Annotated in this window: 231 protein-coding genes and 2 pseudogenes (1 of these 233 only partly in view); 134 read left to right on the top strand and 99 right to left on the bottom strand. The window is 62.3% G+C overall.

Annotated features, from left to right (window positions below; genetic code table 11):
* On the bottom strand, positions 1-33 hold the 5' end (the start) of the coding sequence (locus G8767_RS17270) for a helix-turn-helix domain-containing protein (RefSeq protein WP_166810818.1). The gene continues 273 nt to the left of window position 1, outside the view; 33 of the gene's 306 nt are visible here — the first part of the coding sequence; it begins with the start codon at positions 31-33; its stop codon lies off the left edge, out of view.
* A 125-nt stretch (positions 34-158) separates the two neighbouring features.
* Between G8767_RS17270 and G8767_RS17265 the strand changes: the two genes are divergently transcribed.
* Together G8767_RS17265 and G8767_RS17260 are read left to right on the top strand one after the other, a co-directional pair.
* Positions 159-350: a helix-turn-helix domain-containing protein gene (locus G8767_RS17265; RefSeq protein WP_134931723.1), complete on the top strand. Its 192-nt coding sequence runs from the start codon at positions 159-161 to the stop codon at positions 348-350.
* A gap of 72 nt (positions 351-422) precedes the next feature.
* A complete protein-coding gene (locus tag G8767_RS17260) occupies positions 423-848 on the top strand; it encodes a hypothetical protein (protein WP_166810817.1) in 426 nt (141 codons plus the stop codon).
* A 242-nt stretch (positions 849-1,090) separates the two neighbouring features.
* Here G8767_RS17260 and G8767_RS17255 read toward each other — a convergent pair whose 3' ends face one another.
* Together G8767_RS17255 and G8767_RS17250 are read right to left on the bottom strand one after the other, a co-directional pair.
* Positions 1,091-1,345, bottom strand: coding sequence for a hypothetical protein (locus G8767_RS17255; protein ID WP_166810816.1), 255 nt, complete (start codon positions 1,343-1,345; stop codon positions 1,091-1,093).
* 417 nt (positions 1,346-1,762) lie between these two features.
* Positions 1,763-2,167 carry a hypothetical protein gene (locus G8767_RS17250; RefSeq protein WP_166810815.1) on the bottom strand — a complete coding sequence of 135 codons (405 nt, stop codon included), beginning with the start codon at positions 2,165-2,167 and terminating at the stop codon, positions 1,763-1,765.
* 78 nt (positions 2,168-2,245) lie between these two features.
* Here G8767_RS17250 and G8767_RS17245 point away from each other — a divergent pair, with 78 nt between their 5' ends.
* The 53 genes from G8767_RS17245 to G8767_RS16990 all read left to right on the top strand — a co-directional run bounded on the left by G8767_RS17245 (position 2,246) and on the right by G8767_RS16990 (position 39,342).
* On the top strand, positions 2,246-2,455 hold the full coding sequence (locus tag G8767_RS17245) for a hypothetical protein (RefSeq protein ID WP_166810814.1): 210 nt from the start codon (positions 2,246-2,248) through the stop codon (positions 2,453-2,455).
* 129 nt (positions 2,456-2,584) lie between these two features.
* Positions 2,585-2,797, top strand: a complete 213-nt coding sequence (locus G8767_RS17240; RefSeq protein WP_166810813.1) for a hypothetical protein — start codon at positions 2,585-2,587, stop codon at positions 2,795-2,797.
* Entirely contained in the window at positions 2,794-3,234 is a 441-nt protein-coding gene (locus tag G8767_RS17235) for a hypothetical protein (protein WP_166810812.1), read from the top strand. The genes G8767_RS17240 and G8767_RS17235 overlap by 4 nt, the downstream gene beginning before the upstream one ends.
* Positions 3,231-3,479, top strand: a complete 249-nt coding sequence (locus tag G8767_RS17230; protein ID WP_166810811.1) for a hypothetical protein — start codon at positions 3,231-3,233, stop codon at positions 3,477-3,479. The genes G8767_RS17235 and G8767_RS17230 overlap by 4 nt, the downstream gene beginning before the upstream one ends.
* Complete coding sequence (locus tag G8767_RS17225) at positions 3,479-3,868, top strand: hypothetical protein (RefSeq protein WP_166810810.1); 390 nt, start codon at positions 3,479-3,481, stop codon at positions 3,866-3,868. The genes G8767_RS17230 and G8767_RS17225 overlap by 1 nt, the downstream gene beginning before the upstream one ends.
* Positions 3,868-4,200, top strand: a complete 333-nt coding sequence (locus tag G8767_RS17220) for a hypothetical protein (protein ID WP_042923647.1) — start codon at positions 3,868-3,870, stop codon at positions 4,198-4,200. Before G8767_RS17225 ends, G8767_RS17220 begins: the two co-directional genes overlap by 1 nt.
* Entirely contained in the window at positions 4,197-5,597 is a 1,401-nt protein-coding gene (locus G8767_RS17215; RefSeq protein ID WP_166810809.1) for a ParB/RepB/Spo0J family partition protein, read from the top strand. Before G8767_RS17220 ends, G8767_RS17215 begins: the two co-directional genes overlap by 4 nt.
* A gap of 3 nt (positions 5,598-5,600) precedes the next feature.
* Entirely contained in the window at positions 5,601-5,753 is a 153-nt protein-coding gene (locus tag G8767_RS17210; RefSeq protein WP_166810808.1) for a hypothetical protein, read from the top strand.
* Between the two features lie 5 nt (positions 5,754-5,758).
* Positions 5,759-6,673, top strand: coding sequence for a hypothetical protein (locus G8767_RS17205; protein WP_166810807.1), 915 nt, complete (start codon positions 5,759-5,761; stop codon positions 6,671-6,673).
* Positions 6,670-6,870, top strand: coding sequence for a hypothetical protein (locus G8767_RS17200; RefSeq protein WP_166810806.1), 201 nt, complete (start codon positions 6,670-6,672; stop codon positions 6,868-6,870). Before G8767_RS17205 ends, G8767_RS17200 begins: the two co-directional genes overlap by 4 nt.
* Positions 6,867-7,004 carry a hypothetical protein gene (locus G8767_RS17195; RefSeq protein ID WP_166810805.1) on the top strand — a complete coding sequence of 46 codons (138 nt, stop codon included), beginning with the start codon at positions 6,867-6,869 and terminating at the stop codon, positions 7,002-7,004. Before G8767_RS17200 ends, G8767_RS17195 begins: the two co-directional genes overlap by 4 nt.
* Entirely contained in the window at positions 7,001-7,324 is a 324-nt protein-coding gene (locus tag G8767_RS17190; RefSeq protein ID WP_166810804.1) for a hypothetical protein, read from the top strand. Before G8767_RS17195 ends, G8767_RS17190 begins: the two co-directional genes overlap by 4 nt.
* A gap of 1 nt (position 7,325) precedes the next feature.
* Positions 7,326-8,123, top strand: coding sequence for a hypothetical protein (locus G8767_RS17185; protein ID WP_166810803.1), 798 nt, complete (start codon positions 7,326-7,328; stop codon positions 8,121-8,123).
* Positions 8,120-8,968 (top strand): hypothetical protein, encoded by an 849-nt coding sequence (locus tag G8767_RS17180; RefSeq protein WP_166810802.1) that lies wholly within the window; start codon positions 8,120-8,122, stop codon positions 8,966-8,968. The genes G8767_RS17185 and G8767_RS17180 overlap by 4 nt, the downstream gene beginning before the upstream one ends.
* Complete coding sequence (locus G8767_RS17175) at positions 8,965-9,240, top strand: hypothetical protein (protein WP_166810801.1); 276 nt, start codon at positions 8,965-8,967, stop codon at positions 9,238-9,240. The genes G8767_RS17180 and G8767_RS17175 overlap by 4 nt, the downstream gene beginning before the upstream one ends.
* Positions 9,241-9,322: 82 nt before the next feature.
* Positions 9,323-10,660, top strand: coding sequence for an HNH endonuclease domain-containing protein (locus G8767_RS17170; protein WP_166810800.1), 1,338 nt, complete (start codon positions 9,323-9,325; stop codon positions 10,658-10,660).
* Positions 10,657-11,034, top strand: a complete 378-nt coding sequence (locus G8767_RS17165; protein WP_166810799.1) for a hypothetical protein — start codon at positions 10,657-10,659, stop codon at positions 11,032-11,034. The genes G8767_RS17170 and G8767_RS17165 overlap by 4 nt, the downstream gene beginning before the upstream one ends.
* Complete coding sequence (locus G8767_RS17160; protein WP_166810798.1) at positions 11,031-12,167, top strand: DUF6221 family protein; 1,137 nt, start codon at positions 11,031-11,033, stop codon at positions 12,165-12,167. Before G8767_RS17165 ends, G8767_RS17160 begins: the two co-directional genes overlap by 4 nt.
* Positions 12,164-12,478, top strand: coding sequence for a hypothetical protein (locus G8767_RS17155; RefSeq protein WP_166810797.1), 315 nt, complete (start codon positions 12,164-12,166; stop codon positions 12,476-12,478). The genes G8767_RS17160 and G8767_RS17155 overlap by 4 nt, the downstream gene beginning before the upstream one ends.
* Complete coding sequence (locus G8767_RS17150) at positions 12,475-12,723, top strand: hypothetical protein (RefSeq protein ID WP_166810796.1); 249 nt, start codon at positions 12,475-12,477, stop codon at positions 12,721-12,723. The genes G8767_RS17155 and G8767_RS17150 overlap by 4 nt, the downstream gene beginning before the upstream one ends.
* A complete protein-coding gene (locus tag G8767_RS17145; RefSeq protein WP_166810795.1) occupies positions 12,713-13,333 on the top strand; it encodes a hypothetical protein in 621 nt (206 codons plus the stop codon). Before G8767_RS17150 ends, G8767_RS17145 begins: the two co-directional genes overlap by 11 nt.
* Before the next feature lies 1 nt (position 13,334).
* A complete protein-coding gene (locus tag G8767_RS17140) occupies positions 13,335-13,706 on the top strand; it encodes a hypothetical protein (protein WP_166810794.1) in 372 nt (123 codons plus the stop codon).
* 53 nt (positions 13,707-13,759) lie between these two features.
* Positions 13,760-14,119 carry an HNH endonuclease gene (locus G8767_RS17135; protein WP_346842999.1) on the top strand — a complete coding sequence of 120 codons (360 nt, stop codon included), beginning with the start codon at positions 13,760-13,762 and terminating at the stop codon, positions 14,117-14,119.
* Between the two features lie 96 nt (positions 14,120-14,215).
* Positions 14,216-14,695 carry a hypothetical protein gene (locus G8767_RS17130; RefSeq protein ID WP_042923687.1) on the top strand — a complete coding sequence of 160 codons (480 nt, stop codon included), beginning with the start codon at positions 14,216-14,218 and terminating at the stop codon, positions 14,693-14,695.
* The gene (locus G8767_RS17125) at positions 14,679-16,151 is read left to right on the top strand and encodes a hypothetical protein (RefSeq protein WP_166810793.1); all 1,473 of its coding nucleotides are present in this window, start codon (positions 14,679-14,681) and stop codon (positions 16,149-16,151) included. Before G8767_RS17130 ends, G8767_RS17125 begins: the two co-directional genes overlap by 17 nt.
* 5 nt (positions 16,152-16,156) lie before the next feature.
* The gene (locus G8767_RS17120; protein WP_166810792.1) at positions 16,157-17,503 is read left to right on the top strand and encodes a phage portal protein; all 1,347 of its coding nucleotides are present in this window, start codon (positions 16,157-16,159) and stop codon (positions 17,501-17,503) included.
* Positions 17,503-19,272 carry an EndoU domain-containing protein gene (locus tag G8767_RS17115; RefSeq protein WP_166810791.1) on the top strand — a complete coding sequence of 590 codons (1,770 nt, stop codon included), beginning with the start codon at positions 17,503-17,505 and terminating at the stop codon, positions 19,270-19,272. Before G8767_RS17120 ends, G8767_RS17115 begins: the two co-directional genes overlap by 1 nt.
* A complete protein-coding gene (locus G8767_RS17110; protein ID WP_166810790.1) occupies positions 19,269-19,553 on the top strand; it encodes a hypothetical protein in 285 nt (94 codons plus the stop codon). The genes G8767_RS17115 and G8767_RS17110 overlap by 4 nt, the downstream gene beginning before the upstream one ends.
* A 151-nt stretch (positions 19,554-19,704) precedes the next feature.
* Complete coding sequence (locus G8767_RS17105) at positions 19,705-20,349, top strand: hypothetical protein (RefSeq protein WP_166810789.1); 645 nt, start codon at positions 19,705-19,707, stop codon at positions 20,347-20,349.
* A gap of 63 nt (positions 20,350-20,412) precedes the next feature.
* The gene (locus G8767_RS17100; protein WP_166810788.1) at positions 20,413-21,549 is read left to right on the top strand and encodes a P22 phage major capsid protein family protein; all 1,137 of its coding nucleotides are present in this window, start codon (positions 20,413-20,415) and stop codon (positions 21,547-21,549) included.
* Between the two features lie 14 nt (positions 21,550-21,563).
* Positions 21,564-22,073, top strand: coding sequence for a hypothetical protein (locus G8767_RS17095; RefSeq protein ID WP_166810787.1), 510 nt, complete (start codon positions 21,564-21,566; stop codon positions 22,071-22,073).
* Positions 22,070-22,420, top strand: a complete 351-nt coding sequence (locus G8767_RS17090) for a hypothetical protein (RefSeq protein ID WP_166810786.1) — start codon at positions 22,070-22,072, stop codon at positions 22,418-22,420. Before G8767_RS17095 ends, G8767_RS17090 begins: the two co-directional genes overlap by 4 nt.
* Before the next feature lies 1 nt (position 22,421).
* Entirely contained in the window at positions 22,422-22,772 is a 351-nt protein-coding gene (locus G8767_RS17085; RefSeq protein WP_166810785.1) for a hypothetical protein, read from the top strand.
* Positions 22,769-23,206 (top strand): hypothetical protein, encoded by a 438-nt coding sequence (locus tag G8767_RS17080; protein WP_166810784.1) that lies wholly within the window; start codon positions 22,769-22,771, stop codon positions 23,204-23,206. The genes G8767_RS17085 and G8767_RS17080 overlap by 4 nt, the downstream gene beginning before the upstream one ends.
* A 92-nt stretch (positions 23,207-23,298) precedes the next feature.
* Positions 23,299-24,240: an Ig domain-containing protein gene (locus tag G8767_RS17075; protein ID WP_166810783.1), complete on the top strand. Its 942-nt coding sequence runs from the start codon at positions 23,299-23,301 to the stop codon at positions 24,238-24,240.
* Between the two features lie 110 nt (positions 24,241-24,350).
* Positions 24,351-24,779, top strand: coding sequence for a hypothetical protein (locus G8767_RS17070; RefSeq protein WP_166810782.1), 429 nt, complete (start codon positions 24,351-24,353; stop codon positions 24,777-24,779).
* Positions 24,780-24,907: 128 nt separating this feature from the next.
* Positions 24,908-25,222, top strand: coding sequence for a hypothetical protein (locus G8767_RS17065; RefSeq protein WP_166810781.1), 315 nt, complete (start codon positions 24,908-24,910; stop codon positions 25,220-25,222).
* 34 nt (positions 25,223-25,256) lie between these two features.
* Positions 25,257-27,947: a hypothetical protein gene (locus tag G8767_RS35555; protein WP_206029445.1), complete on the top strand. Its 2,691-nt coding sequence runs from the start codon at positions 25,257-25,259 to the stop codon at positions 27,945-27,947.
* Between the two features lie 13 nt (positions 27,948-27,960).
* On the top strand, positions 27,961-29,949 hold the full coding sequence (locus tag G8767_RS36565; protein ID WP_346843002.1) for a transglycosylase SLT domain-containing protein: 1,989 nt from the start codon (positions 27,961-27,963) through the stop codon (positions 29,947-29,949).
* Positions 29,950-30,825 carry a hypothetical protein gene (locus G8767_RS17055; protein WP_166810779.1) on the top strand — a complete coding sequence of 292 codons (876 nt, stop codon included), beginning with the start codon at positions 29,950-29,952 and terminating at the stop codon, positions 30,823-30,825.
* The gene (locus tag G8767_RS17050; protein WP_166810778.1) at positions 30,822-32,552 is read left to right on the top strand and encodes a hypothetical protein; all 1,731 of its coding nucleotides are present in this window, start codon (positions 30,822-30,824) and stop codon (positions 32,550-32,552) included. Before G8767_RS17055 ends, G8767_RS17050 begins: the two co-directional genes overlap by 4 nt.
* Before the next feature lie 18 nt (positions 32,553-32,570).
* A complete protein-coding gene (locus G8767_RS17045) occupies positions 32,571-33,083 on the top strand; it encodes a DUF2744 domain-containing protein (RefSeq protein WP_166810777.1) in 513 nt (170 codons plus the stop codon).
* Positions 33,080-34,150: an N-acetylmuramoyl-L-alanine amidase gene (locus G8767_RS17040; RefSeq protein ID WP_166810776.1), complete on the top strand. Its 1,071-nt coding sequence runs from the start codon at positions 33,080-33,082 to the stop codon at positions 34,148-34,150. The genes G8767_RS17045 and G8767_RS17040 overlap by 4 nt, the downstream gene beginning before the upstream one ends.
* Positions 34,147-34,383: a hypothetical protein gene (locus G8767_RS17035; protein WP_166810775.1), complete on the top strand. Its 237-nt coding sequence runs from the start codon at positions 34,147-34,149 to the stop codon at positions 34,381-34,383. Before G8767_RS17040 ends, G8767_RS17035 begins: the two co-directional genes overlap by 4 nt.
* Positions 34,383-34,676: a hypothetical protein gene (locus tag G8767_RS17030; protein WP_054826488.1), complete on the top strand. Its 294-nt coding sequence runs from the start codon at positions 34,383-34,385 to the stop codon at positions 34,674-34,676. Before G8767_RS17035 ends, G8767_RS17030 begins: the two co-directional genes overlap by 1 nt.
* Entirely contained in the window at positions 34,673-35,122 is a 450-nt protein-coding gene (locus tag G8767_RS17025; RefSeq protein ID WP_166810774.1) for a hypothetical protein, read from the top strand. Before G8767_RS17030 ends, G8767_RS17025 begins: the two co-directional genes overlap by 4 nt.
* Positions 35,103-35,558, top strand: coding sequence for a hypothetical protein (locus G8767_RS17020; RefSeq protein ID WP_166810773.1), 456 nt, complete (start codon positions 35,103-35,105; stop codon positions 35,556-35,558). Before G8767_RS17025 ends, G8767_RS17020 begins: the two co-directional genes overlap by 20 nt.
* Positions 35,555-36,610 carry a hypothetical protein gene (locus G8767_RS17015; protein ID WP_166810772.1) on the top strand — a complete coding sequence of 352 codons (1,056 nt, stop codon included), beginning with the start codon at positions 35,555-35,557 and terminating at the stop codon, positions 36,608-36,610. Before G8767_RS17020 ends, G8767_RS17015 begins: the two co-directional genes overlap by 4 nt.
* Positions 36,610-37,284, top strand: a complete 675-nt coding sequence (locus tag G8767_RS36360; protein WP_166810771.1) for a glycine-rich domain-containing protein — start codon at positions 36,610-36,612, stop codon at positions 37,282-37,284. The genes G8767_RS17015 and G8767_RS36360 overlap by 1 nt, the downstream gene beginning before the upstream one ends.
* Positions 37,284-37,649: a hypothetical protein gene (locus G8767_RS17005; protein WP_166810770.1), complete on the top strand. Its 366-nt coding sequence runs from the start codon at positions 37,284-37,286 to the stop codon at positions 37,647-37,649. Before G8767_RS36360 ends, G8767_RS17005 begins: the two co-directional genes overlap by 1 nt.
* Positions 37,650-37,970 (top strand): hypothetical protein, encoded by a 321-nt coding sequence (locus tag G8767_RS17000; protein ID WP_166810769.1) that lies wholly within the window; start codon positions 37,650-37,652, stop codon positions 37,968-37,970.
* Between the two features lie 14 nt (positions 37,971-37,984).
* The gene (locus G8767_RS16995; RefSeq protein ID WP_166810768.1) at positions 37,985-38,335 is read left to right on the top strand and encodes a hypothetical protein; all 351 of its coding nucleotides are present in this window, start codon (positions 37,985-37,987) and stop codon (positions 38,333-38,335) included.
* Between the two features lie 11 nt (positions 38,336-38,346).
* Positions 38,347-39,342 (top strand): hypothetical protein, encoded by a 996-nt coding sequence (locus G8767_RS16990; RefSeq protein WP_166810767.1) that lies wholly within the window; start codon positions 38,347-38,349, stop codon positions 39,340-39,342.
* A 72-nt stretch (positions 39,343-39,414) separates the two neighbouring features.
* On the opposite strand, the gene G8767_RS16985 is transcribed toward G8767_RS16990, so the two are convergent.
* Together G8767_RS16985 and G8767_RS36355 are read right to left on the bottom strand one after the other, a co-directional pair.
* A complete protein-coding gene (locus G8767_RS16985; RefSeq protein ID WP_166810766.1) occupies positions 39,415-39,762 on the bottom strand; it encodes a hypothetical protein in 348 nt (115 codons plus the stop codon).
* 29 nt (positions 39,763-39,791) lie between these two features.
* Complete coding sequence (locus G8767_RS36355; RefSeq protein ID WP_166810765.1) at positions 39,792-40,682, bottom strand: tyrosine-type recombinase/integrase; 891 nt, start codon at positions 40,680-40,682, stop codon at positions 39,792-39,794.
* Between the two features lie 204 nt (positions 40,683-40,886).
* Here G8767_RS36355 and G8767_RS16975 point away from each other — a divergent pair, with 204 nt between their 5' ends.
* On the top strand, positions 40,887-41,447 hold the full coding sequence (locus tag G8767_RS16975) for a PaaI family thioesterase (RefSeq protein ID WP_095970886.1): 561 nt from the start codon (positions 40,887-40,889) through the stop codon (positions 41,445-41,447).
* A 23-nt stretch (positions 41,448-41,470) separates the two neighbouring features.
* Here the strand turns inward: G8767_RS16975 and radA are convergent, their stop codons facing one another.
* Both radA and G8767_RS16965 read right to left on the bottom strand, forming a co-directional pair.
* Positions 41,471-42,904 (bottom strand): DNA repair protein RadA, encoded by a 1,434-nt coding sequence (gene radA / locus G8767_RS16970; RefSeq protein ID WP_003945739.1) that lies wholly within the window; start codon positions 42,902-42,904, stop codon positions 41,471-41,473.
* Between the two features lie 98 nt (positions 42,905-43,002).
* On the bottom strand, positions 43,003-43,638 hold the full coding sequence (locus G8767_RS16965) for a copper chaperone PCu(A)C (RefSeq protein ID WP_095970887.1): 636 nt from the start codon (positions 43,636-43,638) through the stop codon (positions 43,003-43,005).
* Between the two features lie 264 nt (positions 43,639-43,902).
* Between G8767_RS16965 and carD the strand changes: the two genes are divergently transcribed.
* Genes carD through rlmB form a run of 5 tightly spaced genes read left to right on the top strand, consistent with a single transcriptional unit; the run spans position 43,903 to position 47,969 of the window.
* Positions 43,903-44,391 (top strand): RNA polymerase-binding transcription factor CarD, encoded by a 489-nt coding sequence (gene carD / locus G8767_RS16960; protein WP_003945666.1) that lies wholly within the window; start codon positions 43,903-43,905, stop codon positions 44,389-44,391.
* A 22-nt stretch (positions 44,392-44,413) separates the two neighbouring features.
* Positions 44,414-45,112 (top strand): 2-C-methyl-D-erythritol 4-phosphate cytidylyltransferase, encoded by a 699-nt coding sequence (gene ispD / locus G8767_RS16955; protein ID WP_166810764.1) that lies wholly within the window; start codon positions 44,414-44,416, stop codon positions 45,110-45,112.
* Positions 45,113-45,589, top strand: coding sequence for a 2-C-methyl-D-erythritol 2,4-cyclodiphosphate synthase (gene ispF / locus G8767_RS16950; protein ID WP_095970889.1), 477 nt, complete (start codon positions 45,113-45,115; stop codon positions 45,587-45,589).
* A gap of 11 nt (positions 45,590-45,600) precedes the next feature.
* Positions 45,601-46,995, top strand: coding sequence for a cysteine--tRNA ligase (gene cysS, locus G8767_RS16945; protein WP_095970890.1), 1,395 nt, complete (start codon positions 45,601-45,603; stop codon positions 46,993-46,995).
* Positions 46,996-46,997: 2 nt separating this feature from the next.
* Complete coding sequence (rlmB, locus tag G8767_RS16940) at positions 46,998-47,969, top strand: 23S rRNA (guanosine(2251)-2'-O)-methyltransferase RlmB (RefSeq protein WP_003945749.1); 972 nt, start codon at positions 46,998-47,000, stop codon at positions 47,967-47,969.
* Positions 47,970-48,003: 34 nt separating this feature from the next.
* Here rlmB and G8767_RS16935 read toward each other — a convergent pair whose 3' ends face one another.
* Both G8767_RS16935 and G8767_RS16930 read right to left on the bottom strand, forming a co-directional pair.
* Positions 48,004-49,785, bottom strand: coding sequence for an ABC transporter ATP-binding protein (locus tag G8767_RS16935; protein ID WP_166810763.1), 1,782 nt, complete (start codon positions 49,783-49,785; stop codon positions 48,004-48,006).
* On the bottom strand, positions 49,782-51,431 hold the full coding sequence (locus G8767_RS16930; protein ID WP_166810762.1) for an ABC transporter ATP-binding protein: 1,650 nt from the start codon (positions 51,429-51,431) through the stop codon (positions 49,782-49,784). Before G8767_RS16930 ends, G8767_RS16935 begins: the two co-directional genes overlap by 4 nt.
* A gap of 200 nt (positions 51,432-51,631) precedes the next feature.
* On the opposite strand from G8767_RS16930, the gene G8767_RS16925 reads away from it, so the two are divergent.
* Positions 51,632-52,621: an iron-siderophore ABC transporter substrate-binding protein gene (locus G8767_RS16925; RefSeq protein WP_240952357.1), complete on the top strand. Its 990-nt coding sequence runs from the start codon at positions 51,632-51,634 to the stop codon at positions 52,619-52,621.
* Positions 52,622-52,676: 55 nt separating this feature from the next.
* Here the strand turns inward: G8767_RS16925 and G8767_RS16920 are convergent, their stop codons facing one another.
* Both G8767_RS16920 and G8767_RS16915 read right to left on the bottom strand, forming a co-directional pair.
* Positions 52,677-53,474 (bottom strand): AraC family transcriptional regulator, encoded by a 798-nt coding sequence (locus G8767_RS16920; protein WP_166810761.1) that lies wholly within the window; start codon positions 53,472-53,474, stop codon positions 52,677-52,679.
* 171 nt (positions 53,475-53,645) lie between these two features.
* Positions 53,646-54,368, bottom strand: a complete 723-nt coding sequence (locus G8767_RS16915; protein WP_234036732.1) for a hypothetical protein — start codon at positions 54,366-54,368, stop codon at positions 53,646-53,648.
* A gap of 308 nt (positions 54,369-54,676) precedes the next feature.
* Between G8767_RS16915 and G8767_RS16910 the strand changes: the two genes are divergently transcribed.
* Positions 54,677-55,393: a hypothetical protein gene (locus G8767_RS16910; protein ID WP_346842998.1), complete on the top strand. Its 717-nt coding sequence runs from the start codon at positions 54,677-54,679 to the stop codon at positions 55,391-55,393.
* Positions 55,394-55,481: 88 nt separating this feature from the next.
* On the opposite strand, the gene G8767_RS16905 is transcribed toward G8767_RS16910, so the two are convergent.
* From G8767_RS16905 to G8767_RS16875, 7 genes are all read right to left on the bottom strand, one after another.
* Positions 55,482-56,174 (bottom strand): LpqN/LpqT family lipoprotein, encoded by a 693-nt coding sequence (locus tag G8767_RS16905; protein ID WP_020723635.1) that lies wholly within the window; start codon positions 56,172-56,174, stop codon positions 55,482-55,484.
* 77 nt (positions 56,175-56,251) lie between these two features.
* Entirely contained in the window at positions 56,252-57,124 is an 873-nt protein-coding gene (locus tag G8767_RS16900) for a biotin-dependent carboxyltransferase family protein (RefSeq protein WP_095970897.1), read from the bottom strand.
* Between the two features lie 57 nt (positions 57,125-57,181).
* Positions 57,182-57,796 (bottom strand): 5-oxoprolinase subunit PxpB, encoded by a 615-nt coding sequence (gene pxpB / locus G8767_RS16895; protein WP_206029444.1) that lies wholly within the window; start codon positions 57,794-57,796, stop codon positions 57,182-57,184.
* Positions 57,793-58,554, bottom strand: coding sequence for a 5-oxoprolinase subunit PxpA (locus tag G8767_RS16890; protein WP_124568911.1), 762 nt, complete (start codon positions 58,552-58,554; stop codon positions 57,793-57,795). Before G8767_RS16890 ends, pxpB begins: the two co-directional genes overlap by 4 nt.
* Positions 58,555-58,603: 49 nt before the next feature.
* Positions 58,604-59,485: a metal ABC transporter permease gene (locus G8767_RS16885; protein ID WP_003945811.1), complete on the bottom strand. Its 882-nt coding sequence runs from the start codon at positions 59,483-59,485 to the stop codon at positions 58,604-58,606.
* Positions 59,482-60,342 (bottom strand): metal ABC transporter ATP-binding protein, encoded by an 861-nt coding sequence (locus G8767_RS16880; RefSeq protein ID WP_095971018.1) that lies wholly within the window; start codon positions 60,340-60,342, stop codon positions 59,482-59,484. Before G8767_RS16880 ends, G8767_RS16885 begins: the two co-directional genes overlap by 4 nt.
* Before the next feature lie 102 nt (positions 60,343-60,444).
* The gene (locus G8767_RS16875) at positions 60,445-61,395 is read right to left on the bottom strand and encodes a zinc ABC transporter substrate-binding protein (protein WP_095970900.1); all 951 of its coding nucleotides are present in this window, start codon (positions 61,393-61,395) and stop codon (positions 60,445-60,447) included.
* A gap of 139 nt (positions 61,396-61,534) precedes the next feature.
* Here G8767_RS16875 and G8767_RS16870 point away from each other — a divergent pair, with 139 nt between their 5' ends.
* Positions 61,535-62,623: a LacI family DNA-binding transcriptional regulator gene (locus tag G8767_RS16870; protein WP_095970901.1), complete on the top strand. Its 1,089-nt coding sequence runs from the start codon at positions 61,535-61,537 to the stop codon at positions 62,621-62,623.
* A gap of 17 nt (positions 62,624-62,640) precedes the next feature.
* On the opposite strand, the gene otsB is transcribed toward G8767_RS16870, so the two are convergent.
* A complete protein-coding gene (otsB, locus tag G8767_RS16865) occupies positions 62,641-65,181 on the bottom strand; it encodes a trehalose-phosphatase (RefSeq protein WP_095970902.1) in 2,541 nt (846 codons plus the stop codon).
* 87 nt (positions 65,182-65,268) lie between these two features.
* Positions 65,269-65,907, bottom strand: coding sequence for a cholesterol catabolism transcriptional regulator KstR (kstR, locus tag G8767_RS16860; protein ID WP_003945752.1), 639 nt, complete (start codon positions 65,905-65,907; stop codon positions 65,269-65,271).
* 94 nt (positions 65,908-66,001) lie between these two features.
* Here kstR and G8767_RS16855 point away from each other — a divergent pair, with 94 nt between their 5' ends.
* The 6 genes from G8767_RS16855 to G8767_RS16830 all read left to right on the top strand — a co-directional run bounded on the left by G8767_RS16855 (position 66,002) and on the right by G8767_RS16830 (position 73,084).
* Positions 66,002-68,164 carry an acyl-CoA dehydrogenase gene (locus tag G8767_RS16855; RefSeq protein ID WP_166810760.1) on the top strand — a complete coding sequence of 721 codons (2,163 nt, stop codon included), beginning with the start codon at positions 66,002-66,004 and terminating at the stop codon, positions 68,162-68,164.
* Positions 68,165-68,247: 83 nt separating this feature from the next.
* The gene (locus G8767_RS16850) at positions 68,248-69,288 is read left to right on the top strand and encodes an acyl-CoA dehydrogenase family protein (RefSeq protein WP_095970904.1); all 1,041 of its coding nucleotides are present in this window, start codon (positions 68,248-68,250) and stop codon (positions 69,286-69,288) included.
* Positions 69,273-70,424: an acyl-CoA dehydrogenase family protein gene (locus G8767_RS16845; RefSeq protein WP_166810759.1), complete on the top strand. Its 1,152-nt coding sequence runs from the start codon at positions 69,273-69,275 to the stop codon at positions 70,422-70,424. The genes G8767_RS16850 and G8767_RS16845 overlap by 16 nt, the downstream gene beginning before the upstream one ends.
* Positions 70,425-70,431: 7 nt before the next feature.
* Positions 70,432-71,460, top strand: coding sequence for a bifunctional MaoC family dehydratase N-terminal/OB-fold nucleic acid binding domain-containing protein (locus tag G8767_RS16840; RefSeq protein WP_166810848.1), 1,029 nt, complete (start codon positions 70,432-70,434; stop codon positions 71,458-71,460).
* 2 nt (positions 71,461-71,462) lie between these two features.
* The gene (locus G8767_RS16835; RefSeq protein ID WP_166810758.1) at positions 71,463-71,918 is read left to right on the top strand and encodes a MaoC family dehydratase; all 456 of its coding nucleotides are present in this window, start codon (positions 71,463-71,465) and stop codon (positions 71,916-71,918) included.
* Positions 71,915-73,084, top strand: a complete 1,170-nt coding sequence (locus G8767_RS16830) for a lipid-transfer protein (RefSeq protein WP_003945661.1) — start codon at positions 71,915-71,917, stop codon at positions 73,082-73,084. Before G8767_RS16835 ends, G8767_RS16830 begins: the two co-directional genes overlap by 4 nt.
* A 104-nt stretch (positions 73,085-73,188) precedes the next feature.
* On the opposite strand, the pseudogene G8767_RS16825 reads toward G8767_RS16830, so the two are convergent.
* Positions 73,189-74,486 (bottom strand): annotated as a pseudogene (locus G8767_RS16825) (DUF222 domain-containing protein).
* 84 nt (positions 74,487-74,570) lie between these two features.
* Between G8767_RS16825 and G8767_RS16820 the strand changes: the two are divergent.
* The 6 genes from G8767_RS16820 to G8767_RS16795 all read left to right on the top strand — a co-directional run bounded on the left by G8767_RS16820 (position 74,571) and on the right by G8767_RS16795 (position 80,426).
* Entirely contained in the window at positions 74,571-75,122 is a 552-nt protein-coding gene (locus tag G8767_RS16820; RefSeq protein WP_166810757.1) for a GNAT family protein, read from the top strand.
* A gap of 31 nt (positions 75,123-75,153) precedes the next feature.
* Positions 75,154-76,152, top strand: coding sequence for a helix-turn-helix domain-containing protein (locus G8767_RS16815; RefSeq protein WP_200313886.1), 999 nt, complete (start codon positions 75,154-75,156; stop codon positions 76,150-76,152).
* A 134-nt stretch (positions 76,153-76,286) separates the two neighbouring features.
* Entirely contained in the window at positions 76,287-76,697 is a 411-nt protein-coding gene (locus tag G8767_RS16810; RefSeq protein ID WP_166810756.1) for a VOC family protein, read from the top strand.
* 180 nt (positions 76,698-76,877) lie between these two features.
* Positions 76,878-78,017, top strand: coding sequence for a serine hydrolase domain-containing protein (locus G8767_RS16805; RefSeq protein WP_346843001.1), 1,140 nt, complete (start codon positions 76,878-76,880; stop codon positions 78,015-78,017).
* A gap of 103 nt (positions 78,018-78,120) precedes the next feature.
* Positions 78,121-78,969, top strand: coding sequence for a mycofactocin-coupled SDR family oxidoreductase (locus G8767_RS16800; RefSeq protein ID WP_166810754.1), 849 nt, complete (start codon positions 78,121-78,123; stop codon positions 78,967-78,969).
* Positions 78,966-80,426, top strand: coding sequence for an MFS transporter (locus G8767_RS16795; protein ID WP_166810753.1), 1,461 nt, complete (start codon positions 78,966-78,968; stop codon positions 80,424-80,426). The genes G8767_RS16800 and G8767_RS16795 overlap by 4 nt, the downstream gene beginning before the upstream one ends.
* 30 nt (positions 80,427-80,456) lie before the next feature.
* Here G8767_RS16795 and G8767_RS16790 read toward each other — a convergent pair whose 3' ends face one another.
* A complete protein-coding gene (locus tag G8767_RS16790; RefSeq protein ID WP_166810752.1) occupies positions 80,457-82,019 on the bottom strand; it encodes a glycoside hydrolase family 71 protein in 1,563 nt (520 codons plus the stop codon).
* 440 nt (positions 82,020-82,459) lie between these two features.
* On the opposite strand from G8767_RS16790, the gene G8767_RS16785 reads away from it, so the two are divergent.
* Genes G8767_RS16785 through G8767_RS16775 form a run of 3 tightly spaced genes read left to right on the top strand, consistent with a single transcriptional unit; the run spans position 82,460 to position 84,855 of the window.
* Positions 82,460-83,416 carry an ATP-binding cassette domain-containing protein gene (locus tag G8767_RS16785; protein WP_095970915.1) on the top strand — a complete coding sequence of 319 codons (957 nt, stop codon included), beginning with the start codon at positions 82,460-82,462 and terminating at the stop codon, positions 83,414-83,416.
* The gene (locus G8767_RS16780) at positions 83,413-84,213 is read left to right on the top strand and encodes an ABC transporter permease (RefSeq protein ID WP_003945537.1); all 801 of its coding nucleotides are present in this window, start codon (positions 83,413-83,415) and stop codon (positions 84,211-84,213) included. Before G8767_RS16785 ends, G8767_RS16780 begins: the two co-directional genes overlap by 4 nt.
* A 30-nt stretch (positions 84,214-84,243) precedes the next feature.
* Positions 84,244-84,855 (top strand): TetR/AcrR family transcriptional regulator, encoded by a 612-nt coding sequence (locus tag G8767_RS16775; RefSeq protein ID WP_166810751.1) that lies wholly within the window; start codon positions 84,244-84,246, stop codon positions 84,853-84,855.
* Between the two features lie 11 nt (positions 84,856-84,866).
* Here the strand turns inward: G8767_RS16775 and G8767_RS16770 are convergent, their stop codons facing one another.
* Entirely contained in the window at positions 84,867-85,661 is a 795-nt protein-coding gene (locus tag G8767_RS16770) for a putative protein N(5)-glutamine methyltransferase (RefSeq protein WP_166810750.1), read from the bottom strand.
* Between the two features lie 215 nt (positions 85,662-85,876).
* Here G8767_RS16770 and G8767_RS16765 point away from each other — a divergent pair, with 215 nt between their 5' ends.
* Complete coding sequence (locus G8767_RS16765) at positions 85,877-87,037, top strand: lipase family protein (protein ID WP_166810749.1); 1,161 nt, start codon at positions 85,877-85,879, stop codon at positions 87,035-87,037.
* A gap of 10 nt (positions 87,038-87,047) precedes the next feature.
* On the opposite strand, the gene G8767_RS16760 is transcribed toward G8767_RS16765, so the two are convergent.
* Positions 87,048-87,614, bottom strand: coding sequence for a TetR/AcrR family transcriptional regulator (locus G8767_RS16760; RefSeq protein ID WP_095970919.1), 567 nt, complete (start codon positions 87,612-87,614; stop codon positions 87,048-87,050).
* Positions 87,615-87,709: 95 nt separating this feature from the next.
* Between G8767_RS16760 and zapE the strand changes: the two genes are divergently transcribed.
* Positions 87,710-88,681 (top strand): cell division protein ZapE, encoded by a 972-nt coding sequence (gene zapE / locus G8767_RS16755; protein WP_166810748.1) that lies wholly within the window; start codon positions 87,710-87,712, stop codon positions 88,679-88,681.
* Here the strand turns inward: zapE and G8767_RS16750 are convergent.
* Complete coding sequence (locus G8767_RS16750) at positions 88,668-89,417, bottom strand: AraC family transcriptional regulator (protein WP_166810747.1); 750 nt, start codon at positions 89,415-89,417, stop codon at positions 88,668-88,670. The genes zapE and G8767_RS16750 overlap by 14 nt on opposite strands.
* 128 nt (positions 89,418-89,545) lie before the next feature.
* Between G8767_RS16750 and G8767_RS16745 the strand changes: the two genes are divergently transcribed.
* Entirely contained in the window at positions 89,546-90,238 is a 693-nt protein-coding gene (locus tag G8767_RS16745; RefSeq protein WP_240952356.1) for an ABC transporter ATP-binding protein, read from the top strand.
* Positions 90,235-91,542: an FtsX-like permease family protein gene (locus tag G8767_RS16740; RefSeq protein WP_166810746.1), complete on the top strand. Its 1,308-nt coding sequence runs from the start codon at positions 90,235-90,237 to the stop codon at positions 91,540-91,542. The genes G8767_RS16745 and G8767_RS16740 overlap by 4 nt, the downstream gene beginning before the upstream one ends.
* Before the next feature lie 18 nt (positions 91,543-91,560).
* On the opposite strand, the gene G8767_RS16735 is transcribed toward G8767_RS16740, so the two are convergent.
* From G8767_RS16735 to G8767_RS16715, 5 genes are all read right to left on the bottom strand, one after another.
* Entirely contained in the window at positions 91,561-92,409 is an 849-nt protein-coding gene (locus tag G8767_RS16735; protein WP_166810745.1) for a sterol desaturase family protein, read from the bottom strand.
* An 81-nt stretch (positions 92,410-92,490) separates the two neighbouring features.
* Entirely contained in the window at positions 92,491-93,300 is an 810-nt protein-coding gene (locus tag G8767_RS16730; RefSeq protein WP_166810744.1) for a PE-PPE domain-containing protein, read from the bottom strand.
* Between the two features lie 188 nt (positions 93,301-93,488).
* Positions 93,489-94,676: a serine hydrolase domain-containing protein gene (locus G8767_RS16725; RefSeq protein WP_206029443.1), complete on the bottom strand. Its 1,188-nt coding sequence runs from the start codon at positions 94,674-94,676 to the stop codon at positions 93,489-93,491.
* A gap of 142 nt (positions 94,677-94,818) precedes the next feature.
* A complete protein-coding gene (locus G8767_RS16720; protein WP_020906139.1) occupies positions 94,819-95,106 on the bottom strand; it encodes a MerR family transcriptional regulator in 288 nt (95 codons plus the stop codon).
* A gap of 854 nt (positions 95,107-95,960) precedes the next feature.
* Entirely contained in the window at positions 95,961-97,724 is a 1,764-nt protein-coding gene (locus G8767_RS16715) for a cholesterol oxidase substrate-binding domain-containing protein (RefSeq protein ID WP_095970925.1), read from the bottom strand.
* A 1,257-nt stretch (positions 97,725-98,981) separates the two neighbouring features.
* Here G8767_RS16715 and G8767_RS16710 point away from each other — a divergent pair.
* Positions 98,982-99,431 (top strand): hypothetical protein, encoded by a 450-nt coding sequence (locus G8767_RS16710; RefSeq protein WP_166810742.1) that lies wholly within the window; start codon positions 98,982-98,984, stop codon positions 99,429-99,431.
* A 1,778-nt stretch (positions 99,432-101,209) separates the two neighbouring features.
* Here the strand turns inward: G8767_RS16710 and G8767_RS16700 are convergent.
* The 4 genes from G8767_RS16700 to kstD form a co-directional block, all read right to left on the bottom strand.
* Entirely contained in the window at positions 101,210-101,371 is a 162-nt protein-coding gene (locus G8767_RS16700; RefSeq protein ID WP_166810741.1) for a hypothetical protein, read from the bottom strand.
* Positions 101,372-101,901: 530 nt separating this feature from the next.
* Positions 101,902-103,665, bottom strand: coding sequence for a cholesterol oxidase substrate-binding domain-containing protein (locus G8767_RS16695; protein ID WP_166810740.1), 1,764 nt, complete (start codon positions 103,663-103,665; stop codon positions 101,902-101,904).
* 69 nt (positions 103,666-103,734) lie between these two features.
* Positions 103,735-104,592: a MaoC/PaaZ C-terminal domain-containing protein gene (locus G8767_RS16690; protein ID WP_166810739.1), complete on the bottom strand. Its 858-nt coding sequence runs from the start codon at positions 104,590-104,592 to the stop codon at positions 103,735-103,737.
* Positions 104,582-106,315 carry a 3-oxosteroid 1-dehydrogenase gene (gene kstD / locus G8767_RS16685; RefSeq protein WP_185564823.1) on the bottom strand — a complete coding sequence of 578 codons (1,734 nt, stop codon included), beginning with the start codon at positions 106,313-106,315 and terminating at the stop codon, positions 104,582-104,584. The genes G8767_RS16690 and kstD overlap by 11 nt, the downstream gene beginning before the upstream one ends.
* A gap of 115 nt (positions 106,316-106,430) precedes the next feature.
* On the opposite strand from kstD, the gene G8767_RS16680 reads away from it, so the two are divergent.
* The 6 genes from G8767_RS16680 to G8767_RS16655 are packed head-to-tail and all read left to right on the top strand — an operon-like array spanning position 106,431 to position 112,010.
* Positions 106,431-108,029 carry an FAD-binding protein gene (locus G8767_RS16680; protein ID WP_166810738.1) on the top strand — a complete coding sequence of 533 codons (1,599 nt, stop codon included), beginning with the start codon at positions 106,431-106,433 and terminating at the stop codon, positions 108,027-108,029.
* 3 nt (positions 108,030-108,032) lie between these two features.
* Positions 108,033-108,818 (top strand): 2-keto-4-pentenoate hydratase, encoded by a 786-nt coding sequence (locus tag G8767_RS16675; RefSeq protein ID WP_124568886.1) that lies wholly within the window; start codon positions 108,033-108,035, stop codon positions 108,816-108,818.
* An 8-nt stretch (positions 108,819-108,826) separates the two neighbouring features.
* Positions 108,827-109,729 (top strand): acetaldehyde dehydrogenase (acetylating), encoded by a 903-nt coding sequence (locus tag G8767_RS16670; protein ID WP_124568885.1) that lies wholly within the window; start codon positions 108,827-108,829, stop codon positions 109,727-109,729.
* Complete coding sequence (gene dmpG, locus G8767_RS16665) at positions 109,726-110,769, top strand: 4-hydroxy-2-oxovalerate aldolase (RefSeq protein ID WP_020906144.1); 1,044 nt, start codon at positions 109,726-109,728, stop codon at positions 110,767-110,769. Before G8767_RS16670 ends, dmpG begins: the two co-directional genes overlap by 4 nt.
* A gap of 3 nt (positions 110,770-110,772) precedes the next feature.
* Positions 110,773-111,525 carry an SDR family oxidoreductase gene (locus G8767_RS16660; protein WP_166810737.1) on the top strand — a complete coding sequence of 251 codons (753 nt, stop codon included), beginning with the start codon at positions 110,773-110,775 and terminating at the stop codon, positions 111,523-111,525.
* Positions 111,522-112,010, top strand: a complete 489-nt coding sequence (locus G8767_RS16655; RefSeq protein ID WP_166810736.1) for a VOC family protein — start codon at positions 111,522-111,524, stop codon at positions 112,008-112,010. The genes G8767_RS16660 and G8767_RS16655 overlap by 4 nt, the downstream gene beginning before the upstream one ends.
* On the opposite strand, the gene G8767_RS16650 is transcribed toward G8767_RS16655, so the two are convergent.
* Positions 111,997-113,604: an FAD-dependent monooxygenase gene (locus G8767_RS16650; RefSeq protein WP_166810846.1), complete on the bottom strand. Its 1,608-nt coding sequence runs from the start codon at positions 113,602-113,604 to the stop codon at positions 111,997-111,999. The genes G8767_RS16655 and G8767_RS16650 overlap by 14 nt on opposite strands.
* A gap of 110 nt (positions 113,605-113,714) precedes the next feature.
* On the opposite strand from G8767_RS16650, the gene G8767_RS16645 reads away from it, so the two are divergent.
* From G8767_RS16645 to G8767_RS16615, 7 genes are all read left to right on the top strand, one after another.
* Entirely contained in the window at positions 113,715-114,221 is a 507-nt protein-coding gene (locus G8767_RS16645) for an HIT family protein (RefSeq protein WP_206029442.1), read from the top strand.
* Between the two features lie 170 nt (positions 114,222-114,391).
* Positions 114,392-115,567, top strand: a complete 1,176-nt coding sequence (locus G8767_RS16640; protein WP_124568882.1) for an alkane 1-monooxygenase — start codon at positions 114,392-114,394, stop codon at positions 115,565-115,567.
* Positions 115,564-115,734 (top strand): rubredoxin, encoded by a 171-nt coding sequence (locus G8767_RS16635; protein ID WP_042449409.1) that lies wholly within the window; start codon positions 115,564-115,566, stop codon positions 115,732-115,734. The genes G8767_RS16640 and G8767_RS16635 overlap by 4 nt, the downstream gene beginning before the upstream one ends.
* Before the next feature lie 30 nt (positions 115,735-115,764).
* Positions 115,765-115,956, top strand: a complete 192-nt coding sequence (locus tag G8767_RS16630) for a rubredoxin (RefSeq protein ID WP_007734094.1) — start codon at positions 115,765-115,767, stop codon at positions 115,954-115,956.
* Positions 115,956-117,212 carry an FAD-dependent oxidoreductase gene (locus tag G8767_RS16625; RefSeq protein ID WP_124568881.1) on the top strand — a complete coding sequence of 419 codons (1,257 nt, stop codon included), beginning with the start codon at positions 115,956-115,958 and terminating at the stop codon, positions 117,210-117,212. Before G8767_RS16630 ends, G8767_RS16625 begins: the two co-directional genes overlap by 1 nt.
* 74 nt (positions 117,213-117,286) lie before the next feature.
* On the top strand, positions 117,287-117,913 hold the full coding sequence (locus G8767_RS16620) for a TetR family transcriptional regulator (RefSeq protein WP_095970934.1): 627 nt from the start codon (positions 117,287-117,289) through the stop codon (positions 117,911-117,913).
* Positions 117,914-118,109: 196 nt separating this feature from the next.
* Positions 118,110-118,943, top strand: coding sequence for a hypothetical protein (locus G8767_RS16615; RefSeq protein WP_166810735.1), 834 nt, complete (start codon positions 118,110-118,112; stop codon positions 118,941-118,943).
* Positions 118,944-119,016: 73 nt separating this feature from the next.
* Here the strand turns inward: G8767_RS16615 and G8767_RS16610 are convergent, their stop codons facing one another.
* Positions 119,017-119,388 carry a hypothetical protein gene (locus G8767_RS16610; protein ID WP_007734099.1) on the bottom strand — a complete coding sequence of 124 codons (372 nt, stop codon included), beginning with the start codon at positions 119,386-119,388 and terminating at the stop codon, positions 119,017-119,019.
* Between the two features lie 2 nt (positions 119,389-119,390).
* Positions 119,391-120,551 (bottom strand): Rieske 2Fe-2S domain-containing protein, encoded by a 1,161-nt coding sequence (locus tag G8767_RS16605; protein WP_003945847.1) that lies wholly within the window; start codon positions 120,549-120,551, stop codon positions 119,391-119,393.
* Between the two features lie 195 nt (positions 120,552-120,746).
* Between G8767_RS16605 and hsaA the strand changes: the two genes are divergently transcribed.
* Genes hsaA through hsaB form a run of 4 tightly spaced genes read left to right on the top strand, consistent with a single transcriptional unit; the run spans position 120,747 to position 124,294 of the window.
* Complete coding sequence (gene hsaA / locus G8767_RS16600) at positions 120,747-121,922, top strand: 3-hydroxy-9,10-secoandrosta-1,3,5(10)-triene-9,17-dione monooxygenase oxygenase subunit (RefSeq protein ID WP_031332838.1); 1,176 nt, start codon at positions 120,747-120,749, stop codon at positions 121,920-121,922.
* 10 nt (positions 121,923-121,932) lie between these two features.
* Entirely contained in the window at positions 121,933-122,811 is an 879-nt protein-coding gene (gene hsaD, locus G8767_RS16595; protein ID WP_166810734.1) for a 4,5:9,10-diseco-3-hydroxy-5,9,17-trioxoandrosta-1(10),2-diene-4-oate hydrolase, read from the top strand.
* Entirely contained in the window at positions 122,811-123,713 is a 903-nt protein-coding gene (hsaC, locus tag G8767_RS16590; RefSeq protein WP_166810733.1) for an iron-dependent extradiol dioxygenase HsaC, read from the top strand. The genes hsaD and hsaC overlap by 1 nt, the downstream gene beginning before the upstream one ends.
* Positions 123,710-124,294, top strand: coding sequence for a 3-hydroxy-9,10-secoandrosta-1,3,5(10)-triene-9,17-dione monooxygenase reductase subunit (gene hsaB / locus G8767_RS16585; protein ID WP_346842997.1), 585 nt, complete (start codon positions 123,710-123,712; stop codon positions 124,292-124,294). The genes hsaC and hsaB overlap by 4 nt, the downstream gene beginning before the upstream one ends.
* A 66-nt stretch (positions 124,295-124,360) precedes the next feature.
* On the opposite strand, the gene G8767_RS35835 is transcribed toward hsaB, so the two are convergent.
* Positions 124,361-125,185 (bottom strand): Abi-alpha family protein, encoded by an 825-nt coding sequence (locus tag G8767_RS35835; RefSeq protein ID WP_095970937.1) that lies wholly within the window; start codon positions 125,183-125,185, stop codon positions 124,361-124,363.
* A 14-nt stretch (positions 125,186-125,199) separates the two neighbouring features.
* Entirely contained in the window at positions 125,200-126,474 is a 1,275-nt protein-coding gene (locus tag G8767_RS16575) for a hypothetical protein (protein ID WP_019746908.1), read from the bottom strand.
* 330 nt (positions 126,475-126,804) lie between these two features.
* On the opposite strand from G8767_RS16575, the gene thrS reads away from it, so the two are divergent.
* Positions 126,805-128,025 carry a threonine--tRNA ligase gene (gene thrS / locus G8767_RS16570; protein WP_166810732.1) on the top strand — a complete coding sequence of 407 codons (1,221 nt, stop codon included), beginning with the start codon at positions 126,805-126,807 and terminating at the stop codon, positions 128,023-128,025.
* On the opposite strand, the gene G8767_RS16565 is transcribed toward thrS, so the two are convergent.
* Positions 128,022-128,468, bottom strand: a complete 447-nt coding sequence (locus G8767_RS16565; protein ID WP_003945852.1) for a MarR family transcriptional regulator — start codon at positions 128,466-128,468, stop codon at positions 128,022-128,024. The two genes, thrS and G8767_RS16565, sit on opposite strands and share 4 nt — an antisense overlap.
* Positions 128,469-128,611: 143 nt before the next feature.
* Between G8767_RS16565 and G8767_RS16560 the strand changes: the two genes are divergently transcribed.
* On the top strand, positions 128,612-129,808 hold the full coding sequence (locus G8767_RS16560; protein ID WP_166810731.1) for an MFS transporter: 1,197 nt from the start codon (positions 128,612-128,614) through the stop codon (positions 129,806-129,808).
* Positions 129,809-129,826: 18 nt separating this feature from the next.
* Here the strand turns inward: G8767_RS16560 and G8767_RS16555 are convergent, their stop codons facing one another.
* From G8767_RS16555 to G8767_RS16545, 3 genes are all read right to left on the bottom strand, one after another.
* Positions 129,827-131,881, bottom strand: a complete 2,055-nt coding sequence (locus G8767_RS16555) for a neutral/alkaline ceramidase (RefSeq protein ID WP_166810730.1) — start codon at positions 131,879-131,881, stop codon at positions 129,827-129,829.
* A 95-nt stretch (positions 131,882-131,976) separates the two neighbouring features.
* Positions 131,977-132,705: an acetoacetate decarboxylase family protein gene (locus G8767_RS16550; RefSeq protein ID WP_166810729.1), complete on the bottom strand. Its 729-nt coding sequence runs from the start codon at positions 132,703-132,705 to the stop codon at positions 131,977-131,979.
* The gene (locus tag G8767_RS16545) at positions 132,702-133,562 is read right to left on the bottom strand and encodes an SDR family oxidoreductase (RefSeq protein WP_166810728.1); all 861 of its coding nucleotides are present in this window, start codon (positions 133,560-133,562) and stop codon (positions 132,702-132,704) included. Before G8767_RS16545 ends, G8767_RS16550 begins: the two co-directional genes overlap by 4 nt.
* A gap of 139 nt (positions 133,563-133,701) precedes the next feature.
* On the opposite strand from G8767_RS16545, the gene G8767_RS16540 reads away from it, so the two are divergent.
* Complete coding sequence (locus tag G8767_RS16540) at positions 133,702-134,907, top strand: cytochrome P450 (RefSeq protein ID WP_166810727.1); 1,206 nt, start codon at positions 133,702-133,704, stop codon at positions 134,905-134,907.
* Here the strand turns inward: G8767_RS16540 and G8767_RS16535 are convergent.
* Both G8767_RS16535 and G8767_RS16530 read right to left on the bottom strand, forming a co-directional pair.
* The gene (locus G8767_RS16535; RefSeq protein ID WP_166810726.1) at positions 134,896-135,330 is read right to left on the bottom strand and encodes a cupin; all 435 of its coding nucleotides are present in this window, start codon (positions 135,328-135,330) and stop codon (positions 134,896-134,898) included. The two genes, G8767_RS16540 and G8767_RS16535, sit on opposite strands and share 12 nt — an antisense overlap.
* A gap of 507 nt (positions 135,331-135,837) precedes the next feature.
* A complete protein-coding gene (locus tag G8767_RS16530) occupies positions 135,838-136,557 on the bottom strand; it encodes a FadR/GntR family transcriptional regulator (RefSeq protein WP_095970945.1) in 720 nt (239 codons plus the stop codon).
* Positions 136,558-136,793: 236 nt separating this feature from the next.
* On the opposite strand from G8767_RS16530, the gene G8767_RS16525 reads away from it, so the two are divergent.
* The 3 genes from G8767_RS16525 (at position 136,794) to G8767_RS16515 (ending at position 140,699) form a co-directional block, all read left to right on the top strand.
* Positions 136,794-138,272, top strand: coding sequence for an oligopeptide:H+ symporter (locus G8767_RS16525; protein ID WP_166810725.1), 1,479 nt, complete (start codon positions 136,794-136,796; stop codon positions 138,270-138,272).
* Positions 138,273-138,363: 91 nt separating this feature from the next.
* Positions 138,364-139,953, top strand: a complete 1,590-nt coding sequence (locus G8767_RS16520; RefSeq protein WP_166810724.1) for a gamma-glutamyltransferase — start codon at positions 138,364-138,366, stop codon at positions 139,951-139,953.
* Entirely contained in the window at positions 139,950-140,699 is a 750-nt protein-coding gene (locus G8767_RS16515; protein WP_234036684.1) for a YoaK family protein, read from the top strand. Before G8767_RS16520 ends, G8767_RS16515 begins: the two co-directional genes overlap by 4 nt.
* A 99-nt stretch (positions 140,700-140,798) precedes the next feature.
* On the opposite strand, the gene G8767_RS16510 is transcribed toward G8767_RS16515, so the two are convergent.
* From G8767_RS16510 to G8767_RS16495, 4 genes are all read right to left on the bottom strand, one after another.
* Positions 140,799-141,881: an ABC transporter substrate-binding protein gene (locus tag G8767_RS16510; protein WP_166810723.1), complete on the bottom strand. Its 1,083-nt coding sequence runs from the start codon at positions 141,879-141,881 to the stop codon at positions 140,799-140,801.
* Positions 141,882-141,959: 78 nt separating this feature from the next.
* A complete protein-coding gene (locus G8767_RS16505; protein ID WP_166810722.1) occupies positions 141,960-142,757 on the bottom strand; it encodes an ABC transporter permease subunit in 798 nt (265 codons plus the stop codon).
* The gene (locus G8767_RS16500; protein ID WP_166810721.1) at positions 142,754-143,584 is read right to left on the bottom strand and encodes an ABC transporter permease subunit; all 831 of its coding nucleotides are present in this window, start codon (positions 143,582-143,584) and stop codon (positions 142,754-142,756) included. Before G8767_RS16500 ends, G8767_RS16505 begins: the two co-directional genes overlap by 4 nt.
* Positions 143,581-144,414, bottom strand: a complete 834-nt coding sequence (locus tag G8767_RS16495) for an ABC transporter ATP-binding protein (protein ID WP_166810720.1) — start codon at positions 144,412-144,414, stop codon at positions 143,581-143,583. The genes G8767_RS16500 and G8767_RS16495 overlap by 4 nt, the downstream gene beginning before the upstream one ends.
* Positions 144,415-144,511: 97 nt before the next feature.
* On the opposite strand from G8767_RS16495, the gene recC reads away from it, so the two are divergent.
* Genes recC through recD form a run of 3 tightly spaced genes read left to right on the top strand, consistent with a single transcriptional unit; the run spans position 144,512 to position 152,979 of the window.
* Positions 144,512-147,793: an exodeoxyribonuclease V subunit gamma gene (gene recC, locus G8767_RS16490; protein ID WP_166810719.1), complete on the top strand. Its 3,282-nt coding sequence runs from the start codon at positions 144,512-144,514 to the stop codon at positions 147,791-147,793.
* 3 nt (positions 147,794-147,796) lie between these two features.
* A complete protein-coding gene (locus G8767_RS16485; RefSeq protein ID WP_166810718.1) occupies positions 147,797-151,114 on the top strand; it encodes a UvrD-helicase domain-containing protein in 3,318 nt (1,105 codons plus the stop codon).
* Entirely contained in the window at positions 151,111-152,979 is a 1,869-nt protein-coding gene (gene recD / locus G8767_RS16480; protein WP_166810717.1) for an exodeoxyribonuclease V subunit alpha, read from the top strand. Before G8767_RS16485 ends, recD begins: the two co-directional genes overlap by 4 nt.
* A 26-nt stretch (positions 152,980-153,005) precedes the next feature.
* On the opposite strand, the gene G8767_RS16475 is transcribed toward recD, so the two are convergent.
* Complete coding sequence (locus tag G8767_RS16475; protein WP_166810716.1) at positions 153,006-153,374, bottom strand: cupin domain-containing protein; 369 nt, start codon at positions 153,372-153,374, stop codon at positions 153,006-153,008.
* A 245-nt stretch (positions 153,375-153,619) separates the two neighbouring features.
* Complete coding sequence (locus G8767_RS16470; protein ID WP_166810715.1) at positions 153,620-154,183, bottom strand: TetR/AcrR family transcriptional regulator; 564 nt, start codon at positions 154,181-154,183, stop codon at positions 153,620-153,622.
* Positions 154,184-154,282: 99 nt separating this feature from the next.
* On the opposite strand from G8767_RS16470, the gene G8767_RS16465 reads away from it, so the two are divergent.
* Together G8767_RS16465 and G8767_RS16460 are read left to right on the top strand one after the other, a co-directional pair.
* Positions 154,283-155,509 (top strand): amidohydrolase family protein, encoded by a 1,227-nt coding sequence (locus tag G8767_RS16465; protein WP_166810714.1) that lies wholly within the window; start codon positions 154,283-154,285, stop codon positions 155,507-155,509.
* Positions 155,506-156,378 (top strand): alpha/beta hydrolase-fold protein, encoded by an 873-nt coding sequence (locus G8767_RS16460; RefSeq protein ID WP_166810713.1) that lies wholly within the window; start codon positions 155,506-155,508, stop codon positions 156,376-156,378. The genes G8767_RS16465 and G8767_RS16460 overlap by 4 nt, the downstream gene beginning before the upstream one ends.
* A 164-nt stretch (positions 156,379-156,542) precedes the next feature.
* Here the strand turns inward: G8767_RS16460 and G8767_RS16455 are convergent, their stop codons facing one another.
* Together G8767_RS16455 and G8767_RS16450 are read right to left on the bottom strand one after the other, a co-directional pair.
* Positions 156,543-157,853 (bottom strand): FAD-dependent oxidoreductase, encoded by a 1,311-nt coding sequence (locus tag G8767_RS16455; RefSeq protein ID WP_166810712.1) that lies wholly within the window; start codon positions 157,851-157,853, stop codon positions 156,543-156,545.
* 257 nt (positions 157,854-158,110) lie between these two features.
* Positions 158,111-159,451 carry an MFS transporter gene (locus G8767_RS16450; RefSeq protein WP_166810711.1) on the bottom strand — a complete coding sequence of 447 codons (1,341 nt, stop codon included), beginning with the start codon at positions 159,449-159,451 and terminating at the stop codon, positions 158,111-158,113.
* Between the two features lie 80 nt (positions 159,452-159,531).
* Here G8767_RS16450 and G8767_RS16445 point away from each other — a divergent pair, with 80 nt between their 5' ends.
* Positions 159,532-161,088: a helix-turn-helix domain-containing protein gene (locus G8767_RS16445; protein ID WP_240952355.1), complete on the top strand. Its 1,557-nt coding sequence runs from the start codon at positions 159,532-159,534 to the stop codon at positions 161,086-161,088.
* A 642-nt stretch (positions 161,089-161,730) separates the two neighbouring features.
* Here G8767_RS16445 and G8767_RS16440 read toward each other — a convergent pair.
* The 3 genes from G8767_RS16440 to G8767_RS16430 form a co-directional block, all read right to left on the bottom strand.
* Positions 161,731-163,149, bottom strand: a complete 1,419-nt coding sequence (locus G8767_RS16440; RefSeq protein ID WP_166810710.1) for a PQQ-binding-like beta-propeller repeat protein — start codon at positions 163,147-163,149, stop codon at positions 161,731-161,733.
* Positions 163,150-163,364: 215 nt separating this feature from the next.
* Entirely contained in the window at positions 163,365-164,666 is a 1,302-nt protein-coding gene (locus G8767_RS16435) for a TrpB-like pyridoxal phosphate-dependent enzyme (RefSeq protein ID WP_003945451.1), read from the bottom strand.
* A gap of 228 nt (positions 164,667-164,894) precedes the next feature.
* The gene (locus G8767_RS16430; RefSeq protein ID WP_003945940.1) at positions 164,895-165,353 is read right to left on the bottom strand and encodes a PaaI family thioesterase; all 459 of its coding nucleotides are present in this window, start codon (positions 165,351-165,353) and stop codon (positions 164,895-164,897) included.
* A gap of 85 nt (positions 165,354-165,438) precedes the next feature.
* Between G8767_RS16430 and G8767_RS16425 the strand changes: the two genes are divergently transcribed.
* The 3 genes from G8767_RS16425 to G8767_RS16415 all read left to right on the top strand — a co-directional run bounded on the left by G8767_RS16425 (position 165,439) and on the right by G8767_RS16415 (position 167,873).
* Entirely contained in the window at positions 165,439-166,014 is a 576-nt protein-coding gene (locus G8767_RS16425) for a TetR/AcrR family transcriptional regulator (protein ID WP_095970956.1), read from the top strand.
* 72 nt (positions 166,015-166,086) lie between these two features.
* Positions 166,087-166,590, top strand: coding sequence for an SRPBCC family protein (locus G8767_RS16420; RefSeq protein WP_166810709.1), 504 nt, complete (start codon positions 166,087-166,089; stop codon positions 166,588-166,590).
* A gap of 32 nt (positions 166,591-166,622) precedes the next feature.
* The gene (locus G8767_RS16415) at positions 166,623-167,873 is read left to right on the top strand and encodes an NADH:flavin oxidoreductase/NADH oxidase family protein (RefSeq protein ID WP_166810708.1); all 1,251 of its coding nucleotides are present in this window, start codon (positions 166,623-166,625) and stop codon (positions 167,871-167,873) included.
* Here the strand turns inward: G8767_RS16415 and G8767_RS16410 are convergent, their stop codons facing one another.
* Positions 167,874-168,749, bottom strand: coding sequence for an aldo/keto reductase (locus G8767_RS16410; protein WP_166810707.1), 876 nt, complete (start codon positions 168,747-168,749; stop codon positions 167,874-167,876).
* Between the two features lie 53 nt (positions 168,750-168,802).
* The gene (gene ald, locus G8767_RS16405) at positions 168,803-169,903 is read right to left on the bottom strand and encodes an alanine dehydrogenase (RefSeq protein WP_019746935.1); all 1,101 of its coding nucleotides are present in this window, start codon (positions 169,901-169,903) and stop codon (positions 168,803-168,805) included.
* A gap of 109 nt (positions 169,904-170,012) precedes the next feature.
* On the opposite strand from ald, the gene G8767_RS16400 reads away from it, so the two are divergent.
* Entirely contained in the window at positions 170,013-170,534 is a 522-nt protein-coding gene (locus G8767_RS16400) for an Lrp/AsnC family transcriptional regulator (RefSeq protein WP_019746936.1), read from the top strand.
* Positions 170,535-170,541: 7 nt separating this feature from the next.
* On the opposite strand, the gene G8767_RS16395 is transcribed toward G8767_RS16400, so the two are convergent.
* The 3 genes from G8767_RS16395 to G8767_RS16385 are packed head-to-tail and all read right to left on the bottom strand — an operon-like array spanning position 170,542 to position 172,948.
* Complete coding sequence (locus tag G8767_RS16395) at positions 170,542-171,606, bottom strand: maleylacetate reductase (RefSeq protein ID WP_166810706.1); 1,065 nt, start codon at positions 171,604-171,606, stop codon at positions 170,542-170,544.
* Position 171,607: 1 nt separating this feature from the next.
* The gene (locus G8767_RS16390; protein WP_166810705.1) at positions 171,608-172,396 is read right to left on the bottom strand and encodes a pirin-like bicupin family protein; all 789 of its coding nucleotides are present in this window, start codon (positions 172,394-172,396) and stop codon (positions 171,608-171,610) included.
* A gap of 36 nt (positions 172,397-172,432) precedes the next feature.
* Positions 172,433-172,948 (bottom strand): VOC family protein, encoded by a 516-nt coding sequence (locus G8767_RS16385; RefSeq protein WP_166810841.1) that lies wholly within the window; start codon positions 172,946-172,948, stop codon positions 172,433-172,435.
* Between the two features lie 147 nt (positions 172,949-173,095).
* Here G8767_RS16385 and G8767_RS16380 point away from each other — a divergent pair, with 147 nt between their 5' ends.
* On the top strand, positions 173,096-173,566 hold the full coding sequence (locus G8767_RS16380; protein ID WP_095970964.1) for a MarR family transcriptional regulator: 471 nt from the start codon (positions 173,096-173,098) through the stop codon (positions 173,564-173,566).
* A gap of 62 nt (positions 173,567-173,628) precedes the next feature.
* A complete protein-coding gene (locus tag G8767_RS16375; protein WP_003945542.1) occupies positions 173,629-174,447 on the top strand; it encodes a Cof-type HAD-IIB family hydrolase in 819 nt (272 codons plus the stop codon).
* 1 nt (position 174,448) lies between these two features.
* Here G8767_RS16375 and G8767_RS16370 read toward each other — a convergent pair whose 3' ends face one another.
* The 8 genes from G8767_RS16370 to G8767_RS16335 form a co-directional block, all read right to left on the bottom strand.
* Complete coding sequence (locus tag G8767_RS16370) at positions 174,449-175,336, bottom strand: alpha/beta fold hydrolase (RefSeq protein ID WP_166810704.1); 888 nt, start codon at positions 175,334-175,336, stop codon at positions 174,449-174,451.
* Positions 175,337-175,561: 225 nt separating this feature from the next.
* The gene (locus tag G8767_RS16365; RefSeq protein ID WP_166810703.1) at positions 175,562-176,227 is read right to left on the bottom strand and encodes a hypothetical protein; all 666 of its coding nucleotides are present in this window, start codon (positions 176,225-176,227) and stop codon (positions 175,562-175,564) included.
* A 121-nt stretch (positions 176,228-176,348) separates the two neighbouring features.
* Positions 176,349-177,113: an SDR family NAD(P)-dependent oxidoreductase gene (locus G8767_RS16360; RefSeq protein ID WP_003945543.1), complete on the bottom strand. Its 765-nt coding sequence runs from the start codon at positions 177,111-177,113 to the stop codon at positions 176,349-176,351.
* A 146-nt stretch (positions 177,114-177,259) separates the two neighbouring features.
* Positions 177,260-178,312 carry an acyl-CoA dehydrogenase family protein gene (locus G8767_RS16355; protein ID WP_166810702.1) on the bottom strand — a complete coding sequence of 351 codons (1,053 nt, stop codon included), beginning with the start codon at positions 178,310-178,312 and terminating at the stop codon, positions 177,260-177,262.
* The gene (locus G8767_RS16350) at positions 178,309-179,274 is read right to left on the bottom strand and encodes an acyl-CoA dehydrogenase (RefSeq protein WP_166810701.1); all 966 of its coding nucleotides are present in this window, start codon (positions 179,272-179,274) and stop codon (positions 178,309-178,311) included. Before G8767_RS16350 ends, G8767_RS16355 begins: the two co-directional genes overlap by 4 nt.
* Positions 179,271-180,431 (bottom strand): acyl-CoA dehydrogenase family protein, encoded by a 1,161-nt coding sequence (locus G8767_RS16345; protein WP_166810700.1) that lies wholly within the window; start codon positions 180,429-180,431, stop codon positions 179,271-179,273. The genes G8767_RS16350 and G8767_RS16345 overlap by 4 nt, the downstream gene beginning before the upstream one ends.
* Positions 180,431-181,303 carry an enoyl-CoA hydratase gene (locus tag G8767_RS16340; protein WP_166810699.1) on the bottom strand — a complete coding sequence of 291 codons (873 nt, stop codon included), beginning with the start codon at positions 181,301-181,303 and terminating at the stop codon, positions 180,431-180,433. The genes G8767_RS16345 and G8767_RS16340 overlap by 1 nt, the downstream gene beginning before the upstream one ends.
* Positions 181,300-182,841: a FadD3 family acyl-CoA ligase gene (locus tag G8767_RS16335; protein ID WP_095970969.1), complete on the bottom strand. Its 1,542-nt coding sequence runs from the start codon at positions 182,839-182,841 to the stop codon at positions 181,300-181,302. Before G8767_RS16335 ends, G8767_RS16340 begins: the two co-directional genes overlap by 4 nt.
* A gap of 55 nt (positions 182,842-182,896) precedes the next feature.
* Between G8767_RS16335 and G8767_RS16330 the strand changes: the two genes are divergently transcribed.
* From G8767_RS16330 to G8767_RS16315, 4 genes are all read left to right on the top strand, one after another.
* Positions 182,897-184,126: an acyl-CoA dehydrogenase family protein gene (locus tag G8767_RS16330; RefSeq protein WP_007734188.1), complete on the top strand. Its 1,230-nt coding sequence runs from the start codon at positions 182,897-182,899 to the stop codon at positions 184,124-184,126.
* Positions 184,126-184,938, top strand: coding sequence for an SDR family oxidoreductase (locus tag G8767_RS16325; protein ID WP_003945582.1), 813 nt, complete (start codon positions 184,126-184,128; stop codon positions 184,936-184,938). The genes G8767_RS16330 and G8767_RS16325 overlap by 1 nt, the downstream gene beginning before the upstream one ends.
* A 76-nt stretch (positions 184,939-185,014) precedes the next feature.
* Complete coding sequence (locus G8767_RS16320) at positions 185,015-185,686, top strand: TetR/AcrR family transcriptional regulator (RefSeq protein ID WP_095970970.1); 672 nt, start codon at positions 185,015-185,017, stop codon at positions 185,684-185,686.
* 11 nt (positions 185,687-185,697) lie between these two features.
* Positions 185,698-186,846 carry an acetyl-CoA C-acetyltransferase gene (locus tag G8767_RS16315; RefSeq protein WP_124568851.1) on the top strand — a complete coding sequence of 383 codons (1,149 nt, stop codon included), beginning with the start codon at positions 185,698-185,700 and terminating at the stop codon, positions 186,844-186,846.
* Between the two features lie 54 nt (positions 186,847-186,900).
* On the opposite strand, the gene G8767_RS16310 is transcribed toward G8767_RS16315, so the two are convergent.
* Positions 186,901-187,218, bottom strand: coding sequence for a DUF4333 domain-containing protein (locus G8767_RS16310; protein WP_124568850.1), 318 nt, complete (start codon positions 187,216-187,218; stop codon positions 186,901-186,903).
* Positions 187,219-187,313: 95 nt separating this feature from the next.
* Positions 187,314-188,714 carry a cytochrome P450 gene (locus tag G8767_RS16305; protein WP_166810698.1) on the bottom strand — a complete coding sequence of 467 codons (1,401 nt, stop codon included), beginning with the start codon at positions 188,712-188,714 and terminating at the stop codon, positions 187,314-187,316.
* Positions 188,715-188,809: 95 nt separating this feature from the next.
* Between G8767_RS16305 and G8767_RS16300 the strand changes: the two genes are divergently transcribed.
* Positions 188,810-189,397: a TetR/AcrR family transcriptional regulator gene (locus tag G8767_RS16300; protein WP_124568848.1), complete on the top strand. Its 588-nt coding sequence runs from the start codon at positions 188,810-188,812 to the stop codon at positions 189,395-189,397.
* 47 nt (positions 189,398-189,444) lie between these two features.
* Here G8767_RS16300 and G8767_RS16295 read toward each other — a convergent pair whose 3' ends face one another.
* Both G8767_RS16295 and G8767_RS16290 read right to left on the bottom strand, forming a co-directional pair.
* On the bottom strand, positions 189,445-190,455 hold the full coding sequence (locus G8767_RS16295) for an ABC transporter substrate-binding protein (RefSeq protein WP_166810697.1): 1,011 nt from the start codon (positions 190,453-190,455) through the stop codon (positions 189,445-189,447).
* 81 nt (positions 190,456-190,536) lie between these two features.
* On the bottom strand, positions 190,537-191,415 hold the full coding sequence (locus G8767_RS16290; protein ID WP_166810696.1) for a bile acid:sodium symporter family protein: 879 nt from the start codon (positions 191,413-191,415) through the stop codon (positions 190,537-190,539).
* 132 nt (positions 191,416-191,547) lie between these two features.
* Here G8767_RS16290 and G8767_RS16285 point away from each other — a divergent pair, with 132 nt between their 5' ends.
* The 3 genes from G8767_RS16285 to G8767_RS16275 are packed head-to-tail and all read left to right on the top strand — an operon-like array spanning position 191,548 to position 193,762.
* A complete protein-coding gene (locus G8767_RS16285) occupies positions 191,548-191,820 on the top strand; it encodes a DUF2277 domain-containing protein (protein WP_003945457.1) in 273 nt (90 codons plus the stop codon).
* A 5-nt stretch (positions 191,821-191,825) separates the two neighbouring features.
* Positions 191,826-193,247 carry an alpha/beta hydrolase gene (locus G8767_RS16280; RefSeq protein WP_166810695.1) on the top strand — a complete coding sequence of 474 codons (1,422 nt, stop codon included), beginning with the start codon at positions 191,826-191,828 and terminating at the stop codon, positions 193,245-193,247.
* A gap of 23 nt (positions 193,248-193,270) precedes the next feature.
* Positions 193,271-193,762: an NUDIX domain-containing protein gene (locus tag G8767_RS16275; RefSeq protein ID WP_095971023.1), complete on the top strand. Its 492-nt coding sequence runs from the start codon at positions 193,271-193,273 to the stop codon at positions 193,760-193,762.
* 369 nt (positions 193,763-194,131) lie between these two features.
* On the opposite strand, the pseudogene G8767_RS16270 reads toward G8767_RS16275, so the two are convergent.
* From G8767_RS16270 to G8767_RS16220, 11 genes and pseudogenes are all read right to left on the bottom strand, one after another.
* Positions 194,132-194,458: pseudogene (locus tag G8767_RS16270) on the bottom strand (transglycosylase family protein); the annotation flags it as partial.
* Between the two features lie 489 nt (positions 194,459-194,947).
* Positions 194,948-195,853 carry an oxygenase MpaB family protein gene (locus G8767_RS16265; RefSeq protein ID WP_166810694.1) on the bottom strand — a complete coding sequence of 302 codons (906 nt, stop codon included), beginning with the start codon at positions 195,851-195,853 and terminating at the stop codon, positions 194,948-194,950.
* Between the two features lie 24 nt (positions 195,854-195,877).
* Positions 195,878-196,435: a mce associated protein mas1a gene (locus G8767_RS16260; protein ID WP_095970979.1), complete on the bottom strand. Its 558-nt coding sequence runs from the start codon at positions 196,433-196,435 to the stop codon at positions 195,878-195,880.
* A complete protein-coding gene (locus G8767_RS16255) occupies positions 196,422-197,642 on the bottom strand; it encodes an MlaD family protein (protein WP_166810693.1) in 1,221 nt (406 codons plus the stop codon). The genes G8767_RS16260 and G8767_RS16255 overlap by 14 nt, the downstream gene beginning before the upstream one ends.
* Positions 197,639-198,703 carry an MCE family protein gene (locus tag G8767_RS16250; RefSeq protein ID WP_166810692.1) on the bottom strand — a complete coding sequence of 355 codons (1,065 nt, stop codon included), beginning with the start codon at positions 198,701-198,703 and terminating at the stop codon, positions 197,639-197,641. The genes G8767_RS16255 and G8767_RS16250 overlap by 4 nt, the downstream gene beginning before the upstream one ends.
* A complete protein-coding gene (locus G8767_RS16245; RefSeq protein ID WP_166810691.1) occupies positions 198,700-199,797 on the bottom strand; it encodes an MCE family protein in 1,098 nt (365 codons plus the stop codon). Before G8767_RS16245 ends, G8767_RS16250 begins: the two co-directional genes overlap by 4 nt.
* A complete protein-coding gene (locus G8767_RS16240; RefSeq protein ID WP_166810840.1) occupies positions 199,794-200,849 on the bottom strand; it encodes an MCE family protein in 1,056 nt (351 codons plus the stop codon). Before G8767_RS16240 ends, G8767_RS16245 begins: the two co-directional genes overlap by 4 nt.
* Positions 200,849-201,880, bottom strand: coding sequence for an MCE family protein (locus tag G8767_RS16235; RefSeq protein ID WP_166810690.1), 1,032 nt, complete (start codon positions 201,878-201,880; stop codon positions 200,849-200,851). Before G8767_RS16235 ends, G8767_RS16240 begins: the two co-directional genes overlap by 1 nt.
* The gene (locus G8767_RS16230; protein WP_166810689.1) at positions 201,877-203,100 is read right to left on the bottom strand and encodes an MCE family protein; all 1,224 of its coding nucleotides are present in this window, start codon (positions 203,098-203,100) and stop codon (positions 201,877-201,879) included. Before G8767_RS16230 ends, G8767_RS16235 begins: the two co-directional genes overlap by 4 nt.
* Positions 203,101-203,103: 3 nt before the next feature.
* Positions 203,104-203,961 (bottom strand): ABC transporter permease, encoded by an 858-nt coding sequence (locus G8767_RS16225; protein ID WP_095970985.1) that lies wholly within the window; start codon positions 203,959-203,961, stop codon positions 203,104-203,106.
* Positions 203,961-204,770 (bottom strand): ABC transporter permease, encoded by an 810-nt coding sequence (locus tag G8767_RS16220; RefSeq protein WP_166810688.1) that lies wholly within the window; start codon positions 204,768-204,770, stop codon positions 203,961-203,963. The genes G8767_RS16225 and G8767_RS16220 overlap by 1 nt, the downstream gene beginning before the upstream one ends.
* 541 nt (positions 204,771-205,311) lie before the next feature.
* Here G8767_RS16220 and G8767_RS16215 point away from each other — a divergent pair.
* The gene (locus G8767_RS16215; protein WP_346843000.1) at positions 205,312-206,601 is read left to right on the top strand and encodes a TetR family transcriptional regulator; all 1,290 of its coding nucleotides are present in this window, start codon (positions 205,312-205,314) and stop codon (positions 206,599-206,601) included.
* Positions 206,602-206,635: 34 nt separating this feature from the next.
* Positions 206,636-207,841 (top strand): crosslink repair DNA glycosylase YcaQ family protein, encoded by a 1,206-nt coding sequence (locus G8767_RS16210; RefSeq protein ID WP_166810687.1) that lies wholly within the window; start codon positions 206,636-206,638, stop codon positions 207,839-207,841.
* Between the two features lie 246 nt (positions 207,842-208,087).
* Here the strand turns inward: G8767_RS16210 and G8767_RS16205 are convergent, their stop codons facing one another.
* On the bottom strand, positions 208,088-209,242 hold the full coding sequence (locus tag G8767_RS16205) for a Rieske 2Fe-2S domain-containing protein (protein ID WP_166810686.1): 1,155 nt from the start codon (positions 209,240-209,242) through the stop codon (positions 208,088-208,090).
* Positions 209,243-209,377: 135 nt separating this feature from the next.
* Here G8767_RS16205 and G8767_RS16200 point away from each other — a divergent pair, with 135 nt between their 5' ends.
* Entirely contained in the window at positions 209,378-210,199 is an 822-nt protein-coding gene (locus G8767_RS16200) for a helix-turn-helix domain-containing protein (protein WP_240952354.1), read from the top strand.
* A 79-nt stretch (positions 210,200-210,278) separates the two neighbouring features.
* On the opposite strand, the gene G8767_RS16195 is transcribed toward G8767_RS16200, so the two are convergent.
* Genes G8767_RS16195 through echA20 form a run of 4 tightly spaced genes read right to left on the bottom strand, consistent with a single transcriptional unit; the run spans position 210,279 to position 213,781 of the window.
* Positions 210,279-211,340 (bottom strand): nitronate monooxygenase, encoded by a 1,062-nt coding sequence (locus G8767_RS16195; protein WP_075832222.1) that lies wholly within the window; start codon positions 211,338-211,340, stop codon positions 210,279-210,281.
* Positions 211,337-212,092 (bottom strand): CoA-transferase, encoded by a 756-nt coding sequence (locus G8767_RS16190; protein ID WP_003945796.1) that lies wholly within the window; start codon positions 212,090-212,092, stop codon positions 211,337-211,339. The genes G8767_RS16195 and G8767_RS16190 overlap by 4 nt, the downstream gene beginning before the upstream one ends.
* A complete protein-coding gene (ipdA, locus tag G8767_RS16185) occupies positions 212,089-212,997 on the bottom strand; it encodes a cholesterol ring-cleaving hydrolase subunit IpdA (RefSeq protein WP_003945662.1) in 909 nt (302 codons plus the stop codon). Before ipdA ends, G8767_RS16190 begins: the two co-directional genes overlap by 4 nt.
* Positions 212,998-213,004: 7 nt before the next feature.
* Positions 213,005-213,781, bottom strand: coding sequence for a (7aS)-7a-methyl-1,5-dioxo-2,3,5,6,7,7a-hexahydro-1H-indene-carboxyl-CoA hydrolase (gene echA20 / locus G8767_RS16180; protein WP_003945611.1), 777 nt, complete (start codon positions 213,779-213,781; stop codon positions 213,005-213,007).
* A 102-nt stretch (positions 213,782-213,883) separates the two neighbouring features.
* On the opposite strand from echA20, the gene G8767_RS16175 reads away from it, so the two are divergent.
* A complete protein-coding gene (locus G8767_RS16175; protein WP_095970993.1) occupies positions 213,884-214,798 on the top strand; it encodes an SDR family oxidoreductase in 915 nt (304 codons plus the stop codon).
* Between the two features lie 67 nt (positions 214,799-214,865).
* On the opposite strand, the gene G8767_RS16170 is transcribed toward G8767_RS16175, so the two are convergent.
* The 4 genes from G8767_RS16170 to G8767_RS16155 all read right to left on the bottom strand — a co-directional run bounded on the left by G8767_RS16170 (position 214,866) and on the right by G8767_RS16155 (position 217,756).
* Positions 214,866-215,537: a GNAT family N-acetyltransferase gene (locus G8767_RS16170; protein ID WP_095970994.1), complete on the bottom strand. Its 672-nt coding sequence runs from the start codon at positions 215,535-215,537 to the stop codon at positions 214,866-214,868.
* A gap of 94 nt (positions 215,538-215,631) precedes the next feature.
* On the bottom strand, positions 215,632-216,045 hold the full coding sequence (locus G8767_RS16165; protein WP_021342917.1) for a hypothetical protein: 414 nt from the start codon (positions 216,043-216,045) through the stop codon (positions 215,632-215,634).
* Between the two features lie 57 nt (positions 216,046-216,102).
* Positions 216,103-216,591 carry a nitroreductase family deazaflavin-dependent oxidoreductase gene (locus tag G8767_RS16160; RefSeq protein ID WP_095970995.1) on the bottom strand — a complete coding sequence of 163 codons (489 nt, stop codon included), beginning with the start codon at positions 216,589-216,591 and terminating at the stop codon, positions 216,103-216,105.
* 1 nt (position 216,592) lies between these two features.
* Positions 216,593-217,756 carry a steroid 3-ketoacyl-CoA thiolase gene (locus G8767_RS16155; protein WP_166810685.1) on the bottom strand — a complete coding sequence of 388 codons (1,164 nt, stop codon included), beginning with the start codon at positions 217,754-217,756 and terminating at the stop codon, positions 216,593-216,595.
* A 174-nt stretch (positions 217,757-217,930) separates the two neighbouring features.
* On the opposite strand from G8767_RS16155, the gene G8767_RS16150 reads away from it, so the two are divergent.
* Positions 217,931-219,181, top strand: coding sequence for a cytochrome P450 (locus G8767_RS16150; RefSeq protein WP_007734267.1), 1,251 nt, complete (start codon positions 217,931-217,933; stop codon positions 219,179-219,181).
* Positions 219,182-219,375: 194 nt separating this feature from the next.
* Here G8767_RS16150 and G8767_RS16145 read toward each other — a convergent pair whose 3' ends face one another.
* From G8767_RS16145 to G8767_RS16120, 6 genes are all read right to left on the bottom strand, one after another.
* Positions 219,376-219,756 carry a VOC family protein gene (locus tag G8767_RS16145; protein ID WP_020906296.1) on the bottom strand — a complete coding sequence of 127 codons (381 nt, stop codon included), beginning with the start codon at positions 219,754-219,756 and terminating at the stop codon, positions 219,376-219,378.
* A gap of 173 nt (positions 219,757-219,929) precedes the next feature.
* Positions 219,930-220,340: a nuclear transport factor 2 family protein gene (locus tag G8767_RS16140; protein WP_007734269.1), complete on the bottom strand. Its 411-nt coding sequence runs from the start codon at positions 220,338-220,340 to the stop codon at positions 219,930-219,932.
* Between the two features lie 9 nt (positions 220,341-220,349).
* Entirely contained in the window at positions 220,350-221,213 is an 864-nt protein-coding gene (locus G8767_RS16135; RefSeq protein ID WP_095970998.1) for a TIGR03619 family F420-dependent LLM class oxidoreductase, read from the bottom strand.
* 36 nt (positions 221,214-221,249) lie between these two features.
* Positions 221,250-222,431, bottom strand: a complete 1,182-nt coding sequence (locus tag G8767_RS16130) for a thiolase domain-containing protein (protein WP_095970999.1) — start codon at positions 222,429-222,431, stop codon at positions 221,250-221,252.
* Positions 222,431-223,501: a thiolase domain-containing protein gene (locus tag G8767_RS16125; RefSeq protein WP_166810684.1), complete on the bottom strand. Its 1,071-nt coding sequence runs from the start codon at positions 223,499-223,501 to the stop codon at positions 222,431-222,433. The genes G8767_RS16130 and G8767_RS16125 overlap by 1 nt, the downstream gene beginning before the upstream one ends.
* Positions 223,502-223,511: 10 nt before the next feature.
* Positions 223,512-224,489 carry an OB-fold nucleic acid binding domain-containing protein gene (locus G8767_RS16120; RefSeq protein WP_172436585.1) on the bottom strand — a complete coding sequence of 326 codons (978 nt, stop codon included), beginning with the start codon at positions 224,487-224,489 and terminating at the stop codon, positions 223,512-223,514.
* A 73-nt stretch (positions 224,490-224,562) separates the two neighbouring features.
* On the opposite strand from G8767_RS16120, the gene G8767_RS16115 reads away from it, so the two are divergent.
* A complete protein-coding gene (locus G8767_RS16115) occupies positions 224,563-225,600 on the top strand; it encodes an LLM class F420-dependent oxidoreductase (protein WP_095971001.1) in 1,038 nt (345 codons plus the stop codon).
* A 170-nt stretch (positions 225,601-225,770) separates the two neighbouring features.
* Positions 225,771-226,745, top strand: a complete 975-nt coding sequence (locus G8767_RS16110; RefSeq protein ID WP_166810683.1) for a hypothetical protein — start codon at positions 225,771-225,773, stop codon at positions 226,743-226,745.
* Positions 226,746-226,800 lie beyond the last annotated feature (55 nt).

Here is a 226,800-nt window from a genome sequence, read left to right as displayed (position 1 = left end):
GTTTCCATTGGTTTCCATCGGCTGCTCGCTCATGGAATGAGTATTGCATTCGCAATACAGACCGTGCAACACGTATTGCATCGCAATGGAATGACAAGCATGCGACTTAACGAAATCACACGCTTGCGACTCATTGCACAATATGCAATGCTCTTGCCATGCCACACGAAGACTCGATCGGTTCGACCGAGGCTTGCAGGTTGTTGGACGTCTCAAGAGCCACACTCACCCGCTGGGCAAAGTCCGGAGTGATCACGCCGGCCATGCAATTGCCCGGACGTAATGGCGCTCTGTTGTTCAAGCGGGATGACGTCGAGAAGCTCGCAGCCCAACGGGCCGTATCTGCCTGACCCCACGAAAATGCCCGCCCGGTGTCCTACCACCGGACGGGCTGATGACCTACCCCACGAAAGGAAAGAGTCATGTCGGAGTCTACGACAGAACCACTTACCGGACCGCCGAGATTCTTCCGGCCTGACCAGTCCACTGCGGCCGGCGACAGCACCCGCAAGTCCAACCCCGGGCTCACCGCACGACGCGCTCTCCACAAAGACTTGATGCACGCACTCGATCGAGTCGTCCGCCACGTGAACCGTCTCGGTCTCGAGGACGAAGAGAAGATGCTCGTCGAGTGGTCCATCACGTACCGCACCCTCGATCAGCGTCTCGCGGCCGCGACCGTCAAGTTCGAACAGCAGCTCGACCTCGAAGTGCCATTCCCGCGCAAGGTGTTCCGGGGTGGTGTCATCCCCGCGAGCGCCGCCATGTCGCCGGCCGCCAGGGAAATGCTCGACAGTATTAACCAGCCAGACTGGACGCCGACCGCCACGGGCGGGGCAGAAGGATGATCGGCCGGTTGCGCGCTGCGTGGGACGATTCTCGCCGCACCGCGAACCACCGACGCGGCACCAACCCGATGAGCCGCGCCGAATGGTTCGAGTTCGTCGATCGGTTAAACACAGAGGTCGTCGACAAGATCAATGCGTTACCGACTCGCGAGACAATCCGCAGGGCCGCCGATCAGATTCGTGCGGATCTCCGCGTCGCATCCGACAAGCCGGCCCGCGGATGTGAGTGTGTCTCAGTCGGTTTAGAGCGGCGCAGTTCCGGCCGCGAATTCGATGATGACCGGAGTGCTCGGACCGAAGAGAAGGACAACGTCGCAGAGATCTCCTCTGATGGTGTAACTAACCGAGGCCGGGTCCTCCGACTGGGCGATCCTGTGGATGCGGGTACTGATGTCCTTGGCGGTCTCGGCATTGACCTCGATCGTGCGGCCACCGATGTGGATCAGAGCCGTTGCCTCTGTGCTATCCGAAAGCTTGATGATTCCAGGCTCACTCATGATGGGGCTCCTTCGATTGATGGTGGTCGTCGAACTATAGGGAACGGGCAGGCGTCGGGTACCCCTTTCGCTCGCCCCGAGATCCTCGCGACCGGTCTCGACGAGGTGTTCTCGAAAGCCGCGCCGGAAGCCGACGCCTCGTTCCCCGTCGCGGATCTTGGCCGGTTCACCGCAGCGCAGAACGCAGATGCCGAGGAGTCCGCCGCCAAGTATCAGGAATTTCTCGCGCTCCGCCGCCCGCCCGCAGCCCCCGTGACCGACGCCACCGACCGTGGGGGTAACGCAGGTTGCTCGGCTCAGGTGGTGTTGGCCGGGCACGTCATCGACATGACGCTCACACAGAACGAGTACATGGGTGCTGTCACTATGACCGTGCACCTACCCGAGGAACCCATCTGGCGAACCATCGTGCATCCGTCACTCGGGAACGGTGATGGTCACCAGGTCCTCCCGACCCACGACCTCCCCGTTGACGAGGGTCTCGGCGGTCAGGGTGAGAGCGAGGGGTCGACGCCCGTCGGGACGCTTGAAGGTGCTGGTGGCCTCTTGGGGCATACCTCCGCCCATGCCTCCGCTACCTCCCGCGAGGAACGGGTATCGGGATCCGGCGTCGTCCACGAGTCCGAACATGGTGAAGGCGCCGCCGGGTGTGGGCATCGCGGTGCCGACGGCGGTGAGCGAGAAGAGGCTTACCGAGTCAGGCCACAGTGCCAGGGCAACGATGATGTGCCGGTCACGGTTGGGCCCGACGTAGAACTCGTGGGTATCGGGAACGAGAACGGCCTCGAGTTCGGGCGGGGCGGGGATGGACCATTCGGTCACAGTGCTTCTCCTTCGATTGATGGTGGTCATCGAACTGTAGGAGAGGGCGAGGTCGCGGGGGTTGAAACAGCAGCCCCCGTGACTGACGCCACTGACGTTTTCGCCGGTCCGGGATTGTTCCGGTTCGACGGAGCACAAGCCCACACGGCAGAGCCGTCAAAGTCGGTGGCCACCATCACCAGGCAGATCGCTGAAGTTCTCGAAGAGCTCCACAACCAAGGCAACTCGTGGCGGGAGATCGCCAGCAAGACCCGACGCATCTTCACCGCCCCGGCGTCTCCTTCCTGATCTCCGGTGGTGGTGGCCTTCCCCCTTGAGCCGCCATCGGCTGCCACCACCGCCGGGCACTACCTCCCTCACTTCTCCGAACCGCCGCTACGGGCGGTTCGCCATCTTCCCCCTTTCTTAAGGACAACCATGTGGATTTCAACTGACCCGCATCCGGATCTGGCGTGGTTCGACGCATCTGAGTCGAAGCCGATCGACACCGAGTCCGGATGGAAGCAGTACCTCGACTCCACCTCGACCGCGCACCGAATCGTCTTCGGCCTGAAGTTCTCTGGCGCCGTCGTCGCAACGTGGATGATCCTGCGCGCACTCACCTATCTCGATCAGGTCGGTGTCCTGTGACGTGGCTGGCGGTCAACGACAAGTTTCCCGACGCACCGCTGGAGCAGCAGATCGCCGAGACGAATCATGTCGTCGAGCAGCTCGCCCGCACTCACGTGCCGAACGACTTCGCGAAGATCCAGAAGTTCAATCGCGACGGTGAACCGATCACCCTCGAAGAGTGGGCCGGACTCCTCAGCGATCGTGACTACTCCACTGTCGGAAACGATTACGCCACCATCGACGGCGGACGAGTCCTCGTCACCACGCTGTGGATAGGGCACCGCTGGGCAGGCGGCGATCTCTTCACCACCCGACTGCTCCCGATGCGCGGCTGCAATGACGAGCACGGGCAGCAGCGCCCGGTGTGGGCGCAGTCGTACCCGACACTCGCAGCCGCTGCCGGCGGGCACGCGGAGATCCTCGACGGGCTGCGTGCGGGGCGGTGGCCGACGTGAACACCGACCCACACGGCCAGCCGATCCGGATCGACTTCGCAGCGATGGTGACCACCAGGCAACCCGGCACGCCGTCCCCGTCGACGCACACCGTCTACGTCGAATGTGTGGTCTGCGCGAGACGCAGTGAGTCACTGCCGGTCTCGCTGACGACGGGAGTCTGTGTCAGCTGCGAAGAGATCGCCCACAGGACGACCGAGAAATACACATCTCGTACAACCCGCATCGAGAAGGAGCACCCCTGATGGACAACGCCGAACCGATCGCAGCGCCAACGCTTCTCGCTGACTCCGACCGCGCTCTCGACGAGGACGACAAGCGCGCCCTGTCCCTCGCGCTCGGATACAACGTCGCTGTGCTGAGTCTTCCTCCGCTGCAAATCAACTCCGGCCACAGCACGATCCACGCCCACGGTTACGGCGAAGTTCGCACACTGTCGGCAGGGCCGCGGATCGTGTGGCAGTCGGAGAGTGAACTCGCCTCGATCACCGCCAACGAGAACGGTGAGATCACGGTTCACGTTGTGCCGTATCTCGATGCGAAGACAGCTCTCGATCTCGCTGGTGCACTTGCTGCGGTCGTCGCGCGTATCGCGGGCGGCGATCTGCCGAAGCCTCCGGGCCGGGAGGACTGATGGCAGCGACGTGCAACAAGAAGGGCTGCGACGCGAAGCTCCTGTTCGCCCGCTCGATGGCGACAGGTCGATCGATGCCACTGGATCTGTACCCGGACCCCGGGCGTGGCACTGTCCGGAAGCATTTCGTCACCGAGCACGGTGAGGAAGTTGTCTACGGCGAGGTGCTGCGCGGCACTGCCCTGGCCACCGCGCTCGCGAACTCTGAGCTGCTCTACGTGATGCACGCCGACACCTGCCTGGCGAACCGACCGCTCAATCCGATGCCCGCGCATCTGCGTTCCGCTTTCTCCCGCCCATCCACTCGACCGTCGAGGAGACGATTCCGATGACCACCAACACATCTGACACCGATACCGCAGCGCCCCGTTTCGAGCAGCTGACCCTGACGGCTGTGAAGCCGCACGCGAAGAATGTGCGCCGCAGCGTCGGTGGCCTCGTCGAGCTGACGGACTCGATCAAAGCGCAGGGCGTTCTGCAGCCGCTCGTCGTTGCACCGGGCAAGAAGGCCGGCACCTACACCCTGATCACCGGGCACCGCCGCGCCGCCGCAGCCAAGCGCGCAGGACTCAAGACGTTGCCGTGTGTGGTCCGCGACGATCTCGACACCGAAGCCAAGCAGATCGAGGCGATGCTCGTCGAGAATCTCCAGCGTTCGGACCTCGATCCGATCGAGGAAGGCGACGCGTATCAGTCCCTGCTGGACTTGAACATCCCGTACAAGGAGATCGCCGAGACCACCGGCCGCGCGCAGAAGACGGTCCGTGAGCGGGTGAAGGTCGCATCCGCATCGGAGCTGGTCCGCAACAAGGTCATCGACAAGCAGCTCTCACTCGAGGACGCCGTCGCACTCGAGGGATTCGCCGACGACAAGGAAGCGTACGAGCGGATCGCCAACTACATCGGCACGAGGAACTTCGAGTTCGTGCTCAAGCAGGAGAAGACCGAACGCGCATTCCGGAAGGAAGCAGCGAAGATCCGCGCCGAGCTGCTCGCCGAGGGCGTCACCGAGTACGACAAGGACGAGTGCCAGCGCATCGTCGACGAAGCGGCCGCGAGCGGTATCGCCCTCAAGTGGGTCGGTCCGACCGATGACCGTCCGGCGGATGCGAAGGCTGACGATCTCGCGTTCTACTTCTGGGCACACGGCTCCGCGTCGGCCATCTCGCGGATGCGGTGGATGCGCCTCGTCCCGGCCGACAGCCCGTCCGGCAACGTCACCAACCTCTCGGACAGGCGTCCCAGTGTCGACGACGAAGCGGACCGCATCGCCCGCGCCAAGCTGGAGGCAGACCTCGCCATCGCGCACACCGTCCGCCGCGAACACCTCAGCAAGGCAGTCACAGCGGGCGAGAAGGATCTCGCGCACTCCTGCCTCGTGCAGATGATCGCCGTCCGCTTCGACGAGGACCCCGACGATGTCGATCTCGTTGCGGCGATCCTCTCCGTCAAGCCGCCCGTGTGGGGCGGAGACGAGGACGACGACGACCGCCTCGCGAAAGTTCGCGAACGCGTCGAGCAGGCGATCGAGCGCCTCACGATCAACCAGCTCGCGATCCTGCTCCGTGTCGTCGAACGTGACCTCGCGGACATCAGCCTCAAACGCGCCAGTAGCTGGGCGTGGTCGGACTCGATCGCATGGTGCAACGAGCTGTCCGAGAAGTTCGGGTACGAGTGGACCGACGTCGAGGCCGCCCTCGTCGACGCCACCAAGCCCGGCAAGGCCTGACCGATGTCGAGCGCCATCATCGCGGACGACTGGTGGCACGGACTCCCGCCCGACCGCCGGGTCCAGATCTGGCAGTGGGTCGCTGGCAAGGAAGCCGAGCCGCATCAGGAAGTCGAAGGCCAGTTCGCTCTCCCGCTCCACCCTCACCGAAGGTGACACCAATGGTCCCAACAAGTTTCGAACCCCGCCCCGACACGTACGGCCCACGCATCAAGCACGTGCCGCTGCACTCCCACAGCGAAGGCGAGAACGCCGTACCCCTCGCGACAGCCGCCGGCCTCGACCTCGACCAGTGGCAGCGAGACACCCTCACCGCCTCGATGGTCACAGTCCTCGACACCTGGGCAGCGCCCCGCGTCGGGATCCTGTGCCCGGACCAGAACGAGCGCGAGCACATCACGCTCGCCCGCGAACTGTACGAGCTGCTGCTGTTCTCGAACCGCCGGATCGTCCACACCGCAGCTCATTTCACTGTCGCACGGGAAGCGTTGCACAAGCTCTCTCAGATCCTCATGGAGTCGAACTTTCTGCGTTCCGAAGTCAAGCACGTCTACACCGGTCACGACGCGCAGCGCATCGAGATGAAGAACGGCAGCGTCATCCACTTCGTCGACCGCACGACCGCGTCGATCAAGATTTCGAAGGCTGATCTCCTTGTACTCGATGACGCAGAGTTCCTGCCAGAGCGCACCTACCGCGCCGTCCTCCCGATGGTTGTGCACAGCGGCAATCCACAGGTGTGGATGCTCGGCAACGCGGTCGACAAACAGGTTCACGAGCACGGCCACGTCTTCACCAGGCTCCGCCGTTCGGCCCTAGCCGGACGTGACGCTGCGTTGTGCTGGATTGAGTATTCCGCCGACGACACCCGGCATCCCTTCAACGATCCCGACCGCTCACGACGAGGCCAGCTCGTCATCGACCCGAACGACCCTGAGCAGTGGGCACGCGCGAACCCAGGACGTATCCACATGGACCGCCTCCGCGTCGAGTTGCAAGCCGCACCGGAGCGGCAATTCCTCACGCGGAGACTCGGAATCGGTTTCTGGCCAGAAGAATTCGAGGCAGCAGAGTGAACATCGAGAAGCTGATCTGCGAGAAGGAAACCCGCGAAGCCCTCGCCGGAACCTACACCCCCGCCGGCATCCAACTCTGGCTCACCGTCGCCAACCCCCGCACCTACAACTTCACCCCACTCGACGCGATCCACGAAGGCTTCGGCGCCAAGGTCCTCGACCTCGCCAAGCGACTCGCAGCCGGGAGAAGTCAATGACCAGAACGCAACTCGCCGCACTATTCACCGCCTGCTGCCTCGCCGCGATCGGCACCAGCTTCGCAGTGTTCATCGCAATCGACGGACTGATTGGCCCTCTCGAAAAACTCGCCGCACGAAGGAGCACACGATGACCGCCAAGACGTTCCGTAAGAAGCCCGTCGAGATCCAGGCAGTGCAGTGGGACGGTACCGCCGAAGGCGCGACACCGATCATCAACTGGATCGACGAGAACGGTCACACCGCGAACTGGGATGAGCCCCACCACGAAATACTCGTCGAGATGCCAGACGGAACCCAGATGGGTTGCCCTGCATCGAATGGTGGGCTATTCATCAACACTCTCGAAGGGCGTCTGACGGCGTCGCCAGGCGACTGGATCATCCGCGGCGTGCAAGGCGAGTTCTACCCCTGCAAGCCCGACATCTTCGCGCAGACGTACGACGAGGTGTGACATGGCACTCGGACCAGAGAACGCACGAGCCAAGCACAACCAGAGCGCCGTCCGGGGCGGACAGATTCTCGACGGCCTGATCAGCTGTGAAGAGGGCTACATCCTCACAGCCGATCAGCTGAACGAACTCCGAGCCGCCTGGGAAGCAGTGAAGGGCTACCGGATCGACGGGTACGCCCGACCTCATGTCAACCGGCTCGTGAAGGTGGTCGGAAGCCTGCTCCCGGCAACCGAGCCAGCTGAGACCTACGAGTGTGAGTTCAGGTGCGAGGAGGGCATCGCTAGAGCAGGCGTTGGCGTGCGGTGTCCCGCATGCACCGCAGCTATGCGCGCCAAGGAGTCGGCCGAACCCGGCGAGGGTCCGAAAGCGCGTTGTCCGTCAGCGATCTCGGGATGGGGATGCTCACTGACGTGCGGTCACGCCGGCGATCACATTGCACACGACCAGGACGGCCCGACATACATCTGGCCTGCCTCATCGCCGGATGTCTCTTTCCTCGAAGATGCCGGACCACGATACTGCCCGGCATGCAAGCTGAACGTGCCAAATGCCCCGTACTGCACCAACTGTGGACGAGACACCCTCCCCGACTCCGGAGGATCGTGGCCCACGTGGAACGACGTTCCCGACGGAATATGGTTCACGCGCAATGGTCTCGGACCGATCGTCGCAAATCGCAAGCGCGGGGCACTGGTCGATTGCCGTCGCCGCGATGGCTCGACCTTAGTGATGCCCATCCCGGAGAGCTTCGCCGGGAACCCGAGCGGACCGTTCGTGCCGGTCGAGGTCGAGCTGTGAACGCCAACGAGCAGTCCCTGTTGGGCCGTATCGATGCGCTCGTCGACGAGCAGCTCGATGGCGGCGAACCGGAGACTGGGTTCGACTTCGACGATCCGGACTTCCCTGAGTGCCCGCACTGCAATGGTGATTGGCATGGTCTGGCGATCACCGAGCGGATCGAGCGGATGCGCCTGTACGGCGCGTTTGATGTGAAGTACAAGTACGCCGAGGATGATTCGCCTGTGCTGTGCCCGGGCTCGGATTTCATCGGGCCGTGGGCGACACCGAATCAGATCAAGATGATGCGACACCGGCGGTTTCTCGGGACAACCCCGAGGACGCCGCCATGGATTGAGTATCGGTCCACTCGAGACGCCGAATCCGCGATGGAGCCGTCCGGGGTGGCTCACGATCCTCGCGACCTCGTCACGCACGAGATGCCGGATCTCCTGCGGTATCTCATTGCTGCGCGCAGCGGCCGGGAAAGCCTGCTGCTCGAGATGCTGAGGAGAAATATCACGGCGCTCTACCCGGAAGGTATGTGGTCACTTCCGCCGGCGCCGGATGATCCGTTCGATCCGGAGGATTGGTCCGGTGTGCCGCCGATTCGGGTGGCGTGGCGCGATTCAGCGCCGGTGACCCATGAGTCTCGGCTCAACGTCGCAGGGTTCTGCGGCGTCCGGCCGGATCTGGTGTTCGTCGACGAGACGCACATACGCGTCAGCCTTCCGAGAGGCGTTGTGCTCGCAGAAATTCCGGAGGCGCCGAGTACTCCGCAGGAGCGGGCGTTGCCGCGTCCGAGTTCGACGCCGCCGATGTGGGCGGTCGATCCCACCCGTTCTCGTCGTAGGAGGAATCAGTGAGTGCTGCAAGCAAGTTCGTGTCTGTGCCGTTCGAGGTGACGGCTCTTCAGTTCTCCTCGACGGTGGCTGTGCAGGGTATCGCGCAGTGGTTGGGCGTTCCGATCGTCCGCCGGCATCGTCGCTCCGGTGCGGTGGCGACGTTGGAGTCGATCGGGTTCGAGGTCGAGGGACAGTCGTTCACGTTGTATCCGGGTGACTGGTTCGTGCGTGGCCCGAATGGCTGGTATCAGCTCGAAGCCGAGTCGTTCGCCGCTCGGTACCGGCCCGCGTGATGGTCGGCCGTCCGAGGGCTCGTGCGCCCCCTGCCGTGTTCGGCCCGTTCACTTCCAATCTCATTGCGACGACAGGATTCCTGTGTCTTGGTTTCAGACCGATGATCAGTTCCCCAACAACCGGAAGTCCCGGGAGTTGGCGGAGCGAGGGCTGGAGAGTCAGCTCGACGGCCTTGCGGCGCTGGGTATGTGGAATCTCGCTGGTGCGCAGTGTCAGGCGACGGGCACCGATGGTGTCGTCAAGCGCGCTGACGCGTTCCGGTTGGTCCTCAACCCGGAGTTCGTGGACCACTTGGCGGGGTTGTTGGTGGCTGTCCGTTTGTGGCATGCACCTGGCCATGACTGCTCGAGGTGCCCGCCGGTCGAGCCGGGTACGTGGTTGTTCCACGACTGGTTCGATTTGAAGTACGACCGTGCGGCCTCGAAGCGGGTTGCCGATCGCAAGAAGATGGAACTCAAGGACAAGGGCCTGATCAATCAGGTGTGGGCGAGGGATTGCATCGACCCGGCGGATCCTGGCACTGGCAAGTGCCGCTACTGCGGCAAGATCGTCAAACGCAAGGACACCCGCTCCATGGACGGTGCTCGTCCGTGGCTCGACCACGTCGACCCCACCAGAGCCGATGGCGCACGCAACGTCGTCCTCTCGTGCAGTGGGTGCAATCAGAGGAAGGGCAATCGGACGCCCGCAGAGGCCGGCCTCGTGCTGCTGCCACCGCCGCGTCCGGTCGTGGACACCGTTTCGTCCGTCTCGCCGCAGCGCGCCGCCGCTGGGAACGTCTCGCCGGGTAATGCCGCCGCAGGGACCTTCTCGCCGTCGCCGAGCGTCGCAGGGACGGCCGAAACAGTGCCAGCCCACCCAGGAACCCCCGCAACGGTGTCGCAGCCGTCAGCGACCGCAGGGCAGCCCCACACGGGCAGCTCGCCGCTGACACGCTCCGCAGGCACCACCGCCGAGGTGACCGACCACTCTGAGACCACCGACCGACCACGGGAACGACCACACGAAAACCACGGTAAACAAGCTGTCCCCGTGCGTGCGACGCGCACGCACACGGGCCTGGCAGGGTCAGGGCAGGGTAAGGGTTTGGGTAGGGGTGTGGGGAAGGGTTCCGGTACAGGGTCACCCGCCGATACCCACCCAGGTGAGATCCCTCGTAAACGACGTCGACGCAGAGGCCGTGGTCAATCCACCTCGCTACCGCAACCTGTGAATCCATCAGTCTCAGAGATCACCACTGACAGAGATCCCAACCTCGACGCAGGCGAAGCACCAGAGGTATTCGTGCACGCACAGTTCGGATCACCGTGGAAGAACTGGGTCGGACCGCCGTCCACCGTCGACGAGACCACCTGCCCGATCCACCACATCGAAGACCCCTGCCACAAATGCCTCGACGAGGAAGGCCAGAACCGATGACCACCACCGAGCAGCTCGACGAAACCTCGATCGACAAACTCGACCAGCTCGCACTCCACCTCGTCGGCATCGTGCACGGCGACGGCGAACAGCGCGAGGTCACCACCCTCACCCGATCACTGACCCGAGAGCAGCTCATCGGACTGGCGATCTCCTGCGCCGCGATGGTCGACCCCGGCAAGTCCGTCGACCAACTCCTCGAATGGCTCGACCCCGCCGCGAACCACTACATCGACGGCAACCGCTACACCGACTCCCAGATCCGCGACGCCCACGCAGCATTCGCTGGCGGCGACCGCAGGGACAAGATCGTACGAATCGAGAAGGCGTACCAGAAGCTAATCCGCTCGTCAGCGATGAGGGCACGCCGATGATCAACCCCGATCACCTCTGCCGAGCGGAGCACCAGTGCCGCGGCCGTCGTCGAGACGTCGAGTCCGGAGACTGGCTGCCAGCGCTCACCCTCACCCCGAACACCCTGTGCCACTCGTGCGTCCTGTGGGTCGAAGGTGCTGTCGCGCAACTCGGCACCGAACACGATGCACTGCAAGCACTGTTCCTCGACCCGTCCGCACGCCCCGGCGGAGGAGTCAAGGCAGCGTCACCGGCGCCGGCCGTCCCGATCAACGTCTACACCGACGCCCTCGCCCAAGACATCCGCGAGACCGTCCATCGATGCGCAGAGCTGATCTGCGAAGCCATCCGACGCGACACACCGGAGTCGGTGTACTTCGGATCCCACTACTCGATCGTCGCCGACAACGTCGACGTCCTGCTCGCCATCCCCTCGCACGAGACGACCGAATGGAACCGCGCAGGCGACGACTGGATCTACGTCGTCCACGACGGACCGACGCTCGCCCTCAAGCTCGTCGACCTGCACCGCCGAGCACGCGCCACCATCGGCCAGGAACGCGGCCGCGACCGCATGCCCCTGCCCTGCCCTCGCTGCGAGGAACACCAACTCGGACGATGGCACGGCTCCGTCACCGTCGACTGCCTCGCCTGCGGAAGTCGTTGGGCCGAATCCGACTACAAACAAATGACTCTCGTACTCGCCGCCACACCAGGGCTCGCACCACCGCCACGCATCCGGCACCTCGCCTCCAACTACGGAAGGACCAACCGCATGACCGACATCCTCGAATTCCTCCGCGCCCGCCTCGACGACGAGGAGGCGATCGCTAATGCTGCGCGTCCAGGGCCGTGGCAGTTTGTCGAAGATGCGATCAACGGCCCGAGAATCGGGGACGAGGAGGCACTCATGATTCCTGAGGACCATCTCGCTCCTTGCAACGACAGCATTCCGCCGGAAGATTCCCGCCATATCGCTCACCATGACCCGGCACGAGTACTCCGAGACGTCGCCGCCAAACGAGCAACCCTCGACACACTCTTCGCCGCTGATCTTCGGCCCACCCAATGGTCGATCTTCGCCAAGGTGATCGAGCCGATGGCAGCTGTGTACTCCGATCACCCTGACTACCAAAAGGAATGGACACTATGAGCGCCATCATCACAGCCGAGGACTTCGGCCTGCCACGGCACGGCATCCACCTCTTCGAGCATGAGGACGATTGGGGTTGGACCGCGTACGGCCACCACGAGGCTCGCCGTCTAATCGCAGCGATCAGCCATCAGGTACGCGAGTACGGCGTGGCCGAGGAACTGAGGGAGTTCCTCGTCGGCACGGCGCTCACGGACCACATCATCGAGGCGTGGGCTTACCGATTTCGTGCCACCGACGAAGGGTTCGAATTCGAGTTCTGCGAAGCCGGCACGCCGTGGGCCGTTCCTGTCACGGTGGTGTCGCCATGAGCGAGCAGTTGAAGCGCGACATGATCGCGGCGCTGAGCCGCCGGTTTGAAAACGGACGGCACCTGCACCACAAGGACTGCATTCACAACCTGCCGCCCGAGGAGCAGATTGCGTTACGTGGCAGGACAGTTGAGTGGTGGATGACGGTCGTGGGATCAATGCCCGAGCAGATCACGCCAGACCAATGGGAAATGGAGACACCATTGGAAGACGAGCGTGACGGGAGTGTGAGCGATGGCGACTGATCTGCGGGCGATCATGGCTCGCGGCGAACAAGTGTCGAAGATGCTTCGTGATCCGGACTTGACTGGTGATGCGTTGTTGTTCGCGTTGGCGACGGTGGAGTTCATCAAATGCATGGAACCGAAGACGCGCCGAGGATGGAAGAAGGAGCAGGACTGGATGCGCGAGGTCAGCATCATGGCGTTCGGGGAGTCGAAGAAGGACTACCGCGTCAAGCGCGTGATCCGTGAGGACATTCCTCGCTACGAGGCATCTGGCACGGCGTGTGTGGGTTGTGTGGCTCCGATGATTCGCCGAGAGGGATTGTGCGGCAAGAAGCCCTACAGCTCGTGGATCGACCGGGATCCGCTCACAGGTGAGGCGCGGTGGGTTGGTTACTGCACACGGCATTACGGCCACGACAAGGACATGGAGCACCGCCGGCGGTTGGAGCAGTGGCGGGCGAACGGTGAGCCGAGCCCGCCGCCCAATCGTGGAGGTGTGCTGGCTCGCTACATCTCGACGGACTGGCCGCACATGTACGAGTGGGCTGCCCCGTACCTGACACCGCTGGAGGGTGGCAAGGAAGCCACGCCACCTCGTCCGGTGTTCGAGTTGATTCGAGGAGGGTGAGATGGGTGTGTGGCCGAACCCGGCTGACAGTCCTGTTGATGTGGCTCGTCGTGTGGCGCAGTCGTATCGGATGGCGTTGGAGTCGGTGAGTCCGGAGCTGTGCGCTCGTATCGACGGGCAGGCGGTGGAGGTCGGGCAGGGTTGGGTGGTGCCGAATGCTGTGCCGCTCAACACAGATGAGCTGATGAGTGCCAAGGATCTGGAGGCGGTGTTGTTCGTGCCCGCCTCGACGCTGCGCACGTGGGCGCATCGTGGCCTGCTCTCGAAGTACACCGCCGAGGACGGGAGCCCGGTGTATCTGGTGTCCGAGGTGTTGGCCCATCGCGCACGGACTCGACGAGCGCGCAAGGAACGCGGTCCCGACACGAGTTGACCTGCGCTTGCGTTGCTCTCGTGTTTCAGGGACACTGGAGACCACTGGCCGACGTGACTTCACAGCACGTCGGCCTTCGTCGTATCCAGGGTCTGGAGGTCGTCATGGCCCACACACCACGGAGCAAGGGACGCACCGGCCGGCCTTACCGCCGAGCAGTCGAACGAGTGAAGCGCCGTAGCCAGGTCTGCTGGCTGTGCAACGAGGCGATCGACATGTCGCTCAAGTGGCCGGACCCGATGAGCTTCAGTGCGGACCATGTGGAGTCCGTGAAGTCGCTGCCTCCGAACGATCCCAAGCTCACTGACCCGAAGAACCTTATGCCAGCACATCTTTCGTGCAACTCGCGGCGAGGTGACGGCAGCCGCGAGGCGCCGCGCCAGCTGCGGTGGTCGCGGCAGTGGCTCGTCTGACGCTCTGACCTGCACCCCTGGGGGGTACCCCCGGGGCCGGCAAGGCGGGGGACCGCACAGCGCCAGCGCCCTTTCTCTCCCCAGGGATGGTGAAAAATGCCAGGTCAGGACGCCGAAACCGCCGATGTGGCAGCGGTCACAATTCCGCCGGAAATGCCGAAAGGCCTGCTCAAACGTGGTCGCGGCTTGTGGGACGAGAAGGCGCAGATCTTGGCCGGCCATCCGCTCGGGTTGATCGTGCTCGCGGAGCTGTGCCGCACCGTCGATCGGTGTGAACGCCTCGACGCGCAGCTGCGCGGCCGCGACAAGGAATGGATGAGCATCGATCTCGATCCTTTCTTCCGCGAGCACCGGCTGTCCGACGGCGTCACCGTCGTCGACGTCACCGCCAAGGTCGTGATGAACGCGCCGCTACGTGAGGCACGCCAGCAGCAGACAGTTCTCAAGCAACTCGCGGCGCAGGTCGACGCGTTTGAGCGCGCAGCTGTCGATGCCGGTGCCGGACGGGCAAGTTCACCGGCCGAGACACCGGGCGTTCCCTCGATCATGGACAAGATCCGTGCTCGAAACGCCTGACGTCGGCGGTGCGGTGGCCGAGAAACCACCGCTGAATGGCTCGCAGAAGCCGCGGCTGTCGAACTACCCGACGTTCTTCACCACGCTCGGCGACGATGCGATCGATCTGTACGAGGCGACCGGGTTCGAATTGCTGGAGTGGGAGAAGGATGCTTGCCGGCACCTGATGGGCGAGGAGAAGAACTTTCGGTGGAGTTCTCCGCGTTCGCTGATCATCGCGCCGCGCCAGAACGGCAAGAACGTCATCGTCGAGGTTCGCGAGTTGGCGGGGTTGTACCTGCTCGGTGAGCGCAAGATCCTGCACACCGCGCACGAATTCAAGACGGCCAAGGACGCGTTCGTCGACCTGTCCGCTCGCATCGCGAAAATCGAAGAGCTCGAGGACATGTGCCTGCTTCCGCATCGCACCTCGAACGAGGAGGTCTCGATTCGGCTCAAGCCGCATCGCGGGGAGCGGGATCCGCGCTACATCCGGTATCTCGCCCGCACTGCGGACGCGGCGCGCGGGTTCAAGAAGGTGGATCTGTTCGTCGGGGACGAGGCGTATGCGATCACCCACGAACAGGTCGCGGCGTTCCGGCCCACGCAGTCGGCGGCGCCGAACCGTCAGTTCATCCTGCTGTCGAGTGCGGGCACGGGTAACAGCGAGTTCCTCGCTCAGCAACGCAACGCCGGTATCGAGCACACGTCGAGCGGGTTGCTGTTCCTCGAGTGGTCGGCGGACCCGGAAGCTGACCTGGATGACCACGACGCGTGGGCGATTGCGAACCCGTCGTACCCGATCCACAAGACGCACGAGTTCATGCTCGAAGAGCGCGAGCTACAGGGCGAGATCCAGTTCGCGCGCGAGCATCTGGGCATCTGGGACGACCCGCGTGTGAACGCGGTGATCACCCCGGCGATGTGGGAGGCGTGCAAGGACGAGTCCTCGCAGGTTCTCGACCCGGTTGCGATCGCGGTCGATGTCACTCCGGATCAAGCGTTCTCGTCGATTTCGATCGCCGGCCGCCGCGAAGACGGATTGCCGTATGTCGAACTCGTATTTCACGAGCGCGGCATGCACTGGGTGGTCGAGACGGCGGCGCGGCTCAGCCTCGAGCACGACGCTCTCGGGGTGGTCCTCGACGGCGGCGGCCAGGCGGGCGCGTTGATCGCGGGTTTCCGCGAGATCGGGTTCGAGGTCGAGGTGACCGGCGCGCGGGACATGGCGCAGGGCGCCGGTGCGTTCTACGCCGAGGTCGAAGAAGAACGTATGCGGCACAACGGCGAACCGGATCTGGTGTCGGCGGTCGCGGCGTCGCGTAAGCGTCCGGTCGGCGACGCGTGGGCGTGGGACCGGCGGGACACGTCGGCAGATATCAGTCCGCTGGTCGCGTGCACGTTGGCGTGGCACGGATACACGAGGTTGATCACCGCGGACAGCTCCAAGCGGGTACGCAGTGGGAAGGTGTGGTGATCTGAATGCTCGACGAGAGCCAGGCGGTTGACGTCGCGAAGGAACTCCTTCCGAAGTTGCGTCAGGAGCGTGCGCGCCTGACGACGTTGGACAAGTGGTATCGCTGGCAGCAGGCGGATCTGACGTTGCCGAGGTCGGCAACCAAGGAACTCAAAGCGTTGCAGGATCTGGCGAAGACGCCGTGGTTGTGGCTCGTGGTCACGACCCTGGCACAGGCGATGTTCGTCGACGACTACCGCTCACCACTGGCGAAGGAGACCTCGCCCCAGTGGACGACGTGGCTGGCGAACGGAATGGACGTACGCCAGATCGCTATTCACCGCGCAGCTCTCGCCTACGGGTACTCGTATGCGGTGGTGATGCCGGGGATCGACGATCTCGGGCGTAACCAGTCGGTGATTCGTGGGGTCTCGCCGCGTAAGGCGTTCGCGGTGTACGAGGATCCGGCCGAAGACGAGTGGCCCGTGCACATGCTGCGCGATGATCCGGGCGGGAAACTGCGCCTGATCGACGACGAGTTGGTGCACACACTCCAACGCGAGGGCGACGGCGGAATCCGGCACGCTGGCTTCGAGGTTCACGGCGCCGGCCGCTGCCCGGTTATCCGGTATGCGAACGACCTCGACCTCGAAGGCCGCGCGACGGGTCAGGTGGAGCCGTTCATCGGTGTGGCGAGCCGGATCAACAAGACCACCTACGACCGGTTGCAGACCCAGCACTTCAATTCGTGGAAGGTGCGCACGGTCTCGGGTATGTCTGAGCCGGAAACCGACACGGAGAAGGCGCGTGCGCAGCTGCTGTTGCGACAGGCGGACCTGTTGGTGGCCGAGGATTCGGACACGAAGTTCGGGACGTTGGACGAGACGCCGCTCGACGGGTTCATCGCTGCTACTGAGTCCGATGTCGAGGCGCTCTCTGCGGTGAGTCAGACACCGTCGTACGCGTTGACTGGGAAGCTGGTCAACCTCAACGCGGAGGCGTTGGTGGCTGCTCGTCACCCGTTGACGCAGAAGGTGTTCGAGATCCAGACCTCGTTCGGTAGCTCGCACAACCGCACCATGCGGATGAGTGCGTGGTTCGAGGGGGACTACGACATCGCGACCGATGTCAGTGCGTCCGTCAAATGGCAGGACCTCGAAGCGCGTTCGCTCTCGCAGGCCATCGACGCGTACGGCAAGGCGGCGAAGCTGCTCGGCATTCCCCCGCAGGCATTGTGGCCTCGTATTCCTGGTGTGTCGAAGACCGACGTCGAGGAGTGGAAGCAGATGGCGATCGACAGTGACCCGTACGCGGAGTACATGCGCGAGCAGTTCGGAGCGGGCGCGCCGGCCGATCACAAACTGGGCCTCTGATGGCGCGTACGAAACTCGGTCGCAAGCTGACCGAGTTGCATCGTCGTGCGCAGCTGCGACTCTCGGCTCAGGTGGTCGCGGATCTACGGCGCGCGTGGCGAATTCTCGCGTTTCAGCGATTGGACGAGACGCAGGGTCCGTGGTTGCAGGTCGCGGTCCCGGTGATCGAGGCGGCGCACATGCAGTCGCAGGAGATCTCGGCACAGTACGTGCAGGACTTCCGCGCTGCGGAGCGTCCGGAGCTTCGACCGATCCCGTGGGTCGAGCCAGTGCGCACGGTGCTCCGTGAGGATCGAGCACCGGCTCCGGTGCAGGTTCCGGAGAGCACGGCGAAACCGTCTGCGCGGAGCCGGGTTACGGATTCCTCACAGGCGGGACAGTCTGCTCGTTCGCGGGTCCGGGTCACCGATCCGGAACCGGCGCAGCGCGAATCGCGATCGCGGGCGCGGGTCACCGACAACACTCCAGCGCCAACGCGGACCCGTTCACGTTCGCGGGTGAGTGTGGCGGAGCCGATCGAACTCGACCTCGACCGGACCGCTCGCGGTCTGTTGATCACCGGACCGGTGCGGGCACGCAAGCTGATGCCGGCACCGGAAACCGACGCGATGGACAAGGCGTTCGTGTCCTCGACGTCGGCGGCCGTGCGGATGGTCGCCGAAGGTGGACGGGACTTCACACAGAAAATCGTCGAACTCGACCGCGAGGCATTGGGATTCGCGCGAGTGACGAAGGCTGAACCGTGCTGGTTCTGCGCGATGCTCGCCAGTCTCGGCGCGGTCTACAAAGGTCAGACGTCGTTCTCGTCGACGGACGCTCGGTACACCGGCGGCGGCACAGCCAAGGTGCACGACGGATGTCAGTGCACGTTGGAGCCGATCTACGACGAGACCGCGGATCTTCCCGACCGGACAGCGGAGTTCCGGGCACTGTGGGACGAGGCGACGGCCGGTGCGAGTGGGCACGAGGCGACCGTGTTGTTCCGGCGCGCATACGAGGGCCGAACCCAGGAGAACGACCCAGCACATCCGGACACACCGAAGGAACCGGAGCGCGGCAGCGACGAGTACAAGCGGGCACTCGCAGAGCGGCTACTGCCCAAGTTCGAGAGCCAGCTCGAGACGCTGCTCGCGGACGGCCGAGGCGAAGACTCCGAACCGGTCATCTACCACCGCGCACAGGTCGCCCGTCACCGCGAGGCACTCGGACTGGGGCCCGGCGAGAAGACGCCGGAAACGAAGGCCAGTGGCGGGAGTACTCCTCCGCCGAAGGCACCGAGTACTCGCAGCGTTGCCAGCGGCGACGAGGGCGATACGTGGCGGGTTCCCGATGCAGAGGTCCCGGCTCGGTATCCGGACGTCGGCGGCGGCGGAGGCGCCGTGCCGTTCACTCCGGAGCAACGCCCGAGCGTCGATGCGCGGTTCGCTCACATCGCGGACGGTGACAAGAACCGGGACGGGAAGATCGTTTCCGGTGGTCACCGCTTCGGAAGCAACATCATCGGCAAGGACGGACGCCCGAAGGAAGAGTTCCCGGACGTGCCGGATACGCAGCTCAAGGCGATGATCGATCGAGCGCTCGCAGATCCGACGTCGATCACCCGGCGCGGCGGGCAGATGGACTTTCGGCGGATCGTCGACGGGTGTCCGGTGGTGGTGCGGGTGCGCGGCCGGGAGGGTCCGGGGCGGATCAACACGGCGTATCCGGCGTGGAAGGAACTCGAAAGGGCTCGGACTACGGGCGAAGGGCGGCTACTATGGGGACTGTGAGCAGGACATTCGAGGATTTCGAGGACCTGGCCGAGGCGATGTATCGCTCCGGCCGGTTCGTCGATTCCTCCGACGTCGCTGATGCCGCGGTCTCGGCGTACGAGGCGGGCGAGTACTTCTACGCCGTCGTCTCGATGGTCGAGTTCGCCGCCGATCATCAGATCACGCTCGGAGAGTTCCGCAGTGAGGTCGAACGCCTGATCGTTCCGCTCGTCGACGCCGACGATGTGGACGAGTTCCGCGAATACCTCGCCAAGGTGCCGAACCGCTCAGCTGCATAAGTAGTTTCACCAGCCACACCCGAATGCCCCGTTGACCATCTGGTCCGGGGCATTCGGCGTTTCACGATGACTTCCTCGCCGGATTCGGTGAGGTTCGCTCACGGTCAGCGAATAATGACCGGCTACGCCGACGGGCTCACGGGAGATACCAATGAATGTCAAGACCACACGTGCTTATGCCGGATTCGGTTTCGGGCACGCGGACCCTTTCACATCGATGTCGATGCGGGCATGCCGCCAGCATCCCCGCCGAGATGAGGCAGGCCATGAAGGTGGCAAACCCGGTAACGGCGGGGAAGGCGGTAACGGCGGCGAGGGTGGTGAAGGCGGCAAGCCGTTCACCCCGATCACCAGCCAGGCCGATCTCGACCGCTTGATCGGAGCGCGCCTCACTCGTGAGAAGGCCTCGTACGCGAACTTCGATACGTACAAGGCCAGTCACGACGAGCTCGAGAAGCTCAAGAACGGGCAGAAGTCCGAGACGCAGCAGGCGCTCGATCGCGCAGCTGCTGCGGAGAAGGAACGCGACGAGCTCAAGCTCTCAGGTCTGCGTCGAGATATCGCGGAGGCCAAGGGCATTCCGCTCAAGCACGCCGGCCGACTCAAAGGCTCGACCAAAGAAGAACTCGAAGCGGACGCCGACGACTACCTCGAGGATTACACCCCGCCGGCAGGCGGCGAGAAGCGCCCGATTCCGGGCAAGCCGAAGGAGCATCTGCGCGGCGGCGGCGCTCCGGACGACGAACCCGAGGAAACCGATCCCGCCAAGTTGGCGGCTCAGATCCCTCGCATGTAACAACCACGCGCTGTCGGCATGGCAGCCGACGTGGCCAACCCCTATCAACCATGAGGAGCAACCATGCCGACCAACGAATTCGTCAAGGCTTCGACCGTCATCAACACAGCACTCGGGCTTCTTCAGCGCGAGATCGTCATTCCCAATCTGCTGTGGCTGAACGGTTTCGGAGACTTCGCAGGAGCGAAGGACGACACGATCAGCATCCGCGTGCCGGGCCGTCTGGGCTCGCGCACGAAGAAGCTGCGCGCGACCGGCGCGGACCGCAAGATCCAGACGGACACGATCAAGCAGACCAAGGTGGACGTCACCCTCACCGATGACGTCTACAACGCGGTGCCGATCACCGACGAGGAGATGACCCTCGACATCAAGGACTTCGGGGTCGAGATCCTCAACCCGCAGGTGCGCGGTGTCGCGGAAGGCCTCGAGAACGGCGCGGTCGACTGCATGCGCGATGCGACGTACCAGGCCGTGGTGATCATCGACAAGACCAAGGTGTACGACAGTTTCGTCGACGCCCGTAAGGCACTCAACGACGAGAACGTTCCCTTCGGGCAGCGCGGCGCGGTCGTCGGTTCCGGTATCGAAGCGGCGATCCTCAAGGATCCGAACTTCAAGCAGGCCGATCAAGCAGGCTCGGATTCGGCGCTGCGCGAGGCGATCATCGGCAAGATCGCCGGGTTCACCGTCGTGGTGTCCAACGCGCTCGACGACGACGAGGGGTACGTCTTCCACAAGACGGCGTACGCCATGGTCACTCGTGCGCCGGCCATTCCGGACGGCGCGAGCTTCGGCAAGTCCGCGCAGTTCCAGAACCTGGCGATGCGGTGGATCAAGGACTACGACTTCGAGAACACCACGGACCGTTCGCTGGTGAACACGTACGTCGGCTACAAGCACGTCGAGGAGAACGACGGTCGCTTCGTGCGAGGAGTCCAGCTGCAGCTCGGTACGGCGTCGATCACCGTCACCCCGACCACGGCCTCGCTCGCGGTCGGTGGCAGTACTCAGATCACGGTCAAGGACGACGGCGGCGACGCGGTTGCTTCGCGTACCGCGACGTACACCAGCTCCGATCCGACGAAGGCGACCGTGACGAACACCGGCAAGGTCACCGCCGTCGCAGTGGGTTCGGCGACGATCACCGCGAAGTACCAGAACAAGACGGCGACGACGGTCGTCACCGTCACCGCCTGATCGAGGAGCGTGAGATGACTGAACCGACCGGGCCCGCGAGACTGGCCACCACCGATCAGCTCAAGGTCCGGTTGGGGAAGTCCGCGCTCTCCACCAAGGACGATGCCCGTGCGGGCGCTGTCCTCGACGACGTCTCTGCCCTCGCTCGCAGCGAGGGCAGAGAGTGGCCGGACGCAGCAGCCGCCGGTGCCGACGTCGTGGCGGTGGTGCTCTCGGCGTCGATGCGGGCGTTCAACAACCCGAACATGTACGTCTCGCGCGCTGCTGGGGTGTTCAACCATCGGGTGCACGATTCGGCTTTCGCGACAGGAACGTTCACGAAGGCTGAACTCGACATCCTCGCTCGCGCTCGCCGCAAGCCGAGCCGATCGGCGGGGTTGTGGACGCAGGCGACGACGAAGGGCGACTACGGGTTCCCGACTGGGTTCGTTCCGGTCGAGGGTTCGTCGGAGCCGTTCCCGGTGTACGCGGAGGATGATCCGTTCAACGCGTACGGCGATCACTACTCGGGCGGCTCTCGATGATGCCGGGTGAGGGCGAGACCATCGAGGTGTTCCCACCAGCCGATTCCGTGGTCGTCGATCGACACGGCGACACCGACGCCGTACCTACCTCGTATGAGGTCGAGGACGTTCTGATCGACTGGGACGCCACGATGGACACACCGGTGCGCGGCACTGCCGGCGCTCGCGGGCAGAACGTGCTCACGAAGGTGATCCTGATCTGTCCGGAAGGTACCGAGATCGTCAACGGCGCCAAGGTGAAGTTGCCGGGTGTTGCGGCGAAGTTCACCGTCGACGGCGATCCGGCGCCGTGGCGGATGGGTAGCTGGGAGCCAGGTGTGATCGTTCGGCTCAAGGGGGTGAAATGACATGGCAATCAGGAACTATCAGCCCAACCATGCGGGGATCGGTGAGTTGCTCAAGGGCAATCAGATGCGCTCGCTGGTGCGTGAGCGGGCCGAGATGGCCGAAGCGCTCTACCGCGGCCGCGTCGCTCGTCGTACCGGGATGCTCGCCCGAGATACCCGGGTGTCGACGTTCCTCGGCGGTCCGCTCAACAACATGGCCAAGGGCGACCGCTGGGTCGGCCGGTTGACGGTCGGCAATCAGCGCGTCGAGTACGGTGCGAGCCACGAGTTCGGTACCGACAACGGCGACGAGCGGATAGTGGCAGGCGCGCACGATCTGCCTGCGGTACTCGCAGAATTGCGGAACGTATGAGTGTCAACAACTTTCCGCCGATCGACGATCTTCCGGACTGGCCCGATCTCGAAGACCTGATGTGTACGTACTTCGCACGGTTCGGCACAGCGTTGACGCAGCGCCCGAATCCGGACGAGTTCAACGAAAGGCTGACGGCCGGTGAGGTGTTCATCGAGATCGCCCGCGCCGGTGGCGGCGCTCCGGACGGCCGTCTGGATCTCGCTCCGATCGTCGTCGCGGTCACTTCGACCAAGCGCAGCACCTCGTGGCAGGTGATGGGTCAGATTCGTAAAGCCGTCAAGGTCGCCAACAGCGGCGTCACCATCGACGGGATCCTGATTCACTCGATCACCGAAACCGGTGAGCTGTCGATGATTCCGCAGTTGGGTGTCGATCCGCGAACCGTCGAGTTGACGTTCGTCACGATCGCCCCGATGCCGCGCACTCGCTGACTGCGCCGCACCACCCTGAAGCCATCCGATGACCGGGTGGCTTTTTTCATGCCCGAGAACGGGATTCCCTCTTTCACTCCGATAGGAGCACCATGTCCATCTCCTCGTTCAAAGATGCCAACAACGACCTGATCATTTCCGCGCTCGATCTCGCGATCGTCCTCACGCCGTATTCGAACCCGATGCTCGAAACGCTCGAGGATCCGGCGACCGGTGACCTCATCACGCTGCCGGAACACTGGCGCTCTGTGGGTTTGACGGAGAAGAAGTCGGGTGTGAACTTCGGTCACGAGACCTCGTCGACGGACATCGAGTCCTACGGTGAGTCGGAGCCGACGAAGAAGATCATGAACAAGCGCACCGGCACCACGGATTTCGTGATGCAGGAGTCGAATCGTCAGGCGCTGGAGCTGTTCTGGCAGGCCGATTACTCGGACATCGCACCGTCCGAGCACGGCGGTATCGTGCTTCCCGCTCCGGGGCGTCCGACGATCCGGTTCTACCACGCGATCGTGCTCGGCACCGATGGCGCGGAAGGTGCGGAGATCTACCCGTACTGGCTGCTGCCGAAGGTGTCGGTGACCAAGGTCGACAACCAGTCGTCCAACGACGACGGTTCGATCACGTACCACCCGACACTGACCTGGTACAAGGACCGCAACTTCCTCACCAGCCTCGTGTCCGGTGGAACGGCGTCGGCGCAGGGCTTCTGTGGTCTCGGCTGGGCGAACCTGGTCGAGGCGGCTGGATTCGGTGCACCTGCCGGCACCACGCTGGCGATCTCGACGGCCACTCTGCCCGGTGGCACCGTCAGCTCCGCGTACTCGCAGACGCTGACCGCGTCCGGTGGTAACGGCGCGAAGACGTGGTCGCTGCAGACCGGGACGCTGCCGGCCGGACTGACGCTCAACGCGTCGACCGGTGTCATCTCCGGAACGCCGACCACGGCCGGTACGTCGAACGTGACCGTCAAGGTCACCGACGCCGCGTCCGCCACGGCAACGAAGGCCCTGTCGATCGTCGTCAGCGCCTGACCCACTGACGGCCTCCGGTCGTCTCCCAAGCCTGGCCGCACGGTGATGTCCCAGCCACCGTGCGGCCAGCCTTTTCGTATCCAGCTGGGACGCTGGGAAGGAAAACAATCATGTCCGAGAACACATTCACTGCTCCGCCACTGGTCGACTCGCTCGATGCCACACCAGCGCCCGCGGCGTTCGGCGGCAAGTTCGCCGAGTACCAGCAGCGCGCAGCACTCAAGGCCCGCCCGCCTGTCATCTTCGGCGCAGACGAAGGTTTCGATCCGCCGATCGTGATCGCGCCGGCGAATCCGGAGCGTATGGACGCGATGAACCGGGTCATCTTCGACAAGGACAAGCTGACCATCTTGATGGCCGGCGCTCTCGACGAGGACGATCCGAACTTCGACGCGCACGGCCGTAAGGAGTTCGATCGCCTGTGGGCTGTGATCGGGCAGATGCCGATCGAGGTGTATCGGGTTCTGTTCCAGGATGTCTGGGATCAGCTCTTCGGTAAGGGAGCGGCGAATGTGCCGGGGGGTTCGAAGCGCTCCTAGCTCTCGTCGAGAACTACGGGGCGCAGCTGCGCTACGACTTTCACGCTCACCTCACCCTCGATCTCGACGACTGGTTTCGAGGTGAGCGTGACTGGCGCACGTTCTGGGAACTGAAAGACGAACTGCCGATGGGCAGCAAGTACAAGGCAGCGCTCCAGGACGACGACGAACACGCTGCCGTGTTGCTGCGGTTGCATCCGGAACTCGCGCAACCGGCCAAGGCGGGCAAAGTCGGAATCCCGTTGCAGGGCTTCACTCCCGAGATGGCACTACTCGCTCGCGGATTGAACCATCTGATCGCGCTGCTGGCGGCGTTGGTGGGTGCCAAGGATCCGAAGTTCATCGACCCTCCGCGCACTGCCCTCGATCGGGTGATCGAAGCCGGACGCGGCAACGGAATGGCACGCACCCTCGCGAAAGCTCTTCCGCACCAACACCAATAACTGAAAACCCTGACGCTCACGTGTGGAGGCGACGATGACCAACTATTCGGCCGGTTCGGCATCGATCGACATCGGATCGAATCTGCACAACTTCCACCGTGACGTCAGGGCCAAGGTCGAGTCGGAGGACGTCAGTTTCTTCGTCGACGTCCTCCCGGACATGACTGGGTTCGCGGCCGAAGTCAACAACAGGCTCGACGCCATCGATGCCGAGTTCTATGTCGACGTGCTGCCGGACATGACGGGCTTCGCGCGCGAGGTCGACACTCGTCTGGGTGCAATCGACGCGGACTTCTACGTCGATGTGCATCCGGACCTGACCGGATTCGCGCAGGAACTCGACACCCGCCTCGGACAGATCAGTGCGTCCGTGGCCGTCGACGTCGAGGCGGATCTGGCGGGGTTCGCACAGGACCTTCAGGCGCGCCTGGACCTGATGACACCGACCGTGCAGGTTGATGTCGAGATCAATTCTCTGCTCGCGTCGATCGAGCTCGCGGCGCTCACGCGCAACCGCTCGATGACGATCGACGTCAACGTCGACCGGGACACGCTCAACCAGCTCGGCAACCTCGGTGGAAGTCTCGGCGGCGGTCTCGGTGGTTCCATTTCCGGACTCGGCGGGGCAAGTTCCTCCGCTACTGGCGGGTTGACGAGCATGGCGCTGATTCTCGGCGCCATCGTGACGTTGGCTCCGCTGGTGATCGGTGCTGTCGGCTCGATCGGTGTCGGTATCGCGGCACTCGGCACTGTTGCCGGCCCCGCGCTCGGTGGCCTGCTCACAGGTCTCTCCGGTGTCGGAGAGGCCTTCACAGCTGCTGGTGCGGCAGCGGATTCCGCCGGGGAGGACGTCGAGGCCTCTGCGAAGGCTCAGGAGTCCGCTCTGCGGTCGCTGGGGATGGCGCAGCGCAACCTCGAGGACGCCGTCAAGGACGAGGCTCAAGCCCGCGAAGACGTCGTCCGTGCACGCAAGGACGAGCAGGAGCAGCTCGAAGATCTGAACATCACTCTGCGCGGTGGTGCGATAGCCGAGCAGGGCGCGGTGTTGGCGCTCGCGAAAGCGCGCCGTGATGCCCGCAACCTCAAGCCCGGCACCGACCGGCTCGATCAGGACGTCGCGGTTCAGCGGGTCGCGGAGGCGGAGCAGCGTCTGCTCGAAGTCCAGGAACGTAACCAGGACCTCGCCGGTAAGGCGGACGACGCGAACCGCGTCGGTATCGAGGGTTCGAATCAGGTTGTCGCGGCGAAGGACCGGGTGTACGACGCCGAGCGCCGTGTCACCGACGCGCAGCAGCAGGTCCGTCTGGCGCAGGAGGCCACCGAAGAGTCGATGACCAAGGCGACGACGGCGGCCGACAAGTACGAGCAGGCGTTGGCGAAGCTGTCGCCGGCGGCCGCGGACTTCGTCCGGAGCATGCGTGCTCTCGCCGAAGAGGGCGGCGCGTGGAACGTTTTCCAGCAGTCCGTACAGCAAGGACTGTTCGAAGGTATCGGTGACTCGGTCTCGAACCTCGCGAACACTGTTCTGCCGAAGATCACTCCGGCGATGACGGAAATCGCACGCTCGATCGGCGGAATCGTCACCACGATCTCCGACGTACTCACCGGCCCCGCTGGTGAGCAACTGACGACGCTGCTGACGTCGATCCCGCAGTTCTTCACCGCGATGACGCCCGGTATCGAATCGACCGTGCAGGGGTTCCTCGCGTTCGGTGACGCTGCAGCACCGGCGATGACCGCATTGGGCCAAGGTGTCGGTGACGTCCTCGGAATGATCGGTGACGCGTTCGTCGAGCTGAACGACTCCGGAGTTCTGACGGAAGCGATTTCAGGGTTCGGGGACATGCTCTCAGGCATCGGTCAGTGGATGGGTCCGCTGACGACGATGTTCGTCGAACTCGGTGCGGTAGCAGGTCCGATCTTCGGTGACCTGTTCACCATCTGGGGTCAGACCATCTCGGAAATGACACCGGCGCTAACGATCATGGCGCAGGTGATCGGTGACGTCCTCGTCAACGACTTCGAGGCATTCCGGCCCACGATTGTCGCTGTCACACAAGCATTTGCGGACTTCCTCGTCGCGGTCGCGCCGCTCATCGAACCGCTGGCGGAGATGGCCGCCGTCATCCTGACGGGAATGGCGACGAACTTCTCCTCGCTGATGGTCGCGATGACACCGGTTATCGAGCAAATCGCACAAAATCTGGAACCGATCATCCCGATTCTCGCGAATCACATGGAGAAACTGACGCCGATCTTCGCTGACGCGGCAATGATTCTCGGTGACGCTCTCGTGACGGCACTCGACGAACTCGGGCCGTACCTGCCCCGAGCTGGTGCAGACGATGTCGGATCTGGTGATCACTATCGCTCCGCTGCTTCCGGAGCTGGTGGAGTTGGCGATCGAGGTCATTCCGATCGTGGTGGGTGCGGCGTCGACCATTCTGCCGATCTTCACCAATGTCGTCGGGATCTTCGCGGAGATCGCGACGTATGCGGTTCCGCTGATCACAGGTGCGCTCAACGGGCTGGAAGGGCCGGTCGGTGCGGTCGGCGGATTCTTCTCGACGATGGCGACGACAGTCTCAGGCGTTTGGGATGGGATTATCAATGTCATACGCGGCGCGGTTCGCGCCATTGGTGGCCTGCTGCAACAGGTTCCGTCGACGATTTCCTTCGGGATCGGACCTCTGAAGAAGACGTACGACTTCGGCGGGGCGAATGACCTCGGCGCGGCAATGGTGCAGTGGGCAAACGGAACCGTGCTACCCGGCAACGCAGTTGCTGAATCTGCCGATGGCGCGAAGTCTCCGGAGCGTATGCGGATTCAGCGGCGCGCTGACGGCGGGCTCTTCCGTGGTTACGGTGGCCCTCGGGACGATGCGAATGTCGTGGCGATCTCGGACGAGGAGTACATCGTCAACGCGGTCTCGACGGCGAAGCACTTCGATCTGATCGAGGCGATCAACAACGACGAGTTGCCGGCGTTCAAGGACGGAGGCACCACCGGCCGGAAGAAGCCTGGCGGCGCGGCAGCTCCGACGCCGATCGTGCAGGCGCAGAAGGCCCCGACAGCGGCGGAGACGGCTGCGTCGGCGGCGGCTCCGACCACGACCTCGGGTGCCTCACGTGGCGCAGCATCACCGGCCGGTACACCAGTTCCGGCGTCGGCGTCCTCGGGCAGCATCATCGGCTCGATGGAAGCCGTTGTCGGGGCTAAGTTCCCGTCGCTGCTGCAGAACGGGCGCGCGTTCTCCGGCATGCGTTCCGGGGACCCAGGCCATCACGGTTCCGGTCATGCGGCCGACTTCTCCAACGGAGGCGACGAGGGCAGTCCCGAGATGCAGGGCTTGGCGCAGTTCATTGCCGACAACTACCTCGGGCAGACGCTCGAGCTGATCCACTCGCCGTTCGATCGCAACATCAAGAACTCCGAGTACGTCGGTGACGGCGTCGGGTTATACGGCGCGGGAACGATGGCCGGGCATCGCAATCACGTGCACTGGGCGGTCTCGGCTCCGGTCGGCGCGCCCGGTGGTAGCGGTGCGGGCGTCTCCGGTGGCGGTGAGTCGAATCAGGTGATCAATGCCAGCCCGAACTATTCGGGAGCGTCGCCGTACAGCGCCGGCAATCCTGGTGATGCGTACGGCGCGGGGATGCTCGGCGCCAACTACGGCGACGCGTGGGATCGTGCCGACTCGTACGGTGACGGTCCCTCGGATGCTGATCTCGAGAAGATCAGTGTTCAGGCGTACGGGCGTAAAGCTGGTGAGCTGGGCGCGAATTGGTTGCTCGGGATCTTTGGGTTGGAGAATTCGATCCTGTCGGAGTCGAACGTCTACAACAAGGCGTACAACGACACGTTGGAGGCGACGAAGCCGAAGGATCAGGGGCAGTACGCGGGCAGTGGGCCGGGTGTCTACACGGCGCCGCAGGTCAACGTCGACGGCGCGGATTGGATGGTCAACTCGGATTGGGGTGCCGGTGCCGGTGGTACGTCGGCGGACGCCGGGCTGGGTCACGTGTACGACCCGGCCGGTGGCGCGGAGCAGTGGCGCTCGACCGTCGAGGCTGTTCTGCTCGGGACGGGGCGCTCTCCCTCGTTGGCCGGGATCACGGTTCAGCAGATTCAGATCGAATCGGGCGGCGATCCGAATGCGATCAACAACTGGGACATCAACGCGCAGAACGGGACACCGTCCATCGGTTTGATTCAGGTGATCAAGCCGACGTTCGACGCGTACATGGATGCCCGGTATCCGGGCGGTCAGGCCGACCCGGCACCGAACATCGCAGCGGCATTCAACTATGTCGATGACGAGTACGGCGGCGCGTCGAATATCTGGCCGAAGGTCAACGGGTACAAGGACGGTGGCCAGTACCGGGGACGAGGTGGTCCGCGTGATGATGCGAATCTGATCGCGATCTCGGACGAGGAGTTCATCGTCAACGCGATGTCGACTCGGGCGAATCTGCCTCTGCTCGAAGCGATCAACTCCGGGCAGCCCGTCATGGATGCGATCTCCGACAGTGCCCGGTGGTCTGCCGGCGTGGTGCCCTCGCGTCCGGTCGTCGCGTCCGGTGCCGGTTTGGGCGGTCAGAGCATCGACCGGTCCACCAATCACACCGGCGACATCATCACCGCCGATCTCGCCGCGTACTTCGCTGAACGCGAAAGACGCGCCGCGATCGACGGTTTCGCCGAACTATCACGGTGGGGAGTGTAAATGTCCGAATTCCAGACCGACGAGATCCACGGCGCCGACGGCAGCTATTGGAATGTCACCACCGGTGAGCAGGGCGTGACCTTGGCGCCGGGGCCGACGAAGATGGTCGACGCCCCGCGCACGACGATGTGGATCAAGTCGGCGCAGGGGGAGCGCTATCAGGGTTCGAAGGTGCAGCGCCGCGATCCGGTGGCGGCGTTCAATATCGAGGGCGACGACCCGCTCGAATGGCACGACCGGGACTCGCGGTTTCGGATGGCGTTCGACTACGACCGCCAGAGCAAGTGGGTTCGCACCACTGCGGACGGCAGCCGCACCCTGATGGTGCGGCTGTTGTCCGAGCCGACGCAGTCCTCGATCGGAAACAAGGACCCGCACATCTGGGGTCAGTCGATGTTGACGGTCTCGTTGGCGGCGGAGTTCGCGTACTGGACGATGCCGGAGATCCTCCGTCGGTGGCGGTTGATGGCCGGCACATCCGGCAGCGGATACGTCCCGGTGTGGAATCCGTGCGACGTCCCGATCTGGCTCAAATGGGTGTGCACCTACCCGGGGACGTACACGTTGCCGGACTTTTCGTTCCTCGGGGACATCGCCGCATCACGGGTGGTGCCGCTACAGCCATTGGTGGCCACGGACGGCAACCTCACGATCGATACCTCCCAAAGCGAGGAGCAGTTGATCTCGACAGAGGAAACCCCGGTGTGGCCCCGTCAGGCAGGCAAGGGGTTCCTCTTCCCGGTTCCCGCACACACCGGTAGCGAGGACAACCCGATCATGCTGCCGGTCTCGGTGACCGGCGGCGTGGCTGGTGTCTCCGGTGTGCAGGTCCGTATGCCTCGTAACTTCTCTCGGCCCTCGGGGGTGAAGCGATGACCACGATGCTCAGCGACGCCGAGTTCGACGAGTTGTGCGAGCAGACCTGGGACACCGGGCAGCTGATCCGCGAGGCTCACCGCGCGATGGCACGCACTCCGCCACTGGTGCGCCTGTGGACCAATCCCACCGACCCCGCGCAGGGATTGATCCAGCGCGGGATCGCCGCGGACTCGAGTTCGGGGAAGTTCCCGTTCAAGAAGAACCGCGCCGGCACCGGAGTGTTGAAGCTGCGCGGCGATCACTATCTCGCGCGGTGGCTGATGACCATCCCGAACAACCCGGAAGCGAAGAAGAACGTCGTCGTCTCGGTCGACCACATGGGCGGCCGGATCCGGTGGTCGGGGTTGCTCAAGCACTGGCGGTTCCGCAAGGAGAACGGAATCCGTTTCCTGGAAGCGACGTTCGTCGACGATTTGCAGTTCCTGTCGTACCTACTCGCGCCGCCGAACCCCGCTCTCCCGCTCGGGCTCTTCCAGTTCCCGCGGGTGTTCACCCTCCTCGGACCGACGATCTGGGCCGCGTCGATGACGATCTGGCTGAACCTGATGAGATTCCAAGGCAACTGGTGGAACCTGCCGGATGATCCGTTCGACCTCAGCCAATGGACTGACGCGCACAACATGAATACCTGGCAGGTGCTCATCGCCTCACCGACGTTCGCTAACGATCCGTCACTGTGGACCCTGCTTGCGGCACGGATGGACCCGATCGACAAAGTCATCGAAGACGCGATCGACGATGCTCAGGTGGTCCTTCGGTACCGGCGGATCTTCACCGTCGACGGTGAGGTATCCGGCGTTCCGGGCGTGGACAATCCGCGCAACGGAGTACTCGTGCTTTCGCTCCACGACCGTTCCGGCTACTACGAGGACATCGGCACCGGAACCACCGGCAATGCCCTCGACGGATTCAAGCGCACCGTCGCGCAGTTCGTGTCCGGGTTCGTCGAGACCGTCGACGTATTCGTCTCCGACGATCAGACTCTGACCCCTCCCGAGTACTACCTCAAAAAGTGGTTCGGGGTGGTTCCTAGTCATCCCTGGATAGTCCTTCGGGACAGCGAGTGGTCGAACATCGAATCCTCGGATCTCTCGTGGGCTCCAGCCGGCCCGGTGCAGATCGTGGTCGGCGGTCAGAACGAGTTCGCCGACAGCGCGATCGAGTTGGCGATCCAAGCGGCCGGCAACATGATCGGGTACTTCTTCCTCGGCGGCTTCTCGTCTGCCGGCGATATGGCGGCGACGGTGATCATGCCGCTCCTGCGCGGAACGGTGTTGGCGTGGAACAACTTCAAGTCCACCGCCCGCGCAACCAACCTCGGTTGGGTTCACCTGATGGAGATGTACCAGTCCGGGGCGAACAACGCCTGGACGATTTCAGCGGTGATAGCCATCCGGACCGGAATGCTCGCCACCGCAGACGAATCCTCGTCGAAGATGCGCATGTCCGCCGGCGCCCCGTACTACCCCGGTTTGCACATGCAGACCGGAGATCGGGTCGGCCATACCGTCGAAGGGATGACCGACTCGATCACGACGGATCCGTTGTTCGTCAACCAGATCGAGGAAATGAATCTCGCCTGGGACTACGAGCAGGACATGCCGCACGACTACGAGATCACCGCCGGCACGGGCACGGCCCTGATGAGTCAGGCCGAACGCTCGTCCCGGTTGCTGTCCAAAGCGATGGCGACGCTGCAGAACATCGGCGTCAATCTCGTCTAGATGATGTGAGGAGAAACCGTGAGCGGTATACCGCTGCAACACGAATGCAACCCCGACGACCCGGAAGAACACCTGCTGTGGTCGTACACGAAACTGCCGATGAAGGTCGAGTCCGGCGTATATCTCGTGGCGATGGTGAGTGCGCTGCGCAAGTGGTCGAAGCAGCAATACGACGCAGGGATCCGCCATCATCCGGAACTGCAGACCATCGAGTTCGTCCCGCCCCCAGGCGGGATCAGCATGTACGGACCGCCGGGTGAGTGGCTCTCGATCGAGAAGGCCTCGCAGCGACGCGTGGAGAACGCCGAAGCAACCCAACGTGAGTTCGAAGAACTCAAGGATCAGGTCCTCGCATCGATGCCTGAGTACGCGGCGAGGATCAACTCGATGACTCCGGAGGAGAAAGCAGCGGCTCGCGAGGATGCGAAAAGCAAACTCACCGAGTCGCTCTCGAACATGCAGTCCCTGCTCGACGTACTCAACCAAGACACGGACGACACCGCTACCGGCGGCGAGACGGAGGAATCATGACATGGACAGGCGACCCGATCTTTCTCGAGCAAGTCATTCGAGATGCGGGAGTGAGTGTTTCGCTCTATCCGGGCGCACTCGATCGAGGGGAAGGTGACTTCTACCGAATTTGGGGAATCATCGACCATCACACCGGCGCACCAGTCGGGAGCAACCCCGGCCCCGGCGCGATCGCGAATCATCCGACACTCGGACTCGCCTCGCAGATTCACCTATCCCGCAAGGGCGTGGCCACCATCTGCGGCGTCGGCATCGCCAATCACGCCGGGATGGGTTCCTGGCCGGGCATCACCCAGAACGCTGCAAATCAGGTCACCATCGGTATCGAGGCCGAGAACAGCGGCACCGAAGGCTGGTCGTCCGAACAGTATTGGGCCTACGCACGCATCAACGCTGCGATTCTCCGGAAGATCGAGCAGCCGTCGTCCCACACGATTGGGCACAAGGAGTGGGCGAAGGTCCAAGGCAAGTGGGATCCGGGTGGAATGGACATGGGCAAGTTCCGCGCCGACGTCGCCAACGTCATCGCCGAACTCAACGGCGTCAAGCCCGACGTACCCGTCATCGAGAACCAGATCGATCGTGTCCGGTTCTTCTCCGACTGGCTCGGCAAGCGCCTGCACGACGGCGAGAAGCCGTGCAAGGACGGCGTCGGACGCTACGCGGACTTCGAGAACGGTTCGATCTACTGGCACCCCGACACCGGCGCCGTGCCGATTCCGAAGCTGGTCTACGAAGTGTGGGCCGCGCGTGGCTGGGAGATCGAGTTCCTCGGCTACCCCCAACGCTTTCACGTCGTCTACGACGGCGAGGGCGACCTGCAGTCCTTCCAGGGCGGCACCATCGCGCGCCGTTACGGCACACCAGGGTTCGTCTGCCACGGCGTCATCGGCCGACGCTGGATCGAAGAAGGTGGCGTCCGCGGTGTCGACGGCAAGCCCACGAAGCTCGGCTGGCCGACCTCCGACGAATACGACTTCAACGGCGGTCGCCGTCAGGACTTCGAGCACGGTTCCCTCCTCTGGCATCCGTCAGGGGCAATCGAGATCACAGGAGACAACCGATGAGCTACAACGATTCCCGCTCCAGTGCGGACATCGACAACCGCTTCGACTTCCATCCCGCCACCACGGCGGAGAAGCGCGGCGAGCACGGCAGCATTCGGGAAGCGTGCAAAGCCCTTGCCCATGACCTGGACGTGAAGGTCCCGCCCGGCCGCGAGAAGTCCCTCGCACTGACCAACCTGGAACAAGCCATGTTCTGGGCCAATGCAGCAATCGCACGACAGGCGGAACAGTGATGACGAACCCCGGTATCGATCTCCTCGGAAACCTGTTGCGTGAGCAACTCGCCGCGCAGCCGTGGTTCAAGCGGTACGCGAACACGGTCACCTCGGCGGTGGGATTCCTCGTCGGCGTGGTGTGGCTGCTGGTCTCGGCCGGTGTGCATCTGCCGGCGGAAGTGACCAGCGGCGTCCTGCTTCTCGTGAGCGCCCTCACCGTGGCGGGTGTGAAGCTCACCCCGAACGGCGTCACGGAGAAACAGGTCGTCGAGATCGAAGAGTACGTCGGCCGACACCGCTCGGACGCATGATCGCGCCGGCGGGTGGCCGGTGGCGACTGCTCGCTGGCCATCTCGCGTTGCCGTGGATTCAGATCATCTTTCTCGTCGACGCGCTCGGGCGCGGTCTGGACTACTCGTATCCGCCCGGTACCAGCACGCTGACATTGGCGACGGTCGAGCAGGCCGCACCGATTCAGTGGTGGGGTATCGCAATTGTGGTGGGCGCGCTGTGCGTGGTGGCAGGGCAGCTCGTCACGATTCCCACCGTGTCGATCGTCGGGGAGGTGATTCTCGGCGCATTGCTCACCGGACTCGGCGGCAGTTTGTTTCTGGCGGTGATGGATCGGCTGTGGTGGGAGGGCTTCCGCACAGGTCTGACGCTGATGTGTGTAGGGGCAACACACTTCGCGTTGGCGTACGCGATCACGAAGTCGAACCGAATGTGGAGGTGGTCCGATGCCCCAGCCTCCCGATGAGGTGGTCAACAGTCCGTGGGTGCTGTACGCCGCGATCGCCCTACTTGTCGTCACGTACGCGGTCGCAGTGTCGAGGAAGTTGCAGGAGTTTCTCGGTCCTCTCGGTCGGTGGATCACCAGCAGACAGGAACGATCGATCGAACGCGAACGTGCGCGACGGGTTGCCGAGGCCGCTCTCGATGACGTCGTGGTGCGCGAACTCAAAGCCGACATCCGCGATATCGGTGCACAGATGCGTGCGCAACGTCGCCGGCACAACGAGGACATGACGGCGCTGCGACTCGAGTACGACCGACGGATCGCAGACATACGCGTCGAGTACGACCGTCGGATCGAGGAGATGAAGTCTGCGCACGAGCGTGAAGTGCGTGGGCACATGGAAGAGATGGCTCGACTGCGGAATCTGTTGCAACGCTCCGGAGGTGAAATGTCATGACCTCACCAGGTGGGCCGTCCGGGATCAGTCGGCCGCCGAACTCGATCACCGGCAACGACGGCTCGACACGTGTGATGGCTCAGCGCACGCAAGACGCTGTGGTGAAACAGAAGTCGGACGAACTCAAAGCCAGTGGGTGGGGGTCCGGTTCGGGATCGTTGTTCGGGACCATCCTCGGCGGATTCGGCAACATCCTCTCCGCGATCACAGGGACGGTGAACAACTCCTACATCCGAGACATGCCGATCATCAACGATCACACCACCGAGATCAAGGAGCTGAAGGACTCGTATCGACAGCTCATTCTCCAGGGTGAAGCGATCGTATTCACCACTCCCGGAACGTATTACCCTTCAGAGGGCATCGTGTCCATCGACCTGATCCTCATCGGCGCGGGCGGTGGAGGCGGCGCCGGAAAATGGGACCTCATCCCGAGCCGTCGAGGCGGTGCATCAGGGGGTGCAGGTGGAGGTGAAGTGACGGCAACGATTCCCGCTCACCTTCTACCGGCATCGGTTCCGATCACGATCTACCAGCAAGGTATCGGAGGATCCTCGTCAGAGGCCTCCGGATACGGCGGCGGAAATGTCATGTTCGGCAACTACCTGCTCGCCGGTGGCGGCCAGGGCGGTCGCGGAGCTGACGGAAACTCCCACGCTCTGGCGATCGGAGGGTCAGGGCTCATTGCCGGAGGTGCAGGTGGCCAGGGCGGATTCGAGCCGACAGTGCCCAACGGTGGATGGTCCAACTACCCCGGGGAGCTGCGCGGCGGTGGAGGAGGCGGCGGCGGTGCCCCTTACGGCCGCGGCGGCACAGGTGGTGCGTCACCAGGTGGCCAGGCGGGCCAAGCGGGAACGGCGCCCGCAGACATCATCGCCACGGGTGGCGGTGGTGGCGGCGCCGGCATTCCCGACGGCGTTGTCACTGGCGGCGCGGGTGCCAGCCCGGGCGGCGGAGGCGGCGGTGGATATGGCGGAGGTAGCGCCGGGTCGAACGGAAATGGTGGAAACGGCGGCTTCGGCAGGCTCTACATTCTCGAACGGAAATTCTGATGCCCCGCAACAGAGTGCGAGTGTTCACCACTTCAGGAACATGGGTGAAGGATCCGAAGCTGTACGCCATCGACCTGGTCGTCCGCGGCGGTGGCGCAGGCGGTAGCTGGCCAGCAGGAAACGGCAACGGACACGGCGGAGGCGGAGGCGCAGCAGTGAAGTCGCCGAAGCGCAGAATCGCCGCGATGGATCTCCCGGGCACCGTCGAGGTCATCGTCGGTACAGGTGGCGTCGGAGGCAACTCCTCGAACCGAAACGGCAGCGACGGTGGCCGATCCGCCTTTGGGGACATCCTCGAAACCGAAGGCGGCAAAGGCGCGACAACGACCACGCGCGGCAAAGGCGGCCAATCACCGATCCCCGGCGGGGACGGCGCTCAAGCCGGATCTGTCGGCGGCAATGCCGTCAACCCTCGATACGGGCCGCTTGCGGGCGGTGGCGGGGGTGCTGGCGGGGGCGGATTCAGCGGAGGAAAGTCCGCTCTCGTTCCGGGCGGTACAAGCAATCCCACGTTTTGGCAGACCCTGCAGTCCGGTGGCGGAGGCAGTACCGGGAACGCCGGCGGATATCCCTCCGGCGGTGGCGGCGGCGGTCAGGCCCCGAACTTCAACGGGGGCAAGGGCGCCGACGGGTGCGTCACCGTAATCGAGTATCTCTACGACGAGGAAGAGTGATGGCAACAGCAACCTTGATCGACGCTGACTGGGGCGGATGCCCTGGCCCCGCCCAGATGTACGAACTCGATCCACCCTTGGCCGAGCACCGCAGGGAGAACATCGGTGGCCAATGGGTCACACTCACGCACTCGCGGGTCGTGATCTGGATGCAACCGGGGTACGGATCAACCGGGCCGTGCGTGAAGGTCGTCCCGCTCCGCACATCCGATGCGCCGGCGCTGAACGTGGAGATGCCCGGATCGTACGCACTTCAACACGAGGTCACCATCGACGAGGCCTCCTGGTGGGCACTGCAAACCGCCGGTGGCTACGAAATCGTGGTGCCCCCAGAGGATTCAACCCCTGAGCAGGAGGTGACCTAAGTGGCAACTCGCATCGGATGGACCCCGCACTTCCACATCATCAACCTCAACACCGGCGGCGTCTTCACCTTCGAACGCACCAACAAGGACGGACCGATCCGACCAGGCTCGGAAGCATACTTCCTGTGGGACAACGGAGAACGCTGGAACGGCGAGATCAGTGGAGCGAAAGTCTCGTGGAAAGTGCAACCGGACAAGGTGGCGCTGATTCCGCACAACACCGAATACACGATCTGGATCAAGTACCCGACCGCTGACCCGGCGAAGCCGGACCCCTACCCGTGGATCGCCGGTCACGGCGAGCGTTGGCCCAACAGATAAGGACGTGCACGATCATGGCAATGACATGCCCCGCAGCAACAGCGAACGCCGTAGCCACTTCGATCGCCAATCTCGGCACACGTTTCGCCCTGCACACCGGAAACCCCGGCGCAGCAGGAACTTCCAACGAAGCCAGTGGCGCCGGATACACCAGGCAGGACGCCACCTTCGCGCCGGCCGCAGGTGGAATCACCTCGACCGGGCAGATGACGTTCCTCGTCCCGGCCAACACCTTCACCCACATGACGAGGTGGAACGGCACGACGTTCATCGAGACCATCGACAACCCCGACATCGTCATCAGCCCCCAGGGTGAAGCGAAGGTGACGTACAAGATCACCGTCCCGTTCACCGTTCCCACCTAAGCGGGGCGGTCGTGCAGCTGCCGGCCCCGGACACGGGGCTTTCCAGTTTCCCCGTCTCGGATTCGGCGACGGTCTCGATGCCAGGGCCGGACTCCGGAGCGATCACGTTCCCGCCGGCGCCGATCCCGATTGTCATCATCACGGCCGTGACGGTCGTCGACGTCGAGACGTCCGTCGAAACTCTGACGGTGCCGTGGTACGTCGTCGAGACGGTGATCGATGTCGCGACCGGCGTTGAAGTACTCGCATCGGTGACGGTCGAGGCGGGGACAACCGTGGACGTCGCGACGTCGGTCATCCAGATCTTCGACTCGGTCACTGCCGAGACGATCGTCGACGTCGAGACATCGGCCGCGGCGATCGTCTCGACAGCAGTTACTGCCGAGACGACAGTCGACGTGGTGACGGAGGCACTGCTCGGTACTCCGCGGGCGATCGTCAGCGCGAACACCACTGTCGACGTCGAAGTCGAAGTGATCTCGATCCCGGTGACCTCGTTCACCGCGAACACCACCGTCGACGTCACCACCTCGGCCACCGTTGCACCCGCCGGTGTGGTGACCGCCGAGACGATCGTCGACGTACAGACGTCAGGGCTGATCACGGCATTCACGCCGTCAGGCGCAACGATCACCGCCGAGACCCAAACTGGCAGCACGACACCGGCCAAGACCACAGGGTGGGTCGCCGATACGGCCACGTACCCGGGCAGTGTGATTGTGAGCAATGGTGTGCAAATGCGTGGCAGCAAAACGGGTGCCAAGTTCAAGTTCGCTGGGCCGGTCTACTGGACGTGGTCGGGCAACGTGAACATTGCGGCGTACGTCGGTGGTGTGCAGCGAGGCACCACCGCGGTCATCAATATCCCGAACGCGTACACGGAGTATCAGCGCAGCGGTGAGATAACCATCGACGTTGCCGGCGGCGAGGTTGTCGATCTGTACATGTGGGCCGGCCAATCATTCGGCGTCACACGTCGAGTCGGATTCAAATACTGGGTCGAATGACTCGCACGACAATGGCCCCCAACTCTTCGGGATCTCCGAAGGGTTGGGGGTGATTAGTCGTTTCAGAACTGGCTAGCAGCGACCAGACTCAGCGCGCGCGAATGCCTCTTCGATTCGATGGCGCTCGTCGAGGGGGGTCTTGCTCCATTCGCCTGACCGTCGGGACTCCTCGAAGAACGCTTGCAGAACGTCGGAAGGATCCGCGTCGGGGTCGAACACGGCGGCGCTTTCGAGGAAGGTCAATAGGAAACTGCAGTACTCCGCGACGGTTCCGGAGTTCTGATAGATCGTGATGTCCTCAGCGACACCTGTGGTTGGGCCATCATTAGCACTCGGTGTGGCATTGCCTTCGACGGTGTTTGCGCAACCGGCGACGAACAGTGAGCATGCGGTGACGACAGCCAGGGTCCACTTGTGCATGCATGGATCAAACCAGACCGGCGGTGAGGTTACGAGGCGATGGCTGCAATCGTGGGTGTTGACCCGTCGACCTCAGAGGACGGGAAGCGGAGCAGCTCGACGGCGGTGACCTTCTGCAGATCGGCAACGAGGGTGTAGATCTGCGTGGTTTGCAGCGAGGCGTGGCGCATGAGTTCCTGGACTGTGCGGAGATCGACCCCGGCGCGGACGAGCATGGTGGCGAACCAGTGTCGGAGGCGATGGCCGGATCCGGGGATCTCCGCTCGGATCATCAATCCGCACAGGGTGTTGGTCACGGACTTCGGGGCCATGTGTGGCAGCCGACCGCCTCGTGAGGGGAACCACCATCCGCGGCGCGGCATCGTCTTCGCGAGTTCGACGAGGTCGGGGTGCAGGGGGAGGACCGCGGTCACCTCACCCTTGCCGACGACGGTGATCGTCTTCGCGATGATGTCGACATCCTCGCCCCTGACGCGGGCGATCTCGTGGACACGGAGCCCTGCGAGTGCGGCGAGGTGGACCATGACGCGGGTCTTGCGGTGCATCCGGGTCCGGACGAGCACAGGCATGTGTTCGTTGGCGACGGGCTTCGGCTCGCCGCGCGGGCGACGCGGGGCGCCGACCTTGGTCATGGGATTGCTTTCGCGGTACTCCATCAACATGAGCCAGACGAACCAGGATTTCAGATGAGCGTGGTAGGTGGCTCTCGTCGACGCGGACCAACCGGGACGTGCCAGCCATTTGGCGATCTGCTGGGAGTTGAGATCCAGGGCGTTGGTGCCGACTTCTCTACTGATCCGGACGACGGTTGCTGATCTGTCCGTGACTGTTCGATCCGACAGAGATCGGGCGTACTGCCAGGTTTCCCACTCATCGAGATGGGGGTCACGATCGGGGACGAGTGTGAGGTGCGATGTCATTCGGAGATTCTTTCCCCTGCTCAGGCGTGGTGCACGGTGTCTAAAGTCCTTGACCGGTTTAGGACCTTTTCCGGGATACAAACCGACCACTCGTTCGTTGATCTGATGGTGGTCGCGGCGATTTGTGGGTGCCGGTCCAGCCGGGGAAGATCAGGAAGCTCGTAGCAAATGCCGCACCGGCGGCGGGAAATTGAGGATCTCTCCATGAGTAGTACCTGGACCCTGCCTGACGACCTGACCCTCCCGGAGCCGACCGAATTCTTTCCGGCCGCCGGCGAGAAGCTGCCTCAGCACTGGTCGAAATGCTTCGGCTGCGGCGACGACCAGCCTGCGGGAATGGCGATGAGTTTCAGGGCCGGCAACGGGCTGGAAGTGACCGGTCGTCTGGAGGTCGCCAAGAAGTATCAGGGCGGTCCGGGTGTCATTCACGGCGGCATTCTGTCGACGGCATTCGACGAGGCTCAGGGCATGGCATGCATGGCTCTCGGCTCGCCGGTGGTGACCGGGCACCTCGAGATCGACTTCGCCCGACCGATCCCGTTGGGATCGGTGCTCGAATTCCGGGCTCGCATCGACGGGGTTTTGCGCCGCAAGGTCTACACCAGCGCGGAAGCAGTGATCGTCGAAGGCCCGACAGCGGATCCGGACACGGTGGTGGGAACCTCCCGAGGGCTGTTCCTGACCATCACCCCGGAACACTTCGCCAAGACCAAGGAGTTCGTGGACGGCGAACCGACTTCTCCGTTCGGCACCTCGTCGGTCTGACGCGGTAGTCGGACGCAAGTCGGTCATTTCACCGGAGTGAGCTTGGGGCGAGACGGGGCTTGTTTGCCGCCCATCAATCCGGCATAGGCGAGTGCCTCGGCCAGGTTCGCTACTTCGTTGACGCGCATGCCGGGAATGTTCGGGCCGGAATCGACCGGCACGATGGCGCTGGTGAATCCCAATCGGGCAGCTTCGATCAGCCGCCGGTTGACGCCGGCAACTCGTCGAACCTCTCCGGCGAGTCCGACCTCGCCGAGGATGACGAGCCCCTTGGGGACGGGTTTGGCCTTCACCGCGGAAGCGACCGCTATGGCGAGAGCCAGATCGGCACCCGGCTCGGTCATTCGCATACCGCCGACGGTCGCGGCGTAGACGTCGGCCTTCGAGATCGACACTCCGACGCGGCGCTCCAACACGGCCAGAACCATGGCCACACGGGCGGTGTCGAGCCCGCTGACGGCTCGGCGAGGTGTCGGTAGAGGCGTGGCGGCGACGAGGGCCTGAACTTCACCGAGTAGAGGTCGCTTACCGTCCATCATCACTGTGACTGCAGTGCCTTCCACGGCTTCTTCACGGTGATGCAGGAACAGGCCGGACGGATCGCTGATCTCGTTGATGCCCTGCTCGCTGAGTTCGAAGCATCCCACTTCGTCGGCCGCACCGAATCTGTTCTTGACGCCGCGGACCATGCGCAGGGTGGAGTGCTTGTCACCTTCGAAGTGCAGAACCACGTCCACGAGATGCTCGAGCGAGCGCGGACCGGCGACGGCGCCGTCCTTGGTGACGTGGCCGATCAGAAGCACCGGGATTCCGCTGGCCTTTGCCAGGGAGGTCAGGGCGCTGGTGACGGCCTTGACCTGAGTCACGCCGCCGACGACTCCGTCGACGTCGGCAGCAAGCATCGTCTGCACCGAGTCGACGATGACCAGGGTCGGCTTGACCTGCTCGATGTGGCCGAGAATGGTCGCGAGATCGGATTCTGCCGCCAGATACATCCGTTCGTGGACAGAGTTGGTGCGATCTGCCCGAAGTCGAACCTGACCGGCAGACTCCTCGCCCGTGACGTACAAGGCTCGATCATCCGCGCTGCGCATCGCCCAGCGGTAGACGACCTCGAGAAGTAGCGTGGATTTTCCGACACCGGGTTCTCCGGCGAGCAGAACCACCGAACCAGGTACGACGCCACCGCCGAGTACACGGTCCAACTCGCCGATCCCGGTGGGCTTGGCCTGCGTCGAGGTGCTGTCGATCTGTGTCAACGGCGTGGCCGGCGTCGTCGGTAGCACGGCGCTTGATCCCGCTTTTGCGAGTGAGGCGCCGGCGCGGCTGGCGACGGGTGCCACTACAGCGACCTCGGTCATCGAGCCCCACGAATCGCAGTCCGGACATCTACCGACCCATTTGGGCACTACCGACTGGCATTCGGAGCAGCGGTAGTTCGATTTCACTTTGGCCACCGGGACAGACTAGAGGCGGGGTCCGACATGGACCCCGCCTCTAGTTCAGTACTGAAGTTGTTCTGCGAAGCGCAATGTGCGCCTTGGTGATTCGGGGCTCAGTGCCCGGCTTCTGCAACGTCAGGCGACTTGTCCGACTCGTTGCGCTCGAGCTGCGGGCCGGCGTCGACAGGCACGTCGACGGTGACCGAACCGGCCTTCTCGAACTTGAAGGTGATCGGGACGGTCAGGCCCGGGCGAACGCCCGCCTTGATGTCCTGGAGTACGACGAGAGTGAGCGCAGCGGGTGCGTCGTCGTTCTCTTCGTTGTTCTTGATCTGGGTCTCGGCCTCGGTCGCGGCACCTTCGCCTGCGGGCAACTGGCCGGCCTGCAGCGACGTCTGCGGCTTGATCGTCAGGCCGCCGACCTCTTCACCTGCGACGACGCGTGCTGCGTAGTCGGTGGTGATGCTGACGAGCTTGTCCGTGGTCTCGGCGCTGTCGTTCACGATGCTGAAGGCGAGCACGGCGTTGCCGCCCGGCTCGATGCTGTACTCCTCGGACGAGGGGTAAGCGATGTGCACGTTGCGCAGTGCGATCTCACCGAGGTCGGCGCTGTTGCCGTTCACGGCGGCCTGCTGGACGGCGGTCTGGCTCACCTGTCCGGAACCGCAAGCGGACAGCGCGATGGCTGCGCCTGCAGCCAGTGCAATGGCGGTAGCGACTCGACGAGTCGGCTTACGGATAGCAGTCACGATTTGTCCTCCACGGCGTCAGGTTCGCACTCCACTAGGCAGAGTAGTAGATAAGGTCCCGCGGGCTGGCCGTCGGGTGCCACAACGGTTGTCTGCGTGGGCTTTCAGTCGGTTACGCAGGGGTGCTCCAGACCAGTTGAATGCACGTACAACAAGCCCTGTCAACCCCTACGCTCGAGCAAGGATGCCCCTGACCTGCACAGTTGATGAGTGGTCGGTTCTTTCACGTGTTAAACTAGTGGAATCGAAAGGGGCACGGGACACATGATTTTCAAGGTCGGAGACACCGTCGTATACCCCCATCACGGTGCGGCGCTGATCGAAGCTATCGAAACCCGCACCATCAAGGGTGAGCAGAAGGAATACCTGGTTCTGAAGGTCGCTCAAGGCGATCTCACAGTACGGGTTCCTGCAGACAACGCAGAGTACGTCGGAGTTCGTGACGTGGTCGGCCAAGAAGGCCTCGACAAGGTTTTCCAGGTTCTGCGAGCACCGCACACCGAAGAGCCCACCAACTGGTCTCGTCGATACAAGGCAAATCTCGAGAAGCTTGCCTCAGGTGACGTGAACAAGGTTGCAGAAGTTGTACGTGACCTGTGGCGTCGTGAGCAGGACCGCGGACTTTCCGCTGGTGAGAAGCGCATGCTCGCCAAGGCTCGTCAGATTCTCGTCGGAGAGCTCGCGCTCGCCGAGGGCACTGACACCGAGAAGGCAGAGACCATTCTCGACGAGGTCCTCGCGGCCGCGTCCTGACTGCAACTCAACAAAGCTGACAGTGGCAGTAGTAGCCCTGGTACCTGCCGCAGGTCGGGGAGTGCGATTGGGTGAGAAAGTGCCCAAGGCATTTGTCGAACTCGGTGGGTGCACCATGCTTGCACGCGCGGTCGATGGACTCCGGAAATCCGGGGCGATCGACCGCGTTGTTGTCATTGTGCCGCCTGAGCTGGTCGAATCCGTCGTAGCCGACCTCGGTCGTGCAGCGGACGTCGACGTCGTCGGCGGTGGTGACGAAAGAACCGATTCGGTTCGTGCCGGCCTCAGTGCGGCAGGCGATGCAGATTTTGTTCTCGTGCACGACGCTGCGCGGGCATTGACACCGCCGGAGTTGATCGCGCGCGTCGTCGACACCCTCCGAGCGGGCAGCTCCGCGGTCATCCCGGTACTCCCGGTTACCGACACGATCAAGTCGGTCGACGTGCTCGGCGCAGTCACCGGTACGCCTCTGCGTTCGGAGCTGCGTGCGGTGCAAACTCCTCAGGGCTTCTCCACCGACGTCCTGCGCAGTGCGTACGAAGCCGGTGACGTCGCCGCGACCGACGACGCCGCTCTGGTCGAGCGTCTCGGTGTCTCGGTACAGACGATTCCCGGCGACGCTCTCGCCTTCAAGATCACCACTCCGTTCGACCTGGTCCTGGCACGGGCGCTCCTGAGCTCGGAGACAGAGTTGAGCGTGGATTCACAGGACGGAAATTAGATGCGCGTCGGTCTCGGCACGGATGTTCATCCCATCGAGGTCGGTCGTCCTTGCTGGATGGCCGGGTTGCTGTTCGAGGAAGCTGACGGGTGCTCGGGCCATTCGGACGGCGACGTAGCCGTCCACGCTCTGTGTGACGCGTTGCTCTCTGCGGCGGGCCTCGGTGACCTCGGTTCGGTTTTCGGCACCGGCAGGCCCGAATGGGACGGCGTGAGCGGCGCTCGAATGCTTGCCGAGGTTCGCAGACTGCTCGAAGAGAACCAGTTCACCGTCGGCAACGCAGCGGTGCAGGTCATCGGCAACCGGCCGAAGATCGGGCCGCGACGCGACGAGGCACAGAGGGTGCTCTCGGACATCCTCGGCGCACCTGTTTCGGTGTCCGCGACCACTACGGACGGCCTCGGCTTGACCGGACGCGGCGAGGGGATCGCCGCCATGGCCACCGCGTTGGTCATGACAACCGAACACGACAGGTAAGATCGCTGGTCGTGACCCTGCGCCTATACGACACCGGTACGCGGGCCCTTCGGGATTTTGTTCCGTTGGCCCCCGGACATGCATCGGTGTACCTGTGTGGGGCGACAGTTCAGGGTGATCCTCACATCGGACACGTTCGCAGCGGCGTCGCTTTCGACGTGCTGCGACGCTGGCTGTTGGCGCACGGCAACGACGTTGCCTTCGTGCGCAACGTGACGGACATCGACGACAAGATTCTCAACAAGGCTGCCGACGCCGGTCGACCTTGGTGGGAGTGGGCGACGACGTTCGAGCGTTCGTTCACGTGGGCCTACGACCAACTGGGTGTGCTGCCGCCGTCCATCGAGCCACGGGCCACCGGTCACGTGACGCAGATGGTCGAGATGATGGAACGCCTGATCGAGAACGGTCACGCGTACGCGGCGGGCGGCGACGTCTACTTCGACGTGCAGAGCTATCCCGAGTACGGCGCACTGTCCGGCCACAAACTCGACGACGTTCATCAGGGCGAGAGTGCCGCCGAGGGAAAGCGCGATCCTCGCGACTTCACACTCTGGAAGGCCGTGAAGCCCGGTGAGCCCTCGTGGCCGACACCGTGGGGACCCGGCCGTCCGGGCTGGCACCTCGAGTGCTCGGCCATGGCGGAGTTCTACCTCGGGGCGGCATTCGACATCCATTGTGGTGGACGCGATCTCGTCTTCCCGCACCACGAGAACGAAATTGCGCAGGCCAAGTGTGCCGGCGACGATTTCGCTCAGTACTGGTTGCACAACGGCTGGGTCACGATGAGTGGCGAGAAGATGTCCAAGTCGTTGGGCAATGTTCTCTCGGTGCCGAACGTGCTCAAGAAGGTTCGTCCGCAAGAACTTCGGTACTACCTCGGTAGTGCGCACTACCGTTCCAATCTCGAGTACTCGGACGAGGCGTTGGACGAAAGCGCGAAGTCCTACCAGGGACTGGAGTCGTTCGTCCTGCGCACACACAAGCGTGCGGGTGGCGTCGAACTCGGCACGTGGACCGAAGGTTTCGCGGCGGCTCTCGACAACGACTTGTCGGTGCCGATCGCGTTGGCCGAGATTCACGGCAAGGCGAGCGAGGGTAATTCCGCGCTCGCTGCCGGTGATCTCGACGCGGCTCGGGTGGCTGCCGGTCAGGTGCGGGCCATGCTCGCGATCCTGGGCGTCGACCCACTCGACGAGCATTGGACGCAGTCCGGTGGCGACACCGAGACGGCAATGGAAGCTTTGGACGTGTTGGTGCGGGCCGATCTCGATCGTCGGCAGCAGGCACGTACGGAAAAGAACTGGGCGGTGGCGGACGAGGTCCGCGATCGCCTCATCAAGGCGGGTATCGAAGTAACCGATACTCCCGACGGACCCGAATGGTCCCTTAAGGCAGGGCAGTAACAATGGCTGGAAACTCGAGCAGGCGCGGCGCAGTCCGTAAGGGCGGCACCAAGAAGGGCCAGGTTGCCGGTTCCGGCGGTAAGCACCGTCGCGGTCTCGAAGGGCGTGGCGCTACGCCGCCCGCCGAGGCACGCACCAAGCATCCCGCGGCAAAGCGTGCAGCGCGCGCCGCACGTGCCGACGAGAAGCAGGGCCGCGGTGGCCGTCCGGGTCCGGGCCGCAAGGTTCTCGACGGTCCCGAGACAGTGCTCGGACGCAACCCGGTTGTCGAGTGCCTACGCGCCGGCGTTCCGGCGACGGCACTGTGGGTCGCCGTCGGCACCGAGAGCGACGATCGACTGAAGGAATCCGTTCAGCTCGCTGCGGACGCCGGAATCTCCATCCTCGAGGTGCCCCGCACCGATCTGGATCGCCTCAGCGCCAACGGTCTTCACCAGGGCATCGCCCTGCAGGTACCGCCGTACCGCTACGCGCACCCGGACGATCTTCTCTCCGAGGCACGCAAGCATGCCGAGCCGCCACTGCTCGTCGCGCTGGACAACATCACCGATCCCCGCAACCTGGGTGCCGTTGTGCGCTCGGTCGCAGCTTTCGGTGGACACGGCGTCGTGATTCCGGAGCGTCGCAGCGCGAGCGTGAGTGCTGTCGCTTGGCGTACCAGCGCCGGTGCTGCCGCTCGTCTGCCGATCGCTCGGGCCACCAACCTCACTCGTACGCTCAAGGACTGGGCGTCGAAGGGTGTTCAGGTCGTCGGTCTCGACGCCGAAGGTGACACGACCCTCGACGATTTCGACGGCAGTGGTCCAGTGGTGATCGTTGTCGGTTCCGAGGGCAAGGGCCTTTCGCGCCTCGTCCGCGAGAACTGCGACGCGATCCTGTCCATTCCGATGGCCGGTCCGGTCGAGTCGCTCAACGCCTCGGTTGCCGCCGGAGTCGTCCTGGCGGACATCGCCCGCAGGCGTCGTAGCAGCTGAGTTGTAACGGCTTTCAGGTGAGCCTGGCGGGCATCTAGCTCCGTACCGACCAGGCTTCCCAGAGCGCAGCGTAGGAACCGTCCGCGCCGATCAGTTCGTCATGTGTCCCGCTCTCGACTACGCGGCCACCGCTCATGACGAGTATCCGATCGGCGCGGACTGCTTGGCTCAGGCGGTGCGCTATCACCACGGCAGTCCTGCCGCTGACCGCAAGCTCGGCTGCCTGATCGAGAAGACCTGCTGCGGTGGTTCCGGCTTCGGCGGTCGCCTCGTCGAGGATCACGACTGGCGGATCGAGCAGAGCCAGTCGGACGAGGGCTATGTGCTGTGCCTGCGCCGCCGTCAACTGGTACCCGCCGGCCCCGACCCTGGTCTCGAGCCCGTCCGGAAGCTCGTGAATCCATTGAGCTTTCATTCCTTCGACGGCTTCGACGATCTTCGCGTCGTCCGAATCTGGTGCACACAACCGGAGATCGTCGGCGATCGTCCCGACGAATACGTGAACTTCCTGGCTGACCAGGACGACTTTGTGTCGAAGTTCGGCGTCACTCAGGTCGTCAATCGGTGTGCCGTCGACGGTGATTCGCCCGTTCCCGACGGGAATGATTCCGGCAATCAGTTTGGCGAGTGTGGTTTTTCCGGCACCACTGCTGCCGACGACGGCGATTCGTTCCCCCGGCGCAATCGAGATCGAGATCGAATCGATCACCGGGGTGGAGTTGTCGTACGAGTACGAAACCCGGTCCACCTCGACGCCGATGGGTTCGGACCGAGCAGAGACAGGAATGCTCGCGGGACGCCCCGGCATCGCGGTGACGCCGATCAGGCGAGCCAGGCTGGCGCCCGCATCCTGCAATTCGTCGATGTTCGAGAGAAATACCGCGATGGGGCTGAACAGACTGTGGAAGTAGAGGGCAGCGGCGGTAGCGGCCCCGATGGACACCGATCCCGTGGTCACGAGCCAGTAGCCGACGCTCAGGACCGCGGCGAGTCCGAGCAGTTCGGCGCCGTTGAGTTGGGCGAAGAAGTTGGTACGCAATCGAACTGCCTGCATGTCGAAGCTGATGGCATGCTCGGAGGTCGCGGCGATTCTGCCGATGTGCTCGTCAGTTCTCCGCAGGGCAGTGACAGTGCCTGCGCCACCGAGGGTTTCGATGAGCTGCTGCCCTCGCCTGGCCTGCGCGGCGCGAGAGCGTCGGTAGACGGGTCCGGAGCGTCGGAGGAAATGTCGGAGAGCGAAGTAATGAATCGGCGCAACGGCAACGATTGCCGCGGTGAAGCGCCAATCGATCACTCCCACACCGACAAGCGTCAATGAAATCATGAACAGGGCAGACACCGTTGCGGGCAGCACCCGGGCGATGACAGTGTTGACCGCTTCGACATCACCCGAGACCCGAGAAATCAGATCACCGGTTCCGGCATCCTCGACCAGCGACGACGGTTGCGCGAGCGTAGCGGCGAACACGTCTTCCCGAAGATCGGCCAGCACGTTCTGCGCGACATTCGCGAGAAGCTGTGTGCTCCACCAGGTCAGCGCAACTCCGGCCGCCGCTGCACCGAGCATGAACGCGGTGATGCGCAGGAGCGCGGCAAACGGTTTGCCCTCTGTGACCGCATCGACCATGAGTCCGAGCAACGCCGGGGTGGACAATCCGCAGGCTGTGGCGGAGAGAAGTACGACGGTCGTGAGTGCGAGCGCTCGCTTACGTGGCCGAAGCAGTGCCATCAATGCGCGGACGGTCTGCTTGGTCGACGCGATCGGCAGGGCAGATGCAGGCGGAACAACAGATGCATCCGGAAGGGTATCGGTCACAGTGAGTCTCCTTCCCGAGCGTCGTCGTCGATCGTGACGACACGGTCACACGAATGGAGCAAGGTCGGACTCGAGGTGATCACCAGTATGGCCTTGTCGGGAAAGTTTCTCAGCGAGTGTGCAATTCGATGCTCGGTGACAGAATCCACGGAAGTGGTGGGTTCGTGAAGGACCAGGATCGGCTGCGGTTGATGGAGAGCGCGGGCGAGAAGTAGTCGTTGGCGCTGACCTCCGGAGAGCTTCTTTCCCTGTTCACCGACCTCGGAGTGGTGTCCGTCGGGCAGATGTGTCAACACGTCGTCGAGCGCCGATGACGTCATTGCCGACGAGTCGACGCTCGGTGCTGCCAGATTGTCGAAGACGGTACCGGTGAACACGGTTCCTTCATGGGCGGAGACGAACACCTGATCGCGAACTGCGTCCGGACCGAGTTCGGTTGCATCGGTGCCGAATGCGAAATATCGGTTGGGACCCAGCGGCGTCTGAAAGGCGAGTTGCAGTGCCAGTCGGTGAGCGGAATCGTCAGCGCGCACGCCCACCACTTCTCCGCGGCGAGCCGAGACGACCGTTCCGTTGTCGGTCGAAATCAGCAGGGCGTCTTCACTTCTGTCGGAGTCGATCGCGGCTCTGTCGGAGTCGGTCGCGGCCCTGGAGTGCAGCGATTCGATCAGGTGTGGCTCGGCCAGCAGTTCTGACAGTCTGCGCGCGGAGCCTCGCTTTGCGGCGAGTTCGGCACCGAAGAATCCCAGCGTTTCCATCGGCCCGGCAATCACCCTGCTCAGTCCGACCACGGTGACGAAGTTGCCCACGGTGATCGTGCCTTGATGCGCCATCCACGCCGCCCCCAAGGCGACCGACGCCAGTACCAATGCGGAGACCCCGGAATTCAGCGCGGTCAGACTGGACATCGCTCGGACCGTCCGGATCGCTGCCTTCATGGATTCGCGGCTTGCGTGCACGTAACGCGACAGTGCGGTGGGTTCGGCCCCGAAACCTTTCAGTACCCGCAGGCCCAGCGTGAAATCCGTTGCCAGCGTTCCTGCCTCGGCTGCCTTCTTCTGCTCTGCATACACACGCTCGTCCAGCGGACCGCTGATCTTGTGGATGAAGGCGAGTTGCGCAGCCGTGATGAGAACGACGATCAGCGCGAGCGGCCAGGAGACGAAGGCAAGCGAAATCACTGCCGCGGCGAGCCCTGCGAAAGCCGAGCCCTGCTCGGCGACAACCCAGGAAAAGCCCGAGACGTGTGAGGCATCCGAGGTGGAGATGGTGAGAACTTCACCCGTCGAACGCTGAGCTTTCATGCCTCTGGCGTCGAGTACCCGTCTGGCTGCATTCAGTCGTAGGTCGTGTTCGCCGTAGACGAAGACCTGTGTGTTCAGGCGAACCGCGATGCGCCACGACAGAGCAAGTCCGACGAACAGAGCACACAGCACCGCAAGCCACACGAGAAGGGCTGTGCTGTCGGACTTTCCGATTGCCCGGTCGACGACGGTGCCGATCAGCACCGGAATGAGGGCCTGAGCTACCTGATACGACGCCTGCCCTGCGACGGCTGCGACCAACCGCGGTCCGCGTCCGGAGGAGAACGATCCGATCTTGATCATCTCGATAGGACCGGTACGAGTTTCGGGCAGCGCTGACACTCGTGAAACTCCTCGCCCAGATCTGAACACTCGTTGTGCAGTTCTACGGTAGAGCCGGTGTGAGTGCGGAAAGTGCTCGCAGATGCCAAGGGCTACGCGGCAGCGGACAGATGGAGCATCGAGACCCCATTACCGGGATCAGGTCTCGATATACCTGCTTGGTCGAAACAAAGTACGTTTGCGAAGAGAGCTGACAGAAGATGAAAAGCACTATCCGAATAATGGCTGCGGTGGCCGCAATTGCCCTGCTCGCAGGATGCCAGAGCAGCACCGAGTCAACAGCGTCGGAGGACGTGACGCAGTTGGCCGAGGCCGGCGCGCTGCCCGTTACCGTTGATCATGCGTACGGCTCGACCACCATCGAGACCGAACCTCAGCGGATCGTGACCATCGGTTGGAACAGCCAGGATTCGGTCCTCGCACTGGGCAAGACGCCCGTCGCCATGGAGTCGTTCAGTGGGGCAGGCTTGGAGAACGGAATCCTGCCCTGGGACGAAGAATTGTTGGGCGATGTCGAACCCACGTTGCTCGACAGCACTTCCGGTGTGCCGTTCGAGCAGATCCTGGCGTTGGAGCCGGACGTGATCATCGCGGTGGTCTCGGGAATCACCGAAGACGACTATGCACGTCTTTCTCAGATCGCACCCACGATTCCGTTCAAGGAGACCGCATGGGCGACTACGTGGCAGGAGCAGTTGTCGACCATCGGTTCAGTACTCGGACAACCGAAGCGGGCGGCTGAGCTGATCGAGGAAACCGACGATTCCATCGCCGACCTGGCTGCGGGTTCCCCGAATCTGAACGGGAAAACCCTGACCTTCCTGTCGGGAAACATCGACGGCCTCACCAACTACTGCGCTGACGACGGCAGAGTCATCCTGATGTCCCAGCTCGGACTGAAGCAGTCGGCCGGAAGCGCCGAGCTGTGCGGCGACACCCAGGGATCGGTGACTGCATCGCGCGAACAGTACAACGAACTGGACGCGGACGTGATCGTGCTCAACGACGCGAGTGGTCAGGGGCTCCCCGGGTTGATGGGGGACAAGTTGTTTGCCGACCTGCCGGCAGTCAAGGACGGCAGGCTGATTCAGCAGCTCGGTCTGGCACGAGTCATGGCCTTGGCTTCACCCACGTCGCTGAGCGTCAAATATGCCTTCGCCGAACTGGTCTCGAAGATGAACGGGTTCTGACCAGCTGATGCCTCTGAACGGCTGATGCTTATGAACAGCTGATGCTTCTGAACAGCTAGGCCGACAATTCGCACGCGTCCGAGTAATAGTTCTTCGGTGTCCGTCCGGTGACCTTGCGGAACACACTGGTGAAGGCGCTGGGGGTTTCGTATCCGACGCGACGGCTCACCGTCGAAACGGGAACGCCCGCAGCGAGATAGGACATCGCGGCGCGGACGCGAACTTGAATTCTCCAATCGGTGAAGGACATCCCCGTGCCCTGAGAGAACACGCGGCTCAGGGTGCGGGGGCTTCCACCGACCACATAGGCCCAATCGGCAAGCCCGCGTTGATCGGCGGGGTCGGCGATCAAGCGGCGTGCAACGGCGAGGGCCCGGGGATCGGCGGGCATCGGCACCGCGACATCGGCCGCCTCGATGGGTGCGAGGGTGTCGAAGACTACTGATTCTGCCCGCAAGCGAGCTTCGGTCGGCATGTTTCGCTGGTGCAGATGGATGAGCATCGTCTTGACCACGTCGTCTATGCCGATGATCGCGGGTTTGGTCCACGGGTGGGGAAACGACTCGGGCCGGAAGTAGGTGAAGCGTGCCTCGGTGGATGCGCCGAGCGTGATGCGGCGTGGAGTTCCAGCCGGAATCCACATGCCGACCGTCGGTGGGATCTGCCAACGAACGTCGTCGATATACGCGCTCATCTCTCCGGAAGCGCCCCACAGGAGTTCATGTTCGGGATGGCGGATCTCGCGCCACACCCGCTTCTGATCGCGCCCGATGGTGGACGTCGTCATGGCGAAGGGGAGCGGTACGTACCGGCCCGCCGGCACAGCCCAGTACGGAAATCCTGTGGAACTCATCGATGGATCATACCGCGAATGACTTAGGTAATGCTTTCCTATTTGGTTGTTCGATGCAGAGCGCGACGGAGTGCGATCGCGACAAAAGTTCGAGGGTGGCACCGAGTCCGAAGATTCGATGCCACCCTCGATCACATTCCCCGACGGAGTGTTCTTGGTGGAGCGGGTGAATCAGCTGCCGTTGGCCAGGACACCGCTGATGATGTCTGAGATGAAGCCGGCCGGGTTGTCCAGGATGGAGGAGCCGGCCGAACCGGTTCCTCCCTCGCCGTCAGAAGAGCCGAAGCCCAGATCTGCAGAGCCCGATGCGGCCGCCTCGCCGGGGTTCTTGGCACGGATCTTGGCGTAGACGCCGCTGATGTTCTGGTCGGTGCCCCACAGCGAGATGCCGATGGAGCTGGGGAGCTCGACGTAAGTTCCCGGTTGTGCGTTGTCCGGAACCAGGTAGCTCACCTCGAAAGTGACCGTCTTGCTGCCGGTGATCGAGACATTCCAACCCGCATCGGGGATGGTGACGGTGCGCGCCGCATTGTCGACGGTGGGGGAGACCTTCTCGGTTTTCTGAGTCAGCCCGAGAAAGTGCCAGGAATCGATCGAGGCGCTGTCCTTGATGTATGTGTATCCGGCCGGAAAGCGGTCCACGAATTTGTTGACGAAGAAGTCCGGATGGCCGTTGGCCGAAACTGTGGTGCGGACAGTCAATTTCCCGCCGGGCGCCACTTCTCCGTCGCCCACGACGCTCTTGGTGATCGTGACCTGGTTCGAAGTCACGGTGCTGGTCTTCGGGTGCGCGGTATCTGCGTGCGCAGCGCCGGTGCTGATGAGAAGTCCGCTGGTTGCAAGCGCAGCGATTGCTACTCCGGTGAGTGTTTTACGCATTGAAAAACGTGACATGAAATTCTCCGTTCGAGGGGTTCACGCTGACGGCGATGGGATGACTCTTCAAAGGTTGCGCCGTGGTAACCATTGAAACCTATCGGACGCTTGCCTATGTGTCAGTTCGGCAGAATTTGCGGAAAAGTCCGAATTGAGAGGACTTTTTCGATCTTGATTGCCTGCTGTTAACTGATTGGCGATCAATTCGGCGAAAAGCTGGGCGAATGTCCAGGTCGACTGTATCGTACTTCGAGAGTCGGGTTGCAACAAGTTCCAGTAATCAACGAATTCGGTTGTCCTGGAACCACTAAGAGTGGAGATTATTCGTGGCAAAGTTTGGATCCAGGAATCGTGGTCTGTCCACCGTCGGAGCTGGCTTGGGGGTGATCGCTCTTGCTGTGGGTGCAAGCGCGCTGGGCGCGGGAGTCGCGACTGCCGAGACCGCAACTTCTGGTGCCTACACATTTACTCGCACCGTGGACAATGCTTCCCCGAAGGTCGGCGACACGATCACCTACACGACCGTTTCGAGCAAGAGCGGGCTCGAAGGGTACGTCAACCGGCTGACCGAGATCCATGCCGGCTGTCTCGAGTTCGTGCCGGGCTCGGCAAAGATTTCGAAGGTCATGGGTGGCCTCCCAGGTTTGGGAGGTGCCATCAAGGAAACGGTGGAATCCCCGAATACCTCGCAGTCGACCGCAACCACGAAGGTCTTCACAAGTAGCGGGTGGTACAACAACGGCAAGAACCCGATAACGATGAAAACCAGCTATGTCGTGAAGTGTGATCCGGGTACCTACGGCAGCGGGTTGACTGTCGGCGCGACACTCATGGGTGGTGGGGCCGGAACCAGCGCCAGCTTCCCGGAAATGGGTCCCACCATCGTGGTGCAGGCAACGGATCCGACCGGCCCAGGTACGGATCCTGGTACTGATCCCGGAACCAACCCCGGCACGAACCCTGGAACCGGTGGCGGAACCGGATCGCTCGGCTCACTGAGCGGTGGCCTGGGTTCCCTCAGCGGCCTGTTCGGCTCCAGCTAGGCGAGAATTGTGAAACGGCGGGCCGAGACTGTCGAAGTCTCGGCCCGCCGCGGTCGTTCGGTGATCAGGTGTTCAAATCTCTAGGCGCTCAGCCGAATTCGATGGAGGTATTGATTTCCTCCACCTGGTTGGAGGTCTGCATGTTCGTCGTGTCGGTGAACTGGTTTGCGAAGCTGACCAGGTAGACCGGCGAGTTGTCGTCGGCTTGGTAAGCAACGACTGTCATGACGGCGTAGAGCGGAACGTCCAGGTTTGGCGCTGTCCAGGTTCCGGAGAGGCGGAACCCCTGCTGTCCGTCGACGTCGATCTCGGTGTACTTCACCTCGGTCCATCCGTCGAGGGTGGCGATGGTTTCACGCGCAGCGGCAAGAACCTCGTCTTTTGTTGCGGTGCCTTGGTTTTCGACCGTCACCGTGGTGTTGGGCATGAAACCGCTGGGTTCCTGGCTGTTGCTGGACAACGCATCCGTAACGCCGGCAGGGATGTTCTCGCCGTGAGTCCAGCTCGGCGGGAGGCTGACGCTGATGCTCGGCGCTTCGGGGTCGTCGCCGGTTTCGATCGTCGTCCGCTCACCGATGAACGGTGTCCCGTCCCGCAAGGTTGGCGTCGCGGCAGCGGCAGACGACGAGGATGCAGAACTTTCGGAAGCAGTGGTCTCACTGGTGCTGGTATCACTGGAGACAGCGTCTCCGCTTTCCGAACTGCTGCATCCGGACAGGACGAGTGCAGCAGTGATCAGTGACGCTATTCCGAGAGCAAGTGTGCTGCTCTTAGGGCTCATAGTGTGACAGTCCTTCAGGTTCTGGCGACGGCCGAGCGCCGCCGGCCGCATAGCTGGCGCGGCTGAGACTATCAGCGCTAGGACGGCCGAGTAGTGGCCTTCAAGGTAATGGTGCTGCCGGGCCGCAACTGTGCCAACGACGCAATTCCCGCGTCGGACACTACGGCGATGACCGGGTATCCGCCGGTCACGGGATGGTCGGCCAGAAACACGACGGGCTGTCCGCCCGGCGGCACCTGGATGGATCCCATCACGACGCCTTCGCTCGGCAGTTCCTCGGTGCGAGAGCGATGCAAAGGCCCCTGCCCCTGCAACCGGACGCCGACTCGGTTGGTGTGTTCGGTGACTTTCCATGTGGTGTGAAGGAGCGCGTGAACGGATGCGGCGGTGAACCAGGAATTTCGGGGGCCGAGCGTGATCTCGATCGGAACTGGGCCGAGCGCAGGTGCCGGCGGTGGAATCAATTCTTCGGTGGGCCACGTTCCTTCTTCGGCCCCGAGGAGGAGTAGATCGCCGGCGGCGAGCGGCGGAGGCCCGAGTCCGGAGAGTGTGTCGGTGGATCTGCTGCCGAGTACCTGCGGGACGTCGACGCCACCGCGTGCAGAGATGTAGGTTCTCAACCCGGTTGTGCTGTAACCCAATTCGAGAATGCTGCCACCGCCAAGGTGGATGCTCGCGTAGTCAGGTGCCGGCTGACCGTCGACGGTCAGCGGCACCCGCGCGCCTGTTGCGGCCACCGTCATCGAACCGACGGCCCGCATAGCGAAACCCCCAGTGGTGACTTCGATGGTTGCTGCTCGAAAAGTGTTGCCTACGAGTCTGTTAGCGCTGTCGTGTGAGACCATGTCGACGGCGCCGGATCTACCGACCCCGAGGGCGCCGTAGCCCGTCCGCCCGCGGTCCTGAACTGTGGCGAGCGGGCCGGTACGCACTACCTCGAGCCAGGCCATGAATCCATTCTCCCGCAACAGCGCGGTGAAGACACCAAAATCATGCTTGCACCAAAATCATGCACGGACAAACGTGACTGTGGTGCCGGGTAGAAGCAATGCAGGCGGTCGACGCTCGGCATCCCACACCGACAGTTCCGTCGTTCCGATCAACTGCCAGCCGCCCGGGGAACTGCGCGGGTAGACGCCCGAGAACGGTCCGGCCAACCCGACTGCACCAGCCGGGACCTGCCTGCGAGGATCCGATCGACGTGGAACCTCGAGCTTTCTCTCGTTGCTGGTCAGATATGCGAAGCCAGGGGCGAAACCGATGAACGCGACGGTCCACGACGCAGCCGTGTGAGCATCGATCACACCGTCGACCCCGAGTCCGGTCAGCTTGCCCACCTCTACGAGATCGGCGCCGTCGTAGCGGACCGGAATCTCGACAGCAGGCCCACACTCATCTGCTGTGAGTTCGATCGGTACTGCCCCACGGACCCATTTCTCCACGAGTTTGTGTCCGGTGATCGCGTTGTCGTACTCGATCAAGATGGTTCGCGCCGCGGGAATCAGGTCGATCACTCCGGGGATCCGACTGGCGTCGAGAGCCCTGAAGTTGCCCAGCACGCTCGGCAGTTCGTCGTATTCGACGAGGACTGCGGATTCACCGGCTGGCAGGATCGTGATCATGTGAAGGGCGTGATCTCGACGTCGGAGGATTCGAGGAGAGCGCGGATCGCTGCGGCCATGTCGACAGCTGCCGGGCTGTCACCGTGGACGCACACCGATGCTGCGGCAACTTTCACCGTGCTTCCGTCGACTGCGTCCAACTCGCCGTCGACGACCATTCGCCGAACCCGTTCTGCAACCAGCGTCGGGTCGTGCAGAACGGCGCCGGACTCGGTGCGGGGAACCAGGGTGCCTTCCGCCGTGTACGCGCGATCGGCAAAAGCCTCGGCGACGATCTCGAGGCCGGCCTCTCGAGCCTCTTCCAGAAACACCGAACCCGGTAGTCCGAGAACAGGTAGCGAACTGTCGTAGGCGACGACAGCGGCGACGACCGCCCGTGCTTGCCGCCGGTGATGGACTATTGCGTTGTAAAGCGCGCCGTGGGGTTTGACGTACGTGACCCGCGATCCGGAGACACGAGCCAAACCGTCGAGCGCCCCTATTTGATAAATGACGTCGGCGGTGAGGTCCTTCGGGGACATGTCGATGAAGCGTCTCCCGAAACCGGCGAGGTCTCGGTAACCCACCTGCGCGCCGATCCGCACGCCGCGGGTGGCTGCGGATTCGCAAGTCGCCAACAGCGTTGTCGGGTCCCCGGCATGGAATCCGCAGGCGATGTTCGCGCTGGTGACAAGTTCGAGCATGGCGTCGTCGTCGCCCAGGGTCCAGGCTCCGAAGCCCTCGCCGAGGTCGCTGTTCAGATCAACGCTGTAGCCCATACCTCGATTCTAGGTACATGAGCTTCGAGATATGCGTGGCTCTCGGTGTTCAGGCGTGGGCCGGAATCCGTCCGGCATTCTTGCGACGTGCGGATCCGAAGAGTCGGCATATCAGGTAGATCACGAACGAGACCGAGGTGACGAAACTCGAGACGGGAACGCCGGGTGCCAGCGAGAGAAGGATGCCGCCGACGGCTGCCAGTTCGGCGAACACGACGGAGAGGATCGTGGCCTTGAGTGGGCTTGCCGTGACGTACGCGGCGGCCGCTGCGGGGGTGATCAGCAGCGACATCACCAGCAGCGCGCCGACGATCTGCACGCCCAGTGCTGCGGTGATGCCGACCAACACGGCGAACACGATCGACAGTGCCCGAACCGGAACACCGCGAGCTGCAGCAACTTCGGGGTCGGTGCTCGCGAACAGCAAAGGGCGGTAGATGAATCCGAGTGTGCCGATCACGATGACCGCGCACAGCAGCAGAAGTTCGAGACCGCTGTTTCCCGGCGCCACGATCTGTCCGACCAGCAGTGAGAAGCTGGTTCCCGTGCGACCGTCGTATGCCCAGAGGAACAACACCGACAGGCCGAGGCCGAAAGCCATGATCACGCCGATCACCGAATCCCGGTCCCGCGCTTTCGCTCCCAGCAGTCCGAACAGCACCGCGGCGACGACCGAACCGACGATGGCGCCGAAGCCGACGCCCACACCGACGAGAAGTGCGGCGGATGCGCCGGTCAGTGACAACTCGCTCGTGCCGTGCACCGAGAACGACATCTGACGACTCACGATCAGCGGCCCGATGATGCCTGCCAACAATCCGAGGATGGCACCGGCGATCAACGCCTGTTGAACGAAGTCGTACTGCAGTAGGTCGACGGTGGCGGACACGTCGAACATCCGCGACATCGCGTCGGTGAACTTGTTACTCACTGGTGGTGATCCTCATCAGAATGGTGAACGCCTTCTCCCGGGCGTAGTCCGCCGGCGCTGCCGAGTGCGTCGATGGCGTCTCCGGTGCCGATCACGACGAGACGGCCACGAACCTGCAACACTTCGACGTCGGTGTTGTACAGATCCGAGAGAACCTCGGACGTCATCACTTCGGCCGGCGTCCCGATCCGGAATTTGCCGTCCACCAGATAGAGCACTCGATCCACCAACGGCAGGATCGGATTGATCTCGTGCGTCACGAACAGCACCGCGGTGTCATGGCTGCGCCGACGCTTGTCGATCAGCGTCGAGACCAGGTGCTGGTTGGCGAGGTCGAGGCTGAGTAGCGGCTCGTCGCACAGCAGGATCCGCGGGTCGCCGACCAAAGCCTGCGCGATCCGCAGTCGCTGCTGCTCGCCGCCGGACATGGAACCGATAGGAGCGTCGGCAAACGACTGGGCACTGACCTGTGCGATGGCGTCGTCGACGATCTTGCGGCGACGACCCCGACGCAGTAACCCCGTACCCCACTGGTGACCGTCGACGCCGAGGCCGACCAGGTCGCGGCCGCGGAGCGGGAGGCCGTCGTCGATGGATTTCTGCTGCGGGATGTACCCGACGTGTGAATTCCCGGCCCGTGCCGGCGTGCCGACGATCTGTGCGCTACCGCCGCTGAGTTGCAGTTGGCCCAGCAGAATCTTCAGGAGCGAGGTCTTGCCCGACCCGTTCGGTCCGAGTACGGCGATGAACTCACCTGGCTGTACCTCGAGGTCGAGTCCGTCCCAGAGGGTGCGGGCGCCGAAAGACAATCGAGCACCCTTCAGCGTCACAGCGGGCACGGTGTTACCTGAAGGCACGGTGTTTCCTGAAGGCACGGTGTTACCCGGAGGCACAGGAGTATTCGCGGAAGTTTCTGTCACAAGCCGATCGGTTCTTCTCGGAAATGGTGGGGCAAATAATTACTGGGCAGAGAGGGCGTTTGCGAGCGACTCCGCGGTCTGCGTCTGCCACTGAATGTAGTCCAGGCCCTCGGGCAGAGTCTCCGTAACCTCGACGACGGGCACTCCGGCGGTTTCGGCTGTGGTGCGCATGTCCTGGGTCACTTTGTCCTGCGTCTGGATGTTGTAGACCAGTGCGCGGGCCTGCTTCTCCGAGAGGAGCTGGCGCGTTGCGGCGATTGCAGCCGGTGACGGATCGTTGCCGTCTTCGATGGCGCTGGTGAACTCCTCGGGAGTTGCGTCCTTCAGTTCAGCTGCGACCAGGAGGTAGTGCGCGATCGGCTCGGTCTGAGCCACCGGTGCGCCCGCGTGGGCAGCGGCGATGGAATCGGTGATCGCTGTGACGCCGGCGAGCTTCTGGCTGTATGCCTTCGCGTTGTCCTCGTAGGTCGCCGCGTTGTCCGGATCGAGAGCGCTCAGCTGATCGGCCACCGAATGTGCGACGGCGTCGACGGTCGGGATGTCGAACCAGACGTGTTCGTTGACTGCGCCGTGGGTGTGACCGTCATGCGATTCGCCCGCGGTTTCGCCGGCGTGGATGCCGCCGTCGAGCAGGTTGTAGGCGTTGACCGTCTTCTGCTCGCCCTTGCCCGCGTCGAGGACGTCGGTGATGAACTGGTCGTAGCCGCCACCGTTGTAGACGACGAGCGATGCGTCGGTGATCTTGGCGGCATCGGCGGGCGTCGCCTCGAACGAGTGCGGGTCCGCGGACGGTTCGTTGATGATCGACGTCACGGTCAGCTTGTCGCCGGCGACGGCCTGCGCGACGTCGCCCCACACGTTCGTCGATGCGACGACGGTGATGCCCTCGTCTTTCGACGAGTTGGAGCTGCACGCGGTGAGCGCGAATGCTGCGGCGACCGAGACGGCCGCGAGGGCGGTGGCGGTGCGGAATTTCGACGACGAACGCACGTGCTTTTCTCCTGAACAAAGGCTGGGCTAAATGCTATTGGAAACCGTTACCGTTACACATTAGCGCATAGTCGCTGGTAGTTCACCTTCGGTTCAGCCCCAACGCGCCGTCTGCGGGCACTACGGCTAACGTCCGTTTATGCCCCGGTCCCGTCAGCCACGCCGTCAAGCCACTTTGGCGTCGCTTGCCGCCGAGCTCAATGTGTCGAGAACTACAGTCTCGAACGCGTACAACCGACCCGATCAGCTCTCCGTCGAGCTGCGGGATCGAGTGCTCCAAGCGGCCAAGCGACGCGGATACCCCGGACCTGATCCGGTCGCCCGCTCCTTGCGAACTCGCAAAGCCGGCGCCGTCGGTCTCCTGCTCACCGAAGCGCTCAGTTATTCGTTCCGTGACCCGGCTGCCATGAGCTTCCTGGCCGGTCTCTCGGAATCGTGTGAGGACGCCGGCCAGGGCTTGCTGCTCATCCCGGCCGGGCCTGGACGCGACGAGGTGGATGCTGCAGCCGTGGTCCAGCAGGCGGGCGTCGACGGCTTTGTCGTCTACTCGGTGGCCGACGACGACCCGTATCTCGCTGCCGTGCTCGAGCGTCACATTCCGATCGTCGTCTGCGACCAGCCCCGCGAGATTCCCGGTGCATCCCTCGTGGGCATCGACGACCGCGCTGCCATGCGCAAGGTCGCCGATTACCTCATCGGTCTCGGACACCGTGACATCGGCGTGCTCTGCATGAGGCTGGGGCGCGACCGGATGGACGGCGTGGTCAGTCAGGAACGACTCAAGTCCCCGCACTTCCACGTCCAGCGTGAGCGGATCGAAGGAGTGCGCGACGCGATGGTGGCGGCCGACATGGACCCACTCTCACTCACGGTGATCGAGCGGTACGTCCACACATCGCAGTCCGGGCACTCGGCGGCGGCGGAAGCTCTCGCGACCAACCCTGAGATCACCGCACTGGTCTGCACCACCGACGTGCTGGCTCTCGGCGCCTTGGACTGGGCGCGCTGGCAGGGCATCGATGTACCTGGCCAACTGTCGATCACCGGATTCGACGGCGTCGACGAGGCGCTGCGCGAATCGCTGACAACGGTGCGCCAGCCCCAGGAAGAGAAGGGCCGGCGCGCCGGTGCGCTCCTGATGTCGCCGTCCGGATCCGGCGTTCCGATCGTCGAGATGCTCGACACCGAACTACTGACAGGACGAACATCAGGTCGGATCCGGGTGTAGCCGTCAGGGTGTAGCGCTCACGCCAGGAGTTGGGCGCACCGCAACAATCCCAGATGGCTGTACGCCTGGGGATGGTTGCCCAGCGAGCGTTCCGCGATGGGGTCGTACTCCTCCGCGAGTAGTCCGGTGGGACCTGCCGCCGCGACCAACTGGTCGAACAGTGCCTCTGCCTGCAATCGCTGCCCGATCAGCAGGTAGGCCTCGACGAGCCAGGCGGCACAGAGGTGGAATCCACCTTCGATGCCGGGCAGACCGTCGTCGTGATGGTATCGGTATACCGTTGAGCCGCTGCGTAGTTCAGCCTCGGTGGCTACGACGGTCGCTGCGAAGCGTGGATCCGTCGGATCGATCAGCCCCGACAGTCCGATGTGGAGAGTGGCTGCGTCGAGATCGGTACCGTCGTAGGCCGCGGTGTACGACTGAACGTCGTCCTTCCAGCCCTTGTGGCGCACTTCGTCGGCGATCTGGTCACGCAGTTCCGCCCACTCGGGCAGAGCCTCGCGAGAAAAGCGGGTTGCAAGATCGACAGCGCGGTCGACGGTGACCCAACCCATCACCTTGGAATAGACGTGGTGACGCGGGTTGTCGCGAATCTCCCAGATGCCGTGATCGGGTTCGAACCAGCGTCGCTGCACCGCCTCGACCATGGCGCACACCAGTTCCCAATCGCGGTCGCTCAAAGGATCGGGGGCACCGGCCTTTTCGCGTGCATTCGCCAGTTCGACGATCAACTCGACGATCGGGCCGAACACGTCCAGCTGAACCTGCTGATTCGCGGCGTTTCCGACGCGGACCGGCCTCGAGCCGGCGTATCCGGGAAGCGAATCGATGACGGCCTCGGGCGGTAGCGAAGTTCCGTAGAGCGTGTAGAGGGGGTGCAGGCGCTCGGGTCCCGGCAGCGTTTCGAGCACGCGGTGCACCCAGTCGAGGTAATTCTCGGCTTCGTCGGTGGACCCGACACTCACGAGAGCTGTTGCGGTGAGGGCTGCGTCGCGCAACCAGCAATAGCGGTAGTCCCAGTTACGGACTCCGCCGATCTCTTCCGGCAGGGATGTCGTCGCGGCGGCCATGATGGAACCGGAATCGGCATGAACCAACCCGCGCAAGGTCAGCGCAGAGCGTTTCATCAAGTCCGGCTTCAGCTTCGGGAGTTCGAGCGTCTTGGCCCAATCGGACCAGTAGGCTTCAGAAGTCCCTCGACGTTCGATCTCCGGAACTTCCGAGGGGCCGATTTCTTCTGTTCCGCAACGCAATTCGAGTACGACGTCACCCTTGGACGGTTCGACGATGGCGTGGGCGGTCTGCTGATTTCCGTCGGTGGCGATGTTCCACAGCACGCCGGGGGAGCGGAGCACGTACGGCTCGTTGGTGCCGAGGACACGAATGCCCTCGTCGACGACCTCGAGCGTGACCTGACCCTGGCCGAACTCGGGGCGGGGTGCAAACGAGACGATCGCGTCTGCCTGACCGGAAATGATGCGGGTCAGGTCGGTTCGTCCTTGTGGGACGTCGTGCGGGAGGTAGTCGGTGACGGACAGGCTCGCCCAGCGGGTCTGAACGGTCATCGTGCTGTCGATGTACTTCTGGCTCAGCGGCAAGGCTGTTCGGCGAGGCCCGACCGAGAAGTGGCCGGCCCCGGTTCCGCCGAGAAGGTGCGCGAAGACCGCCGCTGAATCCGGTTCCGGGTGACACAACCAGGTCAGCGTCGCATCCGGGGTCACCAGAGCGACAGTGCGCGGACTCGCGAGCATCGAGAGTCGCTCGATGGGCGGAGCGTCGGCACCGGAAAGCCACGTACGGCGCTCGTCGAGCAGGAACGCCAGAGCGGCAGCGACATCCTCGGTGCTGTCGACGCGATAGTCGGCGACGGTGTCCCCGCTGCCGACCTTGATTCCGATGTCCGGCCCCTGAAGCCTGCTGAACGCCTTTTCGTCGGTGACGTCGTCCCCGATGAAGACGGCAGCGGTAGCGCCGTCCTGATGGCGAATCAAGTCGAGTGCGTGGCCCTTGTCTGTGGCGATGACCGCCAACTCGACCACCGACTTACCCTCGGTGACCTGAACACCCGGCCAGAGGGCTGACTCGGTGCGAACGGCGATGAGTGCCTTCTCGGCGTCGTCGGCGCTGGTGTTGCGTACGTGCAGGGCGACGCTGGCGGGCTTCTTCTCCACAGTTGCGCCGGGGGTGTCGGCGGCGATTCGGCCCAACTCGGTGACGATCTCGTCGAGCAGTTTCCTGGCGTCGGCGTCGATCGCGTGAACGAATCCGATGTCGAACTCGGAGCCGTGGCTGCCGACCAACTGCACTTCGGCAGGAAGCCGGGACAATGCAGCCAGATCCTTGAGGGCGCGGCCCGAGATCACGGCCGCCGTCGTCGACGCCAGGCTGGCGAGGGAGCGGAGCGCACGCACCGTTTCCGCGCGGGGATAGGCCTTGTCCGGGTTGGCGACGATGGGGGCCATCGTCCCGTCGTAGTCGGAGGCTACGAGCAGGCGCGGGGTGCGTGCCACGCCCGACAGCGCTCGGCGGAGTTCGATGGACAGATCTTGTGCGCTCACCTCTTCAAATCTAGGTGATGCAGCGACTCCTGGCTCGATACGTTTCTGCCAGATCAGTGCGAAAATGACAGATGCGACAAAGGATGTCTATTCGGGTTTCCGCGTTCCGTCACCGAGCAGCAGTTCAACCGTCAATTCCAGGCGATTGGCGACATCGGTAGCCGAAGAACGTCGCGTGAGCCATGCCACCAAATTGGACAGCCACACATCGGAGATCACGCGCGCGATCGCCAACTGCTCCTCGGTCGGCTCCTCTTCGGTCATCGCCCGTGCGAAGAGTCGGTCCATCAGCTGGCCCACCTGATCGACCTCTGCCGCTGCGGAGGCGTCGGCGAACATGAACGCGCGAGTCATGGCTTCGGTGAGGAGCGGATCGCGCTGCATCGCGCGGGTGATGAGGCTGAGGATCAGCTGCATCCGCTCGAGCGGGCTGGTTCCAGGTGGGATCTTGCCCTTGGAGTCGATCTTCTCGAACTCGCGTGCCAGAGCGGACACCAAAAGGTGAACCTTGGACGGGAAGTAGCGATAGAGCGTTCCGACTGCGACGTCGGCGCGCTCGGCCACGGCGCGCATCTGGACAGCCTCGTAGCCGCCCTTGGACGCCAAGGCGAGTGTTGCGTCGAGAATCCGCTTGCGGCGTTCACGTTGCGCGTTGGAGCTGAGATCGTCGTCCCCGAGCGTTGCAGAAGCAACCGCGTTGGAGCGGGATCGGGATGTTGTGGTCATCGACAAATTCCTTCGCGCCTTGACTCTTGGCCAGGTGTCATATTAGAACACGTTCTAAACAATTGTGTCACTTATCGAGAGGCGGGAACCAGTTGTGACAATCGCCACGACCGATGAACAGCGGGCGGTCCAGGAATCGATAGAGGCCTGGGCGCGCTCGGCCACGCCGATGGACATGGTACGCCGTGGACCAGCAGTTTCGTGGCGGGAGAAATGGTCCGAGTTCGCGTCTCTCGGGATTTTTTCGGTCGCCGTTCCTGAAGCGGTAGGCGGAGCCGGAGCCGAAATCGTCGATCTCGCGGCAATGCTCGAGCAGGCGGCAATCGAACTCGTGCCGGGTCCTGTTCTCACGACTGCGCTGGCCGCTCTGGTGGTGGGGCGTAGTTCGTCGCCCGCTGCCAAACGGTGGTCCGAAACGCTCGCCGACGGTGCGCTGCCGTGTGCCGTCGTATTGGACGAAAGTCCAGTTACGGCAACGGCGAATGCGTCCGGCGGCATCGAGCTTCATGGCGAAGGAGGTTACGCCTGGGGTGCAGATTCGGGTGTATCGGTACTCGTTCCGGCGGGCGTGGTGTCCGGAGCCGACGGTTCGCGTGTTGTCTGGGCTCTCGTCGACGGTGACAGCGAAGGCGTGACCTACGAAGCGGTCGACACCATCGACAAGTCGCGACCACTGGCACGAGTCTCGTTCGACCGAGTGACAGTCGACGCCGACCGAATCCTCGATGACATTGCCCCAGGATCGGTTTCCGATCTCGCGGCGGTGCTGGGGGCTGCCGAAGCGGCCGGAATCGCGGCGTGGAGCCTGCGTACTGCGGTGGAGTACGCGAAGATTCGCGAACAATTCGGAAAGCCCATCGGCTCGTTCCAGGCGATCAAACACATCTGTGCCGAAATGCTGTGTCGCGTAGAGAATGCCGGAGCCGTCGCCTGGGACGCCGCGGTCGCTGCAGAGTCGGGCGACGAACTTCCGATCGCGGCGGCGGTGGCGGCCGCGGTGTCTCTGGACGCCGCTGTCGAGACGGCGAAAGACTGCATTCAAGTGCTCGGCGGCATCGGATTCACGTGGGAGCACGAGGCGCACTTCTACCTTCGTCGAGCACTGTCACTCCGGCAGATTCTGGGCGGATCATCTTTCTGGCGCGCACGCGTCGCGGAATTGACGATCGGTGGTGCACGGCGTCACCTTCAGATCGACTTGAGTGAACTGGAATCCGACCGTTCCGACATTCGCGAAGAGGTAGCGCAATTGGTGGCGCTACCCGAATCCGAACAGCGCAACGCGCTGGCCGAATCCGGCTACCTTGCACCGCACTGGCCGAAGCCGTACGGCCGGGGCGCCAAGGCCGCACAACAGATTTTGATCGAAGAAGAGTTGGCGGCCGTCGGTATCGGCCGACCCGATCTCGTGATCGGCTGGTGGGCCGTTCCCACCATCCTCGAGCACGGCAGTGCGGAGCAGATCGAAAGATTTGCGACTCCGACGCTCAAGGGTGAGATCACCTGGTGCCAGCTCTTCAGTGAACCCGGTGCAGGTTCGGATCTTGCGGCGCTGCGCACGACCGCGGAAAAGGTCGAGGGCGGTTGGAAGCTGAACGGCCAGAAAGTGTGGACTTCGCTTGCGCGTGAGGCGGACTGGGCCATCTGCCTTGCCAGGACCGATCGTGATGTTCCCAAGCACAAGGGCATCACGTACTTCCTTCTCGACATGAAGACGGCTGGGATTCGGATCTCGCCGCTGCGTGAGATCACCGGCGACGCCCTGTTCAACGAAGTCTTCCTCGACGACGTCTTCGTGCCGGACGAGTGTGTCGTCGGCCAACTTGGCGGAGGCTGGAAACTGGCCCGCACGACCCTCGCCAACGAGCGAGTCGCGATGAGTGGAGGGTCTTCGCTCGGCGGTGCGATGGAGGAATTGCTCGAGCTGGCAGGCGATCCCGATCCTGTGGTTGCAGACAAGCTCGGTGGGCTGATCGGAACCGCCATGGTGGGCTCGTTGCTGGAATTGCGTACGACACTGCGGCAGTTGGACGGTCAGGATCCGGGCCCGGCGTCGAGCGTCCGCAAGCTGGTAGGCGTGCGTCAGCGTCAGAATGTCGCAGAGTTCGCCATGGAATTGGGTGGCCCAGCCGGATGGGTGGAGGGTCCGCTCTCGCGTGAGTTCCTCAACACGCGATGCCTGTCGATTGCCGGCGGAACCACCCAGATTCTGTTGACCGTCGCCGCGGAGAGAATTCTGGGCCTGCCCCGTGACTAGACGGCGTGAGTAGAGGCCTTTAGAAATGTCCACGTTGGTGATACAACTAGAACACGTTCTACATCAGAGACAGGATTGCCAGCGTGGACTTCACTCCCGATGAAACCCAGGAAGCGGTAGCCGAGGTGGCTACCGCGCTCCTTGCCCGTGAACTGGAGCCGGACGCGCTCTGGGCGGCATTCGCCGAAGCCGATCTGCTCACGTTGGCATTGCCCGAGCGTCTGGGCGGTGAGGGCCTCTCGGTGACCGACGTCGGTTCCCTCCTCGTCGAGGTCGGCCGGGCCGCTGCACCCATTCCGGCTCTCGCGACTCTGGGCTTCGGCGTACTCCCCATCGTTGCTCTGGGGACCGACGCGCAGCAGGACGAATTGCTCACCGGAGTCAGCGATGGCCGGGTGTTCACCGCGGCCCTCGGTGAACCGGGGCAGCAGTTCCCGAAGCAGCCGTCGACTACCGCGCAGCAGTCGGGCGACTGGTATCGCGTCAGCGGGACCGTGCTTGCGGTGCCCTTCGCGGCGAGCGCACACAGAATTCTTGTGCCCACCGACGCCGGAGTCGTGCTCGTCGATCCGACCGCCGCCGGCGTCGCATTGACGCCGACACCCAGTGCGTCCGGCAGTCCGGAGTTCGCAGTCACCATGGACGAGGCAGTCGGTGAACTTCTCGGTGCCGGCGAGGAAGCCGTCCAGACGCTGTACCGGATCGCCACGGCGAGTATCGGAGCCGTTGCAGACGGTTTGGTGTCCGGTGCCGTCGATCTCACTGCGGCACATGTCGGCTCACGCGAGCAATTCGGCAAGCCGCTCGCCACGTTCCAGGCGGTCTCACAGCAGATCGCCGACGCCTATGTCACCTCGCGGACTCTTCACGTCGCGGCGTTGTCGGCGTCCTGGCGCGTGTCGGAGGGCCTGGATGCCCAGTCGGACCTCGACGTCATGGCGTACTGGATCGCCCAGGAAGTACCCGCCACGATGCAGGTGCTTCACCACCTGCACGGCGGTCTGGGCGTCGACGTCACCTATCCGCTTCATCGTTACTACTCGACTGCAAAAGACTTGGCGCGCCTGCTCGGCGGCGCTTCGCAGCGACTCGACCTCGTGGGGGCCCGGTGTTCATCGATCTGACCGACAGTCAGCGCGCATTGCAAGCTGAACTTCGACGCTACTTCTCGACGCTGATCTCGCCCGAGGAGGCCAAGATCATGCGTGTGGAGCGGCATGGCCCTACCTACCGCGAGGTCATCCGTCGCATGGGCAAGGACGGCTGGCTCGGCGTCGGCTGGCCCGTGGAGTACGGCGGACGTGGGTTCGGCGAGGTCGAGCAGCAGATTTTTGTCAACGAGGCTGTGCGGGCAGATGTCCCACTGCCGTCGGTCACTCTGCAGACCGTCGGCCCGACTCTGCAGAAGTACGGCAGCGAGGAGCAGAAGCAGAAATTCCTGCCCGCGATCCTCGCCGGTGAAGTGCATTTCGCGATCGGCTACACCGAACCGGAGGCCGGCACCGACCTTGCAGCGCTGCGTACCTCGGCAGTTCGAAGTGGAGACGAGTACATCGTCAACGGTCAGAAGATCTTCACCACTGGCGGGCATGACGCCGATTACGTGTGGCTCGCCGTGCGAACAGGTTCCGCTGATTCGCGGCACCGCGGCATCTCGATCCTGATCATGGACACCAAAGATCCCGGTTACACCTGGACGCCGATCATCACCTGCGACGGCGCGCATCATGTCAACGCCACCTACTACGAGGACGTTCGCGTTCCGGTGAACATGCTTGTGGGTGAGGAGAATCAGGGTTGGCGCCTGATCACGACGCAGCTCAACCACGAGCGCGTCATGCTCGGCCCGGCAGGTCGTGTCGCAGGGATCTACGACCACGTCTTCGATTGGGCCAAGCGTGAAAACCTGCTCGATCACGTCGATGTACGGCGCGCGCTCGGCGAGATTCATGCGACGTATCGCCTCAACGAACTGCTCAACTGGCAAGTGGCGTCGAGTGATTCGGATTCGGTGGACATCGCCGATGCTTCGGCGACCAAAGTGTTTGCGACCGAACGCATCCAGCGAGTCGGTCGACTGGCGGAAGAGATCGTCGGACGATACGGAAATCCGATCGATCCCGAAACGGCTGATCTCATGGAGTGGCTGGACATGCAGATCAAGCGCAACCTGGTGATCACCTTCGGCGGTGGAGTCAACGAGGTGATGCGCGAATTGATCGCTACCGCCGGCCTGAAGCTTCCCCGCGTTCCGAGATAGGAAACAAATCGTGTCAGATCCCATTCTCACTGCTGCCGAGCGGGTTCGAGAGGACGGGCCGAGCGCTCCTCGCGCCGGCCGGGACCCCGTGAACCTGCCGATGATCCGCAACTGGGTCGAGGCGATCGGTGACGAGAACCCGATCTACGTCGACGAATCGGCCGCCCGCGCTGCCGGACACGACGGAATAGTCGCACCGCCGGCGATGGCGCAGGTATGGACGATGCGCGGTCTGGGGGCGATTCGAGAAGCCGACGATCCGTTGGGCCGGATGACGGACATTCTCGACGAGGCAGGATTCACCTCCGTCGTCGCGACCAACTGCGATCAGATCTACCACCGCTACTTGAAGCCGGGTGAAGAAGTCACCATCTCCTCGGTGTTGGAAGACGTTGTGGGACCCAAGAAGACAGGTCTCGGCGAAGGATGGTTCTTCACTACCCGCAGCTTCTGGCGGGTCGGCGAAGAACTGGTCTCGGAGATGATGTTCCGGATCTTGAAGTTCGCGCCGCCAGTCAGCGAGTTGCCTTCGACTGACGTCCCTGCTGACCTGGACGCATCGCGGATGCTGCGCCCGACGCCGTCTCTCGACACACAATTCTTCTGGGACGGTGTTGCCGCACACGAGCTGCGTATTCAACTGCGTTCGGATAGTTCGGTGCAGCACCCGCCGGTGCCCGCGATCTGGAATGACAAGTCGGAGCAGACCGACTACGTGGTCGCGTCCGGACGGGGAACGGTCTTCAGTTTTGTCGTTCACCACGCGCCCAAGGTTCCTGGTCGGTCGTTGCCGTTCGTCGTGGCCCTGGTCGAACTGCCCGAGGGTGTGCGGATGCTCGGCGAATTGCGCGGTGTCGATCCCTCGAGCGTGTCGATCGGAATGGAGGTGGAGGCGATCTACCTCGACTTCCCCGGAGACGACGAGACCGGGGGAACTCCCTGGACCTTGTACGCGTGGCAGCCGGTTGATGTGTCTGATGTGTCTGCTGTGTCTGGGGCTTCTGCGGTTTCAGCGGTTTCTGCGGTGAAGGAGTGACGATGACTTTGACGACGGATATCACTGTGGGAGAAATTCTTCCGCAGCTCTCGATCTACGGCGACCCGACGTTTGTGGTCTCGGCAGCGCTCGCTACCCGCGACTTTCAAGATGTTCACCACGACCGTGATCTCGCACAGAAACGCGGCTCGAAAGACATTTTCGTCAACATCCTCACGGATACCGGCCTGGTGCAGCGATTCGTGACCGACTGGGCCGGACCGCGGGCAGTACTCACGTCGATCAAGCTCCGCCTCGGGGTCCCCTGGTACGCCTACGACACTTTGACGCTCTCCGGAACTGTGACCTCCTACGACGAGGATCTCGTTTCGCTCGCGGTGGTCGGCAAGAACAGTCTGGGAGATCACATCACCGCGCAGGTCACACTGGCATTTCCGGCGTCGGGTTCGAATGGAGACATTGAAAACGGAGACATTGAAAACGGAGACATTGAATGAGCGCACTGTCCGGCAAGGCCGCGATCGTCGGAATCGGAGCCACGGATTTCTCGAAGGACTCCGGTCGCAGTGAACTGCGACTGGCCGCCGAGGCTGTTCAAGCCGCGTTGGACGACGCAGGTCTGACACCCGCCGACGTCGACGGTCTTACCTCGTTCACCATGGACACCAACACCGAAGTCGCAGTAGCTCGTTCGGTGGGTATCCCGAACCTCAAGTTCTTCAGTCGTATTCACTACGGTGGCGGTGCCGCTGCGGCGACGATTCAGCAAGCGGCCATGGCGGTCGCCACTGGCGTCGCAGACGTCGTCGTCGCATACCGCGCGTTCAACGAGCGATCGGGTGCGCGTTTCGGGCAGGTGAACTCCGGCCTTGTGGCGCAGGTCAATTCGTCGGGGACGGACAACGCCTTCTCCTATCCTCACGGATTGGGTACTCCCGCATCGTTTGTCGCGATGGTCGCGCAGCGGTACATGCACGTATACGGCGCGTCCAGCGAGGACTTCGGTCGAATCGCCGTCGCGGACCGTAAGCACGCAGCGACCAATCCGAAGGCGTTCTTCTACGGAAAACCGATCACCCTCGAGGACCATCAGAACTCGCGATTCATCGCCGAACCTTTGCATCTCCTCGATTGCTGCCAGGAATCCGACGGAGGCATCGCCATCGTCGTCACCTCGGCAGAACGAGCCAAAGATCTGAAGAACACCCCTGCCGTTATCGCTGCCGCTGCACAGGGCAGTGGGGCAGATCAATACATCATGACCAGCTATTACCGTGACGGTCTGACCGGCCTACCGGAGATGGGCCTTGTCGGCGATCAACTCTGGTCACAAAGTGGGCTGCGCCCGTCGGACATGCAGACGGCGATCTTCTACGACCACTTCACGCCCTATGTTCTGATGCAGCTCGAGGAACTCGGTTTCTGCGGTAGGGGAGAGGCCAAGGACTTCATTGCCGGTGGCGCAATCGAACTCGGCGGCAAGCTTCCGATCAACACCCACGGTGGACAGCTCGGCGAGGCATACATCCACGGGATGAACGGTATCGCCGAGGGAGTTCGGCAGATCCGCGGTACTTCGGTCAACCAGGTCGACTCCGTCGAGAATGTACTGGTGACTGCGGGCACGGGAGTTCCGACATCGGGGCTTGTGCTGACTCGCTGATTGATCGAGGGCGCAGCTCCGTCCCGCGTCACGACCTGTTGGCACCGCATCGAGGTTTTCTTCGATGCGGTGCTCGGCTATGTTCTGTTGTGCCCGAGTTATTCTCAGGTTTTGAAGGTGGTGTTCGCCGGCCGCGGGTGCCGCTGCGGGTCGATCGAGGGCGGTGGGATGAACCAGGGTTTGTTGTCGACGCCGATCCGGATTTCCCATTTGCCGACGAACCCGGATTTTCGGTGCATCAGGCGGTGATGTGAACGGCACAGCAAGACCAGGTTGTTCATCACCGTCGGGCCGCCGTTGGCCCAGTGCCGGATGTGGTGCGCATCCGTCCAGGCGGGCACGCATGTGCAGCCGGGGAACGCGCAGCCTTTATCTCTCGCGATCAGCGCGACGCGTTGTTCGGCGGTGACCAACCGCTTCCCGGGTTTCGCATCGAGCGGCGCGCCATGATCGTCCAGCAGAACAGTGGACAGGAAGCAGTCGCACCCGAGGAGTCTGGTCTGCGATACCGACAGTGGTCCGAGCCAGGGCATGTGCCCGACATCGAGATCCGACACAGACCCGCCACCATCAGTGGGTGCTGCGGCGCAGTCCCGGTGCTCGGCCAGATCCCGGGCATTGATGTGAACGTTCACGTGCGGACGCTGACCACCATCCATACCGGTCTTGGCGCAGTCCAGGTAGCGGCGGATCAGTTCGGTGAACCCGTCCGCGGTCCGCTTCGCCGCCGACCGGGCATCCGGGGTTCCGTCGGGTGCCGGGGTCGGCATCGTCAGATTCGACAGGGCGGAGAGCAGCATTTCGCCGGTGAGGGCGTCGAAATCCCCACGCACCACCACCCGACCGTTCAGCGTCGACGCGATGCGGAGTTCGTTGCGGTCGATATCTTCGGCGGGCGGAATTTCATCGATTCGAAGATTCGCTCCAACGTCGCGATGACGTTCCGCACCTTCGTGGTCGTGGCCTCCACACCGGAAGCGGCAGCCAACAACAAGTCGATGCACTTCGGTAGCGCTTCGTCCGGCATCCCCTTCGGCGGCGATTCACAAAACGCCACGATCAACACGGCGTGCTCGAACGAACAATCCCCGCAATCGAACCGGGCTGCCACTGCCGGAAACGGCCGCAGCGCAGCACCGAGGGCGGCGATCTTCTTCCCGTCCCGGACCTGGAGCATCGTGTTCGCCGCCAACCACGCACCGACCCCGCGGCTGGCGATCACCTGATCATCCGGGCGCAACGACAGCTCGTCGACCACCGCCACCCGAACGGCTTCCAGGCGCAGTATCTCCGCACTCGCCGACACCGCAGCAGCCCGCAACTCAGCAGCCGACAACCGCCACAGACGTCCGCGTAACCCCACCGCAGAACCAGACACCACATCCGATGACAGAACATTCATTGAATCCCCCGATCCCCACCCCCAACAATACTCGAACACCAGTTCGAGTCAATATGCTTTTCGCGGCTAATTTACGATCGCTGGATGTTCACGTTGACTACCGAACGCCTCGTCCTTCGAGACTTCACACTCGGGGATGAAGATGCCGTCCATCAGTACGCCTCCGACCCCGTCGTCTGTAGATATGTGGATTGGGGTCCGAACACTCTGGCAGTGACCAGGGCATTCCTGGCCGACGCGACATTGGAAGCCGCGGGCGTCGAGCGTCGATCATTCACCCTGGCGATCACGTCGAAGGTCGACGGAACGGTCATCGGTTCGGTAGCTGTGTGGGAAGTATCCGCCGCGCACGGGCGGGCGGAACTCGGTTTTGTCGTGAACCCGAAGTTCCAGGGGCAGGGTTATGCGTCCGAAGCGGCGAGTGCGGTTCTGGAACTCGCGTTTGCTCGACTCGGAGCACAACGCGTGCAGGCAACGTGTCGTCCGGAGAACTCGGCGTCGGCGTCGGTACTCACCAAAATCGGAATGGTGGAGGAGGGGCGGATGAGGGCGCACATGGTTATCCGGGGGACTGTGGTGGATTCGTTGCTTTTTGCCGCTGTTCAGCCAGAGATCGCATCAGCTGACTTTGCGTGACCTTCCCGGACCCTGGTGCGATACTCGAATCATGTTCGAGGATGCCTTGCTCATCGACGCGGCCGGCCGGCCCACCATGCAGCATCACCAGGCCTTTTCTCGGGACTGGGACCGCATCAAGGAGTGGTCCGACAACATCTACATGCCCTACACGGTGACGCCGATCGGAAGTCGGTTGAAGCCGGCTTCGGACATGTACTCCGCGGCGGTCGGCAAGATCGACGTCACCAGATTCTGTTACGGAATTCCGGTCTCTGTGGGTGAATGTTCGCCTGAGGCCGGAAACATTCTGGTTCTGACGACGATCAGAGGCAACGGTCGACATGCTCTTGGCCGGGGCGCTGCGGCGAATACCGGAGTGGGGGAGACCTTTGTCGCAGACTGCAGTCGGACCGACTATTTCGTCGAATTCGACGAGGACCATCTGCAGCTGAATCTCACTGTGCCGCATCAGCTTGTCGCCGATCATGCCCTGCAGTGGTACGGGACAGTTCCCGACGACCGTCTCTGGCGGCACAAGTGCACCATCGGCGGGCGTGGCTCGAGTTGGCTCGCATTGATGGACTACGTTGTTCGAGCGATTGCAGAGTCGCCCGACGCGATGTCGGGTGAAAGGCTCGGTGCCAGGGTTCAAGAACTCATTACGGCTCAGCTTCTCGACGAGTGGGCAACACAGGCTGGGTTGCAGCTCGGCGTCGACGCTTCTGCCGAACCGGCCTACGTGCGATCGGCAGAGGAGTACATCGATACCTTCGCTCGCTCGGTGCCGACGGCATCGGAGATCGCGGCTGCGGTGGGTGTCAGTGTCCGGGCGCTCACCGCGGGATTTCGACGGTACCGAGACACCACGCCGGGGCAACGATTGCGCGCGCGCCGGCTGGAGGGGGTACGCAGCGAACTGTTGCGTTCCGATGGGAAAACCGTCTCGGAAATCGCCAACGCCTGGGGCTACGTCAATCTGGGCATGTTTGCGGCCGCCTACCGGAAACGGTTCGGAGAGTTGCCTTCCGAGACTCGGAATCCACTCTGAGGGCAGTTGTTTGAACGGTCATGACGATCGGTTTACGCACTGGATGAACTGCCGCGATCCGTTGTTTCGTGTCGGAGCAGTCTGCAAGGATTGAAATCGAATGTGACAGCTATCCAACGAGCTAGGAGTACGTCATGGCAACTCGACTTAATCCGTACATCAGCTTCAACGGCAATGCCCGAGAAGCGTTGGAGTTCTACAAGGGCATTTTCGGTGGCACGCTGGCGCTGAGCACGTTCGGTGAATTCGGCAATCCCGGCGAGGGCGGGGACAAGATCATGCACGGAATGCTCGAAACCGATCAGGGATACACCTTGATGGGTGCCGACACTCCGCCCGGCATGCCGTACAACCCCGGCGACAACATCACAGTCAGCCTCAGTGGCGACGACGGCGATGTGCTGCGCGGGTACTGGGAGCAGTTGTCGGGAACGGGTACGGTCAGCGTTCCGCTCGAGAAGCAGATATGGGGAGACGAATTCGGCTCCTGTACAGACAAATTCGGCATTTCCTGGTTGGTGAATATCGGAGCGCCCCAGAGCTGATTCCAGGCTCTGCCCGGTTCTGCCGAAACGAGACAGTTTTCCTGCCGTTTCGAGGCAGAACCGGGTGTGTGATCGCCGTTACATTCTGTTCGACAAGACAAGTTGCAAGTCGGATGGAGAAATGCAGTGACGATCGAAGATATTGCGCGGAAGCCCCTTTCGAAGCAGCGCCTCGACGACGTGCTGGCGCGAGCAACCCAGGGGGCTGATCGCGTCCCGGGTGTGGTTGCGATGATCACGGATCGAGAAGGCAACATCTACGAGGGTGCTGCGGGTGAGCGGACACTAGGTTACGGCGTTCCGATGACCCTCGATACAACCTTTGCGCTCTTCTCCACAACCAAGGCGATCACCGGTACCGCTGTCCTGCAATGTGTGGAGGAGGGGTTGCTCGATCTCGATGCACCTGCAGCGACCTATGTTCCGGACATCGGTGAGCTGAAGGTCCTGGACGGTTTCGACGCCGGCGGAAACCCCGTTCTTCGGGAACCCAAGCGCGACATCACCACTCGCATGCTGCTCCTGCACACTGCAGGGTTCGGCTACGACTTCTTCAACGAGTCGTACAATCGGCTCTCGCAGGAACATGGGCAGCCCAGCGTGATCACGTGCAGCAAAGCGGCGCTCACGACACCGCTGCTCTTCGACCCGGGTGAGAAGTGGGAGTACGGCACCAACATCGACTGGGCCGGACAGGTCGTCGAGTCGATTCGAGGTCAGCGACTCGGCGATGTCATGCGCGAGCGCATCTTCGAACCGCTCGAGATGACGGATACGGCATTCACGATGAGCCCGTCGATGAAGGATCGACTTGCACCGATCCATCAGCGCGAGAGCGACGGAAGCCTCACTCCGCTCATTGGATTCGAGCTTCCGGCCGAACCCGAGGTGCACATGGGTGGTCACGGTTTGCACGGCACTGTCGGCGACTACATGAAGTTCATTCGTATGTGGCTGAACGACGGCGTGGGCACTTCGGGTCGCGTGTTGTCGTCGGAGACGGTAGCTGCAGCCGTTCAGAACGGGCTCGAAGGCCAGCATGTGGGGTTGTTGCCCGGAGTTCTCCCGACACTATCCAACGATGCGGAATTCTTCCCTGGTGTACCCAAGGGATGGGCATACTCCTTCATGACAAATGAAGAGGTGGCACCCACCGGTAGGCCGGCCGGATCGCTGGCTTGGGCGGGTCTGGCCAACCTCTATTACTGGATCGACCGGCAGACCGGCGTCGGAGGGTTCTGGGCAACGCAGATTCTGCCGTTCGCGGACGCTGGATCCATCAACGGATACCTGGAGTTCGAGACCGCCGTTTACCGGTGATCGGCTAGATTCCCGCTGTCCGGGATCGACTGTTTCTTTCGGGCGGGTTCGGAGTACGCATGCAGTACAGCGCACGCTGGCATACGACGAACTAGGAGACGGCATGAACAGCCTCGAAGGCAGCTTCGAAGGAAAAGTTGCACTGATCACCGGCGCCGCACGCGGTCAGGGGCGCGCCCATGCTATCGCATTCGCGGAGCGTGGCGCGGACATCGTGATCTGCGATCGGTGTGAGAACAGTGATGTCGTCGCCTACCCCCTCGCAACCGAGGAGGACCTGAAGGAAACCGTTCGTTTGGTGGAAGCCACGGGCCGCCGGTGTATTGCAGTCAAGGCCGACACGGCTGATCGTCAAGCAATGGACGCGCTCGTTGCCCGCGCGGAATCCGAATTCGGCCGCGTCGACATTGCAGTCGCGAATGCCGGTGTCTCCGTGCCCGCTCCGATCACGTCGATGACGTCGGCACAGTGGAACGAAGTCATTTCGTCGAACCTGACCGGTGTGTTCAATACCGTTGCGGCCGTGTCAGGTGGAATGGCGGAACGTGGCTACGGTCGCATCATCACGATCTCCTCGATGATGGGTCGATCCGGTGGCACCCAGATGGCGGCGTACGGCGCCTCCAAATGGGGCGTCATCGGTTTGACGAAGAGCGTCTCACTCGAACTGGCCAACTCGGGTGTGACCGTGAATGCTATTGCACCGGGAAATATCTCGACGCCGATGATTCACAACGACATGATGTACGCAATGATGCGGCCTGACCTCGAATCGCCGACGGCAGACGACGTCGAACCTGTGTACGCGACTCTGCACGCGCAGCCGATCGGTTGGCTGGATCCCTTCGAGATCACGCGAGTAGTCCTGTTCCTCGCCGCCGACGCGAGTGCCCACATGAGTGGCATCGTGGTTCCTGTCGACGCCGGAGTAGCCGCTCGCTCGAACGCTTGACGGACAAGACTGTTCGCGCGAAAGCGCGGACCGGGTGGGTCGTCGGCGTCCTGAGTCTGAGCGGTGTGGTGGTCGCGCTGCAACAGACCCTGGTGGTGCCGGTCCTGCCTGCGTTCGCGACGGCATCGGGAGTTTCGTCGGCCACCGCCTCCTGGCTGGTGACCTCGACGTTGCTGACCGGTGCCGTCGCGACCCCTCTCATCGGCCGGCTTGCCGACATGTTCGGCAAGCGGGCGATGATGCTCGTCTGCCTTGCCGTGATGATCGTCGGCTGCATGGTTGCGGCGCTCAGTCAGAGTTTCTGGCTCCTGATCCTCGGACGTTCGTTGCAGGGCTTCGCGACGGCGCTTCTGCCCGTCGGAATCAGCATCATGCGCGATGTCCTTCCTCCGGAAAAGCTCAGTGGTGCAGTCGCGCTCATGAGTGCGACCCTGGGGATCGGCGGCATGTTCGGCATGCCGATGGCCGGGGTGATCTCGGCGCACTGGGGACTACCCGCGCTCTTCTGGGTCACTGGTGGATTCGGGGTTGTACTGACAGTCGTCTTGCCGCTGGTGGTGCCGGAATCGGCTGTGAAGAGTCGCGGACGCTTCGACTTTCTGGGAGCCACAGTCCTCACACTCGCCATGACGGCATTGTTGCTGGCTGTCTCGAAGGGAACCGAATGGGGATGGGCAAGCCCCGAGGTTCTGGTTCTGATCGCGTCCGGTGTGGTCTTGCTCTGTGGATGGATTCCGTGGGAACTGCACACGCCGGCACCGTTGGTCGACCTGCGGACTTCCCTTCGTGCTCCGATTCTGGTCTCGAATGTCTGCGCCGTATTACTCGGTTTTGCCATGTTCATCAGCGCGTTGGCGGCAACACAGGAACTTCAGTTGCCCCTGGCGTCGGCGGACGGTCTCGGACTCTCGGCCGCCGAAGCCGGGCTTGCGATGATGCCGGGGGGAATCCTGATGATCGGGTTGGCACCGGTGTCGTCGAAAGTGACGAGACGATGGGGAGCGAAGGCGACGTTGGCCTCGGGTGCGATCGTCATTGCAATCGGATATGTCTTGCGTGTGCTGTTGGCGCCGACGTTGGTCAATATCGTGATCGGCGCTGCCGTGGTATCGGCCGGTGTGGCATTTTCCCTGGCCGCCATGCCGACCCTGATCACCGAATCTGCACCAATCCATCAGACTGCCTCGGCCAACGGATTCAACAGCCTGCTCCGTTCGGTCGGTACCTCCACCGGAAGCGCCGTTGCGGCAGCGGTATTGGCCAGTTCGACGGTGGTGATCGGTGCGAGCACTGTGCCGACTCTCCATTCGTTCGCGGTCTTGTACTGGATCGGAGCGGGCGTATCGGCGCTGGCCGCCGCGGTGACGTTGGCGGTGAGGGTGGAGCGGACGGGGGCGGTATCGCTGCCCGAGTTACCAATTGCAGCTGAAACCGACGGCGCAACGAAGATCGGGTGAGTCGACGGACTTACCCGATCTTCGTCACCGTTATCTCCGACTGGAATCGACCAGGTACTCGAGATTCTGGTTGTACGGTGTGGCTGTCACCGATGTGTGAGAGCTGACTTTCGCGACTTCCGTCGCACCGCGAACGACTGTGGTTTTGACAGCACCAACCTTCAACGGTGCTATGCAGCTGCTCATCCCGGCCGGGGCATTGCAGGTGGTTGTCGTGGTTCCGACCGTCACTTTGACGACCGCAGGCGCGGTCAAGAAGGAAAGGACTTCGACGGTATCGCGAGCGGGGGATGACCATTGGCGCAGTGTCATAGGGGCAGCAGAGCGATTGACGGGGACCGCGGAGACCAGCTGATTGCGATAGACGAGATACGCGGTGTCACGGACAATTGCAGGTGAGGCGCCGGTGCGGAAGGTGTACAACCCGTAGGAACTCATGTCGAGCAACGCGCGTCCGTGGCCGACGCTGGGCGCGAACGACGTTCCCTCGCTGTAGTCGTTCCAGGTGACGAGTTGTACCCATTCGCTGTTGGACGCAATCGCGATCTGCCACATGTTCTGCAGGTTCTGTGAATTCTGTGCCTCGTCGTAGATCGACTGACTTGGACGAACATCTTGGAAGGCGACTGGTTGCATCCATATCTTTCCCAAGGAGTGAGCGGCGGCGGCAAGTCCCATCGGAGAGTTCGGGTTCGATCCCGAGAGCGGGTTTCCTGCCGGATTTCGGTTACCCCAATTCGACATCCCGTAGCTGATCGATGCAAAAGAATTCCGGTTGGCTGCGGCGTCGAGGAAAACCGGAACAAATGCCACATTTATTCTGTAAGAATTCTTCATAATGGTGATGAACTCCGACCACCAGCCCGCAGTCTTGTTCTCGGCAAGGAATGGAGATATCACGAGCCGTCCGTCGTTCAATTTGAACGATGATGCCATGGTCGAATAAGGTTTCATCTCTGCTGCCATTTGAGCTGCGGTCATGTTTTTGAACGCGCCGTTCATATCAGGCATGAGCATGATCTTGAAATTCGGATCGACTGCCGCGGCCGCTTTGATCAGGGCGGTGGGCACGGTGGAACCCCACCAACTGGTGTCGGTTGCCTTGGCGATGATGTCGACGGAGAATCCGTCGATGCCCGCGGCGATTGCCGAACGAACTTCGTTTTCGAGGTCGCGTTGGCGCCACTGAGCATCGGCGATGGGTTGCCGCGGTGTCGGCCGGTCACGGAGGAATCCTCCGTAGCGAACGTGCTTGTTGTTCTCGCCGTTGACCGTAAGATATTGCGTCGCATAGTAATCGCTGGACGGATTCGCATTGTCGATCGATACCGGATAGGGCGGGAAGTAGTGAGCGAAGACCAACTTTCCGTTGAGTGCTGACTTGGGTGGAATGTCGAAGGGCAGCGCTGCAGATTCAGGATTCGCGGAGAGTGAGGTCGGCGTGTACGTCGGCGCGGAGCGTGATTGTGTGTTGTATGCGGCGATCAGTGCGGCCACGACAATCACGGCCAATGTGAAGCAGATGGTTTCGAAGGAATATTCCGCCGTTTTTCGGATCCACGGAGTTCGGATGTATCGAGTTCTGATACTCATGCCACAGTCAGCCTTTCTTGATCCCCCGAAGTGTGATTCGTCCCCGCATGCACTGAATCGGTGATTCAATTCTTTTCGGACTCTGCCTGATTCTGAATTCGAGATTTGACACCATATGTCAACCGTCATCGGCCCGAGTGTCACTTGCTGTACGAGTGTAACGCTGCCGCACCCATCGTGAATACCCGAAAGTGGTCTTGGTTCAAGAATTTCGGGTTTTTCTTTCCGGTGTATATCCGTCGAAAGGTTGGTGAAATTTTTCGGCTGTATTGGACAGGACTGGGACGTGTGCTCTGTTCCGTACCTCATGACCGAAAGGCACCGGCGAAACCAGGGAGGTGATTGCAGCCCGGCATCTGACGAAATTTCCTGGAATGTGTCGGCCTCCTGGGTCACACTGGGGAACGGACTACCGACGGACAACCGACGCGGGAGGGCTCATGGCCGAAGCGATTGTGGCCGAGGGGTTGGTCAAGAAGTACGGCGACGTCACGGCATTGGACGGTATCGACCTGGAAGTGCGCGAGGGTTCGGTGATGGCACTGTTGGGTCCCAACGGTGCCGGAAAAACCACCGCGGTAAGGATATTCACGACGCTGCTCATTCCGGACGGTGGTCGCGCCGAGGTTGCCGGGCTGGACGTGGTCGAGGATGCGCGGGCGTTGCGGTCGAAGATAGGTGCTTCTGGCCAGTACGCCGCGGTCGACGAGTACCTGACGGGCTACGAGAATCTGGACATGGTTGGGAGGCTGTATCACCTCGGCGCCCGCAGCAGTAAGGCCCGAGCGCGTGAATTGCTCGAGCAGTTCGATCTTGTCGAGGCCGGAGATCGGCCGGTCAAGGGCTATTCCGGTGGAATGCGGCGACGTCTCGATCTCGCGGGCGCATTGGTCGCTCGGCCGCAGGTGTTGTTTCTGGACGAGCCGACCACCGGCCTCGATCCTCGGGCGCGACTCGGTCTCTGGGATGTCATCGAAGGGTTGGTGGCGCAGGGGACAACACTGTTGCTCACGACGCAATACATGGAAGAAGCAGAGAGGCTGGCCGACCAGATCGCGGTCATCGACCGCGGCTCGGTCATCGCGCGCGGTACCGCAGATCAGTTGAAGGCGCGGGTCGGGGGTGAGCGCATCGAACTGAGCGTGCACGAGGTCGAACATCTCGACATCGTGCGAGAGGAATTGCGCTCGCTTGCCGTGGGGGACATTCAGGTTCAAGAGAATGTCCGTCGCGTCACTGTTCCTGTCGACGACGGCACCGATGCCTTGGTTGCGGCGCTCAATCTTCTGTCGGCACGCGGCATCCGGGTGTTCGACGTCGGACTTCGCAGACCCACCCTCGACGATGTCTTCCTCACACTGACCGGGCACCAGGCTGAACTGGAGGATCAGAAATGACCGTGCAGATGGCGCTCGAAGACGGTTTGACCATCGCCAGGCGAAACTTGATCAAGATCAAGCGCGTTCCGGATCTGCTGGTGTTCACCACGTTGTCGCCGATCATGTTCGTGCTCTTGTTCGCCTACGTGTTCGGCAGCGCGATCTCTGTCCCGGGCACGTCGTATCGAGAATTCCTGATTGCCGGAATCTTCACGCAGACAGTCATATTCGGTGCCACCTGGACTGGTCTGGGGATGGTCGAAGACATCCAGAAAGGAATCATCGACAGATTTCGATCGCTGCCCATGGCTCCGTCTGCCGTGCTCACCGGCCGAACGTCGAGTGACGTGTTGATCAACGTCATCAGCTTGGTGGTCATGTCGTTGACCGGTCTTCTGGTGGGGTGGCGCATTCATTCCAGCTTCCTCGAGGCGGTGGCAGGCTATGCGCTGCTGCTGTTCTTCGCGTACGCGCTGTCATGGGTCATGGCTGTCGTCGGGCTGTGGATCCGGACGCCGGAGGTCTTCAACAACGCGAGCTTCATCGTCATCTTTCCGCTGTCGTTCATCGCGAACACTTTTGTGGAGACCACCAACCTTCCCGGGCCGCTCAAAGTGATCGCCGAATGGAATCCGGTGTCGGCGGTGACTCAGGCGGTCCGTGAATTGTTCGGCAATACCAATCCTGCGATGACAGTTCCGGATGCGTGGCCACTGCAGAACCCGGTCATCGCGTCGTTGTTGTGGACTTTCGGTTTGCTGATCGTCTTCGTGCCGTTCGCTATTCGTCGGTATCAGAAGGCAGTCAGCCGCTGACCTGGTGGTTCCGGCCGGTAGGGTGGGTATGTGCCGGAGCCCGAACGCATCGACAAACGCAGCCTGAGATACGCCGGGCGACGTGAGGAGTTGCTCGACGCGCTGACCCGCTACGTTATCGACAACGGTGTCGGGGAACTGACGGTGAGGCAGCTCGCCAAGGCCGTGGGTGTGTCGCATGCGTCGTTGCTCAACCATTTCGAGAGCAAGGAGAATCTGCTCTCCGAGGTCATCGAGAACATGCGTGGTGAGTCCATTCCGATTGCGGTCCCGATGAAACCGGGGGTCGATCCGGCGACAGTGCTGACCGCGTGGTGGACCGAACATACTACGCCGGAGGTCCTGCCGCGGTTCCGAGTGATGGTCGAGATCTATGCCCTCGCGCTCGGTGATCGTGAACGCTACGGACGGTTCCTGGATCGATTCGTGGGCGATTGGATCGAGGCACTGGAAGCCGGTCTACGGCAAGCGGGCTGCCCCGAGGACGATGTTGCCTCTGTCGCTACTCTGTTGCTCTCGCAAATGCGGGGTCTGTCGATGGATCTTCTGGCCACGGGGGACCGGGCACGCGTCGATCGTGCGTTCGGGCTTTTTGTCGACGGCTTTGCCGCCCGCGCTCGGGAGTGGTCCACGCCTTCATGATTCGATCGCCTTCAACACTGACCGATCACCACAGTTGACGCGGTCTCACTGTAGGTTGCTACCCGCGTGAGAAACCCTCCCCGAGTGAAGGTTTCGACGGTCATCTCGACCTGCTCCGTGCTTGTCTCGACGAGCAGATGACCGCCCGGTCGTAGCCACGGCACAGCATCGGCGATGATGCGACGCTGTAGGTCCAGGCCGTCGGCGCCGCCGTCCAACGAGACGCGCGGTTCGTGAAGTCGCGCTTCGGGCGGCATCAGCCGGATCGAGTCTGTGGGGACGTAGGGCGCATTGGCGACGACGACGTCGACACGACCTCGTAATGCCGTCGGCAGTGGGCCGTACAGATCGCCTTCGAGAACACGCTCGGGCGGTGTGATGTTCTGGCGAGCGCAGCGAACGGCGGCCGGTTCGATGTCCACCGCGTAGAGATCGACAGCATCGATCATTGCCTGCACGAAGGCCCCGACAGCTCCTGAACCACAACACATGTCGATGACGACGCTTCCCGCGCCGACGAGTGCGCAGGCCTGGCGGGCGAGGAGTTCGGTGCGTCGGCGGGGGACGAATACTCCAGGGTCGATGTGGACGCGTAGTCCGCAGAATTCTGCCCAGCCGATGACAGGCTCGAGTGGTTCGCCGGCAACTCGTCGATCGATCATCGCGTCGAGTTCGTCGCGAGAGCGTGCAGTGTGGAGAAGTAGGTGAGCTTCGTCTTCGGCGAACACACAGCCTGCCGCTCGGAGGATCGCGGCCACCGAATTCTGCTGCGACGGGGGGAACGTCGGGAGATCAGGCGCTGACATGAGAGAGCCCTTCGGCCTCCTGAACTCGCGGGGGACCTGCATGTATAGAACACCGCCACCTTACCGGAGCAGTCGCGTGACAACGGGAAATGTGGAGCGGGAATTTAGGTTGACCAATTGGTAAGGCTGTTCTAAGGTCTGAACTCGATCGGCTGGCTGATGTGGGGCTGATCGCCACATACGGCACTGTCAACGCAATCGGTAGGAGAAGGCACGTGAGCAAGCGGCTGTGTAGAACGCTCGTCGGATTGGGTGCGAGCGCGTTGGTGGCGTTGACCGTCACCGCACCGGCCGCGGCGGAATCGAAGAATGCCCCTGGCGCCGTGGTGGGCCAGGAGTCGCTCGGTGCGGATCGGGTCATCAAGGGTGCTGTGAGCGCAACGAAGGTGACGTACTGGTCCACGGGCCCGCAGGATGCACCGATGACGAGTAGCGGTGTGGTGTATCGCCCCGAGGGGACTCCGCCCGAGGGTGGTTGGCCGGTCATCTCCTACGCGCACGGAACGGTGGGTGTCGCGGATCAGTGCGCGCCGAGCAATAGCGTTCCGCTCGAGCGGAACGCGACACATCTGGGGCACTGGCTGGAACAGGGATACGCGGTGGTGACCACGGACTACGTGGGACTCGGAACACCCGGTGTTCACCCGTATCTCGACGGTCGTTCCGCTGCGCACAGCGTCGTGGACATGGTGCGTGCCGCTCGTGCGGTCGACGGTGACTTGTCGAGCGAATGGGTTGCGATGGGGCAGTCGCAGGGCGGGCAGGCGACTATGTTCACCGCTTCGCTTGCCACTGATTACGCGCCGGAGTTGGACTACCGCGGCGCAGTCGCCACTGGTGTCCCCTCGAACATCGAAAATCTTCTACCGCTCGGCGGTCCGGCCTTCCCGGCGCTTCCGCTCAAGGGTACGACGGTCTACATCGCGAACGTTCTTGACGGACTGCGTTCTTCGCGGCCGGACATCGACATCGACTCGTATCTGACCCCGCTCGGCAAGACCATCCTCGACGATGTCGAGAACAACATGTGCTACACCGAGGCGCGCACGAAGTACGGAACCGTCACGCTCGGGCAGGTGCTGACGAAGTCGCTGGACAATCCGGTATTCATGGAGGCTGCACGTGAACTGCTCACTGTGCCGACCGCAGGATACGACCGCCCGTTTTTCATCGGTCAGGGGTTGTCGGACATCGATGTTCCGGCACCGCTGACGCTGAAGTTCGCGGCTGACCTCGCTGCAAACGGTGTGGACTTTGCATTCCATACCTATCCCACTGATCATCTGGGAACCGTTCCAGCTTCGGTTCCAGACAGCACTCCCTTTGTTGCGGCACTGTTTTCCGGTCAACGACCATGCACCAGAAGCCTCTGCTGAACAACGTCTTTCAGTTGGCGTGAACTCCGTGCAGGTAGATGTCGATCGGGATCCTGAGCTGCCGAACGGTTTCGGTGGAGCGAGGATCTCGGCTGCGTGATCCGAGGCAGTAATCGAAGATCAAGCCCTCCAGAAGGCTCAGGAAATTGGCGGCAGCGACGTCGGGATCGTCGACGCCGATGGTTTCGAAGATGGGTATTGCCTTCTCCAGCGAAAACAGACTTCCTTCGAGGAGTTGGTGCAATGTCGAATCTCGGGGAGTCTCCAGGAGCAGTGCATATCGCGCGATCAATTCGTTTCGGCGTTGCGAGAGAAGATCGTCGAGATACTCGGCCGTCAGGGTGGCAGGGTCTCCGTGGCTTTCGAGTAGTCCACTGAAAGTGGAACGCGATCGTTGCACGATGTGCAGTGCGGTCGCTTCGAGAAGTGCCTCGCGAGTGCGGAAATAGTAGGACGTCGAACCGGCGGGAAGTTCCAGGGACTGATCGACCGCCCGATGGGTGAGTGCACGCGGGCCCTGCTCGGCGATGATCGTGACGGCGGATGCCGCGATGAGAGCTCTGCGGTCGGGCTTCATGTCGTTCCTTGCTGCTGATGGTGCGTCGTGAGGGTCACATTGACTCGATTTGCTTTCGATCACTAGCCTCGACTCTACAGACGTAGAGGGGTCTAATGCTACTGGACGAAGAGCAGTTGGCGGCACGTGAAGCTCTCGATGCCCTGCGGGTCCGGATATCCGGAGGTGAGACCGGGGGCGGGATCTATCTCTGGGGAAGCGTCGGCCGCGGGAAGACGATGCTCATGGACGAGTTCTACGACAGCATCCCAGTCGGCAAGCGGCGCATTCACTTTCATCGGTTCTTTGCAGACCTGCACGCACGGGCGCACGAACTCGGGTCGATGGGTTCGGCGTTGGACCACGTCGTAGACGGAATCCGTGTGCTCTGCTTCGACGAGTTCCACATCGACGACGTTGCCGACGCATTGTTCATGGCAAGGGTTCTCGACACAATCGTCGCGAAAGGTGTGACTGTTGTTGTCACGTCCAATGTCCCGCCGACCGAGCTTCTTCCGAATCCGCTTTTTCACGAGCAGTTCGTTCCGTCGATCGAGTTGATCGAATTGGCTCTCGAGGTGATCGAGTTGGGTGGCTCTATCGACTACCGGACCGCAGGACAACCAAGTGCCGGGGACTACCGTTTTGCGACAGGAGAATTCCTCGTCGACTCGGAAATCGTGAGGCCGTCGGGTGAGGGTGTCGAATTGACGATCGGTACACGCACATTGGCGTGCTCGGCGATTCGAGACGGTGTCGTCTGGTTCGATTTCGCGGTGCTGTGCGGCGGTTCGACCTCGGCCGCCGACTACCTCGAGCTTGCCTCTCGCTTCGACGACTGGGTGATCTTCGGGGTCCCAGTTCTCGAAGAAGCATCGGAATTTGCAGTCCGCCGCTTCGGTAACGTCGTCGATGTCCTGTACGACGTCGATGCGCGGCTGACGGTGTATGCCGACGCTTGCGTCGAAGAAGTAGCAGGCAGCCTCCGGGATGTGCCCGGGTTGGCGCGCCTCTACAGTCGTCTGTCGCTACTGGCGAGGACGGAGACGGACAGCGTTGGTTCAGGGAGCAGCATCAATTCCAGGTGAGATTGCCGGTCGCAGCGCTGGGCGTGAGCCCGAACATGCTGTGGCAGATGCGGTTGAGATGGGCGCTGTCGGTGAAACCGGCCTCGTGGGCACTGGTTGTCAGACTTGCGCCACTGCTCATAACTTCCATGGCGCGCCGTAGCCGCAACCAACGGATGTACGTCGAAAAGCTCATCTGCAGTTGATCGTTGAAGATTCTTCCCAAGCGTCCGGACGAGATGGAGACCCGCGCGGCGGTGTCCGCCAGCGTGATCGGCCCCGAAAGGCGCTCGGGCAGTATCGTCAGAGCATGTTCGAGCGCAGGGTGAAGATCACGTAGGTTCGACGGCTGTTTGCCTCCGGACAGTGAATCGACGAGCCTCGCTGCGTATTCCAGATCAGAATCATCGCCACGGTCGGTCATCGCCACGGCCGTCCGTCCACGATTCGACCATTCGGCCACACCGCCGAGGTCGGATTCAGGCGGCTGGATGCGTCGGCCCATCCCGATAGTGGAATCGACATAGATCGCCCGTCCTCGCGCGCCTTCCGAGGCGGACAACGAGTGCACCGCCCCTGACGGAATGACCACGGATCGCACGACTTCCCTGTGGCCGTTCCCGTCCGTGACCGTGACCACCCCGTCGTCGACGATCATGATCTGAACAGCGGCATGCGCATGCGTGTGTGCTGACCCGACGGCTCCGGCGAACATGAGAATGCCGGGCTGCATGTGGACGTCACCGGACCAGGTCATGCCGGAAATCATAGTGACGACCCTGACAGACCTCGGGGTCCGGTCATCCTCCGGTAGGACCGTGGGCAGTTCGAAGATCGTGCGCTGGGCCGATGTGTCGGCGAGGGGTTTCGCGAGAGGCTGTATTCATGAACAACGCACAATCACCCGCAGTCTTGTCGGTCCACTCGCTGGGCAAGTCGTACGGCAATGTTCCGGTGCTCCGTGGTGTGTCGCTGGAAGTCCGTGCGGGCACTGCCACGGCGATCATGGGACCGTCAGGATCGGGTAAGTCGACGCTGCTGCACTGCATGTCAGGAATCGTGAAACCTGACTCAGGCGCAATCATGTTGGGCGGTAGACATATCGAAAACCTCGGTGAGAACGATCGAAGTCGACTGCGGCGTGAGTCCTACGGGTTCGTCTTCCAGTCGGGTCAGCTGTTGCCGGAGCTTCCGGCGATCGAGAACGTCGCTTTGCCTTTGGTGCTCAACGGTTTGTCCATCGCGGAAGCGAAGAGGACGGCGCACGGTTTCTTCGCACCTTTGGGTCTGGAGGGATTGCAGGACCGGCGCCCAGGTCAGATGTCGGGAGGACAATCCCAACGTGTCGCGATCGCCCGAGCGTTGGTGACCAAACCTGCAGTTCTGTTCGCGGACGAGCCGACCGGTGCCCTCGACGCACAGACAAGCTGGGAAGTGATGAGAGTGTTGCGTGACTCTGCGCAACAGATCGGTTCGGCATTGGTCGTCGTCACTCACGACGCCGAGGTCGCTCGCTGGTGTGATCGCACGATGACGATGCAGGCCGGCTCGCTCGTCGGGACACAGGTGGCGGCATGAAGGCCACAGCGCGTGTCGCCTTGATGACGGTGCGAGGCGAGGGACGAAAGGCGTTGAGTACCTTCGCGCTCCCCGTATCGGCCTTTGCCGCGTCGACCACCTTGCTGCTCACGGTTCTCGGTGGTTACGGTGCCTTTGCCGGCAGAACGAGTGAACCCGAGTCGGAGGCCTATCTTGCGCTCGCGGGGGTTGCGTCGGTACTGATGATCGTCCCGGCGATCACTCTCGGTCTGGCGGCGGCCCGCTTGGGCGCCCGTCGCCGAGACGAACGTCTGGCCGCGCTGCGACTCATCGGATCCACACCTCGTCAGATTGTTGCGCTGTGCGCTGCGGAATCGGGTGTCCAGGGCTTGGCCGGTGCGTTGATCGGCGCGCTGGGGTACTTCCTCGTGTTGCCGCTCGTGGCGCTCTTGCGATTTCAAGGTCGCACCTTCGAGTGGGGTGAGCTGTGGGTCGGCGCAGTTCCTCTGGTGGGCATCGTATTCGGAATGACCGTACTGGCGGCTTTGACGTCGATGCTCGGTATGCGTCAGGTGTTCGTGAGTCCGTTGGGAGTCACGGCGGGCAATCCGAGTGCCGCGCCGAAGATGATCTTCGCTGTCGCGGGCGTCGGGGTTCTGTTGGGATGGAGTGCATTCGGTGGTGCCGCGGCGAGCATCGCGGCAATTCTGGTGGGACTTGGTCTCTGCTTCGGCGTTGTTGCGCTGGTCGGTCCGTTCGTCATCTCGTTGCTCGGACGGATCATGCTCCGATTCGCGAGGGACGGTGCTTCGTTGATCGCGGCACGTCGGGTCCTGGACAACCCGAAGGCCGTGTGGCGCACGGTCAGCGGTGTGACGATGGCAAGTTTTGTTGCTGCGGGCACGTCTTTGCTCGCAGCGATCGGCAACGGAGAGGGTCAGGAACTGCAACCGGGACAGGAATTCTTGTTCGCCGACATGAGAACCGGTGTGTTGTTCACGCTCGGAGCAACGTTCACGTTGGCAGCTGTCTCGTCTGCACTCACCCAGGTATCCGGGATCCTCGACAACCGCGAGCTCTATCGGAGTCTGACTCTGGCCGGCACACCTGTCGAGGTGATGGACAGTGCCCGTATGCGTCACGTTCGCACTCCCGTGATCGTAATGGCGCTGGCCGGCGCCGGCGCCGCACTGCTGTTCCTCTTCCCGCTGGCAGGGGCAGTAGTACTGACCACTCCGATGGCACTCGTTCAGTTGGGCCTCACCCTGGCGGTGGGGATCGCTTTGGTGTTGGCCAGTGCGTTCGCAGCAAAGCCCGTCATGCGACGGGTACTCGCGGGCTGAATCTCGACCCGTTGTCCGTCAGGTCTGTCTCCGGAACGGTTCCGCCAACTGGCCGAGGTAGTCGTCCGGGTAGTCGGGCTTGGCCGCCATACCGAGATCGTCACTGCTGAAGCGCTTTCCCGGATCGAAGGAATAGGTGCGGAACAGATGATCCCAGATCAGCGTGAACAATCCGAAGTTGACGTCACCGATTCCAGCCCACTTCAGGTGATGGAATCGGTGACCGGCGTTGAGCGCGAGGATCGGACGCAGGGGGCCGATGCGGTAATCGGCGTTCGAATGCTGAAGCAGGAGTTGGACAGCGACACAAACTGCCAGCGCCGACGCAACCGGGACGGGCATCCCGAGGATGATCAGTGGCAGGACGCCGCCGGCGGTTTCGAAAGTCTGATGCACGGGGTGCTTCATGAGTCCGTTCATACCGTAGAACCGTTCGAGGCTGTGATGAACCGCGTGGAAACGCCACAACCATCCAACTTTGTGGCTGATCAAATGCACTACGGTGATGCCGAAATCGGCAACTAGCACTGCGAAGACAACCTGAACGACAAACGGAAGACCGCTCGGCCACGGACCGTCGAACGGAATCACCGCGGCCATCAACGGAATGACGGCGACGCTGACCAAGATGAGGGATTCGTTGACAAACGCATGGACAGCGTCGCGAAACCTGTCCGGTCCCGGGGCATTCCACGAAGATTCGTAGGGAAGCGCCCGTTCGGCCGCGAATGAGCAGACCACAGCGAAGAGAATCAATGCCACCAGTGACCATTTCGGCGCGCCGGATGCCGCCAGCGCGATTGCGGCTCCGTTGATTCCCAAGAGCATGAACGGGACGTACCCGTATCTGACGATGAAGGTGAGCATGTGATCGATGGTGCTCGATGCGGTGGCTCTCGACTTGTACGAATCGGTCGACTTTCAGTCAGCCGAACAAGCGCTGTCGCGTTACTTCGTCAGCACGGTGGTAAGTGCAGCGGTCAGATACGGAGTGATGTTCTCGACGACCCGCGTCACGATCGCAGTGGCAATGTCAGCGGGTTGCAGAGGTACCGACGGTGTCTCCGGCAATGCCGGGGCAGCAGGCGGAGCGGGCTCGGACATCATCGGCGTATAGGTGTTGTGCTTCGTGAAGTAGCCGAAGACCGAATCCACGAACACCTCGGGAGCATCACGCGGCTTGGGCATGTTGCAGATGCCGTCACCCTCGATGCAGACTTCCCGTACTGCGATGTCGCCGAATCCGCCGCGTGCTCCGGACATCGTCGCTCCCGGAACGACATTGGGCACTACGGTTTCGATGCCCCCGGCCGAGTTGCGAGGGTCGGCGTAGAGGACGCCTTCGACTTGCGACTGCGGAATGGATCCGTCGCGTGCGATGTCACCGAGCACGTCGCCGGCAATCCGCGCTCCCTGCGAGTATCCGGTGACAACGATCTCGCTGCCGGGGCACTGAGCGTGGAATGCGTTGACTTCGGTGCGAAGTGTCTGGGCGCCGGCGGCAACGCTCTGGTCGTACGTCTGATCGCCGAGCGGCCAGAAACTGGCGGGGTAGGTCACCGGCTTGGCGGCATAACCCTGGGCCACGTAGCGGTCGGTGACTGGTTGCGTCGTTTGTCCTGTCGGATCCCACGTTCCGCCGACCGCGAATACCGCACCGGCCGGGCACGACCCACCGTCATTCGGGTCCGCTCCGGCAGGCACCGACATCACAAGAGCCACCCCCGCTGTGACTGCAACCGTGCATGCCACTGACATCGCGTATTTCCTCATCGGGCAGGTCCCCATCTATCTACGTTCTCGTTCACTGGCGAGACAACCCGCGGTCCGACGCGTTTCGTTCGGTACTGAAGAGAATGGTGATGGGGCGATAAGTCCTGGAGGTAATCCGTGCGTAAACAGGAAGTTGCCGACCGGCGCTGTTTACTACCTGCGTGTGTGGGGCGTCACGGTGTCGGTACCTGCGGGGGGTGATCCGGCTCGAGGAGGGTTCCGATCTCCTTCCCCATCGACACGGCGTTGTTGAGGTCCGCGTTGGTTGTCGGCCCGAGTGTGGCGTAGACGACGATCGTCGTCTTCGAGTCGGGGTAGTACAGCGCAAGACCGTTGTAACCGCCGTACGACGGGTTCATCACCAGCCAGCCGTCGAGGTGCCCGGTCCCGAAGGAAAAGAACTTGTCCGCCGTCATACTTCCCAAGCCCGCAGTCGTCGGCGCCATCTGTTGCTCGAAAGCCTTGTCGGAGAGCAACTCTCCTGTTCCGAGTGCGCGAACCCACCTTCCGACGTCGGCGACAGGCGCGTTCATGTTTCCGCTGTGCAGGAAAGCAGTCGGATTCCAGAAGGTGGAGTCTTCGAACACTCCGCGTTCATTGGTGTAGCCGTGCAGGATCGGTTCGTCCATCTGCGGCGTGAGCACAACGCTGCTGTTATCCATCCCGAGTGGATCGAAGACGCGCTGCTGAAGTAGGTCACCCAGCGGTTTTCCAGTCGCTTTCTCCATGACGTCGCCGAGCAGCGTCAGGTCGCTGTGCGCGTACGCCCAACTGGTGCCGGGTTCGAACAGAGGTGGACGAGAGTTGGCAAGATTCAGGATCTCCTGAGAAGTCCAGCCCTTCATCGGATTGTCCGTGAAGAGTTTGAGGAACTGTGGATCGGTCACGTAGTCGGAGATGCCCGACGTGCTGTTGGCCAGCATTCGCGGAGTGATGGTCTCTCCGCGTGGAAAGTTCGGTTCCCACTTCGCGATCGGCTGATCGAGGGGGAGCGTTCCCTCTTCGTCGAGCTGCAGCAGGACTGTCGAGAGCATCGGTTCCATCGGCTGGCCGACGCGCAACTGCATGTCGGTTGTAGCCGGAACTCCGACAGGGGACTCTCCGACGGCGCCGAGAGCAACCTCGTCGTCGCCCCGCCATACACCGAACACCGCGGCGCTGAGGCCCAGGTCGGCCACCTGACGGCGGACGATGTCCGCGATCTCGGTGGATTCCTGACTGCTCGCGGTGCTGGGAGTTGCGCTGTTCGTGTTTGTTGCCGCGTCCTCGTCGGAACTGCACGCAGCGGTTGCAATGGCAACGGTCAAGGTGATCGACAGAGCAGCCAGTCGAACCCGGCGGCGGTGGTGGGAGGAATTCATGCCTGCGATCCCTTCGATGTGGAAATCGAGCAACCGACGCCGAGCAATGTCCCAATTGTCTGAATTTAGCAGTTCGAAGGGGGAGTGAACAGATTGACGGTCAGGGGCGACTGCTATTCCCAGTGCCTGATCACGTCAGTCCTCAGTCTGGCGTCGCGTCCGATTCCGCTCGTCGGTCCTGCGCTTGCTGAAGCTCGGCGTTGATGCGACGAGCCTCGGTGAGTTGGTCTTCGAGGATGATGATGCGGCAAGCCGCGTCGAGCGCCGTGCCATTGGCTACAAGTTCGTGCGCGCGGGCCGCGATGCGCAGCTGGTAGCGGGAGTAGCGGCGATGTCCGCCCTCAGAGCGTTGTGGGGTAAGCAGTTTCGCGGCATCGAGGCTACGAAGGAAAGCTTGTCTGACGCCGAGGATCTCGGCCGCATGTCCCATGCTGTACGCAGGATAGTTCTCGTCGTCGAATCTGCCGGAGGGGTCCCCCGGTGGTGTATCTGCCGGAATGGCTCGCTTCTTTCGCTGAACGGACGGGGCCCCCGGCGCGAGGTGCGCCGGGGGCCGGATGGGGTTGAACTTACTTACATAACTGCATTCTTTCGAACTTCCGGACTCGCACAAGACATCCGGTAGCCGCTTTGAAGGGGGGTGCCGGGTCCGACTGCACACTCACACACGAATTCGGCCCCGGCACGTCCCTGCCCTGCGGTACTGCTTGCGGGTAGTTCATCTCTCCCGCATCTCTTGACTCGTTCCTTGCTACGAGAAAAAAGATACAACAGCCCCGCGAGAATGTCTACCCTGACCGCTGTAGATATTTTGTTGCGAACTTTCCAGGTATCGATGTTCAGGAACGACCCGCTCACCGGGGGTGAGAGCGCTCCGTGTGAGTCGTAGGAGATGGATCTGGGACAATGCTCCGATGCGAAATACCCCGAAGTCCGAGTCGTTGTTGCGTGCCCGCGCGGAGAGGGAAGAGCGCACCGGCTCCTCCGAGCAGCCCGGAGGAGGCGCGTCGAGCCCCGGAGAGGACTCGTCGTCGTCCGAGCCGGGGGCACGCAGCGACAGCGCCACGATTCGGTCGGCTAGATCCGAGCTCTCAACTCATGCCAGGGCAGTGGAAAGTATGCACGAGGCGATCCATCCTGATCGCGATTGAGTCGGGCGCCTGGTCGGCATGCGGAGGGCTTTCTCATGTCCGTCGCTCCAACGCACGACGGCCGCCGCACTCCCGAATGCTGGGAGTGGCGACGACCGTCGAGTTGTCAGAGCGTGTAGGTGGTTCGTGAACCTCAGGGCAACAACTGGTCCAGGAACGTGTTGCTGAAGACCTTGTGCGGATCCAACGCGTTGAATGCGGCGTTGGCGGTGTCCCAGTTGTCGCTCGATGGGACGCCGTCGCGGTAGGTCTGGGGGAGGCCCTGGGTGATGATCGGGGTGTCGGTGTACGGCTTGTCGGGGCCGAACGCCCAGCCCTTGGACCACTCGGGGCGGAAGGTGGCGTCGTTGTTGTTGTAGTGATTGCGCATCCACTGTTCCATTTCGCGGTAGAACGCGAACATGCCGGGGGTTCCGGGGACGCCGAGGACGTTGAGCCAGATGGCGGTGTCCCACTCCGGATGGTCGGGGCGGGGGCGCATGGCCGAGATGGTGGGGGCGCCTGCCGAGTCGACCTCGACCTCGGACGGTTGATCGAGGCCGCAGCAGCGGATTTCGACGGGGCCGTTGAGGGGGAACTGTCCGATGGAGCGGTAGTACTCCATGCGGCCGTTGAACCACTGGGTGAAGTCGTGGATGACCTGGCCGATGTTGGCGCGGGAGGTGATGACGGCGCCGCCGCCCTCGGTCAGGCGCAGGGTGGTGGCCCGGATGTAGAACTGTACGTCCTTGGACCATCCCCAGAGGTCGTTGGAGAAGGTGGCGGCGAGTCCGGCAACGGTGGTGGCGTACATGATCTGGCCGAATGCCGGTGCGATGCCCGGGTTTCCGGCGTTGATCTGGCCGATCATGTCGGTGACCGGCTCCGGGAGGTTGTCGGAGAAGATGTAGTTGTACGGTCCGGTCACCTCACGCGAGAACGGCGGCTTGGTGGGGGCAAGTGACCACACCTTCATCCACGGGCGTTCTGTGAAGGGGTACCAGATTGCTTCTGCGCGACCGTTTTCGCGGACGAACTTCTCGAAGGTTCGTCCGGACGCGCCGCGGGCGCCGAAGAGTTCCTGCCAACCGATGTCGGTGTGGCTGACGCAGCGCATGCGGTAGTTGGGAGCGGCTTGCAAGGTGACGGAGGTGAGGAAGGTGCGTCCGAGGTGAGTCAGCAGCGGCTTGATCGCCGCGTCGCTACGTGCATACGTCTTCAGTGCGTATTCACTACCGTTCCAGACCACCGCGGTCAGGGACGTGACGAGGTTGGAGAGTGAGCCGAAAGTCTGTCCGGGAACATGCGCTTCGCCTTCGGCGGGAAGAGCTGCGCCGTGAGCGTCGACGGCGAGGCAGCCGGCGATGGTCAACACACCAGGTGCCGGCAGGTTCGCGAATCCGAGGCCCTGTGCCTGCAGTGCGGTGGTGATGGCGTCGAGGGTCGCGCCGGGTCCTGCGGTGACGGTAGCCGGGCTGCCGCCGGCGTTGACGGAGACGCCGGTGAGGTGGACTGTGGTGTCGGCGAGGATGACCTTGTCGACCGGCGCGCCGTTGACGATGGTCAGCGGTGTCCAACCGTGCATGGCGCCGCGGGGGCGAATGGTGTAACCGTTGGCGTGTCCCCAGTTCGCGAGGCGGACTACGTCTTCGGGCGTCTTGGGCGAACAGGTCCAGATCGCGTCGAGCATGATCTCTTTGGACCAGTTCTGATATGCCTGCTGGTACAGCGCGATGCCTTCGGGGAAGGCAGGCGGCGGCGTGAGGGTGGAGACGGGACCACCCGCGGAGCCGGAGGAGCCGGCGGGGACGGCATAGGCGGGCGTCCAGCCGGCGAATGCGGTCGCTGCCACGGCGCCGGCTCCAGCCGCCATGAAACCTCGTCGGGACAGTCGGAACTTTTCGTCTTGTGCCGTCATCTTCGGGCTACTCCTGGTCGTTGAGTTCGGACGGAAATCGAACCCTTTCCAACTTGAGGGATCAGGGAGGATTCAGGCCTTGTTGAGATGCAACCTTCGAGGTTCCCGGATCACAGTAATAGAACGCGTTTTATGTTAGTGGGGAATTGAAAACTTGTCCATTGCTAACCTATAGCTATATTTTAGTTAAAACTACAACCGCCAAGTAGGTTTCCTCGGTGAATGCGGTTCCTTGCTTTGGCTAGGTATGAACCATATTTCGCGCTCGCTGGACAGTGACTAACCTTCAAAATGGACTTTAGCTGCACATTTAGGATGGAGTGATCAGTATTGCGTTAATTCCAATTTACTGGGAGGTTGAAGTATGGACCTCTTGCTCTGGCGGTTGAGTACGGACGTGGGTTCAACGAAATGTGTAGCGATGAAATAGCTGCAACGAAAATTGTTCGAAAGCCGATGAGTGACTAATGCTATGTAATTCTATAGGGTTCGCTTGGAAATTTTTTGCGACTGGGTTGAGTGGGGCGGCGTCCATCTTCTGTTCGAGCGGACAACTCCCACTCCGACTAAAGTAGTGGGTGAATCCAACTAAAGTGGGTTCTTTGTGGAAGTCGACCAAAACGTGAGCTGAATGTGCTAACTGAAATGGGCGGAGTGGCACGCTGTTTAGTGGAATTCGATTGAATTACTGAAACCTGTTGCAAAACTGTGAGCCAACGCATAGTGTTCATCCACATCGACCCCCGATCGTGACCTGGATCATCGTTATCCGGTGACGAATACTCGTCGGGTCATGAATCCTTTGCGCCACCTGTTGAACATCGATGCTGGTCATAGATGGAGGCACTCTGAATATTAGCTAACAAAAAATATGCCCCGGCCATGAAGTGGAGGTAATTTAAATATATGTCGAAACCGTCTCCAGTTAGAACACGTTCCGTGTAGGGTGATGCACATCACTAGATGTGAACAATTCGCTTAGAGAAGATCTCGTGGCGAGGAACCCGCAGTAACCGATGGTCGTCAACTCATCGATGGCTAAACAGGGAAAGAATAGTAGAACAGGGAAATTCGCCACACATGGCGATTTCTCCTGCCTACATTCCGATGCCCAACGGATTTAAATGCCAGTGAAGGGTGCAGGGAAATCATGCTAGTGATGATGTTGATCGGATCGGGTGGAGGCGCACAGACTCCAGCTCTTTCGCCTGTGGTTTGAATGATCGGGGTCTATCAACTCAACCGAAGGGAATACTCATGAATCTGTCTCTGAAGAATTCCGCCAAATCGGCTCTGCTTGCCGCCACGGCGGGAGCAATGGTTTTTGCTGGCACCGGCATGGCTTCGGCAACGCATCTTCCTGCCGTAGGTCAAACGCCTACCGCCGCCAACCAGGTATGCGGTGTAGTCAAAAATGCCGCCGGAATGGGAATCCATGGCGCGACCGTGACCGGCACTCTAGTGCCGCCGCCAGGGGCGCCGTGGACCGCCTCAACCACTACGGACGCTGCGGGAGGATGGTGTCTCCAGGGTACCGGCACGATGGCCGATCAGGTTCAGGGCGGGGCGACTGTCAATCTGGTAGCGACAGACGGGGCATCCACCCAGTCGATCACCGGAATTGGCGTTTCGAGCTTCCTGTCGCACGCCTACTGGGGTCTCGGTATCCCTCCCAAGTCGGCCTGGAACTATAACTTCGTACTTTAGGAGAGAAAAACCAATGTCCTATGACTTTCTGGGAGCTTTAGGCTCCTTCGTGAGGGGAATCGCGCCTATCCTCGGGGGATCCTTGGATGGGCTCAATGCAATGTCGATGAACGTCTCATCGTCCGAACCTAGCTGAGGGGGAGTTATGGAGCTAAGTGCAAGCATGTTCGGCTCACTGGGGCAAACAGTCACCCAGATGCTGCCCACGCTATATGCCCTCTTGATCGAGGGGCCGATTACCTTATCACTTGGGAGGCCATGATATGGCCGGAAAGAGAAACTGCTGATGTCACTGCAAGAAATGTCATTGGACCTCTCTGAGGTAATTTTCGGCTCTTTTATTGGAGGGCCTCCCAACTACGTCGGATTCGGCGCTTTGCTGACGACGTTCCTAGATTCACTCTCGTGAGGTGAGACCATGTCTTCGGATTACTACCATGGAATGGTCCAGCTCCTGAATGGGCTGCTGACTGCCGGGGTGATGGGGCTGTATGTGGCCTCAATGGAGGGCGCTGGGTTCCAGAGCCTGGACATGATTACTGGTGGTGGTGCCGGCAGTAGTTCATAATCGAACAGCAGGTTGAGCCCGATCGTCATAACGATCGGGCTCAATCTCGACTGTCCGGCAGAGTGATTGCGCGGGAGCGACAGAAATTGACCATGCTTGGTGTCGCGGGAGTTCTGGCGCTTGCCTGGTGGCGAGTTTCAGGTCGCCACTTGTGACCGATTTACACAGTGTTTTTGCAGATCAGGACCGTGTTGTTGCTGGTCGGGGTCAGGGTGTCGCGACCTGGTGCTTGTCGCTGGATTGAGGTCCGACATTTTGCGGCGTGCTGGCGCGTTGACTTTGCAGGGAGGTCTATTTCGACCCGTTTAACCTGATCGTTGCGTGTTTGTCAGGTGCGCGTTGGGCGCGCACTTGATTCGTACGTGTGGTGCCGCCAGTGGAGTGACTGACTTGAGGGCTAACCTCGCGCTTTCACGATAGTCGTCACGAAACCCAGTGCCAGACACAAAGAAAGGTGCCCTGAACTGCAATAATAAGACTTGTCTAGGGTCAAATTATTCACGTTCGAAAGGCACCTGTCTGGTGAGTAAGTCTACATTCCTGCTATCCGAAACTCTCCGTCGACACCACCGACCGCGCACTGGTGTCGCAATCCGGAGCGATTATTCTGATCAGCACCGCCGAATGAACCGGCCTGACGACAGCTTTGTTCGAAGCTTTGTCGCCGTGGCGTAAACCCACCGCTCACCACGATCCGGGCAAAATCAGGCACTGTCACGTTAATCGAGAAGTATAGACTCAGCCGTCCGAGATATCCTTCGAGCCTCCAGTAGATAACTGGACTTCAAACCTTTTGACAATACTTTGGGTACAAGTAGACATGCGTGTGCCTGGATAGCGCAGACTGAAAGGTGTCCGTTGTGCCTATTTTCAGCTCTTCGACCGTTTCTGGCGAGCCCAGAGCGATCGAGCATCTATGGGGTGCCGGCCCGCATTGTCGACAGCCACCAGGACTGGCGCATACTTCGTCCTCGCAGTACTCAAAATGATCGACTGAGCTGGTCAGCGGTTCGGTGCAAGAGCGTAAGTGCTTGACAGAATCGCCTGTTCGACCCTTCGTCACGGCCCGTGAGGTTTGATCAACTCGGTCTTGTAGAGCCCGTTGATCGTTCGGCGAGCGCGTTGTCGTAGCTCGACCCACTGATGGACGCGGCCGTTCACCCTCAGGCCCGGTCCTGGCCTTGGCTCGCAGCGAGTCGGAGAGGGTAGGTCAGTTGGCGAGTCGCCGCGTATGCGCCTGTCGTAGATCGGTATTGGCGCGCCGGGTCTCGGCGAGTTTCTCTTCTTCGAGGTCGATGATGCGGCAGGCAGCACCGAGGGGTGCGCGGGCGGCGATGCGTAATCGACGGGCGCCACTATCTGCGGTGCCCACCTTCTGAACGGTGCGGGGGTGATCGGGCTCGTGCCGGCGAGGCTGCGCCGGAAGGCATCCCGAGATGGTTTCTCGTGTCGACCGATGGGAATACTCGGCCTGGTATCAGGCACGCCGACGGACGAGCAGACGATCGCTGCTGGCGAGTTCTGGGACAAAAGGCTCGACCCCACTGCGGTTTTCGGCCCACGACGGGGCTTGGTTCGGCGTGCGACGAGCAGCGTAGATAGAAGCCGTCTCTCTGTGCGTTGACCGCCCCTCGTGATCAGACCATCCTTCACGTCGTTCACTGACGTCTCGACAACGGCGACTGCGCCGCCGTGACTTACGTGACTCGGCACCATGTGACGGAGGGTGGGGTCCTGAACTTCTTGCTCGCCTTTCGCTTCGGCTGTTCAGCGCTGGGGTGTGAGGTAGATAAGGTCAGCGACCGACGCCCAAAGCGCATACGCAGACGGCCGCCGCACTCCCGAATGCTGGGAGTGGCGACGACCGTCGAGTTGTCAGAGCGTGTAGGTGGTTCGTGAACCTCAGGGCAACAACTGGTCCAGGAACGTGTTGCTGAAGACCTTGTGCGGATCCAACGCGTTGAATGCGGCGTTGGCGGTGTCCCAGTTGTCGCTCGATGGGACGCCGTCGCGGTAGGTCTGGGGGAGGCCCTGGGTGATGATCGGGGTGTCGGTGTACGGCTTGTCGGGGCCGAACGCCCAGCCCTTGGACCACTCGGGGCGGAAGGTGGCGTCGTTGTTGTTGTAGTGATTGCGCATCCACTGTTCCATTTCGCGGTAGAACGCGAACATGCCGGGGGTTCCGGGGACGCCGAGGGCGTTGAGCCAGATGGCGGTGTCCCACTCCGGATGGTCGGGGCGGGGGCGCATGGCCGAGATGGTGGGGGCGCCTGCCGAGTCGACCTCGACCTCGGACGGTTGATCGAGGCCGCAGCAGCGGATTTCGACGGGGCCGTTGAGGGGGAACTGTCCGATGGAGCGGTAGTACTCCATGCGGCCGTTGAACCACTGGGTGAAGTCGTGGATGACCTGGCCGATGTTGGCGCGGGAGGTGATGACGGCGCCGCCGCCCTCGGTCAGGCGCAGGGTGGTGGCCCGGATGTAGAACTGTACGTCCTTGGACCATCCCCAGAGGTCGTTGGAGAAGGTGGCGGCGAGTCCGGCAACGGTGGTGGCGTACATGATCTGGCCGAATGCCGGTGCGATGCCCGGGTTTCCGGCGTTGATCTGGCCGATCATGTCGGTGACCGGCTCCGGGAGGTTGTCGGAGAAGATGTAGTTGTACGGTCCGGTCACCTCACGCGAGAACGGCGGCTTGGTGGGGGCAAGTGACCACACCTTCATCCACGGGCGTTCTGTGAAGGGGTACCAGATTGCTTCTGCGCGACCGTTTTCGCGGACGAACTTCTCGAAGGTTCGTCCGGACGCGCCGCGGGCGCCGAAGAGTTCCTGCCAACCGATGTCGGTGTGGCTGACGCAGCGCATGCGGTAGTTGGGAGCGGCTTGCAAGGTGACGGAGGTGAGGAAGGTGCGTCCGAGGTGAGTCAGCAGCGGCTTGATCGCCGCGTCGCTACGTGCATACGTCTTCAGTGCGTATTCACTACCGTTCCAGACCACCGCGGTCAGGGACGTGACGAGGTTGGAGAGTGAGCCGAAAGTCTGTCCGGGAACATGCGCTTCGCCTTCGGCGGGAAGAGCTGCGCCGTGAGCGTCGACGGCGAGGCAGCCGGCGATGGTCAACACACCAGGTGCCGGCAGGTTCGCGAATCCGAGGCCCTGTGCCTGCAGTGCGGTGGTGATGGCGTCGAGGGTCGCGCCGGGTCCTGCGGTGACGGTAGCCGGGCTGCCGCCGGCGTTGACGGAGACGCCGGTGAGGTGGACTGTGGTGTCGGCGAGGATGACCTTGTCGACCGGCGCGCCGTTGACGATGGTCAGCGGTGTCCAACCGTGCATGGCGCCGCGGGGGCGAATGGTGTAACCGTTGGCGTGTCCCCAGTTCGCGAGGCGGACTACGTCTTCGGGCGTCTTGGGCGAACAGGTCCAGATCGCGTCGAGCATGATCTCTTTGGACCAGTTCTGATATGCCTGCTGGTACAGCGCGATGCCTTCGGGGAAGGCAGGCGGCGGCGTGAGGGTGGAGACGGGACCACCCGCGGAGCCGGAGGAGCCGGCGGGGACGGCATAGGCGGGCGTCCAGCCGGCGAATGCGGTCGCTGCCACGGCGCCGGCTCCAGCCGCCATGAAACCTCGTCGGGACAGTCGGAACTTTTCGTCTTGTGCCGTCATCTTCGGGCTACTCCATCGGGTTCGAGAACTGCGGTGAGTTCTAACAGGTGGGTATCAGACAGGTGGGTATCAGACAAGAGTGAGAACTACGTCAGCCAGAGCAGGAGCTTCGCGCTCCAGTACAGAAGCTGAGATCAGGAGTCGCCCATTGTCTTTCCAGATCTGGATACTCAAGTTCTCGCCGGGAAATACGACCCCGGCAAAGCGGGCCCGAAATCCGGCTACCCGACTGCTGTCGCCGTCGAGCATGGTATCCACTGCGGTCTTGCAGACCATTCCGTAAGTACACAGTCCATGCAGGATAGGCGCTGGAAAGCCTGCCGCGGAGGCGAATTGCGGATCCGAGTGCAACGGATTCCGATCACCACACATCCGGTACAGCAAAGCCTGCTGTGGAAGCACAGGCGTCACCACTGTCTCATCTGGTTCGCGATCCGGAAGCGAAATCGACTCCGACGGACCACGTTCACCCCCGAAACCACCCTCGCCGCGGGCGAAAATGGACGAGCGAGCGGTCCAGAGAGGGTTGCCTTCGGCGTCGACCGTGACGGATTCCTGCACGATCACCGCGGCCTTGCCCTTGTCCCAGACCTCGGCGATTCGAGTTGTGGTGCGGCCACTTCCAATTGCCGGGATCGGCTGATGGACAGTGACTTCCTGGCTTCCGTGGACTACCTTCGCCAGATCGATTTCGACGCCGGGGAACGAGACCTTCGGGGCTTCGGTGGCGTGGAAGTTGGCGGCGACGGTGGCGAAGGTGGGTAGTACCTGAGGCTTTTCGTCGTCGAGGTAGCGCAGTTCGCTCGGATCGAGCGGACGTGCTCCAGCGCCCAGTGCCAAGTGGTAGTGCTGCACGTCCGACGGCGTCCACGAGAACTCTTGTGGGGCAAGCTCGGCGCCGAGCGCGATCTTCGGATCAATTGGCATGGTCGACCGCCGTCTTTTCAGTCGCAGCTGATGCCGTTGCTCCGGTGGTCTCGGCCTTCTTTGCGCGCTCGACGATGTCGAGTACGGCCAGGTAACCGAAAGTCATTGCGGGACCGATGGTCGCGCCCGGTCCGGCGTAGGTGTGGCCCATGACCGGAGCGCTCGCGTTGCCGGCGGCGTAGAGGCCGTCGATGACGCTTCCGTCTTCGCGTAGTGCTCGGCCGTTGACGTCGGTGCAGATTCCGCCCTTGGTACCGAGGTCACCCGGAACCATCTTGATGGCGTAGAACGGAGCCTTGCTGATTTCGGCGAGGCTGGGGTTCTTCAGCCGGGGATCGCCGTAGTACGCGTCGTATCCACTGTCGCCACGTCCGAAGTCCTCGTCCTTGCCGTTGCGCGCGAAGCCGTTGAACCGATCGACGGTCTCGGTCAGCGATGCGACGGGAAGTCCTGTCTTCTCGGCCAATTCGGCAATGGTTCCTGCCTTGACCACGATGCCGGCCTTGAGCCAGCGGCCGGGGAAGGGGGAGCGGGGAGTGATACCGGCAAACGTGTAGCGGTTGCGGTAGCGCTGATCGAGGATCATCCACGTCGGGATGTTCTCGCCGGGGCCTTCGCCCTGACCGTACTCACCGCCGTACATCGCATGGGTTGCCTCGACGTACGGAGCGGCCTCGTTTCCGAAGCGCTTGCCCGACATGTTGACCATCATGCAGCCCGGGAGGGTGCGCTCGGAAAGAGCGAACCACGGGCCGCCGGTCAGTGGAATGGACGGGCCCCACCAGGCGTCGTCCATGAAATCGACTGCAGCGCCGACTTCTTGGCCCGCGCGGATGCCGTCGCCGGTGTTGGCCTTCGCGCCGACGGTCCATTCGGTGCCGATGGGTGCGCGCTGGTACTTCTCACGCATTTCCTTGTTGTGCTCGAATCCGCCGGATCCCAACACGACTCCGTGGCGGGCGCGAATGACCTGCTCCTCGCCGTCGACGAGGACGTTGACGCCGCGAACTGCGCCGTCTTCGGTGTACAGGGAGGTCAGCGGGGTGTTCAGCAGGATGGGTACTCCGGCGGACTGAAGTCCGAGTCGAATACCGGCGACCAGTGCCTGGCCGCGAACCAGCAGATCCTTCTTGGTGGCCTTGGCTGCGAGGAATCGCATGCCGACCTTCATGGCGCGCAGGGGTCCGCGAGGATTGCGCATCAGCAGGTTGAGCCACTTGTAGTCGGCCTGGGTGATGACGAAGTTCTTGGGGGCCTTGACGTAGTCGGGCTCGAGGTTCTTGCGGTCGGCGCCCAACTTGTTGCCGTCGAACGGGGTGGGCTCGACACTGCGGCCACCGAGGCGTCCGCCGGGAGCTTCCGGGTAGTAGTCGGAGTAGCCGGGCACCCACTGCAGTTCGAGCGGGCTGTTCTTCAACACGAACGAGAGCATCTCGGGACCGCGCTCGAGATAGGTGTCGATGCGTTCGGGAGCGACGACGTCGCCGATGATGCTGTGCAGGTAGGAACGTGCGGCCTCTGGCGTATCGGTGACACCGTCCGCTTGAAGTGCCTCGTTGTTGGGGATCCAGACCCCACCACCGGAACGGGCGGTCGATCCGCCGTAGTGGGCGGCTTTCTCCACGATGACCACACTCAAGCCCTGGTGGGCTGCGGTCAAGGCCGCTGTCATACCTGCGGCACCACTGCCGACGACGACGATGTCGTATTCCTGCTTGCTCATGTAGAACACGTTATAGAATGATGGGGGTGTCAGTCCATGCTTTCTGCCAGGAAGTATTTCCGGACGTTGTCATTGATAACGAAACACGTTGCAGTGAGATTGAGGATGGTGCGGTGTGACCTGGGATACTTCGGTTGACGTCCTTGTCGTCGGGTTCGGTGTGGCGGGCGCCAGCGCGGCGCTCGAAGCGGTAGCGGCCGGTTCATCGGTTCTGGCGATCGACCGAGCGCTCGGTGGTGGCGCCAGCACGATTTCCGGAGGAATCTACTACGCCGGTGGCGGCACCGTGATTCAAAAGGAAGCCGGCATCGAGGACAGTCCCGAAGCCATGCTCGCCTACCTGAACCGCGAGGTCGGTGACGCGGTGACGCCGCAGACCCTGCGCCGGTTCGTCGACGAGAGCCCGGCGTCGATCGACTGGCTGCGCAGTCACGGAGTGCCGTTCGAGGCCTCACTGTGTCCTTACAAGACGTCGTACCCGAGCAACAAGCACTACCTCTACTTCTCGGGCAGCGAATCTGCCGGTGGGTTCCGTGACATCGCAAAGCCTGCTCCGCGCGGTCATCGTGCCAAGGGGCGTGGCACCTCGGGGAAGATGCTGTACGGCCCGCTCGCGAAGTCCGCGGAGGCGAAGGGCGTCCAGTTGCTCGGCCAGACGCGAGCGGACCGGCTGATCATCGAGGACGGCCGGGTGATCGGCGTCGAAGCACTGACGCTTCGTGACGCTCCTGCCGGAGTTCGGCACCGGCACGCGACGCTCGGATCCCTGTCCTCCAAACCCGGCGTCTACGCGCCGCAGTTGCGCACGATTCTCGACGCACTCATCGCGAAGATCGAGAAGAAGTACGCCAAGCGGATTCGCATCCAGGCGCGCGGAGGCGTGATCCTGAGCGCCGGCGGCTTCGTCTCCAATCGCGAGATGATGCGCACCCATGCCCCTGCCTACAAGGGCGGTATCCCGCTCGGCACCTCCGGCGACGACGGCAAGGGCATCAACCTCGGCATCGAGGCCGGGGGAGCGACCGACAAACTCGGCAATGTCTCAGCCTGGCGATTCATCGTCCCGCCCAGCGCTTTTCTCGGTTCGGTTCTGGTGGGTGAATCCGGAGAGCGGATCGTCGACGAGTCCCGTTACGGTGCCGCACTCGGTCAGGCGATGGCGGAGAAGAGCCGCGGAATCGGTTGGTTGCTGGCAGATTCCGCACTCGTTCGTGAAGCGAAGTCGCAGATCGGTGACCAGTCGATGTGGTTCCAGCGAGTACAGACCACCGGCATGATGCGTACCGCCGTCCGTGGCAACACCATTGCCGAGGTCGCCCGCAAAGCGGGGATAGACGTCGCCGGCCTTCAAGCCACAGTCGACGCGCACAACTCCGCCGCCGCTGCCGGACAACCTGATCCGATGGGCAAACCGTCGGACTTCGTCAGGCCGATACTGTCTGCACCGTTCACGATGTACGACGTCTCGATCAAGCCCAACATGATGAATCCGTGCCCGATGCTCACGCTCGGTGGATTGGTGGTCGACGAATCGTCCGGCATGGTGAAAAACGAGGCCGGGGAGGGTATCCCCGGCCTGTATGCCGCCGGCCGTACCGCCGTCGGTATCTGTTCCAACTCGTATGTGAGCGGATTGTCGCTCGCCGACTGCGTGTTCTCCGGCCGTCGTGCCGGCCAGCATGCAGCCACATTCGCAACAGTCGGAAAGGCCTGATCGATGCTCTCGACGCAGATCCGCGGCGAACTTGCCGACCATCTCGATTCGGCGGAACGGGACCGCGCTCCGATCAGTCCGCTGATCGCCGACTATCCGGAAATAGATGTCGTCGATGCCTACGAGATCCAGCTCATCAACATCCGGCGTCGAGTTGCCGGTGGCGCAAAGGTGGTCGGACACAAGGTCGGGCTCTCGTCACTGGCGATGCAGCAGATGATGGGCGTCGACGAGCCCGATTACGGTCATCTGCTTGCCGAGATGGAAGAGTTCGAGAACCGTCCGGTCGACACCTCGCGGTTCTGCTTCCCACGCGTCGAGGTGGAGGTCGCCTTCATTCTGGGAGCAGATCTGCCGGGCGCCGGGTGTACCGAACAAGACGTCATCGACGCAACTGTCGCCTATGCGCCGTCCATCGAATTGATCGACAGCCGGATCAAGGACTGGAAGATCGGCCTCTCGGACACCATCGCGGACAATGCCTCCTCGGCGGGGTTCATCCTCGGCAAGGAACGAGTTCGCCCGTCGGACATCGACATCAAGGCGATCGACGCGGTGCTGACCTGCAACGGCGAGCGGATTGCGGAGGGGCGCAGCGATGCGGTTCTCGGGAACCCGGTCACCGCTGTCGCGTGGTTGGCGCAGAAGGTCGACACGTTCGGGGTTCGGCTCAAGGCCGGCGACATCGTTCTGCCGGGTTCGTGCACGCGAGCGATCGACGCTCATCCAGGCGACAACTTCCGAGCCGAGTTCAGCGGCCTCGGCTCCGTCTCTCTTCAGTTCACGTAGGAGTAGTCATGACCAAGGCAAGTGTGGCGATCGTCGGATCGGGAAACATCAGCACCGATCTGTTGTACAAACTGCAGCGCTCCGAGTGGCTCGAGCCGCGATGGATGATCGGAATCGATCCCGAGAGTGAAGGATTGGCACGCGCTCGCAAGATGGGACTCGAGACCTCCGCCGAGGGCGTCGACTGGTTGCTCAGCCAGGCGGAGAAACCGGACCTGGTCTTCGAGGCGACGTCGGCATACGTGCACCGCGAGGCAGCACCCCGCTACGAGGCCGCCGGTATCCGTGCCGTCGACCTGACTCCGGCCGCGGTCGGCCCGGCTGTGGTTCCGCCCGCGAACCTGCGCGAGCACCTCGACGCGCCCAACGTCAACATGATCACGTGCGGTGGGCAGGCAACCATTCCGATCGTCTACGCGGTATCGCGTGTCGTCGACGTGGCATACGCCGAGATCGTCGCCTCCGTGGCGTCGTTGTCCGCCGGCCCGGGAACTCGCGCGAACATCGACGAGTTCACCAAGACCACCAGCCGCGGTATCGAGACCATCGGCGGCGCACAGCGCGGCAAGGCGATCATCATCCTCAACCCCGCAGACCCGCCGATGATCATGCGCGACACCATCTTCTGCGCTATCCCCGAGGACGCCGATCGGGCCGCGATCACCGACTCCATTCACCGCGTCGTCAAGGACATCCAGCAGTACGTGCCGGGTTACCGGTTGCTCAACGAACCGCAGTTCGACGAACCGAGCGTCGTTTCCGGTGGCTATGCCACGGTCACCACGTTCGTCGAGGTCGAAGGCGCAGGCGACTTCCTGCCCCCGTACGCGGGCAACCTCGACATCATGACGGCAGCAGCCACCAAGGTGGGCGAGGAAATCGCCCAGAAGCTTCTGAGTGTGAAGGCATGAGCGACATGATTCATTTCGATTCGAGCTGGGACATCCGCGTCACCGACACGTCGCTGCGCGACGGCTCCCACCACAAGCGTCATCAGTTCACCGTCGAAGAAGTACGGGCAATCGTCGGTGCCCTCGACGGAGCCGGAGTGCCGGTCATCGAGGTCACTCACGGCGACGGGCTCGGCGGGTCCTCGTTCAACTACGGCTTCTCGAAGACTCCCGAGCAGGAACTGATCAAAGCTGCAGTCGAGACGGCGACCAACGCGAAGATCGCCTTCCTGATGCTGCCCGGGCTGGGCATCAAGGACGACATCGTCATTGCGCAGGACAACGGTGCGTCTATCTGCCGCATCGCAACTCACTGCACCGAGGCGGACGTATCCATCCAGCACTTCGGTCTCGCGCGTGAGCGTGGACTCGAAACCGTCGGATTCCTCATGATGGCTCACTCGATTCCGCCGGAGAAGCTGGCCAAGCAGGCCCGCATCATGGCCGACGCGGGTTGCCAGTGTGTGTACGTGGTCGACTCGGCCGGCGCGCTGGTACTCGAGCAGGTATCCGATCGCGTCGAGGCGCTGGTTCAGGAACTCGGCAACGATGCTCAGGTCGGCTTCCACGGCCACGAGAACCTGGGCCTGGGCGTCGCCAATTCCATCGCGGCAGTTCGTGCGGGAGCCAAGCAGATCGACGGCAGCACCCGTCGGTTCGGTGCCGGTGCCGGCAACGCCCCGGTCGAGGCCTTCGTCGGTGTCTGCGACAAGATCGGCGTCAAGACCGGTATCGACTTCTTCGCGATCGCCGATGCAGCCGAAGACGTTGTGCGCCCGGCAATGCCGCAGGAATGCCTGCTCGATCGTCAGGCACTGATGATGGGCTACGCCGGCGTGTACTCGAGCTTCCTCAAGCACGCCGAGCGTCAGGCCGAGCGGTACGGAGTGTCGTCCGCGGAGCTGTTGGTACGCGCAGGCAAGCGCAAGTTGGTCGGCGGCCAGGAAGATCAGTTGATCGACATCGCACTGGAACTCCAGCGCGAAGCAGCGGCTTCCTAGCCCATGGCAGACGTACTGGCCGGAAAAGTGGCCTTGGTGACCGGCGCGTCCTCAGGGTTGGGGCGCGCGGTGGCCGAGATACTCCACCGCAGGGGCGCACAGGTTTTCGGTATCGCCCGTGACAAGGAAAAGCTGCGACAGTCGATGGTCGAGGTGGTCGGCGCGGATGGAGAGCGTCGTTTCGCGGCGACGGACGTCTCGGATTCCGCTCAGTGTGATGCGGCCGTGCAGGCGTGCGTCGACGAACTCGGTGGTATCGACATCCTCGTCAACGTGGCGGGATCCCACTCGCTTCGTCACACGGCGGATGTTGCGGATTCCGAATGGGCACATGACCTTGCGGTCAATCTGAACGGACCGTTCTTCCTTTCCCGCGCAGCATTGCCGCACTTGCTGGAACGGGGCGGCAACATCGTCAACGTCTCCTCGATCGCGGGGCTGGAAGGGCAGGCGTACTCGGCTGGATACTGCGCTGCCAAGCACGGACTCATCGGTCTGACCCGAGCGATGGCGATGGAGTTCACCGGAAAGTCTCTGCGTGTCAACGCAATCTGCCCCGGCGGCATGATGACTCCTCAAGTTACCGGATTCACCTTCCCCGACGGAGTCGACTTCGATCTCGTCATGAAGGTTGCCTCGCCGCGTGGCTTGATGGAAGCCGAGGACGTTGCGAAGATGGTGGCTTTCGTTGCCTCCGACGACGCCTCGGCGATACACGGGGCCGTCTACTCGGTGGACAACGGAAAAATGGCATGACCCCGTTGGTCTCGGGACCGATCTTCCAGATCTGCTGGGTGGTCGAGGACATCGAGGCCGCCGAACAGGAGTTCACTCGGCAGTGGGGAGTGGAGCGATGGCTACGTATGCCAGACATCGCCTTTGGTCCAGAGACCACAACGTATCGAGGTGAGCCTGCCGACTATGTCGTTCACGTGTCGATCGGATATGCGGGCAGCCAACAGCTCGAGTTGATCCAACCAGTGTCCGGACGCAACCTGTACACGGAGTTCCTGGAGACTCACGGCGTCGGAGTTCATCACATGGCTTGGGTTCCAGACGATTATGAGGCGACGTTGCTCGAGGCCGAGCATCGCGGAATGTCGGTGGTGCAACAAGGTCGGGTAGAGGGCGCCGGCATGGAGTTCTCCTACCTCGATGCCGGGCCGTTGGGTGGATACGTCGAGTTGATGAAGCTCTCGCCCGAGATTCGGTTGATGTTCGCTTCGCTCATTCCTGATTGACGGCAAACACTTTCGTGAAGTAATCGGAAACGTTCTCCGGGTGACCACGGAATCCGAGGTAGCCGTCGGGGCGAATGACCAGCGCCGTCGTACCTTCGACCCCATACGCGGCGCACAGTTGCGAGGCGTTGTCCTCGATGGTCGGCACCAGCGAGTCGACGGTCACGGTTCCCGGTGGCACTATCGCGTAGACGTCCAGCAAGCCGTGCGCTGATCGAATTGCGGCGTCGGCCACCTTCTCCAGGTTGTTGATGCTCTCTGCGGATCCGTCCGAAGTCAGCAGTAACGTGTGGTCGACTCCGGACAGCAAGTCGAACAGCCGAATTGGATACTGCACACCGTCTCGGCGCATTCCGCGTGCATCGGGTGCACGCTCGCCCGGTTGAACGTGTGGACTCGAAGAGTTACGCCCGGTGTTCAGCGGACTCTCCGAGTAGTCGATCAACAATTGAGCCTGGCGCCGCATTGCCGTGTCGATGGAAGACTCTCCCGAACCGATTCCTTCTCGAGCATTTCGGACCGTCATCCCGACGACTTCTTCACCGACCGGCCGCCTTTCGGCGTCGTAGGTCTCGAGAAGATCCGATTTCGCAACACCCTTGACGGCGAGCGCTACCTTCCATGCGAGATTGTGGGCATCTTGTATCCCGGTGTTCATGCCCTGCGCTCCAGTCGGGGGATGGATATGTGCGGCGTCACCGGCGACGAAGACCCGCCCGCGACCGTAGGCGTCGACGATGCGGTGGCTGATGCGAAATACCGAGGACCACCGCAGCGTCGAGGCGGTTGTCGGTTCTGGGGACAGTCTGTCCAGCACTGCTTGGATGTGATGGAGCTCAGGTGTCGTGCCGGTTGAAAAGCCATGTTGTACAGCGGCTTTGTTCGACGATTCGTCCGGCATCAACTCTTCCGGAACGAGCATCGACATGCGGTACCGCTTGTGTCCGGGGAGCGGGATGCACACGAGTAGGTCGTCGGTGGTTCCGTCGTCGGCGGTGTGGTTGGCTCGGACGGAGTAGCCGCTGGGGATCGACCAGTCGACTTCGACGTCGCCGAGCATGTAGCTTTCGGCAAACGCACCGCCCTCGAAGCTCAGGCCAAGCCCTTTGCGGACCACGCTGTGAGCGCCGTCGGAACCCACCAGGTACCGGGCTGTCACGGTGCTGCCGTCGCTGAGTGTGCAGGTGACGCCGTCGTCGGATTGTTCGAATGCGGTAAGGCCGACTCCGCGTTCGACGGTTGTCCCCAATTCGGCGAGGCGCTCGGTGAGGATGCGCTCCGTCGAATACTGGGGCAGGCAGAGGAACCAGTAAGGGACGTCCTCGGGGAGGGTGAGGTCGACGCGGCCGACCTCGACGCCGTTCGTGTACATGATTTGACCGCGCATCAATGTCGAGGCATCAAGCGCCTGGCGGAGCACCCCCATGTTCTCGAAGAGTTCGAGAGTGCGTGGCTGAATCCCGACGGCTTTCGCGTATTGCCGCGGTTCGTCGAGGGGGTCGATTATCCGACATGAGATACCGCGTCTGCGCAGCTCGATCGCGGTGGTCAATCCGATCGGGCCGGCGCCCGCTACCAATACGTCGGTATCCATGAGGACCCACTCACGTCGAGGACAGTCGGTCATTTCAGTATGGGTAAGCGAACTTTTGTTTTGGGGAAATTCGCGCAAATCAGACATTTAGGGACATTCTGCACGGGTTGATGACGTTGAGCTCGTGGGAAGATCGCGACGTGAAGGCAGACGAGTTGCATCATGAGCCGCCGGGGTATCGCTGCCCGTTCTGTCGCTACGCGCTCGGCGAGTTCGACGAGCACAACGCGTCGACAGACCTGGTTGCTCGAACCGACCATGCAATCGCTCGGGTTTCCCCGAAGTGGTGGCCGGGCAACCGCGGCCACGTACTTGTGTCACCGATCGAACACTTCGAGAATCTCTACACTTTGCCGACGAGCGTCGGGCACTCGGTGTTCGACCTCGTTCAGGCTGTGGCTGTTGCAATTCGTGAAGCCTACGGCTGCGACGGTATCTCGACCAGGCAGCACAACGAACCGGCGGGCAACCAAGACGTCTGGCACCACCACGTCCACGTATTTCCGAGATACGAATCCGATCGCCTGTATGCCCGACATGGCGAGGCGGCATACGTTCCGCCCGAGGCTCGCGCGCCTTTCGCTGCACTTTTGCGCCCTCGATTTCCTGAACGCTGATCTGCAGCCGCATCCTGCCATGTACAAATTGGCGTGTTTGTAAAACTTTTACCCTCAAAATCGTTGACAAAAGACCGCAATTTGTCCACTCTCTATACATAGATGTTGTTCGTGTCGCGGTTTGCCGCGCAGGACGCACTCACTGATTCGAACGAGAACTGGAGAATTCGATGGCGGCGTTGGTTTACACCGAGCCAGATGGTCGGCTCGCAACTTGGAGAGACCGGAAACGCTACCTATGGCTGTTGGCGCTGATTCCGTCATCGGCAACTTTCATCGCAGTGGGGCTTGTTACCGCCACCGGATGGAATGTCTTCTGGTGGACCGGCCCGCTGATTGCTTTTGCCCTCATTCCTGTCATCGATATTCTGGCGGGCGAGGACGGGAAAAATCCGCCCGACGAGGTGATCGACGAACTCGAGAACGACCGCTTCTACCGGTGGTGCACCTACGCCTATCTGCCGCTGCAATACACGGCCTTCTTCCTGTCCTGCTACATCTGGGCGCGTTGGGATTTGAGCGTTCTCTCCAATATCGGACTCGCAGTGACGATCGGTGTGACGGCCGGAATCGGCATCAACACCGCCCACGAACTCGGGCACAAGAAGGAAAGCGTCGAGCGCTGGTTGTCCAAAATCGTTCTCGCACAAAGTGCTTACGGTCACTTCTACCTCGAGCACAACCGTGGCCACCATGTGCGAGTGTCGACTCCGGAAGATCCGGCGACCTCGCGCTTCGGTGAGACCCTCTACGGTTTCTGGCCGCGCAGCGTCGCCGGGGGATTGAAGTCGGCGTGGCATCTCGAGAAGACCCGCTTCGAGCGTTTGGGCACCACACACTGGAGTATCAAGAACGACGTTCTCAACGCCTGGCTCATGTCGGTTGTTCTGTTCGGTGTCGCGCTTGCAGTGTTCGGGATCGGTATTGCGCCGTACCTCGTGATCCAGGCCTTCATCGGATTCTCGCTGCTCGAAGCGATCAACTACCTCGAGCACTACGGACTCCTGCGTCAGAAAACCGCAAGCGGACGGTACGAGCGATGCACGCCGGCGCACAGCTGGAACAGTGATCGCATCTGCACCAACGTCTTTCTCTATCACCTGCAGCGGCACAGCGATCACCATGCGAACCCGACGCGTCGCTACCAGGCGCTTCGCAGCATGGAAGAGGCACCTCAGCTCCCGAGCGGGTACGCCAGCATGATCATGCTCGCCACAGTTCCGCCCTTGTGGCGCAAGGTGATGGATCACCGCGTCCTCGCGCACTACCGAGGTGACATCACCCAGGTCAACATCGCGCCGAAGAAGCGGGCCAAGATCCTCGCGGCCTACGGGGTGAACGCATGAACGCCTACATCTGCCCGATCTGTGATTACACGTACACCGAATCGACAGGTGCTGCGCGAGAGGGCTTTCCGCCCGGCACGCCATGGTCGAGTATCCCGGACGACTGGTGCTGCCCCGACTGCGGCGTCCGCGAGAAGGTCGACTTCACGCTCGTCGCGCAATCCTGATCGAACTACCCACCGACGAAAGGAAAACCGATGTCCGAGACTGCCACTGCTTACAAATTGTTCCGCTGCCTCCAGTGCGGGTTCGAATACGACGAAGCGATCGGCTGGCCCGACGACGGTATCGAGCCGGGCACTCGCTGGGACGAGATTCCCGAAGACTGGTCCTGCCCTGATTGTGGTGCTGCCAAAGTCGATTTCGAGATGGTCGAGGTGGACCGCTGATGACAGCGGTCCGCGAGTCCGACACACGCACCGTGGTGATCGTGGGCACGGGCATCGCCGGTGCCGGTGCGGCGCAGGCCCTGCGCAAGGAAGGGTTCGGCGGCAGCATCATCCTGATCGGCAGCGAACCCGAGGAGCCGTACCGACGCCCGGCGTTGTCGAAAGAACTTCTGTCCGGGAAAGCGTCGATCGATCGGGTTCGGTTGCGGCCCTCGACGTTCTGGAGCGAGGAGGGCATCGACCTCCGGATCGGCAAGACTGTCACGAGTATCGACACCGATACCCGCACAGTACATTTGGACGACGCCGAGAGCATCGACTTCGACGTTCTGATTCTTGCCACGGGTGGACGGTCCCGACGGTTGGCCGCGGACGATTCCGAGCGCGTTCACTATCTTCGGGATATCGCAGACATGCGACGCTTGCAATCTCAGCTGGCCGAAGGATCCTCGCTGCTGGTTGTCGGTGGCGGATTGATCGGATCCGAGGTGGCATCGACCGCACGCGACTTGGGTTGCAGTGTGCAGGTTCTCGAAGCCCAGCCACTGCCCCTGTCCCGGTTGCTACCACCGTCGATAGCGGAGCGGATCGCTGCGCTGCACAACTTCGCGGGCGTCGACCTTCAGACGGGAGTCGATCTCGAGACGCTTACTGCAGGTGTCGACGGTGTCACCGCACGTGCGCGTGACGGACGCGAGTGGACGGCGGACTTGGCCGTCGTCGCAATCGGATCCTTGCCCGATACCGATGTGGCTGCTGCGGCGGGTATTGCGGTGGACAACGGGATTTCGGTCGACCGATACCTCAGGACGTCTGTCGATGGTGTGTACGCGATCGGAGATGTAGCCAACGTGCCCAACGGTTTTCTCGGCGGCATGCACCGTGGTGAGCACTGGAACACTGCGCAGGACCACGGCGTCGCAGTTGCCAAGACCATCGTGGGAAAGGATGAACCTTTCGAATCCGTCCCGTGGAGTTGGTCGAACCAATTCGGCCGCAACATCCAGGTAGCCGGTTGGCCAGGTGCCGATGACACCGTGATCGTCCGCGGAGACTTGGACTCCTACGATTTCACCGCGATCTGCACGCGCGACGGAAATATCGTCGGTGCTGTGAGCGTGGGGCGGCCGAAGGACATTCGCGCCGTCCGAACCATGATCGAACGCTCCCCGGACCTCAGCGCCGACGTACTCGCCGATACAAACAGGGATCTGACCGAACTTGCGGCGGGTCTTGTCGCCTCACCGGTGCGCTGAGTGCACTCGTGACTTCTGTGGCTTGCGTGTCCACCGTTTTGACACCGAGCACGGGCGATGGAAATCTTCCCGATATGTCCACCGCTCGTGCCCGTGTCCCGTACCACGAGGCAGCTCGTCAACTTCTCCGTGCGTCAGCGCTCGACGCCACACGCGAACTCTTGACCGAGAAATCGTGGAACGACATCACCATGGCGCATATCGCGGAAGCTGCGGGTATGAGCCGGCAGACGTTGTACAAGGAGTTCACGTCCCGGCAGGGGTTGGCGTCCGGATACCTCATCCGGTTTGTCGACGAGTTTCTCGAAGAAGTGGAACGTGAAGTAACGCTGCATCATTCGGATCCGCGGGGCGCGGTCTCGGCAGCCTTCCGTGCCTTTTTCGACGCCGGTGCCCGGGATCCGATGGTGGTCAGCATTGTCGGTCCTCGCCCGCAACATGACCTGCTGAGCCTGGTCACCACCGACGGGACTCCGCTGCTCGAACATGCGAGCGCGAGGTTGGCCGAGATCTTCATGACCAGTTGGGCGAACGTCGACCGCGTCCATGCCGAGATGTTCGGCAGCACGATAGTGCGTCTCGCGATCAGTCACGTGACGTTGTCCTTCGGTACTCCCGATCAGATCGCCGAGAACCTGGGGGAGATGTTCGGGCCGTTCCTCGATCAGGTCATCGGTTCGGGAGCAGTCGAACCGAACTGAGCCAATGGGATCGATACGGTTTCCGAGCTAGGACGGAAGTTCGATCGAGCGTGATCGCCGTAGTTCTTTGGTGGGAAATATCGCCGTTGTGTGTGAATCCGCGTCTCACTTCTCGGTAGCGTGCCGGGCGTAGATCGAGGTGCGATCCGCAGGGGTGGCTCTCGTGAAGTTCCGTCAACGATGGAGGAATTCGAAGATGAAGAGCCGCAATAAATCTCGAGTGTTGTCGACCGTTGTGGTAGTTGCATCGTTTGTCATGGCCGGGGCAGGTGTGGCAGTCGCCGACGAATCCTCGTCAGGGTCCTCCGGGGGAGGATCACTCGGTTCCTCCAGTGCGCCGGAGGTTGATCCGTTGACCTTCGACGGTTGGGGCACGTGCCCGATCGAGGATCTCGAGGTGACGACGTGCGCCACCGTCGTGGTGCGGGGAGGGACCATGAAATTGGGTGCACTTTCGGTGCCGATCCCGGACGGCAGTCTCAAGGTTGCGGGCGGGGTGAAATACGCGACCCAGCCCGACAACAGTTTCGTCGAGACCTTCGTCGCCAAGCAGGACGGGTCCAACGGGGTCTATTCCAACCCGATTTCGGTGCCAGGGGGTGCGCTCGGGATCGATACTCCGCTCGGATTGACTCAGATCAGCGCGACAGTCGAATCGGTGGGAGTCCCGGATCTGAAGGTCCTTGAGCAGGAACTCACGATGCCGGTCCGCTTGAAACTGTCGAATCCGTTGCTGGGCGACGATTGCTACATCGGTTCGATCTCGAATCCGATCAACCTTTACCTGACGACAACAGGCAACCCGCCATCGGAACCCATCGGTGAGTTCCCGGGTGCAGTGTTTCCGGCAGTCCCACATTCGGATGCTGCGTTTGCGGCGCCGGGGGCTAGCGGATGCGGACCACTGGGTGCGCTCAACTGGGCGGTGAATCTCCGTGGGGGAGTGCCGGCAGTCAGCGGAAAGAACTCGCTCACCACGTCGAGCGACGTCTATGCGGTGGCTGCACGGAAAGTGCGACCGCCTGCCTGACAGACGCACAGTTGCCGGAACGCACAACGAGGGCCGACTCGTGGTGGGTCGGCCCTCGTTCTGCACAATCGGGTCAGCTGACCTCGGGATCACGCACCGTGATGGTGCCGTCCCTTACTGCGTCGGCGATGCTGTCGTGCAGTTTCGGGCAACCGTCTTTCAACGCCGTCGACTGCCCGGAAGCAATTGCCTCTTTGAAGGTGTGGCAACGCAGCGCCGGGTCGGAAGTCCACTGAACACTGGTGTGCTTGTACGTGTTCTTGCGAACAAGTACGCAGGCACCGCATGCCTTGCAGTCGACTTCCTGCAGACCCGAGTCGAGGTATTCGTGCTTGTCCTCGATCGTCTGGGCCGCGATCGCCTCGAGCCGTTCCGTTTGCCCGGCAAAGTCCGGAGCCTTGGCCCAGCGAGCCCACCGTGCGTCGGTTCCGATCGAGGCGCTCACGATTAGACCTCTGCTTCTTTCTTTGCCGCTTCTGCTGCGGCTTCCTTCTCGGCTTTCTGGCGTGCGAGGTTTTCCTCGACCTCGGCGTGCCAGGCTTCGTTTGCCTTGGTGGTGTCCACCTCGAACTCGAAGCGCTGCGTCATCTTCTCGGTGACGTCGGCCTTGTCCACGTAGAACTGCTCGTACCAGCGTCGTAGCTGGTAGACGGGGCCGTCTTCTTCGCAGAGGAGGGGATTTTCGATCTTGGTCTTGTTCTTCCAGATCGCGACGTCCTGTAGGAAGCCCTCGCTGATGCCCTCGGTGAACTTGCCGGCCAACTTGTCGGCCATCTCGTCGGAGACGCCCGTCGGCTTCTTGACCGTCACGCCCCACTGCAGCACGAACGAGTCCGGGCTGATCGGGTAGTGGCAGTTGATCAGAACACTCTCGACCTCGTATCCGCTGTAGCTGTTCCACAGGGGATTGACCATGTACGACGGCCCGTAATACGCAGCTTCGGAGCGAAGCAGCGTGTCGCCGCCGTACTGGGAGGCCATTCCGATGTCGGGACGGCCTGTGGTGTTGAGGTACTGAGTGGCGATCTCACCTTCGAAGACGTTCTTGAAGTACGTCGGGAAGGCGTAGTGGATGTAGTAGAAGTGCGCCATGTCGACCACGTTGTCGATGATCTCGCGGCAGTTGGAACCCTCGATGACCATGGAGTTCCAGGTCCAGTCGGTCCATTCGTCGCTGTACGCGCCCTCGATACGAGGAATCACGATCTCCTCGGGCGGTGGATTGCCCTCGGGGTCGTTCCAGACGAAGAGCTGACCGTTCTGCTCGAGGGTCGTCCACGCGCGGGTACGTGCGAGCGGAGGCACGCGGCGGGCATAAGGAATGCCGGTGCATTTGCCGTTGCCGCCCCAGCGCCAGTCGTGGAAGGGGCAGGCGATGGAATCGCCCTTGACCTCGCCTTGTGTGAGGTCACCGCCCATGTGACGGCAGTATCCGTCGAGAACTTTGATGTCGCCCTTGCTGTCGGCGAACACCACGAGCTTCGTACCGAAAGCCTCGATCGCGTGCGGTTTGCCGTCCTTGAAGGTCTTCAGTAGACCCAGGCAGTGCCAACCGCGGGCGAAACGAGTCTGCACCGTTCCGACGTCGATCTCGCGAATCTGCGCCATTGTGACCTCACATCCCTTCTAGCTGTTAGTAGAACACGTTATAGAACTCGATCCGGTTCCGCCAGATTTTGGGGGCACTTGTTACAGCATTGCGGCCACAAACGGGACCTTTGTCAGCGTCTCGACAGAAAAGAGAACGTGTTCTAGTCTCAAGTGTAAGTGAACCAACCGATCGAGGAAGACGGGAGCGTCGAAGTGGGTAACCATGACAGCCACGAGGTGATGCAGAGGCTCGACGCACTACTACCGGCACTGCGCGAGCGCGCACAGGAGACCGAGGATCTGCGTCGTATCCCCGACGAGTCCATCAAGGGACTCCAGGAAACAGGCTTCTTCCGCTTGCTGCAGCCGAAGCAGTGGGGCGGATACGAAGCCGATCCGGTGCTGTTCTACTCCGCGGTCAAGAAGATCGCCAGCGCGTGCGGTTCCACAGGGTGGGTCTCCTCGATCATCGGCGTACACAACTGGCACCTCGCCCTCTTCTCTCAGCAGGCGCAGGAAGACGTGTGGGGCAACGACACTGACGTGCGCATCTCGTCCTCTTACGCTCCGATGGGTATGGGTGAAGTAGTCGAGGGCGGATACAAGGTCAACGGTGCGTGGGCGTGGTCCTCGGGTTGTGACCATGCCAGCTGGGCCGTTCTCGGTGGTCCGGTGTTCAAGGACGGCCGCGCAGTCGATTTCGTGAGCTACCTGATTCCTCGCGAGGACTACCAGATCGACGACGTGTGGAATGTGGTCGGCCTGCGTGGAACCGGCTCCAATACCGTTGTGGTCAAGGATGTTTTTGTTCCCAAGCATCGCGTTCTGAGCTTCCGGGCGATGAGCGAATTGACCGCCCCGGGCCTGGAGAAGAACACTGCACCGGTCTACAAGATGCCGTGGGGAACCATTCACCCCACCACGATCTCGGCACCGATCGTCGGAATGGCGTACGGCGCTTACGAAGCGCACGTCGAGCACCAGGGCAAGCGCGTTCGCGCTGCGTTCGCCGGCGAGAAGTCGAAGGACGATCCGTTCGCCAAGGTGCGCATCGCCGAGGCGTCCAGCGACATCGACGCCGCGTGGCGTCAGCTCTCCGGCAACGTCGCCGACGAGTACGCGTTGATCCTTGCGGGCGAAGAGGTTCCGATGGAACTACGCCTGCGCGCTCGACGTGACCAGGTGCGCGCCACTGGCCGTGCGATCGCTTCGATCGACAAGCTCTTCGAGAACTCCGGCGCCACGGCGCTGCAGAACGGCACGCCGATTCAGCGTTTCTGGCGTGACGCACACGCTGGTCGCGTCCACGCCGCGAACGATCCCGAACGTGCATACGTCATGTTCGGAACCGGCGAATTCGGTCTGCCGATCACCGACACGATGGTCTAGAGGAGGCTCAGTGACAACCACCGAAGAAGCCCTCACCTACGAGTCCACTTCGCGGTTCGCGCAAGTGCGCCCCGATCTGAAACTGCATTTCCACGAGGCAGGCGTCGGCAACGACAAGACCATCGTGCTGCTGCACGGTGGCGGCCCAGGTGCGTCGTCGTGGTCGAACTTTGCCCGCAACATTCCGGTGTTGGCGAGGAACTTTCACGTCATCGCGGTCGATCAGCCCGGTTACGGGCAGTCCGACAAGCCGACGGAGCATCCGCAGTACTTCGTTCACAGTGCGTCGGCGCTCAACGATCTCCTGAATACGCTCGAGATCACCGGTCGCGTTGATCTGCTGGGCAATTCGCTCGGTGGTGGCGCTGCTGTCCGCTTTGCGCTCGACTACCCGGACCGCGCCGGTCGCCTCGTTCTGATGGGCCCCGGCGGTCTGAGTGTCAACCTGTTTGCGCCGGACCCCACCGAGGGCGTCAAGAACCTCGGGAAGTTCAGCTACCAGCCCACACGTGAGAACCTCGAAGCGTTCCTGCGGATCATGGTCTTCGATCAGAAGCTGATCACACCGGAACTCGTCGAAGAACGTTTTGCTGCGGCCAGCACTCCCGAGTCGCTCGCTGCGGCCAAAGCGATGGGTAAGTCCTTCTCCAGCGGCGACTTCGAGCTCGGCATGCTCTGGCGCGAGGCGTACAAGCTGCGTCAGCGTGTGTTGCTGATCTGGGGCCGTGAGGATCGGGTCAACCCTCTCGACGGCGCACTGGTTGCGCTCAAGATGATCCCGCGCGCGCAGCTCCACGTCTTCGGCGGTTGCGGTCACTGGGCGCAGCTCGAGAAGTTCGACGAATTCAACCGGCTCGCAACCGACTTCCTGCTCGACGGAGGTAAATGATGGGTATTCGATCTCTGGCGTACATGCGCATCGGGGCCACCGACATGGCTGCGTGGCGCGAGTACGGACTCAAGATCCTCGGAATGATCGAGGGCAAGGGCGTCGGAGCGGAATCGCTGTATCTGCGTATGGACGACTTCCCGGCGCGTCTTGTCATCGTTCCGAACGACACCGACCGTCTGCTCGTCTCGGGCTGGGAAACCGCGAATGCGGCTGAGCTGCAGGATATCCGTGACAGATTGTCGGCAGCCGGTGTTCCGTTCAAGGAAGGCACGGCGGAGCAGCTCAAGGACCGCCGTGTCGTCGAGATGATCGCGTTCGAGGACACCTCGGGTAACTCCCTCGAGGTGTTCCACGGCGCTGCTCTCGAACACCGCCGGATCGTGAGCCCGTACGGACACAGGTTCGTGACGGGGGAGCAGGGCCTCGGTCACGTCGTGCTCACCACCGATGACGACGACGCGTCGCTGCGGTTCTACCGCGACGTACTCGGATTCAAACTTCGCGATTCGATGCGTCTGCCTCCGCAGATGGTCGGCCGACCCGCGGACGGCGACCCGGCGTGGCTGAGGTTCCTCGGCTGCAACCCGCGTCACCACAGCTTGGCGTTCCTGCCGTTGCCCAACCCGACGGGCATCGTGCACTTGATGCTCGAGGTGGAGAACTCCGACGACGTCGGACTGTGCCTCGACCGAGCACTGCGCAAGAAGGTCAAGATGTCGGCGACGCTCGGTCGCCACGTCAACGACGAGATGCTCTCGTTCTACATGAAGACTCCGGGCGGGTTCGACATCGAATTCGGTTGTGAGGGACTAGAGGTCGAGGACGAAAACTGGATCGCGAGGGAAAGTACGGCCGTGAGCCTGTGGGGTCACGACTTCACGGTGGGAATGAAGCCGTGAGTTCGCCCGACGCGTCGGTGAGTGCGGAGCAGGCGATCGATCCACGCCAGTTCCGCACGGTTCTCGGGCAGTTCTGCACGGGTATCACCATCATCACGACAGTCGCCGACGGTGAGCCCGTCGGTTTCGCATGCCAATCCTTTGCCGCCCTGTCACTCGACCCGCCTTTGGTGTTGTTCTGCCCCACCAAGGGTTCTCGGTCGTGGGCGGCAATCGAGCGGACCGGGAAGTTCGCCGTCAACGTGTTGGCGGAGGAACAGCAGGCGGTGTGTGCTCGTTTCGGGTCACGTGAGCCGGACAAGTTCGCCGGTATCGATTGGACGCCATCACCTCTGGGCTCGCCGATCATCGACAAGTCTCTCGCACACATCGACTGCACGGTGGAAACCGTCCACGACGGCGGCGATCACTACGTCGTCTTCGGTCGGGTGTCGTCGATGAGTGAGATCAAGACCGAACGCCCGCTGCTCTTCTATCGTGGGCAGTACACGGGCATCGAGCCGGACAAGACAGTCCCGGCTACCTGGCGTGACGATCTGGAAGCTTTCCTGACGACCACGACGGAAGATACCTGGCTGTAGGGGCAAGCCCCCCGTGAGTGGTTAAGGAGTCCAGGGGCTCCTTAACCACTCACGGGGCCGGAGGCCCTACAGCGAAAAACAGGTATGACAGAAGTCGTCACCGAACGGCGTCAGCAGGATGCTACGACGGACGATCTTGTTGGATCGTCCCGCGCGCTTGACCGCCTCGATCACCGACGGCTGCACCTCGACCACCTGGTACCGGTCGGCCTCGACGGGCTCGCGTGAGAACGCCACCAAACCGAGCCGATGCAGGTTGTTCAGGTAGGCGCTGATGCGATCCAGATGCCGGCATCCCGCCAGTTCTCCGATCATCGACAAACCCTCGTCGATCATCTCCGAGCCGACGCCGAACGGACGCGCCGTGCGTACGTCCACGCTCGGTTGCGCACCTGAAGTGGCCAACAGCCGGAGAATTCGAGCTTCGTCCGGCGCGATCTCGTCGAGGATCCGGTCGTAGGCCGGGTGCAGATCGTCGCGATCGGTCACGTCCGCGGAACGGTCCAGCAACCTGTCGCCGCGTGCCCGCAGCGCCGCGAGAGTGGCCTCGACGCTCTGTTTGCGGTTGGTACGAGGCGCCATTGCAGCCCGCAGGTTCTCCGTCCGCGAGCCGTCTCCGTTGGAGTTCTCGGCCCGACGTTCGGATTGCACGTTGGCGGATTCAGCAGCTTCTGCCGCGGCTTCGGCGGCAGCCTGAACGATCTGTCGCGTCGCCTCCTTCGCCGTTCCGAAAGCCCAACCCGTCAGCTTGATCGACGTGAGCGTCGTCGTGGCAGTGAGCCCGACAAGGCTACGGATCAGACGCTTTTCGACGGATTCGACCGGCGTGATGTCCGCAGCCCAGTCGTACGATTCCGCTTCGACGATCAGGCGGTGGTCGTGCTCACTCATACTCATACTCCGACTCATACTCCGAATATTGCGAGGTGTAGGAAACCGGCAAACGAGCCCAGCACGGCCCCGTGTACGAACAACAGCCACTCGTCCTGCTTGACGGCTGAGCGTAGTAGTTCGCTGAAATCTTCCGGTGAAAGGATGCTCATGCGTTCGGTGACGAAGACACGAATCTTCTCCGACTGGCTCTCGGCGAACTCCGCGTCTTCGAAGACCCTTGGGTACAGGTCGAGCACTTCGGTGGTGGCCAGGCCGGGCAGGCGCTTGTAGCTCTGCGAACCGACGGTCATCTTGACGACCGACTTTGCCCAGCCGGCGGCGTCGTCGACGGATTCGCGCAGTACCTGGTCGAGCATCCGCCGCGTTCGGTCCGAGCGCGGACCTTCGAGGAGTTCGGTGCCGATGTTCTCGAGCGTCACGACGTGATCGGCCAGGGTTTTTGCGTACCCGGCGATGATTTCGGTGCGGCGTTTCAGGAAAAGTCCCTGCCGCCACGGCACCCAACGGCTGGGGGTGATCGGTTCGAAGATCATCGTGATTCCGAGGTAGTTCACGATGTACCCGATGATCACGCCACCGATGGGAAGCACCCACCACTGCGGAACCAGATGGAGGATTCCGACGAGCACGAAGCCCATCGGGAAACCGAAGTAGAAGCCGAAGTTCTGCATGAACCGGAGCTCTTTGTTGCCCATCGTGCGGAAGATGTCGTTGAGCAGTTTGGGATGCGAGGAGAGGTAGCGGATCACCATCAGCTTCGCGTCGATGAACTCGTCGATGTCCTCTTCGATGCGGTCGGTGATCATGCGCACGCTGGCCGGCAGGTCGTCCTCCACTTTGCGGAAGACGGCTTCCTTCACCGACGTCGGAAGGTTGTGCCAGAGCTGAGGATTCTCGGCCGTCATGATTCTGGTGACCACGCCGCGCACTTCACTGCGTGAGATGTTCACCAAGTGCTCGGCGATGCTGTCCGGATCCAGAACGCGGTAGAAGTCGGCAATGCTGCCGACCTTCGCGAGGGATTTGTCGACGGCGATCGACGCCATCTTCTCCGCCCGTGAAGGGACGATCCCTTGCCAACCGAATCGGCCGTCGCTCGTGATCGCGGGGATCACCTGGACGCGCCGGGGAAGGAACGGGAAGAGCAGTTTGAGGCCGGGCACTTTGATCCCGTGGAAGTTGATCGGCGCAAAAAGCATCAGGACGCCCGACCAATTGGTGATGTACCCGATGATTCCGGTGAACAAAGGAATGGTGATCAACTGTTCGAGCAAGTGGTCCGGCACCGTCGCACATCCTCCTCATATCCGAGAACCTCACGTTCGGACATGATTGCCGAAACTTCGCTCTTCGTGGGTGTTTCGTTGGCTACTGTTGCGCCTTCCCAGTTGCGTCAGCATAGAGGCCCGACAATTCGGGCTGTAGGTGGGTCGGAAGTTGATGTAACCTCACGTACATGGTCAGTATTGCGCACAGCACGACGACGCCGGTTCTCTTCCGGCGCATCGTTTAGCAACTGCTGACCGAACCCTTTCAGCCCCGGGAGTTATCGCCCCGGGGTTTTCTTGTTTCTTCGCTCCGTGTGCGTCTCCCCTTGAACGATTTGGAGATCTCTCATGAGCGTTGACCACCGTGAACTCGGGCGCGAGCTGGAGTTATTCGCCACCACCCCCATTGTCGGAGCAGGCCTCCCACTCTGGTTACCGGACGGCGCGATCATCAGGAGCGAACTCGAAAAGTTCGCCGCCGAGCAAGCAGCGCGATCCGGGTGCCGGGGTGTCTATACCCCCGTTATGGCGAAGAAAGAGTTGTACGAGAGATCTGGGCATTGGTCCAAGTTCTCGGACGACATGTTCCCCGAAATGAAGATAGGCGGAGAGTCATTTCTCCTTCGTCCGGCTAACTGTCCTCATCACGCTCAGGTATTCGCCGCTCGCGGTCGTAGTTATCGCGAGCTACCTTTCCGCGTTCGTGAACTCGGCTCGATGTTTCGTAGCGAACTCTCCGGAGTTCTCAGCGGATTGAGTCGAGTCAGACAGATCAATCTCGACGACGCACATGTCTTCTGTAGTCGTCAACAAGTGCAAGCGGAAGTGATCGTGGCGCTCGACGCGATCGAGCGCTGCTACTCGACTCTGGGGATTGCCGAACGGGGGTACCGACTCTCGATCAGAGGGGGAGAGGGGCAGTACCTCGGCACCGACGAGCAGTGGACGGACGCCGAGGATCACCTCCGCGGAGCACTGAATGCACGCTCGATCGAGTACGTGGAAGCGAAGGGAGAGGCAGCGTTCTACGGTCCCAAGATCGACGTCCAGGTGCGAGACGCGCACGGCCGCGAGGAAACACTCTCCACCGTCCAACTCGACTTCAATCAACCGGAGCGCTTCGACCTCGAGTACACCGCTGAGGACGGATCCAAGGCTCGCCCCGTCATGATCCATCGGGGCTTGCTCGGGTCGATGGAACGCATGACTGCGCTCTTGATCGAAAGGTTCGAAGGACGGATGCCGCCGTGGCTGGCACCCAACCAAGTCGCGATCCTGCCCGTCGGCGACCGACATCGGGATGTGGCCGAGCGTTTGCGGGCTGATCTCGAGGCTCACGATGTTCGAGTGGCGATCGCAGCTGACGGATCGTTGGGACGTCGTATCCGCGATGCGCGCACTCACCGTGACCCGTACATCGCGGTGATCGGGGACAACGAGGTGCACGGCGGCACCGTCGACGTTCTGATCCCCGCGCGTGGTGGGCGGGCGGAGGTCGACGCGGGTGTGTTTGTCGCTCAGGTGGTCTCGGGCGTCGCGGAGCGTGCCCTGCTTCCGGCAGCCTTCTAGCCGACGGGTAACTCGTGCAGGGCGCGCACCAGTGGCGCGAGTTCAGGCGTTTTGCATGCCTCGTCGAGCGCGGCCTCGAGGGTGGCGTCGTGCGTCGGCCGTGCGCTTTCGAGAAGCTCGCGGCCGGCCGGCGTCAACTCGGTGTAGATGCCTCGACGGTCGTCGGCGCACAGGATGCGCGTCAGTAGTCCTCGATCTTCGAGTCGGTTGACCAAGCGCGTCGTGGCGCTGCTGCTCAGTGCGGCAGCGCGGGCCAGCTGGGCCATGCGCATGTGCCAGCCGTCCTGGCGGCTCAGCGCGTCGAGCACGGTGTATTCGACGACGGACAGTTTGTGCTCACGCTGGAGCGCGCGTTCCAGTTCGGTGTCGAGGGCGCCGTGCAGTGCTGCGAGCGTGCGCCACCCTTGCGAACGGATTTCGACGGCGTCGTCGGCGATCCCCATGTGATTCTCCTTGTCCGTTTCCTGCGGCTCCAGGTTACCAGCTTGCGCATGTAGCGCGCGCGTGCAACTATTTATAGCGCGCCTGCAACTACTGCACACGCCCGCTAACGGCTTGCGCGTAAATCTGTGAAAGGAACATCGAGATGCCATTGGGTCTCATTGCCCTCGCTATGGGCGGGTTCGGGATCGGCCTCACCGAATTTGTCATCATGGGCCTCCTGCCCGAGGTCTCGGCCGACTTCGAGGTCACCGAGTCCGTCGCGGGCTACCTGATCTCGGGCTACGCGCTGTCCGTGGCGATCGGCGCGATCCTCCTGACCGCTGCCGTCACTCGCTTCGAGCGCAAGAAGGTCCTTCTCTCGCTCATGGTGCTGTTCATCATCGGCAACCTGATGTCCGCGCTCGCGCCGTCCTACGAGGTCATGATGGGCGGACGCATCGTCGCGGCGCTGTGCCACGGTGCGTTCTTCGGAATCGGCTCGGTGGTTGCCGCCGACATGGTCGCGCCCAACAAGCGCGCCGGCGCCATCGCGATGATGTTCGCAGGCCTGACCATCGCCAACGTCCTCGGCGTTCCGTTCGGCACGCTGCTGGGCCAGCAACTCGGATGGCGCTCGACGTTCTGGGCCATCACCGTCATCGGCGTCATCGCCCTGATCGGAATTGCAGCACTCGTCCCGACGACGCCCGCAAGCACGACCGGCGGCGGATTGCGCGGAGAGTTGGGGGCATTCCGCAACAAGCAGGTTTGGCTCTCGATCGCCATCACCATCCTCGGCTACGGCGGAATGTTCGGAGCCTTCACCTACATCGCCTTCACGCTCACCGAGGTAACGGGATTCGCGACGTCCAGCGTTCCGTGGCTGCTCATCCTCTTCGGCTCGGGCCTGTTCGTCGGTAATTTCCTCGGTGCCAAGGCGGCCGACCGCTCGCTGACGAAGGCACTGGTCTGGATTCTCGCGATTCTGACCGTCGTTCTGATCGTGTTCGCCGCCACCGCGGAGAGCAAGGTCATGACCGTGATCTCACTGTTCTTCATGGGCGCCTTCGGTTTTGCGACGGTCCCCGGCCTGCAGATGCGGATCATGAACTACGCGTCGGCCGCACCGACCATGGCGTCGGGTGCCAACATTGCCGCCTTCAACGTCGGCAACGCACTCGGGGCATGGCTGGGCGGAATCACCATCGCTGCGGGGCTCGGCTTCACCTCCCCGATCTGGATGGGAGCGGCAGTCACCGTCGCCGGTCTGCTGGTTCTGATCGTCGCGGCGAAGATCGACCGCCCGGCAGCGTCAGAGAAGTCGGCGCCGAGCACCTCGCTGCATCCGACCGCAGCCTGAACCCAGCCACCGCGCGGGTCAGGTGAGTCGGAATTCGGCGGTCACCCCGGAGAAGGGCGTGATCGCGCCGGTACCCCGAGCCTTCGACGCACCGAAGTGTTGGACTCGATACGTACCCGCCGGAGTATCGGCCGGAACATCCCACGTGATGCGTACGACGGAACCGTTGCTCCCGACCCGGCGCCAGTGCAGTTTGGTGGACCAGTCGTTGTCGTCGGCCACGCGCGTCCAGGATCCGCCGGTATTGCGTTGGATCTCGTAGAAGGTCCCGTTTCGGTGAGTGTCGTTCTTGGGGTGGCCGGTGACGAACTCGACGGCAACTTGCCCGCCCGATGAGCTGTCGCCTGGCTGGACCGTCGCATCGCCGAATTGTGTTCCCGGCAAAGGTTCGTCGAAGTCGACACCAGGTCCGAAGCTGGGCTGGAACCCGGACAGGTCGGCCGGCGCGGGGCCGCGAGGAGGTTCGGTGCCATCGCGCATCGCGGCTGCGAGAGCGGCGTACCCCTGCTGATAGGCAGGCAGTGTGTAACGGCCGAACATCGTCGAACCGCCCTCGTACTGCTGCGAATCGTATTCCTGTGGCGTGGTGCAGTAGCTCGAGTACGAGTTCGCGTATCCCTGGAAGATGACGTTCTCGAGGGGAACCCCAAGCTCGTCGGCGACGGTTCGACGCACCCGTAATCCGGAGACGATGGTGAATTCCGCAGGGCCACCGACGATGTAGAACTGGCCGATCTGCAGGATCTGGATCTTCAGTACGTTCGGTACCCATCCGCCCGGTGGCAACAGGCCGACCGGAACGACTACGAGCTTGGGGGCCTGTGCATCCTGAAGCCATTGAGGCACAGGGGCATCCATGCCGCCCAAGGCGTCGATCATGGGGTTCCTGGTGCCCTCGGGAAAGATCGGAATTGCCGGTCCGTCCTCGACGCTTCCGGCGCTCATCGCCGCGCCGATCGCAGCCGGCGCGGTGCGATGCTCGCGCCCATCCGGAGTGAATCTCCCACTCACCACCTGATTTGCCATGTCCAGGTACATGATCCGACTGTCGACGCCACCGGTGACGGTTTCGGACGCCGCGTCGAAGGCAGTTTGAGCCGCCGTGACCTGGCGCAGCCCGATGATGCGTGCGTTCTCGAATTCGTCGTCGGTCGGTCCACGTCCGGGTTCGAGGAAGAGGTTGGGTGACATGTCGCCGCTGTTGGTCTGCGGAAATGCGGCGATGAAGTTGGTGTCGCCGTCGAGGTAGCGCACGCCCTGGTCGTCGTGCTCCCAGAAGTACGCCGCGGCGCCCTTGTTGTCGCCGGAGATGAGATGGTTCTCGTTCGTGAGCGAGGCGCAGTGGGTGGCGAACCAGTTGATCGCCCCGATGTCCTTGCTGCCCCGGCTGATTCGCATGACCCGCATGTGGTGATCGTTGCCGCCGGGGTAGTAGGCCTTGTCCTCTTCGGGATTGAGATCGAACGCCACTCGTGATCGGTTGACGCTCGCGTCGGTGAGATCGGACCGGCCGAAACGTACCGTGCCGGGCGCCAGGTTCTCGTGGGCAGCGCTGATCGCCTCGACCATGCCGTTGACCTCGGCTTCGAACACTTGCAATTCGAAGCCGAGAACTGCGAGGTTGTACGCGTAGTTGTGCGAGGCCCCACCACATGCCGCGTGTGAATGGATGGCCGTCAACATGACGTTGCGTTCGGTGTAGATATCGCCGAATCTTCCGGCCAGCCGGCGCAGAACCTCGTCGTGCACGGACTGGAAGATCATGCAGTTGTCGACGCACACGTAGGCGACCCGTGACCCGCCGGACTCGAAGATGAAGGCGCGTGCGCGCATTCGCTGGTGCAGGCCTTCGGCGCGTTGGTCGAAGCTCGAGTAGCCCATCATGCCGACCTCGGCGACCGGTCCGGTCACATCGGAGATCCCGACGCCCACCTGCAACGACGACGACTTGTCGGTACGTGCGGGTGAAACGGTGCGTGCCGGCGAAGCTGCGACGGCCTGGTTCGTCGACAGAGCGGCGAGCGCAGGTGCGGCGGCAGCGCCTGCCAGTACGGTGCGTCGGGTGATCTGCACGAGTGTCCTTTCGGGCGGTCTGACGCGAGTTGGTCAACCGTCCAGGAGTGTAGCCCGAGTCACACGTGACCGAAAGGGGTGCCGTCGGCCGACACTCAGATCGTTATCGCCTCCCCGAACGTCATCGCCAGGTTTTTGATGGTCGTGGTCATCAGGGCCCGGCGGGGGAGTCCCAGTTTCCGAAGCTCCGCCGCCATCGGGTGACTACCCAGCTGAACCTCTGCTCCACCAGGGCGCGATTTGACGCCGGTCGGCGCCATGTCCCACGACGTGCACCTGGTTGCGCCGTCGAGATGCGAGTACGCGGCCAACGACATGTTGGCTCCGCCGCCAGGCACGCTGACGCCGGACTTCACACTCAACTGTGTGATGAGTTTGCCGTCGCGCGAGACGGATCCGCGCTTGACCGAGCCGACGTGCTCGGTGTCGAACTCGGCGAGCACCTTCGGGAATCCCCAGATTTCCCGGCCGGCGGCCTTGGTGAACTCTCCGTCCACCGGCAACTCGTGAATGAGTGCCCCTGCAGTTCCGGCAGCGAGCGAACGTAGATCTCCCAGCACCGAGGTTTCGGGAGGCGCAGTGTGGCTGCGCACCATGTACGTCACCCCGAATTCGTTGTACGGCCCTAGATCCCCATCGATGTAGTCGACAAAAACCAGGCCGCACAGCGCCCGGCCGGGACGGTATTGGAGGACGGTCAAGCCGGTGTAATCGATGATCGACTGCGCGGTTGCACTGGGTACCGAGTACAACGCCATGAAGGCAGACGCGGTGCGAACTTCGACGGGCATCTCGACCTTCTTGCCCAGAATCGTGTAGCTCATGGCGCGACCACCCCGCGGAGCCCGTCGGATCCGTAGACGGGTTCGAGCATCGAGCGGAAATCCGGTCCGCGGCGCAGCATTTGGCCTCCGTCGACGTTGATGATCTGCCCGGTGATCCAGGTGGACTGCGGTCCGAGGAGGAAGGAAGCGAGTCCGGCGACGTCCTCGACCTCGCCGACGCGTTCGAGCGGAGTGTTGGCCAGGTAATCGTCCAGGATGGGGCCACCGTCGGTGATGAGCGCGACCAGATCCGTTCGGGTCAGACCCGGCCGGATCGCATTGACACGAATGTTGCTGGCGCCCAGTTCGTCTGCCGCCAATTGCACCAGGTGGTCGACGCCGGACTTCGAGACGCCGTACGCGCCGAACCAGCGATGTGTGTTGCTGCTGGCGATCGACGAGATCGCGACGATGGATCCACCGCCTCCTGCCACCAGCGCCCGGGCGCCATGCTTGATCGTCAGCATGGTCCCCGTGACGTTGAGATCGACGGTGCGGCGCCATGCGTCGACGTCGAGTTGCGTGACCGGTGCGATGGTTTCGTTCCCGCCGGCGCAGGCCACTACACCGTCGAGCTTTCCGGTGACGGAGACCGCCGCGGCGACAGTGGCGACGACGTCTGCTTCGATTGTGACATCGGTAGGGGAGACGCTGACCGATCCTTCCGGACTCGACTGCCGGATCGATTCGGCAGCAGCATCCAGTTTCTCTTTGTTGCGTCCGCAGATCGTCACGTGAGCGCCGGCCGCAACCAGCGAACGAGCGATGCCCAGGCCGATGCCACTACCGCCGCCGGTCACCAGTATCGATCTGCCGGTGAAAGTGGGTATGCCCGCTGAGGCGGTGTCGTCGTCCATGCGTGTCTCCTGGTCGTTGCTCCGGCGGGCGCGCGTGCTGCTTCTGGAGGTTTTCCGGTTCGGCTTCGGTGAAAACGCCCCACGCTATATAGGAACAGGTTCTACTTATTGAGGCAAGGGTTGTGTGAGAGGCGGAGTGATGGCTACCAGACCGACCTTCGATTTGATCGACGGGCGCTTCTACAGCGGAGACCTCGGGAATGTTCGCGACGCCTACGCCTGGATGCGCGATCACGAGCCCGTGTACCGAGACGACGCCAACGGAATCACCGCGGCAGCGAGCTACGACGCCGTCGTCGCAGCCGAGCGGGATCCCGAACTGTTCTCCAACGCCGGCGGCATCCGTCCCGAAACGGGTCCGTTGCCGCAGATGATCGACATGGACGACCCGCAGCACCTCACGCGTCGACGCTTGGTCAACGCGGGTTTCACACGTAGGAAGGTCGAAGCCAAGGCCGGCCGTATCCGGGAGATCTGCGATCAACTGATCGACGCCGTCTGTGAGAAAGGAGAAGCCGACTTCGTCGCAGACTTGGCGGCACCGCTGCCTATGGCCGTCATCGGCGACATGTTGGGTGTCCGTCCGGAAGAACGCGCGTTGTTTCTGCGGTGGTCGGACGATCTGGTGAAAGCACTGGGAAGCAACGCTTCCCAGGAGCAGCTGCAAGCCATGATGACTGCGTATGTCGACTTCACCGCGTACATGATGCGAGCCATCGCCGAGCGGAGGAGCGAGCCGGCCGACGATTTGGTGAGCACGTTGATACACAGTGAGGTCGACGGCGAGGCTCTCTCCGATCAGGAAATCGTCAACGAGTCCCTACTGATTCTCATCGGCGGTGACGAGACCACGCGGCACGTCCTGAGCGGTGGCATGGAACAGCTGCTGCGTCATGCGGACCAGCATCGGGAACTGGTCGACGATCCCGATGCCATTCCTCTGGCGATGGAGGAGATGCTGCGGTGGTCGTCGCCGATCAAGAACATGGCTCGAACCCTGACACGTGATACCGATTTCTTCGGTGCGCAGCTGAAGGCAGGCGAGAAAATGCTGCTGCTCTTCGAGTCTGCAAATTTCGACGAATCCGTGTTCGTCAACGCCGAACAGTTCGATATCGGCCGCACACCGAACCCGCACGTGGCCTTCGGCTTCGGAACTCACTTCTGTCTGGGTAATCAGCTGGCCAGGCTCGAGGGAAGAATCATGTTCGAGCAACTGTTCGCCAGGCTGCCGGACCTGGAACTTGCCACCGACGCGCCGTTGCCGCGGCGTGCCGCCAACTTCGTGTCCGGACTCGAATCGATGCCGGTGCGGTTTACCTCTTCTGCCCCGTCAGCCGGGTAGTTGGCAGTTGGGCGGCGCAGCATCCTCGGAGAGGGGGCTCCCCGTCGGATTGACGTAAATGACCTCGAGCACCAATGATGTTGTCTGAGAGTTGTTTCCGATGTGCACATGATCAGAACCGCTGGGTTCGATCAATGTACTTCCGGCGCTGTATATCCCGTCGACGGAGCAATCGGATCGGTAGTGGCTCAGCGTGCCCTGCGCGATCAGTGCGTAGAGCGTCCCGTCGTGGAAGTGCCAACCGGTGGAACCACCGGGGTCGATGGTGATCTGACGCAGGATGTAGTCCTTGCCGTCGAAAGTCACCTGCCCGAGGATTTCACCGTGCACCCCTGTGCTCGGTGTTGCCGACGCATTGATCGGCGTCAGCGACAGCCCGATCGCTGCGGACACTGCAAGCAGGATTTGATGGCGTTTACGCATGAGCGGCCCTCCCAGACGGATGTGCTCCTGAGTGTCCTCCGCCAGTGCCCGGTTTATCCCAGTTTTCGTGGATCCAGCACGGTGAAGGTAGAGGTGTGTCTCTTAGGGGCGGTTACGCTCGAGCCATGCAGCGAGTCGCGACGAGGCGCCGGAGCCAGCCGCCGCCTGCGCGCAGATCGTCAGGGCTGAAGAACCGGAGCTGGTGATCTGGTCGTCGATCTGGCCGGATCGCCCCGACGCCGTCATCCGATTCGATATCGAGGCGCTCAGGTTCACTTTCGGCCAGTAGCGCCAGGCGCTGTGGCGGTATGACCAACAGGAGCGGTTTCGAGACGAAAGCAATGGGGTCGGATTAGACGTGGATGACGGTTGGCTGTTCGTATTCAGCCAAATCGCAAGCGATGGAACAGCTTCTACCGCCCTGTCATCGCCCACTGTCCGCTGTGTGATCTAGATGCCGAACAGGCACGGCCAGTGCAGTGAAACTGAGATTCACGGGCGCGTCGCTCAGCCTGCAAGTGGTTCGATCGTCCGGAGGACGTCTACAAGGTGGTCTTGCATGGCCTTCCTGGCGCGTGCGGGATCTCGGTCCGCGATGGCGTGGAAAATTTTCCGATGCGCATTTACTGATTGCTGCATGCGTTGCTCGGTTTGGAACATGGTTTGCCGTGACGGCGCCATCCATTCGTTTGTCTCGTTCACGAGCTTTCGGAGCATGGGGTTGTGGGCCAATCTGGCGATTGCGAGGTGGAACTGAACGTCGCAGACCTGGAGTACCTGCAGTGAGGGCGGTGTCCGTGAGAGTTCGCGTTCGGAGGTTTCCAGGGGCTCACGTAGTACTTCGATTTCGGACGGTCGATGGCGCACCGCAGCGCGTTCGGCGATCGGTGGCTCGACGACGGACCGAAGATCCATTACTTCGCGAACCGTTCTCTGATCGCTACTCATCACGCCGAAAATGCTGCCCTCGGCGAGCGCCCGCATTTCCACGGGGGCGACGATCCGCCCCGCCCGCGGCTTCCGCGTTACGTAGCCACGCAGCTCCAGGTCTTGTAGTGCGTGGCGTATCGAGTTCCGTGAGGCGCCGAGCATAGTCATCAGCTCCCGTTCGCTGGGAAGTTTAGATCCCGGTCCAACTCGGCCACTGTCGATCAGTTGGGCGATACGCCCGCTCAGGCGTTCGGGCACCGAAGCGCCGGTGATATCGATCTCGGACCATGCTGTCACTTTGACCCGCCTCTCCGTCTGGTCCCACCAAAATACCAGTGGTGCTGCGTTTCTCCAGGTTATTGATGATAGAGCCGATAAATCTCCTCATTCTCCTTGACTATCTGGTCCTACCAGTCCTTATGATCTGAATCACTCGCGAGCGGCGGAGCTGCCTACAATCTATCGCCCCCGCTGAGTCCGCCACCCGATCGCAGTGCCGGCGCGGCAGGACATAGTTATGGAAAGGGACAACGATGACGATGGACGAAGCAGTCCAGATACCAGTCGCTCCGGAGAGTTCGACAGCTCCTAAATCGACGCTTATGTCCCACCCCCGCAGTTTGGTCACCCTGGCCGGAACCGAGCTGTGGGAAAGATTCAGTTTTTACGGGTTGCAGGTGATTCTTGCTTATTACCTCTACTACTCGCTCACTGACGGCGGGCTTGGTCTCGATGTCAATGTGGCTGTCGGCGTAGCCGGTTCCTACGGCGGTGCGATCTACGTGTCACAGATGGTGGGTGCCTGGATCGCTGACCGATTGGTAGCCCCGCGGACCGTCGTTCTCTACTCGGCCGTCTTGATCCTTCTCGGCCACCTCGTCCTGGCACTGGTTCCAGCGGTCGCCGGGGTGGCAGCGGGGTTGATCCTCATCGTGGCCGGTACCGGCGGGCTGAAAGTAAACGTGACCGCCATGGTCGGCATGCTGTACGCGGACGACGACCAACGGCGTGACGCCGGGTATTCGCTCTATTACATGGGCATTTCGCTAGGTGCGTTCCTCGGGCCAGTGCTGACCGGGGTGTTGCAGAGTTCCGTAGGCTTCCACCTCGCCTTCGGTGCAGCGGCGGTCGGAATGTTGTACGGACTGGCTCAGTACCTTGCCGGCTACGGGAGATTGCCGGCCGCAACGCGAACGGTTCCGAACCCACTGCCACGCTCTCGCTGGGCGATGGCCGTAGCACTGGCAGTTGCTCCTGCGGCCGCGATCGCGGTGGCCGTGTTCAGCGGGGCCCTGAACCTGGACAACATCAGCACAGTCTTGACGGTCGTCATCGTCATCGCCAGTCTCGCCTATTTCGCGAAGCTGCTTTCGTCCCGGAAGACCGAAGACGTGGAACGTGGACGAATCGTCGCCTACATTCCGATGTTTCTGAGCAGTCTGCTGTTCTGGACTTTGCTGTTTCAGCTGTTCACCACGCTGGCCGTGTATGTGGATACTCGAGTCGACCTGACTGTGGGATCGGTAACGATGCCCGCTGCGTTGATCATCACCCTCGAGGGTTTGTTCGCGACCGTACTCGCGCCGCTCTACGCGCTGTCGTGGACCAAGCTCGGTGACCGGCAGCCCAACCCCGGCGCAAAGGTGTTCGGGGGGATCGCCCTACTTGCCGCCGCGATGGCAGTTTTCGCCGTGCTGGCCGGATCTACCGGTGCGACGAACTCGGTGATCGTCGTTCTCGTTGCGATGTTCCTGTTCGCAGCGGGAGAGATCGCGGTCGTTCCCTCGGTACTGTCGGCCACCGCGCAGTTGGCTCCACGGGCGCACAAGGCGGAGATGACGGCGCTGTACTTCCTCACCATGGCCGGAGGATCGACTCTCGCCGGCCTGCTCGCCCAAACGTACGACCCGGCAACCGAATTCGTCTTCTTCGGTGTGACCGCGCTCGTATCTGTCCTCGTCGCGGCTGCTCTCTACGGCGGTTATCGAATCGCGATTGCACGGGTGCACTGACCGTTCTCTCGCACCTGCCGCGGCAAGTACCGCGCATAAATTGCTGTTCCACCCCGGCCCGAGCCGGGGATCTAAACCAGGAGATGACAAAATGTCCGATCGTCCAAGTGGTACTCACCACGTTGCAATCGCCGCACCCCACGGCGCCGCAATCGATGCTGCTCGCACCGTTCTCGAAGCGGGTGGCAACGCCGTCGACGCGGCGGTGGCCGCCGCTGCCGCGCTGACCGTGGTGTACCCACACATGTGCAGCGTCGGCGGTGACGTGATCGCGGTCCTTCGCCGCCCGGACGGTACACAGATCTGCATCAACGCCTCAGGTGCATACGGCTCCGGATCCCCGGTCACCGAATTGTTCGAGTCGATGACATCGATGCCGATCAGCGGTCCACTGACGGTGTCGGTGCCGGGCGCGGTATCCGGATGGACGGCGCTTCTCGATACGGGTGGCTCTCTGCCCGCATCCACGGTGTTGGCACCGGCGATCAAGCTGGCAGAAGAGGGCGTCCCGGTCAGTCCCGGTCTCGCGGAGTCCATCGAGATCGAGCGTGAAAGTCTATGGGCCGATCCGGGAATGCGCGCGAAGTTCTTCCTCGACGATGGACGTCCTGTCCCGGCAGGCCACTTGCTGTTGCAACCCGAACTGGCTCGCACGCTGCGCGATCTGGCCCAGGACGGGCTCGATTCGTTTTACCGCGGCCGCACCGCCGCCCGCGTGGCATCCGGGCTGCAGAAACTGGGCGTACCCGTTACCCGCGACGACCTGTACCGGCACCACCCCACCATCGAACCACCCTTGGTTAGAGACTTCGCGGGATTCTCCGTGTCCACCGCGCCGCCGAACTCGCAGGGCTACACCCTGCTGCGGTCTCTCGGTGCCGCCTTGGTCGGCAGCCCGAGCCCGACTTCGATCGATGCCGGAGTGCTCGCCGAAATCTTCTACGACTCCGACGAACACCGAGACACTTACCTGGCCGACCCGCGCCACGCACACGTCGATATCGACGAACTGCTCACCGTGAGCAGTGACACGGCGGCGTTCGCCCAGGCCGCTGCACGGCTTGCAGGGGCACCCCGCTTGGTCTCAGCGGCAACTCCGCGCCCCGGCGGCGACACTGTGGGAATCGCGGCTGTCTCGCGCGATGGCACCGCCGTGTCGCTGATCCAGTCGGTATTCCATTCTTTCGGCTCGCAACTGCTCGAACCTGATACCGGGCTGGTGCTGCACAATCGCGCCGCATTCTTCACTCTCGACACCAACTCACCCAATCACGTCGAGGTGGGTAAACGACCCGCGCACACCCTCGTACCGGTCATAGCGACCTTTGACGACGGCACCGTCGCCGCACACGGAACCATGGGAGGGAAAGCGCAATCGCAGATCCACACCCAACTGATTCTGCGTGCGTTGAGTGGACTGAGCGCACAGGCAACGGTGTCGGCGCCTCGGTTCATCGTCGGCGGCCTAGAGGCAGGCACAACCAACGACAAGGTGCTCGTCGAGCCCACTCTCGAACAGACTGCAGTCGAACAGATCAACCGGTCCACACTCACCGTCACCACGGGGCACAAACTCGACAGCAATGCCGGGCACTCCATGGTTGCCCGCGTGACCGCCGACGGCGCCCTGGACGCCGGGGCCGATCCGCGCAGCGACGGGGCAGCGCTGGTGTTCGAGTGAGTATTACCGATACGACCACCTCCAGCACCGATCCGAACGACTCGGCGTCGCTCCCGATCGGCCGGACTGCTTGGACGGTCTCACATCAGTATTTGCAGCTGTGGCTCATGATGGTGCTGACGTTCGTGACCGGGCTGCTCGACGCAGTCGGCTACCTCGGGTTGGACCGGATTTTCACCGGCAATATGACCGGCAACATCGTGATCCTCGGAATGGGCGTCGCGGGCGAGGACAGCCTGCCAGTCGTGGGTCCACTGTTGGCGTTGGCTGCTTTCATGCTGGGGGCTGCGCTCAGCGGCCTTGTTCTGCGTCGATGCTCACCGGGGTGGAGTTCGCCGGTCACCATGGTGCTCAGTGTCGGCGTTGTGGTGTTGGTGGCGGCCGGCACCGCCCTGCTCGTCTTCCCGGTCGAGGGCAACTCGACACTCGGAGTCGCCATTGCTTGCATCATCGCCGTGCAAATGGGGGCTCAAGCCTGCACCGCGCGATTCCTGGCGGTCAAGGACATGACCACCGTCGTCGTCACCTCGACGATCACTGCGCTGGCGGGCGAATCATTCCTCCACAAAGGATTTGCCCGTCTGGTCAACCGCAGGTTGTGGGCAGTCCTTTTGATCTTCGCCGGCGCTGTCACGGGGGCTCTGTTGATGAAGACACACATCGCCATCCCGGTCTACCTCGCGGCAATGCTCACTGCCGCCACCGTCATCATCGGGCATCTCCGGTGGCAGCATGCCTCCGGATGAAACGCGAGGTCTCCGTCACGGTTCGACCTCGACACCGACGGGAGCGGGCGCACCCGCAGGCCGACTCCCTCGGACACGCATCTGAACTGACCGGCACCGTCAGATGAGATCTGGATTCTCGGCGTACACCTCTTCGAGGATCGACATGTCGAACAGTTGGTCCGCCGTGATCTCCAGTCCCGCTTTCGACAGCGCTGCGATGTTCTGTTCGATCAGTTGGGGTGTCATCGTGAACAACCCGTTCGCTTTGGTATCTGCCGACACCACAAGATCGTTCTGTGCGGTGGCCTCCTTGATCTGTTCGTCGAGTTCCAGGTTCTGGTCCTTGCCGTAGACCTCGACGGCGAGCCGTGCCGACTCTGCCGGATCGGCGACCGCGTCCTTCCAGCCTTGGATCTCGGCCTTCAGAAATGCCTTGAGCTTGTCCCTCTCGTTGTCGATGGTGGACTGGAGAACCGTGAACGATTCGGCGACCAACGGCAGGTTGTAGTCCGCGAAGAGGAAGTGGGCGTTGGGGAAACCTTTGGCGGCCAGCGTGATCGGCTCGTTGGTGACGTAGGAGACCCAACCGTCCACCTCGCCGTTCGCCAAGGGGCTCGGATCGAACTGCGCGGGCACGATCGTCATCTGGCTTTCGGTCAGGCCGTTTGCTGCCAGGAGAGCTCCGAAGACGAGCTGATTGGAATCCTGGACGCCGATCTTCTTGCCGATCATGTCCTGCGGCGAGTTGATCGGTGCCGCAGCAGAACTGACAATTGCAAACGGGTTCTTCTGGAATGTCGCACCGACGATCTTTGCGTCCAGCCCGTCGAGTACAGCGGGGGCTGTGAGCTGCGGTGCGGACATTCCGATCCAGACCTTGCCGGTGTCCAAGCCGGCTTCGACGCCGGTACCGGCTGCGCCACCTGCCACCAGGTCGACATTCCCGAACCCGGCATTCTTGTAGTACCCCTTGTCCAGAGCGAAGTACTCGCCGGCGAACTCGATGTTCTTGATCCAGGACAACTGCACTGCAACTGTTCCGAATTCGGAACCGTCGTCCGTGGTTCCGCCACTCGAACTGCTGGAGTCACTGCTACACGCGAGCAATGACGCGCTACCGGCGACTGCGATGCCGGTCAGCGCGGAGTATCGGAAGAAGGCCCTGCGGTCCAGCTGGCGGACGGGCTTGAATGGCGTCATGAATCGGAACACTAGGGCCAGTCGGTTTCGTTCAGTTTGCTTGGGAGACAGAGTTTGTTGAGGTCGTGTTAACAGATGTCACGACTTGCCGGCAGAAGGCCCGAAACGAGACAGGGCGATGTTTTCGAAGATTCCGACCACGGCGTAGAGGATGATCGACACCACGGTGATCACCACGATAGATGCCCACAGTTCGTTGTACTGATAGCGCGGAATGGCTTTGATCATGCTCGAACCCAAGCCTTGACCGCTACCGAGCCATTCGCCGATCAGTGCTCCGATCAAAGCGCCGGGCACTGACACCCTAGCGGCGGCGAACACCGCCGGAAGTGCGGACGGTACGGACACCATTCGCAATGCGGTCCAACGACTCCCGCCGTACGCGGCAATGAGATCTTGCGCCTGAACTGGAGCGGCACGTAGACCGACCATGATCATGACCAGCGCCGGGAAGAACACCACTATCGCAACCATGACCGTCACACCCACGATTCCGCGGCCGAATACCAGGACGATGATCGGGGTCATCGCAACGAGAGGAACAGATCGTAGAAGCATTGCAACGGGCATGAAAGTCTGTTCGACAGTGCGGGAAACGACGAAGATCGATGCCACCACGAGCGCGGCAGTCATTCCGACGGCAAAGCCGACACCGGCGTCGCGCAGAGTGATGAACAGGTTGTCGATGATGCCCGAACGAGCGTCGACGGATTTAGGACCGGAGAACAGATACTCCCAGACGTCGGCCGGCGTCTTTCCCACACGCGGACCCACCTGGGGGAAGGCATTGAGGAAGACCACCCAGATGACAAGCAACAGAGCCGAGGCGATGGCAATCGGAGCGAGGAATCTCAATGTTCCTCGGACCGCGGTCATTTCTGTGCTCCCGGAGCGCTTGTCCACGGGGTGACGAGGCGGGCGATCGCTGCGACGACGGCATATCCCAGGCCGGCGAGCAAGGCGGCGGCGATGGCCATTCCCCACGTTCGCGGGACGTTGTACGACGTCTGAGCGGCTGTGAGTGCGACGCCGATCCCGCTGTCCACCCCGCCGAGATACTCACCGAGGATAGCGCCGAGTACAGCGGAGGGTGCAGCAATCTTGAGAGCGGCAAAGGTACTCGGAAGTGCGCTCACCAGTTGAACTCTGGTGAACTTCTGCCAACGCCCACCGCCGTAGGCGGCGACGAGATCGAGGCTCGTCTTGTCTGCCGATCTCAGGCCTGCGAGTGTGCCGACCATCGTGGTGAAGAAGCAGTACATCGCGGCGAGGAAGATTGTGGGGGTCCGGCCGCCGAAGACGACCAGGATGATCGGGCCGAGCGCCAACAGCGGTGTGCAGTAACTCAGGATCGCCAATTGTGTGGCCAATCCCTCGATAGGCGGAATGAGAACGACAAGCACGGCAAGCGTGATCGCCAGCAGATTTCCCCAGATAAAGCCCTGCAGCGCACCGGAAGCCGTGACGGTGAAATTGGGTCCGTACAGTGACCAGCCGTCGTCGAACATCGTCGACACAACCACCCACGGCGTCGGAATCGTGCCTCCCGCAACACCGGCCGCCGCGAGAATCCACCAGAGTGCGATCAGTCCGCAGATACCGACTGCACCGCCGAACCACGTCGGACGCTTCAATCGGATCCGGCGCGGCGCTGATGGCTGCGCCGCCGCGGTCGCGACGTTCTCGATATCGGTAATGGTCATGCGACGCCTGCTTTTCCGAAGAGCAGGCCGGAGAGGTAGTCGTGGATCTCGTGGAACTCAGGTGTCCGCATCATCTCGGGTGTCCGTGGGCGCGGCAGGTCGATCGGCACGACTTCGAGGACGCGTCCGGGCCGCGGCGTCATGACGGCGACGACGTCGGAGAGGAACACGGCTTCGGCGATTCCGTGCGTCACCATCAATGTGGTCGCCGGTTTCTCGGTCCAGATCCTGAGCAATTCGATGTTGAGCCGTTGCCTGGTCATGTCGTCCAGTGCGCCGAACGGCTCGTCGAGTAGGAGGACACTCGGCTTGACCACGAGCGATCGTGCGATCGACACACGCTGACGCATACCGCCGGACAATTGGGCGGGCTTGGCTTTCTCGAATCCTTCGAGGCCGACGAGCGCGATCAGATCGGCTATCAGCTCGGGGTCGGGATCGATGCCGGCAACCTGCAGCGGCAGTTTGATGTTGGAGGCCACTGTTCGCCACGGCAGCAAAGCCGAATCCTGGAAGGCGATTCCGAGTTCGCGGCGCTTGCGTAACTCGGCGGGCGACTGTCCGTTGACAAGTGCTGTTCCCGACGTCGGAGTATCGAGGCCGGCAAGGATGCGGAGAACGGTGGACTTCCCGCATCCAGACGGCCCGAGCAGAGACAGAAAGGAGCCTTCGCTGGTTTGAAGGGACACGTCGGTCAGCGCGGTCACCGACCGACGACCCATCTCGAAGGTCTTGCCGAGGCCGGAGATGTCGAGACCGGTTCCAGCGGGGCGAGGTGTGGTGACGGGACTGGTCATTCCCGCACAGTACGAACGTCCGGTTGCGGTCATGTTGCCTGCGCGTCACCGCTGCGTGAGGCTGGTTCGGCGTGGCATGTCACAGCGCCGTGGTGAGATGGACGTCTGGACGGAGTGAGGGGAGCGAAGATTGCTGAAGTTGTACCGGGCCGAGCGTTCGGACACCTTGGTCTCGGCGTTGGCCACGCTCCTCCGCACACCGCTGTCGGATCCCTTCGCCCGAGAAACTGTTGCGGTGCCGGCCAAGGGCGTCGAGCGTTGGCTCAATCAGCGGCTGTCCTCCCAGCTAGGCACGTCCGGGCCGTCAGTAGTGGACGGAATTTCTGCGAACATCGCGTTTCCTTCACCCGCGCGCCTGGTCGCGGAGTCCGTGGCCGCGGTCAGTGGAATCACGGCTGACGACGACCCATGGTCGCCGACACGATTGGTGTGGACGGTTCTCGATGTGATCGACGAGTCCATCGGCGAGCCCTGGTGCGGAGTCCTGGCGAAGCATCTCGAAGGCCATCGTGAAGGTCGACGGTTTGCCTCCGCTACGCACGTCACCGAACTCTTCCGCAGTTACGCCGCGCAACGCCCGCAGATGCTGATCGACTGGGCCGCCGGGCGGTTGACCGACGGACACGGATCGGCACTGTCGGAGGATTTCGAATGGCAGGCACGCCTGTGGTACATCGTCGCGGACAAGATCGACGTTCCGGGGCCGGCAGAGCGACTGGGGCACGTGAGCAGCGCGCTGGTCGAGGACCCGGCCTTGGTCGACCTGCCGGAACGTCTGTCGGTCTTCGGGCCGACACGGCTGCCGGTCGATCAGCGAATGATCTTGAGCGCACTCAGTGCGAATCGGGACGTCCACATCTGGCTCCCGCATCCCAGCCCCGCGCTGTGGACCACGATGAGCTCGCGCATGCAACCTCGAAGCGAGAGCATCATCCGACGTTCGGAAGACGGGTCGGCGCTGATATCCGCCAATCCGTTGCTGTCGAGTCTTGCTCGCGACGTTCGTGAACTTCAGATCAGCCTCGGTGCCGTCGAGTTCGAGACGGTGCATCTTCCCGAACCAGCCGGCCCGAAATCCCTCCTGGCGACGGTCAAGGCCGATGTCATCGCAGATCGTGCTCCCAGCGTTGCAGCGGAACCCGATGGGACAGTTCAGGTTCACGCGTGCCACGGGCCGGCACGGCAGGTCGAGGTGCTCCGCGAATGTCTGCTCCGATTGTTCGAGGACGACCCGACATTGCAGCCGCGCGACGTACTCGTGATGTGCCCGGACGTCGAAACGTACGCACCCTTGGTTCGTGCAGCGTTCGGGCAAGGCGTCCATGGCCACCCCGGGCATCTTCTTCGAGTAAGGCTGGCAGACCGCGGATTACGTCAGACCAATCCTGTCCTGGCCGTTCTCGGCTCTCTTCTCGACCTGGCCGACGGCCGGGCCACAGCCAGTGAGGTTCTCGACCTTGCCGCGACCGAGCCTGTCCGCACACGTTTTTCATGGGGCGACGACGAGTTGGAAAGACTGCGGGAATGGACGACGGAAGCGGGTGCTCGCTGGGGAATCGGTAGTCGGCAGCGTGCAACATTCGGTCTCGACGCATTTCCGCAGAACACTTTCAACACCGCCATGGACCGAATCTTGTTGGGGGTCAGCGCGGACGAATCGGAAAATGCCTGGCTGGATCTCGCGCTACCACTCGATGACGTGGACGGCACCGACATCGACCTGAGTGGACGTTTCGCAGAGTTCGTCGATCGCCTGGCCGTCTCGCTTCGCGATCTCGCCGGCCCACATTCGCCGGCCGAATGGCTTCGTGTGCTGATGCGGGCCCTGGATCTGCTGACCGACACAGCGCCCGCTGATTCGTGGCAGAGCGCAGGGGCTCACCGCGAACTGGCAGCTGCTGTCGAATTCGGCGGAGAGACGGTGTTACGTCTGGCTGATGTTCGCGCGATGCTCTCGCGAAGCCTCGCGGGCAGACCTACGCGCGCCAACTTCCGAACCGGCGAACTGACGGTGTGCACGATGGTTCCGATGCGTTCGGTGCCGCATCGCGTGGTCGTGCTGATCGGGCTCGACGACGAGGTGTTCCCTCGAACCGGTGGAGTCGACGGCGACGACATCTTGTCCCGTGATCCCGTTGTGGGGGAGCGTGATCTGCGCAGTGAAGACCGGCAACTGCTTCTCGACGCCGTGATGTCTGCGGGTGAGCATCTGATCTTGTTGTATACCGGTGCCGATCCGGTCACCGGTGTCGTCAGACCGCCGGCGATCCCCCTCAGTGGCCTCCTCGACGTACTCAGTGCGACGGTGGGTCCGGAAGCGATCAACGGAGTACTGACACGACATCCGTTGCAGTCATTCGACAATCGAAACTTCTCGCCGGATCAGCCGTTCAGCTTCGACACGGCAGCGCTGGCCGGTGCGAGGGCAGCCTCCGGAACACCGGTCGAATTGCCGACAGTCTTGTCGGCCGAGCTACCCGAGGTGCATCCGAAGGAAGTGAACCTCGCCGACCTGGTGAGCTTCCTCGTACATCCCGCGCGTGGTTTTCTGCGCCAACGCCTCGGTGTCCGGGTACCGGAACTCGACGACGACATCGCTGATTCGCTGGCAACCGAGCTCGATCCACTGTCCACCTGGGCTCTGGGTGATCGAATGCTTCTCTCGCGCTTGGCTGGTCGGAGCTCTGCAGATTTCCGTGCAGCGGAGTGGCGCCGCGGTACTTTGCCGCCCTACAACCTGGGCGCCACGGTTCTGGGCAACGTCGAATGGGTGGTAGATCAGATTGCCGGACTTGCCTTGCCGCACTTCGACGGCGACTCCGAAGCCGTCGACGTCGACATCGACCTCGGTGACGGGCATCGTCTCACCGGAACGGTAACCGGGGTGCACGGAAACTCAGTGGTGCGGGCGTCGTATTCCTCACTGGCGCCTAAACATCGGATGACGGCCTGGATCAACCTGCTCGCTCTGAAAGCGCACGGACGACCCGGAGCGCTCGATGCAGTCTCCATCGGACGGGGTCGGGGAAAGATCGCAGCGGCACGGTCGGTGCTTGATGCGCCAGTCAATGCGATCGAGATCCTGCAGCAATTGGTGGACCTACGGGAGCGGGGACTGCATCGCCCGCTGCCGATGTGGGCCGCTACCTCAGCCGAATACGCGCGCCGACGCTTTGGCGGTGAATCGGTCGACGATGCGACAAACGGTGCGGACACCCAGTGGACCGGGCAGTACGGCGAGATGATCGATCCAAGCAACGCTTATGTTTTCGGAGAAGCTCGAACACTTGCGGAGCTTTCCGCGGACCCGCCGTCGGACGACGAGTTCGTCTGGGCCGAGGAACCGACTCGGTTCGGAGTTCTCGCCCGACGGCTGTGGGATCCGTTGCTGACCAACGAAAGAGCGGAGTAACCCGTGGACTTCGATCTCTTGGGGCCACTGCCTACCGGCACTACGGTGTTGGAAGCGAGCGCCGGAACCGGCAAGACCTACGCGATCGTCGGACTCGCGACTCGTTGTGTTGCCGAAGGTCTCGCCGACATATCGCAAGTTCTGCTGGTGACATTCAGTAGGGCCGCCACTCAGGAACTTCGTGAGCGTGCAAGAGAACGGTTCGCCGGAGTGTCTGCAGCACTGGTTGATCCGGAGACTGCGCGGCGGTCGGACGATGATCTGGTGGCATACCTCGCAACGGCGGACGACGAGGAGATCGGTGTGCGGCGTCGTCGACTCCTGCGCGCTCTCGCGGAGTTCGACGCCGGTACCATCACGACCACCCACAGTTTCTGCCAGCGGATGCTCGACGGCCTCGGTATCGCCGGGGAACGTGAGCCGGACACGACTTTCGTGGAATCGGTCGACGACCTGATCAGTGAAGTCGTTTCGGATTTGTACCTCAGCCGCTACAGCCGAACGGACTCGTCTCCACCGTTCTCCACGAAGGACGCGCTGGCTATTGCCCGAAGCGCAGTCGGCGATGGTCAGGCAATTCTCGAACCCGACGGCGAGGAGGAGACCGCGCCCGGTCAGCGAGTCCTCTTTGCGGATGCTGCTCGTCTCGAGGTCGAGCGACGTAAGCGAACCAAAGGAATTCGCGACTTCAACGATCTCCTGACGCTGTTGCACGGCGTATTGACCGATCCGGAATACGGTCCCGTCGCGTGCCGTCGGGTGCGCGAAAAATTCGAAGTCGTGCTCATCGACGAGTTCCAGGACACCGATCCACTGCAGTGGGACATTCTGAGATTGGCCTTCCACGGTCACACCACACTTGTCCTGGTCGGTGATCCCAAGCAAGCTATCTATGCGTTCCGCGGGGCAGAAGTCCTGAGCTATCTCGATGCGGTCGATCAGGCTGATGCACACCAGGAGTTGACCACCAATTGGCGTAGCGATCCAGGGTTGTTGGCGGCACTCGAACACCTCTACGGCGGTGCCGCACTCGGCAACGAAGGCATCGTCGCGCATCCAGTGGAGGCTTCGCACAAGAAGTCCCGGTTGTTCGGCCCGGTGCCGATGCGTGTACGCCATCTGCCGCGAACCGGAGCCGGACCGCTCAATCGTTCAGGATTTCCGGCTGTAGGCAGACTTCGCAGTCGCGTCGCGGACGACGTCGCAGCAGACGTGGTCGGGCTCCTGGGCAGCGATGCCCGCTTGGCCGTCGACGGTGATCCTCGCCCGGTCGAGCCGGGGGACGTCGCGGTGTTGGTGCGCACCCACAAGCAGGTGGCGATGATCCGTGATGCCCTCGATGCCGTAGGTGTACCTTCCGTATTGACCGGCGGGTCCAGTGTTTTCGCAACACCCAGTGCGACGCAGTGGCTGTGGCTGCTGCAGGCGATCGAACAGCCGCACCGGTCGGATCGCGTCCGGTTGACCGCGCTTTCGCCGATTTTCGGACGCACCTCCGAAGAACTGAACGCCGACGGAGACAACGTCGTGGCGGAACTGGCGGGTCAACTGCGCTCGTACTCCGGGTTGTTCGCACGCGTCGGGTTCGCGGCCGTGTTCGAAAGGATCTCCGCCGAAACGAATCTGGAGAAGCGTGTACTCGCGGCTCCGTCCGGCGAACGAGATTTCACCGATCTGCGGCACGTCGCACAACTCCTCGGTCGCGTCGCCACCGAGGAAGCGTTCGGGTTGAGCGCACTGGTTCGCTGGCTTTCCGACCGGATCAAGGATCCGACGTCCGGGAGTGCGACCGACAGAAGCCGTCGCCTCGACAGTGACGCTGCCGCAGTGCAAATCGCAACCGTGCACGCCACCAAAGGGCTGGAGTTCCCGATCGTCTACGTCCCGTTCAGTTGGGAGAGCGTGGGCGGCTTCAACTCGCCGACGCAGCTGTTGCACGATCCGGAGGGGCGCCGCATCCTCGACGTCGGTGGGCAGGAAGGTCCGGGGTACAACGCCAGGAAGACTGTTGCGGAAGCTGAGGAAGCAGGCGAAGAACTACGACTGCTGTACGTGGCGCTGACCCGAGCACAGTGCCAACTCGTGCTCTGGTGGGCACCCAGCTACGGGACCTCCCGCTCGCCACTGCACCGGTTGATGCTCGGACGTACGCCCGGCATCGCCGAACCTGCTCGGGTAGTGAAGGTGCTCGACGACGGTACGACCGCAGCACGACTCGCGACGTGGCCGGCAGCGGCGTCCGACGTGATCTCGGTGGAACCGGTAGGTCCACATCCACCGTCGCCTGTCCTGTGGTCCGGTGCGGCCGCGGAAGCGACCGAACTGGCCGCGGCGCGTTTCGATCGAGACCTGGACACTCTGTGGCGTCGTACGTCGTACTCGGCACTGACCGCCGGAGCGCACCACGCGGTCACGAGCACCGACAGTGAGGTAGAGGATCCCGAAAAGGACGACGAGCCGGAGGATTCCGTAGACATCGGGACTGTCACCCCTTCGCCCCTGGAGGCGCTGGCTTCACCGATGAACGGCCTTCCGGCGGGCGCCGCATTCGGCACGCTGGTGCACGAGGTGCTCGAGGTGGTGGACACGGCTGCCTCAGACCTGAGAGCGGAACTCGGTATGCGCTGCGCGGAGGCGGTCTCGGTTCGGGCGGCCGAGCTCGACTCCGAAGCACTCGCGGATGCGTTGTTACTGGTGATGCAGACTCCACTGGGATTCGGAACCTTGGCAACGATCGCGCCGAAAGATCGCCTTCCCGAACTCGATTTCGAACTCCCACTGGCCGGTGGCGACGATCCGGTGTCGATGAGTGTCACACTTCGCGGAGTGTCGGAACTGTTGAGGCGCCACCTTCCCTCCGACGACATCCTTGCGTCCTACGCCGACCATCTCGACCGCGTCGAGACGTCACCGATGCGCGGGTTCCTGACGGGCAGTATCGACGCCGTCCTCCGGATCCCGGGCCCGTCGTTCGTGATCGTCGACTACAAGACCAACCGGCTCGGACGCGGCGATCTGACGGCTGCCAACTACACGCGTGAACTCATGGCGACGGAGATGATGCGCTCGCACTATCCCTTGCAGGCTTTGCTGTATTCGGTTGCGCTGCATCGGTATCTGCGGTGGCGACTGCCCGACTACGATCCGCATCTCCATCTCGGAGGAGCGCAGTATCAATTCGTGCGTGGGATGCTCGGCCCGGACAGTCCGCCGGAATGTGGTGTATTCGAATGGAAACCGCCTGCTCAGCTGACGGTTGAACTATCGGATCTGCTGGCCGGTCTCGATGCATCCAACACGGCAGGGGAGAAGACCCGATGACCGAGGCGCAATTGGCGCAGCGCGCCAAAGGGATCGTGCGAATCTTCAACGAAGCTGGGGTTCTGCTTGCCGCTGACGTCCATGTCGCGACGCGGGTGTGCAGCCTGGGCGGTGAAACTTCCGAGAAAGTGATGCTGGCCGCGGCGTTGGCAGTGCGGGCCGTGCGATCAGGTTCGGTGTGCCTCGATCTCCGACGGATGCGTGATGTGAGCGTCGACAATGCGACGGAAGACGAACTTGCGTCGTTGCCGTGGCCCGAACCGTCGGAGATCGTTGCCGCCCTTCGGCTGAGCCCTCTGGTGATCGGCGGCAACGCCGGACCTCTCAGACCGCTCCGGTTGGTCGACACCGACGACGGTGAGCTTCTCTACCTCGATCGGTACTTTCTGCAGGAGCAGACGATTCGGCGAGTGCTCGACGAGCGTGCGTCCACGTGGCCGCCCGCCGACCTGAAAGCGGTCCGAACGCGCCTGGATTCGTTGTTCGTCGACGAGCACGGGCCGACCTCCGCCCCTGATCGTCAACGAATAGCCGCTGCTCTCGCCGCGACACAGTGGACGACGGTCATCGCCGGTGGGCCCGGAACCGGCAAAACCCATACGGTCGCACGTATTCTCGCTCTCCTGTCGGAGGAACTGGGTTCGAATGCTCGCATCGGGTTGGCAGCGCCGACGGGCAAGGCCGCAGCACGTCTGCAAGAGTCCGTACGTGAGCAGACCGCGAGCCTTGGCCTTCCCGAAGAACTCGCGGCCATGACCTTGCACCGGCTACTCGGTTGGCAGCGGGGGAGTTCGAGTCGTTTCAAATACAATGCGACCAACAGACTTCCCTACGACGTGGTCGTCGTCGACGAGACGTCGATGGTCTCCCTCACCTTGATGGCGCGCCTGCTCGAAGCGGTTCGCCCCGATGCCCGGCTACTGCTCGTCGGCGATCCCGATCAGTTGACCTCCGTCGACGCCGGCGCTGTTCTTGCTGATCTTGTCGCCCGCCCGGTAGAAGTCAGTGGAAATCCGGCGCTGTCACAGTTGGTGGGTGACGATCTCGCGGCAACCGGGGCCGAAGAGGCACTGAGTGTGGACGAGCAGGATCGTCTGCGGGGCGGGATCATTCAACTCTCACGCGGGCGCCGCTTCGACGGAACCATCGCGTCGTTGGCCAGGGCAGTTCGAGCGGGAGATTCCGCTGAGGTTCTGCGTATCCTGCGCAGCGGTGATCCCGCCGTCTCCTTCCATTCTCCCGAGGACGTCGACGCATTGCGCGCCGATATCGTTGCGAGTTCAGAGGTGGTGACGGCGTCGGCGGAAGTGGGTGATGCGATCGGCGCGCTGGAAGGCTTGGAATCGCACCGCCTTCTGTGCGCCCACCGTGACGGACCGTACGGTGTCGGGAGGTGGGCGCAGCAGGCGATGGAGTGGGTCGGCACGGCATCAGGGCAATTCCTGGACCCGACGAGGTGGTATCCGGGCCAACCCCTGTTGGTGACGGCCAACGACTACGAGGCAAAGATCTACAACGGGGATGCCGGTGTGATCGTGCAGCGTGAGGATGGCGTTCCCATTGCCGCGTTCGAGCGGGGGAGTGATGCGTTTCTGATCCACCCGAGCCAACTCTCGTCGGTGCAGACCGTCTACGCGATGACGATTCACCGGAGCCAGGGCAGCCAGTACGACACGGTATCGGTGATGCTGCCGGCCGAGGCGTCGTCACTGCTGACTCGGGAGTTGTTGTACACGGCGATCACTCGCGCCAGAAACCATGTGAGAGTAATCGGCACCGAGGATTCCGTGCGGGCGGGAGTGCAGCGTCAAGTACTCAGGGCAAGTGGGCTGCGTCGTGAGATCCGACCGTACGACGGGCCGTGAACGTCGGATGTTGCGGTTTCCCTTGGTCATACGTTGTATACGACGAACACCTTGCGTACGGTCTCGGTGACCGTCCACATACCCTTCCATCCGATTGGGAAGATTGCACTCGTACCGGCAACGAGATGTACGGGATCGCCGTCGTCCTCCTCCACGGTCATGGCGCCGGAGACGATGGTGATGATCTCGCCGCGGGTGAGGAACTCCCACCGCGACTTTCCTGGTTCGCTCTCCCAGACTCCGGATTGAATGCGCCCGTCGTCGCTGGTGAACTCGACGTCAGCGCGCGTGATGATGTCTCCGCTGAGTGGTTCGGCGCTGGGTTGGCCAAGCAGTGCTTGTTGAAAGATCCCGTTTGCGCTGTCCAACTCTGCGGCGCGGAAGGTAATGGTCACAATCTGATCCTGACTTTCGTATCTCGCGTGAATCATCGGACTTGTCGATGATGTCGTGTGTCTACTGCGCCGAGATAGGTTCACTTGTCGCATCTTTCGGCAGTTCGCTCGTACAGATGTCGAAAGGGCGATCGGCCACCACTCAACCGGGGATCAGAGACCCGGCTCGCGCCGAAACATGAGCGAGCCCATGGTAAACGGCCCCGCGTCGGTGATTTCGAACGAGGGTGATCGGTTGTGGGGCCTCAGGTAATGGTCGTGGTCAACGAGGTGATGAAGCGCTCGGCTGCGGCGTCGACCTCGGCATCAGGGGTGAGCAACCTCTGCAGCAACAGTCCTCGCAGACATGCGGTTGCAATGACGCTCTGCTGCTGTGCATCCACCACGGTGAATCCATCGCGAAGGGCTGCTGCTTCGAGGAGGTGGGCCAATTCGTCGAGGTCGGCGGCGAAATCTTGAAATGCGTTGTGCTCGTAAACCGCAAGTCCGGCCAGGTGAAAAAAGGTGCGGCTTCGGTCTTCATGCTCGGCGTTCGAGTAAAAGCTCCAGATCGCCCTGCACAGGGCCGCGAATCCGAGATCTTTGCCCATCGCGGCGATGACGAGGTTGTCGCGGCGGCGCGCTTCCGACAGCACGGCGCTGAGGAGACCCGGTCGTGATCCGAAGTGATAAGTCAGCAGCGTGTGGTGCACTCCGAGTCGCTCCGCTACTTGGCGCATCGACAGCTTCGGACTTGGGCCGGTTTCACCGAACTCGTCGAACAGTGCCTGTAACAGTCGCTCTCGACCCTCCCCAACCGGCGATCTCACGTTACCTCCATTGACGGGTTCACCACTGTTGAGTACGGTACCGCATATCGAATTCACCAGTGTTTAGGAAAGAGGTTTTCTCATGCTCGGGAGGTCCCTTTGACTGACGTATGGTTTGCCGGCGGCAAGGTCGCGGATGGATCGGGCACCGACCCGGTCGAAGTCGACGTGTGCGTGAGCGACGGCATTGTCACCGCGATCGGACAGGCGCCGTCGGGTGCGAGGACAGTCGACCTCGACGGCATGCTTCTGACTCCGGGGCTCATCGATGCCCATGTCCACCTGGGCCTTTCGAGCCCGATACGACGGCAATTCGGGTTTGAGCTCTCGGCGGCCGAACTCGCTGCGGACATCTTCGGCGCTGCCGGCCAGGCCCTCGACGCAGGCTTCACCACGGTGCGAGACGTCGGTGGCATCGACGGCGGAGTCGTCGACGTCATCGCCGGCGGCAAGGTTCGTGGTCCGCGTGTCCTCTCGTGTGGTCCGGTGCAGTGCCAGACCGGCGGGCACGGCTACTACGGGGCTTCGTGGGAACCGACTGAGCTGTGGAACATGCATCACCTCCCCGGGCTCTGCGCCTTGTCTTTGATGTCCGGCAACGCCGACGAGCTACGACGCAACGTGCGCGAGTCGTTCCGCCGAGGCGCAACATTCCTGAAGCTGTGCGTCACCGGCGGTGTCGTCGGAGGCCACGACCGCCTCACCGACACACAGTTCACCGTCGAGGAAATCTCCGTGGCAGTGGAAGAGGCAGCGTCGCGCGGCACCTACGTCACGGTGCACGCGCACAACAATGCGGGCATTCGCAACGCAGTGCGGGCGGGAGTCCGGTGCGTGGAACACGGCACCGACATCGACGCGGAGACCGCCCAGCTGATGCGCGAGCACGACGTGGCTCTGGTCCCCACCTTCGCCGTGGTGGAGCAGTTGACGGACACCGCGAGCATGGACCTGGACCCTGCAGTACGAGACCGCGCCGCCGGAGTACGTCAGCGCATGGCCTCGGCACTCGAGGTCTCTCGCGCAGCAGGCCTGAGGATCGGCCTGGGCTCGGACCTCATCGGGCCGCACCAGCAGCGCCGAGGCGAGGAGTTGCGCTTGCGCGCCGAGTTGGAGTCGCCGATGCACGCACTCGTGTCGGCCACCAGCGTCAACGCCGACATCCTCGGTATCGGCGAGACCGTCGGGACTATCCGCGTCGGAATGCAGGCGGACATGGTCGCCTGGCGACGAGATCCGCTCTGCGACGCCAAGGTGTTCGCCGATCCGGACATGGCTGTACTCGTCGTGAAATCCGGCCAGGTAGTGAAGGGAGAGGTTCGATGAGCGCAATGCTGCACGGATGTTTTGCAGACACGGAGTATTTCGAAATAACGGCGAAATCGGGGCACCGCTACGGCGTCTGGGTGACCACACCACCCGGCTACGCGGACTCCACGGATCCCTTACCGCTGATCTACGTGATGGACGGCAACTGGGCTGTGGGTCTGACCGCCCCACTCATCGTCACGCAGGAAGACCCGTATCTGACAATCGCACCGTACATTCAGGTCAGCGTCGGTTATGCCGGTGAGGAAGCCGCCAACTGGGCACGGCTACGCAACCGCGATCTCGTGCCGCCGGGGGAACCGGTAGGCGCCGAGATGGTGGCTACTCTTGCCGCGGCTCGCGACTCCGGTGCAATGACCCAGGAATACGTAGACGCCTATCTCGAGGAGCTCGCAGACACCCATGCGGACGTCTTCCTCGCCTTCCTGACCAACGAACTCCACCCTCGCCTGTGCTCGTCGAAGCTGCGCGTCAGCGAGTCCGGGCACGGCCTTTTCGGTTACTCCTACGGAGGTCTTTTCGCGCTCTACTCATGGCTACGTGACGCGACTCCATTCGCGACCTTCGGTGCGGGTAGCCCCGGAGTTGTGAACGCCGACAGCCAGATCCACACAATGGTCGAGACCCTGCCAATGCGTGGCGTGGGCTCAGTTGTGCCGCAATTGCACGTCACGCTGAACGAAGCCGAACTGACGGGGCCCATTCCGATCTACCGCGGACTGGCACGAAACGTTCTCGCTGTCGTGGAGGAGCTGCACGGCAAGGGGTGGTCGCAGGATGTTTCGACCGCGTTGTTGCACGAGACGCACGTCACCGGGCTGCAGGCATCGTTCCTGAGCTACTTGAAGAAATGCCATGCACGGTAGCTGCTCGTCCCGGAGACGATGTCCACGCTGACACGTTCGACGAGGAGCTTCCCGTCGCCGCTGTGCAAGAGAAGTCGGCTGTGGGTGTCCACCACGTGGTGGACACCCACAGCCGTGTCTATTCAGTTGTCGCGGCTATCGATTCTCCAAGCCGGACAACACTTCTAACCCATGACTGTCCCGGTCGACTCGGCATTGGGTGCCCGAAGCCGGGAGAATGCGCCGAGGTTGATTTCGAGCCCGGTGTGCATTCCGATGTAGGTCACGGGATCAGCGTCGTGATCGTGTCCGGCTTCCACCTGGTCGATGATCCTCGACATGAGGCGTCCAGCGATGGGTGCATTCTTGAATTGGTTTCCGCTGGTGCCCATGGCGACGTAGAACCCTCGTCTGTCTGTCTTGTCGTAGATCGGGGTCCAGTCAGATGCTGCGTCGTACACGCCGGCAATACCTTTCGGTTGTGACGGGACTTCCAAGCTGGGGAAACGTCTGGCGGCGCGGAAAACTTGCGCTTCGAACCGGGCAACAGTGCGATTCGGGTTCGCGGTGTCAGGATCGTCGATCCACTCGAGCGGATCGCACTCCGGTTCGGTTCCGCCGACAAGGAAGCCGTTTCCGGGTTCGGCTCGCATGTAGGTTCCGAGATCCAAATCGGCGATCATCGGGCCGAGGATCTCGCCGTCGTTGTACCCAGTGGGTGCGGTGACATGATGGACTTCCTGACGCAAGGGCCGAACCGAAACCTTGAAGTCGGACCCGACATTCGAAAGCTTGTTGAATGCTCCCGACCAGGGGCCGGCAGCGTTGACGACAATATTGGATTTCACAATTTCCCCGTCGTCGAGCCCTAGCTGCCAGCTGTCGTCAGCCAACTGCTCGACTGCCACTACACGCGTGTTGTAAGTGAAAACCGCACCGTGCGAACGAGCTGCCGCAGCAAGATTCGCGGCGGCCAGTTGCGGGTCGTCGACAAACCCCGCCTGCGGTGTGTACAGCGCGCCGAGCGTGGTTTCCGCATCTGCGAAGAAGGACTCCGAGTCGACTGGCTTCGGCGGATAGTATTTACCTGCGTCGATACCGGGAATCTTTTCGACGAGTGTCGTTGCGTCCCAAAGTTGGTAGTCGATTCCGATCTTCTCGAACAGTCCAATCGTGCGCGCGTGGGGTGCGACGTCGACATCGAGCAGTGCCATCCCGCATTGCCGAAACTTCGCAAGCGCGCCGTCGACTGTCGCGTTGAGATGCTCGTTCCAGTTCTGCCAGCAATGCAGCGACTCCCAAGCCGCAGCCATACCGTCGAATGTGGAGTAGTTGAACCGGATAACCGCACTGGATGCACTGGTCGAGCCGTAGCCCGGACCACCAGACTTGTCGATGACCAGGACTTCGTAGCCTCTAGCGGCCAATTCGTAGGCGATGGAGCTGCCGATTACTCCAGCTCCGACCACAACTGCATCGGTCTTGTCGGTAGGCACTTTCGGCCCCTCTTTCTACTGATGGCTTCGCCGGATCGAAAGCGCAGCTATTCGATCCGGCGAGCTTGGGTTCTGGTAATTCCGACGCCGTCGACTTCCTCTGGAGACCCGCATCCCGACTTCTCGGATTCGGCTCTGCCTTAATGGATTTGGTACCTGAAAGTCCAGAGGTGTCCGTCTTCCTCAACTCTCTCGTGGCGGCCATCGGAACGCTATCGACAGCTGCTCAAAAAATCACAGCCGTGGCGCGTCCGTTGTCAGAAATGTTTCGTCGAGCTGCCCCGCGTGGCAGACCAGTCTTTCGATTCCGGAATCCCTCGCCACAGAATGGGAAGTGCGATCAAAGCGATGGCGGTCGCGTAGAAGGCAGGCGACAGATCGCTTCCAGTGGCGTTGACCAGTGCTGCGCACACCAGCGGCGCAGTTCCTGCAAAGAGCGCATATGCGATGTTGTAGGGGATTGCCGTGCCGGTGAATCGAGCATGCGTCGGCATCATTTCGAGGATTACGAGCAAAGCGGACGCGAGTAGGGAAAGCGCGATGACCAGAGCAGCCAGTGCAATGGCAATCGCGAAAATGTTTCCGGTGCCGATGAGCATGTAGCTGGGCACCGAAACGAAAACTGACATCACCATGCCGATTCTGACGAGAGGTCTCCGGCCGATTCGGTCGACTGTGGCGCCGAAGAAGATGAACAGCGGGACTGCGAGAACCAAAGCGCCGGTTGTCATCAGCAGGGCAACCGTGCTCGGAACATCGGCTGAAATAACCAGGAATGTCGGCATGTAACCGAGCAGCATATGAGTAACGACACCGAGCGAGGCGAAATACACGAAGGACGTGAGCAGAGTCCGCCAGTGATTGCGGAACAGATCTGCGAGTGGGCGAGTGGGAAGGGAATCGTTTTCTTGCATTTCCTTGAAAGCCGGAGTTTCCTCGACCGCAAGCCTCATGAACAGTCCCACCATGGCGACAACGCCTCCGATGATGAACGGCCAACGCCATCCCCCGTCGGCAAAGGACTCAGTGCCGACCAAGCTGAATGACAAGACTGTGACCGTGGCCAAGATACTGCCGACGAACGACGAAGAGCTGATAATCCCTGCGTACAAGCCTCGGCGGTGAGACGGCGCATGTTCGACGACGAAGGTTGCCGCTCCGGTGTATTCGCCGCCGGCCGAGAATCCTTGAACCAAGCGACAGAGCAGCAGCAACAGCGGTGCTGCAACACCGATCGAAGCGTAGGTCGGTAGGAGACCGATAGCCGCTGTCGAGCAGCCCATGAGCGTAATAGCCAGGGACAGTGACCTCCGTCGGCCGAGGCGGTCACCCAGTCTTCCGAAGAATATGCCGCCGGCAGGTCTGGCCAAGAATGCGACTCCGTAAAGAGCGAAGGTGGCAAGCAGTGCGCCACTGCCGAACTCCGGAGGGAAGAACACTGTCGCGAGAACTGCGGCAGTGAAACCGTAGATCGTGAAATCGAACCATTCGACGATGTTGCCTGTCGCGCCGGCAATCAGGGCCCTACGGCGCGCCGATCGACGTCCGGGTGACGTCTCGGTTTGATGCTCTACAGGAGCATTTGCTGTGCCGGTCATGATGATTCCTCTCGGGATATGCTGAATAGCAACGGTTTTGCGACGTCACGGTGGCCGATGTCGTTCGGAGGCATGCGAAATTGAAAGAGGCCGACCGGACCCACGTTGATCTGGCGAACGGAGGTTGCGATCGATTCCGGATCAGGGACAACGCTTTCTCACGCGAGAGCGTGTCGGCTGGCTTCGGCCCACAATGCAAATCTCACGGCTGCAACGAATCTCGTCGCTGTCGTGCAACCTGTCGTTGCTGGGTATGCCTGGTCGCGGGCCGAGCGAACACGTTCCGGGTCTCATGTGCTTCGGCATGTAGCGAGCTTATGGCGCGAAAGTTAGTTGCATCACTGTCATTCGTTCAAATTGTCGCGGACGAATTTAGTCATATGTTGCAAAGCGGAGAGTTCGACTCGTACAGTTCGACCATGGCTGGAGAACTACAGCATCTGGTGGATACTACCGGGCGTCGACTGGACCGTTCCGTTGCAATCGATGACGCCCAGATCCGTCTACTCGCGTACAACTCGCACGACAGCGCCGTCGATTCAGTCAGAATGAATTCGGTTCTACAGCGGAATGTTTCACGCGAGATTGTGGACTTCATCTACGCGAGTGGAGGCCGCAAGGCCCTCGATCTCTTCACTGTTCCCGTCAACGAAGAACTAGGGCTGACCCTTGGCCGGGTCGGGATGCCGATCCGATACCGCAATGCGCTGCTGGGCTTCGTCTGGCTGTTGATTTCAGAGGGCGAAGTTGACGAGGATAAGGCCGAGGTCTTGAGGCACACGGCTGATGCGGCGGCGATGATCCTTCATCGCGAACAGTTGCTGGACGAGTTGTCCCGAAGTCGGGAGCGGGAACTCACTCGAGACGTGCTGTCGGGCGAGCGGTCGCTGCGCGAAGACGCGGCAAGCAGATTGGCTGATGAGGGCTTGATGGTTGCGGGTCCAGCAGTCGCGGTGACGATGTTGCTCCGCCCCGTGGACCGGTCGACATTGACCGAAAGAGATCGTCTGAGTGTTGCCGTCGGCGTCGATCAGCTTCGGCGGAGGCTCCCGCGGAACAGTGCAATCCAACTCGACCGCCCCGACCACAGTCTGTTGATCGTATCGGTGGGCGAACGCTCGACTCAAACCCATCTGGACTCGCTGATCGTGGCAGCCCGGGAACGAGTCTTGTCTGAAAGTGGGCGCCAGAACATCGAATGTTGGGTTGGTATCGGTGAACCGCGAACCTCGGTTGCAGACGTGCGCGAATCCTACGAAGAGTCCAGACGTTCTGCAGACGTAGCCCAGGTCGTCAAGGTGCTCGGAAATGTTGTGCGTTATCGGGATCTCGGCGTCTACGGACTTCTGGCCGAACTGTCGGAGGATCGACTCGAGAACAGTATTCACTCAGGTTTGCAGTCCTTGCTCTGCCATGAGGACTCAAAAAGCGAGGCTCTTCTCGCGACGCTGGAGAGCTTTTTGGACAATGCCGGTGACGTAAAGCGAACGTCCGAGGCGCTCTGTGTGCATCGAGGGAGCTTGTACTATCGTTTGCGGCGAATTCAGGAGATTACACGCGCAGACTTGGCAAACGGCGACGACCGGTTGGCATTGCATTTGAGTCTGAAAGTCGCGCGGTTGTTAGATCTCCGATGATCCCAACCAAGAAGAGGGGGCTGCGGAAGAATTCAGCGGCTCAACGTAGTTCGCGGCTTTCGATCGTCAAGCGGGATGGTTCTGGGGTGGGAAAGGAAGCGCGTCGTACATCGGCCGGGGTGGGCCAACTTGACCTGCTGAGACGTTCATACGTGTGATCGGGCATCTTCTGTCTTCCTGTCGGCAGATGCGGCGGAGTGCAACTTTTTCGGGCATTGAAAGTGCAGAATCGTCCAGATGGGTGTCGAGCTGCGTGAAGAACGCGCGTTTGTGCAAACCGAAATGACGACGAATTTGGTCTGAGCTCGGTCCCCCGGTGCGTAGATGGTTACGCGCAAACTGGACTATTTGTTGCTGACTGCAAACAGAGGAATTCGCGTCCATTCCCGTTGGCTCCCTTTACGGTTGGATTGGATCAGATACGTGAGTCGGTGTGATTTTTACGCACCTCTTCACTGCAGGTCTGGTCTGATCTTTCCGAAATTGGAGGCGTGGAGATATGTGTAGTTGTTCGAGATCGTTCTTCCGAAATTGAACAAATGCGGAAGACTGGATTGTGGCCATTGATGGCTGCTCGTCGATCCGCTTACTTGTTGCTGAGCTGGCTCGTCAGTACGACACGGTATCGGCGATGTTGCCGGCCTATCGCCAAATGGTGAAATGGTTTTGCCAGGAGAACGACACGTTTTTGCCGGCATTCGAGACGACGACTCCGCGCGGATCGACCTCTGGGGGAAGGGGAACCGACCACATCATCTTTCCGTCGCGAGCCCTGATCGAATGCATTCCGGTGTAGTCGCTGAAGACGAAGTGGTCGCCATCGGTTACCCCGCTGCGAACCCAGTACGCGTCTTGCCAGGGTGTCTGCCACAACTGTCGACCACTCTCGATGTCGAGACCCGAGATTGTTCGAGTCTCGGGAGACGTGACCATGATTGTTTTTCCTACCACTGCGACGATGGCGCTTCCCGTCCCGGCCATCGCGGTGTTGACGATTTGTGAACTGCGCCAAAGTTCGTCACCGGAGTTCGGGTCGTAGGCGCCGTCGCCGAGAAACATCGGCAGGCCCGTCGAGGACTTATTTGGGTAGGACGACGATGAGTACGAGGGAATCGGTATCGCACGAATCGTGGATCCATCGGAAGCCAAGAGGTTTTGGGTTCCTGCATAACCTGACCTGCCGCCGACACTGGTGAGGAACAATCCATTCCCGGCCGGGACAAGCGAATCGCCCTCGAATCGGAATCGTTCGGCGCCGGACTGCAGATCGTAGATTCGATAGCGGTACTGTGGGTCCCCGCCGTCGCCCTGTTCCATGGAAATGACAGTGTCGGTGTGAGGGACCGTGTAGACGGCTCCGAACTTCTCACTTGGTTCGAAGGTACGCACGAAGTTGGCCGTCAAATTGGTTGTGGTGCCGCTGGCAAGAATTCGCGTTCGAACGGTTCCGTCCGTCCTTTCGCCGGACGTGTACACGGTGTCTCCTGTGATGGTGGCGCCATTGAGATCGAAGTCAGTCCCGAGGTCGGACATCAGAGTTCCGGTCGCGGTATCGACAAAGATCATCCGTCGATCGCCCCAGCACGCGATGATCGTGGATTCGTTCTGCTGACTGCACTGGCCGATGACTCCGCCGATTCGCGTTTTCCACAGTGGATTTCCGTCGTCGGGATTCACCCCGACGAGTGTGACGGCACCGACTCCCTGACTCGACGAAGACTCGTCGGTCTTGGGAAGCGGATAAGCAGTCGCGGCCACCAGCACATCACCGACTTGGTACGTGTTGCCGTAGCCGTAGTAGCTATCGAGCGTGGAAGGCATCGACAGCAGTACGTCACCCGGGTTGTCCGTGAGCGCTCGGACATCGAGTTCCCAGGCTTGTTGCGGAGGATCGGAGAGGTCCACGTCGACAACGCCCTGTTCGACGATCGGACCGCCTGTCTTCGGCGATGCAACCTCGTTCGAGTCTGAGAGTGCCGATACGACGATGAAAGCGATTGCCACGATCAACGCGAGTCCGAGGGCGATCAGTTTCCAGTGTTCCTTCAACCGAAGCTGCATCGAAAGACCGTAACCGATCGAGCAAACTGATCGGTTCGTTTCGGAGGTGGCTGGCTTGATCCGTGCCTCGAGATCGAGCCACTGCCTGTCGCGTCAGGGCCGGGCAAGTTCGATTTCTGTCGGTTCGGTCGACGAATTGGGATCCGACCAGAGATCGTGATCGGTGTGACGAAGTGTGGTGGCCCCGCACACACGAGACCACCACACCGACAGTGTCAGACGTAAGGCGAGTACGCCGGCAGATCCAACTGACCGTTGCCGGACAGTCCGATCACGATCACCTCGGGTTCTGTGACGGCACGGGCGTGAGCGATGGCGCCGGCAACCGCGTGGGTTGATTCCGGAGCCGGGATGATTCCTTCGGCGCGGGCGAAAATCAGACCGGCCTGGAGTGCGTCGTCCTGATCGACGGCAATCGCGTCCATGAGGCCGAGGTTGACCGCATGCGAGACCATCGGCGACATGCCGTGGTAGCGGAGGCCACCGGCGTGGATGGCCGGGGGAACGAAGTCCTTGCCAAGAGTGTGCATCTTGAGCAGCGGCGTCAGACCGGCGACGTCACCGAAGTCGTAGCGGTACTCGCCCTGGGTGAGGGACGGGCATGCCGATGGCTCGCAGGCGACCAGGCGAGTCTTGGTGCCTTCGCGAAGGTTTCGTCCCAGGAAGGGGAAGGTGAGTCCCGCGAGGTTGGAACCGCCGCCGGCGCAACCGAACACGGTGTCAGGGACGGCGTCGCCGGCTTCTTCGAGCTGAACCATTGCTTCCTGACCGATCACGGTCTGGTGCAGCATGACGTGGTTCAACACGCTGCCGAGTGAGTAGTGCGTGTTCGGATCCTGCGCAGCGACCTCGACGGCCTCACTGATCGCCATACCAAGCGAGCCTGTGGTGTCGGGATGCGATTTCAGCAGTGCGCGTCCGGCTTCCGTCAGGTCGGAAGGCGACGGGTGACAGATTCCGCCGTACGCCTCCATCTGGATGCGGCGGTACGGCTTCGAATCGAAGGAGGAGCGAACCTGCCACACCTCTACGTCGAGTCCGAGCAGCGCACCCGCGAACGACAGCGACGCACCCCACTGGCCCGCACCGGTTTCGGTGGTCAGCTTGGTGGTTCCTTCGATTGCGTTGTAGTACGCCTGCGCGACAGCAGTATTCGGCTTGTGTGAACCGACCGGGCTGACGCCTTCGTACTTGTAATAGATGCGAGCAGGTGTGCCCAGAGCACGCTCGAGTCGATGCGCACGGAACAGGGGAGAGGGCCTCCACATCCCGTAGATCTCGCGAACCGTCTCCGGGATCTCGATGTAGCGCTCGGTTGCGACTTCCTGCGCAATGAGGTTCATCGGGAACAGCGGCGCCAAGTCCTCGGGGCCGAGCGGCTCACGCGTGCCCGGATGCAGGTGCGGGGGAACAGGCTCGGGGAGGTCAGCCGCCAGGTTGTACCAGTGCGTCGGCACTTTCGACGGGATGGAGACGCCCAAAGGCTCGAGCGAACGGTTGAGTGGGGTGGTGGTCAACTAACTCTCCTTCGTGGATTCGGTACCTGATCTTGGCGGTCGTAGCGACAACGCGTACGGCATTTGCCGGATCGGGGATCCTGGAGAGGAGCCTGCTGGACCACCCGATATCGGTCCGGGCAGCACGCAGTTGCGGCTGACCGTCAGCGGTCGGGCCACCAGAGGTGCGCAGTGAGCAGGGTCACGACCCGATCGTACATCGACACTCGCACCCTGCTCACGTCGGGCTTAGCGAAAAATCATGCACGTCGTAGTTCCGTGCGCCACCAACTTGCCGTTCTTGTCCAGCACCTTGCCCTCTGCGGTCGCGGTACGCCCACCCACATGAATGACACTGCCGTGGGCTGTCAGTTCGTCACCGTCGAGAGGCACCGTGCGGATGTAGTTGAGCTTGAGTTCGAGGGTCGTGTATCCGACGCCCGCCGGAAGCATCGTGTGTACCGCGCAGCCCATGACCGAATCGAGCAGCGTTGCGCAAATGCCGCCGTGGACAGTGCCGAGGGGGTTGCTGAAATCGGCGCGCGGGGTCAGGGCGAAGCTCACGGATCCTTCGTTGACCTCGCGCATCTCCATGCCGAGGAGGCGTCCGATGCTGGGCCGGTCGTTGACCTGTGTCCCCATCCAGCGGAGAAGTTCGAGGCCTGTCATCTGCGCCGGGTCGACGGTCGCGGTTGTCTCGTCACTCATTGTTTCATCCCATCACTATGTAGGTCGTCATACATAACGTAGCGTATGAGTCGACAGGTGTACCGACGGCCGAAGGATCAGTGACATGGCAGAGCTGAGCTCACGTGATCGCATGATTCGCAGTGCGGTCGAATTGATCAGTCGCAACGGCGTCGACGCGACGTCCTTCAGTGACGTCATCAAGCACAGTGGCGCGCCCCGAGGGTCGATCTACCATCACTTTCCAGGCGGTAAGACCGAGCTGATGGTCGAAGCCGTACGCGCGGCCGGTGCGATCATCACCAGGCGAATCAGCTCGGCCGCGGCTACCGGTTCCACAGCCGACGTGATCGAAGCGGTCGGAGACATCTGGCGGCTCAATCTCACGCGCTCGGACTTTGCGATCGGCTGCCCAGTGATTGCCGGCGGGTTGGCGCGTGCCAGTGAACCCGAAGTCGCGGAAGTGTCGGCTGAGGTCATGCTGGGTTGGCAGAAGTTGATCGAATCGCAACTCGAAACTGCGGGTTATCCTGCAGCGCAGGCAAAATCGATGGCAAACCTGACGATCACGTCGGTCGAAGGTGCAGTGGCGGTGTGCCAGACGACTCGAAGTATCGAGCCGCTCGAACAGGTCATCGCTTCGCTGCAGGGGCTCTCGCGCTCTGAAGCTCGGTCCAACTGAGCCTTCGGGGGTTGACTTCGGTCGTCAAGTATCCGTAACTTCATGTAACGGCTAATTGGGCAGGAGTAGGCGATGACACATTGGTTCGACCTCGAACCGGTCGGTGCCGATTTTTTCGACACGGCACCGCATATCTTCACGTATTCGATCGACCTCACCGCCCAACCGGATGACGTCTGGGCTGGTCTGACCGCGGACGAACCGTTGTCGTGGTGCCGGCTGCTCACCAGAGTTCACTACACCTCGCCTCGCCCGTACGGTGTCGGCACGCGACGAATCGCGGAGGTGGGCGGCGGTGCAATGCAGATGCGCGAAAAGTTCATCACCTGGGACGACGAAACGCGTCGGCACTCGTTTTACGTCGAACAATCGAATGTGCCGCTGTTCCAATCCTTTGCCGAGGACTATCGCGTCGACGAACTGGCAGTCGGCTCGAGACTGCAGTGGACCTTTGCATTCTCGCCGCGTCCGAAGCTGTCGCTCGCGGTACGCGGTGGCCTACCGGTCAACTCACTGATCTTCTCGAGCTTCGTGCGCGATACCAAGCGGCACTTCGGTTCTGCGCCCCGCCATTGACCTTCTTTCCCTATTCGTCGCGAGAGGCATCCATGACCACGCTCGGAGAATCGTTGACTTTGCCCTGCGGGCAGATCCTGCGGAATCGGACCATGAAAGCGGCGCTCAGCGAGGCCCTGGGTGACCGGGCACACGGACCGTCCACCCGCTTGGAAACGTTGTACGGGCGTTGGGGCAGTGGCGGGTTCGGGTTGCTGATCACCGGCAATGTCATGGTCGATCGAACGCAGATCGCCGAACCGGGCAACGTCGTCGTCGACGACGATCGAGATGCCGAAGCGCTGACTTCCTGGGCCAAGACTGCCAAGAACGGCGGCGCCGAGATCTGGATGCAGCTGAACCACCCAGGGCGACAATCCAACCCGATTGCCAGCAGAGGTCGACCGGTCGCCCCCAGCGCGATCGCGCTGAAAATTCCGGGCATGGCGACGCCGCGAGAACTCTCGACTGCCGAGATCGGCGAGATCATCGACAAGTTCGCGGAAACTGCTCGCATCGCCGAGTCGTCCGGATTTGGTGGCGTGCAGATACACGCAGCGCACGGTTATCTTGTTGCGCAGTTCCTTTCGCCGTTGTCCAATCAGCGGACGGACGAGTGGGGCGGAGATCCTGAGCGTCGACGACGCTTTCTCATCGAGATCGTTCGGCGCATACGCTCTACCGTTGCGCCGGGATTCGCGGTGTCGGTCAAACTCAACTCGGCTGATTTCCAGCGCGGCGGGTTCTCGGAAGACGAGTCGCGAGAAGTAGTGCGCGCGTTGACCCAAGAATCCGTCGATCTCATCGAGATCAGCGGTGGCAGTTATGAATCGCCGGCCATGATGGGTAAAGCGCAGAAGCAGAGCACTCGCGATCGAGAGGCATATTTCCTCGAGTATGCCGAGACAGTTCGAGCGATTGCCGGCGACATTCCCTTGGCGGTCACCGGCGGCTTCCGCTCGCGGTCGGCGATGGTCGAGGCACTCGCTTCCGGCGCGTGCGATGTTATCGGTCTCGGCCGGCCGACGATCACGATCCCGGACGCGGCAACCGTTCTCCTGGAATCGGATCGGGAACGATTGAACGTCCCGACTGTGGAGTTCGGCGCGCGGAAGTTGTTGGGGAAGGTTGCCGACATCTCGATGCTCGACGGTGCACTCGACCTGCAGTGGCACACCGATCAATTGCACCGAATGGGCGACGGAAGCGAGCCGGATCCGGCTCGGCCGTGGTGGAAGACCCTCGGAACGATGGTGAGGCGAAACGGACTCGATGCGCTTCGCCCCACCAAACGAGCGGCTTGATCAGCTCGGCGCACCGATGTTGAGCTCATCGGGATGCGCTCCGACGCGGGTACCGTCGTCGAGCGTGTCGATTTCGCTCAGATCGAGATCGGTGAGTTCGAAGTCGAATACGTCGATGTTCTGAGCGATCCGAGCATCGTGTACGGATTTCGGGATGACGATCAGGCCGTTCTGAAGGTGCCAGCGGATCAGGACCTGCGCGGCAGTTTTGCTGTGGCGATCGCCGATTCGAGTGATGATCGGGTCGGTGAGCAGGGTGTTGGGCTTGGACGCCTTACCCCAACCCGCGTTGCTGGTACCGCCGAGTGGGCTCCACGATTCGACCTTGATCCCGTGCTCGGCGGCCTTGTCGCGAATAGCGTGCTGCGTGAGGTGCGGATGCAGTTCCACCTGATCGACGGCGGGCAACATTCCGCCGCGATCGACGAGGAGCTGCAGATGATGCGGCTCGAAGTTGCACACCCCGATTGCCTTGGCGCGGCCCGATTCCGCGATCTTTTCGAGCGCGTCCCACGTGCGGAGGAGTCGGTCGTTGTCCTGCAGTGGCCAGTGGATCAGGTAGAGATCGACGTAGTCGACGCCCAGCTTGTCGATGCTGCTGTCGAAAGCCTTCAATGCCGGCTCGTAGCCCTGGTCCGCATTCCACAGCTTCGTGGTGAGGAAGATGTCCTCTCGCGCGACGGACGAGTTGGCGATACCTCGTCCGACGCCCTCTTCGTTTCCGTAGGCGGCGGCAGTGTCGATGTGCCGGTAGCCGGCCTCGTCGAGTGCGAACCGCACTGCATGCTCGGTTTCGTCGTTGGTGGCCTGCCAGACTCCGAGGCCGAGTTGCGGGATCGTGGTTCCGGAATTCAGAGTGATGTCAGGATTGCTCATGGATCAAGGCTAGCGATCTCGAGCTTTCCTCGCCTGGGTCAGAGTCGCCCGGGTCAGAGAGTCGTAGCCGAGTACCCGTGCGCCGCTGCAACACTGTCGGACAGGAGTAGACCGTCGTGTGTGCTCAGTCCTGACCCCAGGCCGGGCACTGTCGCGACCGCGTCCTTCCACCCCTTGTCGGCCAATGCGACGACGTACGGAAGTGTCGCGTTGGTGAGTGCGTAGGTGGACGTACGGGGTACGGCTCCGGGCATGTTGGCAACGCAGTAGAAGACCGAACCGTGTACCTGGTACGTCGGATCGGCGTGCGTGGTCGCGTGCGAATCCTCGAAGCAGCCGCCCTGATCGATGGCGATGTCGACCAGGACAGAGCCCGGCTTCATGCGCGCCACCAGGCTGTTGGACACGAGAGTGGGAGCCTTCGCCCCGGGGACCAGCACGGCGCCGATGACAAGGTCCGCGTCGAGTACTGCCTGTTCCAGTTCGAGGCTGTTGGAGGTGATGGTCTTGACCTGGCCGTGGTACAGCTCGTCGATTTCCCGCAGGCGCGCGATCGACAGATCGAGAACGGTGACGTCGGCCTGCATGCCGTAGGCCACGGCGATGGCGTTCTTACCGGAGACTCCCGCACCGATCACCACAACCTTGGCGGGGCGCACTCCGGGAACGCCGCCCATCAGAACTCCGCGTCCGCCGCCGTGACGCATCAAGTGGTAGGCGCCGGCCTGCGGTGCCAGGCGTCCGGCTACTTCGCTCATCGGGGCGAGGAGGGGCAGTGAACCGTCGGAACCGACAACGGTTTCGTAGGCGATGGAGGTGGTTTTCGACGCCAGAAGTGCGTCGGTGCATTCCTTCGACGCCGCCAGGTGAAGGTAGGTGAAGAGCACCTGATCCTTGCGGAGCCGCGAATACTCTTCTGCAATAGGTTCTTTGACCTTCAGGAGTAGATCTGCGTCCGTCCAGACCTGATCGGCAGATCCGAGGATCTGTGCGCCCGCGGCCTTGAAATCCTCGTCACTGAACGAGGAGCCGACGCCTGCGCCCGTTTCGATGACGACCTCGTGCCCTCGGCCGACCAGTTCGTGGACGCCTGCTGGGCTGATGGCCACGCGGTACTCGTGGTTTTTGATCTCGCGGGGGATTCCGACCTTCATGACACGGCTCCGAACTGAGTCTGTTGTTTCTTCGAATGGCAGGTGCCAAGCATGAAGTTTCGTCGCCAGATAGTGAAGAGAAGTGAAGATAATTCTCTAGGCTGTATCCATGGTGCGCGAAAGTTCAAAAATCGGTATTCAGACGGCCGCCTCGCCGAAGCATGTTCGGGCTGCCGTGAAGTTGGACGAGGTCGACCGGGTTCTGCTCGAAGAGCTGGCGAAAGACGCGAGGATTCCGAACAATGCGCTGGCCGCGATCGCGGGAATCGCACCGTCGACATGCCTCGGCCGTGTGCGCGCCTTGGTGGACAACGGTGTGATCAGGGGATTTCACGCGGACATCGACCCCGCCGCTCTCGGAATGGATCTGCAGGCGATGATCGCTGTTCGATTGCAGGCCAACGCACGGTCGCACCTCAACCGGCTCGGTGACGACTTCGCCAAGCTGGACTCCGTCCTCAACGTGTACTTCGTTGCCGGTGTCGACGACTACATGCTGCACGTCGCGACGACGGATTCGGCGCAGTTGCGTGACTTCGTCGTCAACAATCTCTCGGCACACCCGGCGGTTGCTGCGACCGAGACGATTCTGATCTTCGAACATGTCAGGCCTCGTGGCGGTACTGCCTGATTTGTTCTCACCCGATGGCGGGTCGACGCCCGGACCAGGCGTTATCGAGGAGTTCGTTCAGGCCTGCCGCGGTGATCTCACGCGGGTTCGGATAAGCGGCCGCGGTCGCGAGTTCGACTGCCTTTTCGATTTGATCGTGACGCATTCCCAGTTCTCGCAGAGACGTCGGTCCGCCGCACGCGGTGACGAGGTCGAAAACGCCGGTAGCGGCATCGGATACACCCAGGGCAGTCGCTATTCGCGACATCACTTCCGGGACGGCAGACGCGTTGAACGCCATTGCGTGGGGGAGGACAACGGTGTGGGTAGGGGCGTGCGGCAAACCGAAGCTGCCGCCAAGGGTGTGGCACACCTTGTGATGAATCCCCATACCGACTGTGCCCAAGCAGGTTCCGGCCAACCAAGCCGACTGCAGGAGTTCGGCCCTCTCTTCCAGATTTTTCGGATCATCGACAATGCTCGGCAGCGCACGGGCGATCCCGGAGATCACTTCGATCGCCATCGAGTCGGTGATCGGATTGGACTCGGCTGAATACAACGCTTCAACCGCGTGCGCCATCGCGTTGACGGCGCTGGTGACGGTGGTGCCAAGCGGCAGATCGAGGGTGAGGTCGACGTCGTAGATGACGGTTTCCGGTCTGATGTGGGGCGACGAGCGAGTTGTCTTGCGTCCGTTCTCCGTTTCACCCAACACCGGAGTGGCTTCTGACCCCGCATACGTCGTCGGAACGATGATCTGATCGAACCCCGCTCGTAGTGCGAGTGCCTTGGACAACCCGGTTGCCGACCCGCCGCCGATCGCGACGACGACGTCGACGTGATAGCTCTCGGCAAGTTTCAGCGCGGCTGTCGTGACTTCGATCGGAGTATGCATCACAGCGCCGTCGAAGCGGGCCACCACCATGTCGCCGAGGGATGCGGTGACGGCGGCGGCAACCGCGTTCAGTCGACGACTTGCCAGCACCATCACTCGACTACGGCCGAGTCGCCGCACTTCTTCGGCGATCGTGTCGATCGTCCCTTGACCGAAGACAATTCGAGCCGGTGAAGCGTCGTACGAGAAGGACTTCATGTCATCCTTGCGAAACGGTGGCGTGCATTTCCCAGACGATAACCTCAGCCCCGGTATCGGAGCTGACCTGCTGACCTCCGCCGCCGGATACGCGTACCGCGTCACCTTCTTCGAGCACGCCGACGCCTTCCATGGCGGCCTGACCGTCGGCGACAAAAACATGCAGGAACGGTGCATCCGGCAGGGTCACAGGTTGTCCGGGTTGCAGACGGGCGACGTGCATAGCGGCGTACTTGTTCTTGATCCGGATTGCCGAGTGATCGGCGTACGCGTCCATGCCAGACGCGACGGGAACCAGTCCACCGGCGAGCAATTCGGCGTCGATCTCCAACTGTTCGTAGCCGGGGGTGATTCCGGCTTCATCGGGGATAACCCACATCTGGATGAAGTGAACCGGGTCGCTGTGCTTGGCGGAATGCGTGCCGGCCACGTCACCGAGTCGCCACGAGTCGTTCTTCTCGGAATGCAGGATGCCAGTTCCGGCGCTCATCCGTTGGGCGAGGCCGGGGTAGATGACACCCGAATGACCCATCGAATCCTGATGCACGAGAGAGCCTCTCAGGACCCAGGTGACGATCTCCATGTCCTGGTGTGGGTGGGTGTCGAATCCCATTCCCGGCGTGACGATGTCGTCGTTGTTGACCAGGAGAAGGCCGTGGTGAGTGTTCTTCGGGTCGTAGTGATTGCTGAACGAGAAGGAGTGCTTCGAGTCCAGCCAGCCGGCATTGGACTTGAAGCGATCGCCCGATCGACGGATATCGAGGTTCGGCTGCGACAGAGTGGAGGTCATGGTGTGCCTTCCGAGTGGTGTGGGGAGAGCAAGTTTTCAGAGGACGTGACTGCCGTACATCTCGCCGAGCGGGTCGGCGATCAGCTCGAGTCGAGCGCCGTCGGGATCGCGGAAGTACAACGAAACCTCGCTGTGCTCGATCAGTTCGATGTTGGCCTCGGTCAGTCTGGTGCGCAGCTTCGCCCACTTGGCAGGTTCGACGCTGATCGCGATGTGGTGGAGACCGCCGAGTACTTCTTGGTACGGGCCCACGTCGAGGCCCGGGAAATCGAAGAAGGCCAGGAGATTGCCGTTACCGATGTCGAAGAAGAAGTGCGACGACCCGGGGGAACCACGGTTCTCGATCAATTCGGTGAGCGGGAAGCCGAGGAGATCTTGATAGAACGTCACGGTTCGCTCGACGTCACTGCTGACCAGGGCAGTATGGTGCAGCCCGCGTGCCATCGATGATGGTCGTTTGTCAGCGGGGATCAGATGTCGATCTCTGATCTCGGCACGGCGTTCCTCGAACTGCGCTGCTTTGTCGAACTGCGCTGCTTTGTCGAACTGCATTGCGTTGTCGAACTGCACTGCGTTGTTGTCGCTCATGGCGCCCGCCTCCCGGTTGAACCTTCTCTTCGAACAGGTAGTTGACTGATCAACTACATTGAGAATAGATCATTTGATTTCGTTGTCAACTACTTCAGCTATGCTGGCGTTATGGAATCGACGCGGTGGTTGAGCGACTCGGAGCAAACGGCCTGGCGGGCTTACCTGGACTCGACCCGACTGCTCCAGCGTGTTCTCGATCAGCAGTTGGTGCGAGACTCCGACATTTCCTTCACTGATTTCGAACTGCTGGTCGCTCTCGCCGAAGCGCCCGGGCGGCAACTGCGCATGAGTGAGCTCGCCGACGCTGTTATGGCTACACGAAGTGGTGTGACCAGGGCCGTCAATCGCCTGGTCGGTGCCGGGTGGGTGCGCCGGGTCGAGTGTGTCGACGACAAGAGGGGCGCTAATGCGGAGCTGACCGACTTGGGTGCCGAGAAACTGGCGTCGGCAAGCCCGGCGCACGTGGCCGCTGTACGGGAGAGCATGTTCGACCTGCTGAGCCCGCGAGATGTCGAGCGGCTGGGTGTGGTCTTCGGTGAGATGCGTCGGCACCTTCTCGAGGCCCAAGCAAGTAATTGACAGAGCAACGGCCCATGCCACGTAGTTGGTGAGGGCTGCGAACGGACTGCCATCATTGTCTGGTGACCCGTATTCGTATGTTCGCAACCGACCTCGACGGCACCCTGCTGCGCTCCGACCGAACGATTTCGGCGCGCACCGCGCAGGCCATGGAGAACGCGCGGCTCGCGGGGATCGAAGTTGTGTGGGCGACGGCCCGGGCCAGGCATTCGGTACACACGTTGGCGAGCTCGTGCGGATTTCGCGGTAAAGCTGTGTGTGCCAACGGAGCTGTCATTCTCGACCTGGCGGACGGGACTCCGGAGATCGTCGACACCGTTTCGATCGAAACATCTTTGGCTGCAACAGCTATGGAGCAGGTTCGTGCTCTGATTCCTGGCGTCGTGTTCGCGAACGTCGGACCCACGCAGTTCTTTGCCGAGCCGGAGTATGCCGCTCTGTGCGAGTTCGCGGACCATCACCGGCACCTGCACGAGATGGTGCTCGCCGATACGCTGCCGCTGGACGTGGAGCCGATGGTCAAGATCGTGGCCCGGCATGCCGAGGTTCCCAGCGCCGACCTGTACCGAACTGCGGTCGCTGCGGGCATCGAGGGTGTGGAGTTGACCCACTCCGGGGCTCCGTACATGGAAATGGCTGCAGCGGGCGTTTCGAAGGCCAGCGCTCTCGCGCAGTTGTGCGCGATCGACGGCATCGACGCGTCGGAAGTTGCCGCGGCCGGTGACGCCTTCAACGACGTTGCGATGCTGACCTGGGCCGGAACGGCTCTGGCGCCGGCCAACGCCAGAGCCGAGGTCATCGAGCTCGCCGACCGAATTTTGCCCACGAACGACGAGGACGGGGTGGCGAGCTACCTCGAAGAGCTGGTTGCGGGGAGCTAGTTCAGCTGCTGACGGCCTTGGGTCCGGTGCCGATACCGACTCCGCAGTCCGTCATGAATTCGGAGAAGACGCGGTCGAAGCGATCCGGATAGTCAAGGTGCGGGAAATGCCCGGCGCGCTTGAAGATCTCCACCCGCCCCAGCGGTAGTTCGGCGCGAGCATTCTCGGTGTGGGCGTTGGGGATGATGGTGTCTTCCTCGCCCCACACCAGTAGTGCCTGCAGGTTCTTGAAGTTGGCGAAATGCGGAGTGGCATTGACGGTTTGGCCGTTGTAGTTGATGACCGATCGCGCGGTCGCCAGAAATGCCTGACGTGTCGACGCGTCCGATACCGAAGCAAAGCTCTTACGAGCCTCACTCGCGCTGGCACCGAGCTTGAACAGGCCGATCTTGTTGAAAAGTCCGAGCGCTTTGTCCGTCACGTCGGTCAGCGTCCTGGACGCGAGAACGGGAAGTACCAGTTCGCTGCCGGGTAGAGTCGCCGCGCGCAGGAGTGGGCTTACCTCGGGGCCGAGTCCGCCGCTGGCCACCAGGCACAGCCGCTCCACCCGGTCGGGGAACAGGTACAGCGTCTGCATCGCGATCCCACCACCGAGGGAGTGACCGACGAGGGTGGCCGACGGAATATCGAGGGCTTCGAGGAGGTCACGAACGGTGGCGGCGTGAGCACTGAGTGAGTAGTCGCCGGCAGGCTTGTCCGACGCGCCGTGTCCGAATAGATCAGGAGCGATGACGCGGTAGTGGCGCGAGAGCGTCTCGATCTGGGGCTCCCAGTTGGAGTGCGCGCCCAGTAGGCCGTGAATGAGCACCACGACGGGGCCACTGCCTTGGTCGACGTATTTGAGCTCGTCGCCGTGCAATACAACCGTCTGTAATTGGTCGGTTGCCATGATTGAACCTTTCGGAGCTGCCAGTGTCTGTGGCTGCTCGCGTGTTGTCGGACCGCACCCGCCCCGACGCGGATCCACGGGTATTTGTGACCGGGAGTAACCCCAGTTCCCTCAGTATGCCCATCGAGGGGGCCGATGTCGTGGCCATCGGGCGTGTTGTGACGAACCGTGAGCCGTCGGCTGAGGGGAGACGTACAACTCACCGCCGCGTGTCGGTGCCGTTGATCAGGCGAAATCAACCAGTTTGCCGAAGGTGAGGTTGATGTCCCACGGAGTGACGCCCCACGTCTCGATGGCCGATACCGCGAAGATTCCGGCAGCCTCGATGGTGTCCTGTGAAGCTGGTGCCGAAACCGAAACACCGGCTTGTCCGTGTGGAACCTCCGGCCAGACGCCTGTGCCCACGGGTGCGGGGGTGGCTTCCATGACTGCGTTGGCCAGTCCCGATTCGTCGACGGTCGTGAAGAGGCAGTTCGGCTCGTGCGGAGAATCCCACCCGCCGAGTTCCGCGAGCCAGAATTCGCCGCGACCGGCAGCGGAGATCGCGATGGAGGCGAGTACCGCCTCGAGATCTTCCCAGACGCCGCCGGTCGGGGCGGTCGCGGCGGTGAGCTCGAACGGTGCGGCGAGGGCAGCGCTGTCCTGTGAGGCGAAGCGCGGCTGCACGGTGAGGGTCTGGGTCTGGGGATTCAGAAACGCAACTTCTCGGAACTTGTTGTCCGGCAAGGCGGTGCGAGCTACGAGGCCCTGTCCGAGCAGTGCGCCGAGCGCGGCGGGATCGTCGACGCTCCACAAGCGGGTCTCGTCCTCGGACCATGTGCGAATCATTCCACCGACAACAGGACTGATCAGCACAGGCTCGAGGTTCGTACCGCTTGTTGATTCGCTCACCGCTGGCTCCCCACCGCACTCCGTACCGCCGGACCGGTTCCGCGCGACCAGATAAGTATGCCGCTTGCTGCTGTGCGCCTTTATTAACCGCCGGGGGTTAATAAAGGCGCACAGCAAGTGGTCACATATGCGTGCCGCCGTCGATGCGGATTTCCGTTCCGGTGACAAACGAGCCGTCTTCGGAGGCGAGCATCGCGATCACGCCGGCGACCGCGGACGGGGGAGCGAAGCCCTCGCCGATTGCCGGCGCCAGCTTGCCGAGCAGCGTGAAGTCGATGTCGGCCGGGAAGCCGGGATCGGACGTCATGCCCGAAGCGATGCTGCCGGGAGCGACGGCCACGGCGCGGAGGCCCTGCTTGCTGTACTCGAGAGCGAGTGCGTGCGTGAAGGATTGGATTCCACCCTTCGACGCTGCGTACGCCGTCATGTAGGGGTGGGCGAACGTGGCCGACGTGGAACTGAAGTTGACCACGACGCCTGCTCCGCTTTCGAGCAGTGCCGGCAGGGACTCCCTCGTCATGAGGAATGTTCCGGTGAGGTTGACCCCGATGACGGTGTTCCAGAAATCGAGTGTCATCTCGTGGGTGTGCGCGGAGCGCAGAATGCCCGCCGCGTTGACCAGTACGTCGAGACCGCCCAGAGCCTTGATCGCAGCGCCGACCTGTTCGCGAACAGACTCTTCGCTGGAGATGTCGACCTTCACCGTGGTCAGGCGATCGGAATGGCCTGCGTCCTTCGCAGCGTTGAGCGTCTGTTCGAGGCCGGTCTCGGAAATGTCGGCGGCGACGACGGTGCCACCTTCTGCCAGGATGCGGGCAACGGTGGCCTGGCCGATTCCGGATCCTGCGCCGCTGATGAGGACGCGCTTGTCGTCGAATCGATTCACGAGAAAACTCCGGTCTGTGAGATGGACAGCTGTCTGGTGACCGATTCTGCGTGATCGAGCCGCATAAATCTGCGGATCATTCCACTGACTGGGCGGCGTCGGTGCTTGTTCACTCGAAATCCCGAGCGAACAAGCACCGAGGCGTCCTACAGACCCGCTGCCTGCGCGAGGCTCGGCAGGTAGGTGCTCGGCTGTCCGAAGAGCTGAGCGCTGCCGTGTGCACGCTTGAAGTACAGCTGAGCGTCGTGCTCCCAGGTGATCGCGATTCCGCCGTGCAACTGAACCGCTTCGGAGGTGATCTGCTGCAACGCTTCCGAGCAGTACACCTTCGCTACCGCCGCGTCGTCCGCCGACTGCGTCGCCACGGCGGCGTACGTCATCGACCGCGCCGTCTCGACCAACGTGTACATGTCGGCCATCCGGTGCTTGAGGGCCTGGAAGGAACCGATCGCGCGGCCGAACTGCTTGCGCGACTTCGTGTATTCGACGGTCTGTTCGACGATCGCCGCGGCCGCTCCGACCTGTTCCGCGGACAACGCGATCAGAACGACGGTTCGGATGCGATCGACCAGATCTTCGGACCACTGCAGTGGACGACCGCGAACACCGGAGAACGTGACCTCTGCCAGCGTTCGCGTGGGATCCATGGTGGGGACGCGTCGGCGGGAGACGCCCTCGGCCGCGGGATCCACTTCGTAGAACCCGTCGGCTGTCAGAACGAGCAGGGTGTCTGCGACGTGGCCGTCGAGGACGTACGAGGCCGTGCCTGTCAACGCATCCTCGGTTGCCTCGACGCCGAAGGTGCTCCAACCTGTGGCACCTGCCCAGCACAAAGCCAGCGTGCTCTCGCCGGATGCGACACCGGGCAACAGGCGCGAGCATGCGTCGTTGTCACCGGAAAGCAGCAGTGCCTGTGCGGCAAGAATCGCCGAACCCAGCATCGGTGACGGGGTCAGTGTGCGGCCCAGTTCCTCCTGGACCACGTGTACCTCACCCAAACCTGCTCCCACGCCGTCGAACTCCTCGGGAATCGCCAGCGCGGCGACGCCGATCTGCTCGCACAGCTTGCTCCACAGGGCGGCGTCGTAGCCGATCTCTGTGGTGATGGCAGCGCGGACGGCAGCGGAGTCGGAATGCTTGCTCAGGAGATCGCGTACCGACGCGCGCAGTGCTGTCTGGTCTTCGGTGTCGATGCTCATGATGCAACCAGAGCTTCGACGACGCGTGCGCGGTGCTCGGACGGTGTGCCCCACGCGGTGAGCAGTGCTCGTACTTTGGTGAGCCACAAGGAGAGATCGTGTTCCATCGTGTAGCCGATGGCGCCGTGAACCTGGAGTCCGACGCGAGCGGCCTTGTACGCAGCATCCCCGCACGCGACCTTGGCCGCCGAGATGTCACGGGAAGCGTCGGCCGACTGATCGCGAACCGACAGAGCGGCACCGTGGAGCAGGGGACGAGCCATTTCCAGCGAAACGGCAACTTCCGCCAGGTGGTGCTTCATTGCCTGGAACTGTCCGATGACCTTGCCGAACTGCTTGCGCTGCTTCGCGTATTCGGTGGTGACCTCGAGCAGCGTCTGGCCGAGACCCTGCAACTGCGCGGCAGTGGCAAGCGCGCCCATGTCGAAGGCGGCCGAAAAGTCGGCGGAGCCCAGCGCTTCGCCGGCAGAAACCTCGTAGAGCTTGCGGGAGAGATCCACCGATACCTTGGCTTCGCCAGGGACGCCGAGTGATACGGAGCCGTCCTGCACGAGCAGAACCAGATCCACCGCATCGGCATCAAGCGCGAACGGTGTGTGCGGGGGAGCGGCGACGGTTGCCAGCGAACCCTCGGCGAGAGCAGAGAGACGTTCCGGTGCAACCGAAGCCAGGAGCGTCGGTGCCACGGCGATCGTCTCGACAACCGGTCCGGGTACTGCGTGCCGACCGAGCTGTTCGAGAGCAACGACCAGGTCGACGGCGTCGGCGCCGAGTCCGTCGTGTTCTTCGGAGATGACGAGGCCGTTGACACCGGTCTCGGCAAGGCGCTGCCAGAGCTTCTTGCCCGGCTCGGTGTCACCGTCGTTCCACGAGCGGATGACGGAGGGCATGTCGGACTTGGTCAGCAGTGCATCGATGCTTGCAGCGAAGTCCTGGTGGGAGGAGTCGAGCGCGAATCTCATCGGTCCGCCTTCGGTAGGCCGAGCAGACGCTCGGCGATGACGTTTTTCTGAATCTCGTTGGTGCCTGCGTAGATCGGGCCGGACAGGGAGAACAGGTATCCGTCCATCCAGTTGTCGGCCAGCTCGGCTTCCGGGCCCTGCAGTTCGAGAGCGGTCTCGTGGGTGGCGATATCCCACTCGGACCAGAAGACCTTGTTGATCGAGGACTCGGCGCCGAGTTGTCCACCGTCGGCGAGACGGGTGACGGTACCGAAAGTGTTGAGCTGGTAGGCGCGTGCACCGATCCAGGCGTCGGCAACCTGATTACGCAGAGCGCTGTCGTCGGTTCGTCCGCTGGACTTGTACAGCTCGAGCAGGCGGTCGACGGTGGCGAGGAAACGGCCGGGGCTGCGCAGCGAGAGGCCGCGCTCATTGCTCGCGGTGCTCATCGCGACGCGCCAACCTTCGTTGACGTTGCCGATCACACCCGACTCGCCGGGGTTGGCCGGGTCGTCCGGAACGAAGACGTCTTCGAGGAAGATCTCGGCGAAGCCGGGCTCGCCGTCGAGCTGATCGATCGGGCGAACGGTGACGCCCTTCGATCGGAGGTCGAACATGAAATACGTGATGCCCTTGTGGCGCTGCGCATCCGGATCGGAGCGGAACAAGCCGAAGCCCCAGTCCGCGTAGCTTGCGCGTGAGCTCCACGTCTTCTGACCGTTGAGCAGCCAGCCCCCGTCGACCTTCTTCGCACTCGAACGCAGGCTGGCGAGGTCGGAACCCGATTCGGGCTCGGACCAGGCCTGGGCCCAGACGTCGTCGGCACGAGCCATGCGCGGCATGATGCGAGCCAACTGCTCGGCATTTGCATGCTCGAACAGTGTGGGAGCCAACAAGAAGATGCCGTTCTGGCTTACGCGGCCGGGCGCGCCCGAGCGGTAGTACTCCTCCTCGAAGATGACCCATTCGAGCAGGGACGCATCGCGTCCGCCGAGTTCCTTGGGCCAGGAGACGACGGCGTAGCCGGCGTCGGCGAGAGTGTGCTCCCACTGACGGTGCTCTTCGAAGCCTTCGGCGGTATCCATCGACTTCAGGGGAGTCGCGGGCACATTCGCTTCCAGGAACGAGCGGACCTCGTCACGGAATGCGGTTGTGGCGTCGTCGAATACGAGATCCACTAGTTTGTTCCTTCCTGCGGTGCGCGAGCACTGGCAGCCATGGCTTTGGCGTCGAGACCACCAAGCGAGTCTTTGCCGACCTCGGCGTTGTGAGCGTGAGCGAAGTGATGCAGACCGAAGACGGAGTCGATGCCGTTGCGCATCCCCATCTGGTCCTCGCACTGGTTGACGGCCTTCTTGGTCAAAGCCAGTCCGAAGCGCGGCATCTCGGCGATACGTCCGGCGAGCTCGAACGTCTCCTTCTCGAGATCCTTGCGGGCGACGACGCGATTGACCATGCCGATTTCGTAGGCACGTTGCGCGGTGAAGCGATCGCCGGTGAAGAGCATTTCCTTCGCGAAACGTGAACCGACCATCCACGGGTGCGCGAAGTATTCGACGCCGGGGATGCCCATGCGGACAACGGGATCGGAGAAGAAGGCGTCGTCGGCCGCGACGATCATGTCGCAGACCCAGGCGAGCATGAGCCCACCGGCAATGCAGGCGCCTTGCACCATCGCGATGGTGGGCTTGGGGATCTCCCGCCAACGGCGGCACATACCCAGGTAGACCTCCATCTCGCGCGCGAAACGCTGGTCACCACCGGGCTTGTCGACGTGATCCCACCACATGGTGGCCTTGTTCTCGTACTCGACGTGATGGTCGCGTCCCGGAGTTCCCAGATCGTGTCCGGCGCTGAAGTGAGGTCCGTTGCCTGCCAGGACGATCACTTTCACGTCGTCGTCCTCGACGGAGCGCTGGAAAGCCGCGTCGAGTGCATACGTCACGACCGAGTTCTGGGCGTTGCGGTAGTCGGGGCGATTCAACGTCACGACGGCGACCGAGTCACGAACCTCGTAGGTCACGACGTCGGCTTCGAAGGGAACGGTCATGACTGTTCCTCGCGCAGAACCGTTTTGAGGACCTTGCCCGAAGGGTTACGGGGCAGGTGATCGACGAAGCGTACTTCGCGGGGCACCTTGAAGCCGGCGATCTTCTCCTTGAGGAAGGCGATCACCGACTCTTCGGTGAGGCCGGCACCGTCGAGTTGGGCGATGTAGACGCGGCCCACCTCGCCCATCCGGTGATCGGGGATGCCGATGGCGGCAGACTCGTGGACGCCGGGCAGGCGAGCCAACATGCCCTCGATCTCGGCGGGGTAGACGTTGAATCCGCCGCTGACGTACATGTCTTTCAGACGATCGGTGATGTCGAGATAGCCACGCTCGTCGAGGGTTCCGACGTCTCCGGTGTGCAACCAGCCGTCGGCGTCGATTGCCTTGGCGGTGGATTCGGGGTCGTCGAGATACCCGAGCATGACGTTCGGTCCACGAAGCAGGATCTCACCCTGATCGCCGATCTTGACCTCGAAATCGGCTGTCGCGCGGCCGGAACTGGTGGAGACGGTGACCGGGTCGTCGTCGGTGCGGCACATGGTCGCAACCACGGCTTCGGTCAGACCGTATGCCGTGAGGACGGCGTCGAAAAGCTCTGCCTGCATGCGCTCGACGAGAGCAACCGGCACGGGTGCTGCGCCCGTGATCGCGATGCGGAGCGAGGACAGGTCGTATTCGCTGCGGCGGGGGTGATCGAGGATGGTCTGGTAGATCGTCGGGGCGCCCGGCAGGATGCTGATCTTCTCGCTGTTGACCAGCGCGAGGGTGTCGTCGATGTTGAAGACGGACACCGGCACGATCGTCGCACCGTTCAACAGGCAGACCAGGATTCCGGCCTTGTAGCCGAAGGTGTGGAAGAACGGGCTGATGATGAGGAAGTTGTCGTCGGCGGTGACCTCGGCGCATTCACCCCACGACTTCGCGACGGCGATGGACTGACGATGCGCGGTGATCGCACCCTTGCTACGTCCTGTGGTGCCGGAGGTGAAGAGGATGTCGCTGACGTCGTCGGGCTGTACCTTCGCAGCACGCGCGTCGGCTTCGGTGCGAGCGGCGTCGGTGGCGAGCGCGAGGAAGTCCTCGAACTCGATGACGCCGTCACGGTCGTCGTTCCCGTCGATCGGTACCTGGATGACGGTGGGGATCGACAGGTCCGGGTTGGCGTCGAGCAACTGCTGGTACCGATCGGCCTTGAGGAACGTGCCGACGACCACCAGGGCAGCTGCGTCGACGCGCTCGATGATGTCGAGCGCTTCCGTGCCGGTGTATCGGGTGTTGATCGGGATGATGGCTGCTCCGGCGTACTGAGCGCCGAGCAGGGCGATCACCCAGTGGTACGTGTTGGGCGACCAGATGACGACGCGGTCGCCTGCCTTCACCCCACGGTTGATCAGTGCGCCGGCGAAATCGCGGACGCGCTGATGTAGCTGTGCGAAGGTCAGTCGGGTGTCGCCATCGGCGATAGCCGCGCGCTCACCGAACTCCTCGGCGGCCCGGATGAGGGCTGATGGGATGGTTCTCGGTTGTTCGGTCACTGGACTCCTACCTGACACGCTACCTAGCAAGTGCTTGGTAGGTTATCTTACATATGTGGACCAGAGCGAGAGCCCGGACGGGCAGATGACGGACGACGAGTTTGCGGCCACGGTCGCGCAGTGGTTGGCCGAGAACTTGACGGGCAAATTCGCCCAGCTCAAGGGTAAGGGCGGCCCCGGCAGTGAGCACGAGTTCTTCGAGCAACGACTCGAGTGGGACAAGCACCTCGCAGCGTCGGGGTGGACGTGCCTCGGGTGGCCGAAGGAGTTCGGCGGGCGGGGAGCAAGCATCTCCCAGCAGGTCATCTTCCATCAGGAGTACGCGAAGGCCGGTGCGCCCGCTCGCGTCAGCCACATCGGTGAAGAGCTGCTCGGCCCGACGCTGATCGCGTACGGCACCGACGAGCAGAAGCGCCGATTCCTTCCTGGCATCAACACGGTCAGCGAACTGTGGTCGCAGGGCTACTCCGAGCCCGGCGCCGGTTCCGACCTCGCGAACGTCTCCACCACCGCACGCCTCGAAGACGGCAAGTGGATCATCAACGGCCAGAAGGTCTGGACCTCACTCGCTCACGTCGCGCAGTGGTGCTTCGTGGTCTGCCGCACCGAAGTGGGCTCCAAGCGTCACCAGGGGTTGAGCTTCCTGCTGGTCCCGTTGGATCAGCCCGGTGTGACAGTTCGGCCCATTCAGCAGCTCACCGGCACGTCGGAGTTCAACGAGGTCTTCTTCGACGACGCCGTCACCGACGCCGATCTCGTGGTCGGGGAACCCGGCGAGGGCTGGAAGATCGCGATGGGGCTGCTCACCTTCGAGCGCGGTGTGTCCACGCTCGGACAGCAGATCGGATTTGCCCGCGAGCTCCAAGGCGTCGTCGACCTGGCGAAAGCCAATGGCAGTGACCAGGATCCGCACATCCGTGAAAAGATCGCCCGTGCGTGGGTCGGACTGCGCGTGATGCGCGCCCACGCGATGCGTACTCTCGACGCGGTCGACGCCGGAACCGGTGGCGGAGAAGCGTCCGTCGCAAAACTGTTGTGGGCCAACTGGCATCGTGATCTGGGGCAGCTGGCGATGGACGTGCAAGGTGCGTCGTCGTTGGTTGCACCGTGGGCCGATTCCGAAGGCAATGCCTCGGACATCACCGATCCCGAGCATCTCGAGCTCGACGAGTGGCAGCGCCTCTTCCTCTTCACCCGCGCCGACACGATTTACGGCGGCTCCAACGAAATTCAGCGCAACATCATTTCCGAGCGCGTGCTCGGTCTTCCCCGAGAGGCTCGTTAATGTCTGACACCAAAGCCGCGTCCCCGCTTTCCGTTGCGCCGGAGGAAACCCCGGGCCACGGACTGCTCGCGGGCAAGAAGGCGATCATCACCGCCGCAGCCGGAACCGGCATCGGCTTCTCAACTGCACGCCGGGTGCTTCTCGAGGGCGGCGACGTTCTCGTCTCCGACTTCCACGAGCGTCGGCTCGGGGAGACGGTGGAGAAGCTGAAGGCCGAATTCCCCGGTCAGCAGGTCGAGTCGATCATCTGCGACGTGTCCAGCACCGAGCAGGTCGACGCGCTGTTCGTCGGCGCGGCCGAGAAGCTGGGGCGTATCGACATCGTCGTCAACAACGCAGGCCTGGGCGGTGAGACTCCCGTCGTCGACATGACGGACGATCAGTGGGATCGCGTTCTCGACATCACCCTCAACAGCACCTTCCGTTCGACGCGCGCCGCGCTGCGGTACTTCAAGAGCGTTCCGCACGGGGGTGTTCTGGTGAACAACGCGTCCGTTCTGGGTTGGCGGGCGCAGCATTCTCAGGCGCACTACGCTGCAGCCAAGGCCGGCGTCATGGCACTGACTCGGTGCAGCGCCATCGAAGCAGCGGAGTACGGAGTCCGGATCAACGCGGTCTCGCCCTCCATTGCGCGTCATGCGTTTCTGGCGAAGGTCACCAGTGAGGAACTGCTCGACCAGTTGGCTTCCGGTGAGGCCTACGGCCGCGCCGCGGAGGTCTGGGAGATCGCAACGGTCATCGCGATGCTCGCCAGCGATTACTCCACCTACATGACCGGCGAGATCGTCTCCGTTTCTTCGCAGAGGGCCTAGCGTCCCCGTGCGCGGTTAAGGAGTCCCTGGACTCGCTGACCGCGCACAGGGGAGGGCCCTGGATAGGATTGAATACATGACGCCACCTCGAAATTCCGACGAATCAACCGGCAAGTCAGGGCGCCGCGACGAACTGCTCGAGATCGCGGCCGGGCTGTTCGCCGATCGCGGAGTGCGCGCGACGACGGTCCGCGATATCGCCGACGCCGCCGGGATCCTCTCCGGCAGTTTGTATCACCATTTCGATTCCAAGGAGTCGATGGTCGACGAGATCCTGCACCAGTTCCTCGACGAACTCTTCGGAAAATACCGCGAGATCGTCGCGGCGGGGTTGGACAGTCGCGCGACGCTCGAAGCTCTGGTCGTGACTTCGTACGAGGCCATCGACGCCTCACATTCGGCTGTTGCGATCTACCAGGACGAGGTCAAGCACCTCGTCGGGAACGAGCGCTTCGCTTACCTGGCCGAGCGCAACACCGAGTTCCGGGACCTGTGGGTCGGCGTCCTCGAAGCCGGCGTCGCGGACGGGACCTTCCGGTCCGACATCGACGTCGAATTGGTCTTCCGCTTCATGCGCGACACCGTGTGGGTCGCGGTTCGCTGGTACCGCCCGGGTGGATCCCTCTCGGCTCACGCCGTCGCGGCTCAATATCTCGCGATCGTGCTCGACGGGCTATCCGATCCGGCAACAACTTCAGACGCTATTGCTGAATCAACTTCAAGAACTATTGCTGCACAACGAAACTAGGAGCTAACGCTATGTCCGAGGTTTACATCGTCGACGCCATTCGAACACCGATCGGCAAGAGGGGCGGCGCGCTGTCCGGCGTGCACCCCATCGATCTCGGTGCACACGTCGTCAAGGCACTGGTCGAGCGCACCGGTATCGATCCCAGTGACGTCGACGACGTGATCTTCGGTTGCGTCGACGCCATCGGCGGCCAGGCCGGCAACATCGCCCGCATGTCCTGGCTCGCAGCGGGATTCCCGGAGCACGTACCCGGTGTGACGGTCGACCGTCAGTGTGGTTCGAGCCAGCAGGCAGTGCACTTCGGTGCTCAGGCCATCCTGTCGGGCACCGCGGATCTGATCGTTGCCGGCGGCGTTCAGAACATGAGCCAGATTCCGATCTCGGCAGCGATGATCGTCGGTCAGCAGTACGGATTCGACACGCCGACTTCGGGTTCGGTCGGTTGGACCGAGCGTTACGGTGACCAGGAAGTCTCGCAGTTCAAGGGCGCCGAAATGATCGCCGAGAAGTGGGACATCAGCCGCGAAGAGCTCGAGAAGTGGGCACTGCAGAGCCATGAGCGCGCCAAGGCTGCAATCGCCGCGGGTCGTTTCGACAACGAGATCGTCGCCATGGGTGACGCGACCGTCGACGAAGGACCCCGCGAGACCAGCCTCGAAAAGATGGCGACGCTCAAGGTTCTCGTCGAAGACGGTCGCATGACCGCAGCGGTGGCCAGCCAGATCTCCGACGGCGCGAGTGCGCTGCTGCTGGCGTCGGCGGAAGCGGTGGAAAAGTACAACCTCAAGCCCCGCGCCCGGATTCATCATCTCAGCGCTCGCGGCGACGACCCGATCTTCATGCTCAGTGCGCCGATCCCGGCCACGAAGCATGCTCTCGCGAAGGCCGGTCTGAGCATTGAGGACATCGACCTCGTCGAGATCAACGAAGCTTTTGCCCCGGTCGTCCTGGCCTGGATCAAGGAAATCGGCGCAGATCCGGCCAAGGTCAACGTCAACGGCGGCGCGATCGCACTCGGCCACCCGCTCGGCGCGACCGGTACCAAGCTGATGGCCACGCTGCTCAACGAACTCGAGCGCACCGGCGGTCGTTACGGCCTGCTGACCATCTGTGAAGGCGGCGGCACCGCGAACGCGACGATTATCGAGCGTCTCTGACGCCTTGCTGTGCGCCTTTATTAACCGCCGGCGGTTAATAAAGGCGCACAGCAGTTAGTTGTTCGGCACATCCGCGACCTTGATATCGAAGTTCGCACTTTCACCGTCAACGCTGGTCACGGTAGCTGTGACGTCGTATTCGGTGCCCTGCTCGGTCAGGATGCACGTGATCGATGCGCCGACTTCGGCGTCGAGGTTCTCCGGACACGTCACGTCGTCGGGTGGCTCGCCGATCTTCTCCGCGAGTTGAGTGGAGATCTGACTTGCGACTTCGGACTTGTCCACTTGCGGCGTCCCGACGCTTGCCGAGCACGCTCCCGTGGCCAATGCCGCCGAGAGTAGAACGATTCCAACTGCAGGCCTCTTTGCCATGTGAACTCCCAGAGTGCGCCGGTGCTTGCTGCTGCCAGCTTGGATTACCGCATTCGGGACTGTTCAACCGACTTACTCGACGCAGTTTTCCGAGGTCAGCGTCGGCGGACCGTCACGTTGAAGCCTTCGGGCATCAGGGTGAGCCGTTCGGCTACCTTCAACTCGTAAGCCGGATCAGCTTCGATCGTATATTTCTGCAAGATGGTGCCCAATACGAGGACCGCTTCGTGAATGGCGAATTGTCTTCCGATGCAGGCACGTTCACCGGTCCCGAAGGGTTTGTACACGTGCGCCGGCCTGGCTTTGATGTTGGCGGGCAAGAATCGATCCGGATCGAACGCCTCGGGATCGTTGCCCCACACCGGATCGCGATGAAGTGAGGGGATGAGGACGAGCATCCAATCACCCTTCTTCATCGGATACTTGCCGACGAGCGTGGTGTCTTCGAGTGCCGCGCGGCCGTAGGCGGGAGCGGTCGGCCACAGACGCAACGATTCGTCGAGGACGCGTCGCACATATCGAAGTTTCGCGATCTTCTCGAAGGCGGGTTCCTCACCCTCCCACACCTTGTCGACCTCGGCTCGAGCCTTGGCCAGCACCTCAGGGTTTTGCGAGAGGTAGTAGAGCGCGAACGACAATGCGCCGGAGGTGGTTTCGTGTCCGGCGACAAGGAAGGTCACGACCTGGTGGCGGATGTTCAGTTCGTCGACACGGTTGGGATCGTTTTCGCGTGCCGCCCGCAGCATCAGTTCGAGGAGATCTTCAGGCCCCGGTTCGGTACTTGTCCGCCGGGCACGGATCACTTCGTCCACAACCTCGGCCATGTACGCCTTGCGGACCTCGTCACGTTGATCAGCGCGACGAGCGAGCACTCGCCCGAGGGCGGTCGACTTCAGGAACGTCGTGCGTTGTGAATGGGAGAGTGCGCCGACCATCGCCTTGACGAACGGATGCTGCTCTTCACGTTCGAAAGAGTCGAACGAGTAGCTGAATCCAGTGCGTCCGATGGTCTCCAGTGTCAGCTTGGTCATGTCAGCGGAGACGTCGACGGGGGAGTCACTTTCACGACTGTCCCAGTGGTCGACCAACTCGCCGGCCACGTCGAGCATGGTGCGGTGGTACGAGCGCATCGCAGTCTGGCTGAACGCCGGTGCCAGGAGATTGTGCGCCTTGCCCCAGTTGGGCTCGTGGTTGTACGCCGTGAACAGTCCGTCGCCGCCGATTCCGCGTAGCGCTTTGACCCCGGGTGCGAGGTGTTTCGCGAACCGGGACTCGTCGGACAGTTCTGCCACCATGTCCGCGCCCGAGGCGAAGACGAAGCGATTGCCCAGGACGTTTCTTTCGAAGATCGGCCCGAGTTCTCGGCCGATGCTCACGGAGTTCTGCAGCGGCGTCCGGATGTTGATCCCGAGGACGTCGCCGAGAACTGGCAGGCGCCACGCCGGATGCGGGATCTGAGCATCGGTCGTCGCCTCTGGAGTGGTGTCGACGCTCATGATGTGTCCCCCGGGTGAGATCGCTTACTGAATTGGTGTCTAGTACGCAAAGTACGCCTTACTGAATCGGTGTCAAGTAGTAATCTGACTTGCCTATGGTTGCACCACGAAAACGCCTGGACCGAGAGCAGCGGCGCACGCAGTTGCTCGACATCGGCGCGCAACTTTTTGCCGACCGCTCGTACGAGGACGTGTGGATCGAAGAGGTTGCCGAGATTGCGGGCGTCTCGCGAGGGTTGATGTACCACTATTTTCCAACCAAGCGAGACTTCTTCGCCGCAATCGTCGAGCGCGAATCGCAGCACCTGCTCGAGGTGACCGCACCCGACGCGTCGCTGCCGGTGCGCGAACAAGTGGCAGCCGGGTTGGATGCGTACTTCGCGTACGTGAAATCGCACAGCAGGGGAGTGCGCGCCATCAACGTCGGGACGCTCTCAGCCGAGGCCGGCATCCGAGCGATCGTCGAACGGGAACTCGAACAGCAGCAGATTCGAATCCTCGACGCACTGGAATTCGAGGGTGAAAAAAGGCAGATCGCTGCCGTTGCAGTTCGGGGATGGATCGCTTTCGTCCGGGCCGTCTGCCTCGACTGGCTCGATCAGCCTTCGATACCGCAGGAAGAGTTGAGAGTGATCTGTCTGCGGACCCTCTCCGGAGCATTGGGTATCGACCTCGAAACGTGAAATGCCGACCGCTCGGTAGCAGCCGGCATCTCTACGGACAAGTCCGACTAGTCGAGCGTCGAATAGAGATCGTCCCAGCCCTTGGCTACGTACATGTTGGTGTAGATGGATCCGTAGTACGTACTGCCGTGCAGAACGGTGACGTTCCCGGCCTGCACAGCCGGAAGTCGTTGCCACAACTTGTTGTCCGAGAGCTGATCGAAGGTGGTGTCGCTGCTGTCGGTGACGGAAACCATGACCGCGTCGCAATCGCGAAGGCGATCCATCTCCTCGATGCTCAGCCGCCCCTGATTGTCGAAACCGGTTGTGTTCAAAGTTCTTCCGCCGATGTCGGCGAGCGTCATGTCGGTGGGTTGGCGATTCTTCTTGCCAGTTTCCTCCGACACGGGAAGGCTGTCGATGTAGATCGTGGCCTTGTCCGGACTGTAGGACAAGCTTGCGACGGTCTTTCCCGCGATCGCCGAAGCGTGTCGAGAGCGAATGTCGGTGATCAGAGCGTCGTAGTCGGTGATCAGGCGATCCATGGTGGGTGTTCGACCCAACCAATCGGAGAGGCGGGTTAGGTTCTCCCGCCACGTTTGCTTCGATTCGGTCGTCAGGACAGGAGCGATGGCTTGAAGCTTTGCAGCGGGCCAGTACTCGTTGTCGGCGTTGACGCAGATGATGAGATCGGGTGCGAGTCCGAGGATCTGCTCCAGATTGGGCTTGTCGCTGAGGTATTCGGCCGAGCCGTCGACGGGAACCCACTCGGTGGCGGGTGAGATGTTGTATCCGAAGACCGGTAGTTCGAGGGCAATGGCGAGCTCGAGGTCGGTTCGGGCGTCGACGGCCAAGACCCGCTTGGGATTGGTCGGTATGTCGTAAGTTCCCAACGGCGTGGTGACGGTGCGTATTTGAGCGTTATCAGAGGCATTTGAACCGTCGCTGGAACTGCAGGACGACAGAATTGTTGCTACTGCTGCCATCCCTGCTCCGATGCCGAATCGGCGACGGGTCAGTGCGTCGACTAGTTCTTGCCAGGCGCGTTCGTCCGGCACGGTAGGTGTGGTGGTCAGCATTTTTCGATACCCTTCGGTCTGAGTCCGTATCGATCGTAGGGTCGGCGATACCAGATCACCTATATCGAAAACCGCCTGATCTTAGTCGATTTCGGCCAATGTCCGTGACTTACGGGTAATAGTGGCGCCGAAGGCCGCGGCGAGCGGGAACATCAGAACGCCGTACACCGCCGCCGGTACTGCCAATTGCACATTGTCGAGAAGACTGACGGCGATGGTGATCGCCAGCGTGCTGTTGTGAATGCCGATTTCCATGGAACTGGCGATGGCTTGTCGGTCCTCGATGCCGAATATCCGGGGAACGACGTAACCGACCGAAAGGCTCAGCAGACAGAACAACGCAGCGACGGCGCCGATGTCGACGAGATAGTCTGCGATGTTCTCGCGTTCGGAAACAACCGTTCCGACGATCACCAGTGCCAGAACCGCCGCAGATCCGATGCGGACGGGCTTGTCCATGCGCTCGGCAAAGGCGCTCGAGCGCAATCGAACCCACATTCCGAGGGCGACAGGAATCAGTACGACGGCAAAGACCTGAAGTACCTTCGTGAACTGCAGTCCGAGGGTGCCGTCCGCGTCTTCGGGTTCGAAGTACCCCAGCGCGAAGTTGGTGATCAGCGGAAGGGTCACCACCGCAATCACCGAATTGACCGCAGTCAGTGTCACATTGAGAGCAACATCGCCGCGGAACAGATGGCTGAACAGGTTTGCGGTCGTGCCGCCCGGTGATGCGGCGAGAAGCATCATGCCGACGGCGAGCAGTGGGTCGAGGTCGAACAACGTGACCAGGCCGAAGGCCGCAGCCGGGAGCAACAACAACTGACAGATCAGGGCAATCGAGACGGCTTTCGGCGCTTTTGCCACGCGGGCAAAATCTCCGACCGTCAAGGAAAGCCCGAGGCCGAACATGATGATGGCGAGTGCGGCGGGTAGGCCGACGGAGGTGAGTGCAGAGTCCATGAGTTAGTGGCTACTTCCAGTCACTGGGGGAATTTCACTGAAACTACCGTGATGCCCGAATCTGCGTGGCAGTTTGGATACATTGATGTATCGAACCGTGACGGCGTCGGTGAGCAGGGTTATCGTCGAATTATGTGCCGAAACATCACTGAACTTCGTGGACTCGAGCCCGCAGCTACGCCGGAGGAGATCGAGGCAGCCTCTCGCCAATACGTACGTAAGGTGAGCGGGATAGCCAAGGTGTCCGACGCCAATCGAGACGCCTTCGAGCAAGCGGTGCGTGAGGTAACCGAAACGACGACACGCCTGCTCAGCGCCCTGCCGCCTCGTAGACAGCCGCCGCAGACCGTCCCGCCGTTGCGTCGCCCGGAAGTACAGGCTCGGATCGCTGCTCGTTCGTCCTGACCCGAGTGGATCTCACAGATATCGACGTATGGGACGTCGACGCCTTGGACCAGCTGTCCGCTGGGCTGGAAGGCGTTCTGGTCGCTCACCGCGTCCGCGACATCCGTCGACGACTGACCACTCTGCGCAAAGAAGCCGTCGCTGACGACTTGCATATTCGTCAGGACGGAACCGTCTCTGCCGTTGCGCCCATCGCCGACGGTCACCCGCTCCACGTGCACGCCCAGTTGCTCGAGGTTGCAGTGCGAGAACTGATCGGTGAGGCATTACTCGTCAGCGCGGATCTTCATCATGCGTTGTCGCTCCGGTCCCAGGTCGGCACCGACCTCCGTGACAAAGCTGTGCGCGTGGGGGAGGAGTGGCGAGCGTTCAGCCCTGATCGGCAGCGTCAGATGTTGCGCCATGCACCCGATCTGATCGCCAACCTCGACGGAATTCCTGCAGCGGTTCGCAGTCCTGCCAATCTCGATCGGATTCAATCGGAACGAGCACGGCTGCAAGATGATTCGGTGCGAATCTCGCAAGAACTTCACCGAGAGTTCTTCGGCGGCAGACTGAGCAACACCGGGGCCGGCCAGTGGTACGCCGAACGTAAACTCGAGGATTTGGACGCGCTCGAAGAGTTGTTCCATGCCGAACCTTGTCGACGATTGCTGCTGATGGACATGCGCTCGGGTGAACGAGGCTTCGCCGCAATTGCGATCGGTGATCCGGACACCGCGGATCACGTCTCCGTGACGATTCCTGGATTGAACACCAACGTCAAGGACTCGATGCGCGGAATGGTCGGCGAGGCAACACGATTGCGAGCCGAGGCGATGCGCCAACTCGAACTGGCCGGCCGAAGGGAAAGCGTGGCCACCATCGCCTGGATCGGATACGACGCACCACAGGTGATCGGGCCTGGAAAGTTCGACATCGGTCGGGCCAGCTTCGACGTCAGTCGATCGTCCAAAGCAGGCATAGCCGCCGACGCATTGGGCAGCTTCTTTCACGGCCTTCGTGCTGCGTCGGTCAACGACCGCGTCCACATCACAGCGCTGGGCCATTCCTACGGATCGCTCGCGACTTCTCTTGCGCTGCAGCGCGGAGCCAGCGCAGCAGTCGACGACGTGGTGTTCTACGGTTCGCCCGGCGTGCGGGCCAAGGTGGAATCGGACCTCGGTATCGCCGACCGCCACGTCTACGTCATGAAAGCGGAAGGCGACAGCATCGCGGGGTTCGGCCGTTTCGGCGGCGATCCGACGCGCACCGAGTTTCATCGGTTGTCCACGGCTGAAGGAGTCACCCCGGACGGGGTCAAACACGAGCGGGCTTTCGGGCATGCGGAGTACGCGAGGACCGGGGACAACGGAGAACTGCGGATGTCCGGCTACAACCTTGCGGTTGTGGTTGCAGGGTTGCCGGAGTTGGCCGTTATGGCCTGACCTACCGCCTTACAGCGGCACTCATGCATCTGAGGCATTCGGCCAGGGGGTTGGTCGTTGACGACCAGTCCCGTCTTCTGCTCTATCGATTCATCGCACCCGGGGGCGGGCTGACGGTCTGGTGTCCTCCGGGCGGAGGCTTGGAAGGAGACGAAATCCCGTCCGAGGCGCTCGCGCGCGAACTGGACGAGGAGATCGGCTTGCGCGACTACGGCGCCGCCTCCCACGTGTGGAGTGAGGAGATCCGTGATCCGACAATATTGCCGGGTTGGGACGGTGCGATCAACGACTACTTCCTCGTTCCGGTGGAGGCTGCATTCGAGCCCTGTGGGTCGTTGGGGCGAGAAGCGCTTGCCGCCGAGTTTGTCGAGCACTTCGAGTGGTGGAGCGTTGACCGCCTTCTGTCACACGAAGGTCGGGAAGTGTTCGGGCCACGAGATCTACCCGACCGCTTCGCCCGCCTGGTCAAGGATGGGCCACCGAGTTCGCCGGAACGGTTTGTTCGATCGCTGTAAGGGCTGCGAGCCAGTGATTGCAATCGAGCCTTTGGGTATCGAAGGACGGCTAAGCTGGGGTTATGGAGCACTATGTGCGCAAGGAACCCATCCCGTACGCGTCTACGGCGGCGCCGGTCACTTCGGGTAGCCGGGTCCGACGGATGCTCCAACGATGGTGGATGCGGCTTCGTAGGTTGATGGGTGACAGTAAGGCCAGCCGGTACACCTCGCTCGCGCCGCGGCATCCTGATGGATCACGCACTGACGTAACTTCTTTCAACAGCAGTGGCAGCGGAAGATAACTGTCGGTTGAAAGACACTGCCCGGTGTTCGTCGAGAATTCGACGAACACCGGGCAGTGACGCATTACGTGAGCTGGAATCAGCGGAGGTACTGTCCGCACACCGGCCACGCGCCGGCGCCCTGACCGGCGAGGACGTTTTCCGCGACGCGGACCTGTTCTGCCTGGCTGGCGTTGGCGGCACTGCCCGCTCCGCCGTAGGCTTCCCACGTGCTCTGGCTGAACTGGAGTCCGCCGTAGTAGCCGTTTCCGGTGTTCGCAGCCCAGTTGCCCGAAGATTCGCATTCCGCGACACCCGACCAGTCGTGGGTGGCTGCAGATGCGGTGCCGGCGGTCAGTCCGACGGCTCCGGCTGCGAGAGCTCCGGCTGCGGCGACAGAGGCAAGGGCACGGGTAACGGTGGTCTTGGTCATTTTTTGTAAATCCTCTCGAGTCCCGCCGACGGAGGACGGTGACCGTCTCAGCTCCGCTCCCACCACTAGGAATGTTGTCGAGTCCGAACCGCGGGGTGGGACGGGCGGTGGCGATTCGGTAATGCCCGGTTGATCGGGCTGTCACCAACCATAAGAGATGATTACGGATTGGTCACGGGTCGGCGTGTCGACACATGTTTGTGCAACAGAAATGCATCAAAGAGTGTTTTCCCAGGTCGCGTGGCGATATGCCACCTCTCATGGCGTTACATAAACGAGATAAAGTGTGATGCAAGTCACTTCAAAAGCGCCTCGACGGCGTCGCTGCGCGGCGAATGTGTCGCTCGATCGGCCCGGTTTGTCGGCTTTTCGACCCGATTTCAGTCGCTCTGGAACCCCTGTCCAGCCGTGATCGGTTGTCGACCGACCGACCCGATTTACCTGCAGCGCAGCAGAATTGAAACGATCATCGCGCTGCCGGTCCTGGGCTCAAACGAGATTCTTGCTCGCCTTGATCCGACGGCGAATGTCGCGCATCTGAATGGTGTTGCCGGCCTGACGGATGGAGCGTGGGATGAACCTGTTGACGAACGACACGAAAATGAAGAGGTGTTCGAATCGGCGGCGATCGTCTTCGGTCCATTCGAGGTCGAGTTGGTCGCGGTAGATCGGTGGTAGGAATCCGACCGTCAGGAACCGCAGCAAGTTTCGGAACACCAGGCGTATCGGCCACGCGATCATTCGAAGGTTGACGAGGTCGACCAGATACTTCTTGGTGCGTTCGTCGATGACGACGCGTTCGCAACCGAGGTTCCAGTAGCGCTCGAAGTCGGCGCGGGTGGCCGGCCACATCTCCTCGGTGACCTGCAGCGTCGTTCCCAACGTTGATGCGGACTGATAGAACGATTCCGCCTGTTCTTCGGACATCTTGCCGTGCAGCAACTGATGACTGTCTTCGAAACCGATGAACAGGCATGCAGCAACCCATAATTGGAGTTCGCGATTGAAGGCGTTGTACTTGACCGGGCTGTTTGAATCCGACTTCACATGTCGGTGCACCGAGTTCACGGCCTCGCGGTAGGCCTTTCGCTCTTCCTCGTTGCCCAAAATCGCGACGGTGAGGTACTGGGTCGTGGTTCGCGCGCGCTTCCACGGATGCGAAGTCAGTGCACCCGATTCGACCTTGCTCTCCATGACGCCGTAGGCGACCTCGGGCCAGCCGAGCTGCAGGATGACGTTGGCAGCGGCTCCGGCGAACGACCAGAAATCGAGAGCGTCGGTGATGTGTGCGGGTTTACGGGCCCACCGCCTACGCTCGGCCGTGATGGTGATGCGTGTCCGATCGGTTCGAAGAGACGACTCGGACTTTCCCGAATCCAGGTAGTGAGTGGGCATCGATCTTCCTCCGTGAGGGGTGAGTTACTTGGTCTCGACGTTGCTCACGAGCCATCGATCGTCCGAGCGGACCAGGGATATGACCATCCGGTACTTCTGTGTATTGCCTTCTGGCGCAGCAACGTTCTTGGCCTGCTGGTCGACGAACACGAGTACTTCGGCCGACGAATCTTCGAGCGTCTCGATGCCGACGTCTGTCGCTGTCGCGCTCGCCTGACCTTGGCCTCCAGCGACAACCTCGCGCAGTGAATCGACCATGGTTCGGTAGGTGCCGGCAAATTCGTCGGTCGACATCGACGCGATGGTGTCCTTGTTGGCATCGAGGTTCTGATAGTCGAAGGAGGACATGATGGTCGAGTACTCCCTCGCGGTGTCCAGCGCTTCCTGCCGCAGCGTGTCTTCCTGATTCGCCGAGTACATCTGGAATCCGAGCACCACCAATGCTGCGACCAGCGCTACCGCCATTAGTGAGATCAGTGCGTTGCGTGGCTCCTTCAGGCGGCGAAGTAGCGACGGAGAAGTCGGATGTTCGGCCACCTCGGCTTCTGCCTCGTCGAGTAGTGCGTTGTCACCGTGTGCCATTTCCCAGTCCTTCCAACATCAATCTCCAGTAGTTCAGGGCGTCGACTCCGGTCGGAATCAGAATCGGATCCGCGACGACGGGCGGTCCGATCGGCGTGCCAGGGACCGTCGAGTTCTGCAATCCGAGGTCGTTCGGGCGGGGAGCATTCTGTGCTCCGCGTTGGACGAGGTCGTCGGCGGGGGGACAGTACATCGCCAGATTCGGACTGGTGGGGGAGAGATCGCCTACCTCTCGCCTGGGAGTGTCGTAGTTGCACACCGGCCCTTGCGTGGCAACCAACGCGAAATCGGCGCGATCGCCTTTGACGATGGATGCCAGTTTGGCAAGTCCTTCGGGGATCGTGACCAGTCCGGTTTCCAGGGCGTCCGTGCGGTCGGAGATGATCGGTGTGACAGTGACGAGATTGGCCAGGACCGCTCCGAAAGTGTTGTGGTACTTGTCGAACAACTGTTGAGCGCTGTTCAGGGCGGCGGGCGAATGATCGGTGAGGTAGATCAGCACCGGAGCGTTGGATTCGAGTTGTTCGGTGAAGTTCTTGGCAGCCGCCATTCCTCGGACAAACGAATCCGATTGTGTCGCCATGGAGTCCACCAAGGTGGAGGTTCGCGACAGCAGCGCGGCGAGTTCGGCCGACTGGTCGTTCAACTGCGCCGACATGGTCCCACCGTTGTCGATCATCGTCGCCAAGCTCGGGCCAAGCCCGTTGAACGAATTCCCCAATTCGGTCCCGATGTCGCTGATCGCTTGTGGATCAATCCCTTCCAGGACACCGGACGCCTGAAGCATCAACTGGCTCATCTGCACCGGCTGCTGATCCGCGGGCATGGCGATCTCGTCGCCATCTCGGAGATAGGGGCCGTGATCCGTGTTGGGGTAGATGTCGACGTTCTGGATTCCGGCGGCTGTACCCATCGTCACCTTGGCGACACTGTCGGTGGGTATCTCCGTGTTGTCGTTGAGTGAGAGTTCCACCCGAGCCGAGCGGGTGCCTGCGTCGAGTTCGACTTCACTCACCTTCCCCACCTGCACTCCGCGATACGTGACGACCGTGCCCTTGGTAAGTCCGAAGGCGTCGGACATGTTGGCGTGCAGCCGGATTTGGCCACCGAAACCCTGAGGGCCGACCACGTAGACGATTCCGAAAGGGATGACTACAGCGGCGATCAGAGCGAACAGGACGAGTTGAACAAGCGCGAGACGACTCAACGTGGACCTCCCTGAAGTAGATCGGTGAGAGTTCCCGCCGGCGCGATCGATTGACCTGCCATACCGCCGCTCCACAGTTTGTCGATCGTTCCCGGAATATCCAGAGCGCCGTCGAACACGAGGTAGTCACCTTGGACTGCACTGGTGAAGTTTTCGAGCAACCCGTTCATGTTCGCCAGTGTCTGGCCGATCTCCGAATTGAACGAATCCAGAGTTCCCACAACGGTCGACGCATCGTGCAGCATCGCGTCGAGCCCGTTGGGTGAGGAATCGAGGATGGTGTTTGCGTTGGTGGCGAGCTGAACGGTCGAGTTCAACAGGCTCGCAATCTGATCCTTCTGTCCGACGAGAATCGACACCACCTGTGGAACGGAATCGAGGTAGTTGTCGACAACTACCCGTTGCCCAGCCAGTTGGGAGGAGACCCGGGCAGCGAGGTCGACGGCCTCGTCGAACTCGCTGCGGTGACTGCTTGCCTCTGCCATCAGCGAAGTGAGGGTCTCGGTCAGAGAACGAACTTCACCCGAGCGCCCGGAAAACGCGGTGTTCAGTTCGCGTACAACGGTGTCGAGTTGATCGATACCGCTTCCGGTCAGAACCGTGCCGAGGGTGGCAAGTGCACTTTCGACCTGCGGACCGATCTCGGTGCGAGACTCCGGAATCGTGTCGCCGTCGCTGAGCGTGGAGCCGGACGGAACTTCCGGCACCCGAAGTCTGATGAAGGGGTTTCCCAGTGCGGACGGGAGTTCGACGGATGCTTCGACATTTTCCGGCAACTGCGTCGCGGCGTCCAGACTCAGCGTCACGTCGGCTCCGACGGCGTCGGCTGACAGTGCGGATACTCGACCGATGACTTTCTGGCCGCTGCGGACGTCTGCTCCCAGCACCAGACCGTCGGCGCCGGCCAGCTGTAGCGCCACGTTGTACGCGTCACCGTCGGCCGAACGACCCAGCGGAAGGTCCTGAATGCCTGCGCTACAGCCGCCGAAGGCGAACACGGCCGCACAACCCACACCGATGATCGTGGCACCGGCGACTATTCGAACCGAGTGCCGCGTCAATTGCCACCTCCGGGGACGGCTCCGCCGGAAATCGCGGAGGCGATGCCGAGCGGATCAGAAGTACTGAGGGGGAAGGAAATCGGATTCGTGAACCCGGCCCCGGTGCAGATCGGCAACTTGTAGGTGTCGCACAGCGGTTTTGCAACCGCGAACTGAGTCAATGCAGTCGAGACGTTGAGCCGGATGCGCCCGCGCTGATCAGGGCCGATAGTTTGGGAGAGGTTCTGCATCATCAACGGCACCAGGTCCATGAACTCGGCGAGGCCAGGTTGTTTGGAAGCCAGAGTGTCACCGAGAACTCGCACGTTGTCGGCTATTGCGCCGACATCGTCGCCGTGAGTTGTCATGAAACTGTTCAACTGGTCGAAGACGACCTGCAGATCCTGCAGAGGCTGTGAGATGTCCATGTTCTGGCCTGCCCACTGATCACCCAATACGCCGAGGTCACCGACAAGTTCGTCCAGGCTGACCTGCCGCGCGTCGAGAGCATTCATCAACGTGTTGAGATTGTCGACAAGGGAACCGATGTCTTCCGACCGTGCGCCGACAACTCCGGTTGCCGTGCTGAGGTTGCGAATTGCGGTATTGAATTGATCGCCTTGGCCCTGCCATCCGGCGGCGCCGCGGCTCACGAGATCACCGAGATTGCCTCCGTCCCCGGCAAATGCGTCGGCCAAAGTGCTGACGCTTCCCATCAACCCGTCGAAATCTATGGGGGAGTGGGACCGTTCGATCGGAATCTGATCGCCGTCTTTCAGCGTCTCTCCGCCGGTGTACGCCGGACCGAGTTCGATGTGGCGATCGCTGATAACCGACGGATTGAGAACATAGGCCGAAGCGTCGGCGGGCAGATCGACGGAGTTGGGCATCGACATCGCCACTCGAACAGAACTTCCGCGAGGTTCCACCGACGTGACTGTCCCGACGCCGACTCCGAGGACGGTGACCTTGCTTCCCTCGTAGATCCCGCCGACGTAGCTGAAATCGGCGTAGACGGTCTTGGACTGATCGGTTCGTCCGAAGACGTACCAACCGGGGAGTGCAATAGCCAGGGTCACGACCAGCATGGCAGTGACCGCTTTTCGTGTGTTCACCTGCAGCCCTCCATGATGCCGAGCGCGCAGAGCAGGTTGTCCGGGATCACGGCCGCCGGCGCGTTGACGTCGGTCCAATTACCGGTGCCGGTGGAGTCGGTGACCGAACGCAGAGCGGAAGGAAGACGAGTCAGCAGCAGGTCGATCTGATCTGCGTTGTTCTTCAGCGTGGTGGTGACCGCGACCAGGTTGTCGGTCATGGCCCCGAACTCTTCCTGACGATCGACGAAGGTGGTCGAGAGCTTCGAGATGATGATTGTCAGGTTGTCGACCAGTTGAGTCAAGGCGTCCTTGCGCATCGCAAGAGTACGAACGATCGTCTGAGCATTGGCCGCAGTACCGACTATCGAATCGGTTTGTGCCGCAGCCATGTCCGACAGCTCGCGGGACATGCTGAGAATCTGGTCGATCTGCTCACCATTCTGCGCGAAAGCAGCCGAGGCGCCGCTGATTCCGGCCAGAGCCCGGCCCACCTGATCGGAATCCGTGGGAATCACCTGCGAAAGGGTGTTCATCATGGACTCCATCGCCGCTAGGTCGACACCCGTGGCAGCATTGGTGGCGTCACTGCTGACATCGTCGAGGCTGTACGGCACCGTAGTGCGGGAAAGCGGAATGACCCGCCCGTCGGAGTCGTCGACCACGCCGGCCGGCACGATCTCCAGGTAACGCTTGCCCAGGACCGTCTTGAGTCTCACAGTCGCCGTGCTTTGGTTTCCCAAGGGTTGATCCTTGTCCAAGCGGAAGTTGACGACCACGTGGTCGTCGGCAAGATCGATCGAATCCACTCGGCCCGCGGGAACCCCGGCAACATAGACGGGGTCTGTGTCGGAGAGCCCGCTGGCATTGGCGAACTCGGCTGTGTATGCCGACGTGCGGACGTTGTACCAGAGTTTCGGAATGCCCAGTGCGGCGGCGAGTCCCACCACCAGAACGAAGATTCCGAGACTACCCAGCGCGAGAGCTGTTCCGCTACCGCTGCGTCGGCGATCCCCTTTGAACAGGAAGAGCATGATGCCGACGAACACGTCGATCAGTTTGACCAGGAACATCATGAGCACACCGGTGAATGTGTCGGACCGAAGATGTTGGCCTCCATGTCGCCTGCCTTCAGAGTGAAATTGCACAGATACAGGCTGATGAAACTTCCGTAGCTGCCGATACGGTTGGCGGCGTCGGCGAACTGGGGAAGGTTGGTGACCAGCCTGTTGAACTCGTCGGTGCTCGCAATCCAACTGCCGGTGACACTTTCGAGTTGTTGCACGGTCTGACCGAATGCGCCGTTCGACCCGGCCATGATCTGAGCCAACGACGAGACAGTGCGGTTTCCCTGGTCCAAGAGCGAGACCAGTTGATCGTTCTGCCCGACGACGGCGGTGCTCAGGCTGTTCAAACCGTCCAGCAGACTGACCAATTCGGGTTGGCGCTCGTCCACGGAGGTGAGAAGAGTGTTCATGTTCGTGAGTAGTTGCGCGAAGACGTCCTGACGGTCGACCAGGCCGGAACTCATGGCCGCGATCTGATCGAGAAGTGTGGTCATTGCTTGGCCCTGACCGTTGAAGGTTTCGACAAAACTCCGCGTGAGAGTGTTCACCTGCTCGGGCTCGAGTGCGGCGAACAACGGTTTGAAGCCGTTCATCAGTGCGGTCAAGTTGATCGGCGGAGTTGTCTGCGCCAGCGGTATCGTGTCACCCGGTTCGAGCCGTTGTGCGGATACCGTTGTCGCACTGTGATCCTGGGTCAGTGCCAGGTATCGAGCACCCAGCATGTCGCCGTAACGAACTGCGGCACGGACATCCGACTCGAGTGAATACTGTGATTCGATTTCGACGTCGACGATCGCCTTGCTCGTACCGCCGCCGTTGTCTGCAAACGCGACCGAGTCCACGCGGCCGACGCGCACACCCGACATGGTGACAGGGTTACCCGGGTTGAGTCCTTCGACGTCGGTGAACTCGAACGAGTACGAATCAGTGCTTCCGCGAACCGGAACCGACAATGTGTTCGCCACGAACGACGCGCAGGCGACGCCGGTGATGCAGAAGAGTGACAACCGAATTACCTGGCCAGGACGGACCTTCACGGGACGGTCACCTCGTTACCTCTGACCAGCGGCCCCAACATCAGTGTTGTTGCCGGGTTGGGGGTGTCCGACTGCTCCGGCGAGCCACCCTGCAGTTGGTCTTCGAGGTATCGCAGCGTGGCAGCCTCGGCTTCGCCGCCCACGACCGGGGCACTGACGGGTTGCATTGGCGTCAGGTTGGCGCCGGAACATTGCGCGCCGCGCGAGTCCCCGTACTGCGGGCAATCGGCGCCCGTGTAGGGGAGCGGTTCGGCGAACGTGGCGACTGCTGTGATGTCGAACTTTCCGGTGGCGAAGACCCGAGCTCCGGCGGTGCCGAACGTGCTGGCATTGGCGAGAGTGGAACGCAGTCCGTCGGGATTGGCGGCGGTGGTCGCGAGTATCTTTCCGGCGGAATCGATCACAGTGATGATGTTGCTGTTGTTCGTCGCGACGAAATCGTCGACGGTCGCGGCGAATACGGCCGCCGCGCCGATCGAGGTCTCGAGGTTCGCCCTGTTGGCGACCATGTTGTTCGAGACGGATGTGGCTGCGGCGAGGGTATCGAGAATGTCGGGGGTCGCGCGGTCCAGTGCGTCGACGACAGTTCGGAATTCCGGAGTGGATTGCAGGAATTGGTGGGCGGCAGGAGCCAGTGCACCGGAAGCGGCGCTGAGATTGTCTATCGTGGTACCGATCTCGGCTCCGTTTCCGTCCAGAGCTTGGCCGAGTGCGGTCAGAGCCGTTTGAAGTTTCTCGGGTTGCATCGCTGTGAGGACTCCGACCAACTTGGTGTACACGTCGTAGAGGGCGACGGCCTCGGGTCCGTCGTCCATGCGGATTTCGTCACCGTCCGCGAGGGTCGTTCGGCCCTGTCGCGTCGGGTCGTCCACGAGTTGCATGTAGATGTCACCGAAGAACGTACGTGGAACGACGCGAGCCATCACGTCGGCGGGAATCTTTGATGCATCGTCAGTCTGTATCTGTAGTTGCACAACGGATTCTGTTGTTCCTGATCCGATTTCACCGATTCGGCCGATGTTGATCCCGTGGTACCGGACCGGTGCCTCGCCGCTGATCAGGCCCGCCGTGGCCGGAACCGCGACGAACACGTCGGTGCTCTGCTCGAGGTTTCCGGATCCGCGCAGCACCATCGTCACTGCTGCCACGACGGCCACCACGATGGCGATGGTGCCGCGCAGTGCATAGACGATCTTCGTGCGTGTAGTGAGTCTGTCCACGGCTCAGATCCCCATTCCCGGGATCTGGGGGACGAGGCCCCACAGGCCGAAAGTCATCAGCACGTCGAGGATTCCGATCGCAAGGATGGCGGTCCGAAGCGCGCGGCCGGCAGCTTGACCGACACCCGCCGGTCCGCCCGAGGCGTAGTAGCCGTACGCGCAATGCACGAGCGCGACGACGGCGGCGAAGACCACCGCCTTGAGTCCCGAATACAGGAGGTCCTGCGGCGAGATCGCCAGATGGAAGAAGTAGTCGTAAGTACCTGCCGACGCGCCGTTGAAGAACACGACGACCAGTCGGGTCGAGAGGTAGCTGGCCAAGAGTCCGATCATGTAGATCGGGATGACGCAGATCATGGCAGCGATCACCCGCGTACCGGCGAGGAACGGGATCGATCGGATCGCCATCGAGTCCAGGGCGTCGATCTCGTCGGAGATACGCATGGCCCCGATCTGGGCAGTGAAACCCGTTCCGACTTTGGCTGCCAACGCGATAGCGACGACAACAGGTGCAAGTTCGCGTGTGTTGGCAACCGCGGACAGCATGCCCGAGAGCGAAGTCATGCCGACAAGTTCGAGACCGCGATGTGTCTCCACACCCAGCATCATCGCGGCGGCGAGAGACATCGCGAACACGATGCCGATGGTTCCGCCGCCGGACAACAGCGAGTTCGTTCCGAAGCTGACTTCGCTGATCTGTCCGAGCACGTGTTTGCGGTACTTGGTGAGAGCGAAAGGTATCGAGGCGATGGTGCGGATGTAAAAGGTGACGTGCTGACCGAGCGATACCAAGCCGTCGCCTGCGGTCCGTAACGGCCTGCCGGCCTGACGCGCTCGGATCCGGAGATCGACGAGTGACATCAGAATTCACCGACTGCCGGCACGATCACGGTGTACAACGCGGACAACACCGTGTTGACGATGAAGACGAGCGCGAACGCAATGACGACCGCTTCGTTGACTGCGTCGGCAACGCCGCGAGGGCCGCCCTTTGCATGCAGACCTTTGAAGGTGGCAACCAAAGTCGAAGCGAGGCCGAAGATTGCCGCCTTCACCAAAGCCATGACGAAGTCGGAAGATCGACCGTACTGACTGAACGTTGCCATGAACGTTCCGGCGGGAAGATGCTGGACGTAGATGTGGTACAGGTAGCACGCGATCACACCGCCGAAGGTCACCATCGAACACAGTGCAAGGGAGACGATCACTGCTGCAACCAATCTCGGTGCGACCAGGCGCTCGATCAGGTCTATGCCCATCACTTCCATCGCGTCGATCTCTTCACGGATCTTTCGTGAACCCAGATCCGTGCAGATCGCCGATCCTGCGACACCGGCCATCATCAATGCGCACACCAATGCCGCGGCTTGACCGACGATGATGAAAGCCACGACTGCCCCGGAATAGCCACCAGCGCCGATCCTGCCTGCCAGTTCGCCGACCGACACGGCGATGAAGACACCGATCGGAATCATGAGAAGCAACGATGGGCCGGTGCTGACGCGGCCGATGAACAGGGTCTGAGTAACCGTCTCGTGCAACGAGAGTCGTCTGCGGAGGATTGCCGTGAACAGGCCGAAGAGTGCCTGAACCGAGAATCCGATCAGATAGCCCCCCTGTAACGCTACGTCTCGCACCGGGCCCTTCGCGGCTGGTAGCTCGTACGTCATCTAATTGAATTCCTTTGCAGATCAACAGTGTTCGGCACGGAGTTCGAACTGTTCGAGCGCTGGCGGTCGGGCGAACTGCCTGTGAAGCATCTCACACATATATGTGTCCAAGCAAGCATTATGTGAACCGAAATTCTCGTCGACTTGTCTGCAGTGTTGATCGAATTTCCGCTTTTGACGTGGAAGTATCGGGGCCGTTCATGCCACTGCCCCGTGTATGTTTACGAATATTCCGAATCTGTCAGCCGGATTGCTTCGCGGCCGTGGGGACTGAGCCTCGAGCGGTGACCCTACCCATTGTCGGCGGCTTCGGGCAACGTTTTGTTAACCGAAATTCTCGGTGAAGGGCTCGTCGGCTGGCGTCAGGGCGAAGTTGTATGTCGTGATCGAACGGCGTTTCACCAGCTGTTATCTGGCGGCAGAAACGCAATGTGCTGAAAAATGTGTGTGCATCCGCGGAATCATGCTTATGCTGATTCTCGTCTGGTGGACAGGCGGATCGAGGTACTTCGAGCGTGAAGGCTGGAGAGTGGGGTACACGGTGAGCCCGAGCGAGCAGTTCGTCGACGCGCAGTCGTCGAGCGGGATTGTTCGGCAGGCGAGGTCCGATTCCGTCAAGAGGCGCCCGAAGGATCGCAAGGCGCAGATCTCGGCAGCGGCGGCAATCGCGTTCAGTGAGCGCGGATATCCAGCTGTCAGTGTCGATGACATCGCGTCGGCTGTGGGTATTTCGGGTTCGGCGCTCTATCGGCACTTTCCGAACAAGTACGCGATGTTCCGCCACGCGGCGTTGGAGTTGACCGAAGCGCTCGCCAGTGCCCTGGACGTCGTCTCGGTTGCGCCTGCAGCGACCGACGCGCAGCGGTTGCGCGAAGATCTGATTGCAGTGATAAGAACGACAATTCGCAATCGGCGTACGGCCGGAATCTATCGGTGGGAGAGCCGGTTTCTCGAAGCCGACGATCGGAAATCCGTTCGAGCGCAAGCCAGCGCGGTCAATCGCCGGGTAGCCCGGCATCTTTCGCGCTCCGATCCGGCAATGACGGCGCGTGAAGAGACCCTCGTCGTGGCAGCGATGTTCAGCGTGATCGGCAGCATCACCGTCCATAATCTGTTGCTGCCCCAGCGGGTGATGGAGCAGGTTCTGCTCGAGGCGTGTCTGGCGATAGATCACGGCGAGGGCGCAACCACCGCGAGCCGTCTGGAGCAGTCCTCGTTGCCCAGAACGGTGACAACGAACAAACGGGAACGTCTGCTGCAGGAAGCCGTGCGACTCTTCGACTCTCGCGGGTATCACGACGTCAGCATCGAAGAGATCGCTGCGGCCGCCGGCTTGAACGCCTCCGGTATGTACCGCTACTTTCCCAGCAAGGCCGAGCTTCTCGGTGCCGTATTCTATCGAGCCGCTGATCGTTTGGACTTGGCTACTGCAGCGGTGTTCGATTCCGCTGACTCGCACGAAGAAGCGCTCCGGTCGTTGTCGGCGATGTATGTGGAATTGTCGTTCGCACAGCACGAATTGATGTCGGTCTACTTCTCCGAGATGAACAATCTTCTGCCGAGTCATCGAAGCGATCTGAAGAACCGCCAGAAGCTTTACGTGGTCGAATGGGCGCGGGTACTCCGCGAAATCCGGCCTGAACTGTCGGCGGTAGAGGCGAAGTTCGTGGTTCATGCTGCGCTCAACCTGGTTCCGGACGTCGGCCGCATGATGAAATTCGACGCTGCCGCGGAGAACGCGGCCAGGTTGCAGATGTTCATGTCGGCAGTACTGTTCGGCCGTCAGGCCGCCTCGACCGTGTACACGCGCCGCGGAACATCGGCCTCCTGAAACGTGTCGGTGGGTGTGCGTAGTCTGGCCCACTATGAGCGAAGTCGTGTCACTGGCAGCTGCCCGTCGCATAGCGCTTGCCGCTCAGGGATTCGGCAAATCGCATCCCACGACGGTCACGCGTCGCAATCTGGTCGGCGTGATGGACCGGTTGCAGGTGCTGCAGATCGACTCGGTCAATGTCTTCGAGCGCAGTCACTACCTGCCGGTTTACGCTCGGTTGGGGGCGTACGACAAATCCAGACTCGATCAGCTCGCCTTCGCCCCCGGCTCGGGTTACCTCGAATACTGGGGCCACGAGGCAACGTTCTTGCCGGTGGACATGTGGCCGTTGTTCCGCTGGCGGATGGATCAGTTTCGCGACAAAGCACTCGGTGACAAGGACGGGTGGGCTTCCGACCGGAGTGTCTTCCTCGATTGGTTGCGGCAGGAGTTGCGCGACAACGGTCCGATGGCGGCGAGCGAGATCGAACACGAAGCGAACACACGACGCGGTCCGTGGTGGGGGTGGTCCGATGTGAAGGTCGGGCTCGAGACGCTGTTCCGTTGGGGCGAGGTGGTCTCGGCGGGGCGCGCCGGTTTCGAGCGTCGTTACGGCCTGGCCGAGCAGATGCTTGAACCCGAGATACTCGACGCACGGGTCGAGCGGTCGGAGGCGATACGCGAGCTGGTGCTGCGGGGAGTGAGGGCACATGGTCTGGGCACACTCGACGACATCGCCGACTATTTTCGTCTGCCCAGCGCAGAAGCACGAACCGCGTTGCAGGAACTCGAAGAGGCCGGCAGTGTGCGCCGGGTATCCGTCGACGGCTGGGAGCGTCGAGGTAAAGCACGAGAAGTGTGGATCGATCCACAAGCGAAGCGTCCCAGGTCCATCCGTGCGGAAGCGTTGTTGTCCCCCTTCGATCCGGTAGTGTGGGCACGCGATCGAGCGTTGCGGCTCTTCGACTTTCACTACCGGATCGAGATCTACACTCCAGCCCACAAGCGAGTTCACGGGTACTACGTGCTCCCGGTCCTGATCGACGACAAGATCTGTGCCCGAGTCGATCTGAAGAACGACCGTCAGAACCGTCGGCTGCTGGTGCGCGCGGCGTGGGCCGAACCCACCGCGGACGCCGACACTGCTCCCCGGTTGGCGGAACTCCTACGCAGAACTGCGCATTGGCAGGGCTGCGAGACCATCGAGGTGGAGAACAAGGGCACGCTGTCTAGGGATCTGTCCGCCGCCCTTGCGTGAGCTGTCGTGGCTGCGAGGGCGAGTGTCATTCGGGTACGGTTATGCGCCCGTCGACTGCGGCTCTGTTGATGGACTTTCTCAACTCGGAGCAGCTTCCGGATCGAATGCTCGTCGGTGCGACGTGTTCGCGGTACTCCAAACATGTGGTGCGAGAATCTGATCGCCACTGAGTCGACGTGTGGTGCCAACTGTTCTTCTCGACGAGGACGTATGCTCCGCACCGCTCACAGTCCAGCGGTTCCATGGTCATCGGTCCACCCCTGCAGCGGCTTTGCGAGCGATGTTGTCCGCGACCTCCTGCTTCCACACCTCGATGGGTTTGCTTGTGTCCATTTCGAATTCGAAGCGATCGACCATCTCGGGCGTGACGTCGGCGACGTCGACGTAGAACTGTTCGTACCAGCGTCGCAGTTGATAGACCGGACCGTCCTCGGTGCAGAGCAGCGGGTTGTCGATGCGAGTCTTGTTCTTCCAGATCTCGATGTCCTGCTCGAACCCGACGCCGATGTAACCGATCATCGCGTCAACGGTTTGGTCCGCTATTCCGGCGGGAAGTTCGTCGGTCTTCTTGACGGTGATTCCGTACATCAGGACGAACTTGTTCGGGCTGATCGGGTAGTGGCAGTTGATCAAAACCGAATCCACCTTGAACGTTTCGTACTGGTACACCAGATCGTCGACCATGAAAGACGGCCCGTGATAGGCGGCCACCGAGAGGTTCGAGACCAACTTCGGCACGTCGGGGTCGGTCCAGGTCACGATGTCGTCGCGGTTGATGCCACTTTGCTCCTGGATCGCGACGTGCCCTTCGAAGACGTTCTTGAAATAGGTGGGGAACGAGAAGTGCACGTAGAAGAAGTGCGCCATGTCGACGACGTTGTCGACGATTTCTCGGCAGTTCGTATCGATGACTATCGACTTCCACACCCAATCGGTCCACTCGTGCTCCGCGGACTTGATGATCGGAATGGCGACCTCGGCAGGAGGCGGATTGCCTTCGGGGTCGTGCCAGACGAAGAGCAGGTCATCCTGTTCGAGCGTGGTCCAGGCGCGGGTTTTGGCAAGCGGAGGGACCCGGCGGGCATAGGGAATCGCCGTGCACTTTCCGTTGCCTCCCCAGCGCCAGTCGTGAAATGGGCACGCGATCGAATCTCCCTTGATCGTGCCCTGACTGAGATCGCCACCCATGTGTCGGCAGTACGCGTCGAGGACCTTCACCTCGCCTTGGCTGTCGGCGAATACGACAAGTTTGGTGCCGAAGGCCTCGATCGGATGTGGATTTCCGTCGTGAAAATCGTTCGCGAGCCCGAGGCAGTGCCAGCCGCGGGCAAACCGCTCAGGGGTAACGCCTTCGTCGATGACGCGGAATTCGTCGACTTCGCCCAGGTCCATTGTGGTCATAACGCCGTCCTCTGTTCAGGGGTCTGTCCGTGCCACTGTGGCGAGGAGTGAGCTCAGGTTCAACGGGTGCAACCGGTGATCGGTATAGGTGCAGGTGGCAGTGACCATGCGGGTTCGTCTCCCGCACGGTGGGAAATGCCCTGGCGGAGCGCGCCGACTGAGCCGAGATTGGCAGTCGGCAGCGAACACATCGCCCAGCGGTGCCCGCTCGACGGACGGATCACCGGAACGGAGACATCCATGTTGGTCGGACCGATCACCGAAGAGCCCATACCCATGTCAACTCTCGACAGACTGGCGATGGTGATGGATTGCTTTCGTGACACACCTCGACTGACGCTGGGGGAGGTGGCTCGTCGAACCGGAATTCCGCGGTCGTCCGTGCACAGGATGCTTCTGAAGCTTGTGAGAATGGACTGGCTTCGACGAGAAGGGCTCGAGTACGAAGTTGGAGACAAGCTCGGTGACCTCGGGGCAATTTCGTTGTATCGAAACAAGTTCGAGAGAGTGGTGGTGCCGTTGTTGTACAACCTGCACCTCGTCACGGATCAGGCTGTCCATCTCGGAGTCCTCGAGGGAAGCAACGTGCGCTACGTCCAGAAGATCGGCAGCCGGGCGATACCCGAACTCCAGACAGGCGTCGGCACTCGAATTCCTGCACGGTCCTCGGCCATAGGCAAAGCGCTCTTGGCGGCGGATCGCCGTTCGCCGCTCGCGCAGCCTTCTGGAATTGCCCACCGTCAGCGCGGCGTCGTATTCGGCACGTGTACTTCGGGACTCGGCTGTATCGGAGTACGGGTCGGTGCACTGGGAGGGACCGAAGTCGGTCTGTCGATCAGTGGCCCGCTGGTTCGAGGCAAGATCGACGATCGGCACGTTGCACCCGTGCAGATCGCCGCCGTGGCAATCTCCCAGTATTTCGAGGTGCCGGACCGTCGTCACCGGCAGACCGGGTAGTGCCCCGCAACGCACAGAGTGCGCCTCCCTCGACTACGCGTAAAGCGCAGTGGGGGAGACGCACTCGGACAAATCTGGGTCAGCGAAGAGCGGCAAGCGCGTCGATACGCCCCACAGCACCTTCCATGATGCTTTCGATCAATTCCTTACAGCTGGGCAGATCGTTGATCATGCCGACAACCTGACCCGACGCGAGAACACCGGCTTCGGTGTTGCCCTCGACCAGTCCGGCCTTGAGCAACATCGGGGTGTTGGCGGCCATGATGATCTGCATCAGCGTGCGGTCACCCGAGCGCTTCATCGCCAGACCGTCCTTGGCGAGCGTCGACCACTTCATGCCTGTCATGGCCTTGAACTTGGTGGCGTTCTTGGCTGCAGCGATCAAACCGGTTGCATAACTGGAACCTTCGAGGCTGTTGACCAAGTCGGTGTTGAGCACGCGGTGAGGCATGCCGTCGACCTTGCGAGAGACTGTTGTATCCGTCAGTCCGCGCTTGAGATACTCCTGCTTGACGGAATCGGGTACCGAAGAGTCACTGGTGAGCAAGAAACGCGTCCCCATCGCGACACCGGCAGCGCCGTACGCCAACGCGGCGGCCAGCCCGCGGCCGTCGAAGAATCCGCCACCGGCGATGACCGGAATATCGACCGCGTCGAGAACGGAGGGGAGGAGCAATGTCGTTGCCACACCGCCGGTGTGACCACCACCTTCGCCGCCCTGGACGATGACGGCGTCCGCGCCCCAGGACGCGACCTTGACCGCATGCTTCGCGGCACCGATCGAAGGTACGACGACGATGCCGTGGTCCTTGAGCTTGGCGATCAGTTCCTTCTTGGGAGCCAAGGCAAACGACGCGACCTTGACGCCCTCACGGATCAGCAGGTCCGCGCGCTGCGGGGCGTCGGTGGCGTCGGCACGCATGTTGACGCCGAACGGCTTGTCCGTGAGCTGCTTCGTCTTCTTGATCGCGTGCTCGAGCTCGTCGTAGGTCATCGTGGCCGAAGCCAGGATGCCGAGACCACCGGCGTTAGCCGTCGCCGACGTCAGTGCGGGCCCGGAAACCCAGCCCATACCCGTCTGCACGATCGGGTACTCGACACCGACCAGTTCGGTCAGCGCGGTCTTCAGGGTAGGGGTCATGCCGAGACCTCACGGTCCCGGAGGTTGCGCGGATCGAGGGTCTCACGGATGAGGTGGAGTTCTTCGGCGGTGGGGTCGCGGGTGATACCGGCCTCGGCGAGTCCGGCAACCTCGAACGAGGTGTTCTCGGCTACCTCTTCCGCCGTGACGCCGGGGTGAAGGCTCAACGCGCGGAACGTGTTTCCGGGACCTCCGAAGTCGAAGACACCGAGGTTGGTGACGACGCGGGGGATGTTCAGGTACTTGTATGCCGGGTTCTCGGGGTCGATCTGGTCGTAGCCGACACCGCACACCACGTCGACCTTGTCGACGAACACTCGCTTGGAGTGCTTGGGGACGAAGTAGCTCGTCGCGTGGTTGATGGTGTTACCCGGGGCGCCGCGCACACCGAACATCTGACGCGTCGGCTGCTGAAGCGGGCCGAAAGCGGAGAGGTTCTGGTTGCCGTGGCGATCGAGCTGATTGGCACCCATGACAACGTGGCGACGGCCGGAAGCGACGACGTCGAACACCTTGCGGAAGGGCATCCATCCTTCGACGGGGCCCTTCGTTCCGACTGCCGGAGTGTCCTCGAGGATGAGGGCTTCACCATCGGTGATCAGCAGGTCGGGTTCGGTGGTGAGCCGAGCCAGGCGAGCGCCGATGGTGGACGACGTCGACATGGGGCTGGCCATGATTTCGCCTGCACCGGAGAAGATTTCAGCGCATGCGAGAACAACGTACTCTGCGCGGGTGACGGTGGATTCGCTCATTTTGCCTGCTCCCCTGCCTTTGATGAATCGGCAAACTTCTTTACTGCGGCTTGGTAGTCCTCTTCGCTGCCGGAGAGGAACGTGTCGACGAACGCCTGCCACGACTCGGGGGTCTTGGCGGACTCGGCGTAGTGACGCTGGAACTTCTCGTCGCGGCCGTAGCTTTCGCCGGCCAACGTGAAGTGTGCACCATTGGGTGCCTCGACGACGGCGTCGACCATCATGCGGTTGAGCAGAAGGTTCTGCAGTGGAACGGATTTGACCAGTTCCTCCGTCTCGACGATGCGTTCGACGGAGACGTAACGCTTCTCGGCGGCCATGCAGTACAGGTCGTCGAAGTACGGGTCGACGCCGTTGTACGCGGCATTGCCGTGCTTGTCACCGAGATTGAGGTGGACGAACGACGCATCGAGGTTGAGCGCAGGCATCGCGATCAAGGTCTCGGAACGGCCGTCGGCCTCGGGATACGGGGAGGTGACGGTCTTGAGTTCGTCGCCCCAGAAGTTGCGGACGTCCGAGCCCAGGCCGGCGCGGATCGGGAGGAAGGGGAGACGGGCGGCAGCGGCTTCGAGGCCGCACTTGACCATTCCTTCGTCCATCTCGCGCACTTCGATCTCACCGGCGGTGCGCGCCTTGGCAAACCACGGATCGTAGAACGGCGCGGAGTCCAGGGACACGAAGCCGTAGTACGCCTTCTTGACCTTGCCGGCCGAGCACAGCAGTCCGAGATCCGGTCCGCCGTAAGTGACCACGGTCAGGTCCTTGATGTCCGAACGCAGAATTGCACGCACGAAGGCCATCGGCTTACGGCGAGATCCCCAGCCGCCCAAGCCGATCGTCATTCCGCTGCGGAGTTCGCCGACTACCTCGTCGAGCGACTTCGTCTTGTCACGCTTGCTAGCCATGTTTTTCTCAGCCTTCCTTCTGGGTTGCGTTCTCGCGCGGCTTGCCGGTGGCGACGAACTCGTCGCGGTGCTCGTCGGACACACCGAGGAGGTTGAGTTCGAAGGTGTAGCCCTGCTCGAGGCGGTAGCTGCCCTTGACGTCGACCGGGTCGATGCCGTTGATGGCTTCCTTGGCGCACCGGATGATGCGGGTGTCCTTGGCGGCGATCTTCGCGGCGATTTCGCGAGCGCACTCGTCGAGCTTCTCTCGCGGAACCACGTCGTAGACGCTGCCGAACTGCTTGAGTGTGTGGGCGTCGACGCTCTGCGCCGTGTAGTAGAGCGTGCGCATCATGTGTTGCGGCACGAGGCGCGAGAGGTGTGTGGCAGCGCCGAGTGCGCCGCGGTCGACCTCGGGGAGGGAGAAGATCGCGTCGTCGGAAGCGACGATCACGTCCGCGTTCCCGACCAGTCCGATGCCGCCACCGACGCAGAATCCGTTGACTGCCACGACGACGGGCACAGCGCAGTCGTAGACGGCAGCGAAGGCTGCGGCACAACCGCGGTTGGCGGCGACCAGTGCGTCGAATCCCTCGGTGGCCTGCATCTCCTTGATGTCGACGCCGGCGTTGAATCCGCGTCCCTCGGCTCGCAGGATCACCACGTGCGTGTTCAGATCCTTGCCCGCGTCGAGGATGGCGTCGGCAAGCTCGAACCATCCCTTGGACGGGATTGCGTTGACCGGCGCGTAGTCGATGGTGACCGTGGTGATGCCGGTTCCGTCGGAGGAGGTGCTGATGCCCATATCGGGATTCCTTACGTCTGTGTACCAAACCAAGCGATTGCTTGGTAAGTTAGCACACAAGCGGAGCCGACAAGCCCGAGCAGAGTGCATTAGGAGACAAAAATGAGTGGATTGGTCGACGGACGCGTAGTCATCATCACCGGGGCAGGTCGAGGTATCGGACGCGCGCATGCGTTGGCGTTCGCGGCTGAGGGTGCCAAGGTCGTCGTCAACGACATCGGTGCGGGTGCCGACGGTTCCGAGACCGGCGAAAGTCCGGCCGAGCAGGTTGTCGCGGAGATCATCGCTGCAGGTGGCCAAGCAGTGGTCAACGGAGACGACGTCGCCGACTGGGCGGGCGCCGAAAATCTGATCAAGACCGCGATCGATACTTTCGGTGGCCTGGACGTACTCGTGAACAACGCAGGCTTTCTGCGTGACCGCATGCTCGTCGGCATGAGCGAAGGCGAGTGGGACGCGGTAATCCGTGTGCACCTCAAGGGGCATTTCGCGCCCCTGCGTCACGCTGCTGCCTACTGGCGCGGTGAAGCCAAGGCAGGCAAGACCGTCGACGCACGCATCATCAACACCAGTTCGGGTGCAGGACTGCAGGGTTCGATCGGCCAGGGCAACTACGCTGCGGCGAAGGCCGGTATCGCCGAGATGACCATCCAGGCCGCGGCCGAGCTCAAGAATTACGGCGTCAGTGTCAACGCGATCGCACCTGCTGCGCGCACGCGCATGACAGTCGGTGCAGGTGGGGCGATGGCAGAAGCGATGGCAGCTCCGGAAGAGGGCTTCGATGCCATGGCTCCCGAGAACATCTCGCCGCTGGTCGTCTGGCTCGGCAGCGCCGAGGCCAAGGACGTCACGGGCCGGGTATTCGAGGTCGAGGGCGGAAAGATCACCGTCGCGGAGGGCTGGCGTCACGGCCCGAGCGAGGACAAGGGTGACCGTTGGGACCCGAAGGAGATCGGGCCCGTCGTGGCAGCGCTGTTGGAGAAGGCTGAGATTCCGACGCCGGTGTACGGGGCGTAGGGCCTCCGGCCCCGTGAGTGGTTAAGGAGTGCAGGGACTCCTTAACCACTCACAGGCGGCGTGCCGCCTACGCAGGCGCCCGAACCACCAGCACGGTGCCGGGGAACTCTGCTGCGAGCTCGCGCCGCGAATGCTTCACGCAGGCGGTGCCGTAGCCCTTCTTGCGGGACTCGGGTGCAATCCAGATCGCGACGTTGACCTCTTGGCCGTCGAGTTCGCCGAACACCAGACCGACGCTCTTCGGGCTGTCGCCGGAGACGTCCTCGGCGACGAACCAGGCAGCGCTCTCGTCGTCGATACGACCGAGACCGCCGACGCGCTCGGCTTCGATTCGATCCTCGCTCCACGGATTGCCGTCTTCGCCGAGCTGCTCGCCCGAACGAATCGTGAACAGCGACTTGTCTTCTGCGCTGTCGCTGAACGGACGCAAGCTGAAGTTCTGCCCGCTGCTCGCGGGGCGATCGAGCGTCGTCCATTCGAGTGTTGCGTCGAGATTCTCCAGCTCGCCCTGGATGCGATCGCGTGCAGCCTTGGTCAGTGCGCTGAACTTGAGGCTCAGAACTGCTTCGGCATTTGCTTCCGACGTGCCGAGGAGTTCCGCGACGGTGGTCAGTGCCTCCTGGTGGTCCTTGCTGTCGACCACTGCATCCAGCACCTCGTGGCGACGCTCCAGCGCACGCACGAGTGCGGAAGTGATCTCGCGTCGGTCCAGGATCTGATCTTGAATATGCGTCGTCATATATGCGACTCCTTGCTGTGTTCGAGGCTCTGTCGAAACGCCGTGCGGACCGTACGAGTCAATAGTGCTCCAACTCGCCCGTTATGGCACGCGTTCAGCCTCCGGTGCGGCGAACGAGCCGTTCGTAGCGCTGGCGGGCAGCTTGAGTGCTGCCGAGCCCGAGTCCGAAGGCAATATCCTGCCAGGTCATGCCACGTTCGCGAGCAATTCCGAGGAACAGCGCTTCCAGCTGTTCCATTTCGGCTCGGGCCTTGGGGATCAAAGTCAACGCAGCCATGACGTCGGCGTCGTCGACCTCGGGTTCGTTCGGTTGCGGTGTGTCGGTTCCGCCGGCAAGACGAGCCACGACGCGCACCGCGCCGTAGGGCTCGAGCATCTCCGGATGGGATTGCCGTGCGCGCTGGCTTTGGGTCGCGCCGTGGCGCTCGCTGATCCGAAAGAGCCCGGCGTACTCGCGATGTGCGCGTTCGCGGCCGGAATCGATCGGTCTGAACTGGTCATCGGTCATGAACCCAGGGTGGCACGAACCCGGGCCGGTGTAAACGTTGTGTTGTAAACAGTTCGTTTAGTTCTTCAGTGGCTCGCACACGATGACGGGAATGATCCGGTCGGTCCAGGCTTGATAGTTGTCGAAATCCGGATACATCGCCGTCAACTTCGGCCACAGCCGAGCGCGCTCGTCCTCGGTGGCGACGCGGGCTTTCATCGAGCGGATCCGAGACTTGATCTGCACCGTCACCACCGGATCCGCCTTGATGTTGAGGTACCACATCGGGTTCTTCGGAAGACCACCTTGCGACGCCACCAGAATCACGTCTTCGCCGTCCTCGAGGAACAGCAGCGGACTGATCCGCTCCTCGCCGGATTTGCGACCGGTGGTGGTGAGCAGGCAGATCGGCAGCCCGCGTGGGAACGCGCTGCCGACCCGCCACTTGCTACCCAGCCTCCCGTCGGTGGCGCGATACATGGCGACGTTTGCCTTCGACATCCACTTGATGATCTTGACCGTCGCCGGAGCGTCTAGTCCCTTGGGTTTGGCTGGGGGAGTGGTCATCTCAGATACGCTCGATGATGGTTCCGGTGGCCAGCGCGCCGCCGGCGCACATCGTGATCAGAGCCGTCGAGCCGTTGCGACGCTCAAGTTCGTGCAGTGCGGTGGTGATCAGTCGAGATCCCGTGCTGCCGACCGGATGGCCGAGAGCGAGCGCGCCGCCGTTGACGTTGACGTTGTCGAAGTCGGGTTCGTGAACCTGAGCCCAGGACAGTGCGACGGATGCGAATGCTTCGTTGATCTCGAAAAGATCGAGGTCGCCGATCTTCATTCCGCTCTTCTCCAGAACGCGGCTGGTTGCCTGCACCGGTCCGTCGAGGTGGAATTCCGGCTCCGAGCCGACCAACGCCTGGGCGATGATGCGGGCACGCGGCTTCAATCCGAGCGCGCGAGCCTTGTCCTCGTCCATGAGCAGGACTGCGGCAGCACCGTCGGAGATCTGGGAAGACGTTCCGGCCGTGTGAATCCCGCCGTCGAGGACGGGCTTCAGACGGGCAAGGGACTCCGCCGTCGTATCGCGCAGGCCCTGATCGCGATTGACGAGCTTGGTCTCGCCCGTGAGGTTTCCTTCCTTGTCGACCTGGGGTGCCGAGAGTTCGAGAACCTCGCGGTCGAAACGCCCTTCCTCCCAAGCCTGCTTGGCCAGCGCCTGCGAGCGGACGCCGAGAGCTTCGACGTCGTCGCGGGTCAGGCCGCGTCGGCGTGCGATGCGTTCTGCAGCTTCGAACTGGTTGGGCATGTCGATGTCCCACGTCGCGGGTCGACGCGGTCCGGCCTGATCGCCGACGTTTGCGCCGAGGGGGACCTGGCTCATGGCTTCGATGCCGCAGGCGATGCCGGCGTCGATGGCGCCCGTGGCGATCAGTCCGGCGATCAGATGGTTCGCCTGCTGAGCGGAACCGCACTGGCAGTCCACGGTCGTTGCGCCGGTCTGCCACGGCAGACCTGCATGCAACCATGCCGTGCGCGTGATGTTGTTGGACTGAGCGCCGGCCTGGGTGACGCAGCCGCCGATCACCTGCTCGATGAGCAGCGGGTCGATTCCCGACCGGTCGAGAACGCCCTTCTGGGCCGCTCCGAGGATCTCGGCGGCATGCAGACCGGCGAGCCAACCTCCGCGCTTGCCGATCGGTGTACGGACAGCCTCGACGATTACTGGTGTGCCCACAGCGGGCTCCTTTCCTTGTAATGAAAAAGTAGAACAGGTTCTCTGCGGGAAGCAAGACCTGTCGACGTTTCCTTTCCTAGTAAGCAGGCTTGTGTTTCAATGAGAGTAGAACGTGTTACACATCACGGATCCCCATCACCCCTGTGATGAAAAGGCTTAGGGCAGGAGACATCAGTGGCACAGCCCGCATTCCCCGAGGGAATCGACTTCACGGACCCCGACATCTACGCGGAACGCATGCCGTTCGAGGAGTTCGCCGAACTCCGGAAGACGGCCCCCGTGTGGTGGAATCCGCAGCCCCCGGAAATCGGTGGATTCCAGGACGAGGGCTTCTGGGTGGTCACCCGTCATGAAGAGGTCAAGGAGGTTTCGCAGCGAAGCGACATCTTCTCGACCCACGAGAACACTGCGATTCCTCGCTTCGCCGACGACATCCCGCGTGAGAACGTCGAGATGCAGCGGTTCATTCTCATCAACAAGGACGCTCCGGAGCACACCAAGCTGCGCAAGCTGGTCTCCCGCGGATTCACCCCGCGCGCCATCAACAGCCTGCGCGAGGAACTGACCGAGCGTGCCGAAAAGATCGTCACGACCGCGGCTGCCGGCGGTGCCGGAGACTTCGTGGTGCAGGTCGCGTCCGAGCTTCCGCTGCAGGCCATCGCCGAACTTCTCGGTGTGCCGCAGGAAGATCGAATGAAGCTCTTCGACTGGTCCAACCAGATGACGTCGTACGACGACCCCGAGTTCGACATCGACCCGCAGGCGGCGTCGATGGAGATTCTGGGATACGCATACCAGATGGCGGATCAGCGCAAGAAGTGTCCCGCCGATGACATCGTCACCAAGCTCATCGAAGCGGACATCGACGGAAATGAGCTCTCCCCAGAGGAATTCGGCTTCTTCGTGATCCTGCTTGCGGTCGCGGGTAACGAGACCACTCGCAATGCCATCACACACGGCATGGTTGCCTTCCTCGACAATCCCGACCAGTGGGAGCTGTACAAGAAGGAACGTCCCAAGACGGCGGCCGACGAGATCGTTCGTTGGGCCACCCCGGTGACGTCCTTCCAGCGCACCGCGCTCGAAGACACCGAACTCGGCGGACAGAAGATCAAGAAGGGCGATCGCGTCGTGATGATGTACGCGTCGGCCAACTTCGACGAAGACGTCTTCGAGAACCCCACGAAGTTCGACATCATGCGTGACCCCAATCCGCACCTCGGATTCGGCGGCACCGGTGCGCACTACTGCATCGGCGCCAACTTGGCCCGTCTGGAAATCGATCTGATCTTCAATGCGATCGCCGATCACCTACCCGACATCACCAGGCTCGGCGATCCCCGCCGCCTGCGCTCGGGCTGGCTCAACGGCATCAAAGAGTTTCAGGTTGATTACAAGACATCGGGCTGCCCGGTCAAACACTGATCCGGACATATACTGACCTGGTAACCGGCGAGTAGGTTCTGTGTAGCTTTTCGGGAGTTGCCTCTGCACTCTCGAACACGCAGAACTACAGTAGACGTTCCGGGGAGCCACTCGTTGGCAACCTGGAACTGCGGCGGCGTCTGCGGGATCCCTCATCTCCCGTAGGCGCCGCCGTTTGTAGTTCACTCTCTCATTCAGCCGCCGTACGGTTTGGTGATCGCTTCCAGGAAATGTCCCGACGGGTCGAGGAAGTAGACACCACGCCCACCGTCGTTGGTGTTGAAGCCGGTACTCGACTGGCGCGGATCGGCCCAGTGATCCAGTTTCAACGCCTGTATTCGCTGGTAGATGCCGTCGAAGTCATCTTCGGAGACGAGGAAAGCGTAGTGCTGAGACGCCACCTCGGCGCCCTCTTCCACCTGTGCGAAGTCCAGTGTCACGCCGTGCTCGAGTTCAACGCCGAGAAAGTAGCCGGCTTCGACCGGGCCTGGCAGACCGAACATGTGAGTGAAGAACCACGCAGACTCTTGTCGGTCTTTTGCGGCGATGATGGTGTGATTGAACGAAATGGTCATGAGTGACCCCTTGCAGTACGACGCCTCCATGCCTGACGCAGTCCGTCATCGACACGCGACGTTGGGAACCAGGAAACCATTTCGAGGTTCTCGGTGCAAGTACGACAGGCTGATTCGACTACGACGAGAGCGGCCCCGGTCGATGACCGGGGCCGCTCTCGTACTGGGGGTTCTCAGGCTTTGCGCGCCGTCTTCATCGCACGGTCCACTTCCCAGAATGCTCGAAGCGACGCGATCTTGCCGTCGTCGTTCACCCGGTAGACGAACACGCCTTCGGCGTCGATGATCGAGCCGCCGATGGTCGTACGGATCTTGCCGATGTTGACGTTCTCATTGCCGCACACCAGGGAATCGTCGATCAGAAACTCGAGCTTGTCCGCGTTGGCGATCGTCATGTCGTAGAACTTGGAGATTGCTTCACGCCCGTGATGGCCTTTGCCTTCGGGGTCGAAACCCGACGGCCCGACCGGATCTTCCACCCAGCCGTCCTCGGCGAAGAGGTCCAGCCAGGCTTCCTTGTTCTTGCCGCTCGCGGCGGCGCGCGATGCGTTACCCGCGACGCGGGCGGGGTGCTCGTCGGTCATCGCAGCTCCTCAGTTGATGTACTGTTCGGCGAACTTGCGCATCGAATCCTGCTTTGCCTCGAGTGGGGCATCGAATCCGATTCCGTCGAAAACCCAAGGCACGGTGATGATGTCCGTGACGCCGGCGTCCTCGAGTTCTGCGTAACCGTCCTTGCCGAAACGGTCGATGCACACCGTCTGAATTTCGTACGGCTCGTTCTCGCGGCCGTACTCGGCGCGCAATTCGCGCAGTCGTGCGATCACACCCACCAGGTCGTCGAACTTGATCATCGCCGACGTCCATCCGTCGCCGACTCGTGCAGCTCGCTTGAGTGCGACCTCGGTGTGGCCGCCGACGTAGAACGGAACCGGCTTGGTGGGAGCCGGGCTCATCTGCAGGCGATCGAAATCGAAGAACTCGCCGTGGTACTCGACCATGCCGCCGCCGAGAATCAGCTTGAGAACGTCGATCATCTCGTCCACACGTGCGCCCCGACGCTTGTACGGAGCGCCGCACCACTCGAACTCTTCCGGAGCCCAACCGATTCCGACGCCGAAGCCGAACCGGTTGTTCGTCAGTGCCGCCACCGATCCGACCTGCCGCGCGAGCAGGACCGGATTGCGGCTACCCAGCTTGAGCACCTGGGTGTAGAACTCGATCTTCTCGGTCACGGCGCCCATTGCGGCCGCGGCGATCAGCGGATCGACCCAGGGGGTCTCGGCATTCCACATCCGAGACCCGTCCGGGGTGTACGGGTAATCCGCCGCCTGCGTTTCCATGAAGAACAGTGAATCGGGGAGAGCGATGGACGAAAAGCCGCATTCCTCGGCCGTTTTGGCGATACCGGCTAACTGGTCCAAGGGGTTCATGGCAACCCCGACGGTGTACTTCATCTTCGGCCTCTTCCTGATCGGCGTGTGTGCTGCTGCTTACGTGGTGGGGCGTTCGGAGCCGACGACCCACATCGAGAAGTACTGCGAGCCACCGCCGTAGGCATGGCCGAGAGCCTTGCGGGCGTCGGCCACCTGGTGATCGCCGGCGCGGTGCATGACCTGCATCGCGGACTCGGCGAACCGGATCATGCCCGAGGCGCCGATCGGGTTGGACGAGAGAACACCTCCCGAGGCGTTGACCGGGAGCTTGCCGCCGATCGCGGTTTCTCCGGCCTCGGTCAGCTTCCAGCCCTGACCTTCCTCCGCGAAGCCGAGGTTCTCGAGCCACATCGGCTCGAACCACGAGAACGGGACATAGATTTCGGCGCAGTCGATCTCGTTGAGCGGATCGGTGATTCCCGCTGACTTCCACAGCGCGGCCGCGGCGTCACGGCCGGCCTGCGGATTGACCTGATCGCGTCCGGCATAGAAGGTCGGCTCGGTGCGCATGGCCGTCGCGTGGATCCAGGCGACGGAACGCCCTTCGGCCTCCACCTGTGCGGCAGCTTCCTCGTTGCCGATCACCAGAGCGCACGCGCCGTCCGAGGACGGGCAGGTCTCGTCGTAGCGGATCGGATCCCAGAGCATCTGAGATGCCTTCACCGATTCGAAGGTGATGTCCGGCTGCCGCAGGTGCGCATACGGATTGAGGCTGCCGTTCAGCCGATCCTTCACCGCGACGAGGTAGCCGATGTGCTCCGGTGCGCCCGATCGACGAATGTACGAACGGACGTGCGGGGCGAAGTATCCACCGGCACCGGCGCCGACGGGCATGTTGAACGGAACCGGTGTGGACAGCGCCCACATGGCGTTCGACTCGGACTGCTTCTCCCAGGAAACCGTCAGAACCCGCTTGTGGACCCCGGATTTGACCAGACTGGAGGCGACGATAGCCGTCGAACCGCCCACCGAGCCGGCTGTGTGAACACGCAGCAACGGCTTTCCGTTGGCGCCCAGGGCATCCGACATGGCGAGTTCGGGCATCATCGAACCCTCGAACAGGTCGGGGGCCTTTCCGATGACGACGGCGTCGATGTCGTCCCAGCCGACGTTGGCATCGAGCATCGCTGCGTCGATGGCTTCACGGACCAAGCCCGCCATCGAGACGTCGTGACGCTTTGCGACGTAGTGAGTTTGGCCGGTGCCGAGCACGGCCGCGAGTTGAGGCGTTCCGGCCATCAGTTCCGTCCCTCCAAGACTGCTACCAGGTTCTGCTGCAGCACAGGGCCGCTTGTTGCGTGGGCCAGAGCGCGATTCGCCCGGCCGTCGAAGATCGCCTTGGCGGCGTGGCCGATTCTTTCCAGACCACCGGCGAACAGTGGGTTGCCGCTCAGCGGTCCGCCGGACGGGTTGATCGTGGTGGCGTCGGTCAGGCCGATCGCTTCCTTCAAGATCAATTCCTGGTGAGTGAACGGTGCGTGCAGTTCGGCGACGTCGATGTTGCCGACCTCGCCGCCCGTTGCCGCCTTGGCTGCCGACGTAGTGGACGGCGACGTGGTCAGGTCACGTGCGCCCAGGTTGGGGGAGTCGATGCGATGCTCGAGTCCGGTGATCCACGCCGGCCGCTCGCAGAGATCGCGGGCGCGGTTACCCGAGGCCAGGACGATTGCTGCCGCACCATCGGTGATAGGCGCACAATCGTGTGCGCGCAACGGATCTGCGAGGAAGGGGCTGGCAAGAAGTGCCTCGACGTCGACCTCGCCCGCGAGCTGAGCCTTCGGATTGCTCAGCGCGTGGCGACGGCTGCGAGCCGCCACCTCCGCCATGTCCTCTTGCGTCCACTTACCCGCGTCGAGTCCGAGTCGGGCTTGAAGCCCGGCGATCGAGACGGAGTCGGGCCACAGCGGAGTGACGAGGTACGGATCGAGCTGCATGGACAGGATCTTGCGCAGGTGCCCGGCGGAAGACTTGCCGAATCCGTACACCAGCGCGGTCTCGACCTCGCCGGTCAAGATCTTGATCCACGCTTCGTAGAAGGCCCACGCAGCGTCCATCTCGACGTGAGATTCGTTGATGGGCGGTACCGCTCCGATGGAGTCGACGGCCGAGATGAAGGAGAATGCGCGACCGGCCAGGTAGTCGGAAGATCCGGAGCACCAGAAGCCGATGTCGGACTTGGTGATTCCCAGATCGCTGTAAAGCTGCTGGAAGCACGGGACGAGCATCTCGACGCCGTTGGTGGTGCCGTTGGTTTCGCGGACGTGGGGTGCCTGAGCAAAGCCCACGACTGCGATGTCTGCAGAAGTCATTTCAGGAGCCTCACAGGTGGTGTTGGAAGGTGGAGTACTCGGCGTCGGGTTCACCTGTCGGCCGGAAGTATTCGATGTTCTCGAGGGTGTAACCCCACTCTTCGCGAGGCTTCCACTTGGCTTCGACGCGCATGCCCATCCGTACGTCCGCGGCATCACATTCGAGGATCAAGTGCAGGAACGGAATGTCGGCCCCGTCGAGAAGCACGTAGGCGGCCACGTAGGGCGGCTTGATCCGCTGCCCGAGGAACGGGACGTTGACGATGCAGAAGGTGGTGACAATTCCCTTGTCCGGCAGTTCGATCTGCTCGCTCGTCGGCTTCCCGTTGGTGGGATTGGCGCCGCGCGGTGGGATGTAGATCTTGTCTTCGGGTCCGCTACGACCACCGATCAGCTTGCCCTCGGCGAGACCGCGGAGGTAGAAACTCTCCTCGGCTGAAGCGGAATGCATGAAGTGCAGGTCGACAGGCGTCGTGATCATGGTGACAGGATCGGCGCTGGGATCGACTGTCGCGATGCCGTTTTCGCTCTCACCTGGTTCGAAGCACTCGATGTCCTTGATCTGCCCGATCCGCTCCGACGCCCAGCGAGCACGAACCCGCAGGCCGGTGCTGATGTCGTCGGGGGAGTCGACGTCGACCGCGTGGAGCATGGACGTGTCCGCGCCGTCGAGCTTGATCAGGGCCCACGCGAAAGGCTTCGTCAGTGGTTGACCCTCGATGGGTTCGGGCATCCACGTCCAACTCACGACCGTTCCGCCGTCGGAGACTCCGACGAAGTCGGTCAGTGGTTCGGCCGTGTCCGGATCGAATTCCGGTGGCGGCACGAAGACACGACCGTTCGACCCTCGTGCGCCGATCACCTTGCGATCACGCAGGGCAGTCACGAACGCGCCGATGGTCGGTCCCGTCGATCTGGTGTAGTCGAAATGGAGATTCAATGGTGCGCTCAGGGGCTTGTCGGCCACCCCGCTCTTTCCGATGGTCACAAGATCGAGTAGAACAGGTTCTAGAGATTGTGGCAAGAGTCACTTCTGATCACCGGCAATGTGGAGGCCTGCGATGAAGCTTGGGTTGCAACTCGGATACTGGGGCGCACAGCCGCCGGCAAACGCCCCGGAACTGATCGAGGCTGCGGAAGGTGCGGGATTCGACGCGGTCTTCGCGGCGGAGTCGTGGGGCTCGGACGCTTTCACTCCGCTCGCCTGGTGGGGATCGCGCACCGAGAAGGTTCGGCTCGGTACGTCCGTCGTACAGATCTCGGCGCGAACACCGACCAGCTGTGCCATGCACGCGCTCACCCTCGACCACCTGAACGGCGGACGAACGATCCTCGGGCTCGGCGTATCCGGACCACAGGTCGTCGAAGGTTGGTACGGCCAGCCTTTCGAGAAACCGCTCGCACGCACCCGTGAATACGTCTCGATCGTGCGCCAGGTCCTTGCCCGTGAAGCGCCCGTCACCAGTCCCGGTCCCCACTACCCTCTGCCGTATGCTGGACCGGGCAGTTCGGGACTTGGCAAGCCGCTCAAGCCCATTACGCACCCGCTGCGTGCGGACATCCCGATCTGGCTCGGCGCCGAAGGGCCGAAGAACGTCGCGCTTGCCGGCGAAATCGCCGACGGGTGGCTGGCGATCTACTACACCCCGCGCCTGGCCCCGATGTACAACAAGTGGCTCGACGAAGGCTTTGCTCGCGCCGGGGCCCGTCGTAGCCGCGAAGACTTCGAGGTTGCCGCCACGTGCCAGGTCATCGTGACCGACGACCGCGCCGGCGCCATCGCCGCTCTCAAACCGATGACCGCCCTCTACGTCGGCGGAATGGGCGCCCCGGAGTTGAACTTTCACGCGCAGGTCTACAAGCGGATGGGCTACGAGAAGGAGGTCGACGAGATCGGTCGCCTCTTCATGTCGGGCCGCAAGGAGGAAGCCGCTGCCGTCGTCCCCGACGAGATGGTCACCGAGACCATGATCATCGGCAACGTCGACGAGGTGCGCGCCGACGTGAAGCGTTGGGAGGAAGCCGGAGTCACGATGCTGCTGGTGACCTGCCGCGACGCCGACCATGTGCGAGAGCTCGCGGCCGCGGTGGGTGGTTGAGCGGGGCGCCCTCTTTTTCGAGCGGGACCCCCCTTTTTTCGAGCGAACGGCACGTTCAGCGCATCTGAGGCGCTCAACGCGCCGTTCGCTCGCCGAAAGTTATCCACAGGGCCGCCAAAACCCCAGGTCGCCTCCGGAGCTCGCGCTGCCACTCGAGTCATGCTGCAACCATGCGGCGTGGAACGTGGGGCGATGATCTGGACGCGATCTACCGCGTCAGTCGAAGTGGAGTGATCCGAACGGCGGAGTTGGCGCGATTGGGCGTGTCCAACTCCGCCGTGCACACCAGGTGCCGAGTTGGTGGACCCTGGCAGCGCATTTTGCCAGGAGTCATCCTGCTCCGAAATGGTCAGCCGACGCCGCGTCAACGATCGATCGCTGCGCTCATGTTGAGCGGTGACGAGTCTCTGCTGACTGGGCGATCTGCCATGTCGGAGTACGGATATCGGATGCATTCCGGGGATGTGCAGGTGCTCATCCCCATCGACCGTCGTGTTCAATCGGTTGGGTTCGTCACGGTGGAGCGCACTGTTCGACTGCCTGAGCCGGAGATTCGCAACGGTCTGCGCTGTGCGCCGCTGCCTAGGGCGCTACTCGACGCTGCGAGGCGGTGCAGGGCCCTCGATCCCACACGGGCACTCATTGCCGAGGTCGTTCAGCGTGGCGACGTCTCGGTGCGCGAACTTGCGAAGGAACTCGAGGCGGGCAGCAGTCGGGGGTCCGCGCTACCTCGGGTCGTGTTGCGCGAAGTGAACGCGAACGTCCACTCGGTTCCGGAGGTTCACGCGCGAAAACTGTGGCAGCGGAGCGGTCTGCCGGAAATGTTGTTCAACCATGAGATCCGGGATGCGAAGGGAGACTTCATCGCAATTCCGGACGGATGGATCGATTCGGTTGCCTTCGCGTGGGACGTCGACTCGTTGGAATGGCATGCCGCGCCGACGGACTACAAGCGCACGGTGGAACGTCGGACGCGAATGCAGAATGCGGGAATCATCGTGTTGCCGACGGTGCCCAGTGCACTGCGAACGGACCCTGATCGGGTGATCGAGGACCTGCGTGCGCACTACAGATTGGCGCAATCCCGTCCCCGGCCTCAGGTGTTCGCGAGGTCGAGGTGGGTGAAAATGGACGAAACCGGCTGAGCGAACGTACCTTTCGGCGCACTGCAGGCACCGAAAGGTACGTTCGCTCGAAAAG

This window comes from Rhodococcus sp. IC4_135 (genome assembly GCF_011602025.1).
Taxonomy (GTDB): Bacteria; Actinomycetota; Actinomycetes; order Mycobacteriales; family Mycobacteriaceae; genus Rhodococcus_F; species Rhodococcus_F baikonurensis.
Note: the sequence above shows the minus strand (reverse complement) of the source record. Positions and strands in the feature narration are given on the sequence as shown.

Excerpts from the sequence above, each read along its gene's own strand:
- G8767_RS17085 (WP_166810785.1), top strand. The coding sequence starts at position 22,422 with ATGGCAATCAGGAACTATCAGCCCAACCATGCGGGGATCGGTGAGTTG.
- G8767_RS17210 (WP_166810808.1), top strand. The coding sequence starts at position 5,601 with ATGTCGAGCGCCATCATCGCGGACGACTGGTGGCACGGACTCCCGCCC.
- G8767_RS17035 (WP_166810775.1), top strand. The coding sequence starts at position 34,147 with ATGAGCTACAACGATTCCCGCTCCAGTGCGGACATCGACAACCGCTTC.
- G8767_RS17115 (WP_166810791.1), top strand. The coding sequence starts at position 17,503 with ATGGCGCGTACGAAACTCGGTCGCAAGCTGACCGAGTTGCATCGTCGT.
- G8767_RS16815 (WP_200313886.1), top strand. The coding sequence starts at position 75,154 with ATGTTCGAGGATGCCTTGCTCATCGACGCGGCCGGCCGGCCCACCATG.
- G8767_RS17095 (WP_166810787.1), top strand. The coding sequence starts at position 21,564 with ATGACTGAACCGACCGGGCCCGCGAGACTGGCCACCACCGATCAGCTC.
- G8767_RS16985 (WP_166810766.1), bottom strand. The coding sequence starts at position 39,762 with ATGCACAAGTGGACCCTGGCTGTCGTCACCGCATGCTCACTGTTCGTC.
- G8767_RS16420 (WP_166810709.1), top strand. The coding sequence starts at position 166,087 with ATGACACATTGGTTCGACCTCGAACCGGTCGGTGCCGATTTTTTCGAC.
- G8767_RS16905 (WP_020723635.1), bottom strand. The coding sequence starts at position 56,174 with ATGAGCCCTAAGAGCAGCACACTTGCTCTCGGAATAGCGTCACTGATC.
- G8767_RS17145 (WP_166810795.1), top strand. The coding sequence starts at position 12,713 with ATGGCGACTGATCTGCGGGCGATCATGGCTCGCGGCGAACAAGTGTCG.
- G8767_RS16305 (WP_166810698.1), bottom strand. The coding sequence starts at position 188,714 with ATGAGCGTCGACACCACTCCAGAGGCGACGACCGATGCTCAGATCCCG.
- G8767_RS16410 (WP_166810707.1), bottom strand. The coding sequence starts at position 168,749 with ATGAGCAATCCTGACATCACTCTGAATTCCGGAACCACGATCCCGCAA.
- G8767_RS16300 (WP_124568848.1), top strand. The coding sequence starts at position 188,810 with ATGGTTGCACCACGAAAACGCCTGGACCGAGAGCAGCGGCGCACGCAG.
- thrS (WP_166810732.1), top strand. The coding sequence starts at position 126,805 with ATGAGCGTTGACCACCGTGAACTCGGGCGCGAGCTGGAGTTATTCGCC.
- G8767_RS17165 (WP_166810799.1), top strand. The coding sequence starts at position 10,657 with ATGACCACCACCGAGCAGCTCGACGAAACCTCGATCGACAAACTCGAC.
- G8767_RS16745 (WP_240952356.1), top strand. The coding sequence starts at position 89,546 with ATGAACAACGCACAATCACCCGCAGTCTTGTCGGTCCACTCGCTGGGC.
- G8767_RS17075 (WP_166810783.1), top strand. The coding sequence starts at position 23,299 with ATGTCCATCTCCTCGTTCAAAGATGCCAACAACGACCTGATCATTTCC.
- G8767_RS16390 (WP_166810705.1), bottom strand. The coding sequence starts at position 172,396 with ATGACCTCCACTCTGTCGCAGCCGAACCTCGATATCCGTCGATCGGGC.
- G8767_RS17030 (WP_054826488.1), top strand. The coding sequence starts at position 34,383 with ATGACGAACCCCGGTATCGATCTCCTCGGAAACCTGTTGCGTGAGCAA.
- G8767_RS16650 (WP_166810846.1), bottom strand. The coding sequence starts at position 113,604 with ATGGATACCGACGTATTGGTAGCGGGCGCCGGCCCGATCGGATTGACC.
- G8767_RS16900 (WP_095970897.1), bottom strand. The coding sequence starts at position 57,124 with ATGGCCTGGCTCGAGGTAGTGCGTACCGGCCCGCTCGCCACAGTTCAG.
- G8767_RS16380 (WP_095970964.1), top strand. The coding sequence starts at position 173,096 with ATGGAATCGACGCGGTGGTTGAGCGACTCGGAGCAAACGGCCTGGCGG.
- G8767_RS16225 (WP_095970985.1), bottom strand. The coding sequence starts at position 203,961 with ATGTCACTCGTCGATCTCCGGATCCGAGCGCGTCAGGCCGGCAGGCCG.
- G8767_RS16355 (WP_166810702.1), bottom strand. The coding sequence starts at position 178,312 with ATGAGCATCGACACCGAAGACCAGACAGCACTGCGCGCGTCGGTACGC.
- G8767_RS16430 (WP_003945940.1), bottom strand. The coding sequence starts at position 165,353 with ATGAGTGACGAGACAACCGCGACCGTCGACCCGGCGCAGATGACAGGC.
- G8767_RS16265 (WP_166810694.1), bottom strand. The coding sequence starts at position 195,853 with ATGCCCACTCACTACCTGGATTCGGGAAAGTCCGAGTCGTCTCTTCGA.
- G8767_RS16200 (WP_240952354.1), top strand. The coding sequence starts at position 209,378 with ATGCCCTGGCGGAGCGCGCCGACTGAGCCGAGATTGGCAGTCGGCAGC.
- G8767_RS36360 (WP_166810771.1), top strand. The coding sequence starts at position 36,610 with ATGCCCCGCAACAGAGTGCGAGTGTTCACCACTTCAGGAACATGGGTG.
- echA20 (WP_003945611.1), bottom strand. The coding sequence starts at position 213,781 with ATGGGCATCAGCACCTCCTCCGACGGAACCGGCATCACCACGGTCACC.
- kstR (WP_003945752.1), bottom strand. The coding sequence starts at position 65,907 with ATGACCACAACATCCCGATCCCGCTCCAACGCGGTTGCTTCTGCAACG.
- G8767_RS17225 (WP_166810810.1), top strand. The coding sequence starts at position 3,479 with ATGGACAACGCCGAACCGATCGCAGCGCCAACGCTTCTCGCTGACTCC.
- G8767_RS16975 (WP_095970886.1), top strand. The coding sequence starts at position 40,887 with ATGAGTAGTACCTGGACCCTGCCTGACGACCTGACCCTCCCGGAGCCG.
- G8767_RS17080 (WP_166810784.1), top strand. The coding sequence starts at position 22,769 with ATGAGTGTCAACAACTTTCCGCCGATCGACGATCTTCCGGACTGGCCC.
- G8767_RS17090 (WP_166810786.1), top strand. The coding sequence starts at position 22,070 with ATGATGCCGGGTGAGGGCGAGACCATCGAGGTGTTCCCACCAGCCGAT.
- G8767_RS16115 (WP_095971001.1), top strand. The coding sequence starts at position 224,563 with ATGAAGCTTGGGTTGCAACTCGGATACTGGGGCGCACAGCCGCCGGCA.
- G8767_RS16310 (WP_124568850.1), bottom strand. The coding sequence starts at position 187,218 with ATGGCAAAGAGGCCTGCAGTTGGAATCGTTCTACTCTCGGCGGCATTG.
- G8767_RS16560 (WP_166810731.1), top strand. The coding sequence starts at position 128,612 with ATGCCATTGGGTCTCATTGCCCTCGCTATGGGCGGGTTCGGGATCGGC.
- G8767_RS16240 (WP_166810840.1), bottom strand. The coding sequence starts at position 200,849 with ATGTTCCTGGTCAAACTGATCGACGTGTTCGTCGGCATCATGCTCTTC.
- G8767_RS35835 (WP_095970937.1), bottom strand. The coding sequence starts at position 125,185 with ATGAGTGAGCACGACCACCGCCTGATCGTCGAAGCGGAATCGTACGAC.
- G8767_RS16925 (WP_240952357.1), top strand. The coding sequence starts at position 51,632 with ATGAAAAGCACTATCCGAATAATGGCTGCGGTGGCCGCAATTGCCCTG.
- G8767_RS17070 (WP_166810782.1), top strand. The coding sequence starts at position 24,351 with ATGTCCGAGAACACATTCACTGCTCCGCCACTGGTCGACTCGCTCGAT.
- G8767_RS17050 (WP_166810778.1), top strand. The coding sequence starts at position 30,822 with ATGACCACGATGCTCAGCGACGCCGAGTTCGACGAGTTGTGCGAGCAG.
- G8767_RS17215 (WP_166810809.1), top strand. The coding sequence starts at position 4,197 with ATGACCACCAACACATCTGACACCGATACCGCAGCGCCCCGTTTCGAG.
- rlmB (WP_003945749.1), top strand. The coding sequence starts at position 46,998 with ATGGCTGGAAACTCGAGCAGGCGCGGCGCAGTCCGTAAGGGCGGCACC.
- dmpG (WP_020906144.1), top strand. The coding sequence starts at position 109,726 with ATGAGCGACATGATTCATTTCGATTCGAGCTGGGACATCCGCGTCACC.
- G8767_RS17260 (WP_166810817.1), top strand. The coding sequence starts at position 423 with ATGTCGGAGTCTACGACAGAACCACTTACCGGACCGCCGAGATTCTTC.
- G8767_RS16500 (WP_166810721.1), bottom strand. The coding sequence starts at position 143,584 with ATGACCATTACCGATATCGAGAACGTCGCGACCGCGGCGGCGCAGCCA.
- G8767_RS17240 (WP_166810813.1), top strand. The coding sequence starts at position 2,585 with ATGTGGATTTCAACTGACCCGCATCCGGATCTGGCGTGGTTCGACGCA.
- G8767_RS17155 (WP_166810797.1), top strand. The coding sequence starts at position 12,164 with ATGAGCGCCATCATCACAGCCGAGGACTTCGGCCTGCCACGGCACGGC.
- G8767_RS16675 (WP_124568886.1), top strand. The coding sequence starts at position 108,033 with ATGCTCTCGACGCAGATCCGCGGCGAACTTGCCGACCATCTCGATTCG.
- G8767_RS16620 (WP_095970934.1), top strand. The coding sequence starts at position 117,287 with ATGTCCACCGCTCGTGCCCGTGTCCCGTACCACGAGGCAGCTCGTCAA.
- G8767_RS16690 (WP_166810739.1), bottom strand. The coding sequence starts at position 104,592 with ATGCCAATTGATCCGAAGATCGCGCTCGGCGCCGAGCTTGCCCCACAA.
- G8767_RS16800 (WP_166810754.1), top strand. The coding sequence starts at position 78,121 with ATGAACAGCCTCGAAGGCAGCTTCGAAGGAAAAGTTGCACTGATCACC.
- G8767_RS17120 (WP_166810792.1), top strand. The coding sequence starts at position 16,157 with ATGCTCGACGAGAGCCAGGCGGTTGACGTCGCGAAGGAACTCCTTCCG.
- G8767_RS17185 (WP_166810803.1), top strand. The coding sequence starts at position 7,326 with ATGGCACTCGGACCAGAGAACGCACGAGCCAAGCACAACCAGAGCGCC.
- G8767_RS17055 (WP_166810779.1), top strand. The coding sequence starts at position 29,950 with ATGTCCGAATTCCAGACCGACGAGATCCACGGCGCCGACGGCAGCTAT.
- G8767_RS16190 (WP_003945796.1), bottom strand. The coding sequence starts at position 212,092 with ATGAGCGAATCCACCGTCACCCGCGCAGAGTACGTTGTTCTCGCATGC.
- G8767_RS16165 (WP_021342917.1), bottom strand. The coding sequence starts at position 216,045 with ATGACCGATGACCAGTTCAGACCGATCGATTCCGGCCGCGAACGCGCA.
- G8767_RS16780 (WP_003945537.1), top strand. The coding sequence starts at position 83,413 with ATGACCGTGCAGATGGCGCTCGAAGACGGTTTGACCATCGCCAGGCGA.
- G8767_RS16540 (WP_166810727.1), top strand. The coding sequence starts at position 133,702 with ATGGCTACCAGACCGACCTTCGATTTGATCGACGGGCGCTTCTACAGC.
- G8767_RS16790 (WP_166810752.1), bottom strand. The coding sequence starts at position 82,019 with ATGAGTATCAGAACTCGATACATCCGAACTCCGTGGATCCGAAAAACG.
- G8767_RS16715 (WP_095970925.1), bottom strand. The coding sequence starts at position 97,724 with ATGACGGCACAAGACGAAAAGTTCCGACTGTCCCGACGAGGTTTCATG.
- G8767_RS16140 (WP_007734269.1), bottom strand. The coding sequence starts at position 220,340 with ATGACCGACGAGCACCCCGCCCGCGTCGCGGGTAACGCATCGCGCGCC.
- G8767_RS16450 (WP_166810711.1), bottom strand. The coding sequence starts at position 159,451 with ATGACCGGCACAGCAAATGCTCCTGTAGAGCATCAAACCGAGACGTCA.
- G8767_RS16110 (WP_166810683.1), top strand. The coding sequence starts at position 225,771 with ATGCGGCGTGGAACGTGGGGCGATGATCTGGACGCGATCTACCGCGTC.
- G8767_RS16125 (WP_166810684.1), bottom strand. The coding sequence starts at position 223,501 with ATGACTTCTGCAGACATCGCAGTCGTGGGCTTTGCTCAGGCACCCCAC.
- G8767_RS16785 (WP_095970915.1), top strand. The coding sequence starts at position 82,460 with ATGGCCGAAGCGATTGTGGCCGAGGGGTTGGTCAAGAAGTACGGCGAC.
- G8767_RS17220 (WP_042923647.1), top strand. The coding sequence starts at position 3,868 with ATGGCAGCGACGTGCAACAAGAAGGGCTGCGACGCGAAGCTCCTGTTC.
- hsaC (WP_166810733.1), top strand. The coding sequence starts at position 122,811 with ATGGGTATTCGATCTCTGGCGTACATGCGCATCGGGGCCACCGACATG.
- G8767_RS17255 (WP_166810816.1), bottom strand. The coding sequence starts at position 1,345 with ATGAGTGAGCCTGGAATCATCAAGCTTTCGGATAGCACAGAGGCAACG.
- ispF (WP_095970889.1), top strand. The coding sequence starts at position 45,113 with ATGCGCGTCGGTCTCGGCACGGATGTTCATCCCATCGAGGTCGGTCGT.
- G8767_RS16135 (WP_095970998.1), bottom strand. The coding sequence starts at position 221,213 with ATGAAGTACACCGTCGGGGTTGCCATGAACCCCTTGGACCAGTTAGCC.
- G8767_RS16630 (WP_007734094.1), top strand. The coding sequence starts at position 115,765 with ATGTCCGAGACTGCCACTGCTTACAAATTGTTCCGCTGCCTCCAGTGC.
- G8767_RS16535 (WP_166810726.1), bottom strand. The coding sequence starts at position 135,330 with ATGCGTAAACGCCATCAAATCCTGCTTGCAGTGTCCGCAGCGATCGGG.
- G8767_RS16505 (WP_166810722.1), bottom strand. The coding sequence starts at position 142,757 with ATGACCGCGGTCCGAGGAACATTGAGATTCCTCGCTCCGATTGCCATC.
- G8767_RS16395 (WP_166810706.1), bottom strand. The coding sequence starts at position 171,606 with ATGAAGTCCTTCTCGTACGACGCTTCACCGGCTCGAATTGTCTTCGGT.
- G8767_RS17195 (WP_166810805.1), top strand. The coding sequence starts at position 6,867 with ATGACCAGAACGCAACTCGCCGCACTATTCACCGCCTGCTGCCTCGCC.
- G8767_RS16615 (WP_166810735.1), top strand. The coding sequence starts at position 118,110 with ATGAAGAGCCGCAATAAATCTCGAGTGTTGTCGACCGTTGTGGTAGTT.
- G8767_RS16275 (WP_095971023.1), top strand. The coding sequence starts at position 193,271 with ATGCATCTGAGGCATTCGGCCAGGGGGTTGGTCGTTGACGACCAGTCC.
- zapE (WP_166810748.1), top strand. The coding sequence starts at position 87,710 with ATGCTACTGGACGAAGAGCAGTTGGCGGCACGTGAAGCTCTCGATGCC.
- G8767_RS16440 (WP_166810710.1), bottom strand. The coding sequence starts at position 163,149 with ATGCAGCTTCGGTTGAAGGAACACTGGAAACTGATCGCCCTCGGACTC.
- recD (WP_166810717.1), top strand. The coding sequence starts at position 151,111 with ATGACCGAGGCGCAATTGGCGCAGCGCGCCAAAGGGATCGTGCGAATC.
- G8767_RS17065 (WP_166810781.1), top strand. The coding sequence starts at position 24,908 with ATGGGCAGCAAGTACAAGGCAGCGCTCCAGGACGACGACGAACACGCT.
- G8767_RS16295 (WP_166810697.1), bottom strand. The coding sequence starts at position 190,455 with ATGCTGACCACCACACCTACCGTGCCGGACGAACGCGCCTGGCAAGAA.
- G8767_RS16565 (WP_003945852.1), bottom strand. The coding sequence starts at position 128,468 with ATGGGGATCGCCGACGACGCCGTCGAAATCCGTTCGCAAGGGTGGCGC.
- G8767_RS16460 (WP_166810713.1), top strand. The coding sequence starts at position 155,506 with ATGAGCGCAATGCTGCACGGATGTTTTGCAGACACGGAGTATTTCGAA.
- G8767_RS16220 (WP_166810688.1), bottom strand. The coding sequence starts at position 204,770 with ATGACGTACGAGCTACCAGCCGCGAAGGGCCCGGTGCGAGACGTAGCG.
- G8767_RS16290 (WP_166810696.1), bottom strand. The coding sequence starts at position 191,415 with ATGGACTCTGCACTCACCTCCGTCGGCCTACCCGCCGCACTCGCCATC.
- G8767_RS16495 (WP_166810720.1), bottom strand. The coding sequence starts at position 144,414 with ATGACCGCAACCGGACGTTCGTACTGTGCGGGAATGACCAGTCCCGTC.
- G8767_RS16635 (WP_042449409.1), top strand. The coding sequence starts at position 115,564 with ATGAACGCCTACATCTGCCCGATCTGTGATTACACGTACACCGAATCG.
- G8767_RS16350 (WP_166810701.1), bottom strand. The coding sequence starts at position 179,274 with ATGAGATTCGCGCTCGACTCCTCCCACCAGGACTTCGCTGCAAGCATC.
- G8767_RS17265 (WP_134931723.1), top strand. The coding sequence starts at position 159 with ATGCCACACGAAGACTCGATCGGTTCGACCGAGGCTTGCAGGTTGTTG.
- G8767_RS16995 (WP_166810768.1), top strand. The coding sequence starts at position 37,985 with ATGGCAATGACATGCCCCGCAGCAACAGCGAACGCCGTAGCCACTTCG.
- G8767_RS36565 (WP_346843002.1), top strand. The coding sequence starts at position 27,961 with ATGGTGCAGTGGGCAAACGGAACCGTGCTACCCGGCAACGCAGTTGCT.
- G8767_RS16835 (WP_166810758.1), top strand. The coding sequence starts at position 71,463 with ATGACTTTGACGACGGATATCACTGTGGGAGAAATTCTTCCGCAGCTC.
- G8767_RS17015 (WP_166810772.1), top strand. The coding sequence starts at position 35,555 with ATGACCTCACCAGGTGGGCCGTCCGGGATCAGTCGGCCGCCGAACTCG.
- G8767_RS16710 (WP_166810742.1), top strand. The coding sequence starts at position 98,982 with ATGAATCTGTCTCTGAAGAATTCCGCCAAATCGGCTCTGCTTGCCGCC.
- G8767_RS16510 (WP_166810723.1), bottom strand. The coding sequence starts at position 141,881 with ATGACGCCATTCAAGCCCGTCCGCCAGCTGGACCGCAGGGCCTTCTTC.
- G8767_RS17190 (WP_166810804.1), top strand. The coding sequence starts at position 7,001 with ATGACCGCCAAGACGTTCCGTAAGAAGCCCGTCGAGATCCAGGCAGTG.
- carD (WP_003945666.1), top strand. The coding sequence starts at position 43,903 with ATGATTTTCAAGGTCGGAGACACCGTCGTATACCCCCATCACGGTGCG.
- G8767_RS16820 (WP_166810757.1), top strand. The coding sequence starts at position 74,571 with ATGTTCACGTTGACTACCGAACGCCTCGTCCTTCGAGACTTCACACTC.
- G8767_RS16520 (WP_166810724.1), top strand. The coding sequence starts at position 138,364 with ATGTCCGATCGTCCAAGTGGTACTCACCACGTTGCAATCGCCGCACCC.
- G8767_RS16770 (WP_166810750.1), bottom strand. The coding sequence starts at position 85,661 with ATGTCAGCGCCTGATCTCCCGACGTTCCCCCCGTCGCAGCAGAATTCG.
- G8767_RS16645 (WP_206029442.1), top strand. The coding sequence starts at position 113,715 with ATGACGTTGAGCTCGTGGGAAGATCGCGACGTGAAGGCAGACGAGTTG.
- G8767_RS16655 (WP_166810736.1), top strand. The coding sequence starts at position 111,522 with ATGACCCCGTTGGTCTCGGGACCGATCTTCCAGATCTGCTGGGTGGTC.
- G8767_RS16830 (WP_003945661.1), top strand. The coding sequence starts at position 71,915 with ATGAGCGCACTGTCCGGCAAGGCCGCGATCGTCGGAATCGGAGCCACG.
- G8767_RS16205 (WP_166810686.1), bottom strand. The coding sequence starts at position 209,242 with ATGACCACAATGGACCTGGGCGAAGTCGACGAATTCCGCGTCATCGAC.
- G8767_RS16725 (WP_206029443.1), bottom strand. The coding sequence starts at position 94,676 with ATGAATTCCTCCCACCACCGCCGCCGGGTTCGACTGGCTGCTCTGTCG.
- G8767_RS16735 (WP_166810745.1), bottom strand. The coding sequence starts at position 92,409 with ATGCTCACCTTCATCGTCAGATACGGGTACGTCCCGTTCATGCTCTTG.
- G8767_RS16130 (WP_095970999.1), bottom strand. The coding sequence starts at position 222,431 with ATGGCCGGAACGCCTCAACTCGCGGCCGTGCTCGGCACCGGCCAAACT.
- G8767_RS16260 (WP_095970979.1), bottom strand. The coding sequence starts at position 196,435 with ATGGCACACGGTGACAACGCACTACTCGACGAGGCAGAAGCCGAGGTG.
- G8767_RS16195 (WP_075832222.1), bottom strand. The coding sequence starts at position 211,340 with ATGACCCCTACCCTGAAGACCGCGCTGACCGAACTGGTCGGTGTCGAG.
- G8767_RS16325 (WP_003945582.1), top strand. The coding sequence starts at position 184,126 with ATGTCTGACACCAAAGCCGCGTCCCCGCTTTCCGTTGCGCCGGAGGAA.
- G8767_RS16915 (WP_234036732.1), bottom strand. The coding sequence starts at position 54,368 with ATGTCACGTTTTTCAATGCGTAAAACACTCACCGGAGTAGCAATCGCT.
- G8767_RS17150 (WP_166810796.1), top strand. The coding sequence starts at position 12,475 with ATGAGCGAGCAGTTGAAGCGCGACATGATCGCGGCGCTGAGCCGCCGG.
- G8767_RS16525 (WP_166810725.1), top strand. The coding sequence starts at position 136,794 with ATGACGATGGACGAAGCAGTCCAGATACCAGTCGCTCCGGAGAGTTCG.
- G8767_RS16170 (WP_095970994.1), bottom strand. The coding sequence starts at position 215,537 with ATGACGACGCATATTCAAGATCAGATCCTGGACCGACGCGAGATCACT.
- G8767_RS16175 (WP_095970993.1), top strand. The coding sequence starts at position 213,884 with ATGAGTGGATTGGTCGACGGACGCGTAGTCATCATCACCGGGGCAGGT.
- G8767_RS16320 (WP_095970970.1), top strand. The coding sequence starts at position 185,015 with ATGACGCCACCTCGAAATTCCGACGAATCAACCGGCAAGTCAGGGCGC.
- G8767_RS16145 (WP_020906296.1), bottom strand. The coding sequence starts at position 219,756 with ATGACCATTTCGTTCAATCACACCATCATCGCCGCAAAAGACCGACAA.
- G8767_RS16750 (WP_166810747.1), bottom strand. The coding sequence starts at position 89,417 with ATGACCTGGTCCGGTGACGTCCACATGCAGCCCGGCATTCTCATGTTC.
- G8767_RS17140 (WP_166810794.1), top strand. The coding sequence starts at position 13,335 with ATGGGTGTGTGGCCGAACCCGGCTGACAGTCCTGTTGATGTGGCTCGT.
- G8767_RS16890 (WP_124568911.1), bottom strand. The coding sequence starts at position 58,554 with ATGGGCTACAGCGTTGATCTGAACAGCGACCTCGGCGAGGGCTTCGGA.
- G8767_RS16400 (WP_019746936.1), top strand. The coding sequence starts at position 170,013 with ATGGTGCGCGAAAGTTCAAAAATCGGTATTCAGACGGCCGCCTCGCCG.
- G8767_RS17025 (WP_166810774.1), top strand. The coding sequence starts at position 34,673 with ATGATCGCGCCGGCGGGTGGCCGGTGGCGACTGCTCGCTGGCCATCTC.
- G8767_RS16720 (WP_020906139.1), bottom strand. The coding sequence starts at position 95,106 with ATGGGACATGCGGCCGAGATCCTCGGCGTCAGACAAGCTTTCCTTCGT.
- ipdA (WP_003945662.1), bottom strand. The coding sequence starts at position 212,997 with ATGGCTAGCAAGCGTGACAAGACGAAGTCGCTCGACGAGGTAGTCGGC.
- G8767_RS16160 (WP_095970995.1), bottom strand. The coding sequence starts at position 216,591 with ATGACCACTCCCCCAGCCAAACCCAAGGGACTAGACGCTCCGGCGACG.
- G8767_RS16550 (WP_166810729.1), bottom strand. The coding sequence starts at position 132,705 with ATGAGCTACACGATTCTGGGCAAGAAGGTCGAGATGCCCGTCGAAGTT.
- G8767_RS16695 (WP_166810740.1), bottom strand. The coding sequence starts at position 103,665 with ATGACGGCACAAGACGAAAAGTTCCGACTGTCCCGACGAGGTTTCATG.
- G8767_RS16760 (WP_095970919.1), bottom strand. The coding sequence starts at position 87,614 with ATGAAGCCCGACCGCAGAGCTCTCATCGCGGCATCCGCCGTCACGATC.
- G8767_RS17160 (WP_166810798.1), top strand. The coding sequence starts at position 11,031 with ATGATCAACCCCGATCACCTCTGCCGAGCGGAGCACCAGTGCCGCGGC.
- G8767_RS16640 (WP_124568882.1), top strand. The coding sequence starts at position 114,392 with ATGGCGGCGTTGGTTTACACCGAGCCAGATGGTCGGCTCGCAACTTGG.
- G8767_RS17105 (WP_166810789.1), top strand. The coding sequence starts at position 19,705 with ATGAATGTCAAGACCACACGTGCTTATGCCGGATTCGGTTTCGGGCAC.
- G8767_RS16920 (WP_166810761.1), bottom strand. The coding sequence starts at position 53,474 with ATGAGTTCCACAGGATTTCCGTACTGGGCTGTGCCGGCGGGCCGGTAC.
- G8767_RS16385 (WP_166810841.1), bottom strand. The coding sequence starts at position 172,948 with ATGCAGTTCGACAAAGCAGCGCAGTTCGACAAAGCAGCGCAGTTCGAG.
- G8767_RS16740 (WP_166810746.1), top strand. The coding sequence starts at position 90,235 with ATGAAGGCCACAGCGCGTGTCGCCTTGATGACGGTGCGAGGCGAGGGA.
- G8767_RS36355 (WP_166810765.1), bottom strand. The coding sequence starts at position 40,682 with ATGACATCGCACCTCACACTCGTCCCCGATCGTGACCCCCATCTCGAT.
- G8767_RS16870 (WP_095970901.1), top strand. The coding sequence starts at position 61,535 with ATGCCCCGGTCCCGTCAGCCACGCCGTCAAGCCACTTTGGCGTCGCTT.
- G8767_RS17130 (WP_042923687.1), top strand. The coding sequence starts at position 14,216 with ATGCCAGGTCAGGACGCCGAAACCGCCGATGTGGCAGCGGTCACAATT.
- G8767_RS16670 (WP_124568885.1), top strand. The coding sequence starts at position 108,827 with ATGACCAAGGCAAGTGTGGCGATCGTCGGATCGGGAAACATCAGCACC.
- G8767_RS16425 (WP_095970956.1), top strand. The coding sequence starts at position 165,439 with ATGGCAGAGCTGAGCTCACGTGATCGCATGATTCGCAGTGCGGTCGAA.
- G8767_RS17205 (WP_166810807.1), top strand. The coding sequence starts at position 5,759 with ATGGTCCCAACAAGTTTCGAACCCCGCCCCGACACGTACGGCCCACGC.
- G8767_RS16370 (WP_166810704.1), bottom strand. The coding sequence starts at position 175,336 with ATGGCAACCGACCAATTACAGACGGTTGTATTGCACGGCGACGAGCTC.
- G8767_RS16340 (WP_166810699.1), bottom strand. The coding sequence starts at position 181,303 with ATGACCGTTCCCTTCGAAGCCGACGTCGTGACCTACGAGGTTCGTGAC.
- G8767_RS17020 (WP_166810773.1), top strand. The coding sequence starts at position 35,103 with ATGCCCCAGCCTCCCGATGAGGTGGTCAACAGTCCGTGGGTGCTGTAC.
- G8767_RS16285 (WP_003945457.1), top strand. The coding sequence starts at position 191,548 with ATGTGCCGAAACATCACTGAACTTCGTGGACTCGAGCCCGCAGCTACG.
- G8767_RS16315 (WP_124568851.1), top strand. The coding sequence starts at position 185,698 with ATGTCCGAGGTTTACATCGTCGACGCCATTCGAACACCGATCGGCAAG.
- kstD (WP_185564823.1), bottom strand. The coding sequence starts at position 106,315 with ATGAGCAAGCAGGAATACGACATCGTCGTCGTCGGCAGTGGTGCCGCA.
- G8767_RS35555 (WP_206029445.1), top strand. The coding sequence starts at position 25,257 with ATGACCAACTATTCGGCCGGTTCGGCATCGATCGACATCGGATCGAAT.
- G8767_RS16660 (WP_166810737.1), top strand. The coding sequence starts at position 110,773 with ATGGCAGACGTACTGGCCGGAAAAGTGGCCTTGGTGACCGGCGCGTCC.
- G8767_RS16605 (WP_003945847.1), bottom strand. The coding sequence starts at position 120,551 with ATGGCGCAGATTCGCGAGATCGACGTCGGAACGGTGCAGACTCGTTTC.
- pxpB (WP_206029444.1), bottom strand. The coding sequence starts at position 57,796 with ATGATCACGATCCTGCCAGCCGGTGAATCCGCAGTCCTCGTCGAATAC.
- G8767_RS16545 (WP_166810728.1), bottom strand. The coding sequence starts at position 133,562 with ATGGACGACGACACCGCCTCAGCGGGCATACCCACTTTCACCGGCAGA.
- ald (WP_019746935.1), bottom strand. The coding sequence starts at position 169,903 with ATGAAGGTCGGAATCCCCCGCGAGATCAAAAACCACGAGTACCGCGTG.
- G8767_RS16730 (WP_166810744.1), bottom strand. The coding sequence starts at position 93,300 with ATGTCAGTGGCATGCACGGTTGCAGTCACAGCGGGGGTGGCTCTTGTG.
- G8767_RS17005 (WP_166810770.1), top strand. The coding sequence starts at position 37,284 with ATGGCAACAGCAACCTTGATCGACGCTGACTGGGGCGGATGCCCTGGC.
- G8767_RS17100 (WP_166810788.1), top strand. The coding sequence starts at position 20,413 with ATGCCGACCAACGAATTCGTCAAGGCTTCGACCGTCATCAACACAGCA.
- G8767_RS16210 (WP_166810687.1), top strand. The coding sequence starts at position 206,636 with ATGAGCGAAGTCGTGTCACTGGCAGCTGCCCGTCGCATAGCGCTTGCC.
- G8767_RS17040 (WP_166810776.1), top strand. The coding sequence starts at position 33,080 with ATGACATGGACAGGCGACCCGATCTTTCTCGAGCAAGTCATTCGAGAT.
- G8767_RS16415 (WP_166810708.1), top strand. The coding sequence starts at position 166,623 with ATGACCACGCTCGGAGAATCGTTGACTTTGCCCTGCGGGCAGATCCTG.
- G8767_RS16810 (WP_166810756.1), top strand. The coding sequence starts at position 76,287 with ATGGCAACTCGACTTAATCCGTACATCAGCTTCAACGGCAATGCCCGA.
- G8767_RS16625 (WP_124568881.1), top strand. The coding sequence starts at position 115,956 with ATGACAGCGGTCCGCGAGTCCGACACACGCACCGTGGTGATCGTGGGC.